Below are 230686 nucleotides of genomic sequence, written 5' to 3'. Positions count from 1 at the left end.
AAATAGATATTTATATGGATGAAGATGTCAAAAAAGCCAGAAATTTTGGTCGTAAAAAATTAAATATTTATTATGAAGTTCCACGAGATTCAATTTCAAATAATAACACACAAAAAGATAATTCTTAATGACAAAAAAATACTTTTTTCTATTTAGCCTTTTAATTTCAAGTTTAAGTTTTAATGCGCAGCAATCTCCAGATAGCCTGCATCTATCCAAAAAACTAGTGATTGGAGTTACCCCAACTCCACCATTTGTAATGGAAGAAAATGGCGAATATGTGGGCTTGAGTATAGATTCCTGGGAATTGATCAATGAAAAAATGGAGTTTGATTATGAGTTTAAGAAATATGGCTCTTTGGCTGAGCTATTAAATGGAATAGAAAACAATGAAGTGGACTTCAGTATTAACCCGGTAACAGTTACTGATAATAGGATGAAGCGAATGGATTTCTCTCAGCCTTACTTTATTTCGCATACCGGGGTGGCAAAAAGAAGCGAGTCCCAAATCTTTAGTTATTTAGGAAACTTATTTAGCTGGAATTTTATTTCGGCAATTTTAATTTTACTGGCGGTAATTTTTCTATTTGGTTTTCTGGTGTGGATTTTTGAACGAAAAAAGAATGCCGAAGAGTTTGGAACAGGTACCCGTGGTATACTTCAGGGGTTTTGGTGGAGTGCTGTAACTATGACTACCGTTGGGTACGGGGATAAATCACCCAGAACCACCGGCGGACGCGTAATAGCACTTATTTGGATGTTTATGGCAATAATCATCATTTCCAGTTTAACGGCAGGAATCGCTTCATCGCTCACGGTACAAACTATGAATGATGAAATAAGCTCGATACAGGATCTTTCTAAATTTGATGTTACTAGTGTAGAGAGCAGTAGTGCAAAAGAATTACTTAGCCTTTATAATATAGAACATAATGAGGTGATTGATGAAAAGGAAGGAATCGCTCTATTGCAAGATGAGAAAACCAAACTTTTTGTTTATGATGAGCCTATTTTACGTTATGAAATTAAAAGAAGTGGCCTTGAAGATGAAATTGAAATCTTACCTAAAACCCTTAAAAAAGATTATTACGGTTATAGCTTTCCGAAGAATTCAGCATTAGTAGACGAGATTAATCCTGTACTTATTAGTGTATTAAAAACTATGGAATGGAATAGCATCATGAGCAAATACGAATAATTCCCCAAGCTTTAAAAGCCCCAAATTAGGCAGCATATTTATTCCAAACATCTAATTTAGTATCTTTAGGAAGACCAAAAAATTAATACGATGAAAGGACTTACAATTAAATTGCTTTTATTAAACCTAATGATATGTAGCGGAGTTTATGCGCAAAGCACTTCGGCTACACTTATTAAGAAAGTTGAAGGTTTTAGTCACCCGGAGTCTGTTGTTTTTAATGAAGACAAGAACGAATATTATATTTCGAATATGGCCGATAGGGAAGATGGTGACGGCTTTATTTCCAGAGTTTCTTCAGAAGGGGAAATTTTAGAGCTAAAATGGATAGACGGCTTAAAGGATCCAAAAGGTTTACTGATAAAGGACGATAAAGTCTACGTTACCAATAATACTGAACTCGTTGAAATTAGTATTGCTAATTCAAAAATACTTAGAAGAATCCAGGTAGAAGGCTCAAAATCATTAAACGATATCACAGTTGATGCGGTTGGAAATATTTTTATTTCAGATTCAGGGAAAAGTGCTATTTACTTGATGCCTGGCGATTCAGTAAATATGATGATTCCTGAAGATAAAAAAGGTAAAATAATTGAATATTTAGACAGCACGAGATTAGAATATGTGAATGGGCTCTATGCTCAAAACGATCATCTTTATGCTGCCGCCTGGGGAGAAAACAACAACGGTAATTTTCTTAAAATTGATATGGATACCCGCGAGATTACTAAAATCTCTAAAGAAGGAATTGGTAATTTAGACGGAATACAACCGGTTGGAGAAGAAGCGTTTTACTTGTCAGATTGGGCATCTGGTAAAATTTATCTGGCAGGAAAAAATGGTGATCTAAAGGAAGTTTTAACTTCAGAAAAAAGCGCGGGAGACATCTTTTTTGATGCTGAAAAAAATCAATTGGTTTTACCTATGAATCATCAAAATGCTGTTTGGTGGTATCAGTTGAATTAATCTAAGAATGCTTTTTCCTCCTAAAATTGCTAAGTATTAGATTTTAAGCTATATTTTCTTCAACAAAATTCAATTTATTGGCACCGCCAAAGGGTATAATACCCCGGGGCTTGCCTCGAAATTAAAAATTTGTTTCCAACGAATGTCTCGTGGGCTTGCCCCGAGATAGTTTACTTCTTTTATTGAAAGCAGGGTGGTTTCTAACTACTTTTTTATCTCGTTAATCAACAAAAAAGCCTGATTTACGTAGTCTTTTTCAAGAAATAGCGCAAAATAATTCGAGGTTGAAATCATTTCAAAAATTGGAATTCCTTCATAGGCTAATAGTTTGAAAAGATAAAAATAAAGACCTACAAACTGTGAGCTGTTTTTAGGTAGAGCAATAGTTATAGAAGATAGTTCCTCTTTTATAGAAACTCGCCTTTCATTTCTAAAGCAGTCTTCAACCAGATTGGTTAGGCTGGAAGACACTAAAATATTACTCTCCTGGTAGTTACTGGAGTAATTAAGGTAAACTCCGTTTTGATCTTTTACAGCATCCAGCAGTTTTGCTTTATTCGCAATAATTGTGTTCGAGTTTAAAAAGGTATATTCTGTAATTCCAGATCTAACCACAATATCGCCCAACTCTCTTAAATGCTGCATATTTATTTTAGTACGGTGTGGAGCATAACGCCTTAAAGCCATAATAATAGACCCCTGTTTTACAGGTTTCCGCATTTCTTTTTCTACCTGAGGCTGAATATCTTCCGCCAATCCGCTAAAATTTATAATGTCTCGTGCAATAGCATCATCAAGAAATGGCTGATGTCTAATAATATCGTGGACACAGGTAGTTATCGTCTTCATTGTTAATTATTGTACATTTTGTGCAAATGTATATAAATTGTGAGATATTTTTTGTCGGAGTAAGCTTAAATTCTAATTATGCACGAAGTTATTTTTAGTAAGGACTAAAAAGATTGAAAAACACTTAGCGATGAAGGTATTAAAATTTGGGGGAACGTCTGTAGGCTCTGTTGAGAGCATTAGAAATGTAAAAAATATTTTAGCAGCCGGAGAAGGTAAAAAGGTGCTTGTTCTTTCTGCAATGGCCGGTGTAACCAATAAATTGGTAGAGATCACCGAGCTTATTAAAACTGAAGATCATTCAGCTATAGCAGTTATTATTGAAGAATTAAAAACTAAGCATGAAGAAACGATTGATGCACTTATAACTGATGCTTCTTTAAATTCAAAGGCTAAAAGTTTTGTAGCCAATGTTCTTAATACTTTACAAGAGCTTACCCAAAGTGAATATTCAGAAACTATTTACGCAGAGGTAGTCACGACTGGTGAAACCATGCTTACGTACATTTTTTCTACTTTTCTTACCCATTCAGGAATGCAAAATAGCTTTTTGAATGCTAAAGAATTTATGCATGTCTCAAACCTGGAAAATCCCGATACTAATTATGTAGGTGAGCTTTTTCAACAAACTATAAAAAACCTTGAAGCAACAGAACTTTATATTACACAGGGTTTTGTAAGGATAGATTCAAAAAATCAAGTTAATACGCTAAAAAGAGGAGGGAGTGATTATAGCGCAACCATTTTAGCCGCAGCTGTGCAGGCTGAAGAAGTTCAAATTTGGACAGATATTGACGGTTTTCATAATAACGATCCAAGATATGTTGAAAATACGCACGCTATAGCCGAGTTAAGTTTTGAAGAGGCTTCAGAGCTGGCTTATTTTGGAGCTAAGATTCTGCATCCCCAAACTATTTCTCCGGTAATAAAAAGGCAAATTCCGTTATTTTTAAAGAATACTTTTACCCCAGATCTTCCGGGTACAAGAATTTCAGACGAAATACATTCTCGCGGACTGAAAGCGATTTCAGCTAAAGATGGGATAACCGCCATTAAAATTAAATCTAATAGAATGTTGATGGCTCATGGTTTTCTGAAAAAGATTTTTGAAGTCTTTGATACTTATGAAACTGCCATAGATATGATTACCACTTCAGAAATTGCAATTTCATTAACTATAGATTCCGATAGGAATTTACCGCAAATTCTGGAAGAGTTAAATGATTACGGTGAGATTACCGTAGAGAACGAACACAGTATTATTTGTATTGTTGGTGAAGGTCTTATAGAAGATAAAAGCACCAGTCGCTTATTTGAATTATTAAATGATATCCCTGTAAGAATGATTTCTTATGGCGGGAGCAATAATAATATTTCTTTATTGGTAGCTTCTAAAAATAAAATACAAACCCTGCAGGGTTTAAACCAAAAGTTATTTGAGCATCAAAAAACGCCTCAATTTGTTTGATTTCTGTTTGTGAACAGGTAACTGTTCCTTTTGTGTAGTAAAAACCGCCGGGAGGCAAATTATAGCCGGCGGTTTTTCTTATTATTCTCCTTTTCCTCAATGAATTTAGCCATAAAGTAAGTACTTCTATGCTTATGATGTTGCAACATTTTACCCACAAAATTCTCTCTTCTATATAAACTGATATTCTGGATAAGCTCTCGTAGAATTTTAGAAAATTCTTGCTGATGTTTTTCCTTATTAAATCTAGAATTAACTATAGTAAACCCTTGATTTACCGCATTTAGCCAAAGTTTTTCTTCGGTGTATAAACGCACCGCTTTTTCAGCAAATTGCTTTGGGTTGTTGGTTATAAAACCATTCCAGTTTAAATTTCCATTAATACCTTCGGCTCCTATTGCCGTGGTTATCGTAGGTGTGCCACATTGCATTGCTTTAACCAATTTTCCTTTTAATCCGGCACCAAATCTGATAGGTGCCAGGCAAACTTTTGCATTACGCATTACAGTTTCTGCATTTTCAGCCCGGCCTTTTACAATAAATCCTTCTTTCTCATTATGAAGATTCCATACCTTTTGCGAAGGATAAGCACCGTAGATATCTATTTTTGCTTTTGGTAATTCTTGCCTTATCAATGGCCATATTTCCTCTTTTAAGTATAGTACGGCGTTCCAATTTGGTTCGTGTAGAAAATTACCAATACTTATAAAATCTTTACGTTGTTGAAATTCAGGCATTCCTGATTTTTCTGAATCTGTAATGGCATCCAGCATAAAAGGAAGATAATGCAGAAGTTGAGGATTTATATTGAATTCATTCTGCAATAATTTCATTTCAACTTCAGAAATAATGAGGCTAAGATCACACCTGTAGATACTGGCAATTTCTCTTTTGGTGATTTCAGCATCAAAATAAAGATCTTCGGCAGGAATATTTTTTTTAAAGGCTTCAATCCTTGTTTTTCTTAAAAAATGAAGGTCTTCTGTATCCAGAATTTTCAAGGCTTGGGGGCAGGTTTCATCTACTCTCCATCCAAATTGTTCTTCGGTCATAAACCTATCAAAAAGCACCAAATTAGGTTGAATCTCTTTTAGTAATTCGTCAAAAGAAGGATGGTTCATTTTAATCACTTCAGAAGCGATATTCATTTTTTCCAGGTCTATAGCAAATTCGCTACGAGCAGCGGTAGTTACAAAGGTGATTTTATATTTTTCAGCAAGAAAAAATTGGAGTAATTGCAACATTCGGCTGCCTGCGGCAGAGGAATTAGGTTCGGGCCAAACACAACCAATTACAAGTAGACGACTTTTGGATAAGCTCATGAGAAATTCACAGAAAAATTAATATTCTAATTTGGATTCAGAACTGCGAACATTTAAATCTCGATTATCGAGTAAACGCGGCATAAAATTTTTCAAAAATACCTGAAATTAGACCGGTTTCCTAATTAAAAACTGGCAGAAAGTAGGAGAGAAGCCGTTACCCAAAGTACTAAAGATACCAGGCCACCAATAATAAAAAAATGCCTGAAACGATAAATTCCCATCCCGTAAATTATAGTATTGGTTTGGTAGCCAACCGGTGTAAAAAAACTAAAATTAGAGGCAAATAGCACCGAGAGAATAAAGGGTTTAGGATCCATTTGCAGACTGGCTGCAATACTTATTGCAATGGGAGTTATAATAATTGCCGTAGCGTTGTTTGAGATAAACCCGCTTAAGATCATGGTTACTAGAAATAAGATCCCAATAATTACAGTATTGGTTTGATTTTGAAAAACCAAAAGTAATTGATCTGAAATCCATTGGTCAGCTCCAGTATTATTCATTGCTACGCCTAAAGGAATCATTCCTGCCAGCAAGAAAATAATTTGCCAGTTTACCTGGGCGTAGATTTTTCCCAGGTCTATACATTTAGTGAAAATCATTAGAAAACAACCTATGATCGCACTTTTTAAAATAGGGAAAATAGAAAATGCCGAGAGCCCAATTACCACTAATAAAATGACTAAAGAAAGATATCTTTTTCTTACTGTGCTAACCTCAATATTTTTATACTGTTCAAGTATGGTGACATTCTCGATTTTTCGCAATTCACCCAACGCACTTTCGGTAACTTCTACCAGCAAACGATCTCCAACCCTTAATTCAATTTCATCTTTACCACGATTAAAAATTCTTCTTCCTGGATTTCTAAAATTCCTACGTTTTCTAATGGCCAGGGGAACCGCCCCGTGAAGATCATACCATCCCACCGTTTTAATATTTTTTCCAATAAGAGGAGAGTTTGGTAGCATTAGAATTTCTACTACCTGTACATTTTCTTCCAATTCTTCAGAATCAATTATAGGATCTGCCAGTTTCTTACTGTCTTCTTCCTTAATAACGGTAAAACCTTCAGCGTCTTTTAATTTTAATAAACTCTTAAGGTTACAGCGTAATAAAAGCTGATCGCCTTCTTTTAACGTGGTAAATTTTCCAGGCCAGTCGTTAATAATTCCATTACGTTTAAGTCTTAAAATCTCTATATCTTCTTTATCATACAAAAAGCTTTCACTAATACTTTTCCCTATGGAACTGGAGTTTTTTTGAATAATGACTTTAGTGATGTACTCATCCAGGTTATAGTCTTCACTTATTTTGTTTTTCTTACCCCTTGGAAGAAATTTAACCATGGCACTTACTATAATTATGGTAATTATCATAAAGATTATACCATACCAGGTAAATTCAAAAAAGCTAAATCTTTCTACACCTCGTTCTACAGCAACAGCGTTAACAATAAGGTTGGTAGAAGTTCCCATAAGTGTACAACTCCCCCCTATAATTCCGGCAAAAGAAATTGGTAAAAGTAATTTTGAGCTGGGGATATCGTACCTGGCAGATAACTCTGTGATTATCTTAATAAATACTATTACTACGGCCGTAGTATTAATAAAAGCCGAAATACTACCTGCAATAAACATAAAAGCCGGAACCATAATAAAAACCGGCAGCATGCGTAAATTCTTAAGGCCGCTAGCCAACCAGTCTATAACACCATTTGCTTCCAGCCCTATTGCTATAATCATTAAAGCTAGAACGGTTATGGTTGCAGGACTTGAAAAACCCGATATGGCTTCTTCCGGACTAACCAAGTTTGTGACTAAAAGTGCCGCTAGAATAAAAAAAGCAATTTTATCTACCGGAAACACTTCCAGGGCAAACAAAATTATTACCACAACTATAATAAAAAACAATATGGCTATCTCCAGGCTCATTACTTAAATTTATGAAATAAAAATAAGCGAATAGGTAATGTTTAAAAGCTTCTTCTGAAATATTTATGATTTTATAAAGACAGATAATTTTTATCTAGTCTTTATAATTACTACTTTAAAAATTAAATAAAGATTATGAGTAGAGGATTTGTTAAAGAAGACGATCAGGAAGAAGCTCCAATAATTCCGCCAAGAGCCGCATTACCAGCAAGAGAAACAAATTATGTTACTTCAAACGGTTTAAAGAAATTAAAAAATGAAGAAGAGGCACTTATAGAGGAACGAGCCAGTCTTGATAAAGAAAATGATACTGAAAGAAGAAGGGCACAGGCGGTTTTAGACGGGAAATTAAAACTCTTACGTGAGAGAATTAGTACAGCAAGATTATTAAAACCAGAAGACCAACCTGCAGACGAGGTTCGTTTTGGAGCATTAGTAGAATTGAAGCAGAATGGAAACAAACAGCAGTTTCAAATTGTAGGTGTAGACGAAGCTGATGTAAAAAAACAGAAAATCGCATTTGTTGCACCTATTGCCAGGGCCATTACCGGTAAGAAAGTGGGAGATAAAGTAGAGTTTATATTGGGTAATGAAACTCGAAAGCTCGAAATTCTTAAAATAACTTATTAGTCAGCTTTAATGGTAAATTCCAGTGTATCTGCAATATCACCATATTTATCTACTTGAATTTCAAATTCTATTGATGCGCTGGCGGTATAACCAAGTTTTTGCATTTGTACAGGATCAATTTCAGCGGTGTAATTTCCCGGTTTTAACCCCAGGTATGTAAAATAACCGTCACCTTCACTTAAGATCTTCTTAACGAGGTTTCCGCTTTCATCTAAAATGTTTACGGTAATCCTGCCCTGGCCACGAAGGCTGTTTTCTTCTTTAAAATAAACCATCCCGGCAACCTCACCTAAAACTTCTACCGGTACTTCAATTTCCTGAAACTGGTTAGGGATAGTATGTACCGCTATTTTTTCATTTTTCACCTTCCAGGCAATATTGTCAAGGCTGTTTGGATTAACTTCCAGAATTAAATCTATATAAGGCTGGAGTTCGGTAATTCTTAATACAGTTTTATCTTCGTTGTAGGCCAGCCTGCCGGAAGTATTTTTAATTTCCATCCCACTTACCGCAGGTTCCATTGGATCTCTCTTGCCGTTGGTATTATAATCTAAGAACGGAATAATACTTAATGCAGCTTTAGACATTGCCGTACGGTTATTAGCCATTACGTAGCCCGTATTATCGTCTAACATTAAACTACCGCGGGCAGATTGTACAAATGAATTGTTTCTATTGCCAAGCCTTGAAGTTACCGAGGTTTGTGCGAAATTAAAAGCATACCTTAAACCGACTTCAAAAATATGGGCATCCCGTAATAAGTTATTTTCATAAGCAATATTGATAAAACCTTGTTGAAAAACCGGGCGTTCTATTTCCAGAATAATATTATTGAACTGGTTTCGGCTAAAATCATATTGTACCTGTGGAGAGAACAGGAATTTATTCGGAAGCCTGTAATTCTGAGAAAGCGAGGTGTAAATTGTAGGCTCTTTTACACGATCGTTATAAATCCCGTAGGTAGTAAGGTTGGTGCTAATACCCATTATTGCACCAGAAAGTAATAATTGAGCCGTGGTAAACTCGGTAGTCGGCATAATGATCTGGTTCACACTGAACCTGCTAAACATAGAGAAGTTTTTAGATCTAATAGGTGCAGAGAAACTTATTTTTCGTTCTTCCAGATAATTAAAATTAATTGCGGTTTGATCTTCATCGTATTTTATATAATTAAGATCTACCTGGAGATTTCCCGGAGTTCTATAACTTAAAATTCCTTCGCCCTTAACGCCATGCATATATTCCCCTGAAAAGAGAAAATTTGAAGCAAAACGAATGGAAGAATTTATAAAAGGCATTACCTCTCCAGTTGTAACACCGCTTAAATATTCTGCTCCACCACCTATAGTAATAGTATTACTTAGTCCGTAATTAAAATTAACCCGGGAAAAGCGATCCAGGTCATCATTTTCAACAATCCCGGCGCTAAGCGTATATTCTAATTCATTTTTAGGAACAAAATTATAAGGTATATTGATAATTCGTTCTTCAACACGTTCCTGGCCATAGGGGCCATAAAATTTTAAACGCACTGCTGTATTACCATACATTAGTGGAACATCAAAAGTGTAAAAACCTGAAGCATCGGCTTCGGTAAATTCTACCAGAATATTGTTTACATAAAGCTCCACCGTCCATCTGGGATTGGTATAATCGTTAAGGGTATAAGTGCCAAAAGACCTTCGGTTTTGAAAGGGGCTATTGCTTATTTGTACTCCACTAACGGGGGCAAATAGGGAAGAGGTAGCTCTGGTAAATATCCTACCTGCAGTAACCTGTTTAAAAAATTTGCTCTCATTATTTACAAAACGCCATTGATAGAATTGATTTCGTGAATCAAATGGAACCCGGGTAGAGTAGTTGAGCATGAGATTAGTTTCCCCACCTAAGAACATAGTTCCTAAACCAAGTGTTAAGCGGTTGTCATTTTCAAATTCACTTTGCTGGGTGGCAACTACACCCCAATCCAGATTTCCACCTTTAAAAAATGGATAACGCCTGGCCATGGTAGTATCTGGCTCTATAATACCTTTTACTCGATTAAGATTTTTCCTTACTTTCTTAAGCCGCATTTCTTTTATTACCGGTAGATCTTTTTCAGTGTTCAAAGTGACAGATAGACTTCGGAAAGAAAAATTGGTATTTAAGCCGAAGATTTCCCCAAAAAGATTCGATTTTAAATACAGGTTTAGCGGTGTTTTTATGTATTGCTCATCACTAAGCACAAATTCCCGGTCTTTATAAAGAATTCTATTCTCCGATGGATTTATAACATAAGAAGAATCGGGATGAATAATAAATCCTTTTATACCATTTTTGGTTTCTTCATTCTTGATCTTTAAATAATCAAAAAGTTCTTTAACAGGAATGTAGGCATCCTGACCTTTAATAGCGATTGGGATTTCTATCACACCAAGATCGGGTACATTCATTTCTACGCTTAACTCATCATATTCAGGAAAATCTTCCTGGGCTATGCCGGAAAAGGAAATAAGGATAAAGAAAAATAACGGAAAAACTTTTCTATAAAACTCAACAGGAAAAGCGCAGAATAGTGTTTGCATTAAGCGTCGCGTTCTAGCTATTGATGAATAAAATTAAGCGTGAATGTGCCATTATACATGCCGGGCAGGTTTCCGGAGTTATCTGCAGGGATGCTAAGGGTTCCACCAACAAAAACTTCGTTGGGGGTTTGCGCACTTGGTTCCCAGGTCACAAATGTTCGTTGCCCTGTACTAAAACTATTTATATAAAGTTTTATCGGAAAGCTGGTATTGTTATTTGTTAATGTAAAAGGACCCATATCTTCAATCTGAATAATTGTTCCAGGATTCGCATAAACATCAAATAAAGCGGCAGAAACGGGTTCGCCAACATTAAGTTCAAAAATATCGCCATCTACTGTACGTTGATCGTCATAGCTTACGGTTACATTTCCACCACTGTTTCCGGCAGTAAAAGAGCCAAAATTAAGATTCCGGGAGGTTCTTACTTCCACTTCTATCGGAATTGGCGGATTCTCCTGGGCACTAATCTCTAATACTGAAAACATAAATAGCAATATCCATAGAGATGCTTTATCTAAACTGAAGTTATACATATCGTTTTCTCTATTTTTTTATTACTATTTTTTTCGCGTAAGTGGCTTTACCAACCTGAAGATTAATAATATATACACCATTACTGGTAATGCCCTCAAAAATTACCTTATCGGTTCCTGAACCTTCTTTTATCTGGAGAATTTGCCCGGTAATAGTACTCGCTCTTAAAACTCCTTGTTGGTATTCCTCTAAATTCAGATCTATTACTACATTTCCATCTTCAAGCTTAACATCAAAAGGTTCGTTAAATGCAATTGCCGGACTTGGAACTTCTTCTTCAGAAAACATTAATTCGAACCTCGAGTTATTTGTCCCTTTTTCGATATTAAAAGAGTATTCAGGTTTTCTGCTTAGGTTTTGACCAATGCTTTTTACGTGATCTATTAAATAGATATTGAAATTCGGACTTAAATTTTCAATAGCAGCAAGCTCGATTTTCATTTCTCCACTTTTTTCTGCTTTTATCCCTAATGAAATCTTTTTATAATTTGCACTTTCAGGGTAAGGAATCGCATTAATAGCCAGTTCCTTTTTGTCTTCAGTTATATTATAAAAGCTGGGTACAGCCGGATCGGTATTCATCAATTTATGCGCATCCATTTCTTTTTCAAAATCTGCAGTTGCATAAGGTGAAAAATAGACGACCATAGCGTCTTTTTGATCGGCATTATTAAAGCCTGCTTCTAAACGAATTAATGATTTTTGGTCGGAAATTTGTGATCTGTAGAATTCCTGATTGAAATTTGTGACGCGTACCTGGTTATTCATTCCAAAACTACCAGTTACTAAATCCTGAGTATCAGAATCGCTCACTTTTATAAAAAAGCCCTGCATAGAAGGAATAATGTTCTCTGAGCTGCTATCGATATTTGGATCTTCTGTAGAAACATCATTTACATACGCGGTATAAGTTCCGGTGTATTGACTGTTTTCACTTGCAGTAAAAAAGTAAATTCCGGCATCAATATTATCTCGGGTCCACCCTTGAGCCGCATTCCAATCTATAGGTGAAGGGTAGGGATTCCCAACTAAATGGAAGCCTTTAGTATATTCACGATGATTATTTTCTAATTGTCGGGAAGAAATTGGTCCATTATTAACCTCTCCAATCAATTCTATGGTTTGTTGAGCAGAAGAAGTACCGAAATTTAGTGCATATCCTTCAGAAACATTTAAAATATTACCTGAATTTATATAAGATTCCCAACCCGTTGCATCCTCGATATTACCATCAATTTCAACATTACGGTTTTCATTATAGCGATAAAAATGTGAGAAACCACTAATGGGATCTGTAAAATTCATAAAAGGTTCAAAATCGCCTACAATAGAATTTTGAAAGGGAGAACTAAAATATTTATAACCAAATGCTTTATCGAGATAGCGTTGCATGCTAACTAAACCAATCACTTGTCCATTTCCTGTGCCATCTATGAGAGCTGTTTGTATCTCGTTAGAAATTAAAGTAAGCTCATTACCGGTGTCAAAATTTCCATTTTCAACCTTTAAAGTTCCTGTAACTTCAATAATCGCCTCTGAAGTTACTCCCGAACTATTATCAATACTTAAATTTCGAATTCGATTATTTTGAAATGCCGCTTCAGGAATTATTTGAGTTGTAGCACCCTGAAATGAAATACTTCCTGTTTCGGTATTTAGAATTCCGTTATTGGTAAGATCACCTGCGATTTGCAGCCAGTTATCATCAACGAGAACTGATGCATTATTTTCTATAACGAGATTCTTAGCGAGTGCATTATTACCAATATTGATTTCAGGATAATTTCCTGAAGCTAAATTTTCGGGAATCAAAACATTAGTTTCGAGAGTAGGCAGGCTATTGCAACTCCAGTTATTGATATTGTTCCAGTTGGTGTTTTCGGCGCCGGTCCAGGTGTTTTCTTCGGTTACCGGAATATATAAAACTGGCGATTCGCTACTACAACCGCCTGAATTTACAATACGTTTTAGCCAAATACTTTCGCTTAAAATACCCGGATTGTAATTTTGGGCGGTATTATTTCCCGGCGCGGGAGCGAAGCCAGATGAAGGTCCTTCCTTACTTAGTAGCCAGGCAAAGGAAACATTTGGTCCACTTAATGCTGTTCCGTTAATAGTGCCCGGGTCGTTACCTTTACAAAATGTTTCAGAATAGGTAGCCTTTACATAAAGTCTCTTAAAAGTACCTGCACAGGGATCAGTAAACACAGCATTGGTAGCAGAAATACTAGCCGAATTTTCGCCCAACAAATAAGATTCGGTTACCGATTGGCTGGTGGTAGCGTGGCAATTTTCGTTTATGCTAAAATCTCCATTATTATTCGTGGGTGTTCCGTAACTGGCAAAATCAACATAGGTGAAAACAGTTCCTTTAGGAGCATCAATATTTAATTGCTGATCTTCATTGGCAGTTGCATTTATTGTTCCCGAATTACCGTTGAAGAAAGAAATATCATTATCCTGAATTGTTGAATTCACAACCAGTTTAGCAGGATTGGAAAAATTCTTATAGACTTTACTGTTGAAGTTGCCATTTAACCTATTATTTACCGATGCGATGCTAACCTGTCTAAAAATATAATAGGTTCCGGGGTTATTAAATGGTGCGGCCGAAATATCGGGGGTAAAGTTTTTACCGGTTGCATTTGGAATTGGCTGCTTAGAGCCGTTTTCTTCATTACTGTAAAACCATTGATAACCTGTTCCAACTAACGAAATTCCATTAAATAATTGAATTTCGTCGGCGATTATTTCTTCTGCATCGCTGTTAACACAAAAATTTTGCTGGGTGGCACCTCTTAAGGAATTTAATGAAACCGGCCTTAGGTTTTGAAAGGCAACTTCATTTTGTCCGGTATTTTCGTAATATTCATAATCTAAATTATTGGTGTCCCGGTTAAAATTGAGCAGGACATTTTCATCTGTATCGGGCGCACGGTTTACCCAATTATCATGAATTAATTCATCATTAATTTTAAATCGGATACCATCGTCTGAGGTTAAATCTACTACATATAAGCCCCTGCTACTTGAAGCGTTTTTGTACCTAATGGAAAAAGTAGTAGTGCGTACAGTAGGAGCGCAATTTCCTTCCCCTAACTCAAAATCAACCACATTACCCCCAAAATTCTGGGAGAATTCTTCAGTTTCGGTATAGCCGCCAATATAGGTTTCAAAATCATTACCATCATATACGTGCCCAATCCAACTATCATCACCTGCTTCAGTTTCGGTGTAGGAACTGGTAGCTTTCAAAACTTCAAATTTAACTCCATTAGAGAAATGACTAATTTGATATTCCTGTTTGCTAAAATTGTTGGTACTATTTAACTTTACTTCCCTGAATAAATAATAGGTTCCCGGCGTATCAAAGGGCGCAGTAGATAAATTGGGCGTAAAGTTTTTGGAAACGGCACCATTAATAATACTTTTATTATCTCCGGAAGAATTTTCTGAATAATACCATTGATAGCCACTATCTACAGCCGTAATACCATCTGGTAAATTGGATGGAATAGCATCTCCCGTAATTTCTGGAGATTGTCCGCTTAAACAAACACTATTAGTATTACTACTAATTTCATTTTTTAAAATCAGTTCTAAATTTTGAAAATAAACGCGATTACTCCAATTTAATTCGTAATAATCAAATTTAAGGTCATCGCCACTTTTCAATCCTAGAAGCACGTTATCAAAAGAGACTGTACCTGAATACCATTGGTTACTAACGTTATTGTTAACATGAATACTTTCATTATTTAAAAATAATTCAGAGCCATTGTCCGATCCTAAATCAACTGTATAAATACCATTTCTTGTGGTTTCCATGCTATATTTAACCGAAAAGGTACTTGTAGCAACCGAACCAGCAGTACAGGCATCCCAGGAAAAATTAAAAATTCCAAAGTTTTGATTAAATTCTTCTTTTTCGTAATAGAAACCTAAAGAACTAGAAAAATCAGAATTATCAAAAATTTCTCCTCTCCAAACATCTTTGGTATCTTTATCAACGAAAATAATTTCCTGTTGAAGAGTAAAGGCTGAACATTTTGAATTCAATTCAACAGTATAAATACCAGAATTTTTTTCAATTGCCTGTATGTTGGGAGATGCAAGATTACTGGAAAATCCGTTTGGTCCTGTCCAAGTATAGTTTATGCCCTGCACAGGATAATCCATTTCTATGTTCAGCTTTAAATTCCCACCTTTACAATTCCACTGTTTATTGGAAATTTTAGGGTTCGAAATCCTACGATTTATTGTGAAGTCTAGAGATTGAACTTCCTGCACAGTAGGGTCTTTGGAGGAAATAGCTAGTCGATATTGATCTGACTCAGGCCAGTTTTCATCTACAACGATTCTAGGGGTATCAGTTATAGTGTTGCTATTCCAGTTACCACTTGGGGTTTTGTTAGAATCAAAAGTTAAGGTAGCAATATCATCGTTGGGAGTAAACAATTTTACCGTAAATTCTGAATCTTCATCGAATCTTCTATTACCGTTTCCATTGGTTACGGTGAAACTAAATTCAATTTGTTCATTTGAACAATATTCAGATTTTTCTATCTTAACATTCGAAATACTCTGCCCAAACAAACCAAATGAAAATAACAAAAAGACCACCAGAAAAAATCCTGGCTTAAAACAAGAGGAAAGTTGTGGGTATTTTTTTGTCATGCGCCGTAAAACCTATAGTTTTATTTCTTTAGTAGCTAAAGTTTTGCCTTTATCTTCAGAATATTGAATTCTAAGTTTTCCCTGGTCAAAATCTACTTCATCTGCATTTCTAAGTTCAAAACTGAAAGACCTTTTAGAATTTGGGGTGTAAACAGAAATTCCTTTTACCATCCCAACTTCAGTTTCAGTACCATTAGGAGAAATATGGATAGCGCTAAGATTTCCGTAAACTGACATATTTCCGGAGCGATTAATCACTAAAGAAAGTTTTGGGTATTCTCCTTCGGTATTTAACCCAAGCTCAGTTAGATCAATTTTGGTCGTAGATTCTCCTTCGCGAATAATTATTGGAATGCTAATCCCAAAAACGGTTTTGATATTGATGGAAATTCCTTCGGTTTCTTCTGCGTTTTCGGCTCCAAGAGCAGTTTGCTCTTCTACGGCGCGAAAATACATATGTGAACGATACTCCCCCTGTTTTAAGTTTCCGGTTCTGGTTAACTGAACACGTATAGTTTGTGCTTCATTGGGAGCAAGAGACACACGACGCGGAAAATACCTTAAAAAGTTTTCGGCAAATCGCTGACCTTCTTCAGGTTCTTCTACCTGCTCAAAATTTCCCTGTTCCGTCATTTTATAGTTTACAAAGGAAATTGCGTACACAGCCGTGTCGCTTCCGGTATTGGCAAGGTTTATTTCCTGTGAACGTTCAGAACCATCAAAAACCAGGCGTTTGGGCATGATCATAAGATCTCCCTGCGCGTAGGTTGCAAGTCCTGAAAAAATAAGAATGAAAAATAGGAGTAGGGGGCTAAGTAGTTTTTTTATCATATCCGTGGGGCTGGATTTTATGTTATTTCGTTGGTTTCAAAGATAATAAATAAGAATTTACCTGTTAAGGGAATCTAAAATTTAATTATAGGAAACCGTCACGTTAAAACCGGAAGAGTTAGTGTAAAAGCCAGATGTTTGATTAGCTTCCAGGTTTAAAGTACCACCAATTTTTATAATATCGGTTACATTACCCTGCTGGGGAGCAACGGTAAACTGGTCTATTGTAAGAATTTGGTTAGGATTTTCCTGGTTGTATAAGGTGAATTGTTCAGGCAGCGTAATGGCATAATTATTATTACCGTGGGTCACTACTGCCTCTGCAGGGTTCACAGTACCGGGAATGGAATTAGAAATTTGCACTCCATAAGCAACTCGCGAACCGTCTGGTGATAAAATTACCTGGCCGGGATTGTAAGCACTGATTATATTTCCAAAATCCAGGTCTACCGTTTTGTCAATTTTAATAGGGTCTATAACCGTTGCCCTGCTATTTACGGTAGCCGAAGCCGAATTTTGCGCCGAAACGCTAAATCCGATCAAGCTTAAAAATAAAATGAAAAGATATTTTCTCATTGAGATTTTTATAAAAGCAGTTAAACAATTATTGGTTTAAACTAAAAAACGCCGCCACAAGGGCGGCGTTTTTTATAATTTTTATAGTGGAAATCTCTATTCGTAAGCTACAGTTACACTAATAGTACCATCATATTCTCCTTCAGCTTGACCGCCGTTTACAGTAAGTTCACCACCTACATTTAGAGTTTGTACAGCACCTGTACCAACTACACCTGCATTCCCTAAGCTGCTCACAAAAGTAACTGGCATTGCGTCACCAGCACCTGTTAAACTAATTCCAGGGATGGATACTGAGTAATTGTAAGTGGCAGCCGCTGTAACATCAAAAGATGCTGCCTGTACTGAAGTACTTGGCGCTAATAAGTCATCATTACTTGTAGTTCTCGCACCTGCGGTAGATATCGTAACAGTACCTCCGGCCGGATTACCAATAATACGTCCAAAATCTAAGTCGGTACCATCTGTAATTTTAATAGGACTGATGATTTCTGCAGCAGCGGTAGCTGTTCCAGTTGCTTCATCTGATTGTGCAAAAACAGTTCCTGAAATAAGGGCTAGTAGGATAAAAGTAATTTTTTTCATTTCGTTTATTTTAATTTTTGATTTGGGTTCAAAAGTTTAACACTGCAAATATGGGGGTAAACCCTTATACGAATGAAACTTATTCGATAACCAAAATAAAATACTCGATGAAATGCACCTTTTGATAAAATTATGATAAAACTAAAACGTTATAGTGGGTTTTATTGAAGAATTTTCAATTGTAGTTCACGGTAACTTGCAAATCACCATTGGTTTGGTAGTCTCCAGGCTTTTGGTTAGGATTTACTATTAAACTTGCGCCAACTTTTATAGTTTTACCATCACCTGCTATAGAAGAACCATCATAATTTGTGGTAAAGTCCTGAAGTAGCATACTTTCACTACCGCTACTTAACCTATGACTTCCTTGAGGTAAACTAATTCCAAAAGCAAAACCTGTTTGTCCTGTTACTTCAAAAGTAGCAGCAGAAACTGTTCCCCCTTCAGCCAGTGCGATATCTCCATTTGTTATCCTTGTATTCTCAGGAGTTAAAATTACTGCCCCTCCATTTCTAGCATCAATATTAGCAAATTGCATATTATTGGTGGTGGTAATTCCAATAGGTTGGATAATGGTAGCTGAAGCTGTAAAATTAGCCGTGGCAGAAGCCTGGGAAAACAATGGGTTTACCGCCAGCATTGAAAAAATAGTGATGATTATATATAATCGGGACATGGTTAAACTGCTTAATTTGATTTTCGTAATGGAAAGATATGAAATATTTTCACATATCATCGGTAAAAGGCATTAAAAATCGATGAAATACACTTGTTTGATTTTGTTTTATGTTTAATGATGGAAATCGATTACATAATTTATTGGATTCTTTGGTGATGCAACCTTCAATAAACGAAGTGTTGTTTTTTAAATTGAAGTATATTCTTTTTTCATGTCTAACCAGATGTTGACCTCTTAGAATACGGTGGAAATCTGATAACTTTTTCAAGCTTAAATTTTTAAAAATTTTAGGTTATAGATAGAATATAATTACATTAGAGGTCTTAATCATACAACTTAACTTACCCATTTATGAAAAACGTTTACACTACAAGTCTAAATCTTCAAAATACCGACTTTGGTCTTTTATTATTTAGACTGTTTATTGGAGGTTTAATGCTAACACACGGAGTTCCTAAGCTTCTTACTTTTTTTGGAGATGGGGAAATTGTTTTTGCAGATCCTATTGGTATTGGTGAGACCGTTACCTTTACTTTCGCTGTTTTTGCCGAATTTGTGTGTGCTATTCTTATTATTTTTGGTTGGGCAACCCGTTTTGCTGCTATTCCGTTAATTATAACCATGGCTGTAGCTGCTATAATTGTTCACTGGACCGATGGATTTGGTCGCCAGGAATTACCTTTACTATATATGGGAGGCTTCCTTCTGCTTTTCTTTACCGGTGCCGGTAAATTTTCACTCGATTATTATCTTTTAAAGAAAAACTAAAACTACTTTGAAACGTCAGTTCAGGAGTGATTTTGAGGTACGAAAAATCGTATCGAGAACAAAGTTAGCGATTCTTATTCTCGATACAAATTTCACTCGAATTGACGAATTTTATCGAAATGTACAATTGGTTGAAGCTTTATTCCTATAGTACCTTAGGATAAATTTCGTAACCCTGATCACAGTCGAAGTAATACATGAAATAAAAAAAAATCCTCCTGAAATTTTATTTAATCACAGAAGGATTTTTAAAGTTATCATTTAAACTAAAACAGTTATCTTATTTTGTATCAGGATCTGGCAAATCGTCTAGGTCTTTCTTTTTCTTAGAGGTTCCTTTTTTATTAAATCGGAAGTTTTCTTCATCTACCAGTTCCTCTTTATCTTTCTTATTGGGTTGGTTACTACCCGGAATATCCATATTATTGGTAGTAAAATCTACCGGATTTTCCCTGTCCAAATCTTTATCCTGTCCTTTATTCATACTGCGCCCTTTTTCATTTAAGGCTTGTTTATCTTCTGCAGTGATATTAGAATTATACTTTTTCTTATTTTCTTCTTTACTCATAATTTTGCTTTTCTTGAAATTAAGAAATAGTAGGAAACTTAAAGAAAACATCAGGTTAAAATCTGGTTAAATATAAACGGCCTAAAAAGATTGTTTTCCTTTTAGGCCGTTTATAAAATGTAATTGGAATTTAGTTTTATTCAGACTCCAACATCGCGAAGAATTTATCCAGGTTAGGAATAATTACAATTCTGGTTCTTCTGTTTTTTGCTCTGTTCTCATTATTAGTATTGTCTACTAAAGGCTGGTAGCTGCTTCTTCCTGCTGCGATAAGTTTCTCTGGTGCAACATTGTACTTGTCCTGAAGTAAACGTACAATTGAAGTTGCTCTTCTCACACTAAGATCCCAATTGTCCTGGATGTAAGATCCTTCAACCATTGTGCGATCGTCTGTATGTCCTTCTATCATTACTTCCATAGCAGGTTCTGAATTGATAACCTCGGCAAGTTTTTTCAATAAGGGTTGTGCATTTCTAGACACCCTGGAGCTACCGCTTCCAAATAATAATTTGTCTGAAACATTAATCATTACTACGGTCTCATCAACAGTAATATCAATATCTTCATCTTCAGATCCTTCAGAGATACTGCTCTTTAAGTTATGTGAAACAGCCAGGTTAATAGAATCTTCTAAAGTTTTAGCCTGGGCAACTTTTTCAGGGTCTATTTTTGCAATAGTAGCCCGCATTTTTTCTTTATTGTTATTAGACATAACAGTAAGATCGTTCATTTCCATCTTACTATCATTCTCTTCCCGCAAAGAATTAATTTTTGAATTATAATCTGCCACTCGCTCTTCTATACGAGCATATTTATCTTCAATTTCCTCTTTTTCTACTTGTGTTTTTTGCAGTGTACTTCTGGTGTCGTTTAATTCACTTTCCAGGGCAACGTATTTTTTCTTGGAAACACATGAGCTTAACATTGCTGCAGCTAATACTGTAACTGTGATTGTTCTCTTCATAATTATTTCGGATTTTTTAAATTAGGCCTCTTTATTAGATTTGGTTATTTAAGGCTTGCATGAAAGATGCGAGAACCATACCAAACCAAATGGATATACCCTTTTCATAAGCTATCACGGTAAAATAGCATATGTTATTTGTTGGTTTTCAGTGTTTTTTGTGTATAACAGCATTCTTTTATAAAATTTGCCTCAAATTATTTTAACTTTTCTTTTTGTGGAAATATTGCTAAAACTGTGCAATATAACCACAACTTTCCAATGGATTAATTGATTTGCACCAAGGGTAGCCTTCTTTTAATTAACTAAATCTTAAGCATAAAAAATTCATTATATCTTACCAATAGAATAAATTTGAAGTAATAAGTGATATCACGATTTGGAAAAGAAAAAGAAGGAAAAGAAAAATAAATATCGTTTTTTAAAGATCCTCGTAAAATTCTTTGCGGGGCTCTTTATTTTTATACTACTACTGTTACTTTTTATTAGAAGCCCCTGGGGGCAGAATATTATAAAGAACCAGGTGGTTAAGAATATATCCAGTAAAACAGATACTGAGATTACACTAGATAAACTTTTTATTACCTTTTCTGGAAATATTCAATTAGATGGTCTCTACCTGGAGGACAAAAAGGGGGATACCCTGGTTTATTCAAAATCATTAGAAGCTGATATTCCAATTTGGCCCATCATTCAGGGGAATGCCATTAGTGTAGACAATTTAGACTGGGAAGGCTTAAAAGCCAATATTGTTAGAAAAGATTCTCTTGGTGGCTTTAATTATGAGTTTCTAATGGAAGCTTTCGCAACCGATTCTACGCAAACTACTCAGCAACCGGCTCCACAAGATACTACAGCTGCGCAAGAAATTAATATAGGGAATATTAATCTTAAAGATTTCAATATTACTTATAAGGATAATGTTATGGGAATTGACACCCAATTATCCCTGGGCGAGCTTATCCTGGAATTAGAGAAAACCGACCTTGAAAAAATGGATTTTCGGGCAGAAAATGCCAGTATTAGTAATACACAAATAACGTATTTACAAAATAAGCCTTTCCCCGCACCCGAGAATGAGGAACCGGCGCCTATGCCTTATTTGGTGGTAGATAATTTTAACCTGGAGAATGTACAGGTAAGCTATAATTCTGTTCCCGACGGAATTAATGCAAATATTGACATAAAGAAATTTTTAGCCGAAGTTCCTCTAATGGATCTCAAAAGCCAGGAGATTGAAGTTAATGAAATTGCACTCCAAAATTCTGAGATAAAACTTGAAATGCAATCCATAGAGAAGTCGCAAGATACTACCGCGGCTAAACCTTCTCCTTTTACGTGGCCAAAGTGGAAAGTTTCCGTAGATAAAATAGATTTTTCTGAAAATAATTTAAGTTACCTGGTAGACGATGCTGAACCTAAAAAAGGAGAATTCAACGCTGAAGCCTTAGTTCTTGATTCTCTAAATTTTAATGCGAATAATTTATTCCTGAAAGATAAAAGAGCGGGAGCACAGGTTACTGCTTTAAATTTTAAGGAAGCTTCCGGACTTAATTTAAATGAACTTCATTTTAATTTAAATTTTGAAGATACGCAATCAAGCCTTTCAGAGCTGGTAGTGGCTTTAAATGGAAATCAAATAAAAGGGGAAGCGAGTTTGAATTATAATTCTGTTCAGGAATTGATAGCTAATTACGAAACAGCAGAACTTTCAGTCAATTTGCCAACAATTATGGTAGATGTGAAGGAAGCTTTTAGATTTCAGCCAGATTTAAGATCCAACCCTTATATGAAGGAGTTGGCTAGTAATAAAGTTTCCGGAAACCTTAAAGCTTCTGGTAAGCTATCTGCTATTGGGATTTCAAGAGCTAATTTTAATTGGAAAAACACTTCATTTTCGGTAAACGGTAATATTTATAATGCGGCAAATCCGGATAATATCAGTTTTGATATTCCTCGTTTTAATGCAAAATCTAGAAAATCTGATCTTACAGGTTTTGTAAGCGAAAAAGATCTTGGAATAAGTATTCCGAAAAATATTCAACTAAGCGGAAATTTTAAAGGTAGCCCGGAAGACCTTTCTGCTAAAGCGTTTTTACAAACTTCGGAAGGAAATATTCGTGTAGACGGGAATTTCACCAATAAAGAAGAGATCGCTTTCCAAGGAAAAATGACTTCGGAAAAACTTCAGCTTGGAAATCTTTTACAAAATGAAAGCCTGGGTGCTTTAAACCTGGAATTGGAAACTACCGGAAGCGGAAGTACCGTTAACACGCTCGATGCTACTTTAGACGCAACAATTACTTCATTTTCTTATAATAATTATGAGATAAATGACCTTAATATTTCCGGGAACATCGAAAATGGAAGCGGTAATATAGCCTCCAGTTATAAAGATGAGAATTTAGAATTAGAGCTTAATTCTCAGGTAGAACTGGATTCAGTAAAACCAAAAGCCAATCTTAATTTGAATCTTAAAGGCGCAAGGTTACAGGAATTAGGTCTTGCTTCCCGCGATATTAGGTTAGGTTTTAAATTAGATGCAGCCTTTGAAGGAAATGCTGAAGAATATATAACTTATGCCGATTTTACGGAGGCGGTGGTTGTTTACGATAATAGTACGTATCTCCCTGGCGATTTAAATGCCCAGGTTTTTGTGTTACCCGACTCTACTTCGGTACAAATTAATAATAAGATTTTGGCACTCGACTTAAAATCGAATGCTGATCCTGCAGATTTTACAGCGGCTCTAAATAGGCATTATGAATCTTATTTTAACGAGGTAGACCCCTTAGATACGCTGCGCAAACCGGTGAACTTAAAACTGCGGGGAACAATTAAAGATGCTCCCGTTTTAAATGAAGTTTTTCTATCTAATTTAGAACAATTAGACACTATACAAATTGAGGCCGACTTTAATGAAAAAGAACGAAAACTTGATGCTTTGGTTAGTTTGCCTTTTATCAATTACTATAGTAGCGAAATAGACAGCCTGGAGTTCAGATTAAACTCAGATCCAGATAATTTTGATTTTAATCTTGGCTTTAAAGCGATTAACTCGGGACCAATTGCGATTCAAAAAACTGATTTTAGCGGAAGCCTTTCAGAAAATAAATTATTGCTTGATTTCACTTCTATGCAGGGGGAAGAACGCTTATTTCACGTAGCTTCAGAAATAACAAAACCCGGAAACAATCTTAGGTTTCATATAAATCCTGAAGATTTGATCTTGAACAAGAAAGAGTGGAACATTGCTGCTGAAAATGAAATGCTGGTTTACGATGAGGAAGTTAGCGCTAATAATTTTAGGTTAACTCGTAACGACCAGGAAATGATTTTAAGCGACGAACTTTCGTATTCAGATAAAAATCATATTGGGTTGGAGTTTAAGAATTTTAATCTGGGAATACTGCTTAATTACCTTAATTCGGAAGAAAAACTTGCTTCAGGCCAGTTAAATGGCCATTTGGTTTTTGAAGATCCGTTACAGAAAATAGGAATTTTAGCAGGCTTGGAAATAAATCAATTAAACGTTATGGAGGTAGCTTTGGGTAAATTAAGCTTAAATTCTACTCCAAAAGCCGATTTCCTGTATAATGTTGGCCTTGCCATAAAAGGAGATAATGTAGATCTTGATATGAAAGGAGATATCCAGGCATTGGATTCTACCACGGTGCTAGATATGAAGATGGATATTAATAAGGTTAGGATGAAAACCCTGGAAGGATTTTCTATGGGTGCTATTACTAATGGCGAAGGTAGCCTTTCGGGTAATTTAACTCTTGGAGGAACCACCACAGAACCAGAATATAATGGAGAGCTTCAATTTGATGAGGCTAAAATTAGGGTAGCCCTACTTAATGCTCCCTTCACCTTTCCATCAGAAAAATTAGAGTTTGATAACCAGGGAGTTTATTTTGATGAATTTAGAGTGGAGGATAAGGACTCTAATTCATTTGTAGTAAATGGGGAAGTGCTTATAGAGAATCTTCTTAATCCGGAATTTGACCTGGATTTAAGGGCAAGAAACTTTCAGGTGCTAAATTCTACAAAAGAAGATAATGAACTCTTCTACGGAACAGCAACTTTTGATTCCGATGCGACACTTACCGGAGATCTTAATGTCCCAAACTTAGATATGGATATTACCATAGGTTCTAATACCAACTTTACTTACGTGATGCCAGAAGAAGAGCTGGCAATGCAAGAACGGGATGGTATTGTGATCTTTACAAACAGGGAAGACCCGGATGATATTTTAACTGCAAATGAAGAAGAAGAATCTGCTACACTTACAGGCTATAATATTAACGCTCTGATTAATATCAATGAAGAAGCTGCGTTTAATATTATAATAGACGAGCAAACCGGTGATAATTTTAGGGTAAAAGGGGAAGGCGAATTAGATTTTAATATTTCGCCTAACGGAAGAATGACGCTTGCCGGACGTTATACTATGAGTGGTGGCCATTACGAGATGAGCCTTTATAATTTAGTAAAAAGAAGATTTGAAATAGCCGAAGGTAGTCGTATTACCTGGGCGGGAGATCCATTTGACGCAACTCTGGATGTTAGTGCTATTTACAGGGTAGAGACTTCTCCGGCATCCCTAATGGCGGCCGGTGATGGGAATCAATTTAGACGGGATTTGCCATTTTTGGTTTACCTAAATGTAGGCGGGGAATTAATGCAGCCAAAGCTATCTTTTGGTTTACAAATGCCTGAAGAGGAAAGAGGCTCCGTTGGTGGCGAGGTTTATGGGCGTCTACAACAATTAAATAGCCAGGAAGCTGAACTGAATAAACAGGTCTTTTCCTTATTGGTGTTAAACCGTTTCTATCCGTCTTCCAATAATGCGGGAGACAGCGGAGGAAATTTATCAATAGCACGAGACAATCTAAACCAGGCTTTAGCAGATCAATTAAATATGTTTTCCGATAAATTATTGGGAGACACCGGGGTGCAACTTAATTTTGGAGTAGACAGCTATACCGATTACCAGGGAAGTACAGCAACACAGCGCACCCAGGTAGATATTGAAGCCCAAAAGTCTTTACTTGACGATCGATTAATTGTTAGTGTGGGTAGTGAAGTAGGCGTGCAAGGTGGAAATAGGCCGGGAGAAGAAGCAAGTCCGCTTATTGGAAATGTAAGTATTGAGTATTTGCTTACCGAGAATGGGCGTTTTAGATTAAAAGGTTTTAGAAGAAATGAATTTGAAAATGTTATAGATGGGCAGCTTATTGTTAGCGGAATTGCCTTTATTTTCACCCGGGAATTCAACGAATTTCAGGAATTATGGGATAATTTCTTTTTAAAAGAAGAGGAAGAAAATACAATTGAAAATAACGAAGAAGAAAAATAATAAATACCAGCCTAGTGCTGGTACAAGAATCTTTAATAATTAGGAAGAACTATAGATCTGGAAGAAATTTAAGGATTAAGATTGAAGTTATAAATAAATGAAAGTATACTTAAAATATATCGCGCTTGCTTGTTTAGTTCTTTTGCTATTTCAGGCCTGTAATGTAAAGAAATTTATTCCTGAAGGTAAATTGTTGTATTCTGGAGCCAAAATATCTTTGGAGAGCGATACTACCATAAAAAAACGTTCTCAATTAAAAACCGAGTTAGAATCTGTTTTAAGTCCGGAGCCTAATAGTTCTTTCCTTGGAATGCAGCCGGGATTATATTTTCATTATAAGGCCCAGCGGGAGAAACCGGGTTTTATCAATAAGTTTTTGAATAAAAAAATAGGCGAGGAGCCGGTATATGCAAGTGATGTTGAACCTGTGAGAACAGAAGATTTAATTAAAAATAGGTTACAAAATCGAGGCTTCTTTTACAGTAATGTTGTTTCTACAGTGAATAGGAAAGAAGAAAGTAAAAGAATGAATGTAGCTTACTCTGTAGAAGTTCCCACACCTTATTTGCTGGAAAAGTATAAGTTAGATTCAGATAGCCTTCAAATCTATAGAGAAATAAAAAGCAGCATTCAAGATTCACCTATTGAAGAAGGAATGCGATTTGATCTTTCTGCAATGAAACTGGAAAGGGAAAGAATTGATAAGGAGTTAAAGGCTAAAGGATATTATAATTTTAATTCTGGGTTCCTAATCTTTGAAGCTGATACCAATCAATATGTTCAAAAAAAGTTTGATCTATTTCTAAGGTTGAAGAAAGATGTTCCAACTCCAAGTATTATTCCTTATAAAATTAAGAGTGTTAATGTTTACCCGAATTATGAGGTTGGAACCGATAGTTCTACAGCTAAAACGCGTTATGCCGAAAAAAACTTTTTTCAAAAAGAGCTTTTCTTTAAACCTAAGCATTTAGATCCTTATTTGCTTATTGAAGAAGGCCAGTTTTACGATCCTGAAACCTCAAGAAATACGGCAAGAAGATTGGGAAATATTGGTGCATACAAGTTTGTAAATATAAATTACAGTGAAATAGATAGCCTTTCTACCGACAGTCTCGGGGTTTTAGAAACTAATATTTACCTATCACCATTAAAAAAACGATCGTTACGGGCAGAAATTCAGGCGGTAACAAAATCTAATGGGTTTACCGGGCCAAGTTTAGCACTAGGTTATACTAACAGGAATCTTTTTAAAGGTGGTGAAATTTTAAATATTACCGGAGACTTTGGTTATGAATTCCAGGTAGGCGGCGGCACGCAATCAGGATTAAATAGTATTCAACTAGGTTTGGAAGGCGATTTAATTTTTCCCAGAATGCTATTTCCAATTAAATTCGATAAAAACTATTTTTCCTATTCTATTCCTAAAACCAAGGCTAGTTTAGGTTTGGATTATCTTAGCCGGAGTCAATTATTTAGTCTTGGTTCGGTATCGGCCAGGTTTGGTTATATCTGGAATGCTAATAGATATGTTACCCACGAGTTTAATCCCGTTTCGGTAAACTATGTAAACCTGGGACAAACCAGCAAAGAATTTGATGATATTCTTATAGCAAATCCATTTTTACAGAATAGTTTTAACCAGGAGTTTATTTCAGGTTTAACTTATTCTTTCACTTACAACGGACTTATAGATGAAAATAAAAGACATCAGTTTTTTCTTAATTCAACATTAGATGTAGCCGGAAATTTAGTTGACGCTATTAGCGGTCACAGTGAAGAAGATCCGCAAACATTTTTGGGCTTGAGATATGCCCAATATGCAAAAGCCGATATAGATTTTAGGTATCACTTAAAAACCGGAAGGGATTCAAAAATAGCATCAAGGTTATTTGCCGGTTATGGTTTGCCTTACGGAAATTCTGATGTATTACCATTTACCAAACAATATTTTGCCGGCGGGCCATACAGTGTAAGGGCTTTTAATACTCGCTCTTTGGGTCCCGGAACGTATACTCCGCCTGGTGAAGATGGAGCTTTTTTTGATCAGGCCGGAAATATAAGACTTGAGGCAAATTTAGAATATCGTTTTCCGCTTTTTCCATATTTATACGGTGCTGTTTTTGCCGATGCCGGGAATGTTTGGTATACAGGAGAAAATAGTACGTTAGATGGCGGCGAATTCAGTAAAGATTTTATGAATGAATTGGGGATTGGTACCGGTTTTGGTCTAAGGGTAGACATTCAAAGTTTTGTGATTCGTGTTGATCTGGCTGCGCCGCTACACGATCCTAGTCTGCGAGAAGGTGAGCGTTGGGAATTTGATTACGCAAACCCTGTATTGAACTTTGCCATTGGTTATCCATTTTAATCCCTCCAGGGGGGGTATACCAGGGTTTCCTCGAAACTTTGAAAAGTTTTTGCCTAATCATACCTCTTGGGCTTGCCCCCAAAACTCTTAATTTATTGTTGAAAGATGCATCAGGAAATACTAAAACACGTTACTTCAAAAATTGAACTTTCTAAGGAGGAAGAGAGGGAATTTGTAGGAATCCTTATTGAAAAGAATATTTCCAAAAAGGAAATTCTAATTGCACCCGGGCAGGCCGTAGATTGCGAATATTACGTGGTAAAGGGTTGCTTAAAAGCATACTATTTAGACAAGAATGGGAACAAACATATTATTCAATTTGCTTTAGAAGACTGGTGGATAAGTGATTTTGAAGCTTTCTTCGGAAATTATCCTGCACAACTATATGTGGAAGCCATAGAAGATTCGGTGCTCCTGGGAATTCATCGCGACACGCTTGAAACCTTATATAAAAGGATTCCGAAATTTGAACGTTTTTTCAGAATAAAAACTACTAATGCCTTTGTAGCCCTAAGAAGTAGAATTCTTTCCTCTCTTCAGAAAAACAACAAAGAACGTTACCTTGAATTTTGCCAAAAATACCCCGAAATAGAGAATCGCGTTCCTAATTATCATATAGCAAATTACCTGGGTATAAAGCCTGAAAGTTTAAGCCGACTAAGAAAAGAGCTCTTTTAATTTAATAAACTCAATTCGATCTAAGAATAATTGCGTCAGTTCGAGTGAAATTCTGGAAGAATTTAATATCGAGAACAGGTCTTTGAACTATAAAGCTTAGGTCGAACTGCTATTAACATTTCTTAACAGCTACTGCTAACATACATCAATATGTTTCTCTCTGCTTTAGATTAATTTAGCGCTGAAAAAATTGCTAAGAAAAAGATTAATAAAATCAATTTTATAAAACTATGAGTAAAGAACAACATTTATTAAAATCATATAATTTAAACGGATTAGAACTTCCAAATAGAGTGGTAATGGCTCCAATGACGAGAAGTAGAGCTAATAATCCCGAAAATGCACCTATTGAAGGGCTACACGATGTTTATTATACCCAAAGAGCTTCAGCAGGCCTAATAATTACCGAAGGTTCACAAATATCTAAAGAAGCGGTGGGTTATGTAAACACGCCAGGGATTTACAGTAAAGAACAGATTCAAGGCTGGAAAATGGTAAATAAAAAGGTACACGAGGCTAATGGCCGTATGTTCATTCAGCTTTGGCATGTAGGCAGAATGTCTCACCCAGATTTCCATAATGGAGACTTACCATTATCTGCTTCCGCAATAAACCCTGAGTCACAGTCGTATACCTACGAAGGATTTAAGGATACCGTTACGCCAAAGGAAATGAGTATTGAGGATATTAAAAGAACAGTTCAGGATTTTAAAAATGCTGCTAAAAATGCCATGGATGCAGATTTTGACGGAATAGAGATTCATTCTTCAAATGGATATTTATTCCACCAGTTCTTCAATGGGACTTCCAATAAAAGAAATGATGAATACGGCGGAAGTATAGAAAATCGAGCAAAAATCCTTTTTGAAACTATAGATGCCATAAAAGAAGTAATGCCAGAGAATAAAATTGGTTTGAGACTGAATCCTTCTCTCCACGGTATTTTTGGAATGACGATGGATGAAGAAACCATTCCAACTTTCGACTATATTATCAAGAAGCTTAACGATTATGACCTTGCCTATTTACATTTATCAGAGCCTTTTAATGATATTTCGGAGGTGCCATACGCGGTAACAGAGATCGCTAAGAGATACCGCCCAATGTATAACGGAACTTTGATGATTAATGCCGGTTTTGATCAGGAATCTGGAAATAAGGTTATTGAAGAAGGCAATGCAGATTTAGTTGCATACGGTAAACCTTATATTTCAAATCCTGATTTAGTGGAACGTTTTGCAGAAAATATAGCACTTTCAGACTGGGATACAGACACTTTTTATGTTCCCGGAGCGAAAGGTTATATAGATTACGAAGCCAAAGCCAGAAAGCAGGAAGCTTAAAAATTCTTTTTAACTGCAATTATTGAATTACTGAAGAGGTTGTTTGGAATTTTTCCCGTCACCCTGAACTGGTTTCAGGGTCTAGCATGTTTTAATTACATATTAGATTCTGAAATAAATTCAGAATGACGAACTCACTTAATTCCAAACAACCTCTTTTTCTTAAAATGAAATCACATTTTTACCAATAGAACTCCCTGATTCCTGCAGGCTGTGAACTTCTTTAAATATTTCTGGGGTAAGTCCGTTAAAAGTTTTATTAAGCGTAGTTTCAATGGTTTCTTCTTCGAGAAGCTTTGAAATTCTTTCCAGGATTTCGTGTTGCTTATGCATATCTGGGGTTTCAAATTTAGCCCGGGTAAACATTAATTCCCAGTGAAAGGCCGCACTCTTATTCTTCAGTATGTTTAGATCTACAGGATTTTTAGTTTCCACAATAGAGCAAATATTTCCTTGAGGTTTTATGAGGTCTGCCATAGCATCCCAGTGCATATCGGTATCCGAAAAGTTCAGAATATAATCTACCTGTTCATATCCTTTAGCTTTCATTTCTTCCACCAAATTTTTATGATTTACAATTACATCAGCCCCCATATCTCTACACCAGGCTTCGGTTTCATTTCGAGAAGCAGTAGCGATAACATTAAATTTTGTGAGTTTCTTTAAAAGTTGAATAGCTATAGAACCAACGCCACCAGCACCACCAAGAATAAGAATATCTTGATCTTTCCCTGATTCTTCTTCAATTTTTAAGCGTTCAAAAATGCATTCCCAGGCCGTGAGTGAAGTTAGGGGCATAGCAGCGGCTTCTTCAAAAGAAATATTTTTAGGTTTATGGCCAGTAATATTTTCATTAACCAGCTGAAATTCTGCATTACACCCTGGCCTGTCTATTTCTCCCGCATAATAAACCTCATCTCCCTGCTTAAATTTTGTCACTTGATTACCAACTCGTTCTACGATTCCGGCAGCATCCCATCCAAGGATTTTCGGTTGTTCCAGTTCATTATCTTTAGCAGCATTCTGCCTCACTTTAAAATCTACTGGATTAACAGAAACCGCTTTAATTCTTACTAAAAGATCCAGCTCTTCAGGTTTGGGTTCTTCAGTATCGAATTCAATAAAACTGTCGGGATGGTCTATGGGGTGTGATCTCTTTATTCCTAAGGCTTTCATAAGCTAATTTTTAATTCTAATTTGATTCAATTTCAATGTAAGAAATATAAAAACCAGTACCCAGCACTTAAGAAAACTATAAGAGATTTTGGGTGTTTAATGTTGAAGTTTACCGCCGTAGCAAAGGTCTCCGGCATCTCCCAGGCCAGGAACAATATAACCGTGATTGTTTAATTCTTTATCAATGGTAGCGATCCAAAGTTTAGAATCTTCAGGGAATTCTTTATCCAGGTTAGCAATCCCTTCTTCGGCACCAATTACGGCAACTAAATGAATTTCCTTTGGTGTTCCCATTTGTTTTAGAGCCTTCATAACATTCACAAAAGATCCACCGGTGGCCAGCATGGGATCAGCAAGAATAAGAGTTTTTCCTTCCAGGGAAGGGGAAGCAAGGTATTCTACCACAATTTCAAATTGCTCATCGTTATTTGGGTGATGGCGATAGGCAGAAATAAAAGAGTTTTCGGCATCATCAAAATAATTCAATAAACCGTTATGTAAGGGGAGTCCGGCACGTAAAATAGAGCAGATCACAATTTCATTTTCCGGTAAATTAACTTTGGTATTTCCCAAGGGGGTTTTGATATTTTTAGCTGAAAATCTCAATTGTTTACTTAGTTCGTAACCTAGAATTTCACCCAAACGCTCAATATTTCTACGAAAGCGCATTCTGTCTTTTTGAATTTCTACATCTCTAAGTTGTGCCAGAAATTTACCGGCTATTGAATTTTCTTCCAGAAGATGATTTACCTGCATAATAGTTTTTAATTTTGCTTAAATATTGCGGACCAAGGCCGAATATTTTATAATCGCTTAGTAGTGTAAAGGTAAGTAAATGTTTTGCGAATGCGTAACCAGATAAAGTGACTTTCTGGGATTAGTTTTAAAAGATTTTTCTTTAAAGTAATTTGGCCGTATTTTTGATATTACAAGCTTAAAGAATTCATTTTATGAAGTTTATATATACTTTTTTGCTTCTCTTCTTTTCATTACTTAGTTATGGGCAAATAGATCTTCCGGCTACAAGTAATACTGGTGGTATTTTAAAAGCCGAGCCGGAAAAAAAGTCTTCTGGTTTTCCCATTCTTCGTGCTGAAAAATCTAATGAAGAAAGCAAATACCTTAGGGAGAAACAAAAAGCGATAGACTTTAGAGAGAAGCCAAATAATTTAAAGACCGCCGGAGATGCTGTTAAAGAAAAATGGACAAAAGATAAGGAAGCGCTGGATAAGTATAGACAAGATCAATATTTAGGAGATTTTAAAACTACCGGGAAGTTTGTTGAACTCTATTGCCGCGATCATCAATTTGTAGATGGGGACCAGGTAAATATTTATATAAATGGAAAGTTTGTGGAGCGCGTAGTTCTTGGTGGTGGTTTTCGTCCCGTTCTAGTCACCTTAGAAAGCGGATTCAATAATATAGAATTTGAAGCCTTAAATCAGGGCTCTTCGGGACCTAATACTGCACAGTTAAAAGTTCTGGAAGAGAATGGTAATCTGGTGGCTTCCAAAGAATGGAATCTTTTAACCGGCGCTAAAGCCAGTTTGATTGTGGTTAAAGAGTAATTTTATTCAAAAGTTGATTACTTTGTATTATTCAGTATTAATTTTTCAGATTTTAGAATTCATTTAATAACTTTATAAGAAATCAAATCTTATGAAGCGTATATTAATTGCTATAGATTATCATCCTGTTTCAGAAAAGGTAGCTGAAGCGGGCTACAAATTGGCTAAACAGTTAGATGCTAAAGTTTGTTTGCTTCACGTGATGGCCAATGTTAGTTACTACGGAATTGATTACCCCACTTTTATGGGCTATTCCGGTTACGATGAAATGGCTGTAAATTTGGATATTGCACAGGAAATGCGGGGTGTAGTGGAAGATTTTCTGGAAACTGCAGCAAAACATCTTGAAGATAAAAATGTAGAAACACATTTAGCCGAAGGAGATGCAGCCACGGCAATTCTTGAATATTCAAAAACCTGGAATGCAGATCTACTAGTTATGGGTACTCATAGTCATTCAGTTTTTGAAAAGCTTTTAATGGGAACTGTAGCTTCAAATGTTCTTGAAAAGACTGAAGTGCCGGTTTTTATGGTACCGATAAAGAAAGATTAAAATTATTTATAACAAAAAAAAGTCTTCCGGTTTTGGAAGACTTTTTTGTTATAAATTAAGGAATTCGATTTCTTAAATAACTTCTGAACCTTTTTCGGAAAGCACAAAATCTTGCATTTCCGCTATAATTGCTTCCCCTTTATTCTGGTTATACCATAACTGAAGATTTGTTTTAAGCTGATCGTCGACCCTATCGTGTTCCTTTATATAATCAACTACAATTTTAGTCGCTGCTTTAGAACGCGGCCCCCAATGAGTAATTACTTCTTGATTTTCGTCTATAATTATTAATTTGGGGATTGACCGGGAACCATTGGTTAAAAAGGAATCCATGAGCTCTGGATTCTCATCGCGCAGCACAATTTTTAAATCAATGTTATTAGAACAAGCAGCTATTTTATTCAAATACGGAAGACTTTGTGCCGCATCTCCACACCACGGCTCTGTAATTACCAGCCAGGTTTGTTTTATATCTAAATTTTGAAAAGATATAATTTGCTCTTCTGAAAGTTTTATTGTTTTATCAAGACGTTTACTTCTGGAGTAATTAAGTTTGGTAAAATCTATTTTTTCCTTAGTACTTTCTCCGGTTGACGTTCCTTCTGCCACTAGTTTTTTAAACAATAGGTTATATTCTTCATAGCTTATGGCTTTGGCTAGAGATTGTTGAATTAATTCTTTCATTCTTAATGAGTTTAAAATGATTCGGGATTTTACTCAATAATTGAGTTTTAAAACACCAAGGATAGCTTTAAAATTAAAATATGGTGAATTATCTATTCCTGGTGAATTTGCTTTATAATAGTTCGGTTTTTATCTACTTGGTTCGAATAAAGCGAGTTTTGTTTTAAAGATCGCTTTCTCCGCACTTTCTAAAGATTTTTCGAAACCTTTAGTATTGTCCAGGACTTGCTTTTTTAAAAGATCTCGATAATAAGCTATTCCTTCCAAAATATTTTTACAAAAAGCTTCCCAATTTTTCATGGTACGTTTATCAGGATTCGGGGTTCTGTCAATTTGTTCTTCAAGATAATCTATATAAAGCTCTAGTTCCTTAACAAACATATGAGGTCTTTTGTTTTGCTGAATCAAATTGGTACGCCCATAAATATGATCTGTCATTTCTTTTAAAGTAGAGAGCTTTGAGAAATTAGCGATATTTGGGCTTGGACAAATAGTTACAGCTTGTTGTTTTTTTAAGAATGGAACCTTATAATTTAATGGAGCTGCATTACTTAAGCCCACACAAAGGCATTCTTTACTAAGTACATCTTCTCGCTGTTGCTGATATTCTTTTTTAGATAGATCACTTTCTTCTAATTGCTTCAATTTTAGTTTTTGATATTTTTTAGAAGCGGTACAGATAGGTTCTTTTGTGAATTCGGTATTGGAAATTAGAAATTTTTCGGTGCAGGGACTTCCCGGTGCGCCTTTTTCAATTCTATTTAATCTTTCGGTTTCAGCACTGGTGCCTTTTAAATAATTAAACGCTACTCCCAGGGGGGAAGATTGACTTCTTATAATATCTTTTTCTTTAGAATTAATTAGCAAATTTAGCGTTTCATCGTCTACTGTAGTTGCTTCAGGACAAAGCAAAAATGGTGTTCCCCAACCTGTACTATCAACATTATAGTGTTTGTGCAACAAACTATTTTCTTCAGAAGTGCCAATTCCACCCTGTACCGTGATTTTAATTGGGTGGGGTTTAGAAAAACCTTTTTGTCCTTTTGCTGTTATTGCGGGATTGTATAAGCTGAAAAGACTTTCTCTTAACTCTTCCTTCTTTTCTTTAAATTCGTTAAGAATAGGTCCCATTAGTAATCCCTGTGTGGCAAAAACATGACCGCCACAGTTTAATCCTGATTCTATCCTGAACTCACTTACCCAAATTCCTTTTTTGGCCAGATATTTACCCTGAATAAGGGCAGAACGATAATCACTAACTTTTATGACTACCTTTTTATCAAATTCACCCCAGCCTTTTGCGTCAAATTCTTTAAATTCTTCCATATAATTGAATAACCTTGGGTTTAAGCCCGCGGAAAAAATAATGGCAGAATTTTTTAATTCACTGGTAGCATAAGCCTTTAATGCTGTGAGTGCATCTGAAGTGTTTGGGGCTGAAAGTTTATCTTTTCCTGGATTATCTTTGTCTACCTTAGTCATTATATTGACTTCTACAGCACCGGGTTCCATTTTCTCTTTCAGTTGTTTTTGCAGGTTTTCCTTCTCTGAAAGATTTTCTGTATTTAAAAATTTATGAAATAATTTTTTTAGTTCTCCAGTATCAGGAAGCATTTCAAAATACTTGGTAAGATCTGAACTTAAACCAAATGTGGAATCCTTTATTTTTTCAAATTCAGAATTCACCGCACGTTGTACCAGGTTTAAATAATTAGTAATTCGCTTAATACGGTAATCTGTCTCTTTGGTAGTTATAGGGGTATAAATTTCACCATATTTTTGGGAGTAGTGCTTTCGCATAGTTTCCAATAAATTATCCTCTATTATGGAAATAGCTGAATTTATACCGTAGCAGGCTACTTTAATTGGAGAATCTATGGAATACGCCAAACCCATAACGGGTATGTGAAAATTATGTGGAATTGATATCTGCATTTGAATTTAATTTTAAGCTGATAAAGGTGTTCAACTTTTTTTTCTTAATATATGAGCTTAATCATACATTGGTTTATTTCTGAGAATTTTCATTTTAGAACTGATTTAATTCGCTGGAATTTAAATTGTTGCAGATATTTAAATAAATATAAAAAAGGTTCCTTTAATGTATATATCTGGAAAATCAGTAACAAAATAAGAAGTAGGTAAGAGTTAGGGAAAATCATTTGTTACTAAAATAAAAAGCTTTTCAGAATAGTGAGAAGGAGTAAGAAAGCGTGGAATTGTTTCTCTAAGATAATGAAATGCTGGAAAGAAAGTATTCACCGAATCATTCACTGGATAGGGTGATATCAAACCATATCAAATGATGTCATGAAAACAAAAAAAAACACTGAAAATCAATAGATTAACAGTGTTTTTATATCCTTTTAAAGAAGGTTGGTCGGGGTGGCAGGATTCGAACCTGCGGCCTCCTGCTCCCAAAGCAGGCGCGATAACCGGGCTACGCTACACCCCGAGTGATTTTTTAATCGCGCTCGGCGCGATACTTGGGAAGAATTAACCAAAAAGATTAATTCCCAAAATAATAGTTGAAACTATTATTAGAATTTTAGTCTTTTCCGATCCAAAATACTTTTTAAAAGCAATCCGGGAGACGGAGGAAGATTATCCCTGTCTTTCCATAAGAAAAGGAGAATAAAAATCCGCAGACTAAAAAATCTTGCGGAGAGACCGGGATTCGAACCCGGGCATCCCGAAGGATGACAGCTTAGCAGGCTGCTGCATTACCACTCTGCCACCTCTCCTAATGTTAATGAACTTGCAAACGATTTTGCGGTTGCAAATGTAACTTTTACTTACATACCTTCCAAACTTTTTGAGGCTAAAGAACACAATAAAATTTCAGATTATTTTTAATCACTTTGACGTCAGAAATTTAAGCTTAAAAAAAACTAAATATTTATTTCTTCACGATCTATTAAATGGGCTATGTTTTGAATAATTCGTTGATGATTTTTTACAAAGGGGTTTTTCCTATCCCACACATAACCGGCCAAAACTGCACAAATTTGCTCTTTAATTTCAGTTTTAGGAGTTTCGTGAAAAAATAACTTCTGCAAATTCCCGGTATACCATTCTCTAACATAACTGCTGAATACAGAAATTCCGGCCTCCATATATTTGGCATAATCGTTCTCCCAATCAACTTTTTTACCTTCTACTTCAAGTTTAGCCAATTTAGCGGCATGCAAACCAGATTCGGTTGCAAAGGCAACTCCAGACGAGAAAATAGGATCAAGAAATTCTGCACTATTCCCAGTTAATGCAAATCCTTCACCGTAGATCTTGGTTACGTTCCGAGAGATATTTGGCAGTTTTACGGGATCAAATAGAAAAGAGCAGGAGTCAAACCGGTTCTCATAATACTTGAGTTTGTTCAACATCTCCTTAAAGGCTACCGAATTATTTTTACTAAAATTATCAAACCACTCGTCTTTACTTACAAAACCCAGGCTCGTATTTCCGTTAGAGAAAGGAATATACCAGAACCAGGTGTTGGTGTCTAAAACTTCAAAAGTGATAAGTTCACCTTCTTTACCTTTTGGCCGATTTGCTTCTTTGATATGTGTAAATATGGAAGAATTCCCGGTGAATTTGGGCGAAGCGTTTAAATTTAATTGATTTGCTAAGACGCGGCCGTTTCCACTGGCATCAATTATAAATTCAGCCTCGATTTCAATTTTTTCTTCAGAATTCAGAATTACTTCAGTTAAAGACTTTTTTCCTTCAAAATTTACTTTTTCAACTTCAGCATTAAAAAAGATCTTTACACCTTTTCGTTGAATTTCATTTGCCAGAACCAGATCAAAATCGGCTCTGGGAACTTGCCAGGTCCAATTCCAGCCTTTTCCAAATTTTTCAGAAAAATCAAATTCGCCAATTTTATCGGCTTTTATAAATCGAGCGCCATATTTCTTTTGAAATCCTTCGGCTTGAATAACCTCTAATAATCCTGCCTCCTTAAAGTTTTCCATGCTTTTAGGTAATAAGCTTTCGCCAATACTAAAACGCGGAAATGAACTTTTTTCTACCACTAAACAATCTATACCTTGATTTTTTAAATACCCGGCTGCGACCATTCCAGAAGGACCGGCGCCAATAATTAAGATCTTTGTGCTAAGCTGTTTCATTTTGGACTTTGCCAACTTGAGTTATTGTAAATATTCGTGTGCTAAATCAAAAATCAGCAATTTAAAATACGGCCTAAATATAGTACATTTGTTAAGATATATAACTGTTATGCGGCCTATGCTCCCTATAAATAATACCCTTAGCCTCGATGATTTTTACAAGGTTTTGTTTGAAAATACTGAAATTCAGCCTACTTCAAAAAACCTTGAAAGAATTGATGCTAGTTTTAAGTTCCTAAAGGAGTTTTCTAAGAATAAAGTTATTTATGGCGTTAATACGGGTTTTGGACCAATGGCGCAGTATAAGATCAAAGATAAAGATCGCCTTCAGCTTCAGTATAACTTAATTAGAAGTCACGCTTCGGGCTTGGGAAAACCTATGGATGCACTTTATGTAAAAGCCTTAATGCTGGCCCGTTTAAATACCCTTTCCCTTGGTAAGTCCGGTGTACATAAATCTGTTGCCGAAGTGATGCAGCAACTTATCAATAAAAATATCACGCCGCTAATTTTTGAACACGGCGGGGTAGGAGCTTCGGGAGACCTAGTACAACTGGCGCATTTGGCGTTGGTGCTAATTGGGGAAGGCGAGGTTTTTTATAAAGGTAAACGCCGCGAAACCAAAGAAGTTTTTTCCGAAGAGAATATTAAGCCAATAAAGATTGAAATTAGGGAAGGACTGGCTTTAATGAATGGTACTTCAGCAATGACAGGCATCGGGATTGTAAATGTTATTTATGCTAAGCGATTGTTGAACTGGTCAGTTTTTTGTTCTGCAGCGATCAATGAAATTGTGCAGGCTTATGACGATCATTTATCTTACGAACTCAATGCGGCGAAAAAACATTACGGACAGCAATATATTGCAGAAAAAATGCGAAATCATTTAAAAGATAGCAAGCTTACTCGTGACCGTAACGAGCATTTATATAATGATGCCGCCGATAAAAACACCTATTTTAAAGAAAAAGTTCAGGAATATTACAGCTTACGTTGTGTACCACAAATTTTAGGTCCTGTTTACGATACTATAGCGCATACCGCAAAAATCCTTATTGAGGAGGTGAACTCTGCCAATGATAATCCTATAATAGATGTAGAAAATGAACAGGTTTATCACGGTGGAAATTTTCACGGAGATTATGTGGCACTTGAAATGGACAAGTTAAAACTGGTGATCACAAAGATGTCAATGCTTGCTGAGCGCCAACTCAATTATTTGCTCAATAATAAACTCAACGATATTTTGCCTCCTTTTGTAAATTTGGGAAAACTAGGGCTTAATTTTGGAATGCAGGGAGCACAATTTAGCGCGGTTTCTACCACGGCAGAAAACCAGATGCTTTCAAACCCTATGTATATTCACAGTATTCCTAACAATAACGATAATCAGGATATTGTGAGTATGGGCACCAATGCGGCAAATATTACTAAAACAGTTATTGATAATGCTTTTGAAGTGCTTTCGGTAGAAATAATTACTATTGTCCAGGCTTTACGTTACCTGAATTTTAGCGAGAAACTCTCAGATAAAACCAGGCAGGTTTTAGAAGAAATGAACAAGATAATTCCTGAGATAAAAGCGGATGCTCCACTGTATAAAACCAATGCCGAAGTTAAAGAATACCTTAAGAAGCATGAAGTTTATAAATAGAAACCGATTGTATTTATGAACTTATTTAATCTTAACCAGAAAATAAGAACTACATGAAATACGCACTCATCACAGGTGCTTCCCGCGGAATAGGAAAAGCCATTGCCATAAAATTAGCAAGGGAATTACAATATAATATTTTGTTGAATTTCCATTCTAATACCGAAGCCGCTAATGCCACAAAAGAACTTATTGAGGCTGAAAAGATACACTGTGAATTGCTTAAATTTGATGTTTCTGACTCGAAAATGAGTGAAAATGCACTTCTGGAATTCCGAAAAAATAATCCTGATGCAGAAATTGAAATCATTGTAAATAATGCAGGAATTACCAGTGACGGACTTTTTATGTGGATGAAGCCTGAAGATTGGCACTCTGTAATCAATACCAGCCTAAATGGTTTTTATAATGTTACTCAACCTCTATTAAAAGATATGCTGAAAAGGCGTTACGGCAGAATTATTAATATTGTCTCGCTTTCCGGCTTAAAAGGAAATGCCGGACAGGTAAATTATTCGGCGGCAAAAGGCGCATTAATTTCTGCAACCAAAGCACTGGCTCAGGAAATTGGTAAAAGAAAAGTTACTGTAAATGCTGTAGCACCCGGTTTTATAACTTCAGATATGACCGCCGATTTTGACGAAAAAGAGCTGAAAAAAATGATTCCATTAAACCGTTTTGGGGAAGCAGAAGAAGTAGCAGATTTAGTGAGTTTCCTTGCTTCAAAAAAAGCTTCTTACATTACCGGCGAAGTCATAAATATTAATGGCGGACTTTATTCTTAATTATGGCAAATTGGAAAGGACAATCGCGGGGAACCGTCCTTGGCTTAAAGATTTATGTTTTTATCATTAAAACTTTTGGTCTCTATGCATCTTATTTTGTACTTCTTTTTGTAGCGCTCTACTTTATGTTTTTTGCTTTTAATTCAACTAAAAGTGTCTACTTTTTATTTAGAAAGCATCTTGGTTATTCTAGAAGTAGAGCGATGTTGAATGTTTATAAAAGCTATTTTACCTTCGGGAGAATTCAATTAGACCGTGTGGCAATTGCCTCTGGCTTAAAACATAAATATACTTTTGAATTTGATGGAATTCAACATATTCAAAATTTATTAAAACAGAAAAAAGGCGGAATTTTACTTACGGCGCATATTGGAAATTTTAACCTTGCTAAACATTTCTTTGATAAAAAACACGACCATACTATTGTGAATTTGGTAGTGACAGATTTGGAACATAAGGAGATAAAAAATTACCTGGAATCGGTTACCGGGAAATCGGCTATAAAGCTCATAGTTTTAAAAGACGATCTTTCCCATATTTTTAAAATGAATAAGGCGCTACAAAATAACGAGCTTCTTGTTTTCGCTGCAGATCGCTATACCGAACAGGCCAAAACTTATACTCAGAATTTTATGGGGAAACCGGTAAAATTTCCGCAGGGTCCTTTTAAATTGGCTGCCCGAAATAACATTCCTGTGTTGTTTGTGCATATTATGAGAGAGCAGAATTTTCACTATCATTTCTATGCCAGGCCTTATAATCCTGAGAAAAATGAGGCTCAAAATTTATTAAAAGCCTATATTGAAAACCTGGAAAAGATGTTAAAGAAATATCCGCATCAATGGTATAATTATTACGATTATTGGAACGATTTCAGCTAAAATCAACTTATGGAAGAAAATTTACTAAAAGAACCAATTTTAGAATTAGATAGAATACTTCAGTTAATTCCTCAAAAGCCACCATTTGTGATGGTAGACAGCTTGCTGGAGTATAATGAGAAGATGGGGACTACAGGTTTTACTATTCCTGCAGATAATATTTTAGTTGAAAACGGTATTTTTTCTGAACCCGGACTTATAGAACACATGGCGCAGAGTATGTCGCTTTGGCGTGGTTACCAGGGATTTTTAAGCGGACTTGATAAACCAAAAACAGGTTTTATTGGCGCCATCAAAGCCGTAGAAATTATGGGACTTCCAAAAGCAAACACTAAACTGGTTACTTACGTAGAAATTTTGCATGAAATTATGAATGTAACTTCGGTTGGCGCCAGAACCCTGGATGAAAACGGAAAGCTTTTAGCAACTTCTGAAATGAAAACTGTTACTGTAGATTAATTATGCTGGAGAAATCGCTTATTACCATTACAAAACTTAAAGTTAGGTTTCATGAATGTGACCCGTTGCAAATTGTTTGGCACGGTAATTACCTCAAATATTTTGAAGAAGGCAGGGAAGACTTTGGTAGGGAACACGGTATTTCTTACCTGGATGCAAAAGCAGAAGGATTTTCCACACCCATTGTAAAATCTGTTTGCGAACATAAATTACCTTTAAAATATAGTGATTCATTTATAGTAGAAACCACTTTTAAAAATTCGGAAGCCGCAAAAATCAATTTTTCTTACAAAGTTTATAAAGGTGACAATTTGATCTGCACCGGGGAAACAACGCAGGTATTTCTGGATAAAAATCGGGAATTAGTCTTAAATAATCCGACGTTTTTCTTAGATTGGAAAAAGAAAATGAAGTTGCTTTAATGAAGAAGCTCTACCTTTTAGACGATGCTATTATTTCTCCGCTTGGGTTTTCTACTAAAGAAAATATAAAAGCGATTCAGGAAGGAAGATCAGGTTTACAGCTTCAACAAAAACCTGAGACCATCGAAACTTCTTTTTACGCCGGAGTTATTGAGGAATCCCTCTTAAATGCTGCTTTTGTTGGCATCGGGGATATTAAAAAATATACCAAACTCGAAAAAATGATGCTGTTGGCAGTGCAGCAGATTTTAGCTAAAAACAAAGATTTAGATTTAAATGAAACCGCGCTTATAATTGCTACAACCAAGGGAAATATAAACCTTCTAAAAGATCCCGGAAATTTCCCTGAAAATCGATTAAAATTAAGTGAACTCGGGCAGGTAATTGCTAATTTTTTTGGGTTTGCACAAACACCCATTATAGTTTCTAATGCCTGTATTTCTGGTGGCCTGGGAATCGCTGTGGCAAGAAGATTAGGAGGGATAGGGAAAATTAAAAATGCACTAGTTGTTGGAGGCGATTTGGTTAGTGATTTCGTAGTTTCAGGTTTTAATTCTTTCCAGGCTTTAAGCCAGGAGGCATGCAAACCCTTTTCTAAAGACCGCAACGGAATTAGTTTAGGCGAAGCCGCAACGGCTATGCTTGTGAGTACTGATAAACCTGAAAGTTCAGGAAATATAGCTCTAATTGGAGATGCTACAGTAAATGATGCAAACCATATTTCGGGGCCTTCCAGAACCGGCGAAGGCTTATATCAAAGCATTCAAAAAGCCTTAAAAGAAGCTAAGATTTCTGCAAACGAAATTGATTTTTTATCGGCGCACGGTACAGCCACTATTTATAACGATGAGATGGAAAGTATGGCTTTTCATAGGAGTTCTTTACAAAATACACCACTGAACAGTTTAAAAGGCTATTACGGGCACACTTTGGGCGCTTCAGCCTTAATAGAAAGTATTATCACGAAACATACTATGCTAAATAATGAATTATATAGCTCTAAAAATTTCGGAGAGTTAGGGGTTTCCAAATCACTAACTATAATTCAGGAAAATCAGAATATGGAAATTAATTATGCATTAAAAACCGCATCAGGTTTTGGCGGTTGTAATCTCGCTTTGGTTTTTAAAAAGGAATAAATGCAACAGGATTTCTACATAAAAAATTGGGTTAAAATAAAAAATGGAAAGGTTTCAAATTCTGAAAAAGTGATTTTTAATTCTTCTGAAACAGACCTAAGTATTTTCTTTAAAGCGGTTTATAATTTTTTAGAATTGAAGTATCCAAAATTCCATAAAATGGACGGCCTTTCTAAATTAGGAATTTTAGGAGCTGAAATTCTTTTTAGAGAACATAAAATTTCACCAGATACCGCGCTTATTCTTTCTAATAATGCCTCGAGCCTTGAAACCGACAGACAATTTCACGAAAGTATCTCAAGTTTTGCTTCCCCTACGCTTTTTGTTTATACGCTTCCAAATATTGTTTTGGGCGAGATCAGTATAAAATTTAAACTGCAGAGTGAAAACGCTTTTTTTGTATCAGATAGTTTTAATGCTGAATTACTTAAGAATTATTCCGAAAGTTTATTGACTTCAGGAAAGTCTTCTGAAGTGCTTTGTGGGTGGTTAGACTTGGAAAATGGTGAATATGATGTATTTTTGTGCCTGGTTTCTCCGGAAATAAATATGCCTTTTTCCGAAGAGAACCTTAAAAAATTATATTTTGCTGAAAATGAAAAACCTACAAGCCGAACTTAAAGAAAGTATTATCGAACAGCTCAATCTGGAAGATATGAAGCCTGGCGATATAGAAAATGACGAACCGCTTTTTGGTGACGGTTTGGGACTGGATTCAATAGATGCACTGGAACTTATTGTGCTTTTAGAAAAAGATTACGGTATAAAATTGACCGACCCTGCCCAAAGTCGTGAAATCTTTGGTTCTATAAACAGTATGGCAGAATTTATTGAAGCTAACCGTACTCAATAGTATATGAACAAAGGTGTTGCGATAACCGGAATGGGAATTATTTCTGCTATTGGCAACAATACTGAGACAAATTATAGGTCGCTGTTTTCTTCAAAAAGCGGAATTAGTTTTCCTGAATTTCTTAAAACTACCCATAAAAATTTACCGGTTGGGGAAATTAAATTTTCCAATAAATCACTGGCAGAAAGTTTAAACCTACCTCAAGATCATAGTTTTACTCGTGCTGCTCTGCTTGGGAGTTTAGCTGTAAGCGAAGCCCTGGATCAGTCAAAGGTGAAAATTGACGCTGAAACCGGTTTTATCTCAGGCACCAGCGTGGGCGGGATAGATGCAACCGAAAATTATTTTAAAGAGTTTACTAAAGGTAAAACTGAAAACAGTCGTTTTATACGTGCGCAACATCCCGGATTTACCACTGAAAAAATAGCGGAACATATCGGTATTTCAGGCTTTGTAAGTACAATTAGTACCGCCTGTTCTTCTGGAGCGAATGCAATTATGATGGGCGCCAGAATGATTAAAGCTGGAAAATTAAAACGCGTAATTGTTGGCGGAACAGATTGCCTAACCAAATTCACTTTGAACGGATTTAATTCTTTGATGATCCTCTCTGAAAAACATTGTCTGTCTTTTGATGAAAATCGTAACGGATTAAATCTAGGGGAAGGTGCTGCGTATCTGGTTTTAGAAGCCGATGAGGAATTAAATGGAAAACCTGTTTTAGGAAGAATTATGGGTTATGGAAATACCAATGATGCCTTTCACCAAACTGCGTCATCAGAAAATGGGGAAGGCGCATTTTTAGCGATGCAAGAAGCGCTGAAAATTGCAGAAATTGGCTCAGAAAATATAAATTACATCAACGCGCACGGCACAGCTACCAAAAACAATGACCTTTCCGAAAGCAGAGCTCTACAAATACTTTTTGGCGATACTATTCCCGATTTTAGTTCTACCAAGGCTTTTACTGGCCACACCCTGGCTGCCGCTGGTGCTTTAGAAGCAGTTTACAGTTTGATAAGCTTGAATAAACAGCAAATATTTCCAAATCTTAATTTCTCTCAATCAATGAGTGAAACCGGTTTACAACCAGTTACCGAAGTGAAAGAAAAGAAATTGGATTTTATTTTATCAAATTCCTTCGGATTCGGGGGTAATTGTACCTCTTTAATTTTCGCTAAAGATGAAGCCTAAAGTCTATATTAACGGGATTAGTAGTATTTCGGCTCAGACTACAGAGAAGGAAGAAAATCCGATTTCCTATCATAAAAATATTTTCCCGGCACTTTCACCAAATTATAAGGAGTTTATAAAGCCAATGGCCTTAAGGCGAATGTCTAAAGCCATCAAAATGGGAATTAGTTCGTCAAAAGTAGCTTTAAACGAAACAAATACTGAAATTCCCGATGCCATTATTACCGGAACCGGAGAAGGTTGCAAACAGGATACCGAGAGATTCCTGGAAAATTTAATAGACCAGCAAGAAGAATTGTTGTCGCCAACTTCATTTATACAATCTACCCATAACACTATTGGAGGTCAAATTGCTTTAAATTTAGGCTGTAAAAATTACAATGTAACCTATTCACAAAATTCGGCTTCTTTGGAAAGTGCTTTGCTAGATGCAGAATTGCAACTTTTAGAAACTTCAGTAAAGAAATCGGTTTTGGTTGGAGGAGTAGATGAGCTTTCAGAAAATATCACTCAGTTTAGAGCGCTGGATGGACAGTTAAAATCTGTTGATATTCATAACCTTGATTTGTGGAAAGAAGATTCACCGGGCACAATCACTTCAGAAGGCGCACATTTCTTTATACTTTCAACAGAAAAAAACAATAACTCCTATGCCGAATTTAAAGGCATTTCTATAAAAAATTCAATTCAGCCGGAAAAAATAAATGCTGAAGTTGAAATTTTCCTGAATAAAAACAATATCAATGCTGCTGCAATAGATGCAGTGCTTTTAGGAAGTAATGGCGATAATAGGTACGACCACTATTATAAGAATCTTCAGCAAAGTCTATTTAAAGATATTCCGCAGTTAGGGTATAAACATTTGGTAGGGGACTATGATACTGTTTCTGGATTTGCGCTTTACTCAGCGTGTAAAATTTTAAAAAGCGGCAGAATTCCCTCTGTGTTGAAGCTAAATACTTCAACCCCAAAAGAATTGAAGAGTATTTTGATTTACAATCAGTATCTTGGGCGGGATCACAGTTTAATTTTACTAAGTGCGGTTTAGAATTATAAATACGATTATCATTCTCTTGGTGTCTGCAGGACTGGTATTAGCCTTTTTTGGGCTCGCATCATTTATGTATGTGCTGGCTTTTATAGTTTTTTACATCTTATTTTTACTCACAGTTTCTACCAATGTGCGTTTTAATTTTTTCGTAGAATCTTTTAGCGAAAATCGAAAGATCAAAGAAAACCAGATCGCCATAACTTTTGACGATGGACCGGTGGAAAATACGCTTGAAATATTAAAAGTTCTTGACAAATATAAGGCTAAAGCCGGATTCTTCTGTATTGGAAAAAGGATTGAAGAACAACCTGATATCTTTAAAGAAATTATTGAAAAGGGCCACCTTGTAGGAAACCACACCTATACGCATACACGAAAAATGGGTGCTTTGGGAGTTTCCAGAATTGTTTGGGAAATTAAGGAGTGTAATAGAATTGCCGAAGAAACAGCTGGCATAAAAATGATGCTATTTAGGCCTCCATTTGGTATAGTTAGTCCAAAAACACACAAAGCACTTCAAAAAACCGGTTTAATATCTGTAGGATGGAGTATCAGATCTTTTGATGCAATAGTTTCTTCCGAAGAAATTGTTTTAAATAGAATTAAGAAAAGAATAAAACCCGGTGCGATTATTCTTTTACACGATAATAATGCTAAAACCGTCAAGATACTGGAACAGTTGTTGGTATTTTTGAAAAATAATAATTACGAGGTTGTAAGGCCCGATAAATTACTGGAAATCAATGCGTATTCTTAGTTTGTTATTTTTGTTTTTTAGTCTTAACCTGTTTGCTCAGCAAGAAATTTCGGAAACAGAAATTGCTCAATTTCAGGGAAAAATGATAGCTAAAGCCAATGAGCTTAAAACTCTACAGGCTAATTTTATCCAGACTAAAAAAATGGAGATGATCACAGACGAAACTGTGAGCCGGGGAAAGTTATATTATCAGAATTCCGAAAAATTAAAGTGGGAATATACAGAACCTCAAGATTATGTAATTTTTTTAATAAGTGATGAGTTACATATTAATGATGCTGGTGATAAGAGTGTTAGAAATATCGCTTCCAGCAAACTTTTCGGAAAAATAGCCAAATTAATAACCGGAACAATTAGCGGTAAATTGCTTCAGGATAATGAAAATTTTAATTTCTCATATTTTAAGGAAAATGATAAAATAATTGCGGTTATTATTCCTAAGGATAAGCATTTAAAGCAAATATTTTCAGAAATACAAATGCAGTTTAATGCTGAGAGTTTAGTAGAAAAAGTAAGTTTGATTGAAGAGTCGGGCGATGCTACCGTTATTGAGTTTAGCGAAATCCAGTGGAATAAAGAAATTCCGCCTTCAGTGTTTCAACCTTAAAACCTACTATAAAGACTAAAAATCCTGAATTTTCTGTTTAATTTAGTAAAAAACTTCAGAGCAAGCTCACGAAGCATTGTTATTGGAAAATATAATCTGATTTCGAGGCAAGCCTCGGAGCATTTAATCTCGATTATCGAGTAAAACACCAACAACCAACCAATATATGTTATTAAAAGATTTTTATTCGGTATTGAATTCTTCCAAGGAAGGCGAAAAACATATTACCCAACTTCAAATTGATAAAACCCATGCTATTTATAACGGGCACTTTCCTGGCAGGCCGGTAACTCCCGGAGTTATTTTAATGCATTTATTTAAGGAAGAAGCAGAGCGAAAATGCGGTTTTAAACTTCAGTTTAAAAAAGGTGCTAATATAAAATTTATGGCCGTGGTAGACCCTAACCAAGATTCCATATTAAACCTGGAATCTGAAATTGAAGAAATAAACGGCGAAATAAAGCTTAAAGGAATAGCCAGAAATTCAGCAGGTATTTCATTAAAAATCAATTCTTTTTATAAAAAGATTGAATCTTAGCGGTTTAGCATATTGCGTTTTGCTTTTTAATTATACTTTTGCAAAAAAGCCATTTTACTTTGAACCAAAAACCTATATATCAATCCAGATTTGAATCTTTAAACTGTTGTATTCTAATCCCAACCTACAACAACGAAAAGACGCTGGGCAGTGTTTTACAGGATTTACTGTTATATACTTCTAATCTCGTGGTGGTTAATGATGGTTCTACAGATACTACGAAAACTATTCTCAAGGATTTCCACGAAATAAACATTCATCATTTTGAAGAGAATAAAGGCAAAGGAGAGGCTTTAAAACACGGCTTTAAATTAGCTGAAGAATTAGGATATGATTATGCTATTACCATAGATTCAGACGGGCAACATTATCCAGATGATCTTGATGTTTTTCTTACACATTTAGAAGAGAAGAAACCGGAGACTGAGATTTTACTGGTAGGAGACCGTAATATGGGCCAGGATGGAATTCCGGGAAAAAGTACTACCGGAAATAAATTTTCTAATTTTTGGTTTTTAGTGGTTACCGGCACTCAACTTACCGATACGCAAAGTGGCTACAGACTTTATCCCTTAAAAGTAGTTAATCAAATAAAGCTTTACACCAATAAATTTGAATTAGAAATTGAGATTATTGTAAAGTCTGCCTGGAGAAAAGTAAAGGTAAGAAACGTACCTATCAAGGTTTTTTATGAAGAAAACCGGGTGACACATTTTAGACCCTTTTGGGATATCACTAGGATTACAATACTTTACATTTGGTTTGTTTTGGTAAGCTTTTTCTATATCCATCCACGCGATACTTACCAGGATTTTAGGAAGAAAGGTTACAAACGTTTTTGGAAAGAAAATATAATTAAAAGTCAGGAGCCTGCGCATAAGAAAGCAGCGGCGATCGCTCTTGGGGTGTTTGTAGGTATTTTGCCGTTTTGGGGTTTACATACTCTATTGGTCTTTAGCCTTGCGGCTATGTTTAAACTCAACAAAGTAGTAGCATTTCTCTTTAGTAATATTAGTATTCCTCCACTTATTCCTTTTATAATTTATGCGAGCTACCAGGCAGGTTCTTTGCTTACCGGTCACGGTTTAGCCTGGGAATTAAGACCGGAAGATTTTGATTCTACTGCCGATATTTTCTTTGGGCTTTGGCAATATATCATTGGAAGTTTTGCCCTTGCAGGAATTGCAGCCCTGCTGCTATGGATTGTGTTTTATTTCTTATTTTCCGTCACGAACCAAAAACAGGTGATAAAACCTTAAATGCACACTCTTTTTCTCAGGCTTTATTATTTTTTTCGAAAACAAAAAGCAGTTGGTTTTTTGTTACTGGCGCTATTTGTATTTGCCGGTGGATATTTTGCCAGTCAAGTTCAATTAGAAGAAGATGTTACGAAACTAATTCCAGCCGGGGAAAAACAAGATGTTTTAAGGAAGGTTTTGGATCATACCGAGTTTTCCGATAAGCTCATTATTGCTATTTCTTCGGAAGAAAGAGATTCCGAAGCACTTACCCAATATGCAAATCAGTTAACCGATTCCCTTCATAGCAAAATACCGGAATATCTCACTAAAATTCAGGGAAAGGTTCCTGAAGAAGGAATTCTGGAAGTTTACGATTTTGTGTACCAAAACTTACCTTTATTTCTTAATACCAAAGATTACGATGAAATAGAAGGTCGCTTGGTGGTTGATAGTATTCGAGACCGACTGGAAAAATCGTATAAAAACCTGATTTCTCCCACCGGCTTTGTTACTAAGCAATTTATATTTAAAGATCCACTTTCTATAACTAACCTTGGCTTACAAAAGCTTCGTGAGTTACAGGTTGATGGTAATTTTAAGATCTATAACAATTATTTGATCACTAAAGATGAGCAACATCTCCTATTGTTTATCACACCCAAGTATTCATCTTCAGAAACTAAAAATAATGAAGTTTTCATAAATGAATTGGAGCAAATTGTTTCCGGTTTAAATCGAAATTCAAAGGTTAGCGCTCAATATTTTGGCGGGGTTTTGTATGCTATCGCTAATGCAAATCAGATTAAAAAGGATATTCAAATAACCTTAAGCATTGCCTTTAGTATTTTGTTCATTTTACTAATCTTCTTTTACCGAAAGTTCTACGTTCCTCTATTGCTCTTTATTCCCAGTGTTTTTGGCGCTTTAATGGCTATTAGCATTCTATATATTACCAAATCTTCGGTTTCTGCTATTTCTTTGGGTATTGGTGCTATTCTTTTAGGAATTAGCCTGGATTACGCCTTGCATATTCTTACTCATTTCAGGAATAATGCTAATGTGGAATCGCTTTATAAAGATGTGGCGAAGCCTATTTTAATGAGCAGTTTTACAACGGCCATCGCTTTTTTATGTCTTTTATTTCTTAAAAGTGAAGCCTTGAACGACCTAGGAATTTTTGCCGCCGTGAGTGTCGTTACTGCCTCTGTTTTTGCATTAATTTTAATTCCGCAGTTTTACAAAGTACCACAAGATCCCAGGGGAGTAAAATCGAACTGGTTAGATAAAATTGCTGCAAAGCGTTTTTATCAGAATAAATTTCTTGTTGGTGGCGTGATCTTACTATTTGCAGGTGGACTTTTCTTTTTTAATTCAGTGAAGTTTAATGAAGATCTTTCTCAGCTTAATTACGAACCGGAAAATATAAAACTAGCCGAGGAACATGTTAAGAATATCTCCGGAAAAGCTGCCAAAACCACTTATTTGGTTTCCTACGGAAAAGATATTGAGGAAGCCCTTGAACAAAACAACGAGTTATACCAGGAATTACGGTTATTGAAAAATGAAAATAAAATTAAAAGCTTTAGTAGTATTGGTGGAGTAGTGCTTTCTACACAAACCCAGAATGAAAAAATAGAAAATTGGGAAGATTTCTGGACCAGCACTAAAAGGGAAAATCTAAAAGAAAACCTTCTTAGAGAATCGGCTGAACTTGGATTTAAGGAAAAAAGCTTTACCCGTTTTTACAAACAGTTAAATAAAGATTTCAGCGGAATTTTCCTTGATGATTATCGCAATGTTAATACGCTTTATTTAGATGATTTTATAAATAGAAGCCCAGGATTTGCTACCGTGACCAGTACCGTTAGTTTTGATGAAACTCAACCCGAAGTATTAAAGGTACTGGAAGAAAATAAAAATATAATAGCAATAGATAGAAAACAAATGAACCAGGATTTTCTGGGGAATTTAAAAAGCGAATTTAACCGACTTATCTTGTTTTCAGTCCTTGCGGTTTTCTTGGTTTTACTGTTCTTCTACCGTAGTTTATTACTAAGTTTACTTACGCTTTTACCTATTGCCATCACCTGGATTATTGCATTGGGAATTATGGCAATTTTTGATATTCAATTTAATGTCCTTAATATTATTATTTCCACCTTTATATTTGGCCTGGGCTTAGATTACAGCATTTTTATAACCAATGCCTGCCTCAAAGAGTATGAGACCGGCAAACCAGCTTTACAAACCTATCAAGCCTCTATTTTACTATCGGTTTTAACTACTTTATTGGGAATTGGAGCACTTGTTTTTGCCAAACATCCCGCGTTGCAATCGGTTTCTATTGTTTCGGTAATTGGGGTTTTAACAGCGATGATTGTAGCATTTGTGTTGCAAACAAAAATCTTTCAGATCTTGTTCTTCAATAGAAAAAAAAATGTAAAGCCAGCATTCAGTTTCACATCAATTTTTAAAGGTAAGGGTTCAAAAGAAAAACTATATTTCCAGCAGAAAGTTTTATCGAATTATCGATATAAATCTATTTATAAAAAAGCAAAAAAGGAGTTTACCATTAATAGGGAACGGTTTCTAATAATTTCTAGATTTATAGAACCCAATGAAAAGGTGTTTTTACAGAACACCTACTTAGGACTTTTACCGGTGTTCTTATTTCTGAAAAATCAAAATGCTCATTTTACGGTTTTTGATCCAAATGAAGAAAATTTAGAGATTTCAAAAAATACTTTCAGCGCTAATTCTGAAAATTTAAAATTTCAGAAAGATTTTCCTTCAGAATTTAAGGACATTTCCGTGTTTATAATTGCTAAAAAACCGGAAGTAACAATTGCTGAAAACCTAAAAGATGCGATAAAGAAAAATGCTGATAAAGTAATTATTTTAACTTCGGAGTACGAGAGCAGGTGGCTAATAGACTATAACTTTGAAATTGCTTATCGTCAAAATGATATCCTGGTTTTAAAAAGAATGGATTAAGTGAAATTGTTTTTTGTAAAAGTATCAGTCTTTATTGGAGTCTTATTTCTCCTGAATTCCTGCGGAATAAAACGTTCCATGCAGGATCGTCCCGATATTTCCGGAATAGAAAATATAGATACTACTAGAACTAAGCTAAGTGATACTCATTATAGGATTGGTGAAAATTCAATGTATAAAAATAAATACGGCATTTGGGAATTATATATTGAAGGAGATGCTTTAGAACGCGGTGTAATAAGCGGAAGCTTAACCCGTGAGTTGATGCATAAGCAGGAAACTGCCTTTATGGAAAAGATTTATGAACTTGTTCCCGGCACAGGATATCGAAATTTTCTTAAAAAAACCGTGGCCTGGTTTAATCGAAAAATGTATTTGCACGTTCCGGAAGAATATAAGCAAGAAATTTACGGTACTTCGCTTTTTGGATTGCAGAAATATAATGAGTTCGCCCCGGCTTATGTTAGAATGCTGTATTTTCATGGAGCACACGATATTGGTCACGCGTTGCAGGATTTAATGCTGGTGGGATGTACTTCTTTTGCAGCCTGGGACAATAAAACAGAAGATGGGCAATTACTTTTAGGCAGGAATTTCGATTTTTATGCGGGCGATGAGTTTGCAGAAGAAAAGATTGCAGCTTTTGTTAATCCTGATAAAGGACATAAGTTTATGATGTACACCTGGGCAGGGATGATTGGCTCTGTGAGTGGTTTGAATGAAAAGAGAATAAGTGTGACGATTAATGCCGGAAAAAGTAAAATTCCGATGCAGGCCAAAACTCCTATTAGCCTGGTTACTCGTGAGATCTTACAATATGCGTCTTCAACTAAAGAAGCTATAGAAATCGCTAAGAAGCGTGAAGTTTTTGTTTCAGAATCTATTATGGTTGGTAGCGCCTCAGAGCATAAAGCGATTTTAATTGAAGTAGCCCCGGGAAATTTTGGAGTTTATGAAGTTGATAATTCAAATAAATTAATTTGCAGCAATCATTTTCAAAGTGAAGCTTACGCGGAAGATAATCGAAATTTAAAGGCTATAGAGGAAAGTCATACACAATATAGATTTGATAAAATGCAGGAGTTACTTTCTGAAAAAGAGAAATTAAACCCGCAAATAGCAGCTGAAATATTAAGAAATAAAGAAGGTTTGAAGGGAGCTAAGCTGGGGATGGGAAATGAAATGGCGATAAATCAATTGCTTGCCCATCACGGAATCATTTTTAAACCTGAAGAAAGAAAAGTTTGGGTGTCGGCAAATCCATACCAGTTGGGTGCTTTTGTGGCTTACGATCTCGATACTGCATTTAAAAAGTTTGAAGACGGAAATGTGTCAGGCAGTGTTATGCTTGCTGAAGAAACCATTGCAGAAGATCCTTTTGTAAATACTGAAGCTTATAAAGATTACGAGAAATACCGAAAATTAAGTCGGGAAATCACTGAAGCTATTTCTAAAGAAAAAGAAGTTTCAGAAGATAAAATTAAGCGATTAAAGTATTTGAATCCTCATTTCTGGGAAGTTTATAAAATTGCCGGCGATTACTATTTTAAGCAAAGAGAATTTAAAAAAGCCGTGATCAATTACAAACAGGCAAAAAGGAGGGAAGTGACTACTTTACCGGATGAAGAATACCTGGATAAAATGATTAAAAAATCTTACCGCAAAATCTAAATGACTAATTTCTACGATATAAATAAAAATGAGGAATTGCTGAAAAAACAGCTAAGCTACGCTGTTGCAAATTCTCCATTTTATAAAAAGCGTTTTACAGATTGTAAAATTGATATTGAAGCAATTCAGTCTTATGAGGAATTCAGAAAGATTCCGATTACTACAAAAGAGGATTTACAGAATTATAACGAAGAATTTATTGCGGTTGGAAAAGATGCAATTATAGATTATGTAACTACTTCAGGAACATTAGGTAACCCGGTTAGTTTCGCGTTAAACGATGCGGATTTGGATAGATTGGCAGAAAACGAACGTCAGTCCTTTGAAATGGTAGGAGTTAAAAGATCTAGCGTGGTGCAACTTACCACGACTTTAGACCGAAGGTTTATGGCCGGGATGGCTTACTTCCTGGGGTTACGAAAGCTGGGCGCCGGGATTGTAAGAACCGGCAGTGGCTTACCCGGATTGCAGTGGGAATCTATAGAACGATTTCAACCTGATTTTCTCGTTGCAGTTCCTTCATTTCTGCTGAAGATGATCGATTTTGCCGTTCAGAATGGGATAGATTATAAAAAGTCTTCAATTAAAGCTGCTGTCTGTATTGGCGAACCTTTGCGAAACCCCGATTTCAGTCTGAATTCTTTGGGACAGAAAGTAAAGGATTTATGGGATATAGAATTATTTTCTACCTACGCCAGCACAGAAATGGGTACTGCTTTTACCGAGTGTGAATTCCATAAGGGAAATCATAGCTTACCCGATTTAATCTTTGCTGAAGTTTTAGATGAAAATCAAAATCCGGTAGAACCCGGTGAAATTGGGGAATTAGTGGTGACGCCTCTGCAAACTCAAACAATGCCTTTAGTGAGATTTGCTACTGGAGATATGGTAAAGTTTTATGGGCAAAATTGTGACTGTGGTAGAAGATCATTTCGCATTAGCACGCCTGTTGGACGTAAAAAGCAAATGATTAAGTTGAAAGGAACTACACTTTATCCGCAGCAAATCATCAATTTACTTACGGCTTTTCAATCCCTGAAAATATTTGTTATTGAAGCAAGTTTAAATGAAAATCAAACTGATGAAATTTTGGTAAGAATTCCGAATGATTTTACTGAAACCAATAAGCTTCAGGAACATTTGCAAGCTGGATTGAAAGTGAAAGTTAGCTTAGAAAAAACTTCTTTAGAAAAACTTGAAAAATTGAAATTTCCTCAAGAAAGCAGGAAACCAAAACTTTTCCACGATTTTCGGTAAAGCTTAAATAATCTTCTTTATTACTCGAAGCTGATGGGTATGTCTTTTTAATTCGGCATTAAAAATTCCTGAATGATCAATGCGATCAATTCTAACTTTCCCATCTACATGAATAATGTAGTTATCATTCATCATAATACCTACGTGATCTATCACTCCATCTTTATCATCAAAAAAGGCAAGATCTCCGGCTTCACTTTCTTCAATAAAACTTAGCGGTTCCCCTTGCTTAGCTTGATCGGCTGAATTTCTATTTAATTGATAGCCGTTTAGCTTATAGACCATTTGTGTAAGTCCGCTGCAATCAATTCCCAGCGGCGATTTCCCGCCCCAGGCATACGGACTATTTAAATAGAGTAGTGCAGTCTTTACAATTTCCATCTTAGGCTTTTTACCTGCATCCGAATGTCCTTCAAAGTGATGATTTAGCAAACCGGTAGCATTTATTGAAGCTCCTATAGGAATAGTGATAAGATGACCATTTTGATCTGTCAAAAAATCAAAAAGATCTGCAGAATATTTTGGTGTAGCCCGGTCTAATTGGAGGTAAGTTTCTTCCGGAATTTTAAGTAATTGTTTATTTGAGATCCAGGCCTCAAAATTATCGAATGCAACACGAATCCTGCTCCATTGAGCACGTTCTTCAAGTATTTTAAAATGTTCTCCATAAAGAACCTGAGAGACCATTTCGCTATTATTAGATGTGGTTTCGCGAAGTGGCACAATGCTTAGGGGGCAAATTCCGTATTGCATTCAATAAAAAATATAAAATTAAGAATTTCGCTCTATTACCATTGCAGATGCACCGCCACCGCCATTACAAATTGCGGCCGCACCTAATTCAGCATTATTTTGCTGCAGTACATTTAGTAAAGTAATAAGAATTCTTACTCCGCTACAACCCAGTGGGTGACCAAGAGAAACAGCACCACCGTGAACATTGGTGATCTCGTCGCTAATTCCTAAAATCTTCATATTAGCCAGGCCAACTACAGAGAAAGCTTCGTTAAATTCAAAGAAATCTATATCGTTTTGAGCAACACCTGCGTTTTTAAGCGCTAAAGGCAAAGCTTTGGCTGGAGCAGTTGTAAACCACTTTGGTTCCTGTGCGGCATCAGCAAAACCTTTAATGCTGGCTAGAATCTCTACGCCTAATTCTTCAGCTTTTGCGCGGCTCATTAAAACCACGGCACCAGCACCATCGTTAATGGTTGAAGCATTAGCAGCAGTTACAGTTCCGTCTTTACTAAACGCGGGACGAAGTGAGGTTATTTTATCCATTCTCACATTCTTGAATTCCTCGTCTTCTTTTACCACTAAAGGATCTCCTTTTCGCTGTGGAACTTCAACCGGAACAACTTCATTATCAAATTTTCCATCGGCCCAGGCTTGAGCAGAACGTTCGTAAGATTTAATGGCAAATGCATCCTGATCTTCCCTGGAGAATTGATGTTCGGTAGCACAAAGATCGGCGCAAACACCCATTGCATTATGGTCGTAAGCATCTACCAAACCATCCTTTTGCATTCCATCTTCCATTTTTGCAGGTCCAAATTTCTGACCTTTTCTATGGTATAAATAGTGTGGAATTAAACTCATATTTTCCATACCACCGGCAACAACTATAGAAGTTTGTCCCAGCATAATAGATTGTGCGCCTTGCATAACTGCTTTCATCCCACTAGCACAAACTTTATTAATAGTTGTACAGGGAACAGAATCTGGAATCCCGGCTTTTAGAGCGGCTTGTCTTGCAGGAGCCTGGCCAACACCGGCCTGCACTACATTTCCCATTAAAACTTCCTGTACAAGTTCTGGTTTCAAATTAATTTTATTTAAAGCTCCTTTGATGGCAACAGCCCCCAAATCGGTAGCTTCTACGGTAGATAAGCTACCCAAAAAACTCCCAATTGGAGTTCTTGCGGCGCTAACTATTACTACTTCGTTATTCATCATTTATGTTTTAGTTATTTCTTCTTTTGCGAATTTAGTGATTTTATAAGGAACTTAACAAGAGTGCTCCTTTGGCCGCTATTTTTTAGTACATTTGAGCAATAGCACGATTTATATGAAGAAATTCGTAAATAACCTGTATAAGAATCAGGCATTATTTTACAAGGTATTTTTATTTGCGCTTACCGCAGTGCTAATTGTTTACCTACTTCCCAAAGGTGGAAATTTTAAATATGAAATTCCTAAAGGAAAGCCGTGGCAGTATGAAAACCTTTATGCACCTTTTGATTTCGCTATTTTAAAATCTGAAGAAGAGATTCAGCAGGAACGGCAACAAATTAGAAATAATCACACTCCTTATTTTCAGTTTAACCAGGAAATTCCCAAAGAGGTAAAAGCGGAAGTACCCGATGTGGTATATGACGTTTTTCCCGATAGCCTTTTAAGTAATAGGGAAATACAAATTATAGGCTTTGTAAATGAAACCCTGGAGGAGGTATATGAATATGGTTTATTACAGGCCAATAATCGTGTAGAAGATAACCAGCTTGTTTATTTAAGAAAAGGGAACGAAGCTTTTGAAATCTCATATAAAAATATTCTAAAACAAGATGAAGTAAGAAGCTTTTTAAATACTGAAATTGAGCAATCCAGTCTTTCAAATTTAGAAAACGAATTATTGGAAGTGTTCTTCAATTTAATAGAACCTAACGTAAGTTTTGACATTGAATTTACCCAAAGGGAACTCCAAAGTAAACTAGGCAATATTTCTTATACCCGTGGTAATATTGAGCAGGGAAGTAGGGTTATTGCAAGGGGAGAAGTGGTAGAAGGCAATAAGTACAATATTCTTAGATCTCTTAAAAATGAATATGAATCGCAGGTTTGGAGTGAAAGTAATTATAAATGGATTATAGTTGGATATAGTGTATTAGTAGCCCTGGCACTTTTAATGTTATTGTTATTTATTAGAAAATACCGGCAGGATATCTTTGAGAATAATGTGAAGGTGACATTTATCTTTTTCAATATTCTCTTTATGGTGTTGCTTACCACACTGGTGGTTAATTTTAATATAGACTATGTTTATGTAGTGCCTTTGTGTATTTTACCACTTACTCTAAAAGCTTTTTTTGACGCTCGTTTAGGAATGTTCTCTCATGTAATTACGGTGCTATTACTGGGTTTTATTGTACCCAATAGTTACGAATATATGTTCTTGCAAATTATTGCCGGAATTGTCACTATTCTAACAGTTTCTGAACTTTATAAAAGGGCTAATCTCTTTATATCGGTAGGGCAGATAACGCTTGTTTATATTATTTCATACTTTGCTTTTACTGTTATTCAGGAAGGAAATATCGCCGATGTAGAAGCTGAAGTCTTACTTACTTTTTTACTTGGAGGTCTGGCCACATTATTTGTACAACCTTTGATTTATATCTATGAAAAAATCTTCGGGATGGTTTCAGATATGTCTTTACTGGAGCTTTCAGATACCAATTCAAAATTACTAAAAGAACTGTCAGAAAAAGCACCCGGAACTTTTCATCATTCACTAAATGTAGCAAACCTCGCTGAAGCTGCGGCCAATGAAATTAATGCTAATGCCATGTTGGTTAGGGTAGGAGCGCTTTATCACGATATAGGGAAAATGAAAAATCCTACTTATTTCTCTGAAAATCAAACTTCAGCGGTAAATTCACATGATGAGTTGGCACCAAAGGAAAGCGCTCAAATTATCACCGATCACGTGATTAATGGAATTGAAATTGCTAAAAAACACAATCTACCAGATAGGGTTATAGATTTTATAAGAACTCACCACGGAACAACAACAGTTTATTTCTTTTATATGAAAGAAAAAGAGCAAAATGAAAATGCTGTTGCAGATGATTTTAGATATCCCGGCCCTATTCCTTTTAGCAAAGAGACCGCAATATTAATGATGTGTGATAGTGTTGAAGCTGCCAGTAAAAGTTTGAAAGAACCAACTGCCGGAGTGATAGATAATTTTGTAGAAAAGATTATCAATAAACAAATGAAGGAAGAACAATTTTTAAATGCCAATATTACTTTTAAAGAAATACAAGTGGTGAAAAAAATCCTTAAGCGTAAGCTTAAGAATATTTTTCACCTCAGGGTAGAATATCCGGAATAGGTTCTTAACCTACGGCGGTAATTTTCACTTCTTCATCATTAAAGGTAAAAGTATCTCCTTCCTCTTTTCCTTCCATTTCCTGATAGATAGGAGCTTCAGTAGATATTGCATAAACGCTGCTTCCATCTTCCATAGAAATCTCACCAAGAGGAACTGATATAAAATAGTAGTTGCCGTTGGTTTCTACAACGCTACCAAAACTAATTTTCTCACTATAATGATCTGGATCTATTCGACTTAAACTTTCTTTCATTTCTCTGGCATTTCTTAAACGCCCGGCATTTTGTTCAAAATCGCTTAGTAATTCTCCTTTATTATCCTCGTCGTAATCCGTTTTAACATCATTGGCTTCCATAGATTCTTTTATGAGGTCCATTTCTTTTTGGTATCGTTCTATTTGCTCATTTACAACATCTAAACAGTTAAAATAGAGTTCTTTTTTATTACTTACCATATTATTTTTTTGTTGATTTATTTTAAAATTAAATTTGTATATCCGTATAGTGTCCTAATTATAAAGTTTAGCTTTATATATCACGTCGAGCGCAGTCGAGACGTTTTTGTTAGACCTTTCGACTACGCTCAAGGTGACAAAAAAAAACTTAGGATTGTTTACGGACAATCATAAAATTAAATAACCTAAAAAGGCTAAAAGAACATTTAGCAAAAGTTTAATAAGACTGGTTAATTTATTTATAAGCCTGAAAGCTTATAATATTTAAATATAAGTCTATAGGCTTATAAAGGATCAATATAAGCTTATAGACTAATATTTTTATTATATTTGAAATATGATAGCCGTAATCACAGCCGATTTAGTGGATTCTTCCAATTATTCAGAATCGTTTTTAGATGAAATTTTAAAAAATCTAAATTCTGAATTTGAAAAATTGCAGCAGGATTATGCCGAAAATGAAATTAATTTCGAAATTTATAGAGGCGATAGCTTCCAGGGCGTTGTTTCAGGGTTTCAAGATTCCCTGGGAATAGCTTTGCGAATAAAGAGCCTTGTAAACAAAACAAGATCTAAAGATCAAAAATCTACAAATGCTTTGGCAGATGTAAAAATAGCCATTGGGATTGGTGATTTTGAATATAAAGGTGATTCTATAGCAGCATCTAACGGACAGGCTTTTCAGTTATCGGGAAGAACTTTAGACGGGATGAAAAACGATTCCAGGAAAATTCGTTTAAAAACACCTCTGGAAAGCTTGAACTCTGAATTTGAAGCGAGTTTATTTTTACTGGATGCCGTAATGGAAAAATGGAGCCAGGCATCTGCCGAAGTAGTTTATTTTCTTTTAAAAGGACTAAAAGAAACGGAGATAGCCAAAATATTGAAAATAAGCCAGTCGGCGGTAAATCAACGAAAAAGAGCTTGTGGCTGGGAAGCAATTTCGGTCTTATTGAAACGTTTTGAAAATGTAACTGCCCAGAGCTTTTAATTATGGAAGAAACTATATTAATCTTACTTCAACTTCTCCTGGCGCATATTTTAACCGATTTTGTGTTACAACCCACCAAACTGGTAAAACAAAAACGAGAGAAAAAAGCAAGATCCTGGTTTTTATATTTTCACTCATTTTTAGCAGGTTCTCTAACCTATCTTTTCCTTCAGGAATGGCATTTATGGTATATACCTATTGTAATTAGTTTAAGTCATTTCTTTATCGATTTATGGAAACTTCAGCATAAAAATGATACTTTAAAACTGTTTTTATTAGACCAGTTGTGGCATATCCTCATTATAGTTTTAGTTTGGCTTTATCTTATCGAAGGTTTTTCAGAATTGATTCCTTTTTTTGCTAAAGCATTTTCTTCACAACAAATTCTGGTAATTGCCATTGGATATTTACTGGTTATTTTTCCAACCGGGTTCCTAATTGGTAAGGCTACTCGCCGCTGGCATAATGAACTTGAACCTAAGGGTGAAAGTCATAGCCTGGAAGCTGCAGGAAGATATATAGGTATTTTTGAAAGAATTCTGGTTTTGACCTTTATTCTTACAAATAACTTTTCGGCAATAGGTTTTCTCATCGCTGCAAAATCTATTTTACGGTTTAGCGATAAAACCGATGCCAGTGCAAGAAAACAAACCGAATACGTACTTATAGGTACATTAATGAGTTTTGCGATCACCATCCTAATCGGACTTCTAGTACGCTATTTCCTGTTCTAAAAGTTGAATATTACTTTGTAACCGCTCTTTTACAATATTCATCATTCGCTTGTTTAAGGCTGAAGAATTCTTAATATAGGCGGAATATTCCTCTAAAGTAAATTGCCCTATAATAATACCCTTTAAACTATTTCTAAACTTTATATCCTTTTGAATTGCGTTTTCAATATAAATAAAGCGCTGCTCCAGTTTGATTTCGTAGAATTTGTTCTTGTGCTTTTTAATATAATTTCTAAAAACTTCCAGCAATAATTCATTCTGAAGCTTGGCAATGGGCCGCAAAGTCTTGTTCTGGAATTGTTCGTCTAAACTCATGTTTTCTGAAACTCTGGCAGAAGGGATTTCTGGCCTAAGTGCTACTAATTGAAGGTCACGTGGTATCATAAGAACTTTGTTTTCTTAAATTTAATAAACTTTAAACCTCAAAAGTCGAGCCCCTTTAAAGACTTGTAAAGTAGTTATAAACATTATCACGTTAAAATCGTCTTAATCGCCCTGCTTAAGCATATTGTTCTTTTTATATTTAAAAGAAAGCCTAAATCAACAGAATTCTTAAAATAATAATTAACCAATGATAATTTCAAGAAATCCATATACCGGGGAGGAAATTTCCAACCACCACGAACTAAGCGATACCGAAGTTGAAAAATGCATACAAAAAGCTCATTCCAGGTTTAAATCCTGGAAGGAAACTTCATTTGCAGAACGAAGTAATTTAATGATGAAAGCTGCAAAAGAACTTAAAGATAATTCCCGGGAATACGCAGAAGCCATTACAAAGGAAATGGGAAAACCAATTAGCCAGGCTGTTGCAGAAATAGAAAAATGCGCCTGGGTTTGTGAATATTACGCTGAGCATGCAGAGTCTCAATTAGCAAATGAAAAGATTGAAACTGATGCTAAAAGCTCTTATGTAGCTTATGAACCTTTAGGAGTTATTTTGGCGGTAATGCCGTGGAATTATCCATTCTGGCAGGTATTTAGGTTCGCGGCACCGGCACTTATGGCCGGTAATATTGGAATTTTAAAACACGCTAGTAACGTGATGCTTTCGGCCAATAATATTCAAAAAGTATTTGAAAAGGCAGGTTTTCCAAAAGATTGTTTTCAAAACCTGGTAATTGGCAGTAAAAAAGTAGAAAATATAATCCGTAATAAAAATGTAAAAGCTGTAACCCTAACCGGTAGTGGCCGCGCAGGTAGCAGTGTGGCTTCTATTGCCGGTGAAGAAATTAAGAAATCGGTTTTAGAGCTTGGAGGTAGTAATGCCCTGGTAATATTTAAAGACGCTAATATTGCCGAAAGCGTTAAAACCTGCGTGCAAGCTCGTTTTCAAAATACAGGTCAAAGCTGCATAGCCGGGAAGCGTTTACTATTACATAAAGATATCGCTGAAGAATTTCTTGATGAATTCACCAGGCAGGTTCGTGAATTAAAAAGTGGCGACCCGATGGATAAGGATACTTTTATAGGTGTAATGGCTAAAGAAAGTCTGGCTGAAGATTTGGAAGGCCAAATCAAAGATTCCGTAAAAAAAGGTGCAAAAATTATCCTTGGCGGAAAACGTGATGGGACTTACTTTGAACCAACTATTATAACAGGAGCTAAAGAAGGAATGCCGGTTTTTGATGAAGAAACTTTTGGCCCTGTGATTTCCGTTACCGAATTTAAAGATGAGGAGGAAGCGGTAGACCTAGTTAATTCTTCCAGTTTTGGGCTTGGCGTTTCCATTTTTACAGAAGATGAAAACTTTGCCCTTAAAATGGTCCCCAAATTTGAAGATGGAGCCGTATTTGTAAACGAGTTGGTTAAAAGTGACCCGAGATTGCCATTTGGTGGTACTAAGATTTCGGGTTACGGAAGAGAATTATCACATCACGGAATTAAAGAATTCACCAATAAGAAAACGGTTTACTTTAACAAATATTAGTGGTAGAATGAAATTTGGAAAAGTAGAACATCCCGAAAACATAGACTTTAAATTACCTAAAACTCATCCTGATACAGTTAAGTTACTTAATGAACAAGGAGATAAAGGAGGGTTTAAAGATGTACGTATTGGCTGTGCGAAATGGAACAGAAAAGACTTGAAGAATTTTTATCCCAGAGGTACAAAAGATGAGTTATCTTACTATTCATCACAGTTCAATAGTATAGAATTTAATGGTTCTTTTTATAGAATGTACCAGGAAGAACAATTTAAAAAATGGTATGAGAAGGCCGACGATGATTTTAAGTTCTTCCCAAAAGTACCAAGGCTAATTAGTCATTTAAAGCGCTTAAATGAAACTGAGGAACTAACAGATGATTTTGTAAAGAACCTGCTTCAGTTAAAAGAAAAATTAGGAACGGTTTTCTTGCAAATGCCCGAAAATTTTGCACCGAAATTTTTAGAAAGATTAGATAATTTTTTCGCACATTGGCCAAAAGAAATTCCGCTATCTGCAGAAGTAAGACACGCAAACTGGTATGCAGATGAAACAATCACCAACGAATTCTATGATGTACTAAAGAAACGAAATGTAGCACATATAATTACCGATACTGCCGGAAGACGTGATCTTATTCATATGCGGTTGAGTAATCCTACCGCTTTTATAAGGTATAACGGGGCTAACCATAGCTCAGATTACACGAGGCTGGATGATTGGTTGGATAGATTGGAAGAATGGCAAAAAGAAGGGCTGGAGAATGTATACTTTTTTGTACATCAAAATATAGAAGAAGCCTCTCCATTGCTTTCGGCATATTTTATAGAGAAATTCAATAAAAGATTTAAAACAGATATACAAATACCTAAAACTTTAAAATAAAATGAAACAGCAAGAAGTAGCAGTAACCGTAGATAGTGTAGTTTTTTGTAATGCAAATAGCGAATTTAAGGTTTTGCTTATAAAGAGGAAGAATGATCCTTTTGGTGGCCAATGGGCATTGCCTGGCGGTTTTATTGATGAAAATGAAGATTTGATTACAGCAGCAAAAAGGGAATTGGAAGAAGAAACCGGAGTAGTTGTGAATACTATGGAGCAGGTGAGAGCGTTTGGAAAGCCAGGGCGTGACCCCAGAGGGAGAACCATTTCTATAGCTTTTGTAAGCAGGATCTTTCAGGAAGCAGATCTTAGTGCCGGAGATGATGCCGCAGAAGCCTCCTGGGTAAGTACAGATAATTTACCTGAACTTGCTTTTGATCACGCTGAAATCATTGAAGCGGCCAAAAACTATTTATAACATATCACAATTCTAAGGCCCTATTTTTAGAAAAAAACAAAAAATAAACTTTATATTATGAAGCCGGTAAATCTTTAAAAAGCTTTTACAGGCTCATTTTTAATACCTATTTTTAAAAGAAAAAGATGAGATTTCATACCAGAAAATGGATCAAACCGGAAGATTTAAACCCCAATGGCACCTTATTTGGCGGTAAACTATTAGCATGGATTGACGAAGAATGCGCACTTTACAGTATTATTCAGTTAGAAAATTCTAAATGCGTCACTAAATATATGAGTGAGATTAATTTTCAAAACTCTGCTAAACAGGGAGATATTATAGAAATAGGTATAGAAGTTCTAAAATTTGGAACTACTTCTTTAACGTTAAAATGTGAAGTTAGAAATAAAATGACGCGCTCTACCATTATTACTATAGATAAAGTAATTATGGTGACTTTAGATCAAGAGGGCAATCCTACGCCACACGGTAAAACAAAGGTTGAGTTCGTGAAAGATAGATTACAGGATAAGCCTTAAATCTTCTCGCAAAACAAGACAATCTTTTCATTATTGATATTGGTGGTAAAAAACAAGTAGTTTTTGCCACCATCTTTTATTTTAAACTTTTTTCTTATTATTTCTACACTTTCAGGAAAATTTCTAACGCTTATATTAGCTTTGTAACTCTTAAATTTCTTTTTTAATAAAACTGGTTTATATTCCTGGATATCAATAATCTTAAATTTACGTCCAGGAAAAATAATTTCATTTTCTGAAGTGTATAAATGAGAATTGGGATGAAGTTTTGAAGTTTGAGTTTTAGAAGCAACTTCTTCAAATAAGCCACTTTTCATAATGGCTGAATTAGGTTCATAGAGAAAACTTTTTGGTAGCGAATAACTTACTTCAGTAATACTTCTGTTAAAAATTCCACTAAACTCTTCGTTTCCGTTTTTTGTGAAATTCAGGGTTTTTATTTTGGGTGAAGAATTTTCCTCTTTCTTCAATAGCCATAACAATTCCTTTACTTCATTATTAACGGCTACAATATGTATTTCGGTTACAAATTTTAGTTCTGAAATTCCAGCCTGTAAATCGAGTAGTGGAGAGGTTTTAATAAGAATGGTATCAGATTTACTAAAAAGTAATTTAAGATTTTCAGGGATGTTTGGTAAACATTCTGCCAGTTTAAAAACCTTTCCGCCAGAATCATCCCGTCTGGAAGGATCGGCATAAATAGCATCAAATTGTAAATTAGATTCTTTAAGGAAATCAATGCTGTTTTGATTCTTGAATCTAATATTGTCACAACCTAATTGCTTCAGGTTATGTGAGGAAATTTCCGATAATTCAGTATTTAATTCACAATGAATTACCTCTTTGAAATTCTGGGCGAAATAAAAATCATCTATTCCCAGCCCTCCGGTTAAATCTATTAATTTATCTCCCTGTAAAAGTGAAGTTTTATATTTTGCGGTCTTTTCAGAGGAAGTTTGCTCCAAATTAACTTTTGGTGGATAATAAAGTTTTGGCTGTTCAAACCACCTGGGCAGTTTCTTTGCGGCCTTTTGTAATCCCGTTAATTGTTGTGCCAACTCTGAAGAGGAAATGCCGGGAAATGAACTTCCGCGAAGCGCTAATTCAGCGGGAGACATTTTTAGGTTCTTCCTTAAAAACTCCTGAACTTCGGGATCTAGTAAGGCTTTGTTCAAAATAACAGGTTTAAAGGTCGCGTGTTAGTCGTTTAACGATCTTGTATTCACTTAAAGATTCTTTGGCGATAACTTTTAGGGCGGTGTAAAAAGGAACTGCTACCACCATTCCAGTAATGCCAAAAATAATTCCTGCAATTAGAATAATAAGAAAAATCTCCAGTGGATGCGATTTTACGCTGGCGCCAAAGATCATTGGTTGTGAGATCATATTATCTATAAGTTGACAAATAGAATATCCCAACATAATATAACCTAATTTTGGTAGAATAATCAGTTGAAAATCTGCTCCCAGGTTACTTGAAATCACAAAAAGCGCCATTAAAATCCCGGCAAAAAGCGGCCCCAAATATGGAACCAGGTTTAAGAAGGCGCAAATAAATGCGATCGCTATAGGATTATTGATTTCAAAGACACTAAGTAAAATAGCGTAGAGTACAAATAAAACCGTGATTTGTAAGGTTAGCCCAACAAAATACCTGGATAATAGAATTTTAATTTTATTAAAGACACGCTGAAATTTTTGCTCATCTCCACGGTTGGCAAAAACCAGAATACTATTTAACATTAACTTACTGTCTTTCAATAGGAAGAACGAAATAAAGAGTATGGAAAATAAGGCGATTAAAGTAGCTCCAAGAATGCCAAAAACATTATTTAACAGTCGTGGTACGGCACTTATATCAAAATTTCTAATAAATTCACTCTGTTTTAGGCCTTCAATTAAGTTAATCTCTTCTACACCTAAATAATTGTTTATTTGGTTATTAAGTTCGTTAAGATCGCTTCTAAAAGCTTCCATGTCTATTCGGCTTAAATACTGACTTTGCTCGATAACAATTGGAACAAAAACGAGTATAATTCCGGCAAAAATAGAGAGTACTAGAATAAGCACTAATACTACTGAAAGTCGGTTGGGAATTTTTAAGCGTTGTCTTAAAAAGATAACGACCGGGCGACCTACCAACGAAATTACCGCTGCAATAGCGATATAAACCAATACCGATTGGATTTCATATAAAAAATAGAGTAGAAGAATAATGCCGACCATTATTCCCGTAGCTCTTAAGATCCCTAAAGTAATTGAGTTTGAATTCACGAGGTAAATATATTATTTCTTATCGAATGCCGATATTGTTTTTGATATTTCATATAACGCTATTCCTGTGGCTTGCGCAACATTCATACTGCTATTTTGCCCAAACATATTGATATGCAAATGTTTATCTGAAATATCGAGAAAATCTTTATTTATTCCCGAAGCTTCATTTCCCAAAATCAGGATGATTTCTCTTTTATCTTCGGAATATTCAAAATCTTCAATAGGAATACTGCCTGAAGTTATTTCTAGTGAAAAAATTTCAGAATTTGTTTTTGCGCTTTTGAGGAAATCAATCGCATCTTCGGTTAATTCGTATTTTATGGTCTTATGTGTATTTCTGGAGGTTTTTTGAAGCCTTCTACTGCTAAGATTAGGTTCAATTCCAGAAAAAATTATTTTCTCAACACTAAAAGCATCGGCAAGCCTAAAGATACTGCCAATATTTGCTTCTCCGGTAATATTGTCTAACACCAGGGTTATGGGAAATTTTTCCTTGCTGAATTTTTGATCAAAATGAGAGAGTTGTTCCATTAATTTTCAAAGACGTATTTTAAAATATTAGCTCCCATTTTTAGTGCTTTTAATCGCACTTCTTCAGGATCCTTATGAACTTCTGGACTTTCCCAACCATCGCCAAGATCACTTTCTACGGTAAATAATACTACCAATCTATTTTCATTGAAAATACCTAAAGCTTGTGGTGGTTTGTTATCGTGTTCGTGAATTTTAGGTAAACCGGCAGGAAATTTAAAAGCTGCAGAGAATATAGGATGGTTTGCAGGTAATTCTTCCAGTTCTTTTTCCGGAAATATTTTTTCTAACTCTTTTTCTAAATACTGCTGCATTCCATAATTATCATCTATATGAAGAAAACCGCCACTCAACAAATAATTTCTAAGATTTTCGGCTTCCTCCTTATTAAAGATTACATTTCCGTGCCCTGTCATATATACAAAAGGATATTGAAAAATATCTGAACTTCCAGGAGTAACAATGATAGGTTTAGGTTTGATACTGGTACCAATATTATTGTTTGAAAAAGTGATAAGATTGGGGAGTGAAGTAGGATTGGCGTACCAATCGCCACCACCATTATATTTTAAAACTGCAATTTCCTGTGCGACCAGGAGTTGAGAGAAACCGAGGATGAAAAATATTAGGACAGATTTTTTAAAACTTGACATAGGTGTAAAAATATCAATAAAAATTCTTTACATTAATTAATCCTGATTAATTAATGCAATAGTATGGCAGGCAACAATAGCTGCTGTTTCAGTTCTTAATCGGCTTTCACCTAAACTTACCGCTCGCCATTCTTTTTCTAAAGCCAGTTTTATTTCTTCAGGTGAAAAATCACCTTCAGGGCCAATAAGAATAGTAACTGTTTCTTTCACTTTAGCTTCATTCTTCAAGGAAATGCGCGGCATATCTTCTTCACAATGAGCTATGAATTTTTGACCTTTAATTTCAGTAGTTATAAATTCTGAAAAACTAATCGCTTCATTAAGGATAGGTAATCTATAATGCAAAGATTGTTTCATTGCACTTTGTAAAACGCGCTCGTACCGATCTGGTTTTACAGTTTTTCTTTCGCTATGATCACAAATTATAGGGGTGATTTCATCTATTCCAATTTCGGTAGCTTTTTCTAAAAACCACTCATACCTGTCGTTCATTTTGGTAGGCGCTACCACAAGATGCAAACGGTAAGGTTTAGAAGCTTCTTCTTCAACCTTAATGATCTTAGCTAAACACTGTTTCGGGTTAGCTTCAATTATTTCGGAAGTAAATAAAAATCCTTTTCCATTGGTAACCTTTAAAGTATCTCCTTCATTTTTCCGTAAAACCTTTGCTATATGCCTGCTTTCATCTTTTGGAAAGATAATCTGTTTATCGGTTTCTTGAATATTCGGGGTATAGAAAAGTTGCATAGATTAAAATTTATAGCGTGCCTGGGCGGTAGTGGAAAAATCGGAAAAATCCTGATTTAAATATTTGTAATGTCCCGCTATAGCTATCATTGCAGCATTATCTGTAGTATATTCAAATTTAGGAATAAAACAGTTCCAGCCATATTTGGTTTCAGCTTCCATTAAAGCATTTCTAATACCACTATTAGCAGATACTCCGCCGGCGATAGCAATTTGATTGATGCCGGTTTGTTTTACTGCTTTTTTTAGTTTATCCATTAAAATTCGCACAATAGAAAACTGGATGGAAGCACATATATCTTTTAAATTTTCAGTAACAAAATCGGGATTTTCTTTAGTTTGTTTCTGCACAAAATAAAGTACCGAGGTTTTAAATCCGCTAAAACTAAAATTTAATCCGCTTACTTTTGGGTTGGGAAAAGGGAATGCTTTAGGACTTCCTTCTTTTGCATATTTGTCGATTAAAGGACCGCCGGGATAGGGGAGCCCTAAAATTTTAGCGCTTTTATCAAAAGCTTCACCAACGGCATCATCTGTAGTTTCGCCAATTACTTCCATTTCAAAATAATTAGATACTTTCACAATTTGAGTATGTCCTCCGCTAATAGTTAAAGCCAGAAAAGGGAAATTTGGTTTTTTAAAATTTTCCTCTTCAATAAAATGAGCTAAAATATGCGCTTGCATATGGTTAACTTCAATAAGCGGAATTCCTAATCCCAGGGACAAGGATTTTGCGAAAGATGTACCCACTAATAAAGAACCCATAAGTCCGGGACCGCGTGTAAATGCAATTGCAGATATATCTTTTTTACCGATATTTGCCCTGGCAATGGCCTGGTGAATTACCGGAACTATATTTTGCTGGTGTGCCCTTGAAGCGAGTTCTGGTACCACACCACCGTATTGTTTGTGTACTTCTTGAGTAGCAACAATGTTAGATAGTATTTTGCCGTTATGTAATACAGCTGCGGCTGTATCGTCGCAGGAAGATTCGATCCCTAATATGTAAATATTTTGTGAAGCCATTAAGAAATAAGGGGCATAGAAATTGTTAATATTGTGTACAAAGTTAAAATATAAAAGCGTATCAAAAAATTCTGGAAAATATTAACTAGAACAGTGGTTACGCTGCTTTTGCTTTTTGTCATTATTTTGATAATTTTCTCTATTCCTGCGGTACAAACGGGAGTGGCAAAACGTCTTACCGATTCCATCAATGAAAAAAATAACGTAAATATTTCCATAGACCGGGTAAGCTTAACTTATTTTGGCAAAGTGAAAATTAACGGTATTTATATTGAAGATCATCATAAAGATACCTTAATTTTTTCTGAAGAATTACGCACATCCCTGCCTGGGATTTCTAATCTACTTAGTAATAATCCACATTTAGGAAACACCTATTTAGATGGATTGGAACTAAATATGCGAAGATATAAAGGAGAGGATAGAGATAATCTTGGGAAATTCATTCAGAAATTAAGTAAACAGCCTTCGGGAGATTCCACCCAATTTGAATTGTGGGTAGATAGAGTTCAAATTTCTAATGGGAATTATAGCTTTATAAATGAAGATAGTGAAAACCCAGAATTGCTTCTTCTTGATAGCCTTAATATCTATGCCAGGGATTTAAAAATAAAAGGACCGGAAATAAATGTGCTTATTGAAGGTTTAAAAGGAAAAGAAAAACGGGGACTCAATATAGATAATTTAAGTACCAATTTCTCATATACCCCAGAACAAATGGTCTTTGAAGACCTTATACTTCAAACCCCCCAATCTTTAGTAAATGCAAATCTTGAATTTAATTACCAAATTGAAGATTTTTCCGATTTTGTGAATAAAGTAGAAATCACAGGAACTTTCACTGAAAGTATTGTTTCCAGTACAGATCTTCAGGTTTTTTATACTGAATTTGGTGACGATCAAATTATGCAATTAAATACCGATTTTGAAGGTACACTGAATAGTTTTAATCTCCCTAATTTGCAATTAACCGGCATGGATCGCAGCAGGGTGGAAGGTGATGTAAATATTAAAGGTGCTTTTTCTCAGGGAGGCGAAGACTTTGAGCTTACAGGAGATTTTTCAGAATTTACTACTAATTATTACGACCTGGTAAATTTATTACCTGGTGATCTTAGGGGGAAACTTCCCGAAACATTACGTGAATTCGGGAATTTGAGAATGCAGGGAGATGCAATTGTTACTGGATCTAACCTGGATGCCGATGTGATAATAAATACGCAATTAGGATCTGCCGAAGCCGATGTGATTTTACGCGGATTTAATAATTCTCAAAACGTGACATATACAGGAAAACTGATTTTTCAAGATGTTAATATTGGAAAACTTGCCAATAATAAAAACCTTGGAAAAACAAGTTTTAACCTGGATATAGATGGTACCGGCTTTGACGCTGAAACCCTGGATGCAGAATTAAAAGGACAAATTTCTAAATTGCAATTTAATGATTATACCTATCAGGGGATTAGGGTGATAGGAAACCTTAGAAATCCTGTTTTTAATGGATTGCTAATGGCCAATGATCCTAATTTGAAAATGGAGTTTAATGGCCTGGCAGATCTTTCTGAAGATATCAATAACTACGATTTTGAAGCCTCTGTAGGATACGCCGATCTAAATGCGCTTAATTTCGTTACCCGGGATAGCCTTTCTATTTTTAAGGGAGACGTTATAATGAATATGAAAGGCACTGATATAGATGATGCTTTTGGTGAAATTTTACTGCTTAATACTTCTTACCAGAACCAGAATGACCTTTATTATTTTGATAATTTCAGCATTACCTCAAGTTTTGAAGGACCTATAAGAACTTTAAGCATAAATTCCCAGGATGTGATTAGTGGCGAAATTAAGGGAGATTTTATTCTTTCAGAAATAAGACCTTTAATTGAAAATTCTTTAGGTAGCATCTATACAAATTATAAACCTAGAACCATAACAAAAAATCAACACCTAGAATTTGATTTTGATATCTATAACAAGATTGTAGAGGTTTTTTATCCAAAAATTAACCTGGCACCAAATACATTTATTCGAGGGCATTTGGCTTCAGATGAGTCAGAATTTAAAGTAAACTTCCGTTCGCCAAAAATAGATCTCTTTGGGAATATGATGGAGACGGTAAACTTAAATATAGACAATACCAACCCTATTTATAACACTTATTTTGAAGCCGATAGTGTTTCTACAAATGTTTACAATTTTTCTGAATTCAGCTTTATTAATGTAACTCAAAGAGATACACTTTTTATAAGATCTGAATTTCAGGGAGGAAGAAACAATGAAGATTTTTTTAACGTTAACCTCTTTCATACTATAAACGAGGATAATAAATCGGTTATAGGAATTCAAAGGTCAGATCTTACTTTTAAAAATAATACCTGGTATTTAAATGAAGATGGAAATAAAAATAATAAGATTGTATTTGACCTGGATTTCAAAGATATTACCATAGATTCCCTTGTAATGAGCCATAAGAATGAAGAAATTAGGCTTAGTGGTGAATTACGTGATACTACCTATAAAGATTTCAAAATGGAATTTGAAAATGTAGATATTGGTAAAATTACACCACACATAGATAGTCTTCGTCTTGCCGGAACTTTAAATGGCAAGTTTGATTTACTTCAGGAAGATGGAGCTTATTATCCAAATACAGATTTAAAAATAGACTCATTAGACATTAATGATAATTTGTTGGGGAACCTGGTGCTAAATGTGGAAGGAAATGAAACGCTAACTAATTATGCTATAAATGCTAATTTGAGAAAAAATGGTCACGAATCTTTAAATGCCATTGGAAACATAGATGTAAGTGGAAGTGAACCCATAATAGATATGGGGGTAGATCTGGAAGATTTAAATCTCGCCGCATTTAGTCCTTTGGGAGGAGATGTTATTAGTAATATTAGAGGGGCGGCATCGGGAAATGCAAAAGTTGCCGGAAATTATAAAAACCCAGATTTTTCAGGGAATATTAGTTTAAAGAATGCAGGTTTACGAATTCCTTATCTTAATGTAGATCTTGCGTTTAATGATGATGCTGCTGTAGTGAATTTAAACCAACAGCAGTTTATTTTTGATGATGTAGAAATTGTAGATACCAAATACCAAACAACAGGAACACTTAACGGTAGTATAGGCCATAAAAATTTTAAAGAATGGAACCTGGATCTTAATATAGATACAAACAGACTTCTAGTTTTAGATACTGAAGATGAAGAAGATGCGCTTTATTATGGCACTGCTTTTATAAGTGGTGATGCCAGTATTGCCGGCCCTACAGATCAATTGGTAATAGATGTTACTGCCACGACAGAGCGCGGTACGGTTTTTAAAATTCCTTTGAGCGATACAGAATCTGTTGGGGATAACTCATATATTCATTTCTTAAGTCCTGAGGAAAAAGCTGCCAGGGAAGCCGGGCAAACAATAGAATTACCTGAAGTAACAGGCCTTGAATTAATTTTTGACCTGGATATTACTAATAATGCTGAAGTGGAAGTAGTAGTAGACCAAACTAGTGGAAGCACTTTAAAAGGACGTGGCTCTGGAAATTTATTGTTGGAAATTAATACCAATGGAAAATTTAATATGTGGGGCGACTTTGTAGTTTATGAAGGGGTATATAACTTCAAATATGCAGGACTTGTTCAAAAAGTTTTTAATGTAGAATCTGGCGGAAGCATAAACTGGAATGGTGATCCTACTGATGCGCAATTAGATGTTAGCGCAATTTATGCCCTTAATGCAAATCCAGCAGTATTATTGGAAAACCCTTCTATTAATAGAAAGATTCCTGTAGAAGTAATAATCAACCTTCAAGGTGAGATAATCCAACCAGATATTACTTTTGATATTGCTTTTCCCAATGCAAGCTCTGTAGTGCGTTCAGAATTAGAGTATAGAATGGATGACCGTGCCAGTAAAGAACTCCAGGCTTTATTCCTGGTTACTCAGGGTGCATTTTACAGCGAATTTGGATTAAGGCAAAACGCTATTACCGGAACGCTGGCCGAAAGGGCTTCCAGTATTGTTAACGATATTTTTGCCGGAGATGATGGTAAATTCCAGGTGGGGGTAAATTATGTGCAGGGAGATCGCACACCAGATCAGCAAACGGTAGACCGCTTTGGTTTAACCCTTTCCACGCAAATTAGTGATAGAGTTATTATTAATGGCCAGGTTGGGGTTCCTATTGGCGGTGTAACCGAATCTATTATTGTTGGAGATCTGGAAATCGATTTTCTTCTGAATGAAGACGGAACCTTAAGGGCTAAGGTTTTTAACAGAGAAAACAATATTCAGTTTATAGGAGAAGAGATAGGTTTTACACAAGGTATTGGATTATCTTATTCGGTAGATTTTGATACATTTAAGGAATTGATCAGGAAGATTGCCAGTACTGAAATTAAGGCTTTAAGCGAAGAAACTAAACCGCAAACAGAGACTCGTCCAGTAGCACCAAATTATATAAGATTTCCCGACGAAAATTCTAATTAATTTAATTACATCGCGCTAAGTCTACAAGGCATAAAATGGTAGGATTTTTGGATTTTGAGGCAAGCCTCTGAGGATTTAAATCTAAATTATCGAGTAAAACCCTTAAAACTTCTTTTTTTCTTTTAGGGTATCACCTGAGTTTGTAATTTTAAATAAGAAATTGAAAAATATGACAAAAAGAATAAAACGAATTGGAGTTATGACTTCTGGGGGAGATGCTCCCGGAATGAATGCTGCAATTAGAGCAGTAGTTAGGGCCTGCGCCTATTATCGCGTAGAATGTGTCGGTTTTATGATGGGCTTCCAGGGAATGATAGATGGTGATTATATTGAACTTAATGCCCGTAGTGTACGCAACATCATTAATTTAGGAGGAACTTTTCTAAAATCGGCCAGGTCTAAAGAATTTCTTACTAAAGAAGGTCGGGAAAAAGCTGCTGCAAATATGCACGAAGCCAATATTGATGCCATGATCCTAATTGGGGGTGATGGTACGTTTAGAGGCGGACAAATATTTAGTGCAGAACACAACATTCCCGTTATTGGCGTTCCCGGAACAATAGATAACGATATTTTTGGAACACATTACACTATAGGCTATGATACTGCTTTAAATACAGTAATTGATGCTGTAGATAAAATTAGAGATACCGCAAGCTCACATAACAGGTTATTTTTTGTTGAAGTTATGGGGCGTGATGCCGGTTTTATTGCTTTAAATAGCGGAATTGGCGCCGGAGCCGAAGAAATTTTAATTCCTGAAGAAAACCTTGGTTTAGATCGTTTACTGAACTCTCTGGAGCGCAGTCGGCGATCTGGAAAAACATCCAGTATCGTTATTGTTTCTGAAGGTGATAAAATTGGTAAAAACGTTTTTGAACTTGCTGCCTATGTAAAAGAAAATTTACCCTACTATGATGCTAAAGTAACCGTATTAGGCCATATTCAGCGGGGAGGAAGTCCCACTTGTTTTGATCGGGTTTTGGCCAGCAGGTTATGCGTAAAAGCTGTAGAACTTGCTTTAGACGGCCAACACGATATTATGGTAGGAATGCTTAATAACGAAGTACAGTCTATAGAACTGGAAAAAGCTTTACAATCTAAACCAACTATTAATAAAGATCTGCTTCGCATATCTGATATATTATCTGTATAAATAATGAAAACAGTAGCAATTATTGCCCATAATGGTAAAAAGGCAGAAATGGTTCAATTTTTAAATAACCATAGAGAGTCGCTTCAAGCTAAAAATATTAAACTAATTGCCACAGGTACTACCGGTGCTAAAACCGAAACCGCAGGCTTTCAAGTAGAAAAATTACTTTCTGGTCCACTGGGCGGTGATGCACAAATAGCATCGCGAATTGCAGAAGGAAAGGTAGATATGGTAATTTTCTTTAGAGACCCACTAGATAAACATCCACACGAGCCCGATATTTTTATGCTAATGCGCTTATGTGATGTACACGATATTCCACTTGCTACAAACCCGGCCAGTGCCCGGTTATTGATGCAGGCTTTCTAATTTTTAGAATTTTGAAAGTTATTTAGATTCTGAAAGCAAATTGATTGTTGGAAGGATTTTAAAATAAATTTAAAAATCATAAAAGCGGCTTGAAGTTGTTGCTGGTTTTTTCCATAAACTGAATAAATTATAATCTGGATTTAATGCATTTATTGGCACCGCCAAAGGTTGTAATACCCCGACGCTTGCTTCGAAATTAAAAATTTGTTTTCAACGAATGCCTCGTGGGCTTGCCCCGAGGTAGTTTACTTTATCCGGATTATATAGAATGTAGAGTTTTGAGAAAAAACCAGCAATCTTTTTTAAAGCTTATTAATTCACTTTTCTATGAAAGAGTAGATGGTGTATTTGGTTATTATTCACCTTTTACCGCAATAGCACTAATTTCTACATTTACAAACTTGGGCAAATTAGCCACTTCTACAGTTTCCCTGGCAGGTGCGGTTTCAGCGTTAAAATAAGAGGCATATACTTCATTTATTTTAGCGAAATTATTCATATCACTAATAAAAATGGAAGTTTTAATTACATTTTCAAAATCCATTCCAGCTTCAGCCAGAATAGCCTGAAGGTTTTCCATTACCCTGGTAGTTTCCTTCTGAAGTTCTTCTGTTTCCAACTCGTTGGTTTCAGGGTTAAGTGCTATTTGCCCTGAGACATAAAGCATATTTCCCGTTAAAACAGCTTGATTGTAAGGTCCAATGGGAGCCGGAGCTTTATCGGTTTTAATTATTTTTTTCATCATATTAATTTTTAAAATTTATAATCTTCGGTCTGGTTCATTACGCTTATCATATTTGATATCACTTAGAATAGACGATTTGATTCCAATAAAGAAGTACCAGGATCTACGCTCACTAAAAGGAACCCAGTTAAAACTTAATCTCCAGGTATTTAAATCTCGTTGAAATCTTAATTGCGTATAAGTGAAACCTAAATCTTTTAGGTCATAACCAGATGAAGCCCCCACCATCCATTTTGGGGATAGTTCTACATCTCCCGAAAACATAATGGAATGCGAAGTGATCTCATTTTGGCGAGCTGAATTATTATAGGTCATCGTGTAAGACATTCTTAAATCCCACGGAATCTTATAATTATACCAGTTATCGTTTCTATCGGGGCGGTCTTCATCGGCAAACGGATCTTCCTCTTCATCATAAAACTTTCCTTCCAGGTCAGATCCTTTTCCAAAAAGATCATCACGCCTTCCACCACCTCTGTAGGTGTCATTATCTATATCATCTTCATTTTCATCTTCGCCTTCATCTTCAAAATCTTTACTGGAAAAAGAATAGCCAAAACTAACATTTGCGTTGGTGAACCTAAACAAACTCCCGCCGTTATTAATATTAAGTTCGTTTGTTCTTCGATTATTGTTGTCCAGGGCATAAATATCCATATTACCAGCAACATTAATATCTACCTTATCTCGTATAATTGGTATACTTCCTCTTAAAGCTATAGGGGATAGCCTAGGCTGGCCTTCTTCGGCAGCGAGGTTATAGGCAGTACTCATACTAAAGTTATTTAGCAAGCTAATCTTTTCTGGTTCTGTGGCGGTACTGTCTTTAGATCGAACCTTAGCTTCCAGAGTATTACTAATGCTTAGCCCTAGCGAACTGGAAAACCTGTTTCCCGGTGCGCCATATAATGTACCATTAAATCTGGAATAATCTACCATATTGGTTTCCAGAGGATTTGCCGGGTTTATTCTCTCGTAAGTGTCATAATATTGATCAAACGCAGGGTTTACATTATAACTTATTGAAGGACGCATTACGTGCCTAATGGCCTGTATTTTTTTATCTTTTCCAAAGTTTTTTAAACCATATAATGTGGTACCTATGCTGGCTCCAAAATTATAAGTTCGGTAAGAATCAAATCCGTTAATAGTGTCTATAACAACTTCATTATTAAATTCATCGTAAGACTGCTCAAAAGTTCTAAAAACCCAATTCTCTTCATAATTAGCATTTGCACTAACACTCAAATAATTAAATAACTTAAAATTGGTAGAAACGGGAATAGAGTGCTGGGCGCCATAATTGGCATCCTGAAACATTTCAGGTTTGAAAAACAAGGAATCTGTAGTTCTAATTTGGTTTTCTCCCCTTATATTATATTGAAAATTTATGTTTTCTATTATTCCTTTCTTAGAACCGGTTTTTGGAGCAAAAGGATAGATACGAGTCATACTTGCCTGCAAGGTGGGTAAACTCATATTTATAGTTTGTGTTCTCGTATTTTGACTATGTCTGGCGGCAATACTCAAATTAACCTGAGGCTCGCCCGGAAAGGTCTTACTATAGGATACTGACGAGCTTAAAGAATTGGTTAGGAAATTACCTGTATTCATTTGATTTACAGAGTTTTGGTAATAAGTGCTACTTCCTAAGTTTACAGATGCATTAAACCTGGAATTTGGGTTTGCTTTAGCATCTTGATTGTGTGACCATTGAATATTATACTCTGTTCTTTCTGAATAGTCTGGAAAACCACGTTCACTTTGATATTGGTTTTCGTAACGTATTCTAACGTTTCCGCGGTAGCGATAACGCTTTGAATAATTGCTTTCTAATCTTACCGCATAACTTCCATTGGTATAATAATCTCCCAGGGTAAGTAAGTCTATATAATCGCTAATGGCAAAATAATATCCGCCATTTTGCAGAAAATATCCACGTTGACTGTCCCCAAAACTGGGTATAACAAAACCAGATGTTTCTTCTTCCGTTAATGGAAAATAACCAAAGGGCAGACCAAGTGGGGTGGGAACATCAGCTATATACATATTAACAAGTCCGGCTACAATTTTCTTGTCTGGTACAAACTTTATACGTCTGGCATAGAAAAAATAATCTGGATTTTCTAAATCTTCATCAGTAGTAAAACGTACATTTTCCATAAAATATACCGAGTCGTTTTCACGTTTAGTGACTTCGCCTTTAACATTAAAATTAGCCTGTTGTGTTCTGGAGTTGTACACCAGAGCTCTTTCAGTATCAAAATTAAAGCGAATAGAATCTGGTTCTACAGTTTGATTTCCCTGTACAAAAACGGGTTTTTGAGAATAGGAGCCGGTAGAATCAGGGATTCCATAAGCATAAACTTCATTTTTATCATTGTCTATAATAATAAGGCCTGCATTAATTTGCATATCTCCATAAATAATCTGTGCCTCATTATAGAGAAACATTCTATTTTCTTTTTGGCTAATACGCATATAATCTTTAGCTTCATATTTAACCGCATCGGTAATAAGCTGATTTCCTTTTTGTGCAACCTGTAAAGAGTCACCCAAAATACTATCTGTTGCTTTTATGGTTTGGGCAAGAGGCAAGGAGTCACCAACAGTAACGATGGAATCTCTTTCTTTGGCATCTAAATTTATTTCGGTATTGTTTCCTATTTCCTGAGCGTTTATATAAACGAAAGGAAGCAGTATAAATATACAGCAAAAAAGTATGTTGGGTATGTTTGTTTGCAATGCTCTAAGTGCTATTTTTGTAAAGAATGGCTTGCTTTTTGCAATTTCAAAATTACATATATTTTTTCAGCTTAGATTTGAGAATGGCTGAAAAAAAGTAATTAAAATAATCAGCATAAATTTAGCGTTAACTTTTTATGAGAACGAACCTACTTAAACTTTTCGTATTTTTCTTTATTTTTCTTACAAGCTTACAATGCTTACTTGCTTTTAACGATAAACCCCGAGATCGTTTTATCGTTGTGCTTGACGCCGGTCACGGCGGGAAAGATCCTGGAAATATGGGGAATGGCTTTAAGGAAAAGGATATTGCACTCAATATTATTTTAAAAATTGGTAAAGCTTTAGAAAGAAAAGGTGGTATAGAAGTAATTTATACTCGTGATTCTGATGTTTTTATTCCTTTAGATAAAAGGGCCAGAATAGCTAATGAGGCTGACGCCGATCTTTTTGTGTCTGTACATTGTAACGCCCATAACTCCCAGGCGTATGGTACCGAGACCTTCGTGCTGGGACTCCATAAAACCAAAGAAAACTTTGAAGTAGCTAAAAAAGAGAACTCTGTGATCTTTTTGGAGGAAGATTATGAAGTAACCTATGGAGGTTTTAATCCCAATTCCCCAGAATCCTATATTGGAATGGCTTTAATGCAGGAAGAATATTTAAACCAAAGCATACTTTTAGCTGATTTTGTTCAGAAAAACTTTACCAACGATTTAAAGAGGAAAGATCGGGGCGTGAAACAAGCCGGTTTCCTGGTATTAAAAAATGCAGTTATGCCTAGTGTTCTTATAGAAACGGGGTTTTTGACCAATAATCACGAAGGTCCCTATTTAAATAGTACAGGAGGGCAAAATAAAATGGCAGCGGCTATAGTAGAAGCTATAGATAAATACGCAAGTAGTATTAATCTCTCCAGCCTGGAAAATATAGGTCAGGTTTCAGTATCCAATACTAGTCTTGAAAACGAGATTTATGATGATATTACTTTTAAAATCCAATTGGCGGCAGGATCTAAAAGACTGGAAACTAAAGCATACAATTTTAAAGGCTTGCAAAATGTAGAGCGATCCAGGGAAGATGGCTTATACAAATATTATTATGGAGCTACTTCTAATTACACCAAAATAAATGAACTTCATAAGGAAGCTAAGCAAAATGGATATCCTTCAAGTTACATTGTAGCTTTTAAAGATGGCACTAAGATTACAGTTAATGACGCGTTAAAATCAAAGTGAATTAACGCTAATTTTCTATTTTTATTTCTAAATTTGCTCTTATACAAAAAAAAAGCTCTTGAAATTTACACGTGAAGTAAAAACTGCCTTACTAGCAATAATTGCTATTCTCCTACTTATTTTTGGTTATAGTTTCTTAAAAGGTAAAAACCTACTGGAATCCAGTAGAACTTTTCATGCGGTTTATAATGATGTAGAAGGACTTTCACCTTCCTCAGCCGTTACTATTAATGGTCTTAAGGTAGGCCAGGTTACAAAAATTAACTTTTTAGACCAAAAAGGAACTCTTGTAGTAAGTTTTACAGTAGAAAATGACTTTCAGTTTTCAAAAAATAGTATCGCTCAAATTTATGGTGGTAATATAATTGGTGGAAAGTCTTTAGCTATTATTCCTGATTATAAGCAGGGTGGCATGGCGAAAACTGGAGACACTTTAAATAGTGAGATTGAAGAAGGTATCATGGAATTGGTAAATGATAGATTGACTCCACTTCAAGAAAAGGTTGAAAATACTATAGTGAGTGCTGATTCATTAGTGACGGCCGTTAATAAAATTTTAAACGACAGTACTCGATATAATATTCGAAATACCTTTAAAGATCTTAACGCCACAGTAGCTTCATTTAAAGTTACCGCAAATACTTTAGAGGGAATTGTAGGAAGAAATTCAGGGAAATTAGATAGAACATTTACCAATCTGGATGAAATGACTACCAATTTTAATTCTTTTTCAGATACTTTAACGCAAATGGACATTGGTAAGATCACCAAAGACCTTGAAAAAGTAGTAGCTGATTTTGAAAGTGTTTCAGATAAATTAAACAATAAAGAAGGTACCGCAGGGAAGTTAATTAATGATGATGCCGTTTATAATAACCTGGACAATGCTACTAAACAGTTGGAGCAATTACTACAAGACGTAAAACTGAATCCTAAACGATATGTTCATTTTTCTGTATTCGGAAAAAATCCAGAGCCATACCAGGAACCTAAAGAGAAGGATTCAATTAAATAAACAACCATGCAAATTATTGCCCAAGTCTTATTTTTAGTTGCCCTTGTAGCCGGAATCGGTTTTTTTATAAGAAACATTCGTAGGTTAATAAGAAACATCAAGCTAGGAAAGGAAGTAGATAGAAGTGATAATAAAGGAGAACGTTTCGCTAAAATGGCCAGAATTGCGTTTGGTCAAAGCAAAATGGTAAGAAAACCAATATCTGGTTTTCTTCATGTGATTGTTTATGTAGGCTTTGTAATTATTAACATTGAAGTTCTTGAAATTATAATAGATGGTTTATTCGGTACGCACCGTGTACTTTCGTTTATGGGTGGTTTTTACAATATATTAATCGCCTCTTTTGAAATCCTTGCATTATTAGTTCTTATAGGAGTAATCGTATTCTGGATAAGAAGAAATTTCCTTAACATTTACCGCTTTTTAAGCAGGGAACTAAAAGGCTGGCCAAAGAACGATGCTAATTATATTCTTTATTTTGAAATGGTACTTATGGTGCTTTTCCTGGTAATGAACGCAACAGATTATCAACTTCAATTAAATGGAGTGCCACATTACGCCAGTGAAGCTGGAATTACGGGAGCTTTCCCTATTAGTCAATTCTTATTGCCTATTTTCGAAGGAATGAGCAATGCAACACTCATTATTATTGAAAGAGCAGCCTGGTGGTTACATATTTTAGGTATCCTTTTCTTTTTAAATTATCTGTATTATTCAAAACATTTACACATACTACTTGCTTTTCCAAACGTTTATTTTTCAAAACTTCGTCCACAGGGTGAGATGGATAGTTTACAAGCTGTTACAGATGAAGTTAAGTTAATGATGGATCCAGATGCCGATCCTTTTGCAGCTCCGGCTGGGGACGAGGAAGACGCGGAACCAGAAAAATTTGGAGCCTCAGATGTTTTTGATCTTAACCAGGTGCAACTATTAAATTCCTATACCTGTACAGAATGCGGTAGATGTACAGCCGAGTGTCCTGCAAACCAAACCGGTAAGAAACTCTCTCCGAGAAAAATTATGATGGATACCAGAGATAGGCTGGAAGAGGTAGGTGAAATTATCAATACAAAGGGAAAATACGAAGATAACGGCAAGCAATTGCTAGACGATTTTATATTGCGTGAAGAGCTCTGGGCCTGCACTAGTTGTAATGCTTGTGTAGAAGCCTGTCCTGTGGGAATAGACCCACTATCTATTATTTTAGATATGCGCCGTTATTTAGTGATGGAAGAAAGTGCTGCTCCAAACGAGCTTGCTATTGCAATGACAAATATTGAGAACAATGGTGCGCCCTGGCCTTATAATCAACAAGACAGATTGAATTGGGCAAAGGAAAATTGATTTTTCTTAAGCACGCAAGATTTAAAAAAGCAGTTTTTGAGTATAGAATCATCAGGTTCTATAAATAAATTAAAAGGAATTAGATATGGCAGAAGCATTAAAAGTACCCACAATGGCCGAGTATATGGCAGAAGGTAAAAAACCCGAAGTTCTATTTTGGGTTGGTTGCGCCGGTAGTTTTGATGATAGAGCAAAGAAAATTACTAAAGCTTTTGTAAAACTTTTACATGAAGCTGGAGTAGATTTTGCAGTTTTAGGAACCGAGGAAAGCTGTACAGGTGATCCCGCAAAACGAGCTGGAAACGAATTTCTTTTTCAAATGCAGGCTGCAACAAACATAGAGGTGCTTAATGGTTATGAAATAGAAAAAGTAGTAACTGCCTGTCCTCATTGTTTTAATACCCTAAAAAACGAATATCCTGCTTTAGGTGGTAATTACGAAGTAATGCACCATACTCAATTCCTAAAAGCTCTTTTAAATGAAGGTAAACTAAAAGTTGAAGGCGGAAAATTTAAAGGAAAGCGTATTACTTTCCATGATCCTTGCTATTTAGGCCGTGCTAACGGAGAATATGAAGCCCCACGAGATTTACTTAGGAAACTGGAAGTAGAGCTGGTAGAAATGCGTAAATGTAAATCTAACGGACTTTGCTGCGGAGCCGGTGGTGGACAGATGTTTAAAGAACCGGAGCCTGGAAATAAAGATGTAAATATAGAAAGAACCGAGCAGGCCATGGAAGTAAAACCTGAGGTCATTGCTGCCGGTTGCCCATTTTGTAACACCATGATGACAGATGGAGTAAAAGGTAAGAATAAAGAGGATAGTGTAGAGGTGATGGATGTTGCAGAACTTATTGCAAACGCCCACGATCTTTAGAAAATTTTTCAATTTGAAACAATATAAAAAGCCTGGGATATATTCTCAGGCTTTTTAGCTTTTTATTCAAAATTTCAATAAAAACTTAGAAGCAAGCTCATGAAGCATTGGTTTTGGAAAATATAATCTCATTTCCAGCAAGCCTCGGAGCATTTAATCTCGATTATCGAGTAAAAAATGAAACGTTAAAAGACATAACTATATTTGAGACATAAGCTAAATCAACTAGTTTTGTGAAAATCTAATTTTAGCAATTTATGTTAGTACCATTCGAGAACCTACCTGACTCTTCAAGAGTTTGGATATACCAGGCAAACCGATCTTTCACCAGTGAAGAATTGGAAGAAATACAATCCCGTTTAAACCAATTTGTAACCCAATGGACGGCTCATGGGGCCAAATTGCAGGCGGGCTACCTCATTAAATACAAACGTTTTATTATTCTGGCACTAGACCAGCAAGTAAATGCTGCTTCTGGTTGCTCAATAGATGCTTCAGTACATTTTATTCAACAGCTAGAGAAAGAATTTGATGTAGATCTTTTAGATAAAATGAATGTCTCTTATAAACAGGGAGAATTCATAGCTTACAAAACTTTATCAGATTTTAGGAAAATGGCCAAACAAAAAGCGGTCTCACCTAAAACTATTGTTTTTAATAACCTGGTAAATAATAAAGCTGAATTTCTTTCAGATTGGGAAGTTCCTGCTTCTGAAAGTTGGCACAAGCGTTTTCTTAATTGATGACACGTATTTTTGATCCGAAAATCTTACTCTTAACCTGCTTTCTTTTTGTTTTCTCTCAGCTTAATGCGCAAAATAACCCTTTGCTCACTAATGATATAGATGCACAAGAAAAATGGGTAGATAGCGTGTACAATTCTTTGAGCATTCAAGAGAAAATTGGGCAATTGTTTATGATAAGCATTTCTTCTGAAAGTAGTAAAACTTATATAGAAGAAGCAAAAAAATACATTAGCGAGGAAAATATTGGTGGTGTTATTTTTTCTAAAGGCGGGCCTTTAAGACAGGCAAAATTAACAAACGAATTCCAGGAGATTTCTAAAACACCATTGCTTATAGGAATGGATGCAGAATGGGGGCTGGCTATGCGCCTGGATTCTACCTTTGCTCTACCCTGGAATATGACTCTTGGCGCAATTCAGGATAACAAATTACTTGAAGATGCCGGTGCCGCAATTTCGCGCAATACCAAACGTTTAGGCGTGCATATTAACTTTGCACCGGTGGTAGATATAAATACCAATCCAAATAATCCAATTATTGGAAACCGGAGTTTTGGCGAAAACAAAATAAATGTAGCTGAAAAATCCCTCGCTTTTATGCGCGGAATGCATCGAGAAGGAGTCTTATCTAGTGCTAAACATTTTCCCGGCCATGGAGATACTGATGCAGATTCCCATAAAACCCTACCTACTATTCCTTTTTCAAAAAAGAGACTGGAAGATTTAGAATTGTATCCTTATTATCCATTAATTGCCCACGGACTTTCCAGCGTGATGGTGGCACATTTAAATGTACCTGCGCTTCAGGAAAACCGCAATACGCCAACTTCGCTTTCAAAAGCCGTGATAACAGATCTTTTAAAGGATAAAATGAATTTTAAAGGTCTCGTTTTTACCGATGCGCTTAATATGAAGGGGCTCACAAACAACACCGAACCCGGCGATGCGGAATTAAGAGCTTTTTTGGCAGGAAACGATATGCTTTTGATGCCAGAAAACATTGAAGTGGCTTCAGAAGTATTGATCAACGCCCGTAAGAATAATATTATTACTCCTGCACGATTAGCGCATTCTGTAAAAAAAATACTTCAGGCAAAGTACAAAGCTGGTTTGAATAGAGAAAAAGCAGTTCAGGAAAATTTTCTCTACGAAGAACTAAATACTATACGCGACCAGGCTTTGTTAGAAAGACTTTATGAAAGCGCATTAACCCTCATTAAAAATAATAAGGCTGTTTTACCTATTAAAGACCTCGCCGAGACCAGGATAGCCTATGTAAATTTTGGTGATGCAAATGGAAGCACTTTTTTAAGAGAACTAAGAAAATATGCAGCAGTAGATTGGGTCTCTGCCACCAGATTAAATGATTTACAAAATAAACTGGCTGATTATGATTTAGTCATTCTTGGTTATCATAAATCTAATAATAACCCCTGGGCTTCCTATAAATTTTCCCCGGCTGAATTGCACTGGATTAATCAAATAGCCAAAGAAAATAAATCTATATTAAGTCTGTTCTCCAGCCCATATGCTTTAAACGAACTTCGCGGTCTCCAGGAGTTGGAGGGTATTTTGGTGAATTATCAAAACCATAACATTGCACAAGAAAAGGCTGCCCAGTTAATTTTTGGTGCCATTGGAGCCATTGGAAAGCTTCCGGTAAGTATTGGAAATAATTTCCCTGAAGGTACCGGTTATCAAACAAATAATATAGAAAGGCTGTCTTATGGGTTACCCGAAACTGTTGGTCTTAACTCTTATAAATTAAATAGAATAGACAGCATTATAAGCGAAGCCATAGACAAAAAGATGACTCCGGGTGCTCAAATTCTAGTAGCCAGAAAAGGTAAAATTGTTTATAACAAAAACTTTGGATACCATACTTATAATAAACAAATTCCGGTTTCAGATACCTCTATTTATGATCTGGCTTCGTTAACCAAAATCCTTGCAACCTTGCCTTTAATTATGGAGCAGGAAGAAACAGGAATTGTAAGTTTTGATACCAAATTAGGTGAGATGATGCCTGCCTTTCAAAATTCCAACAAGGCAAATATTAGGTTGCAGGATATGTTAATGCATTATGCAAGATTAAAATCCTGGATTCCGTTTCATATTAATACCATAGATAGAAAAACCAGGTTACCGTCTAAAGAATATTTTCATAAAACCCCTTCAGCAGAATTTAATACAAAGGTTGCAAATGAAATGTATCTTAGAAATGATATGCAAGATAGTATCATTAATATTATAAGAGATAGTGATTTGGAACGCAGGCTTGATTATAAATACAGTGACCTTCCTTTTCATATCCTCAAATATTACCTGGAAGCTTATTACAATCAAACTCTGCATAATCTTACCCAGGAGAAAATTTATAAACCTTTGGGAGCTAGCTATACAGGTTATTTACCAACTACAAGATTTCCTTTAGAACAAATAGTTCCTACCGAAATTGATAAACTTTGGCGCAGGCAACTTATTCAAGGGGTGGTACATGATCAGGGTGCGGCTTTACAAGGAGGTATTGGTGGTCACGCCGGTCTTTTTAGCAATGCTAACGATGTAGCTAAAATAATGCACCTTTATCTTAATAAGGGGGTGTATGGAGGTAAAAGATATTTAGAAGGGGAAACAATCTCTAAGTTTAATACTTGTTATTATTGTGATAAGGATGTAAGGCGCGGCGTTGGATTCGACAAACCCCAGTTGGGTACTTCTGGTCCAACCTGCAATTGCCTTTCTATGGAAAGTTTTGGTCATAGCGGCTTTACAGGCACCTTTGCCTGGGCAGACCCGGAAGAAGAAATTGTTTATGTATTTTTGTCTAATCGAACTTTTCCTGATGCTACTAATAGAACATTAATTAGGGAAGATGTGAGATCAAGAATACAGAAAGTGATTTATGAAGCTATAGATTTTTAAGCAATGACTTTCTCATATACAGGATAAAGTCTTTAAGGCTTAATCATATAAAATATATTCGGCCTTGTGTAAAATAGCTCGTTTGCCGTGCAACTACCTCGGAATGCGCTTATAAGGTAGTTTTAGAAAAATTATTTTTGGCTGCGAAGCAAGCTTTGCAGCATTTAAATCTCGAATATCGAGTAAATAAAATTTAATGAAAATAGCCATTGTTTGTTATCCTACCTTTGGTGGTAGTGGAGTGGTAGCCACAGAGCTGGGTTTAGCCCTTGCTAAACGCGGTCACGAAATACATTTTGTTACGTACAGCCAACCTGTTCGCTTAGATCAGTTATCGGGGAATGTGCGTTTTCATGAAGTACACGTACCAGAATATCCTCTTTTTCATTATCAGCCTTATGAACTTGCTTTAAGTAGTAAGTTGGTAAATGTGGTAAAACAATTTAAAATAGAACTGTTACATGTTCATTATGCTATTCCTCACGCTTATGCGGGGTATATGGCAAAAAAGATGCTTGCTGAAGAAGGCATTAACTTACCTATGGTCACCACGCTTCACGGTACAGATATTACTTTGGTTGGAAACCATCCATTCTATAAGCCGGCAGTAACTTTTAGCATTAATAATAGCGATGTGGTAACTTCGGTTTCTGAAAGTTTAAAAGAAGACACGCTAAAGTTTTTTAAAATTAAGAATGAAATTCAAGTAGTACCTAATTTTATTGACTGTAGCAAATACGACAAAAAGGAGTTTACAGATTGCCAGCGGGAAATGATGGCCGATAAAAAAGAGAAAATCATTACCCACATTAGTAATTTTAGAAAGGTTAAGCGAATAGATGACGTGATTAAAATCTTTTTTGAAATTCAGAAGAAAATAGATGCGAAATTAATGATGGTAGGCGAGGGGCCTGAGAAGGAAGCTGCAGAAGATTTAGTTGATGAACTCAATATTTCTAATAAAGTGATGTTTTTGGGGCAAAGTCATGAAATAGATAAAATCCTGTGCTTTTCCGATTTATTTCTATTGCCTTCAGAGAAAGAGAGTTTTGGACTTTCAGCTCTAGAAGCGATGGTTAATGGAGTTGCCGTAGTGTCTACAAATACAGGCGGTTTGCCCGAGGTAAATATCAATGGAGTTTCAGGCTATTTAAGCAAGGTTGGGCATGTGCATGAGATGGCTGCTAACGCTCTAAAAATTCTAGAAAATGAAGAAACCCTTGAAAAATTTAAGCAGGGTGCTCGTCATGTAGCCGAGAAATTTGATATAAAAAATATAGTGCCGCTCTATGAAGATATTTATGAAAAAGCATTACAAATTAAAGTATAAAAAAAGAGGCTGATTTAAATCAGCCTCTTTTAGTTTTCTATTCCTGTCTTTATTTAGAATTGGTATCTTACTCCAAGAGCAATATCTGGAGAAAAAGGATTTAAAACATCATTATCACTATATAAACCAAATTCTGGTCTAAAGTCTAGAGAAAGTAGTAATGGAATATCGAAGTTATATTCTATACCAATATCACCGGCAAGGAAAATATAAGTTCCATCATCACCATCTCTGTCGTTGAAACGGGTGTCATCAACTCCCAAAAGTCCGGCACCGGCACCTACATACCAGTTAAAACCACCTTCTATATTCCAAACCCATTGGTAAAGACCGGTAAGCTTAAAAGCATCATAATCGCTATTATCTCTCCAACCAAGATCTAGTTCTAAACGATTGTTGTTTGTTCCTAAAGCTCTCTGATAAGAAATTTCGGCTCCTACACCATCACCACCACCAAATCTTAGTCCTAGTGCGTTATCTGAAATGCTTTGTGCTTCAGCTTGATTAAAAAATGTTGCACCGATTACAAAAGCGGCAAATAAAATTAATTTTTTCATAGTTAGCGTTTTTAGAATTGTCGGCAAATTTAAATGTTAAAACATCATATGAAACGGATCTTACGCCAATCTATTGTTAATATTGCTTAAAAATCTGTTAAGCCCTTTAGGAGAAATTCTCTATTTTTATCCACAATTATGAAAGCAAAACTTCACCAATTAGCTCAGGAAATTGAGGGTCAGTTATATGACGATAAATTATGGCGTTCCATTTATGCAACAGATGCTTCTGTTTACCGCGAAATGCCTTTAGCAGTCTGTTACCCCAAAAACGAGCAAGATTTAAAACTATTAATAAAATTTGCGAAAACTAATAAAACTTCACTTATACCGCGAACAGCCGGAACTTCTTTGGCGGGCCAGTGTGTGGGAGATGGGATTGTAGTAGATGTTTCTAAACATTTTACAAAAATTCTAAATATTGATGATAAAGCCAAAACGGTAAGTTTACAGCCAGGAGTAATTCGCGATGATTTAAATAGAGTATTGCAAGAATACGGTTTGTTTTTTGGCCCAAATACATCAACCTCAAACCGATGCATGATTGGCGGAATGGTAGGAAATAATTCCAGTGGAACTACCTCTATAAAATACGGTACAACCCGGGAAAAGTTGGTTTCTTTAAAGACTATTTTAAGTGACGGCACCGAAGCTGAATTTAAAGATATTTCTGCAGAAGAATTTCAGGAAAAATTAAAACTGCAGAACCTGGAAGGTGAGATTTACCGAAAAATAAATGAGCAACTCTCTTCCGAAGAAAATAAAAACGAACTTATAGCAAAGTTTCCACCTAAGAGCTTACATAGAAGGAATACGGGTTACGCAATAGATGAATTACTCTATGCCGATGTTTTTTCTGAAGATTCTAACGAAGCTTTAAACCTATGTAAATTATTATGTGGGAGTGAAGGCACGCTAGCTTTTACTACTGAGATCACCTTAAAACTGGATGAGCTTCAACCACCACAGGCAGCGATGATCGCTGCCCATTTTGACAGCATAGAGAGCTGTATGCAAGCCGTAGTTCCGGTAATGAAACATTCGCTGTTTACTTGCGAAATGATGGATAAAACTATCCTTGATTGTACTAAACAAAATTTAAAATATAAGGAAAACCGATTTTTTATAGAAGGCGATCCTAAGGCAATTTTAATGCTGGAAATTAGGGCAAATACTACTGAAGAAGTCCAGGAACAAAGTCGAAGGGTCTTAGATACCTTAAAAGAGGCTAATTTAAGTTATGCTTACCCTGTTTTAATGGGTGGGCAAATAGACCTGGCTATGGAATTACGAAAGGCCGGACTTGGACTTTTGGGTAATATTGTAGGAGATAAGAAAGCTGTAGCCTGTATAGAAGATACGGCAGTAGCCATTCCTTACCTCGCCGATTATATTTCAGAATTTGCCGAGATAATGAAAAATTACGGGCAGGATGCGGTGTATTATGCACACGCCGGAGCCGGTGAAATACATTTACGCCCAATATTAAATTTAAAAAAATCTGAAGACGTAAAGCTCTTTAGAAGTATCACTACCGATGTTGCCAAATTAGTGAAAAAATATAACGGCTCTTTAAGCGGTGAGCATGGAGACGGTAGGGTAAGAGCTGAGTTTATTGAAATGATGATTGGCTCTAAAAATTATGAACTACTTCGGGATATTAAGTTCACTTTTGATCCTCATAATATTTTTAATCCCGGAAAAATAACAGATACCGCTCCAATGGATACCTCCTTAAGGTATGAGGTTGATAGAAAAGAGCCGGAGATTTCTACCTTGATGGATTTTTCTGAATCGGAAGGGATTTTAAAGCTTTCTGAGAAATGTAACGGTAGCGGCGATTGCCGAAAATCGGCGGAATCGGGCGGTACCATGTGCCCAAGTTATCGTGCTACCAAGGATGAAAAAGATACCACACGCGCCCGGGCAAATACATTACGGGAATTTTTAACCAATTCAGATAAAAGTAATAGGTTTAATCACGAGGAAATAAAAGAAGCTTTTGATCTTTGCATTAGTTGTAAAGGTTGTAAAAGCGAATGTCCATCCAGTGTAGATGTAGCTGCTCTAAAAGCCGAATTTCAATACCAGTATCAAAAGGAAAACGGAAAAAGTTTAAGGAGTAAGCTTTTTGCAAATAATGGAAAAATGAATGGTATTGCCTCAAAAACTCCGGGAATAGCTAATTTTTTCTTTAAAAACTCAGTGACTTCCGGTATCGCTAAAAAAATAATGGGGGTTGCTCCAGAAAGAAATCTCCCAAATTTAGCAGAACAAACACTTTCAAATTATTATAAAAAGAATAAACAGCGTTTTCAGATAGAAAAACCTATCAAAACAGTGTATTTTTTTAATGACGAATTTACTAATTTCCTGGATTCAGAAATTGGTATTGATGCACTCGAGTTACTATATCATCTCAATTATCGGGTAGAGATTATAAAACACGAAGAAAGCGGCAGAAGCCATATCTCGAAAGGCTTTTTAGAAGAAGCAAAGGTTTTTGCAAATAAAAACATCAATATTTTTAAAGATATAATTTCTGAAGAAACTCCTTTAATTGGCTTGGAGCCATCTGCAATTTTAACTTTTCGGGATGAATATTTACGTCTAGCCAACAATAAACCAGAAGCCGAAAACCTGGCAAAGAACTCTTTTATAATTGAAGAATTCCTAAAAAAGGAAATCGCACTTGGTAATATAAACCCTGGCCAATTTACTTCAGAAGAAAAAACTATTAAAATACATGGGCATTGTCACCAAAAAGCGCTTTCTAATACAGTAGTGACATTTGACCTACTTAATCTTCCGAAGAACTTTAAAGTAAGTATAATCCCATCGGGTTGTTGTGGTATGGCAGGTTCTTTTGGTTATGAAAAAGAGCATTACGAAGTAAGTATGAATATTGGTGAACAAACCTTGTTCCCGGCAGTTAGAAAAGCACCTGTAGAAACCGTGATCTCAGCTAATGGAACGAGCTGCCGACATCAAATTTTTGACGGGACAAAAAGAAATGCGAAGCATCCGGTGAGTATTTTAAGGGAAGCTTTGGTTTAATCTCTTTTAAAAATGGTTACTGCCGCTACAAGAGGTTTTTGTAGCGGCTTTAGTTCTTTATAATAGGTAAGGTTCCATTTCTCATTTTCATACTCAAGAGCACTAAGGTTTTCTAGCCAATCTCCTGAATTTAAATATAAGCAAGTTCCTTTTTTAGTGGTTTTCCTAATAATCTTAGGCTGGTGAATATGGCCACAAATAACATATTTATATTCATTTTCAATGGCCAGGTCTGATACTGTTTTCTCAAAGTTAGCTATAAACTTCCCAGCATTTTTTACACTGTTTTTAATTTTCTTAGAGAGTGAATATTTTTTTTTACCCATTTTTACCAAAATCAGGTTTAAAAAACGATTCATCAAGATCAATAAATCGTAGCCCCAACCACCAAGTTTAGCGATCCATTTTGCTTTGTGAATTCCAACATCAAATACATCTCCGTGAAAAAACCAGGCTTTTTTACCATCCAGGTCTAAGACTAATTTATCGGTAATTCGTAGATCCCCAATTTGGGAATCACTAAATTTTCTTAAAAACTCATCGTGATTACCGGTAATATAAACCACCTCTGTACCGGTATTACTAAGATCAATAATCTTTTTAATTACTTCTAGATGAGATTTAGGGAAATAACTTTTTCTAAACTGCCAAATATCAATAAAATCTCCGTTAAGAATTAGCTTTTTAGGTTGTATGGTTCCCAGATATTCGCATAGTTCTGCGGCATGAGCACCAAAGGTTCCTAGGTGCACATCTGAAATCACTACTATTTCTGGCTTTCTCTTACTAAACAATACTATGTTTCTTTTTATACAAATAACACTAAAACAGCAGTTTAATATCTTCAATTAATTTTATTGAATATTTACCAAATCATTAATATGTCAGCTTTTTGTTAGATTAATATTAAATGGAGATACATTTTTAAATATTGTCTGAAAAAATTACATTTGTTCAAAATCAAAAAAATGGCAGGAAATTCCTTCGGAAAATTATTTAAACTTACCACATTTGGAGAATCCCACGGGCAGGCAATTGGCGGAATAATAGACGGGTGTCCGGCTGGAATTCAATTAGATTTAGAACAAATTCAAACTGAGCTTAATCGAAGAAAACCTGGCCAATCTTCTATTGTAACGCAAAGAAAAGAACCTGATACCGTAGAGTTCTATTCTGGAATTTTTGAAGAAAAAACCACGGGTACCCCAATTGGTTTTGTAATTAAAAATGCCAATCAGAAATCTAAAGATTATTCACATATAAAAGATACCTATCGTCCCAGCCACGCCGATTATACGTATGATGAAAAGTATGGCGTGCGCGATTACAGGGGAGGCGGAAGATCTTCTGCGCGGGAAACTGCCTCTAGGGTAGTGGCCGGTGCTATAGCCAAGCAATTTTTAAAGGATATTCAGTTTAATGCCTTTACAGCTTCGGTAGGAAAGATAGGCATGGATAAAAGTATAGAAGAGCTTGATTTTTCGCTTATTGAAACAAACGCCGTACGCTGTCCAGATCCAGCTTCAGCAGCAAAAATGGAAGAATATATAAAAAAGATTAAAAAAGACGGAGATACGGTAGGAGGTACTGTACAGTGCGTGATCAAGAACATGCCGAAAGGTCTGGGAGAACCCGTTTTTGATAAACTACACGCCGAATTAGGAAAAGCAATGCTTTCCGTAAATGCGGTTAAAGGTTTTGAATACGGAAGCGGTTTTGAAGGCACTAAAATGAAAGGTAGCGAGCATAACGATCTCTTTAATGAAGATGGATCTACCCAAACTAACCTAAGCGGAGGAATACAGGGTGGGATTTCTAATGGGATGGACATTTATTTTAATGTAGCCTTTAAACCGGTGGCTACGATTATGCAAAAACAAGAAACTATAAATAAAAAAGGCGAAAATGTTGAAATGCAGGGAAAAGGAAGACACGATCCCTGTGTGGTACCAAGAGCTGTGCCTATAGTTGAAGCTATGGCAGCATTGGTGATTGCCGATTACTTACTTCAGAATAAAAGTTCAAAAATTTAATTGATTTAAATCCTGAAATTTATATCGCATGAAGAAACTTGCACTGCACTGGCAGATTTTACTTGGAATGGCTGCAGGGGTTGTATTTGCCCTTGTTCTTACAAATTTTAGCTGGGGAGAAGAGTTTGTTGGAGATTGGATAAAACCCTTTGGTAATATTTTTATCAATGCGCTGAAACTTATAGCTGTACCACTTATTTTGGCCTCTTTAATTAAAGGAATTTCAGACCTTAAAGATATTTCCAAGCTTTCTAAAATGGGAGCACGTACTATTGGTATTTATATTTTTACCACTGTAATAGCAGTTTCTATAGGTCTTGGTATGGTGAACCTTATTAAACCGGGGAATGCTATTACAGCAGAAACACAACAAGATTTAATAACAAGTTACGAAGGTGATGCCTCAGGTATTAAGGCCAATGCCGATAAGCAAAGAGAATCTGGGCCATTACAGGCTTTAGAAGATATTGTTCCAGATAATATTTTTGCCGCTGCAGGTGATAATGCCAATATGTTACAGGTTATTTTCTTCGCTATTTTCTTTGGAATTGGACTTATTCTTATTCCTGAAAAAGCAGCAAAACCGGTAAAAGACTTCTTTGATGGTTTTAATGAAGTAATTCTCAAAATGATTGATTTAATAATGTTGGCTGCACCTTACGGTGTATTTGCATTATTAGCTGCATTGGTCGTAGAATCCCCAAGTACCGATCTTTTTGCTGCCCTGGCCATGTATGGTGTAACTGTACTTATAGGTTTGGCTTTAATGATTGGGTTTTACATTTTATTGGTATGGATTGTTACTAAAAACAAACCATCCTTCTTTATAAATGGAATAGCGCCTGCGCAATTATTAGCTTTTTCAACCAGTTCCAGTGCCGCAACCTTACCGGTAACTATGGAGCGGGTAGAGGAGCATATGGGCGTTAGCCCTGAAGTATCCAGCTTTGTTCTACCAATTGGAGCCACAATTAATATGGATGGTACAAGTCTTTATCAGGCTGTTGCAGCCGTTTTTATTGCACAAGCGTTTGGTATGGACCTTAGCTTTGCTGCGCAACTTGGAATTATAGCTACCGCTACTTTAGCATCCATAGGCTCTGCAGCTGTGCCAGGAGCGGGAATGGTGATGCTTGTAATAGTACTCGCACAAGCGGGAATTCCGGAAGCAGGATTGGCGCTTATATTTGCAGTAGACCGGCCTCTGGATATGTGTCGAACAACTGTAAATGTAACCGGTGATGCCGCAGTTTCTCTTATGGTTGCTAAATCTGTAAACAAGATGGGGCCACCAAATGTAAAAGAATGGGATGATGATTACCACCCCAAGCGAGATGAAGATTAGACTACTAATAAAATAAAAGAGAAGGAAAAAACTTAATCAAGGAATTTACCCTTTAACTCTGGGGTAGGTATCATACAGGAATCTTTTTTGCCATACCATTTATAGCGATTATTAGCTACAAAATTGTAGATGCCGTCTCGTAATCCTTCAGGGATAAATAATAAGTTTTTAAGAAAAGAATAACCGCCAGAAAGTTCCCTGGAAATCTCCAGGGCAGCGGTAGATTTGTTGTAATAAGCCACGCCGGGATCAATTAAGATTATAGAGTCTAAGTCTTCAGGATCCATTCCTCTTTCGGCTACCAGGTTTTTTCCAAGTTCACTTTGTAAGGATGCAAAACGAAATATATCTTTTTTATCGTGTTTAATGATAAAAGTAACCGCGCCGTTGCAAAGATTGCACACGCCATCAAAAAGAACAATTTTTTTATCTTTTGGTAATTCCATTTTATTTCTTTTTCATTGCCTGTACCAGTTCCAGTTTTTCAATATCTACCTGTGTAGTGAACATTCCGTAGTTTACCGTGGCTTTTCCTTTTTCTATTTTATCTAATGTTCCAACAGAGCGACTATCTTCTAATCTAACCCTATCGCCAATCTTAGGATTAACCTTAGGTTTGTTCGCTTCCAGGCGTTCTTTTTCAGTGATTTTAGCCTTTTCTTCTTTTTTCTTTTTCCGTATAACTGAAACCTCTTTTTTAACTTCTTGCTGAACTTTTTTCTCTTTCGCCTTCTGTATTTTTCGCTCTTTGGCCGATTCCTTTTTGCGTTTAGAATTTTCTATCTCTACAAATTTCAGAAATTCAGCAATCAGTTCTTTTTTCTTTTTATTCTGAAAATATTTCTCACTGAGTTCATTCACCTTTTGGCCCATATAAATAAGTCTCTGGTTGCTATCATATAATTCCTGATAACTTTCCAGTTTCTGCTGAATCCTGGTGTTGGTTTCTTCAAGTTTATCTTTTTCCTGGGCAGCTTTCAACTCTTTTGTCTTTAAAGAGTCTGTTGTTTTTTGCAGCTTAGAACGTTCTTTTTGAAGATTAGCTATACTGCGGTCAAACCTTATTTTTCCTTTTTCAACTTTTTTACGAGATCGATTAATCAGGCTATAAGGAATCCCATTTTTTTGGGCTACTTCAAATGTAAATGAGCTACCGGCTTCACCAACTTGAAGTTTAAAAATAGGCTCCAAACTATTCGAATCAAAAAGCATATTGGCGTTGCTCATATTCGGCATTTCGTTCGCTAGTTTTTTTAAATTAGCATAATGCGTAGTGAGAATTCCAAAAGATTCCTTTTCGTAAAAAACCTCGAGAAATGTTTCAGCTAAAGCACCGCCAAGTTCGGGATCACTTCCGGTTCCAAATTCATCAATTAGGAAAAGTGTTCTATCATCACATTTCCGAAGAAAATAATTCATATTCTTAAGTCGGTAGCTATACGTACTCAAATGGTTTTCTATAGATTGATTGTCTCCAATATCAGTAAGTATTTTTTCAAAAAGACACATTCTACTATATTCGTGTACCGGCACTAAAATCCCGCTTTGCAGCATCACCTGCAGCAAGCCTACGGTTTTTAAAGTGATACTTTTTCCACCGGCGTTAGGACCCGAGATCACAATAATTCTATTGTCTTTTGCGAGTTCAATGCTTTGCGGATAGGTTTTATCGCCTTTTTTCTTATTGCTTAAATAAAGCAATGGATGATAGGCATCTTTAAGCTGAATTTCGCGCTCTTTAGTGATTTTAGGAAGTAATCCGTTAGTCATTTCAGCATATTTTGCTTTTGCTGCAATTACATCTATCTCGCAAAGCAAATTCTGATAATCTATTAGTAGCGGTTTAAACGGTCTTATTCTATTGGTTAATTCTTTTAAAATCCGTTTGATCTCTTCCTTTTCTTCATACTCAAGATTATTGAGCTCACGGGTATATTGGTAAGTCGCTTCTGGTTGAATATAAACAATGCTCCCGGTTTTAGAGTTACCTAAAATTCCACCTTTAACCTTACGGCGGTGCATTGCGCTTACCGCCAAAACCCTTACATTTTCTACCACACTTTCCCGAATTTCATCTAAATATCCGTAAGAATGATAAGTGGTAAGCGCTTTTGCAAAACTAGAGTTTATCTGGCCCTTTACTGAATTGATAGAACGTCTAACCGATTGCAAAAGGGGAGAGGCATCATCTTTTAATTCCCCAAATTTATCGATTACACGACCAATATTTTCTACAATTTCTTTGGTATATTCTACTTCTGAAGTGGTTTGATATAAACTGGGATAGTACTCCTCAAATTTTCTAAAAAACTTAATATGAGTGTTTACCGTTTCAGAAAGACTGGAGATTTTCCTGAAGCTACCCACTTCCAAAATAGAATCTTCTATCTCTAAAGTGCGTAGTTCGTTTTTTATAGTTTCAAAGCCATGATTAGGAATTCTACTTTCCCTTGTTTTAGAACTTACATACTCATTGGTTTGATGAAGTCCAAAAATGCTTGCGTTTCCTGTTTTATAAGGCTGAAGTTTTAAAGCTTTCTCCTTGCCCGGTCCTGTGATGCATAAGTCTGAAATTTGCTGACAAACAACAGGAAATTCAAGGTCTATAAGGCTTTTTGGTGCAATTTTAATCATAAATAAATTTCCCTACTTTTGAGGCTCTGCAAATTTACTTAATAAAATGAAGGTAGCGATACACCCTAGCTGGAAAAAAGAATTAGCTGATGAATTTGAAAAAGATTACTTTAAAGATCTTATAAACTTTGTGAAAGCAGAATATAACGAAAACACCTGCTATCCACAGGGAAAGGATATTTTTTCAGCCTTTGATCATGCTACATTTTCTAAAACTAAAGTGGTGATTTTAGGCCAGGATCCTTACCACGGTGTGGGACAGGCCAACGGACTTTCATTCTCGGTTAATGATGGAATTCCTTCGCCACCGTCACTTCAAAATATTTTTAAGGAAATAAAGCATGATCTTGGAAAGCCTGTGCCAGATTCCGGAAATCTGGAACACTGGGCGAATCAGGGTGTTTTATTATTGAACGCTACACTTACTGTCAGGGCTCACCAGGCGGGATCTCACCAAAAGAAAGGCTGGGAACAATTTACTAATAGGGTTATTGAAGTTATTTCGGCAGAAAAAGAAAATGTGGTTTTTTTACTTTGGGGCGGTTATGCCCAAAAAAAAGGAGCCAAAATTGACTCCTCTAAACATCTTATTTTAACTAGTGGCCATCCTTCTCCTTTAAGCGCAAATCGCGGTTACTGGTTTGGTAATAAACATTTTAGTAAAGCAAATACTTATTTAAAGGAAAACGGAAAAGAACCTATAAATTGGTGATCCTAAAAACGGAATCCAACATTTACGTTAAACTGGCCCACAATCGTTGGAGATTTTTCAGTAAATAAATTTCGACCTATTCCTGCGCCTAAATCTAAGAAGAAACCACCGGTAGAAACAAATTTACCCCCCAAACCAAATCCAAGTGCGAAATCGGTGTAATCTTGATATTCATAAGAACCATAACCACTTGAATCAGACACATAGGAATCATATTCACCGCTAGAAAGCATTCCGAAACCGTGAACATAAAATCCGCGGGCGTAACGGTCTCCAAAGAAATATTTGTATTTCCCGGTTAGCGAGAAATCTTTATAAAAAGCATCATCCACAGATTCCCTGTCTTTGTTTAAAGCCTGGATAAAGGTCTCGATGGCCCAGCTGGAATTTTTGTTTACAATACGCTCGTAGGTAAGGTCTAGGGCGCCAAAAGCAACCAGGTTTAAGGCTCCAATGCTTAATTCGTTTTGAGTAATGTCCCTTTTATCGGGAGTTTCATTGTGAAATGATGTACTTTCTTGTGCGAAAGTTAATGTTGAAACAAGTAAAAGTAGCGGTAAAAATAGTTTTTTCATTTAATGAGGAATGATTGATAAATTATGGCTGCAAATTATGAATAAATTCGGAAACTGGTTGTTTTTTTGAGATTAAATTAAGTTCTAGTAATTTATCCTGAACTTTTTCTATCTCGTCGTCAGTTATTTGCTCCTGGCTCCAGGATGTAATTTCAAGCCATTTTTGAATATCTTCTAATTGCTGACCATATTTTTCTGATAATTTTTCAGCAATCTTAGGTAGATCTTTAAAACGCTTCGTTTCTTTATTTAAAACTTCCAGCATCTTTTTAATGCGCTCTGGTTCATTTTTTAAAGTTTCGTTTCTAGCGGCGATAACAAAACAAGGCCAGGGTGTTGGGCAATCTGCCAATCTTCTAAAAACACGTTTATCAACTAAAGGTTTGGTGGTAAAATGCTCCCACATAAAGTATTGGGCATCATCCTCACTTAAAGCTTTTACGGCTCCATCCAGATCCTTTACTATTTCAAACTGTAGATTATCTGTATCCCATTGATGTCTTTGAGCATTTACGTAAGCCATAAGATGTGAGCCACTACCTTTTCTACTGATTGCTGCTTTTGTGTTTTTAAGCTCTTCAACCGATTTATATTTTGAACCAGCAGCCACATGAATGCCCCAAACTAAAGGACTCCCAATATAAGTTTGTATGATCTTACTTTCATTTCCGGAAATAATATCTTTTAAAATTCCTTCAGTTAAAATTACCGCTACATCAATTTCTCCAGAACGCAAGGCTTGATTCATCGCACCTGTACCTCCAGGAAAATCTTTCCAAATTACATTTAGTTCTCTTGCTTCAAAAAGTTTTTCTTCTATGCATAAATGCCACGGAAGATTAAAATGTTCTGGTACACCACCTACTTTTATTGTTTTCATAAACTATGCTTTTCTTTTAAATAATTATAAATCTCGTACTGAGACCGCACCTGTTTTTCATTCTCCCCTTTTTGTACATAATCATTCTTTTCATCAGCATCCTGGATTCTCGCTTTTACGTTATCATTCAGCTGAATATCCAGAATTTCTTTAAATTCCCGTGCTACATCTTTATCTAAAATAGGGGACAGCACCTCAATTCTACGTGATAAATTACGTGACATCCAATCGGCGCTACCATAGTACATCTTCTGGTCACCACCATTTTCAAAAATATAAATTCTGCCGTGCTCTAAGAAGCGATCTACAATACTAGTAATATAAATATTTTCACTTAAACCTTTAATTCCGGGAATTAAACAAGTAAATCCGCGAACCAGCAATCTAATTTCTACCCCGGCATTACTGGCTTTATACAGTAAATCTATCATTTCGGCATCTTCAAGACTATTCATCTTTGCAATGATCTTAGCTTTTTTTCCTGCCCGGGCGTAATCAATTTCGTTATAGATAAGCTTTATAAACTCCTGTCGGGTGGAAAAAGGGGAGATCAATAGATTCTTTTCCCGCGGAATAATTAATTCGCCCTCCAATACTTTAAACAAACGCGATAATTCTTTTGCTATTTGTTTATTAGAAGTGAAAATTGCGTGATCGCAGTAAATTTTTGAAGTTTCACTATTAAAGTTCCCCGTACCTATATAAGAATAATTAACAAGATCTTCATCTTCCATACGCTGTACCAGCATAATTTTGGAATGGACTTTAATTTTGGGATAAGAGTAAATTACATTCGCTCCCTTTTCTTCAAATTTACGTCCCCAAATAATATTGTTCTCCTCATCAAACCTGGCTTTTGCTTCTACAAAAACAGTAACTTGTTTTCCTTTTTCCAGGGCTTTTAATAGCAAACTGGTTAACCTGGATTCATCGGCAACCCGATATAAGGAAATTTTAATGGCTGTAACATCTTTATCGTTAACCGCCTGCTCTAGAAAATTTTCTACATATGCAAAAGACATATATGGAAAATGAACCGCCTGGTCCTTTTCTGAGATTGTCTTGAAGTAATTCTTAGAATTAGCCAAAACTTTATGTTCAATTTCTGGCATTTCCTTATAGTGCAGCTCGGGATTATTTGTAGGATCCGGGAACGAAAAGAAATCGTTGAAATTATGATATTTACCACCGGGCATCATATCAATTTTACCAAGTTTCAGGAGTTTCCTAACCTTTTTGTATAGAAAACCAGGCATTTCGGCATCATACAGGAGGCGGGTAGGCTGCCCATCGGTTCTTTGTGCAAGGGAGTCGTAAATCTTTTCAGCTAAAACACCTTCATAAATATCCTGAATATAAAGCTCAGCATCACGTGAAAGTTTAATTTCGTAAACTCCTTCTATATTTTGATCCTGGAACAAGCTGCTTATCTGATTCCTAATAATCTCATCCAGGTAAGTAATAGCGTTTTCCTCGCCGTCAGCTTTCAGTTTTACAAACCTTCCGCAGGTTTCTACAGGAATATTTACAATACCCAGTTTTTCTTTATCCGTAAAGCCTACTACAAAGTATAACTCGGCGTTTTCTAAGAAGAGCTCATTTTCTTCCTCAATGTCTATTATTCGAGGTTTGATATGAGCTTTTACATTCTCTTTAAAATATTTTGCTGCAAACTGTTTTTGGATCTCATTAAAATGTTTAGTATCCAGAAGCCGAATACCATTTTTAGCTAGTTCAGGCAAAATTTGCTTTTTATAAATCTCACCAAATTTATGTTGCTGGAGTTTTACTTCCTCCAGGATTTCTTTAGTGATTTTAGAAGGCTTTAAAGCTAGTTTTTTTCGAATACTCTTCTCTACACGCTTCATCTGCCTAAGCTGCGCCACCCTTACCCTAAAATATTCATCTAAGTTAGATGAAAAAATTGCTAAAAAACGAATCCGCTCATAAAGCGGATTGATCTTATCTTCAGCCTCTTGTAAAACCCTAGCGTTAAAGCTAAGCCAGTTAAGGTCTCTATGCCTTAATGGAATTTCTTGTGGTTCGTGCATTATTGATTAGTGGTTTAATCAAAAATACAAATAAGGCTAGAGGTTCGCCTTTAATATTGTGTTAAATCGGGTGCTGAAAAACTCATCTTTTTAGCCGTTTTGTATTGGTATTACTAGATCATAATTTAGAATAATATACCGCAACTCTTCTATAGATTTCTGAGAACCATTTAAATACTATTAAAATTAGGGTTTTCCTCCATATTAAAAATAAAGTCTTCTAAGTACTTTTATTTCAACGAATAAAGATCTGTTCGGAACTTTTTATTACGATTCCTTAATGGTAGCCCTACTCATTATTCTAAAATTCAATATAGATCCAGGAGATTCTGGATTGATTGTTTAACCAATTTATTAACCAAAAATTTAAATTATGAAAAGATTTAGGCATTATTTAATGTACATGGCTGTACTTTCACTAGTTATGGTTTCATGTAGTAAAGATGAGAACCCTGGAGTAGTAGATGGCACCGATGAAGTAGCCACGCTTTCTTTTGGGGCCGTTGTCAACGACCTGATTAAAAACTCGGCTACCAAACAAGCTCTTGAGGATATCCCGGAATGTTCTGAAGAAGCACCAGCTTATGTTCACGTGGTCCTTACCGGACCAGAAGATGTTGGGAGCATGGAAGACCCACTTGTGGTAGAAGTGAATCCAACACCTGGGGATTATGACAACGATGGTGAAGATGAGTATTTTACAGAATATTCTTCTGATCTTGAACTTATTCCAGGTAGTTACAGTCTTGAGTATTTCGCTGTTTATGATGAAAATGATAACTTAATTTGGGTAGCTCCGGGAGCAGGTAGCCCAATGGAAGACTGGGTAGATATGGCATTGCCCATGGATATTGAGTTAGGAGCCGGAGTTAAAAAATATGTAGATGTTACTGTACTTTGTTTTGACGATCGCATGGTGAATCTATATGGATATCAGTTCTTTGATATAGAAGGAGTAGAAGGAATTGAACTCTGTATTTTTGGTAACTGGTGTGATGAAAGTGGAAGACACTATGTAGCTGATTATTCTGTGAATATTTGGTCTGGTACAGACAATACAGGTGATGTTTTATACATTGGTGAAAACGAGGTAGAAACAGACAATGCGGGTGATGAATATTCTGATCCTTTATGTTTATTTTTACCAGATGGCGAAGGGCAGGATGATTACTACATTGAAATCACTATAGATGGAGAAATTGTGCGAGAGGGCACCTTTACCGATAGTGATGTAAAAGAGCTCTTTGATGGTGAAGATGCTGTAGATTATTACCATTTCTTTGCAGGTAGCTGTAGCTCAGGTGATACTCCAGATATTTTTGGAGATAATGGTAACGGAGGTCCACCGCCGGTTATAGATCAGGATACCGAAATTTATATATATTTTGATTCCTCAGGTTCTATGAACAGTACTTTATCACCATTACAAACTATGAGAAATACATTATTGAAAGATGCATTATTACCACTTTATGGAAATGATGAAGATGAATATGATGCAAAAGTTCGTGTAATTGAAAATGGTACAGAAGGTACATTCGATATGCTTAATATTGAAGGGGATACTCCAGATGGCAATGTTATTGCCGTAGTATTCCAGGATGAGGCAGAAACCACTTACCATAGTGGCCAGGCTATATGGGATGAAAATTCAACGAGAACGGCTAATTTCGATAACGATATGTCTGTATTACGCGGAAGATTAGCATCTTTTCCAATGAATTATTATCGTGGAATTATTTTCCAGGTAAATACGCAAGGCCATCCGGCTTTTGATAACTTTGAAGAGCTTATCCACGCAGTGGAAGATGGTACCGGTAATTATAGCGGAAGTAATGGTTTGTCTGATAGAAACGAATTTGCCTATGTATATGAAGTAAATGGTGGGGATACGGCCCAATATTATACCGACCTTCTTGTACAAACCTTGCAGGACCTGGGATATGATTTATAGTTTATCTTAGTATTTAAGATGGTTATATTTTTATTATAATCAAGAAGAGACCGTTTCATTTAAAAATGAATCGGTCTCTTTGTTTATTTAATGTTTTTGGTTAAGAAAATTTATTGTATTCGTTTCAAATGCCAAAATTCAATACTTTAAATTTCTTGTAGCACTATAAGGAATAATGCACACTTTTATTTTACCAATTGTTCGAGGGTATATTTAATTAAATCATCTACTGCTTTTTTAGGGTCACTGGAGAAGGTTCCTGCTGCACGATTTGCAATCACTGCATTCATAGAAAGTGCATGATGTCCCAATAATTTTGATAAACCATAAATAGCCGAAGTTTCCATCTCTAGATTAGTAATCTTTTTATTGTTGAAAGTAAAAGAAGCTAATTTATCGTTCATTCTATCGTCTTCCAGGGCTAAACGTAAAACTCTACCTTGCGGCCCATAAAAGCCTATATTAGTTCCTGTGATTCCTTTATAAATACCAGTGCCTTCCATACATTTTATTAATTTTTCACTCCCACCAATCACATATGGTGTTGCTTTTTTAGGGAACCAATCTAAATGCCTGATAAAAGCTTCTGCAAACTCTAAATCCTGAATATGTTCACTATCGTAGAAATGCAAAAGACCATCAAAGCCAATAGCACTTTCACTAATTAAGAAAGAATCTACCGGGATTTCCTCCTGAATAGAACCGCTAGTACCAATTCTTATAATATCCAGACTTGTAATCTCTTTTTTGATCTCCCGGGTTTTAAAATCTATGTTTACCAGCGCATCCAACTCGTTTATTACAATATCAATATTATCAGGACCAATTCCTGTAGAAATTACGCTAATGCGTTTTCCTTTATAATATCCCGTTTGGGTGTGAAATTCCCGCTTTCTTGTCTTGAATTCAATTTTATCAAAATGCCTCGTAATTCTTTCTACACGATCGGGATCGCCTACAACAATTACGGTATTTGCAAGATTTTCTGGTAATAAATTTAAATGGTAAACACTACCATCACTATTTTGTATAAATTCTGACGCTTTTATTGGCATATTATAGTTTTAAAACCTTGTGTGAATCTGAGTCGTATAAAAAATCATAAATCTTTGCCCCGCCATAATACTCATCATTCATAAGCTCGCGGTAAAAATTCTTTTTCTTCTCAAGAGCGTCCAGACCATTTTGAGTTAAAATCAACCTTTCGTTTTCTATAGTATAAAAAATACTCAATTTATTAAGTACTCTTTCCATTTGGGAATCACTGTATCCATAATAACCCTGGTATTGCAAAGCATATCCCAGCAATTGATTATTAGAAGTTATGTGCTGGTTTTCGACTAACTTAAGCACATTTTTTTCCAAAGAATTAATTCCTGTCCTGCTGTTGGGAAATCGTTCAATATGAGCCCTTATACAACTGGAGAGATATTCAAAATTAGAAGTTTTCTTTATTTGTTTCTTGAGTTTCATAGGATCACTACCACAATAAAGTTCCCAAACCAAACTCGCTATTTCCAGATCCTCTTTTTTAAGCTCAATTTTATGCTTAAAATGGTTCAATAAGTTTTTTTCTGAAAGGCTGGAAAGCGGCAAAAATTCATTCTCCCCCTTAAGACGCTTACTGCATACCAGGTAAAAAGGTACTTGTGGTTTGTGCTCAAGGTAAAAACTAATTGCCGCAAGCATATTGATATGGCAAAAAAGATCAAATTCAAACCAAAGTACTACGTGGTCGTAGTCTTTGGCTGCTTTCAGCCTTTTAAGCTGGGAAACAAAGCGCTCTTTATAGTTTTCAGCAGAAATATCGTAGGCTTCCTTTAAAAATTTTTCACGCTGTTCTATGAATTTTGGAGATCCTACATCTTTATCACAGGGGCCTTCACATAACAATTCCCGCCACACAACAATTTCTCCAGGGAGGCCAAGTTCTTCAACCTGCTCGGTTAAGCTGTCACCATTTATAATATGTAAGACTTTATTGATCATAGGGGGAATTTAAAGTAAGTAGTAATTAGCCACCTACTCGTTTTACATTATATCCATCTTTTCTTAGCAGTTCCATAATTTTTTCGCGATCGTCTCCCTGAATAATTATCTCACCATCTTTAGCCGAACCACCAACGCCACATTTTTTCTTCAGTTTTTTTCCAAGCACAACTAAATCATCATTTGAGCCTTCAAAACCTTTAATTATGGTCACCGTTTTACCTCCGCGGCCTTTATTGCTAAAATGTGCTTCTAAGTATTGGTCTTTTGGAGCTAAAGTTTCATTGGTTTCTTCCTGTTCATTTCCATCAAAATCATCATTTGTAGAAAAAACAAAACCACCCAAATCTTCAAGTCCGAGTTTTTTCTTAGCCATAACTTACTTTTTAAGAAGTCCGATTTCTACCAGGCGTTGATGTAGAAAATCACCGGCGGTAATATCTTCGTATTGTTTTGGGTTCTCTTCATCTATACATTCTTCCAGGCAATCCAGGGGCATTTCGCTTCTTGGATGCATAAAGAAAGGAATAGAATATCTTGGCTTGCTCCATTGTTCCTTTGGCGGGTTAATTACCCTGTGAATCGTAGAGCGTAGCTTATTATTGGTATGTCTTTCTAACATATCCCCAACATTTATTACCAATTCGTCTTCCTGAGGTACAGCATCAATCCATTCGCCATCTTTTCTTAATACCTGTAAACCTCCGGTAGAAGCTCCCATAAGTAAGGTAATGAGATTTATATCTCCGTGAGCACCTGCTCTAACTGCGCCTTTAGGCTCTTCTGTAATTGGAGGGTAGTGGATAGGTCTTAAAATACTATTTCCATTGCTGGCCCAATGATCAAAATAATGCTCCTCCAGGCCAATATATAAAGCTAAAGCTCTTAATACATAAATACCGGTTTTTTCCAGCATTTGGTAAGCTTCCATTCCAACCTTATTAAAGTCCTGGAGCTCTGTTACCTGTATATTTTCAGGATATTCTTCAGTAAGATTAGCGTCTTCATCAGGTTCTTGTCCAAAATGCCAAAACTCTTTAAGATCTCCCTCTTTTTTACCTTTTGCATGTTCTTTTCCGAATGAAATATATCCTCTTTGCCCGGCAAGACCTTCAATTTCATATTTCTTTTTAACCTCTAAAGGAAGGTCAAAAAAGCTTTTCACTTCTTTATATAATTTCTCCTCTAGCTTAGTATCTAAAAAGTGATTTTTTAAAGCTACAAAACCAATCTCCTCATAAGCTTTCCCAATTTCATCTACGAATTTTTGTTTTCGTTTTGGATCTTCAGAAATAAAATCGGCAAGATCTACACTGGGTATATTATTCATCGCCATAATTTGCTTTGTTTTTGATAAATTAACACACAAAGTTAAAGAAAAATACGTGAGTCGCCGTTGCTTTTTATATTTCTTAGCATTTATAATTTTGGTTACATTTGATAAACAATTATTCTTATGCAGTCAAATTCTATCATAAAGTCTCCCATAAAATTTGAGAGAAAAAGCCTTTCTTCTGTTCAATTATTAGATCTATATGTAGCACTTTTAAAACCTAGATTAATTGAAGAAAAAATGCTCATTCTACTTAGACAGGGAAAAGTCTCAAAATGGTTTAGCGGTATAGGCCAGGAAGCGATTTCTGTTGGAGTTGCCAAAGCATTAAACATGGATGAGTATATTCTACCGATGCACCGAAACCTGGGTGTGTTTACTACCAGAAAAGTTCCTTTAAACCGACTTTTTTCCCAATGGCAGGGAAAGCAAAACGGATTCACAAAAGGACGGGATAGAAGTTTTCACTTTGGCACCCAGGAATATAAAATTATTGGGATGATCTCCCATTTAGGACCTCAACTTGGTGTAGCCGATGGTATTGCTTTAGCACATAAACTAAAAAAAGAAAATAAACTTACCGCGGTGTTTACCGGGGAAGGAGGTACTAGTGAAGGCGATTTTCACGAAGCGCTTAATATTGCTTCAGTTTGGGATTTACCTGTTATGTTTTGCATAGAAAATAATGGCTATGGGCTCTCAACACCTACAACCGAACAATACCGTTGTAAAGATTTGGCCGATAGAGCTAAAGGTTACGGCATGGAATCCCTTATTATAGATGGGAACAATATAATTGATGTTTACACTAAAGTTTCTGAAATTGCTGAAAGTATAAGAGAAAATCCGCGTCCTGTATTATTGGAGTTTAAAACCTTTAGGATGCGTGGCCACGAAGAAGCTAGTGGCACTAAGTATATACCCGAAGAGTTAATGCAATTCTGGGAACAGAAAGATCCTCTAAAAAATTTCAGACAGTTTTTACAAGATGAAAATATTCTTACCGAAGATCAGGAAATTCATTTTAAGGATGAGATTAAGGCTGAAATAGACCTTAATTTAAAAGAAGCCAATGAAGAAACCCTTACAGAATTCAGTAAAACTAAAGAGTTAAATGATGTTTACCAGGAATTTGTATACCAGGAAGTTAATCCTGATACTAATACTGAAAATATTCGATTTATAGACGCTATTGCCCAGGCTGTAAAACAATCTATGCATCGGCACAATTCCCTGGTTTTAATGGGTCAGGATATTGCAGAATATGGTGGTGTTTTTAAAATTACTGAAAGGCTTTTAGAGGATTTCGGTAAAGATCGCGTAAGAAATACTCCCATTTGTGAATCGGCTATAGTGGGAACCGCTATGGGCCTATCAATTAGCGGAATGAAGGCTATGGTAGAAATGCAGTTTGGAGATTTTGTGAGTTCCGGTTTTAATCCCATTGTAAATTATCTGGCAAAAAGTAATTATAGATGGAACCAAAATGCCGATGTAGTGATAAGAATGCCCTGCGGCGCCGGGGTAGGAGCAGGACCTTTTCATAGCCAAACAAACGAAGCCTGGTTTACCAAAGTCCCGGGACTAAAAGTTATTTACCCTGCCTTTCCTTATGATGCTAAGGGTTTATTAAATACCGCTTTTAATGATCCTAATCCTATCTTGTTTTTTGAACATAAGGCATTATACCGAAGCATTAGGCAGGAAGTTCCTGTAGACTATTACACTTTGCCTTTAGGAAAAGCTTCGGTAATAAAAGAGGGAGAAAAAATTACAATCATCACCTATGGTGCCGGAGTTCATTGGGCATTAGATGCTATTAATGAAATGAAACTGGAGAATGTAGAGCTAATTGATTTGCGTAGCCTCCAACCATTAGATAAAGAAGCCATAATAAATTCGGTTAAAAAGACAGGAAAGGTACTAGTACTTACCGAAGATTCAATTTTTGGAAGTTTGGCTTCAGAAATTTCAGCAATTATTTCAGAAGAATGCTTTGAATATTTAGATGCGCCGGTTATGCGTTTGGGCAGTGCTGAAACCCCAATTCCTTTTGCAGTAGCCCTTGAAGAAGGCTATCTTCCGAAGACAAAAGTGAAAGAGAAAATACAGCAATTAATAGACTATTAATAATAAACAGCTTAAAAATTAATGATTTTAAGATTTCTTAACAGTCACGCTGTTAAAGTATTAATAATCTTTTGTCTCGGTTCTAGACCTACTGTAATTTAGATCATAACTAATCAAAAATTCTAATATTATGATACGTTTAATCGTTATTTTCCTGATCATTGCTTTAGTAGCTGCTATCTTTGGCTTTGGTGGAGTTGCAGAAGGTTTTGCAGATATTGCTAAAATTATTTTCTACATCTTTCTGGTATTACTGGTTATCTCTTTAGTAAGCCGATTATTTAGAAGGTAAAAACAACTTAAAAAAATAAATTAAATCCAATGTATTGCTCCAGATGTTCATCGGCAAACATTGGGTTTTTACATATAACCCTAATAATTCACACAAATAACTAATAATGAAAAAAATATTTATACTTGGCTTTGTAGCCGCAATTTTAGTGGCTTGTGGTCCCAGTAAAACCGCAAAAGAAGCCAGAAAAACGTTTAATGGCAACTGGACACTTACCAGCGTAACCTACCCAAACAGTTCTGGCGAATTTGATGTAACCTTATTAAATGACGCTAATGCCTCTTGCTTTGAAAATAGCAGCTGGAATTTTGTTTCTAACAATAATAGGGGAGCATATTCCGTTCAAGGTACTAATTGTAGCCAGGGTCAACGTTATTTTATCTGGTCTATAGACGAAGAAAACACGCCCCAAGGAATCTATGATTTCTTATTGAAACCCACAGATGAAGATTATAACTCAACAACGGGAAATCAAGGCTTTCGTATGAATTTAAAATCACTTTCAGAAAACCAAATGGTATGGGAGCAATCTGTTATGCTAGAAGGATCTCCGTTTGTGATTAGAATGAATTTTTCTAAACTTTAAATAAATCAATTTACTATGAAGACTACTATAAACAGAATGTTTGTTATTCTTTTTGCTTCAACCCTACTTTTTAGTTGTGAAGCCACTAAGAATGCGAATAATAAACAAAAAGGAGCCGTTATAGGTTCTACCGGTGGAGCCGTTATTGGCGGAGTTATTGGAAATAATACCGGTGATGGAAATACTGCACTTGGTGCCATTATTGGCGGAGTTGTAGGTGGAGCTGCCGGTGCAATTATTGGCGATAGAATGGATAAGCAAGCCAAGGAAATAGAACAGGAAATTCCTGGGGCTGAAGTAGAACGAGTGGGAGAAGGGATAAATGTTACTTTTGATGAAAGTAGCGGTGTGTATTTTGATACCGAAAAATATAATATCAACGCTAAATCCCAGGCAACGCTAAACAAGCTTGCTGATATTTTTAAGGAGTATCCAGATTCTAATATTCTTGTAGAGGGTCATACCGATAATACAGGAAGTGAAACTTATAATCTTACCCTTTCAAAAAATAGAGCGCAAGCTGTAACTAACTATTTAGTGAATAATGGATTAAGTAGTGGTAGATTTAATACCAAATGGTATGGGGAATCTCAGCCTAAATACGATAATTCAACTGCCGAAGGTCGTGCTAAAAATAGAAGAGTAGAATTAGCAATTGTTGCTAATGAAGAATTAAAAGAAGAAGCCAGAAGAAAGGCCGAAGAACAGAATTAATGTTTACGTTCTCAAACAAGTATTAAATCCCGGAAATTTCCGGGATTTTTTTATGCTTTTATTTATCTTCAACCAATGGCAGACTTTCAAGTAATTATTATAGGTGCGGGCCTGGCTGGTTTAACTGCTGCTATTCATCTTTCCAGAGCCGGAAAAGAGGTCTTACTTATTGAAAAAAAAGCCTATCCAAGACATAAAGTTTGTGGGGAATACCTATCCAACGAAGTGCTGCCTTATTTTAATTCGCTTGATATTGATCTTGAAAAAGACTTAAATCCCGTAAGAATTAAGAATCTGCTTTACAGTACTCAAAATGCAAAATCTATAGAAACGCCTTTAAACCTTGGCGGGATGGGATTAAGCCGCTATGCTTTAGATTGTTATCTTTTAAGTAAAGCTGAAGAAAGCGGAGCTAAAACTATTTTGGATTCTGTTGAAAATATCAACTTTAAAGATGATGAATTCAAAGTAACTCTATCATCCGGAAAAGAATTAACTGCAAATATTGTATTGGGCGCTTTTGGAAAAAGATCTAATCTGGATAAAAGCCTTAAACGTGATTTTATCCAGGAGAAATCATCCTGGCTTGCCGTTAAAGGCCATTACGAGTTTCCTGATTTTCCCGAAAACCTGGTAGCACTCCATAACTTTAAAGGAGGTTATTGCGGATTGTCAAAAACCGAGACCGGAGTAGTAAATGCCTGTTATATGGTTTCCTATAAAAGTTTTAAAAAGTATAAAAATACCGAGGATTTTAAAGAACAAGTACTATTTCAAAATAACTATTTAAAAGATTTCTTTAAAAATGTTCAACCGGTTTTTGAAAAAGATCTGAGTATTGCCCAAATTTCATTTCAGGAAAAATCATCGATTAAAAATCATATTTTAATGCTTGGTGATGCTGCCGGGCTAATTCATCCGCTTTGTGGCAATGGCATGGCAATGGCAATTCATAGCGGTAAAATAGCTTCGGAAGCAATTCTGAATAATTTTAAAGGAAAAAATATAGACCGAGAAAATCTTGAAAATGTATATCGGGAGAACTGGAATGCCAATTTCAGCAAAAGATTAAAAACAGGCCGAATGCTTCAAACAATACTAATAAATCCAATTTTAGCCTCAACTTCACAGAATCTGGTAAAAAATTTTCCGTACTTGTTAGGGAAAATTATCAGTAAAACTCACGGGAAGCCAATAATATGAGTATAGATACTTCAAAAAGAACCAACGCGGTTGAAATTATGGACGATTTTGACCTCAAAGGCCAGGAGCTCGATAAGACTTTACGGGATCTTGACAATATCAATAAATGGTTGGGCGGAAATAAGATCACTTTAGATGCGGTTAAGGCTATAGTTGAAGATCAACCAAAAACTAAAAAGATACATATTGCCGATGTTGGCTGCGGGAATGGCGCTGTACTAAGGGAAATCGCAAAATGGGGAAGAAAAAATGACTATAAGATTAAACTTACCGGCATTGATGCAAATACTCACGCGATTGAAATTGGAAAAAAATTATCTTCAAATTATCCAGAAATAGATTTTTTAGCTTTAGATATATTTAGTGAAGAATTCAAAGATTTTAGTTGCGACATTATCTTATGTACCTTAACCCTGCATCATTTTAAAAATGATGAGATCATAGAATTACTAAAACTATTTAACCAACAATCCACACTAGGTGTGGTTATTAACGATTTACATCGATCTAAGGCAGCCTATAGGTTATTTCAGGCATTTTGCGCTGTGTTTATTAATAATGAAATTGCCCGTAAAGATGGGCTTATTTCTATTTTACGCGGATTTAAAAAAGAAGAGCTAAAGGCTTTTGCAGAAAAACTTCCTCAAACCAAACATCAAATTAGCTGGAAGTGGGCATTTCGCTACCAGTGGATTATTCAGAAAGAAAAAATATGAGTATAAAAATTGTAGGCGTTGAAAAAGAATTACCGGAGTATTCCCGGGAGACCAAAGATATTCTTCCTCTCGTAGAAACCTGGCTGGAAGGGCAGGAGGATCGTTATCGCAGAAAAGTGCTGAAGATATTTGAGGGCGCTGCAGTAGATAAACGCTACTCTATTATGAAGCCAGAAGAAGTTTTTACGGCCACCTCCTTTGAAGACAAGAATGATATTTATGTAAGGGAAGTAAAAAAATTAGGTAAAAATGTACTTCAAAAAGCTTTGCAGAATAATGACTGGGAAGCAAACTCTATAGATTTTATAATCACCGTAAGTTGTACCGGGATTATGATTCCGTCTTTAGATGCTTACCTAATTAATTCTTTAAAGCTGAAGCAGGATGTAACACGCCTTCCCGTTACAGAAATGGGCTGTGCAGCAGGAATTTCAGGAATAATCTATGCCGCAAATTTTCTAAAAGCCAATCCCGGAAAACGTGCCGCGGTAATCGCAGTAGAAAGTCCCACGGCTACTTTTCAGTTAGACGATTTCTCTATGGCAAATATGGTGAGTGCTGCTATTTTTGGAGATGGCGCTGCCTGTGTGCTATTATCTTCTGAAGAAAACGCAACAGGTCCTAAAATTTTAGGTGAAGAAATGTATCATTTTTATGAAGCTACGCATCTTATGGGTTTCGATCTTACCAACCACGGACTCAAAATGATCTTAGATGAAAGTGTACCGCAAACCATAGCCTCCCATTTCCCTGAAATTGTACATCCATTCCTGCAAAAATTCAATTCTAATATGGAAAAAGTAGATCATCTAATATTTCACCCGGGTGGAAAGAAAATAGTGCAAACAGTTGAAGAACTTTTTGGTAACTTAGGGAAGAATATAGATGAAACACGAGAAGTGCTTCGGCAATACGGAAACATGAGTAGCGCAACAGTACTGTATGTGTTAGAGGAATTTATCAAAAAACAGCCAAAAGCCGGTGAGCAAGGCTTAATGTTAAGTTTTGGCCCGGGATTTTCGGCACAAAGAATTTTATTGGAATGGTAACAGATTTTAAAGATCGTAATTATTGGGCAATTATCTTAGGCGGAAGTACGGGTCTTGGTTTTGCTACAGCCCGAAAACTGGCGCATCACGGAATGAATATAATAATTATTCATAGAGACAGACGAGCCGATATTGCTGAAATTGAAGAAGCTTTTGAAGATATTAGAGAGCAAGATGTAAAGTTTGAAAGTTTTAATGTTGACGCCACTAATGCTGAAAAAAGAGGTGAACTTATTGAGGAAATCTCTGAAATTCTTGGAAAAGAAGGTAAAGTACGAACTTTAGTGCATAGTATTTCTAAAGGAAATCTTAAGCCAATGACAGGTGAAGAGCCTACTTTGGAAAATATAGATTTCCAGATTACTATAGATGCAATGGCCATTAGTCTTTACGATTGGACAAAAGCTATTTTCAAATCGGGACTTTTTGCAAAAGATGCCAGGATTGTTTCTTTTACCAGTGAAGGCAATAAAAAGGCCTGGGCTAATTATGCAGCTGTTTCAGCAGCAAAGGTTGCACTGGAAGCCATAACCAGAAGTATTGCCCTGGAGTTTGCTTCTCACGGCATTAGAGCAAACTGCATTCAGGCTGGTGTCACGGTTACCCGGTCTTTTCAAATGATTCCCGGTAATGAAACTCTGAGAGTACACGCTCTAAAGCATAATCCCTTTAAAAGACTTACTGTACCTAAAGATGTTGCAAATGTTGTCTATTTATTGAGTAAAGACGAAGCCAGTTGGATTACCGGAACCATTATTCCCGTTAATGGCGGGGAACACTTAAAATAAATACTGCGTGAATTATAACAATATCCTCCAAAAGCTGCCGTACACCAAACCATTTCTATTTGTAGATGAGTTATTAAAAGTGGATGAGAAATCTGCAGAAGGCCTCTATACCTTTCCGGTAGATTCCTTTTTTTATAAAGGTCATTTTAAGAATAATCCGGTAACCCCAGGCGTGATTTTAACCGAATGTATGGCGCAAATTGGTGTGGTTTCCCTGGGAATTTTTCTTCTTGAAGATCAGGTAAACGAATCACAGGAAATTGAACTGGCCATGAGTTCTTCGGAAGTTGATTTTTACCTGCCGGTTTTTCCGGGGGAAACGGTAAAAGTAGTTTCTGAAAAGTTGTTTTTTAGATTCAATAAACTAAAATGCGAAGTAAGAATGTATGATAAAACAGAAAAATTAATCTGTCGTGGAAAGATCGCCGGAATGATAAAAAGTAAACTAGCTGGGGACAATTCCAGGAAAAATTAAATAAGAAATTTATCGTTGGTTTCGAGTTAAGCCTCGGAACATTAAATCTCGATTATCGCGTAAAACTGTTTAGAAAGCTTTTTAATGAAAAAACGAGTAGTTGTTACAGGAATGGGAGTGGTTGCACCAAATGCGGTAGGTTTAGCCAATTTTGAAGATGCGATTCGTAATGGAGAAAGCGGGATTAGATTTGAAGAAGAACTGAAAGATTTAAACTTCAGTTGCCAGATTGCAGGAAAACCACAAATTTCAGAAGAAAAAATAGCAGAATATTTTACGCCCTTGCAGCTACGCGGACTCAATTCCAGCGGGATTGTTTATGGAGTAATTGCAGGAACAGATGCCTGGAAAGATGCAGGACTAAAAATTGAAGAGAACGAACAACCAGATTGGGACAGCGGAATCATTTTCGGTACAGGAATTTTAGGAGTTGATAAATTCCGCGAAGCGATTCATTTAATAGATGCCGGGAAAACCAGAAGATTAGGCAGCACCAGCGTGATGCAAACTATGGCAAGTGGAATTAGCGCTTATTTAGGCGGAAAATTAGGTTGTGGCAACCAGGTAACCACTAACTCATCGGCCTGTACAACAGGTACAGAAGCCTTGCTGATGGGTTTTGAAAGAATTGCCGCCGGGAAAGCCAAGCGAATGCTGGTAGGCAGTTGCAGCGATCACGGTCCATATATTTGGGGTGGTTTTGATGCGATGCGTATTTTACCTTCAAAATATAATGCAAATCCTACCGAAGCTTCCCGCCCAATGAGCGCATCAGCCGCCGGTTTTGTGCCGGGAAGTGGAGCAGGAGCATTGGTGCTGGAGGATTACGAAACGGCTAAAGCTAGAGGCGCAAAAATATATTGTGAGGTTTTAGGAGGAGCTGCGAATAGTGGAGGTCAACGTGGCGGTGGAAGTATGACCGCCGCCAATAGTGAAGCGGTAATTAGGTGTATTAAGGATGCAATTCAATTTTCGGGAATTTCAGCAGAAGAAATTGATGTGATTAATGGACATCTAACTGCCACGACAAGAGATACAACGGAAATAGAAAATTGGAAAACAGCCTTGAAAAATGATGATTTTCCGTATATAAATTCATTAAAAGGAATGACGGGTCATTGCCTTGCAGCTTCGGGAAGTATAGAATGTGTGGCCAGCGTGCTGCAAATAGATAAAAATTTTATCTTCGGAAACACTAACTGTGAAGATCTTAATCCTGAAATTTCAGCACTGATTTCCGAAGAAAAAGTGCCGCGTAAAACTTTAGAAAAACCTGTGAATATTCTGGCAAAATCCAGTTTTGGTTTTGGAGATGTAAACGCAGTGGTTATTTTTAAAAAGATATAAAATTCGGATTCAAAAAAAGTTATTAAGAAATGAAGCCAGCATGATGCAGGACGCAAATAATGCAACACAGAGCAATGATTATAAGACTGTGACAAATTCCCTTTGAGGCATAAACTTTAAACCAATGAAAGAAAAAGAAATATTAGACTCCCTAAAAAAAATTGTTAGCCCTTATGTTCAAAGAAAAGAAGGGCTGGAAAATTTTAATGAAGAAACCGATTTCATAAAAGACCTGGAAGTAAATTCGGCCAACCTGGTAGATGTTATTTTAGATGTGGAAGACGAGTTTGATATAGAAATAGACAACGATTCTATGAATGGAATGATGACTGTAGGCGATGCCAAAAACATCATTGAGCGCAAACTGGCTTCAGCGTGATAGGTAACGATATAATTGATCTAAATTTAGCACACAAACAAAGTAATTGGCAACGGCAGGGCTTTATTCAGAAGTTATTTACGGAAGAAGAACAAAGTTTTATTGAATGCAGTCAAAATAGGGAATCAAGCCTATGGCTATTGTGGAGTATGAAAGAAGCGGTCTATAAAGCTGTACAGCGAAAATATAAGCTAGATCGATTTTATAATCCCAGGCATTTTAATTGTACGTTGACTCAATTAACTTCAGAAAAGGCGAGGGGGGAGGTCTCCTTTAAAGATGAAGCTTTTGAAACAACTTCAGAATTATTCCCGAGTAAAATTCATAGTTATACTGCCAATACCGAGTTTTCATATTTTTCAGAAAAAGAAAATATTCGTTCCTTGCTGCTTCAAAACATAGCTAAACATTATTCTCTTCCATTAGCATCTATTAACATTAGTAAAAGTATACAGGGAATTCCATTTATAACTTATCTGGGTGATAATCTGCAAATTCCATTTAGCCTTTCCCATCATGGGAATTATTCAGCCTATGCGCTCTCGTTAAATATGTCCTAAAACCTGATTTCGGCATTGTGAAAGCCTCACCTTATTTGTATCTTGAAACAACTAATTATAAAACGATTTTGATTATGAAGACTGTTGATAAGATGGAAGTGCTGCACAGCCAAAGTGCCGAATTTGTTCAAAAAGGTGAAACCGGTAAATTTTTAAAATTAATACCGGATACTTTTATTATAAAAGGTGAAGAAAAAGATGGTGTTTTTAACCAGGGTTATGCCATTAGACATATAAATAGACAGGATATTTTACTTATTGATGTGGTTGAAGAAACTACCAAAGAGGCGGTAAAAAAACTGGTAAATGATGGCTATAAAATAAAAGGTATTTTAATTACCTGCGATCATATTTTAAAAGATGCCTACGCCGATTTAAAAACAATTTCTGAAGATGCCGGCGGCGCACCAATCTTTGCACATCCACGCAATAATTTTAAAGACAGTTTTAAAACAAAAGATATCACCGAAAGAAAAGGTGTGCTAAAAGACTTTGGTCTAAAAGTATTTGATCTGCCTGGAAACGGTGGAGCTTCTGTTATTATTTATTCTGAAGTTAATGATGGCATGTTGTTCCCGGGTGAAGATGCTGAAGGTTCTACTTATGATTCTGATCTAAATACTTTTAAAAGACCAAAAATGGATAAATCTAACGACGATTTTGGTTTGGCTGGAAGCTGGAGCGCTTTTGATGAAGAGTTCGCTTATTTATTCCCTAGAAAAGGGAAACCGGGCTTTAATATTGAAGAAGGTCAACAAACCGATATTTTAAATTCACTAAGTAAGAAATAAAAATATAATAAGCTGTTTCGAAAATAACCGGTAGAGTATTTCACAACCAGGAGTTCAGAATATTCCAATGGTTATTTTTCAAACGGCTTTTTAGAAAACTGCCATAAATAGGGAAGGAGTACCTTCTATATTTATGGCTTTTTTTATTTAGCAAAGTTTTACTCGATAATCGAGATTAAATGCTCGGAGGCTTGCCTCGAAATCAGATTATATTTTCCAATAACAATGCTTCGTGAGCTTGCCCCGAAGTTTTTCACTAATAAAGAAGTTAAGTCTTGGTTTTAAGATATAAGATAATGTTAAACGCGCTTACATATCCTATAAATTGTAATATTTTAAAGCTTAAAATTAACCAATTATGTCTAAATTAAACGTAACTCAAAAATTAATTAAGGAGCATTTACTCAAAGGAGAAATGATTCCGGGAAAAGAAATTGGAATAAAAATAGATCAGGCTTTGCTTCAAGATGCAACAGGAACACTCGTGCAACTGGAATTAGAAGCTATGGGATTAGATAAAGCACAAACAGAAGTTGCAGTTCAATATGTAGATCACAACTTACTGCAAACCGATTTTAAAAATGCCGATGACCATTTGTTTTTACTTTCAGCCGCGCAAAAATTCGGACTTTGGTATAGTAGGCCAGGAAATGGTGTAAGTCACCCTGTACATATGGAGCGCTTTGGTAAACCGGGAAAAACCATGGTTGGTTCAGATAGTCACACCCCTGCAGCAGGATCTTTAGGAATGCTCGCCATTGGTACTGGCGGACTTGATGTTGCGGCCGCAATTGCGGGCCAGCCTTATTTTGTGAAAATGCCCGAAGTATGGGGTGTTAAACTTACCGGGAATTTACCGGATTGGGTGAGTGCAAAAGATGTAATTCTTGAAATGTTACGTCGCCACGATGTAAAAGGTGGAGTTGGAAAAGTAATAGAATATTATGGTGATGGCCTTAAAAATTTAAGCGCTATGGATCGCCACGTGATTGCCAATATGGGTGCAGAACTTGGTGCTACAACCACTGTTTTCCCCAGTGATGAAGAAACAAAAAGATTCCTGAAATCTCAGAAAAGAGAGGACGACTGGAGAGAATTAGTAGCTGATGAAGGCTGTGAATACGATCTTCATGAAGAAATTATTTTAGACGATCTCGTTCCCCTTATCGCACTGCCAACCAGCCCCGGGAATGTTGTACCGGTAAGTGAAGTTGCGGGGAAACCCATTAGCCAGGTGGTTATTGGTTCTTCAGCAAATCCGGGATTAAGAGATTTCTGGATCGCGGGAGCTATTGTTGAAGATAAAGCGGTGAGTAGTGATGTGTCTTTTGATGTTAACCCAACCTCCAGACAAATAATTCAAAATATGATAGATAACCGGGCTTTTGCTAACTTAATAAAGGCAGGAGCTCGTTTTCATCAATCTGGTTGTATGGGTTGTATAGGTATGGGACAGGCACCTGCATCTGGTACTATTAGTTTACGTACCATGCCAAGAAACTTCCCGGACCGTTCTGGAACCAAGGACGATCAGGTTCATTTATGTAGCCCTGAAACTGCGGCGGCTTCTGCATTAACGGGTAAAATTACCGATCCCAGAGATTTGGAAAAACTTTACGATATGAAATATCCTAAGTTTGAATACCCCGAATTTCATATTATTAAAGATGATATGTTAGTAGCTCCGCCAGAAGACGGTTCTAAAGTTGAACTTCAAAAAGGGCCTAACATTAAATCGCTTCCATATATTGAACCTATGCAAGATCATTACAGCGTTCCTGTTATGCTAAAAATGGGAGATAATATTTCGACTGATGAAATTTTGAAGGCAGGAGCAGAGGTGCTGCCATTTAGAAGTAACCTACCGGAAATTAGTAAATTCTCCTATACAGTAATTGACGAAACCTTCTATGATCGTGCAATGAAAGCTAAAGGAGAACACGGTGGGCATATAGTTGTGGCAAAAGATAATTATGCACAAGGTTCCAGTAGGGAACATGCTGCTATTGCCCCAAAATATTTAGGCCAGGTGGCGGTGATTGCCAACAGTTATGCAAGGATTGCATGGCAGAACCTGGTAAACTTTGGAATTCTTCCCTTAGAGTTTATCGACATTTCAGACTTCGATAAAATAGAACAAGACGACCAGGTGATCTTTAAAAATCTTAGGGAAGACATTAAAAACCGTAATAATATTAAGGTCATTGTAAAAAAAGCTAATGGCGAGAAAGTGTCTTTTGAAACCAGGCATAGTATGAGCGATAGGCAAATTAATATTCTAATGAAAGGTGGAATAATCAACGAATTTAAAGAACGTATTGAGGCCAATGAACTTGGTGAAGGCCAGGCTATGGATGCTGATGAAACTGATACTAAATAAGAATTCCCTTTGGAATTGGTTCAGCTTAGATACTGAAACAGATTTATAAAAAATTGAAAAACCCTGATGTTTTTAGCATCAGGGTTTTTTATGCATTAAACTAAAATTTACGCGATAATCTAGCGCGAGATAGTTTATTACTGTTTAATTAGCATGTGTTTTCATTTGGCTTTTTTTCTTAGCCAATTGCCTATCAAGATCTTTTACAGTTTCTGCTGTCGCAGCCTCGTAAGAATTTTCGTTAGATTCGGCAAAAAGTTGTGGCCCTGGAACACTTAATTTAATATTACATATATAGCCATTTGGATCTTGCCCTTCTTGCTTTTTAAAATAAACTTCAGCTCTAACGATAAAATCGTATTTCACTTCTAATTTATCCAATTTTTTTTGTGCGAATTCCTGTAGGCTTTCACTTTTTTCTAGTTTTACAAACTGATATATTGCTTCCATAAATAATAATATTTTGTAGTGCCAAGAAACCTATTATTCACCGATTATACAAACAATTAAGCCATTCTTAGGAAAGGTTTAAGAATGTTTTTAAGTAAATTACTTTCAGTCAAGTCAACTAGACATTTAATACATTTTTTTTAGGTTTCGAGACAATCCTCGGAGCATTTAAATCCCGATTATCGATTAAATAATTTAGAATTCTATTAAGATTAAACTCCTTTTAAAGTTCGTAACTTGTATTAACACCTTGATAATAAAATATATGAGACGGTATTCACACTATATAATTATAATACTATCACTAATTCTATTTCAAAATTGCGGTAGTAGCGTAGATGCTGCCAAAGTGGAAAAAACCAATCAATTGGTAGAAAGTCGCCAATTTGAAATAGAACACGACTGGTTAAACCCCATGAGTGGTAGTCGTATTAACCTTATTGGGAATCCGAACTTCATAAGGTTTAAAAAAGATTCAGTGAATTTGTTTCTACCATTTTTTGGAGAACGCTTTTCCGGAGGTGGTTATAATAATGAGGGTGGTATTATATACAATGGACCCTTAAAAGATCTTGAAATTAGCAGAGATAATAAAAACACACAAATCATTGAATTTTCGGCCAGGCAGGATAGTGAAGACCTGGATTTTACCATCAACATTTATCCCGAAGGAACTGTAAATACCAGGGTAAATAGTAGCCAGCGTTCCTTTATTTCCTATCAGGGCAAAATAGGTAAGCTTAAAGAGAAGGCTAAGGAATAGTTCTAAATAAATAGTAGATCTGGGATTAAATTTTCTATTTTACATAATATAAATTATAGTGCAAATATAATATATGAGTAAAACGGCGAATAGAACTTTTTCTGTTCTATTTTACATAGATGCAGATATAGCGCCTTTAGATCTATATCGTCAGCATTTATGTAACAGCGGTTTTATTTTACAGGGCACGTTTTTTATCGATCAAAACATTATGAGATATATTCAGCTATTTTGATTATAGCTATTTAATTACAACACGAATACCACGTATTTTATACAATACCTCAAGTATCCAATTAGAACCATTACTTTTATAGCAAAAAAATGTCGTTTCTAACTATCCTGGTCTTAATTTCAACATTCTCTTTTTTATTCTTTGGATTTAGCTGTTTTTTTGTAGAACGCATAAGAAAAGAATTTATACGCTATAAACTTAGCCAGTATCTGAAACTAGTTGGCACATTGCAGGTTACCGGAGCACTTGGACTTGTTACTGGTTATTTTTTTAATCCTGTATTAAGTTTTTTTTCCGCTATAGGATTATCCCTGCTTATGCTACTGGGATTTGGTGTTCGTTTAAGGGTTAAAGATTCATTTTTACAATCTTTGCCTTCCTTTAGCTATGCTGTTCTAAATGGGTATATCGCTATAGCAATATATTTCACTTTATAATTTTGCCTGGAAGAATCTATTGATTGTAAAGAACACAATTTTCGTTAAGATTTTAGGGAATTGAAAAATTGTTGTTTTAAAAGGTCCAACTTAGGGTTTATAAAATTCCGGCAAAAAGGTTTGTCGGGTCCTTTTAAATAGTAATTTTGAATTTCTTCGCGAGAACTTTCAAAAGAAGCAAATGGCAGGACTTTGGTGATAATCTCTTTATCAAAATCTGCTTTCAATATTTTTAGGCTTGCTAATGCCTTAATTTTATCGCTTTCGTTAAAGTAATAAATGGCAGATCTATATTTGCTACGTATACTATGGTTTGAGGTGCTTTGGTGCGTATATAAATGAATTTCAATTAAAGTTTCTAAAGAAATTTTATCAGCATCCCAATAAACAATCACCGCCTCAGAATAATCGGCGTATTTTCCCGTGGATGCCACATAACCCTGTTCTACTTGTATTACGCCAAGAATCTGTTGAAAAACAGCTTCGGTACACCAGTGGCAACCTCCTCCTAAAGCTATTTTTCTAAGTCTTGCGCACATAATTAATTAAATCTTTAAGCCCTGAATTAATCCCAAAGCTGCACGTTCACCTGAGAGCATTGCTGCATTTTGAGATGAATTTAAAAGTTGATCTCCCGCCAGGAATATAGTATCGGTTAACTGGGTTTCGGTTGGATCTATGTCATAATGTAAGGAACCAATTTTGGGAAGTGCTTTTTTAATAGAATAATGTTTTAAAAATCGAGCATCCCCTACTCCACAATATTTCTTTAAATCCTGCTCCACTTTTTTCTGTAACTTAGTCTCAGATAAATCGGTTTGCTTTACTACGGTAACCGAAAGTAATTCCTTACCACCATTAGATTCAGTCGCCACGGCGGTATGATAAAAGATATTATTGATAATAGCATCTTTATCTGCAATTAAACCAATTATGGGCTTTTCTATAGCTCGTTTTTCCGTTTCAAAATAAAAATTATGACAGGATTTCCATGCTGTCTCCTGGTTCTTCAAATTACTTACCAGCGCACTGGCTTCAGTAGCAATTATCGTAGCATGGGTATGAATCACTTCTTCGCTCGCTAATATAATTTCACCTTCTTTTACCTGTTTTACAGGAGTATTAAAATGAATTTTTGTATTCTTTAAATTTTCCGCCAGTTGTTTTGAAATTTCTCCCATTCCTTTCTTCGGAATTACCGCCAGGCCTTCTCCAAACATCTTAAAAACAAATTCAAACATCCTGCTGGAAGTTTCTAAATTAGGTTCCAGGTAGATGCCGCTAAAAAAGGGTTTAAAGAACTTATTTATAATTTCTTCGGAAAAACCTTTCTCCTGAAGGTAGGCTAAACTAGTCGTTTCTTTTCTTTCAAAAATGGCTTTTACCGATAGCTTTTTTAGAGCCGTGTAAAGATTTAAGATCTTCAATTTATCTGAAAATGTTCCAATACCTGAAAAAATTGTGGGCAATACTAAAGATTTAGCTCGCAATGGATCTCCAATAGTTTTAGATGCACCATTTTCATAAATTACTGCGCCCGGCAATAACTCTTGTAATTCTAAAGTTTTATAGTCTAAATATTGAGATGCTTTTGGATAAGCACTAAGCAATACCTGAAAACCACGGTCTAATTGGTATCCTTCTACCAGATCGGTTTTAATGCGGCCTCCAACACTATCTGAAGCCTCGTATATCTCTGGAGCGTAGCCGTGATCTTCCAATACTTTGGCAGCGATAAGTCCGCTAAGGCCTGCACCTATAATTTTTATTTTATATTCAGATTTGTCCATTTTTTATCCTTTATTGGCACCGCCAAAGGGTTTAATACCCCGACGCTTGCTTCGAAATTAAAAATTTGTTTCCAACGAATGCCTCGTGGGCTTGCCCCGAGGTAGTTTACTTAATCAAAAATACAGCTTTTGGGAAAGATCTTATAGTCTACAATTGTTAACGCAAGACTAAGATTTAGTGACCATAAATTTAGTGAATAGACCTAAGAATCTAGTAGGTGTAAGATGATTTAATATAGTTGAAAAACTCACAGCATTTAAATCTCGGATAGCTGGAAAACAAAAAACCCACAGCTTCAATGCTATGGGTCTATTATAAAGTATAAGATATTTTTTAAGCTGTTGCCAACTCAAGATCTTTTTTAGATTTTCTATATAGAAAAGAATTATAAATATTTCTCTTAGCAAATCTTACCTGCTTATCTGAACTGATAAATTTGATAAATAATTTTTTGTTTACCCCAAAATACTCGTAGGTAGTTCCATTAGTAAAAGATATCTCGAGTAGGTTTCCTTTATGCTGATAATCTGCAATTCCTGCTTCACCTATCGTTCTATTGTATTCTTCCAGGTTTGCTTCTATAGTTTGTGGAGCAATACTTACCAAAAAGTGATAACCATCTATAATTTCTTTACTCTTAATTTCAGCCTCTGCGTGCTTTTCATCGGTTTCCCTAAATTTATCGGGGTGCCATTCTTTAACCAGGTTTCGGTAGCTGGTTTTAAGTTCTTTAAGGTCTATCTCTTTTTCAACATTAAAGAGCTTTTTATATTGATTTACACGCTTCATTCCTATTAATTTTAAATAAGCGGCAAAATTACTCCTTTTTTTCGGATAATAGGCCGGTTATTTTTAGGGGATTTTCTTTAATTTAATTGGATGTTTTGGACATAAATCCAATCGAGCAATTCATAAGTAATTAATCCTGAAATAATAGCGATTAGTAATTTGAGCCAATTAAACTTCATCCAGATTATAATACTTTTCATCAAACTATCCTTATAATATTTCTACATAGAATCTCAAAACCTTAGTCCGATCTAATTTTATTGCAGTTTACAGCATTATTATAGATACAAAGTCCTTTCATTCCCCCGAGGTTGGAAGTATTACAACTCAAGTGGTTTCTTAAACCGAACTAAACTTCAAATATATGCTCTCTTTCGAAATATATTTTACGGGAAACCATATTCCAAAAGTTAAAGTTTATTTAGCGTTGGTTTAATGCTAAATCTCGTTGAATACTGAAGCTTTATTAGATAGTTATAAAAATCGTAAGCAGTATCATTTAGTACCACTTTAAAGTGAGTCCAGATACAATTGCTCTACCTTAGTCCTGGCCCAGGGAGTTTTTCTTAAGAATTTTAAGCTTGATTTAATGGAGGGATCTTGATTAAAGCATTTAATATTTATCTTTTTGCCCATTTCGGCCCAACCATAACGATTAACCAGAAACTCAAGAATATCGGCAAGTTTTACGCCATGAAGTGGATTATTCTGTTGTTGGTTTTTCATGAAAAAATTAGTCACGGATATATTAAAAATAGAAAGACAATAAGCTCGTTACTAGACATATCTAACTCTTACCTTTTTCTTCTTTAGCTTAGAGTTATTAAGCAATCCAATAATTTCTTCTGCTTTTTTCTGTGGAACGGCTACAAAAGCACAGTCTTGTTTAAGTTCAATAAGCCCCAGTTCTTCTTTTTCAAGATTTCCCTGTTTTAGGAAAAGTCCGGCGATATCCCCTTTTGAAATTTTATCTTTTCTTCCTCCAGAAATAAAGAGGGTGATTTTTTCAACCGTCTCGGTATTCACACTGGAATCCTTAATTTTATAATCATTGGTTTTAATAAAATCCGGAAGCTTTTTCCTATCTGAAAGCACATAGGCAATACCTTCTTTATGCATTCTTGCGGTACGCCCGTTTCTATGGGTAAATTCTGATGCTTTAAAAGGTAATTGATAATGTATTATAAAATTTATTTCGGGTACATCTATGCCTCTTGCAGCAAGATCTGTGGCGATAAGTAACCTATGGGTACCATTTCTAAATTTAATAAGTGATCTTTCCCTGTCTTTCTGCTCCATTCCGCCCGAAAATATACCATGCTCAATTTGGTGTTTGTTTAAAAAGTCACTTACTTCAGCAATAGTATCTTTAAAATTACAAAAGATAATTCCTGAACCTTTAGCTTTCCCTGAAAGCAAATTAACCAGGCTTTCCAATTTCTTTTTAGGGTTTACTTCAATGGTCTTAACTTCTAAAGAGGCTTGCTCCCCCTTTAAATAATTAATGTGCTTCCCATTTTTAAGACCAACAAAAGCAGGAATTTCAATATTTTGTGTTGCAGAAGTAAGAATTCGTTTTTCTAAACTGGTAAGTGCACTTATAATTTCTCTCATTTCATTTTCAAAACCTACCTCCAAAGATTTATCAAATTCATCTAAAACAAGAGTTTTTATATGTTTTGCAGCAAAAGTTTCCCTTCTAAAATGATCTGCAATTCTTCCCGGAGTACCAATTAATATTGCCGGGGCATGTTGTAATTCTATTTTATCTTTAGAAAAAGCCCTGCCGCCATATACCGCATTTGCTTTAAATCCTGCTCCCATTTCCCTGGTAACCTGCTCAATTTGAATAGCAAGTTCTCTTGAGGGCACTAAAATTACGGCCTGTACTTCTGCTAAATCTGGATCTAAACTTTCTAATAAAGGCAATAAAAATGCGAGGGTTTTTCCAGATCCGGTTGGAGATAGTAAAACCGTATTTTGGTTTTCAATAATTGCGGAATAAGCTTCTTGCTGCATAGCATTAAGCTGGGAAATCTCCAATTTTTGCAGGATTTCCTGTAAATTCTTAGTTTGCATGTATATGAGAATAATATAGGCTTAAATCTACTTAATAGGAATGCGCCTGCTTAAGCGATAAAGCAATTTTCTTTGAGGTAAGATACCAGTAAGTATTTGAAAATAATTTAGAACTAACTCTGAAGCCAGTTTACTTTTAATTCTCACGTAATGAGAAAAAAAGGTTCAGCAATAACATATTACCGAACCTTATATGGGGTAAGAGGTCTACTGTTGTTTTACACGTACAGCATTCATACCTTTCATGCCTCTTTCCAGTTCAAAGCTTACCTTGTCGTTTTCATCGATTTCATCGATCAATCCGGTAACGTGAACAAAATATTTTTCGTTGTTTTCTGAATCAATAATAAATCCAAAACCTTTAGAATGATCAAAAAAGGAAACTTTTCCTTTTCTCACTGGATCTTCTTCCGGCATGTCTTCTTTTTTCGGAATACCAATTTCTATACTTTCGGCTTCAACTTCAACTTTCTGTGAAGGATCCGGCGGAGTATCGGTAAGATTTCCATCAGCATCTACATAAGCGATCATATCTTCAAAGTTACCTCCTTTATTAGAGTTTTCTTTGCGCTCCTGCTTCTTAAGCTCTTTTTCTTTCCTTTTTTTTATTTTCTTTTTTTCTTTTTCAGTCTTACTGAATGTCTGCTGCGATTTGCCCATTCGTTATGTTTAATTAATAATTAGGTGAGTAAGCTTGGAATTACCTGAAGAGATTACTGGTAGTGATAAGGCTCCAATAGCCATTTATCTTCAAAGAAAGTAAAGAATCCCTATAAGGATACCGCTTAAACTTCTACAAAGATAAGTGATAGAAATTAAATTACTTAATTTGAAGGGAATAAATAATTTATGATTTTCGAGAATTACTTATTACTCCTCTTTTTTCCGTTTATTTCTATCCCACCAAACGTATAAAATAAAAATTAATAAACTTACAATGGATCCCCATAGGAGTCCTGTTTTTAAACCACTGGTACTTTTTCCAATAATGGCAATAAAAATAGTAAGTGGCGCAATCCCTACCAGGGTGGCACCTATAAAGCGCCAGTATCCCATTTTGAGAATTCCACCTACAAAGCTAATAGCATCGTTGGATAGGAATGGATTTATCCTGGTTACAATCACCGCCCAAAACCCATAATCTTCAATAAAATCTTCAATCTTATTTTTATTTTTAGGTCCAATTAATTTCTCCACGATCACAGGACCAAAATAACGACCTATAAAATACCCCACACTAGATGCTGAGAAGATTGCAGCAAAAATGATTAGGCTGCCAAAAAAAGGTCCATAGGCTAAAATAGATACAACCATAAGTGCTACCGATGGAATTACAATTAAAAACATTTGAGCTACCATGGCCAAAATAAGAACTGTTGGACCCAACCAACCAAATTCTGAAACCCAATTACTGATTTTTTCTTCATCATTACTGGTTAATACATCCCAGGCTTCAGTAAAAAAACCTTGCACCCCGGGAATAAAAAAATAAGCTGCCACAAGAGAGGTTATAATTATTCCAGATACAATTAAGGGTGCTTTACTTTTCTTCACTGAAGTTGTTTCTACAGAATCAGCCATAAAATTTATTGGGTTTTTAGTTTAACTCTTAAAATATTTGCAGGTTGCCTTCGGCTCTCATTTGAAATGTACAAACGGTCTTTCTCATCAAAATCTAAGGCTTCAGGTTGAGGGAAAGTTTCGGTATTTAATATATGTATTTTTTCCTCATTACCTTCCTCATCTAAAATGATCAATTTAGGCTGGTTTCCCTCTAGAACATATAATTCACCCGTACCAGGATGAAATCTAATAGCTGACGGCCTAATAATTTGGGAAGACTTCCCTCCTACTAAATCCTTATAAATTTTATCACTGCCATCTAGCGTGATAAAACGCTCTTTTTGTATACTTTTTTTGGCTAGATCAAATGCATATATACCTTTAGTAGCTTTTCGGTTATTATACTCTTTAACTGCGATTAATAATCGATTGCTTTTTGCATCTATTTCCAGGCTTTCTACTTCATTTATATCCAATCCAGAAATCTGATAAGTATCAATAACAGGTTGTTCACTTCTAAAATCTTTAATTTCAAAAATTTCACCATCACTACGCAGCACATAAGCGATATTTTCTAACACCGCAAGCCCTTCATAATCTCCGGGTTTACCAAACTCAATTCTGGAAGTAACCTTTGAAGTTTTTAAATTAAAAATAAAGATAATCCCATCTTCATCTTGAATACAGGCCATTTCATTATTTCCCAAGTAACTCATACCTGAAATCTCATCAAGCACAGACGGCAATTCCCATTTCTTTTCAATAACATAGGTTTTATTATCATCATCAAAAGAGATATAGCTGTTATCTTTAAAAACCCAGTAAATAAGTCCGGCTACAATAAAAATTGCTGCTATAATCCCAATAATAATTCTATTCATTTTCATAAGCATCCTATAGTTATTTTCTAAAATAGGTTTATTCTCAATGTTTGCCTGTATAATTAAATATTATTAACAGACTAGTTCAAAAAATAGCTTAAGAGAATGCTTGCAAAGCATTCAAAACCCCTTAGAATTGTTAAAGATAAGTTAATTTAGTACTATTTATAACATAGTACTGTAACAAACAAGTTTCTTGGTAGTCTATTAGATATAACCTTTAAATTTTAGAAATTATGAAAACTTTTGAAACCATTAGTAGACCATTCTTTAACCAGGAAAAGAACAGTACCAAGAAAAACTGGAGTAGCAAAAGACGCTATTTAAAATAAACCTTTAAAAACCAGAAATCATGAAAACTTTTGAAACTATTAATAGACCATTCTTTAACCAGGAAAAAAATAGTACCAAGAAAAACTGGAGCAGCAAAAGACGCTATTTAAAATAAACCTTTAAAACTAGAAATTATGAAAACCTTACAGCCCAACCGTCCATTTTTGAATCAAATAAAATCCAACAAGCGTAGCAATTGGGATACTAAACGTCGTTATTAAAACATAAAAAATCATGAAAATTCACGAATATATAAACCGAAATTTTGGAAGTGCCAGGGAAGGCCAATTATATGCTAAGAAACCGAGTAGTAAATTTCAGGAAAATTTCACCAGAAACAATTGGTGCTTAAACCATCAACCTATAAATTGATCTAAAATTAAGCCTACATGAAACTTAATAAAACTTAGCCGGCACAATTTAGTTTGTGACCGGCTTTTTTTAAATCTTAAATAGGAATTTCCCTGAAAATCTGAACTTTAAAAACATAAAAAATCTTTAAATATATAATTCTTTTTGGATGGTATTTGTTTATTTGCAGCAATTAAATCTACTATGCTGAACAAGATTAAACGAAATCCCAAATTAAAATGGGCTTTAATAGTACTGGCAAGCCTTTTTACCATATTTATATTGTTTTTTGCCAGTATTTATTTTGGAGCCTGGGGCGAACTCCCCTCCTCAACCGAATTAAAAGAACTCAAACAAAATAGGGCTACCCAGGTTCTAGCTAATAATGGAGAACTTATAGGAAAATTTTATGTTGATGACAGGCAGCCAATTACTTACCAGGAATTTCCTAAACACTTAATTGACGCGCTTATCGCTACTGAAGACGTTCGTTTTTTTGAACATAATGGTATAGATAATCGCAGCCTTTTAAGAGTGTTTTTTAAATCTATTTTACTTCAGGACGACTCAGCCGGTGGCGGCAGCACTATTAGCCTTCAGTTAGCTAAAAATATATACGGCAGAAAAGACTATGGCCCGTTTGGCATTGTTGTGAATAAATTTCAGGAGGTAATTATCGCCAATAGGCTGGAAGATGTATATTCAAAAGAAGAGATTCTAAGGCTTTATTTCAATACTGTGCCTTTTAGTGATAATACCTACGGTATAGAGAGTGCTTCTATGAAATTCTTCGGAAAGCATACTTCAGAGATCAGTCTTGAAGAAGCTGCAGTTTTGGTAGGCACTTTAAAAGCTTCCCATTCTTATAATCCAAGAATATTTCCTGAAAGAAGTCGTCTGCGAAGAGATGTTGTTTTGGAGCAAATGGGAAAATATGGTTATTTAACGGAAGCTGAAGTTAAGGAAGCAAAACAAAAAGCATTAGTCCTTAATTATAAGAATTACAGTCACGATAAAGGTTTAGCTCCATATTTTAGGGCACAGATAAGAAAGGATTTGAGTAAAATCCTGGATACCCTTAAAAATAAAGACGGCAAAAAATTCAATATTTATAGAGACGGTCTAAGCATACATACTACCCTAAATTATAAGATGCAAAGCCTGGCTGAAGAAGCCTTAAAAGAGCATTTGCGGGATTTACAAAAACAGCACGAAGCAGCCTGGGGAAAGGCTGCGCCCTGGTTAACCAACCAGCAAATTATAAAAGATGCCCTTAAGAGAACTTCAGCCTGGAAAAATTTGGCCAAAAAAGGCAAAAGTGAAAACGAAATTCTGGAGATCCTAAATAGAAAACAGTCTACAGAAATATTTGATTATGATAAAGTTGAAACAAAAAATATAAGTACCAAAGACAGTGTTGCCCATTATTTAAAATTTTTAAATGCCGGAATGTTAGCGGTAACTCCGCAAACCGGAGCGGTGCAAGCCTGGGTTGGTGGGATAGATTTTAAATATTTTAAATACGATCATGTCTCACAAAGTAAACGCCAGGTAGGTTCTACTTTTAAGCCTTTTGTTTATACTGCAGCTCTTGAGAATGGGATAGAACCCTGTACCTATTTTTCGGACAGGGAAGTGAGCTACGCTAATGGCTGGACCCCTTCTAATTCGGGGGGCGATGAAGACGACCCTCATATAAATTACAACTTAAAGGAAGCCTTAAGTAAATCTATGAACACTATTGCGGTAAAAGTGCTTATGGAAACCGGAATTGAGAATGTGGTAAACCAGGCTAAAGCTATGGGCATTAATTCAGAGCTCCCCAAAGTACCGTCAATAGCCCTGGGAACAGCTTCTTTAAGTTTAGCTGAATTGACGGAGGCCTATACCCCATTTGTAAATGGAGGAAAGACAAGTAGGGCTTTTTATATTTCAAAAATTAAAGATGACCAGGGTAATGTTTTAGCCGAATTTAAACCTGAAATTTCAGAAGAACGCTCTATTTCTGAAAACAACCGGAAAATAATGATAGAGATGATGAAGGCTACGGTAAACGAAGGTACCGCTACCAGGTTAAGAACAACCTATGGTTTAAGAAATGATATTGCCGGAAAAACCGGAACCACCCAAAATAATAAAGATGGTTGGTTTGTAGGTATTACTCCTAACCTACTTGCAGTCACCTGGGTTGGGGCCGACGATCATAGAATTGGGTTTAGAAACACTTATATTGGACAGGGTGCAAACTCTGCTCTACCGGTTTTTGCAAAACTTATGCAAAAAATGAATAGTGATGCTAGTTTTAATGAAATTACAAAAGCGAAGTTTACACCGGTTTCTTCAGAGATTAAAGAAATGATGGATTGCGATCCCGAAAAGAGAGATGGTTTTTTTAAACGCTTATTTGGTGGCGGTGATAAAGATAAACCTGAAAAGCAGGAAAAGAAGGAAAAAAAGGAAAAGAAAGGTTTCTTTAAGCGCCTTTTTGGCGGGAAAGACAAAAATTAAAGGAGCATGTTTGAAAAATCTAACTTCCATCAAGCTAAACTCATTTCAGCTTCTACCATGTATTTAATTATCTAAATCCTTAGATTCTGAAAACAAGTTCAGAATGACGATTTTCTAAATTTTTCAAACATTCTTTAATTCAAGGAAAATCAACAGTGATTACAAATAAAAAAACCGGTGAATTTTATAATTGCACCGGTTCAATAAATTTAAAATAGATTCTTTCTAGAATTCCTTATTGATCGCCATTCTTAGCTTTCTGGAATAATCTTCTTCCAGCCAATCGCGATAATTTTTGGTGCTTTTACTAATACAATAGGAATATTGCTTAATTCTTGAAGAAATATCGTCTTTAAGTTCTTTGGCCAGGATTCGGGCATCAAAAACATCTTCAGAATTCTCTACACACATTTTTACATGTTGTTCCATAGACCATTCTAAAACCGCTTTAGATTTTAATCCTTTCTTAATAACCACATCGTAAGCCTCTTCTACATCAAAATCTACATTTTCGGTATTAGAAAATTGTTCTCTAATTTCTGGAGGCATCACATATTTAAATTCCCGTTCTATTTCTTCATCACTCAATAAGTTTTCAAAATAGAAATCTGGAGCTCTAAAAATTTGCTTCCAGTCTACCGGTGCACTCCATTCTCCAAATCGTGCAAGGTTATTACCCAAATCTATCACGTTAAATTCAGATTTCCCGGGGAGTACCCTGGATCCCCTACCAATCATTTGGAAATAAAGGGTTAGTGATTTTGTAGCTCTGTTTAATACAATGGTGTCTACCGTAGGTTCATCAAAACCGGTGGTAAGAATACTTACCGAAGTTACAATAGCATCAGGCGTATTCTTAAACCATTTTAAAATATCTTTTCTATCCTGTTTACTCGTGGTATTATCTAAATGCCGAATAGGTATACCCGCATTTCTAAAAGTTTCATATACTTCTATAGAAGTATTGATACCGTTATTAAATATTAATGTTTTTTTTCCGCGAGAACGTTCATAATAGGCATTAAGCAGCTTTTCCTGCATGGAGATATTGGAATACAATTCTTCGGAAGATTTTACGGTATAATCTCCATTCATTCCAACTTTTAAACTAGTAAGGCCTACATTGTAACTAAAAGTATTTGCGCGGGCTAAAAAGCCTTTTTCAATAAGTGAGCCTATAGAATCACCAACAATTAGTTCGCGGTAATTATCTTTCATAGGTAACTTAATATTAGAACTAAGTGGTGTTGCTGTTACACCAAGGATAAAGCACTTTTCAAAAAATTTGAATAATTTTCTAAATGAATTATAATGGGCCTCATCTATAATCACCAAACCAATATCCTTAATTTCCAGTTTCTCGTCATGTAAACGATTATTCAGGGTTTCTACCATAGCTACAAAGCACATGTAGTCTTCCTGATCTGGTAATTCTTTTACCTTAGAATTTATAATCTTGTTGCGTACCCCAAAACCATCTAACATATTAGAGGTTTGTTTACACAACTCTATCCTATGGGTAAGAATAAGGACTTTCTTTTGAGTGCGCTGAATATATTCCCGAACCATTTGCGAGAATATAACTGTTTTACCACCACCTGTGGGCAACTGGTAAAGCAAGTTATAATGCTCAGGATGCTCACTTATCACACTAAAGATTTTGTCTATATCTTTTTGCTGATAGTCATAAAGTTCCTTATCAACTTTTTTATTTTCTATTCCAAAGGTTTCCACCGCCATAATTTTTGTTCAAATCTGCAAGTTTGCAAAAATAGCTGATTTCTTAGGTTTAAAGAAATATTTAGGATAGAAATACGAATAAGCATCTCAAAAATGATTAAATTTAAGCTTCATTTTCGCTCCCTCTGGTAGGTCTCATTTTTTTGAAACTATTTGATTATGAAGCTAAAAGGAGGAGTAAACGGAATTGGTTATAATACCATAAGCAATAATATTCTTTTCAAAGATTTTGAACAAAACATCCTGTCGGAAATTGCATCAAACTTCGTTGAAGAAATCTGGCCTGCACACACGTGCAGCAACTGCGAGAACTTAAAACATAAATTTCATATAATAATTTCAGGACGTTTAAAGGTATTCCAAACCGATAAAGAAACGGGCCGGGAGTTTACGCTTTTTCTCCTTACTAAAAATGATTTCTTTGATGTAATTTCTTTGGTAGATGGCTGTAACCATAAAATTTATTATGAATCATTAGAAGAGGTAAAAATGTTGTCTACTGCAACTTTCACCATGCGAAAATGGTTAAAGACCTACCCTAAGCTTAATGAAAGATTGTTAAGTTATATAGGAAAGCAACTTTTGCGTGTAGAAGATTATGCTGTTAATCATACTTTTTTTGAAATTCCGGCGCGCCTGGCCAGGCTTATTCTAGAGAATCTAAATCATAAATCTCAAAAATTGGAGTATATAAATGATCTTTCTAATGAAGAAATAGCCAATTTAATAGGATCTACCCGAGCCGTAGTAAATAGACATTTTCAGGATTTTAAAAAAGAAGGAATACTTAAAATTAGTAGAAAAAAAATGGAAGTTATAAACCTTCCCTTATTGCTAAAAAAAGCAACTAATGAATAAATAAAAGGATTAGTTAAAAATCGTTAAACCCTATATTAGTGCTACTTAAGTAGTTTTACCTGGAGTAATGGAAGATTATCTTTGATTTATAATTGTTTATTAATCTCTAAATAAAAATATTATGAAAAAGTTAATCTTAAGCTTATTATGCTTTACGATTGTGGGAATGGTTTATGGGCAAGGTATAATTAAGCTAGACGAATTAAAGATGGAATTTAATCCTAAATCTTTAGAAATTGATGAGACTTCAAATGTGCTAACATTTCAGGTTAGTGAAGATTATGTTGGGCAATTTCACGCTAATCCCTTAAGATATGCTAAAGAAAATTTTAGTATTGAAGATTTTATTGAAGCCAATCAAAATAAAGGTTATAATAAATATGTTGTAAGCTTTCTTACCAATAAAGGTAAACTTATTGTAAATTATGATAAGGATGGTGAAGTAATTTCCAGTAATCAGCGCTTTATAGATGTTAATCTGCCTAATAAGACAATTGTAAAAGTTTTAAGAGCTAATGAAGGCTATAGAATTATAGGAACCAAACATTTAGCTTACTCAAAATCTGGATGGACTATTGACAAGGAATTTTATAAAGTAAAACTTGAAAATGGTAAAAATAGAAAGAATGTAAAGATGAATATTAGCAGAGATGCCACAGGAGTTGCAGTTGCTACTCTAGACTAAAATAGGTTTTTTCTATTTACTCCGGAAGCTGTACAAATCAACTTCCGGAGAATTTTTTTAATCAAAAATATTAGATGATAAATACCGATCTCCCCGATCGCAAACTATACTTACAACCATACCTTCCTCTAATTCTTCACATAACCTTACCGCTGCAGCTGCAGCACCTCCACTACTCATCCCGGCAAAAATACCTTCATCTTCGGCAAGCTTTTTAGTCATTGCAATAGCTTCCTCTTCGCTAACTTCCAGTATACGATCTACTTTTTTAGGTTTAAAAATTTTAGGTAAATAGGCTTCGGGCCATTTTCTAATCCCGGGGATTCTTGAATTATCGGTTGGTTGCACTCCTACAATTTGAATTTCATTATTCTTTTCCTTCAAGTAAGTAGAAGTTCCCATAATTGTTCCGGTGGTTCCCATAGAAGATACAAAATGCGATATTTTATGCCTGGTATCGTTCCAAATCTCAGGTCCTGTAGTATGATAATGAGCCTGCCAGTTATCATCATTACTAAACTGGTTGATCATAAAATAATCACCACCGGCCATTTTTTCTTCCGCATAATCACGGGCACCTTCAATGCCTCCATCAGCATTGGTAAGTGTAACTTTAGCACCGTAGGCACGCATAGTTTGCACACGTTCTATGGTAGAATTTTCGGGCATTACCAATTCAATATCCAGCTTAAAAATTCTGGCTACCATAGCCAGGGCTATTCCGGTATTCCCGCTTGTTGCTTCAATAAGTTTGGTATCCTTGGTAATATTTCCTCTATCTAATGCATTTTTAATCATATTATAAGCTGCACGGTCTTTTACACTTCCTCCCGGATTTTGACCTTCCAGCTTAAAATAAAGTTCAACTTTTGGATTTTTAATCAGAGTTTGGGCTTTTACCAAAGGTGTGTTTCCTATGAGGTCTAATATGGAATTATTCATTACTTAATCGTATTTTTTATATTGATTTGAGGGGTATGTGAAACCATAGAGTTTTTAGGTACAGAAGCCGTTAACCAAACGTTTCCACCAATAATACTGTTGGCTCCAATAATTGTTTCCCCACCTAGAATGGTGGCGTTAGCATAAATTGTAACATTCTTTTCTATGGTAGGGTGTCTTTTTACATCTTTCAAATTGCGATCTACGTAAAGCGCCCCAAGAGTTACTCCCTGGTAGATTTTCACGTTATCTTCTATCACTGCCGTTTCTCCTATTACCACTCCTGTCGCGTGATCTATAAAAAATGGAGTACCAATATGCGCCCCGGGATTAATATCGGTTCCGGTAAGGGCATGAGCACACTCGGCCATTAAACGCGGCACAAGTGGAAGTCCGAATTTATAAAATTCATGACTAAAACGATAAATAGCAATCGCAAAAAAACCGGGATAAGAAAGAATAACTTCCTCTATAGAATTGGCTGCTGGATCATTTTCTGAAATAGCCCTGGCATCTTTATGGAGTTTTTTTAAAATTCCAGGTAATAGATCTAAATACTTCTGCCAAATATCTCTACAAGGCGTATCTGGTTGCCAACATACCAAGTCTGCAAGTTCTTCAAAATCTTCTCCCAGCTTTTTAATATTTTCTTTTACAGGTGTTTCTTCATCAAATAACGTGTAAAATAGGTTATTGGTAAAAGCTTCAGTTTTTTCCTTTATACTGAATTTTAAATTAGGTAAATTTTTCTGTGTCTTTATTTGCTCTATAATCTCACTCTGACTCATTTAATAATGCAATTTTGGAATGATACCCTTTGTTTTATTTCAAATGTAAACAATAGCAAGTCAAATTGTAGCTAATTTATTATAAATGCTTTCAATGAGCTTATATAATTTCTAATAGCTTAGTATTTATAAGAAATAAATAATCAAACTGAAATTAATTTAACTATCTGTAAGATGTTTTTTTACATATAGTAATTTTAGCGATTAAGAATAATCAAAAAGTTACAACAAGAAATTTTAAATTTTATAGGAATCAATCTAAATATAGAATATAATGGCTTAGGCTTGTAAATTGTTTGCTTGTAAGCTTACCTTTGCTGCTTTTTAAAAAAGATTTAAAAAAGCATTTTGAAGGAATATTTTTACTTTTTACGCGGAAACTTTAAGAAAGTTAGTTTTGGATGGTTGCTCACTTTCCTCTCCAGTTTTGGTCAAACCTTTCTTATTTCCCTTTATGTTCCTGAAATTGTTAAAGCTTTTGCTATTACCGAAGGAACCTTTGGGGCAATATATGCCGGTTGCACCGTAGCGGCTTCAATAATTATGCTTAGTGTTGGCCATACGGTAGACCATAAACCGGTAAAAAAAGTGACTGCTTTTACTGTCTTAAGCCTGGGATTATCAAGTATTTTACTCGGACTTTCCTATCACGTTGCGGTACTTTTTGTTGCATTAATGGGGCTTAGGTTATGCGGGCAGGGACTAATGAGCCATATAAGTATGACCATTATCTCTAAGTATTTTGATAAAAACCGCGGAAAAGCACTTAGTATTTCTTCATTGGGGTATTCTATGGGAGAGGCTATTTTCCCAATTATTATCACCTCAATAATAGCTTTTTTTGATTGGAGAATTGCGGCTATTGTGAGCGGTGTTGCTTTACTATTATACCTGATTAGATTAAAATTCACCAATCTCATAGATTTTGACAAACAACTTTCTGCTGAAGGAAAACCCTCTACCTGGTCGCTTTTAAAAGATTATAAAAGTGTAGTTTTCGATAGGCGATTTGGCATTATGATGCCTGCCAGTTTTATCCTGAGTTTCACCAACACGGCTATCTTCTTTTATCAATATGTTTTTGTGGAAGATAAAGGCTGGTCACCACAACTTTACGCTACATTTTTCACGGTTTATGCAATCTCAAGATTTTTATTTTCGCTACTAGGTGGAACCTGGGTTGATAAATTTACTGCGAAAAAAATGTTCAGACTTTATCTAATCCCAATGACCCTGGGCTTAATCCCTTTTGCTTTAATGAATAGCATCATTGGAGCACTTCTGTTTTTAATTACTGCAGGAATTACCACAGGAATGTCTGGCACGGTAAAAACCTCTCTTATCGCCGAGATCTATGGTACTGAAAAAATGGGCGCTATACGAAGTGTGTTTACCATGTTTATGGTAATTAGTACCGCCTTGGGTCCTTTGCTGGTTGGTTTTATGATTGATGGTAATTTCGATTTTAGCACTATTATTCTTCTCTTATTTGCTGCAATGCTATTAATTAGCCTTAACTCACAACGAATAAAGAATGTTACGAAAGTTTCAGCGCTTTAAACTAAAAGAACCTTTAAGGGTTTTAAAACCTTCAATTATAATATGATACCAATAGTCGTTAGAAGGAAGAGCGCGACCATTTAAAGTACCATTCCATTTAAAAGTTTCCCCGGCACCCGATTTTAATAATTTTCCATAGCGGTCAAAAATTCTTATTTCTGAAGAAGGAAAGTATTCTAGTCCGTTGATGCTGAAAGTATCATTATAACCATCTGCATTTGGCGTAATAAATTTAGGAATAACAATATGAGGAAATTCCGTTGTAACGATATTACAACCTGAAAGGTCTCGCATATATATGGTATAAATTCCACCGGAAACAGCAGTGAATATATTGGATGTTTGATAAGAATTTCCGTCTAAAGAATATTCAAAATCGCCTTTGTTAGCCGGTGTAATAATAATATTATCCAAATCGGAATTCACACGTTCTATTTTCGCAATGTCTACCCGGTTTATTTCAAAATTCTTTGTAGTAGAGCAGCCTTCGGGAGTGGTGAGAATAACGCTAAAACCCCCAGGCGTATTTATTTCAATTTCTTCGGCAGTCTCACCGGTAGACCATTTATAAGTAAGTCCGGTTAAACCGGCATCAAGAATAAGGTTTCCGCCATCACAAAGTTGCAAAACTTCATCTTCCACCTGCGGACTTTCATTAATAGTAAAATTTATAGCTGTTCGTGAACTGGGCTGGCAGTCAAAACCTTTATTTATAGCTTGAACATAATATATTCCCTGTGTTTTTGGTAAATAGGAAGTAGTATTTTCGGCGATCAGGTTATTATTTTCATCATACCAATTAGCCGTTTCATTTTCTTCAATTTCAACATTTAATTCAGGTATTTCATCATCGCTACAAATACTAACATTGCCGTCGCTTTCGGGCGGATTAGGGGTTTTTAGAATATTTACTGTAAAAATCTCAGAAACAGAGCTGCATAAATTAGTGTTTAGATTCACAGGATCTTCAGCCACTTTAACTCTATAAAACCTGGTATTATTTAAAGAAGGCGTATTATATTTCTCATCGGTTTCACCTGCAATGTCAGTCCAGTTTTCATTATCACTACTCTCCTGCCACTGATAGGCGTGCGTATTATATACCGAAAAATCTGGAGTAGCTTCAAGGCTAAGATTTACCGGGGCTTCTTCGGCACAAACATCTAATCGGTTATTACCATTTTCTGAAGTAACGATAGTAAAGTCGCCGCAAGACCTAAAAATTATATCATCTATGGCCAAATCGTTTCCGCAGCCACCAACTCCATTATTATACATTTTTAGAATTACGGCCTCCTGCCCTACTTTGGTTTGAAAAGTAAGTGCATATTGTTCCCATTTAGGAGAATTTAGTGAGGGAATATCTCCGGTATTGCCTTCTTTTAATAAATTGGAATCGGTTTCGTCCCAGATCTCAAAACGTACATTAATAGGAATTCCTCCATTTTCACACCCCATACTGGAACGATCATAGATATTCATTAAAAACGCAGAGAATTCATAAGAGGTATTCTCGCAAAGTCCCGTAATCTCTGTTTGGTAAAAAAGTCCGGACGTATAGGAAGCGTTTACAATTAAAGCATTACGGTTAGAAACCGTTGTGGGAGGTAAACTGGAATGCCAGGTGGTAATATTATTCCCAATTTGACTGGAAACCGTATATGCTCCATCTTGCGGATCCTGATTTACATAAATATAATTGGTAGTACCGGAAGGTAGTTCTGTAGCAGATTCAAAATCTTCATGAAAAATGGGATCGCCTTTGCTGCCTTCACAGAAGCCTAACTGGGCATAACCTGAGGTACATAAAAACATTAGCAAAACAAGAGGATAAACTTTCATCAGCTTTTAAAATCTACTTTATAATGAAAATAAACCACTAGCTAATAATTACCGCTTTTTAAGCTGCTAATTGTTGTGCCTGATATTTCGCAGGTTTCATCTTCTCAAAAATACACAATTACAGGGGTTATTGAAACTGCATTTCAATTTTCTCAAACTGATAGGCATTAGGCCAGTTTTGACTTTCGGCTTCAGCGGCAATTTTGAGAATTCTGAGTTTAAATTCTGCTAAAATTCCTTCTTTCAGAATAAACCTGACGGCTTCTTCAAACGATTTAAACATACTTTTACAAAAAGCTTCTTTTAAATTGCTTTTTTCCTCAGCAAAGGTTTGCGTAATTTCAATATTAAAAAGCATAAGATCTGCAGTTAAATGCGCTTCTACGCCAAGTTGCTGAAAATGTTTTATTTCCTTTTGGGCTATAGATCTACGGGCTTTTGGTTTCCGCCTGGTTTCAGGAAAATACTCCTTGGAAATCTTTAATTTAGACTTCCGTATTAGTTCTTCTTCTCTTGGATTAAAAACGAAATCATAAAAAACTTTTACCGGCTTAAAACGCTCATAAAGGTCTACAATTTGTTCCTCCAACTGTTCTTTGTCTAATTCTTGCAGGTATTTTTTTAATTGGCGTTTACTCATTTAGCTGAATTTTGTTTTCGCTATAGTTTTTTGAAGATTTTCTGAAATTTCTAATAACCATTGTACCTGGCTGCTTACCAATTGGGCTTCCTGTAATTTTAATTGTACGTCTTTTTGATCTTTTTCCGACTTTTCTTTTAATTGACTTTCCCTTTCTGCCAGTAACTCTTTATAGGTTTTAAGCAAGGCTGAAGCTGCCTTTTCTGTTCTGGCACGATCAAGGTTTTTTAGCTCCTGAGTTTCTTCCAAACCTTTTTTAGCATTTTCAAGATTTGTACAAATATGAGAAACAAAAATCTCGAAATTTTTAGAAGCAGCCGTAGTTTTATGGTTTTGAATAAAAGTCCCTAAAGAGGCCAAGGCAGAAAGGAAGGTTTGATTTAAACCTACAATTTTATAAAGTTGGCCCAATTCTTTTTGCTTGAATTTGGGCTCCTGCGTCATTCTTTGAAAAGAAGCACTTAAATTCCCCATTTCCAAAAATGCTTTTTTCCTGGAAAGTTTATAAGACGTTGGTAAAGTTCCTTTTTCATGGTAAAAATTATCAATTTCTTTCAGGTACTTTTTATTTGCACTAATACTTTCCTGAATCACACTTTTAATATGTTGTGACTCCCAGGCGGGCCAAAGAAGAAGATTTCCCAGGGCAGCCAAACCGGCACCCAAAACTGTATCTATAACCCTAAACTGAATTACATTAAAAACATCCGGTTTTAAGAGCGAATAAATAAAAATAATACTCAAGGTAATAAAAACCGCCGCTGTTCTATAATTCCGTTGTAACAATGAAAAAGCCAGGGTTAGTGAAAACAGTCCTAAAATACCATAGACTACCTGATTTTTAATTACAAACACAATTCCAAGGGCAATTACCGCACCTATTAAGGTTCCTAAAATTCGCTGTTTAGAGCGATCTTTTGTAAGTCCGTAATTAGGCCGCATAATCACTACAATGGTAAGAATAATCCAATAGGCGTTTTCAAATGAAAAATATAAGCCTATGCTAAAACCTACTAAAACCACTATAGCAAGCCTTAGGGAATGTTTAAAAATTGGAGATCCAAAATTAAAGTTTTCTAGCAGTAGTTTTGGATCATAATCCTGCGGAGTAATGAACTGGGAAACTTCCTTGTTTTTTAATAACATAGGTTCCCGGGTATCTAAATTATGTAGAACCCTCACTATGGTATTGATTTTTTGTCCCTGTTTTTCTAAATAATCAAATAAGTTTTGGAACAAAAATGTCTTTTCGGAATTTTCTGAAGAAATAAGCACCCGAACTTCTTTAAAGTTTTCTTCTATTCCTTTTAAATATTCCCGAATTTCTTTAGAGGAAGATTCTTTTTTCTTTTCAATAACTATAGAAATTTCATCCAGCTGAAAAGCGATCTTTTTAATCAGTTTTTTAAAGCGTTCCAATAATTCCCGGTCTTCCCCCAGAACTTCGTCCATCTTCTTATAATCTACCGGATTGGCCATCGCCAATTCTAAAATATCTACCAGTTCTATAAAAATCAGCAATCTTTTACGGGCATAATTGGAATTTCCGGAAGCTCTTCTGGCGCTAATCAATAAATTTCTAAGACTTTCATGTTTCTCGTTTAGATCGCTTTGCAGTAGAAATAATTCTTTTTGAAGCCTTTCTCTATCATCGGTTTCGGTTAGCAAATGTGCCCTTGTTTTTAAGTATTGAGCAGTGAGCTCCAGGCATTCGGCTAAAAGTTGTTCGGTATGATGTTTCGGATTTATTAAAGTCCAAAGATTACTTAAGAGTAAGTAAAATAACCCGCCACCTGTAATAAGAAGGCCTCTCTCCCAGGGAAGAATTTCAGTAGAAATATTCGCAAAACTCAGTACAATGGCAAATAAACCAGCAAATGCAACCAGAGAAGCTCTAAAACCATAAACAGCCAAATAGGCTATTCCAAACATTAAAAAGCCTAAAAGTGGTAAAACCAGCCAGAGGTATGCCGAAGCATAAGCCATAATTACAGAAACAACTCCTGCTAGCAAAGCTGCTATAATTACTCCAATATTACGGTGTCTAAAACTTCCGGGGATATCACTGGGCGAACTTAACAAGGCTCCCATCGCCAGGACAGTACCTATTTCAAAATTCCCCAACCAAATAAAAGTACCTACCGGCAAACCTATCGCCACGGTAAGAACCATAGCTTTAGAAAAGTCGGTACTTCTTAAGTATTTCAGGAATTCCTGCCAGTAATTAGGGATGATATTGGGCAAATCTTATGCTTTTAGATTGGCAAAGTTACGGTGTATTATAGATTATCTATCACTCCTTTAAGAAATGATAACATTTACTCGATAATCGAGATTTAAATAATCCAGGGTTTATTTCAAATATTATTTTGGCTATTCAGGCATTTTAGGCTTACTCCCAGATAGTTAATAAAAAATCTATTTTAGCCTTTTTATAGATTAAGATTTTAAGTTTAAATTAATAGTTGTGAGTTGCAGGGTTCTGATCTTCGCAGTAATTTAAACATGGACCGAAATTTTTAACCTATACACACATTTTTTTATATTTCTGTATATCAATTTAGTAGGTTAAAAAAATGGTTAATAATCAAAAAACTGATTTAAGATGAATAAGAGCATACTATTTAAAAACCGACCAAAAGGAAAACCAGCACTTTCAGATTTTGAAATTACCGAAATTGAAAAACCTTCTCCAAAAGATGGAGAAATTCTATTAAAGACGAAATATATTTCCGTAGATCCATATTTACGCGGAAGAATGCGCGATGAAGAATCCTATATTCCTCCTTTTGAATTAAACAAACCCATAGAATCTATGTTGGTTGCTGAAGTTATAGAAAGCAACAACAAAGATTTTAAGACTGAAGATGTCGTAAGCGGAATGTTGAAGTGGGAGCTTTTTCAAACCCACACGGGTGAGAATTTGAATAAAATTGACACTAACCTGGCCAAACCAAGTGCCTACCTCGGTATTTTAGGTTTAACCGGGCTAACCGCTCATTTAGCGCTAAAACATATTGGAAAACCGGAAAAAGGAGAAACTCTTGTTGTTTCCGGGGCCGCCGGTGCTGTGGGAAGTGTAGCCGGACAAATTGGAAAAATTAAAGGCTGCAGGGTTGTTGGAATTGCAGGAAGTGATGAAAAGATTGATCATATAAAGGAGAAATTCGGTTACGATGAAGGCATCAATTATAAGACCACTGAAAATATGCAAAAAGCCATTGAGAAAAATTGTCCCGATGGTGTAGATGTATATTTCGATAATGTAGGTGGTGAAACCCTGGACGCAGTTATGATGAATATTAATCGTTTTGCCCGAATTATTAATTGTGGTGCGATTTCTATTTATAATGAAAAAGGAGTGCCAACCGGCCCAAGGCTTGAAGGCATTATGATCAAAAAGAGTGCTTTAATGCAGGGCTTTTTAGTGCGTAATCATTTTGATGAGTTTAAAAGTTCTATTAAAGAATTGGCAGGATGGTTAAATGAAGGGAAACTTAAATACGATGAAACTATTGTAAAAGGTTTCGATGAAACACCGCAGGCATTTTTAGACCTTTTTGAAGGAAAAAATACCGGCAAAATGGTGGTTGAAATTTAGGAAGGAATCTTAAGAATTGGAAATAAAAAAGAGGTTGTTGGAAATTTTTTTAAATCGTCATCCTGAATTCATTTCAGGATCTAGCATGTAATAATTAAAACATATTAGAAGCTGAAACGAGTTCAGCTTGACGATCAGACTTTTCTAACAACCTTCTTTAAATAGTAAGAGGTTAAATCTATTGCTCCTGGTCTGTTGGCATAATATATACATCATTAATGTTAGCTCTTTTTGGCTGATTTAATGAATAATAGATTGCTTCAGCAATATCTTCTGCCTGCAATGGAGTTAATTCTTTGAACATTGGCTCCATATCTTTTTTGATCTCATCATCTGTAATGGTATCTGTTAGTTCTGTAGATACAAATCCTGGATCTATAGAAGTTACATTTATTCCGTAATGAGGAGCTAATTCTGCTCTAAGTCCTTCGGTAAACATTTTTACCGCTGCTTTGGTAGCACAATAAACAGCTCCACCTGGGTAATATTTGTGTGCTGCACTAGAAGAAATGTTCACTATATTTCCGCTTTTTTGCTCCATCATTGTTGGTAGCACTGCAGAAACACCGTTAGTTACTCCTTTTATATTTACATTTATCATTTTATCCCACTCATCGGTATGTAGATTTTTAACGTAAGAAAGCGGCATTAATCCGGCGTTATTTATAATTCCCTCAATACTTCCAAATTCTTCTAAAGTTGAGGAAACAACCTTTTTAAAATCTTCTTTCTTTGTAACATCAGCAGGAACTACGAGAGCCATTCCGCCATTTTTAACGATCTCATCTTTCAAAGAATTCAATCTATCTTCACGGCGTGCACTCAATACTACATTAGCGCCCTCGTGAGATAATTTTTTAGCGGTAGCTTCTCCAATTCCACTTGAAGCTCCAGTTATAATTATAGTTTTTCCTTTAATACTCATATCTAATTTTTTTGGTTCTACTTAAAATTAAGACAGAGTGTAGTAACCACCCAGCAATTTTAGATTTTTAGTATGGGTTTAACGGCATAGCCTAACATGCATCAATATTAAACCACAAAAGCTCTTAAAAAATTGGGAAACTTAGTCTTTTAGATATTCAGTGATTTCTTTTATGGTAGCCCGCGCGCTTCGGCCAACTCCAATTAAAGTAGCAGAAGCATAGCCTGTCCAGCCACCATAACCTACTAACCAAAGTCCGCTAGTGTTTTTGGCTCTTGTTCCGTCGGTTTGAATTTTTCCTTTAGAATCGCTATCTGTAATATTATTTAAATGATTCATAGCATAATGAAAGCCGGTACACCAAATTACAAGGTCAAAATCCTCCTTGGTGCCGTTTTCCCAAATCACGCCATTCTCGGTGAATTCGGTGAAACTCCCTTTGGTTTTGAGCACTCCCCTTTCCCGGGCTTCCTTAACTGTTGGAACCATAACGATATTTCCAAGATTATAGGCTGCGGGATCGAATTTCTTCCCTTCCTTTTCGGCTTTATATTTTGCGGTTGCCACATTAAAAAGTACTCTGCCATCTACATCGTCTGGCAAATATTCGGGATCTCTTAGAGTTGCCCAACTGCTATTTGCTACTTTAGAAACTTCGGCTAAAATTTGTGCTCCGGAATTTCCTTCCCCAACAATAAGTACATTCTTATTCTCAAGCTTATCTGTATTTTTATATTGAGCCGAATGAATTTGTTTTCCGCAGAAAATATCTATTCCTTTTATCTTCGGAATAAAAGGCGCCTTCCAGGTTCCGGTTGTCGAAATTACTGTTTTTGCTGAAAAATATCCTGCTGAAGTTTTAAGTTTAAAAACACCTGATTCTTTTTCTACATTCTCAACTTTTACCGGACGTTTAACGGGAAAATCATAACGTTCTTCGTACTTGCACAAATAATTTATCACGTGATCTTTGGGTGGAAATCCATCTTCGTTCTTAGGCATAAGCCAACCGGGGAGCGATGACTGATCTGCCGGAGAGAAAAGCCGTAAAGAATTCCATGTTTGTTGCCAGGCTCCACCGCAGCTTTCCTGCTCATCAAGTATTAAATAATTCAGTTTTGTTCGTCTTAAATAATAAGCGCAGGCGAGTCCGCTTTGGCCACCTCCAATTATTATTACGTCGTAAACTTCAGCCATTATGCTAATTTTTCTTTAGGATAATATTTTTGTTTCAACCAAAACGCGACACTTACCAAACCAATTAAAACCGGAACTTCAACCAACGGCCCAATTACTCCGGCAAAAGCCTGGCCACTATCAATTCCGAAGACAGCAATCGCTACCGCTATGGCGAGTTCAAAATTATTTCCTGTTGCGGTAAATGAAATGGAAGCATTCTGCTTATATCCAGCACCGAAATATTTAGAGACAAAAAAGCTTATAAAAAACATCAAAATAAAATAAACTACCAGCGGAATAGCAATTAAAACAATATCTATCGGGATTTCTACGATGGTTTCACCTTTTAGGCTAAACATCACTAAAATTGTAAATAAAAGGGCAATAAGTGTTAGTGGTGAGATTGCCGGAAGAAACTTTTCTTTATACCACGCCTCTCCTTTTGCTCTAACCAGGAACAACCGACTTAAATAACCTGCCAGGAATGGAATTCCAAGGTAAATAGCCACGCTCTCAGCAATTGTACCAATAGAAATATCTACAATAGCACCTTCAAACCCAAAATATGGTGGTAAAACGGTGATAAAGATCCAGGCATAAAAACTATAGAAAAACACCTGAAAAATACTGTTTAAGGCTACCAAACCAGCTCCATATTCGCTGCTGCCCTCGGCGAGGTCGTTCCATACCAAAACCATAGCGATACACCGCGCAAGTCCAATTAAAATAAGTCCAACCATATATTCGGGATGATCCTGAAGAAAAATTATAGCCAGAAAAAACATCAACAAGGGACCTATAATCCAGTTAAGTAATAAGGAGATGCCAAGAATTTTTACATTTCTAAAAATACTTGGTAAGTACTTGTAATTTACTTTAGCTAAGGGCGGATACATCATTAAAATTAATCCAATAGCTATGGGAATATTGGTAGTGCCCACACTATAAGAATCTATAATCCCAGCACTGTGTGGCATGTAATAGCCAATAGCTACCCCTATAAACATTGCCAGGAAAATCCATAGGGTTAGAAATTTATCAAGAAAACCCATTCTTTTTCGAGCCATAACTAGATAGAATTTTTATTTAGTAAACTACTTCGGAGTAAACTCACGAAGCATCAATGTTGAAAAATATAATTTGATTTCGAGGCAAGCCTCGGAGCATTCAATCTCGATTATCGAGTAAATAGATTTGAAATTTTGCAGAAGAATAATTCTGCGAAGTCTGTTACGCTTTTAGCGAATTAGCAACACTCATCTTTGTTTGGAATATGAGTATCAAGAAAACTATGAAAAAGCTGTTTTACCTTTGCCCACTTTTCTGTATTGATACAATAGCAAACCCGTGTTCCTTCAATATCACCTTTTATTAAGCCAATATTCTTTAATTCTTTTAAATGTTGAGAAATGGTAGGTTGTGCGAGCCCAACTTCCTGCACCAGGTCGCCGCAAATGCAGGACTTTGACTTTATAATTTCCTGAAGTATGGCAATTCTTGCAGGATGCCCCAGAACTTTAGCGATGCCCGCCAGTTCATTTTGAGAAGGAGTGAATATTTCAGATTTTGTAAGACCCATTTTTAAATTGTTTATTGCAATATTACGATAAAAGAAAAGATTAAAAAAGAGGCTGTCTGAAAAGTTCAATTTTCGTTAAGCCAAACTTCTTTTCAGTTTCTATGATGTCTTAATTAAAAACAACTTAGATTCTGAAATAAATTCAGAATGACGGATAAAATAACCTTTAAAACAACCTCAATCTATGTTCTTTAATAAATTATTTCTGAGGTGGTTGCGATGGTCTTACCTCTATCTTACTTGGTAGGGTACGTTTATTCATTTTTAATAGATCTACCACTAATTCCCCGATATCTTCCGGTTGAATTTTCCAGGCATCTTTTTCATTTGGAGTATGGTCGTTAAAATGAGTAGCCACAGAACCCGGCATAATTGTACTTACATTAATTCCTTTTTGCCTAAGATCTAACATCACCGCTTGTGTGAAACCTGTTAAGCCAAATTTACTGGCATTATAGGCAGCTCCACCGGCAAAGAAATTAGTACCAGCAAGACTGGAAATAGTAATAAGATATCCTTTAGATTTTTCTAAAGCATCTAAACTGGACTTAACGCTATAAAAAACTCCTGTTAAATTGGTATCTATCGTTTCCTGCCATTTTTCTGGAGATAATTCGTCTATAGATCCAAAGTGTCCAATTCCGGCATTTGCAACCATTACATCCAGTTGCCCAAATTTATCTATTGCCGCTTTTACAGCTTTTTCCTGACTTTCGTAATTTCTAACATCGGCTTCAAGGCCTAAAGCATCAGTTGCGCTTAATTCTTTCGCGGCGTTTTCAGCTGCTTCTTTAGATCTACTTGTAATAGCCACCTTCATTCCCAAATCTAATAATGATTGGGCTACTCCATATCCAATACCCTTACTTCCACCGGTTATAAATGCTACTTTTCCTTTTAATGAACTCATTATATTTCTTATTTTTTTGATTGAGTTAAAGTTACTAAACAATGTTATTTTGCTGAAATCTTTAGGACTAAGATATTGTTAATATTAAAAGAACTTTCTGGTCTAAGTTTATTAAGGCTTATTCTCCTGGCTTCTAATATTAAAAATTGAATTTTACAAACTCATTATCTTATCTATGGCTTCTTGAATTTACACTTAATTTCTTTGTTAAAATGTTTTATAAAACCACGAAAGCAGTACATTTGCAAAAAATAGTATAACCTGATTAACTTATTTTCTCTTGAATAATATTAAAGCCCAGAAATTACTCAATAAAATTCAGCGTGATTTAATGCGCAACGGAATTATTACCAATACGTTGGTAAACGACCTTAAAGAATTAAGACCCCTTGTAGTAGAAGAAGGACAGCCTTTATTAGCTAAAGTAATTAGGTTAACCTTTGAACACGTAGATGCTTACGATTCTTTTAATATAGCCATCCCGGGAGATGAGCCAGTGGAAGAAGGAGAGGAAGCACCGGTACAGGAAGAAACAACCGGTCAGGAAAGTCTGGATTATTTACTTTCCCTAATGGCCGACCCCTCAAATCGTATAAATGAAATTGAATTGCGAGAGTACGTGAACGCATTCAACGAATACGCTGAAGAACATTAGATTGTAGCTTTTAAAAGTATTACGGCCTGATATTTGAAAGATATCGGGCAAAATCTTATGGAAATATATCAGTAAGAATTAATCTTGGGGTAAACCCATAAGGCATTAAGTTGAGTAAATTAATATTCGGTGTAATCCCGAAGCTTGATAAACTCACTTAGTGAGTAAATTGCTAAAGGAGAATTGGATGAAGAAAGATGCGAAATCTAAAAAGAAGTCGCGCATACGCTTATTGCACCAGTATTATAGCTATACTGGTTTTTACAGTTTTGTTTGGAATAGCGTTAAAAAAGCAATTTTACCAATCGTTTTATTTATAGCTGCACTTTGGGCTATAGATAGATTTGTTCTTGATATTGAAGACATGTTGGTTACGGTAACCGAGACCTACTCACCTTTAGGTATTATTAGTGTTTTCTTTGCTTCAGAATCTTTACTTGGGTTAATTCCTCCTGAATTATTTATCGCCTGGTCTGGTAAATCTGCCAGTCCTATTTTATACCTTTCTTTATTAGCCCTTGCATCTTACCTGGGTGGGGTTATCTCTTATTTTATGGGAAGGTGGATGACTAAAATTCCAGCCGTTCACGAAGCTATTGAAGTGAAAATGGCACAACACATTAAAAATACCAGAAAATGGGGTGGCTTTTTAATTATTGTAGGAGCTTTATTGCCTATTCCATTTGCAATGACAAGTATTGCAGCAGGTATTATAAAATTTCAATTCCCCAGTTTCTTAATGTTTGGCTTATTACGTTTTGTGCGTTTTTACCTTTATGCCCTGGTAATTTTTGAAATGGTATAAACATTAAACTTTTCCCAAGTATTCCTTTTTTTGAATTCAAAAAACTAATTTTAAGAAGCTAACCTTAAAATTAAACTTTAAAATGGATTCTAAATTAAAAAAAATGGCCCGTGTGGGTTATGTTGCAAAAGCAACTGTATATGGGATTACCGGAATACTTACCTTTATGGCCGCTTTTAATATGGGCGGACAAAAATCTAGTAAACTACAGATAATAGAATTTTTAGAAAAGCAACCTTTTGGTAATGCCTTACTTATTTTAATGGGTCTTGGCTTACTATGCTATGCGGCCTGGAGATTTATCCAATCTTTAAGTGATCCCGAAAATATTGGAGATGATAAAAAAGGCAAAGGTAAACGAGTAGCATACTTTATAAGTGCTGTTATTTATTTAGGTTTATCTGTTTATGCGTTTATGACGCTAATAAATGCCGGTTCTTCTGGAGGAAGTTCGGGTGGCGGACTTACAGGAACACTTGGTGTGGTAGTTTTTGCTGTAATTGGTGGCGGACTAGCCATAGCCGGTATATTTCAATTTAAAAAGGCCAAAACCAAGGAGTTTTTACAAGATTTTGGCTACGATTCTATTAGTGATGAAAAGAAAAGAAAGACAATTAAAAACACCGGTTATCTTGGTCTCATTGCCCGGGGAATAATATTTGGTATCCTGGCTTATATTTTTATAAGAGGAGCCTTAGCCTCAAATACTTCTAATATGAAAGGTACTACAGATGCATTTTCGTTTTTACAGGAATCACAATATGGTTCCTGGTTAATGGGAGTGGTAGCCGCTGGTTTTGTATGCTATAGCATTTATGTTTTTATGCTCGCCAGATATAGAAAGTTCAAAGCTTGATGTTTTGTTAAACCCTTACCAAGAACTCGTTAAATCTAATTATTGACCTATTATTTCTATGTAATTTCGATTGAAATAACCAATAAACAATAATTATGTTAACGATAATTCTAAACATTTTACTACCGCCACTAGCCGTATTTATGAAACACGGTTTAGGCATGACATTTTTAATAAGTCTTTTACTAACCGCGCTTGGCTGGATTCCAGGTGTTATTCACGCTTTTATCGTGAATGGTACGCGCTAAGTTTCTAAAACCGATATAAAAAAGGTCTGGAGTTATTTCCAGACCTTTTTTATTTACATCAAGGCAAACCTTAAGACATCTAAACCTCGATTATGAGATAACTAATTGTCTTTTTCTTCACGTTTTACCACTTCTTTTTGCCAATCCCAGGCGCTTTTTAAAGCTTCATCTAAATGCTTTTCGGTTTTCCAGCCTAATTCTTCATTGGCCTTTTGGGTATCTGCATAGGCAGCCACAATGTCTCCCTCTCTTCTCCCTACAATTTTATAAGGCAGCTTTTCTCCGGTAGAACGTTCAAACGAATTAATAACTTCCAGAACCGAACTTCCTTTTCCTGTTCCAAGATTAAAGACTTCAAAATTACTCTTTTCTTTCTTTTGCTGAAGTCGCTCTAGAGCCACTACGTGCGCTTTGGCAAGATCCATCACGTGGATATAGTCTCTTATACAGGTTCCATCTGGCGTTGGATAATCGTCACCAAATACAGAGAGTTCTTTTCTTTTTCCAATAGCGGTTTGCGTAATAAACGGAATCAAGTTTTGAGGCGTTCCAATTGGTAATTCTCCAATTTCAGCTGTAGGGTGTGCTCCTATTGGATTAAAGTATCTAAGCGAAATTGCCTTAAAATTCTTATTAATCTTAGCGGTATCGGTAAGAATCTCCTCTCCTATTTGCTTCGTATTTCCGTAAGGAGATTCAGCTTTTTTAACCGGTGCATTTTCGGTAATAGGCAAATCATCTGCCTGGCCATATACCGTACAAGATGAGCTAAAAATAAAATAAGCATTATCTTTTGCCTGCAATTCCTGAAGTAAGTAAATTAAACTCGCCAGGTTATTTTCATAATAAAGTAAAGGGTTTTCAACACTTTCTCCAACAGCCTTGGAAGCAGCAAAATGAATCACTCCTTCAATATTCGGATATTTTTCAAAAAATTCCTTAACCTTTGTCTTATCTCTAAGGTCAATGTTTTCAAAAGCTGGGGTTTGTTGTGTTATTTTAGTAATTCCTGCAAGTACATCTATAGAAGAGTTAGACAAATTATCTATAATCACTACTTCATAACCCTTTTCCTGAAGTGCTACAACGGTATGAGAACCTATAAAACCAAGTCCGCCGGTTACCAATATTTTTGAGCTCATTTCTTTTATTTTAATTAAGATGCAAATTAATAAAAATGAATTTGCTAAACCTGCCTGTGAAATAGAAATTCACCACTAAATATTTAAAGGAAAAGTCTATTCTAAATTACCAGATTCTCTATAAAACCTATATTTGCAATCTAAATTTTAAACTATGTCCCTAGAAAAGCAAAAAAAGGTTTTTAAATATGTAAGTATCCTGGAAGGGCTTTCATTTTTATTATTATTATTTATAGCAATGCCGCTAAAATATATTTGGGAAATGCCAGAAATGGTACAACAAATTGGAATGGCTCATGGTGTACTTTTTATCGCCTATGTTATGGGTGCTGTTTGGTTGTATAAACCACTAAATTGGAATTTTAAGTCATTATTAATAGTGCTTGGTTGTTCTTTGGTCCCTTTTGGTCCTTTTTATGTTGAAAAAAAATATCTTTAAACTATGGATATCGAGGAAGGATTTAAGAATCTAATCTGTCTTTTTGAAAATTTCTTAATAGACCAGGGCGTAAACTCTACAGTGGCGATTTACCTTAATTTGCTATTAAATATCCTGATTCTTATTCTTATAATTTTTGGAGTAAACTACCTCATAAAGAATTTTGTGATCGAGGCTTTTAAAAGTTTCACTAACAAGACCACCACTTCTTTTGATGACTTTCTTATAAAAACTAAATTCCCACAATATATAGGACAGATTCTTCCAATATACATCATATATATTACGGTTCCTTATATTCTATTCGAGTTTCCCCTGGCTATTAAATCTTTTTATTTTGTTGTAGACATATATATAATACTTCTTATCGTTTGGATTATAAGAAGCATCTTACGCGGGACAAAAGCTTACTTACGAACTTTAGAATCTTTCCATGATAAACCCGTAGAAAGTTATATACAGGTAGTGATGATTATTGTCTGGTTATTCGCACTACTATTTATTGTTGCAGAAATTACCGGCAAGGATGTTATAAATTTTATTATTTCTCTTGGTGCCGCATCAGCTATTTTATTATTAATTTTTAAAGATACTATCCTGGGGTTTGTAGCTTCTATACAGGTTAGTGTAAACGATATTGTTAGAATTGGCGACTGGATAACTTTTAGTAAATACGGGGCCGATGGTACGGTAACCGAAATTACCCTTGCTACCGTTCGAGTTCAGAATTTTGATAACACATTTACCTCTATTCCTACTTACAGCCTTATTTCTGAATCTTTTCAGAACTGGCGCGGAATGCAGGAATCGCCGGGAAGAAGAATTAAACGCTCGGTTTTTATCAAGCAGAATTCAGTTAAATTTATTACTTCTGAAGATTTTGAAAAATATAAAAAAATACAATTAATTGCTACCTATCTTAAAGACAGGCAGGATGAAATTAATGAATACAATACTACCCACGAAGTTGATACTGTGCTTCCACTAAACGGTAGAAACCAAACTAACCTGGGTATTTTTAGAAAATATATAGATACCTATTTAAATAATCACTCTGCAGTTCACAAAGAGATGTACATTATAGTACGTCATTTACAACCTACAGACCATGGGATTCCTATAGAGATCTTGTGTTTTAGCCGCGATAAACGTTGGGAAAACTTTGAATATATTACAGCCGATATTTTTGATCATGTAATAGCTGCCGTATCCTATTTTGACCTTCAATTATTTGAAGCTCCATCAGGTGATGATCTAAGAGATTATTTAGATAAGCAAATTATTCCAGGAACAAACTTGAAATAGAAAAACTATAGTTTAACCAAGTAAACTACCCCTCGGCAAGCCTACCAGGAATTAATTTTTCTCAATTTCCAGGGAAACCTGGAGCATTTAAATTTCAATTATCGATAAAAAAGGAATTTAAATTCTTAATTTTATTTAATCCATCATCTTTTTGGCAAAAATGGTAATAAAAAAATTATGACATTAAAAGGATTTCTTCAGGTTTTCGGGATTATTGCGGTGATGATGACGTTGGTTCCACTAATTGCGGCCGACTTTTGGTGGATACGAATATTTGATTATTTACATATTCAATTAACCCTACTTACTCTTACCGCAATTGCCGCATATTTTATTAGGTTTGATATTAAAAGAGCTGAAGATTATATTTTTATGGGCGTACTTTTAGCCTGTTTTCTTTTTCAGGTAGTGAAAATATATCCTTATTTTCCTCATAAAAATTATGAGGTTGGCCAGGTTTCCGAAGAGAATTTTAGCAATAAATTTAGCCTTTATACGGCCAATGTGTTGCAAAAGAATGAAAATCCAGATTTGATAATAGCAGATATAAAAAAGCAAAATCCGGATGTTTTACTTTTCACTGAAACCAATACCCGTTGGAAAAGTGATCTTGCTGAAATAACGGCTTCCTATCCTTATAAAGTTGAAGCTCCCTTAGATAATACTTATGGGGTGTTACTTTACTCAAGGTTAGCACTTAAAAATCCAAAGGTTAGTTATTTGGTAGACGATAGTATTCCTTCTATTCATAGTATTCTGGAATTAAGGTCTGGCAAAGAAATTATGTTTCACGCCATTCACCCAACACCTCCTATGCCCCAGCACAACCCATCTTCTACAGATAGGGACGCAGAGATGATGAAAGTGGCGTTTATGGCCAGAGATTCCAAATTACCTGTTTTAGTGGCTGGAGATTTTAACGATGTGGCATGGTCTGCTACCACAGCCCTATTCCAAAATGTTGGTGGGTTATTAAATACCAGGATTGGTCGCGGCTTCTATAATACCTTTGATGCCAGTAGTTTTTTGATGCGTTGGTCTTTAGATCATGTTTTTGTAACCGAAGAATTTAGGGTTGCAGATTTTAAACTGGGCAGCAAAATAGATTCAGATCACTTACCTCTTTATATAGAACTGAATCTTGAACCTGAAAAGGCTGCAGAACAAAAACCGGAGCCTGCTACAGAAGAAGAAATAAAGAATGCACGCGAGCAACTTGAGAAATTGAAAAAAAAGGCTAAAGAAGAGGCCAAGGATAAAAAGTAAGCCTTTTCAATCTTGTAATTTCCTTCATCAATAACAGCTAGCATCTAATTTTTAGGGCTTTTAAGTAATTTTCACCAAATCTCTTAAATAAAACCCAAAGTAGGTTTACGAGCTAGTATTCCCTGGTTTTCTTTCTAAATTTAATTATTGTTCAAGCCCGTTTAGAGCTATTATTTCGCTTTAAAACAGTGGTTATAGAATAATAATATTCAATTTAAAAACTATAGAAGAAACTAAGAATGCTGAATATATCTGAATTATCGGAGAAATCAATTAAACAAATTTTAACAATCCTTGAAGAAGATGGTAAACTAAGCGCTTCGCTTCCGGGAGGCGGTTTAATTCATATAGAAGATAATTTACCTTATTTGATCGTATACCGAAAAAGAGAAAATGATGAAGGTACAGAGCGAATAATTTTAAGCGAGGCTTCTTATCTTTTAATTGGAGATAAGTTTTTTGAAGCCTACCAAAATCTTATCTATGCATTAGCCGATAAACTCTCTACGGAATTTAAATCCTATATGGTTTTTGAAATCTATACAGGGGAACCTAATAACTGCTTTACTATAAAAGCACCTGCAGAAAAGCTGCCTACCTCTATAAAAGCGCTACAAAGAGAGCTCAATAAAATAAACGAGATATTTTCTGGACTTTATTTAAAGGCAGAGATAAAAGATACTCCAAAGCGCCAAAAAGAAGGTGATCAGGAAATATTAAGTATTGATAAAGCGAAGAAATCTGGTGCGGTAGTTGTCGGACTTGAAATACCACCGGTGTTTCGTAATGAGAACAACCAGGTTTACCCTGTTTTTTTAAGACAGTTTAAGGATTACCTTATAACCTGTATTCATAAAGCAATTTACGATTATGTGCGAGTTCAAACCACCAGTGGGGTGGGAAGTTATCTTGCTTTAGGCAGAAAACACTTAAAAGAAAAAGTATTTGAAATAGATAAAGCCCTGGCAAAAATAGAACGCTCTTACCAGTTTCTATGGTTAGTTTCACCCGCCAATATCCAGGATATAAAAAACACTTTTTTTGAAAGCAAATACGAAAAGGTATTAGATTATCACTATAGGTTACTTCCCATAGATCCAGATCTTTTAAAAAGAGAACTTTACAACTTGAAAATTGAAGATATAGACGATCCTGCTATGTCTCATATCTTTAGAGAAAAACGGGAAGAACTAGATCAACAGATCACCATGTTGAGTGAACGTGGCACCTCCAATTTCTTCTATAATAGCATTAGACTGTATAAAGGTTTAAGCCCTAAGCTAAGCGAAGAAGCCGGAGCAATTCTTAGGGAAGTTGATGAAGCTGAAGAAGATGAGAATACCGAGTTTATAGATGCAAAAGGCTTTAGTAGCCTTGCCCGGCGTGAATTCGATTATTTTGCCGAACAGGATGAAAATTTTAAAAGCAAGGTTCATATCCGGAAGGATGTAAATATTATGATGGTTAACAATGGGGAACTCTATATCCCGGCAGATTATAAAATGAATAAAACCGAAGCCACGGCACTTATTCAACACGAAGTTGGTACTCACGTACTTACCCATTATAATGGTACCCAGCAACCTTTAGAGTTACTAAGTAGTGGTTTGGCAGATTATGATCCCTTACAGGAAGGCCTGGCTGTAATGTCTGAATATTTAGTAGACGGACTTACCGCTAATAGATTGAGAACCCTAGCCGGAAGGGTTATCGCTGGATCAGCATTAATGGAAGGAGCCGAATTTCCTCAGTTATTTAGACTACTAAAAATGGACTATGGATTTTCTGCTCATAGAGCTTTTAATATTACTTCCAGAATTATGCAGGGAGGTGGTTTCTTAAAAGATATTATTTACTTAAAAGGTTTGGTGCAACTTCGTGATCACTTACAAAACGGTGGAGAGTATGAACCTTTACTTGCCGGTAAATTTGGATTAAAGCACACCAAAATTATAGAAGAATTAACCGAAAGAAAAGTACTAAAAACAAGCGCATTGCGCCCAAGTTATTTATTAACCGAGAATATGACCAATAAATTAAGCCTAATCAGGGAGGGGCTTCCCCTTTCAAAAATGATAACCCAATGAAAATTTGCTTTGTATTAAACGATATTGAAACTGAAAGTTGCGGAACTTCCGTAATGTTAATGACTATGGCTCATTCTAGAGAGCATGATGTTTACGCCATGGGCGTGGGAGATTTTAACTTTCATCACGATGCTCCTATAAGTATTAACAGTACTCAAGTACCAACAAATACCAAAACCAAATCACCAAAAAAGTTTTTAGAAGCTTTGCAGAGCTCTAAGGCCAGGAAAAAAAAGATTACAGCAAATAAACTTGATGTGCTCTTTATAAGAAACAACCCTACCGAAGAAGAATCTGGCCGCGAATGGGCAGAGCAAGCTGGAGTTGCCTTTGGAAGAATGATGCAGCAACAAGGGGTATTGGTGCTAAACGATGCTTATGCACTTTCTAATGCCTTTATTGATAAACTTTACTTCGAGGAACTCCCGGCAGAAATAAAGCCCAATTCTTTAATTACCAGGAAAAAAGAAGACATTTTAGAATTCTGGGAGAAAAATAATAAAAAGATTGTTTTAAAACCACTAGAAGGCTCGGGAGGACAAAATGTTTTCCTTGTAGATGAAAACGAAAAAAATATTAACCAGATCATTGAAACTATTAGCCAAAAGGGTTACGTTATTGCCCAGGAATTTTTACCGGCTGTTAAAGATGGTGACGTTAGAATTATTTTAATGAATGGACGGGTAATGGTAAAAGATGGGAAACAGGCTATTATTAGACGTGTTAGCGGAGAAGGTGAATTTAGAAGTAATTTTGCTCTAGGTGCCACAGCAGATAGTAGTGAACTTACTCCAGAGATGCAACGCATTGTAGATCTTACCGCACCAAAACTTATTCGTGACGGACTCTTCTTTGTAGGCCTTGATGTAGTAAAAGATAAATTGATAGAAATTAATGTGCTAAGCCCTGGTGGTATGGAACATTTTAAAGATATAGGATTACCCGAATTCTCTGATGTAGTAATTGAAGCTATAGAACGTAAAGTTGAATATAAAACTCTTTATGGGAATCAATTTACCAACAGGGAAATAGCCTGTATGGAATAAACAATATTTAAAAGGAACTTATTATGAGCAACAAACCAGACACACATATTCCCAGAATAATAGGGAAATATACCAGCAATAAAAAAGGACCTTTACTTTTTGTTACCGCCGGCATTCATGGTAATGAACCTAGCGGAGTCCAGGCTCTGGAAGAAGTTTTTAAGCAATTAGAAACAACCAAGCCAAAAATTGAAGGAATATTGGTTGGGGTATCCGGAAATCACAAAGCGCTAAATCAAAATAAGCGATATATAGATGAAGACTTAAATAGAGTGTGGACCGAAGAAAACATCAAACAAAAAAAGGATGAAACCCACGAGCAAAAGGAAATGTGGGAGATTATTGAAATTTTAAATCAATTTCCGGAAAAAAAATTCAATAAAAGATATTTCCTGGATTGCCATACTACTTCATCGGCTAGTCTGCCCTATGTCTCTGTGCAAGAAGTAAATGATAACGATAAGTGGGCACACAATTTTCCAACCTTTATAGTACGGGGATTTAGTGATATTATAACCGGGGATATAGACCATTATCTTAGTCGAATAGGAATGACAGGTTTTGTTTTCGAAGCTGGGCAGCATGAAGATAAAGCTTCTGTTGAAAATCATGAAGGTGTAATTTGGTTGGCCTTAAAAGAAGCCTGTAATTTAGATTTATCTCAAATTGAAACATATCCAGACTGTGTAAATCATTTTGCTGAAAAGAATGCTCCAGAGCAAAAAACCTTCGAGTTGGTTCATCGCCATGGATTAAAAGATTCGGATACTTTTAAAATGGAACCTGGATACGAGAATTTTCAGAAAATTAAAAAAGGAGAACTCCTTGCAAGACAGAATGGAAAGGAGTTGAAAAGTGAATGGGATGCCAGAATCTTTATGCCCCTTTATCAATCTCAAGGCAATGACGGCTTTTTTATAATTGAGGAAGTTGAAGGAAGGTAATTGTGAAACCTTAGGTCATTCTGAATTTATTTCAGAATCTAAGCCCTTGGAATTTAAAGGAGTCCTCACAGGTTTTTAAAACCTGTGAGGACTTTTTATAAAATCAATTTCTTAGTTGAATCAATTTTCAGCAAACTCCACACAAACGGGAGACATTACTTCAATAGGAAGTAAATGGTCCTCTAGTTCACCGGTATTTGAGTTCACCTTAAAATTACTGATTGTTGAAGTATCCTGATTAGCTGCATACAGGAATTTCCCACCTGGAGAAATCGCAAAATTTCTTGGGGTTTCCCCCTTTGTTGGATAGTGACCAATCACACTTAATTTTCCTGAATCTTCATTTATCTTAAAAGCTACAATGCTATTATGCCCACGATTAGAAGCATATAAAAATTTTCCCGATGGATGCACATGAATATCTGCACCAGAATTGTTTCCTTTAAAAGCTTCAGGTAGACTTGAAATATTTTGAATAATTTCCAGGTTGCCATTTTCTTCAATATCAAAAACGCTTATGGTAGAGTTAATCTCGTTTAGGGAAAACGCGAAGTTATTATCTTTAGAAAAATCAAAGTGTCTGGGCCCTGAATTTTCCTTTAATTGAACAAAATATTTTTCTTTAGGGCTTAATTTTCCTGTTTGTTCATCAAAATTATATATCCATATTTTATCGTTTCCAAGATCAGAAATATAAGCTGTTTTATTATCAGAAGAAATTGAAACCGAATGAGCATTGGAGTCTTCTGCATTTTCAAGTTGAAGCTTTTGTTGTTTTTGAAGATTCCCTCCCTTATCTCTTTTATAAACCATCACAACCCCTCCTAAATAATTGGAAACAAAAATATAGTCGCCAGTCTTATCCAATTCAATATGGCAGGGTGCAAAACTTTCAGTAGAAATTTTGCCAAGCTCTTTCAGGCTATTGTCTTTATTTATTTTATAGGAATAAATAAAAACCGAATCTACATTCCCACTTCCCAATTCGCTTACTGCATAAAGATTTTTTCCATCTTTAGAAACTTTAACAAAACTGGGATTAGTAATTTCAGCGACGGTATTTTTGGGTTGTAAACTTCCATTTTCTGGATCCTGCATCGCTAAGAATATTCCTTTAGCTTTGCCATCTACGTGCCCCTCCTTTTTAGTATAAGTTCCAATATAAACAGGAACCTCAGTTTTTTGCGCCGTGCAGCTTGCAGTTAAGATCAAGGCAAGCGTAATTAAAGTAAATCGTATCATATTTTTAATTGAGTTATAGCCATTTTTTTCGTTTAAAATAAAAGATCATCAATAGAAAAATTGCAATCATTATTCCCCAAAGTACAAAGTAGCTATATTCCCATTGTAGCTCTGGCATATATTGAAAATTCATTCCGTAAATTCCTGCGATAAAAGTAAGTGGGATAAAAATTGAGGCCATTATAGTTAAAACCTTCATTACCTCGTTCATTTTATTGCTAATAGTAGTCATATACATATCCATAAGCCCCCAGGCCATTTCTCTATAGAGATCTATATTTTCTGAAACTTGTAATATATGGTCATGCAGGTCGTTGATATAATTTCTTGTTCGGCTTTTTATAAGCTCATTTTCCATTTTCTGAAACCTAAAAATAACTTCTTTTAGAGGAAACACGGCCCTTCTAACTCTTAAAATAGATCTTTTAAGGTCTTGAATTTCATAGGTAATATCATCACTAGGCTGACTTTCAAAAAGCTGCTCTTCCAGGGCCTCCACTTTTTCGCTTAACTCGTCTACCACTAGAAAGTAATGATCTACAATAGCATCTAACAACGCAAATACAAGATAGTCTGATCCATTACTTCGTATACGCCCGTAAGATTTTTCAAGCCTACCCCGAACTCCATCAAAAACATCTCCTCCTGCTTCTTGAAATGTTAGTACATAATTATTACCCAAAACAAAACTTATATGCTCATTAACCAATTTTCCATCCTGGTGATATAACATTTTTGCCACTATAAATAGATAATCTTCATACTCATCTATCTTTGGACGCTGCGTTGTATTTACAATATCTTCAATAATTAGAGGATGGAGATCGTAATACTTTCCAAGTTTTTCAATTTCGGCTGTATTACTTAAGCCATCTATATTAAACCAGGTAATGCGATCTTCTGCTTCAAATTTAAAAGCATCTTCGGTAGTGGAAGAAGTAAGTTTTTCGAAGTTGTTTTTATTATAATCTATTACTTCAAGCTTAGTTTCGCCAGATTCTTTTCTTCCTACATAAGTTACCGTTCCCGGAGGTTGGTTTACAGACTTCATTTTAGGCCTGCGCAAACTTTGGGTTAGTTTTTTTACCATATATATACTTTATAGGCCTAAAGGTAGTAAAGTTTTGTTTTTTAGAAATATTTTAAAAATTGATGAGCTAATTGCATAACAGCGAATAAGAAAAAAGCCTATATGATAAATAAAGTTTCATTACCGTGAATTATCTAAAAAACTGAGTTTCATCATATCTACATCGCTAAAATGGTAATAGTTTTATTAATATGTACTATACAGCTCTCTACAAAGAAAGAATACTATGAAAAAAACACGTCTTGACATCTACCTTCTGCTTCCAATCAAGAATTTTATAGAGAAAAAAACATCTGTAGGTTTAGTGCTTATTTTTTCGGCCTTACTAGCCATGATAGTGGCCAATTCTCCTTTAGCTGACGCTTATCATAATCTTTGGAAGCAGTACATTCATTTAGGAATTAATGACTTTATAATAAGAAAAAATTTATTGCATTGGATTAACGACGGACTTATGTCTATCTTCTTTTTTATGATTGGTCTTGAGCTTAAACGGGAAATTCTGCAGGGTGAACTTTCAAGTATTAAAAAATCTATGCTTCCTATAGGAGCTGCAATTGGTGGTATGCTTTTTCCCGCACTTATTTTTTTTTACTTTAATAATGGATTGGATTCTGTGTCGGGTTGGGGAATTCCTATGGCTACAGATATCGCTTTTGCCCTCGGGATTCTTTATCTTCTTGGAGATCGGGTTCCATTACCTCTAAAAGTGTTTTTAACCGCTATTGCCATAGTAGATGACCTTGGCGCGGTGCTGGTAATCGCATTTTTCTATACATCAGATATTTCTATACAAAGCCTCGCTATTGCCGGAGTTTTTATTTTGATCCTGGCTGCCGCCAATTTAATTGGAATTAGAAATACACTTTTTTATGCTGTAATGGGAATTGGTGGTTTATGGCTGGCAATTTTACTTTCAGGAGTTCACGCTACTATCGCGGCAGTTTTAGCAGCCTTCGCAATCCCGAATACCAAAAAAATTAACACCCCTTTATTCCTTAGAAAATCTAAACTTTTGGGTTATGAAATCCAGGAAGAATTTAGAAATAGAAAAAAGAATCCCAAAGAATCTGAAGAGCATATTACACTTACCATAGAAAAATTCTCTTCCTTAACCGAAGATGCCACTCCCCCACTGCAACGCCTGGAACATGCACTCCATCCATTTGTGAGCTTTGTGATACTGCCATTATTTGCATTTGCCAATGCAGGGGTTAGCCTTGGAGAAACCTCTTTTGACTCAGTTGTAAGTCCGGTAATGCTTGGTGTTGTTGGTGGACTCATTTTCGGAAAATTTATTGGAGTGGTTTTATTCTCAAAACTAATGGTCTGGTTTAAAATTGCAGCACTTCCACAAAAAGTAAAATGGAAACACGTTTATGGTATTGGCTTTCTTGCGGCAATTGGATTCACCATGTCGCTATTTATTACAGACCTCGCTTTTGAGAACGAAAACTATATGTCTCAGGCAAAAATTGGAATATTGTTAGCTTCTTTAATGGCAGGATTAACTGGTTACTTTTATTTGCGAAAAATCGGTAATGGAAATTAGTTGAGTTAAATCTGATCCCTATCATATTAAATAAATACAATTTCACGAAATTTGCAGCTAAAATTTGGTAAGTATGACCAGCTGCTTTCACTGTGGTGAAGAATGTAAAGATGAACACCTTGTTTTTCAGGAAAAGGATTTCTGTTGCCATGGGTGTAAAACCGTTTATGAAATATTAAACGAAAGCGATCTTACTTATTATTATGACCTTCAGGAAAAACCAGGAATTTCTCCAGCTGCTTCAGAGGGTAAATTCGATTTTCTGGACAATCCAGAAATAGCTGAAAAGCTTTTAGAATTCAATGAAAATAACACTCAAATTGCAAATTTCCTGGTGCCTTCTATGCACTGTAGTTCCTGTATTTGGGTTTTAGAAAATCTTGGAAAACTTAACAAAGGAGTAAAATCGGCCCAGGTAGATTTTCCGAAGAAAACAGTTCGAATAAGTTTTTCTTCAGAAAAAATAAGTCTTAAAGAATTGGTTTACCTACTAAGTAGAATTGGCTACGAACCCTATATTTCCCTGAAAGATTATGACGAAAAGGATCATAATATAAACCGAAGCCTAATCTATAAGCTTGGTGTTGCCGGATTTGCTTTTGGAAACGTAATGTTTCTTTCTTTCCCCGAATATTTTGAAGTGAAAGAGTTCTGGCTGGATCAATTTAAATATTTATTCCGCTGGTTAATGTTCGCTTTTTCATTACCGGTGGTTTTTTATTCGGGATCAGATTATTTTATTTCAGCATTTAAAGGTTTAAGAGCTAAAATCTTAAATATAGACGTACCTATTGCTTTAGGAATTGCCGTGCTTTTTATAAGAAGTACTACAGAAATTCTCTTAGATCTGGGAACCGGCTTTTTTGATAGTCTTACTGGCCTGGTGTTCTTTCTGCTTCTAGGGAAGTTTTTTCAGCAAAAAACCTATTCCTACCTGTCTTTTGAGAGGGATTATAAGTCCTATTTCCCAATGGCGGTAACGCGTATAACAAAGAATAACGCTAATGAAACTGTAGAGGAACAGGTACAGGTTTATAATATAAAAACTGGAGATCGCATTTTAATAAGAAATGGCGAATTAATTCCAATAGATGCTGTTTTAATGAAAGGCCAGGCAAGCATAGATTACAGTTTTGTAACCGGGGAAGCCGAAGCCGTTAGAAAAGAATCTGGTGAAACCCTTTATGCCGGAGGAAGGCAGCAGGGTGGTATCCTTGAAATTGAAGCCATAAAGGCCATAGACCAAAGTTATCTTACTAAACTTTGGAGTAATGAAGTTTTTGATAAAGACAAAAAAGGGCATTTTCAGACGTTAATCAATCAAATTAGTAAACGATTTACCACCGGAGTTTTAAGTATTGCCTTTTTAGCAACTTTGTTTTGGCTGGTTTATGATCCATCCAAGGCCTTAAATGTGTTTACCGCGGTATTAATTATTGCCTGCCCATGTGCTATAGCTCTCGCAACGCCATTTACTCTTGGAAATTTACTTCGCATCTTCGGAAGAAATAAATTCTACTTAAAAGAAGCCGGTGTTATTGAGCAAATTGCAAAAATAGATTGTGTTGTTTTTGATAAAACCGGAACAATTACTTCAAATAGAAAAACCGAGGTTTTCTATGAAGGCCTAAAGCTTAATGCTGAAGAACAAAGTTTGTTAACCAGTAGTTTAAGAGCATCAGGGCATCCTTTAAGCAGGCAGCTCTACCAAATCCTGGATAAAAACAACATTAAGAGTTTAGATGAATTTCATGAACATACCGGAAAAGGAATTAGTTCTGAAAGTAACGGTAGTAAGATGAAAATTGGTTCTGAAACTTTTGTAAAAGATAATCCTACTGAAACCAAAGAGCTAAACAAAACCACGGTACATATAAGTAGTAATAAAGAATATAAAGGTTGCTATGTTTTTAAAAATTCTTATCGCGAAGGCCTTGCAAAACTTTTTAAGGACCTGGGTGAAAACAAACAACTCTTTATACTTTCTGGAGATAATGATGGTGAAAAGGAAAGGCTGGAAAATATGCTACCTTTAAATACCAAATTTTACTTCAATCAAAAACCAGACGATAAGCTCAATTTTATAAAAAAGCTTCAGCAAGAAGGTAAATCGGTTATGATGATTGGCGACGGACTCAACGATGCGGGGGCACTTGCCCAAAGTGATGTTGGAATTGCTATTTCAGAAAATATTAACGTTTTCTCCCCGGCTTGTGATGGTATTCTGGAAGCTTCAAACCTAACCCGGTTAAACAAGTATTTTCAACTTTCAGCAAAAGGAATAAAAATAATTAAATGGAGCTTCGCACTAAGTCTATGCTATAACGTGGTAGGCCTTGCATTTGCTGTAACCGGTAATTTAATGCCGGTAATTGCAGCCATACTAATGCCGCTAAGTTCTATTAGTATTGTTGCTTTTTCAACCCTGGCAACAAACCTTGCGGGAAAAAAAATTAAGACTGTATTAGGGTAAAACTGATTTAAATCATATTTTAGATTTTAACACAGTTTTAAGTTTGCAAATAATTCAATTTATATGAACATCATTTACCTCTTACTAGCTTTAAGTGTACTGGTAGCTCTCATCTTTTTTGTCGCTTTTATTTTTTCTGTTAAAAAAGGACAATATGATGATGTCTACACCCCATCGGTAAGAATGTTATTTGACGACGAATTAGTAAAACCAAAATCAGATAAATCCAATTCCACCAAAAACAAGAAATCTAATTAACTATGGAAGTAGAACAGTTTCATTACGATAATAAAATCGTAAAAAAGTTTACTATGGCTACCCTTTTCTGGGGTATAGTAGGGATGAGTGTAGGGCTGCTGCTCGCCTTTATGTTTTTATTCCCTAACATAACCGATGGAATTCCATGGTTAAGTTTTGGTCGTTTAAGACCATTGCACACCAATGCGGTGATTTTTGCCTTTGTTGGGAATGCTATTTTTGCCGGAGTATACTACTCTACCCAGCGTTTGCTGAAAGCCCGGATGTATAGCGATTTCTTAAGTAATTTCAACTTTTGGGGATGGCAGGCTATAATTGTAGCAGCAGCGATCACGCTGCCTATGGGTTTTACCAGTTCTAAAGAGTATGCCGAACTGGAATGGCCAATAGATATTGCTATTGCTTTGGTTTGGGTTGCTTTTGGAGCCAACCTAATTGGTACCATGATTAAAAGAAGGCAACGTCACTTATATGTAGCTATCTGGTTTTACCTGGCAACATTCGTAACCGTAGCTGTACTGCATATTGTAAATAATATTGAAATTCCTGTTACTGCTTTTAAAAGTTACTCTTTTTACTCTGGTGTTCAGGATGCTTTAGTACAGTGGTGGTATGGTCACAATGCGGTGGCATTTTTCCTTACTACTCCGTTTTTAGGTTTAATGTATTATTTTGTTCCAAAAGCAGCTAATAGACCGGTTTATTCTTATAGACTTTCTATTATCCACTTTTGGTCCCTTATCTTTATTTATATCTGGGCTGGCCCACACCACTTATTATATTCAACTTTACCAGATTGGGCGCAAAACCTTGGTGTAGCTTTTTCTGTAATGCTATTGTTTCCATCCTGGGGTGGTATGATTAACGGACTATTAACCTTGCGTGGTGCCTGGGATAAAGTACGTACAGATCCTGTTCTTAAGTTTTTTGTAGTGGCTATTACCGGTTACGGGATGGCAACTTTTGAAGGTCCAATGCTTTCCCTTAAAAACGTTAATGCTATTGCTCACTTTAGTGACTGGATTATTGCTCACGTACACGTTGGGGCACTTGCGTGGAATGGTTTCTTAACCTTTGGTATGGTTTACTGGCTGGTACCAAGATTATTTAAAACAAAGCTATATTCAAATAAACTGGCAAACGTTCATTTCTGGATAGGGACACTTGGTATTATTATTTATACCCTTCCAATGTACGTTGCAGGATTTGTTCAGGCTTCTATGTGGAAACAATTTAATCCTGACGGAACACTTACCTACGGAAACTTTTTGGAAACTGTAAGTTCAATTATCCCAATGTACTGGATGCGTGCTATTGGAGGTACTTTATATATTGTAGGAGCTTTTATTTTACTTTATAATATTGTAAAAACTGTTAGACAGGGAAGTGAAGTTGAAGACGAGTTAGCTGAAGCTGCTCCACTTCAAAAAGTAACCCGTAAGAGAACAGCAGGAGAAGCTTATCACTCCTGGTTAGAAAGAAGGCCGGTAAAACTTACCATCTTCGCAACTATCGCTATTTTAATTGGTGGTATAGTGCAAATTGTGCCCTCGTTAATGGTAGATGAGTATGTGCCGGTAATTTCCAGTGTAAAACCATATACTCCATTAGAACTTGAAGGTCGGGATATTTATATCCGGGAAGGATGTGTGGGTTGCCACTCACAAATGATTAGGCCATTTAGAAGTGAAGTAGAACGCTATGGTGAATATTCCAAAGCCGGAGAATATGTTTACGACTATCCTTTCTTATGGGGTAGTAAACGTACCGGGCCAGACCTTATGAGAGTAGGTGGAAAATATTCTGACAACTGGCATCTAAACCATATGTATGATCCGCAAAGTACTTCTGCCGGTTCTATTATGCCAGCTTATAAATGGATCATTACAGATGAACTTGACAAAAGCGATACAGAGGCGAAAATGGAAGCTCTAAGCACCCTTGGCGTACCATATACTCCAGAGGAAATTGAAAATGCTCAACAATGGATGACAGAACAGGGAACTCAAATTGAGAAAAACCTATATGCCGATCCAGATTTTGTTGAAACCTACGAAGCCGAAAAAGAATTCGCCGCTAAAAACGGTGAGGAATTCATAGAAATGCGAAACCGTGAAATTGTAGCACTTATCGCCTATCTACAAAGACTGGGGACAGACATTAAAGCTAAAGATGTAGAAGTTTCAAACACTAAAACCAACTAAGCATGTTTAAATTCGTAAAAGGACATATGGAAAGCATAGACGGGGTGATGATCTACCCGCTAATTTCCTTACTCATATTCTTCATCTTTTTTGTAGTGCTTTTTCTGTGGGTAATTACCGCAAAAAAGAAAGATATAGAAGAAGTAAGCAAATTACCCTTAGATACTAACCAGGAAAATCAGGAATTATGAAAACGACATCATATTTGAGAATAGCAGGGTTTCTAATCCTTGCCTTGGTTTTAATAGAATTAACCATAGAAACAGAAAGTGGGTGGGCAATTGAGCAATATCCGGTTATTTGGGGCATTCTTGCAGTGGTACTGGTTATCGCAATTGCTATAGAAGTTTCCATTTCGGCTTTAGAAAATATGGTTTTTCGAAGTTTAAAACCAGACGCACAAGAACGCTACACTAAGCTTAAAGCTGAAGATTCAGAAAAACAATTTTCAGGGATAAAGCAGTGGTATAGAAAGATGCTGAACCAGAAACCTATAGAAAAGGAAGAAGAAATTCTTTTGGATCATAATTATGATGGAATTAAGGAGTTGGATAACGACCTTCCTGCATGGTGGTTATATGGTTTTTACATCAGTATTATCTTTGCTTTCGTCTATATGGGTTACTACCACATTTTTGATGGAGAAACGCAAACAGAAGAATATCTTGCTGAAGTTGCTATTGCGAAAGAGGAGATTGAAGCTTATAAAAAAGCGAATCCAGATCTTATAGATGCTTCTTCTGTAGAACTATTAACCGAAGCTTCAGATCTTGAAGCTGGAGAGCAAATATTTATGACCAGCTGTATGGCTTGTCACCGCGCAGATGGTGGTGGAAGTATTGGCCCTAACCTTACCGATGATCACTGGATTCTTGGAGGTGGAATAGGCAATGTTTTCCAAACAGTATCTGAAGGAGGTCGTGATGGAAAAGGAATGGTTGCCTGGAAATCTGAATTAAGTGCCCAGGAAATTGCTCAAGTGTCTAGTTATGTGATAAGCCTTGAAGGAACCAATCCTGCAGATCCTAAAGCACCAGAAGGTGAAGTTTGGGTAGCCGAAACAGAATAAATTACCTGGCGAAAGGCCACGAGACATTGAAAGAAAAATTTTTAGGTTTCGAGGCAAACCTCGGAGTATTAAATATCGAGTAAAAAAAGAAGGTTTTGGAAAATAAGGAAAAATTCAGGGATAAAATAGCCACGGCAGACGACGAGGGTAAAAGACTATGGGTTTTTCCTAAGAAACCTTCAGGGAAATTTTACGAGTATAGAAAATACGTAAGTTATGTATTGCTCATTTTACTTTTTGCCGCTCCATTTGTAAAAATAAACGGCAACCAGTTTATGATGTTCAATATTCTGGAAAGGCGTTTTAATATTTTTGGTTTTCCTTTCTGGCCACAAGACTTTCATATTTTTGTGATTATGATGGTAATTGGGGTGGTTTTTATCATTCTTTTTACCGTAGCCTTTGGAAGGATTTTTTGCGGTTGGCTTTGTCCACAAACCATTTTTATGGAAATGGTCTTCCGCCGAATTGAATACTGGATTGAAGGAGATCGTGGAAAACAAATACGTTTAGAAAAACAGAAATGGGATGCTGAAAAAATAAGGAAACGTTCCCTGAAATGGTTCATATTCTTTATCATTTCGTTTCTAATCGCAAATGTTTTTCTAGCCTATTTAATGGGTAGTGATCGTCTTATACAATATGTAACCGATGGCCCCCTTAACCACTTGAGTACCTTTATCTCATTGTTGATATTTACAGCGGTCTTTTATTTTGTATTCGCCTGGTTTAGAGAACAGGTTTGTGTCATTGCCTGCCCGTATGGAAGGCTGCAAGGTGTACTATTGGATAATAAATCTATAGTTGTTGCCTATGATCATAAACGTGGGGAAAAAGAAAAAGGAAGAGCAAAGTTTAAAAAGAACGAAGATAGAGCAGCAACTGGAAAAGGTGATTGTATAGACTGTTTTCAATGTGTACATGTTTGCCCAACAGGAATAGATATTAGAAATGGTACACAACTGGAATGCATAAACTGTACCGCCTGTATAGACGCCTGTGATGATATGATGGAGGCCGTAGACCTCCCAAAGGGCTTAATTCGTTATGCCAGCGAGGAAAATATAGAAAAGAAAGCAAAATTCAAGTTTACTCCAAGGCTAAAAGGCTATAGTATTGTTTTAGGAATTCTAACCGCTGTGTTGGTAGGAATGCTATTTATAAGGAGTGAAGTAGAAGCAAGAATTCTAAGATTACCCGGGCAATTATACGAAAAGAAAGCCGATAATATTATTAGTAATGTTTTTACCTATAAACTGGTAAATAAAACTACAGCAGATTTTGAAAATATTGAATTTAGGCTGTTATCCCACCAGGGAGAAATAAAACCGGTTAAACAATCAAATATTATGGTGCCGGGACAGGAATTATCTGAAGGTACACTGTTTATAGAAATACATACTGCTGCGTTGGAAGATGACAAAGAAAAACTAAAGATTGGTATTTATAGTGGCGATCGTTTAATAGAAACTACGAGCACTATTTTTATGGGGCCTCGTAGTTTTAACTAACCTAGCATTAACCTGGACGCTAACACCTAATTATAAATTTAATTATCCCAATTTTGGGTAAAAGAAGATAGCTATGAAAATAAACTGGGGAACAGGAATTGTAATTGGAATGTTGCTTTTTATTAGCTTCATTATGTTTTTGGTGATAAATATGCTTACCGATAAAAAGTTTAATCACGATTTGGTTACTGAAGAATATTACAAGAAGGAATTACATTATCAAGAGGAAATTAATGCGGAAACCAATGCTTTTTCGTTGGAAGAAAATATTACAGATAGAAGGGTAAAAGACGGTTGGGTAATAGAATTCCCGAAAAACCTTGAGCTTGCTAAAATTTCAGGAAATCTTAATTTTTATCGTCCTTCCAATGAAAACTTAGACTTTAATATTCCGTTAGAGCTAACCTCTCATAAGATATTTATTAAAGACGAAAAGTTAGTAGATGGTAGATGGAATATCAATATTCACTGGGAATACGAAGAAACACCTTATTTGTATAAAAACGAAATTGTTTATTAAATGTTGATTTCGGCATTAATATTTGGACTGCTTGGAAGTTTTCATTGTGTGGGAATGTGTGGTCCTATAGCATTTTTATTGCCGGTAGATCACAAAAATAATATTAGAAAACTAGGGCAGATCTCACTTTATCATTTTGGGAGATTAAGCTCTTATGCCATCATCGGACTTTTATTTGGGCTGCTCGGTAAAAGTTTTAGTCTCTTTGGGCTTCAGCAACAACTATCTATACTGGTGGGAGCTTTAATGATTTTGGTAATTCTGCTTCCGTATAAAAAATTCAGTAAGTACAACGGTTCAAAACCTATTTTTAAAATTGTTTCAAAAGTGAAGAGTAATCTTGGTAAGCAATTGAAAAGAAAATCACCCGATACTTTTTATACCATAGGTTTTTTAAATGGATTTTTACCCTGTGGGCTTGTTTATATGGCAGTCTTTGGAGCCATAGCTTCGGGTACAGCCCTTGAAGGCAGCTTATATATGGCGATTTTTGGACTTGGGACCATCCCTTTAATGACAACAGCAATCTATTTAGGGAATTTTATAAATCTTAATATAAGGTCTAAAATTAGAAAAGCAGTTCCTGTTTTTGTGATTATTATGGGACTACTATTTATACTTAGAGGAATGGGGCTTGGAATCCCATACCTCTCCCCTATGGAAATAACTCCAGAAATTACTGCAACACAAAGTTGTCACTAACCAAAAAACACTTATTATGAAATTATTAAATACAATTGCGTTGGTAAATTGGGAAATGGGAAGTTTTCTTATTGCTATTTTCGGCGTTGTTTGCGTCGGCCTGGTGCTTATCGTTTTAAATATGATAAACAGCGGAAAGGATAAAGACTAAAGTTTCTGCTTTTATCTTAAAAGCAAAAAATAAAAAAGTCCGTTTGGAAATTTTCCCCACGGACTTTTTACTTCGGTTTTAACACTTAAATTAAACCGTCATTGAAAAAAGTTGAGTGTTTGGCTTCTTCGCCTGCATTTTTAAATCAAAAGCCATACATATATTACGCACAAAAGGTCTTCCTTTTTCTGGAATCGTTAATCCGGTGTCAGAGAAGCTTACAAGTCCGTCTGCCTCCATTTCCTGAAGCTTGACAAGTACCTCTGGTAATTCCCTGAAATAATCTTCTTTAGCTGCCCAGTTGGTTTCCAAATGGCACATTAAATTAAGAATGTGTTTTCGTATAATCAGGTCTTTTTCATTTAAAATATGACCACGAAAAACAGGAATAATTCCGTCGGAAATAAGATCTTGGTAAGCTTCTACAGATTTTTCATTCTGGGCAAAACCATACCAGCTATCACTTATGGCAGAAACCCCTAAACCAATCATAGAAGCACCCGAAGATGTAGTATATCCCATAAAGTTTCTATGCAATTTCTTTTCTTCTAAAGCTTTGTATAAAGAATCGGTTTTAAGGGCAAAGTGATCCATTCCAATTTCTACATAACCGGCGGCTTCCAGCATTTGCTTTCCTACTTCATACATTTCCCGCTTTTCATCACCAGCAGGAAGATCTGAATCTTTAAAGCCACGCTGGCCGTTTCCTTTTATCCAGGGTACGTGTGCATAGCTGTAAAAAGCAATACGATCTGGCATTAATAGTTTTGTTTTTTCTATAGTTTCAATGATATCATTTTTAGTTTGAAATGGTAAACCAAAGATAATATCATGCCCCACAGAGGTGAAACCGGCTTCCCGGGATTCTTCTGTAGCGCTTTTTACATTTTCAAAAGGCTGAATTCTATGAATTGCTTTTTGCACTTTTTCGCTATAATCCTGCACGCCATAGCTTACACGTTTAAAGCCCAATTCTGCAAACATTTTTAAATGGGCTTTAGTAGTATTGTTAGGATGGCCTTCAAAACTTAATTCCGTATCACAATCCCGATTGGCTTTTCGGAATAGCATATTCAGTAAAAATTTAAGATTTTCTGGAGCAAAAAAAGTGGGTGTTCCCCCACCAAGATGCAATTCCCTAATGGTCGGCTTTTCGCCAAGAATTTCCAGGTAAAGCTCCCATTCCCGCAACAGGGTTTCTATGTATGGAGACTCTACTTCATGTTTTTTTGTAATTCGCTTATTGCATCCACAAAAAGTACATAGACTCTCACAAAAAGGCAAATGAATATAAAGACTTATTTCTTTATTTTCACTAAAACTGCGCTTTAAACTTTCCTTCCAGGCAGTCAAAGAAAAGCTATCTTCTTCCCAGTAAGGCACGGTTGGGTAACTTGTATACCTTGGTCCCGGCACATTATATTTACTTATTAGATTTAATGACATATAAGGTCTGAATTTCTACAAAAATATTTCAGTTTATTTCAAAATAATATGAGGAAGATCAGGTTCTTAAGAATCTTGTTTAAGTTGTAATTTCCAGAGGAAGTATCTCTTCTTATTAAGATATGAGGTACCAAATGTTTAGGCTCTTGTTATATAAACGTAAACTATCTCGGGGTAAGCCCACGAGGCATTCGTGAAAAAAAATAATTTGGAGGCAAGCCTCGGGGTATTATACCCTTTGGCGGTGCCAATAAAAACTAAGAACAGATGCTAATACTTCGTCCGGATTCACTCTAAGATTTATCGTGAATTGCTATACTTAATTTAATGATTGGAGAACTTTTTCTATCTTCAATGATTCTAACCAACAAACTAACCAATGAATAAAGCACAAAAGACTTTGCTTTTTCCTTTAGTTATACTTTTAGTAGGTGCTTATTTCCTTTTCCTGGGTTTAGCAGAGGCAAAGGGTTTTTTAGCTCCCCTGGTAACAGCAATAATTCTAGCACTATTACTAATTCCATTAGGTAATTTAATTGAGCATAAGCTTAATCGCACTTTTTCTTCCCTTTTAAGTACTATCTTATTATTTCTGTTTTCAATTGGGGTTTTTGTACTGCTCTCATTTCAAATTAAAAGCTTTGTAGACGATTGGGATAAAATAAAAGAAACAATGGCGCCAAAAATAGAGCAGTTACAAAGCTATGCTTATGAGCATACGGCCTTAAGCAGTAAAGACCTTGAGAATTATAAAAATAATAATAATAATAATATCCAAAGGCTGATAACTTCCAGCGGAAATTCAGGAGAAAAAGCTTTCAATTTTATTAATTCGGTAACCAGTTTTATCAGTAATTATTTACTCACATTCATTTATATATTTTTTCTACTCAATTATAGAAAGCGTTTTAAAACTTTTATTCTAAAGTTATTTTCAAATCAGCGCAAACAGGAAGTAAAACAAATTATCAATGAAACAGCGCGGGTAGCCCAATTTTATTTAAGAGGAAAACTAATCTTAATTGTTATTCTTTCTATTCTGTATAGCATTGGTTTGGGTATTTCTGGCGTGAATAATTTTATTTTAATCGCAGTAATTGCCGCTTTCTTAACCTTAATTCCCTTCATAGGAAATATTATAGGAATGGGACTTGCTTTAATTTTTGGCTATCTCACCCAGGGTGAAACCAGTATTTTAATTGGAGTTATTCTAACTTTTACCATAGTACAATTCATTGAAAGTTATGTTTTAGAACCTTTTATTGTGGGAGATAAGGTAGATATTCATCCATTCTTTGTAATCCTTGCCATTATTCTGGGAAACATGATCTGGGGTATTATGGGTATGATTTTGGCTATTCCTGTGTTAGGTATTATAAATGTAATCTTTAATCATATTCCGTCTTTAAAGGCCTTTGGATATCTATTAAGCACAGATAACTCAAGTGAGGATTAACCACTTTAAAAATGCAAAACCGTATAGCAAATCAATTTGAAGGATTTATAAACACGCCTCCACTATGGAAGAAAGATTTTCAGGGAATTCAACAATTTGAACTATCAGAAATAATTAATCCTTTACAAAAACCTATAGCAGAAGACCTACCTTCCCTTTCCTCTAATTTTGTAATGGGCAAGCGTGTAGAACGATTTTTTGAATGGATTATTCGGCAAAATCAAGACTACAAATTGCTGGCAGAAAATAAGCAGGTTAGTCGGGATAAAATTACACTTGGTGAACTTGATTTTTTACTAAAAGATCTTATAAAAAAACAAGTGTATCACGTAGAAATGGTTTACAAATTCTACGTTTACGATCCATCTTTTTCTAAGGAAACACAGCGTTGGATTGGGCCAAACAGAAAAGACAGTCTATTACAAAAAACTGAAAAATTAAAGAAAAAACAGTTTCCGCTACTTTTTAAGCCTGAAACAAAAGGTCTCCTAAAATCCCTAAATTTAAATGCAAAAGAAACTCTTCAACAAACCTGTTTTAAGGCAAATCTATTTGTTCCCAGAGAACTTCAGGATCAAGAGTATTCAGAAATAAACAATGATTGTATAGCCGGTAGCTGGCTTCATTTTAAAGACTTTAAAATCTCCAGTTACAAGAATTTTGAATATTATGCACCCAAAAAACAAGATTGGCCCATACTACCAAAGTACGGCGAAACCTGGTTTAGCCATTTAGAAATAATTGATCAAATAGAGATGTTGTTTGAAAGCAAAAAAGCGCCATTAATATGGATAAAAAAACCTGGGAATACTTATGAACGTTTATTTGTAGTTTGGTGGTAATAAATATGGTTTAAAATTACCGGCTAAATGCAAGCAACTATCTAGATTATTTAAATCTCGATTATGGAGTAAAAGTGTATTATTCCCTTTAAATTTGCTGTCCAATAAACCACACTTTTTCCAATGGACCAAAACACAAGTGAAGCGATAAAAGCCTCCTGGCTTAGCATTTTTGGAAATGCCTTGTTAGCAATCGCAAAATTTGTAACCGGAATATTCGGGAATTCTTATGCGCTTATCGCTGATGCTATAGAATCTACAACTGATGTTTTCTCATCGTTCCTTGTTTTACTGGGGCTCAAATATTCCAGTAGACCACCAGATGAAAATCATCCTTACGGTCACGGAAAAGCCGAACCGCTTATGACCTTTGCGGTAGTGGGATTTTTAGTGGTTTCAGCAACCGTAATTGCTTATGAGAGTATTCAGCATATACAAACTCCACATAAAGTTCCGGAACCTTACACCCTTATTGTACTTGGAGCGATTGTTATCATTAAAGAATATTTTTATAGAAAAGTTTCTAAAAAAGGTAATGAAACCAACAGTACTTCATTGAAGGCTGATGCATGGCATCACCGCAGCGATGCTATTACTTCCTTAATGGCTTTTATAGGAATCTCTATCGCTCTTTTTATGGGAAAGGGCTATGAAACCGCAGACGATTGGGCTGCACTATTTGCTTCGGGGTTTATTATTTATAATGCCTACCTCATTCTACGGCCTGCTTTAGGTGAAGTAATGGACGAGCATATGTATGATGATATGATTGCCGATATTCGTAAAGTTAGTTTTAATGTTCCCGGAGTTTTGGATACAGAAAAATGTTATGTTCGCAAAACCGGAATGATCTATCACGTAGATCTTCATATTATTGTTAATGCCGAAATTAGCGTTAAAGAGGGACACGATATTGCGCATCATGTAAAGAATGAACTTCTTGCCCACTTTCCAGAAATCTTTGACGTTCTTATTCACGTAGAACCCAACGTGTAAATTTAGTTTAGCCTCTTAAGAAAGTTTTAGCGTTAAAGCCCTGCTAAACCTCATTGGAATCCAGTAAAATCAACTTATATTAATTAGTGAATTAACCAAAACAATGAAATTATGAGTTTGATAAATGAAAAGGATTTGGAAAAATTAATGAATGTACAGGATAAAACCTGTGTTTCTATATTTATTCCTACCCAACGTGCCGGGAAGGAAGTCTTAGAGGAAAAGAATAAAACACATCTAAAATCTCTTTGGAAAGAAGTTGGAACCCAGCTTAAAGAAAAAGGTGTCTCAGAAGAAAAAATTGCGAAAATAGAAAAACCTATTGAAGCTTTAGTCAATGATAAATCTTTTTGGCGACACCAAAGCGACGGACTCGCAATTTTTGCGGCAGAAGATTTCTTTGAAAAATATACACTTCCGGTAAATTTTGAGGCGCATACGTACATTTCCGAAGAGTTTTATATTAAACCGCTAGTACCTATGTTTAATAAAGACAGCCGTTTTTATTTGCTGGCGCTTCAGCTAGAAGACGTAACGCTTTATGAAGCTACAAGCTATAGTATAGGAAAAGTTGAAGTAGATGATCTGATTCCTTCCCAACTAGAAGAACGAGTAGGCTTTGACTATAAACAAAAACATCTGGATTTTAAAACGCAAAATTCCGGCGGGGAAAATACCATTTTCCACGGTCACGGTGGCGCCAGTGATGAAGTTAGAAAAGAAGAAATCTTGAAATACTTTAGAGCTATAGATAAGGGACTGGATACGGTACTACACGATGAAAAGGTACCTTTGGTAATTGCTACACAAGATTATTTATTCCCTATTTATGAAAAAGTAAATACTTATAATCATTTAATTAAAAAAGTGATTCCGGGAAACCCGTCAGATACCGATATATTTGGTTTGCACGAAAAAGCACTGCAAGTCTTAGAACCTGAAATGGAAAAGACGAAAAGAGAAAAAACGAAGAAATTTAATGAACTGAATAATACCGATAATACCGGTGCTTCAGTAACCGATATTCTTCCTGCAGTCCAACAGGGAAAAGTAGACACACTATTTTTGGAAAACCGAAGTGAAATTTGGGGAACTTATAATAAAGATAATATGAATGTAACCATTCACGATAATCAGCAAAACAGCAATTATTCGTTAATGAATTGGGCGGCAAAAGAAGTCTTAAAACAAGGAGGAAAAGTGTTTCTTATTCCCGAAGCACAAATGCCAGATAAAAAGTCAAAAATGAATGCACTTTATCGCTTTAACTAGGGAACAACTTATTTAGTGAATTTTAGTGTCGATTATAAGGGAAACTAAGTGAAATATCAAAAAAGGAAAAGACGGTTCGTAAGCCGTCTTTTTTATGCAAAAAAAGTATCTTTACTCGATAATCGAGATTAAATGCTCCGAGGCTTGCCTCGAAATCAAATTATATTTTCCAATAATAATAATGCTTCATGAGCTTGCTCTGGAGTAGTTTACTTTAAATAACAGATTCTATGGAAACCAACCTAGCGGTACTAATTGATGGCGATAATATCCCATCGGCATATATTAAAGAAATGATGGAAGAGATTGCTAAATATGGCAATCCAACTATTAAAAGAATTTATGGCGACTGGACAAAACCTCATTTGGTAAAATGGAAAAATGTATTGCTGGAAAACGCTATTAATCCCATTCAGCAATATGGATACACCCAGGGAAAAAATGCAACAGATTCGGCCATGATCATTGATGCGATGGATATTTTATATTCAGATAAAGTAGATGGATTTTGCCTGGTTTCAAGTGATAGTGATTTTACCAGATTGGCAACAAGGCTACGTGAAGCAGGAAAAAATGTTATTGGTATTGGTGAAAAGAAAACCCCAGAGCCATTTATTGTAGCTTGTGACCGGTTTATTTACATTGAAATTTTAAAGAATACAGATAAAGAGGATAGCGATCAAACCAACGGGAAGGGCGGAAAAACCTCCAAAAAGAAAAACGTTGATAAAATTACCCCAAAAGTTGTTCGCCTTATTTCACAAACTATTTCAGACGTTGCAGATGAAGATGGCTGGGCATTCCTGGGAGACGTAGGAAGTTTACTTCAGAAAAAACAACCTAATTTTGATGCTCGTAATTACGGATTTCAGAAATTAACTCCAATGATTCACTCAATAGACAAATTTGAAATTGAATCACGTACGAACCAAAATAGCAAGTTTAAGCTTATATACGTTAAAAATAAAGACTAGTTGAAAAGATAAAATGAGGCTGTCTGAAAAGGTTTTAAAACCGTCATCCTGAATTTATTTCAGGATCTAATATACTGATAGTTAAAAACATATTTGAAGCTGAAATAAATTCAGCTTGACGAAAATAGAATTTTCAAATAGCCTCATTAATTTTATGCTTGTTAAGAGCTAAAATCTAATGCCTTTTTTCTAAAACTTCGGCGATATCTTTTAAAGAATATCCCTTTGCTTTTAGCAATATCAGGTAATGAAAAAGTAAATCGGCGCTTTCGTTTAAGAACAAGTCCTCATTGTCATCTTTGGCTTCAATTACTGTTTCAACAGCTTCCTCACCAACTTTCTGAGCTATCTTATTCATTCCGGCATCAAAAAGCGAAACCACATAAGAATTCTTATCTTCTCGCAATTCAGGCTCAACCTCGCTCATCCTTTTTCGTTTGGCGATTATTCCCTCCAGTTGAGAAAGAAATCCGAAATTAGGCTCATTATCCTCTGCCCAGCAAGTGTCTGTTCCTTTGTGGCAGGTAGGACCTTCAGGATTAACAGAAATGAGTAAGGTATCATTATCGCAATCATTTTTAATGTTTACCAAATGCAAATAATTTCCACTTTCTTCACCTTTGGTCCATAAGCGGTTTTTGGTTCTGCTAAAAAAAGTAACTTTCTTGGTTTCATTGGTTTTCAAAAATGCTTCCTCATTCATATATCCCAGCATCAATACATTTTTAGTTGATGCATCCTGTATAATCGCTGGTACAAGTCCGTCGGTATTTTTATTAAAATCGATATTCATATTTATTTTCTTTATAAATGTCATCCTGAATTTATTTTCAGTGCCTGCCCCGATTTTTATCAGGGATCTAATAATTATTTCAAACGAGTTAGAAGCTGAAACAAGTTCAGCTTGACGAAAAGCTTGTTTCTCTATTCTATCTTCTATTCTCTTTTTTCTCTTTTCTTCAGTCTTAAAGCCTAACTTCCACTCCATTTCTACGGAGTTCTTCTTTTAAATCTTTAATCTCGATTTCTTTAAAATGAAAAACACTGGCTGCAAGTGCCGCATCAGCTTTTCCTTCTATAAAAGTATCGCAAAAATGCTGCATATTTCCAGCACCACCTGAAGCGATTATTGGAATATTTAATTCTGAAGATAAAACTGCAAGGGCTTTATTGGCAAAGCCTTCTTTGGTTCCATCGTTATTCATAGAAGTAAATAAAATCTCCCCCGCACCACGCTCTTCAACCTCTTTAGCCCATTGAAATAAATTGATATCAGTAGGTACTTTTCCTCCAACCAAATGCACAAGCCACTCTCCGTTCACTTGTTTGGCGTCAATTGCCACGGTTATACATTGGCTCCCAAATTTAGCAGCAAGCTCGTTAATTAGGTCAGGGTTTTTGAATGCTGAAGAGTTTATTGAAACTTTATCGGCACCATTTTGAAGTAAAATATCTACGTCTTCTACTGATGATATTCCACCACCAACTGTAAACGGAATATTTACTTTTTCGGCAACCCGTCTCACTAAATTTGCCAGGGTTTTTCGTTTCTCTTCCGTAGCCGAAATATCAAGAAAAACCAATTCATCTGCACCTGATTTTGCGTAGATCTCTGCCAGTTCCACAGGATCACCGGCATCGCGTAAATCTATAAAATTTACGCCCTTAACGGTTCTTCCGTCTTTAATATCCAGGCAGGGTATAATTCGTTTTGTAAGCATTTTAAAGATTTTGTATTAAATAAATACTTTTTTATTCCCCCTTTTGGGGGCTAGGGGGCAATTATAAATTTCTCTAATTCTCTCATTTGGATACGGCCTTCATAAATCGCTTTCCCAATTATAGTGCCTTCGCAACCAAGTTCAGCCAGTTCCGGTAATTCGCTAAAGGTAGAGATTCCTCCGGAAGCTATAAGTTTTAGTTTTTTATCGTCTGAAGAAGTTTCTTCCAGAATTCTGCGGTAAAGTTCAAAGGAAGGGCCTTCCAACATTCCATCTTTAGAAATATCGGTGCAAATTACATAGTTTATGCCTTCTTCCTGGTATTCCTGAATAAAAGGAATCAGTTCTTTATTAGATTCTTCCTGCCAGCCGCTAACCGCTATTTTTTCGTTATTGGCATCGGCTCCCAGGATTATTTTTTCTGAACCAAATTTCTGAATCCAGGATTTGAAAATTTCCGGAGCTTTAACGGCAATACTTCCACCGGTAATTTGATGTGCTCCACATTCAAAAGCAATTTGCAGATCTTTATCGGTTTTCAATCCGCCACCAAAATCAACTTTTAAAGTGGTTTTTGAAACGATCTCTTCCAGGATTTTATGGTTTACAATATTTTTTGATTTTGCACCATCCAAATCTACCAAATGTAAATATTGAATCCCGTGCGCCTCAAAATTTTTAGCTACTTCTAGCGGGTTTTCATTATAAATTTTCTTGGTATTATAATCACCTTTAGAAAGGCGAACACATTTGCCTTCAATTATATCTATAGCGGGAATTATTCTCATTTAAAGTACGAAGTTAGAAGTTTGAAATACGAAGTATTAAAAATTAAAATTATGTTTTCTTGTTTTGTTGTTTTCGTCTTGCTGTATTTATTGATGCTACTGTAATGGCCAAAATCTCTTCCGCTTCACGGTGTAAGTTTTGAGCTGTTCTAATGTCTTTATCTTTCATGATTTCCATAAATAATTCAAGAAAATACATACTCTCATCTGCTTCTTCTTCAACAATTTTAAGCTTATTTATAAAATCAGCAGTAGATTTCGCACGTTGAGAAGCTCTATAATTTGCTCCTACAGAACTCGAACAACGGATAAGTTGATTGGCAAAAGCATTATACTCCCTGGAATAAGGTATTTCTTTACAGAAGAACCAGCAATCTAATGCGAACTGTTTTGTTCTGTTTTTTAAATTGTTCATCACTTCGTACTTTTAATTTCGTACTTCTAACTTCAAAAAATTCTCCAGAATTTTCTCCCCTGCATTGCTGCTCTTTTCTGGGTGAAATTGTACCCCATAAAAATTATCTTTTTGAATAGCCGAAGTGTATTCCACTCCATATTCAGTAGAGGCAATGGTTTCTGCACATTCCTTAACGTAAAAACTATGTACCAAATACACGAATTCTCCTTCTGAAATTCCGGTAAACAACGCTGATTTTAGGTCATAAATTTTATTCCAACCAATTTGTGGAACTTTTAATTTATTATCGAATTTCACTACGTTGGCGTGAAAAATCCCGAGCCCATTTGTATCTCCTTCTTCGCAATAAGTACACATTAACTGCATTCCAAGGCAAATTCCTAAAACCGGCTGTTTTAAAGTTGGAATCACTTTATCTAAACCTGTAGATTTTAGCATTTTCATTGCGCTACTGGCCTCCCCCACTCCAGGGAAAATCACCCTATCTGCTGCTTTAATTTCTTCAGCATCACTGCTTAAAATAGCCTCATATCCAAGTCTTTTTATGGCAAATTTTATACTTTGAATATTCCCGGCTCCGTAATCTATTATTACCACGCCCCCTCTAACTCCCCCGAAGGGGGAGGACTTTTTAATGCTTTCATCTGAATTTTTCAAATCGTAATAGAATTAATTGTTTTCATATTCCCCCTTCATTCCCTCTTTGGGGGTTAGGGGGCTTATAACATTCCTTTAGTTGATGGAAGTATCATTTTTTCAGCATCACGTTTTACCGCCACTTTAATCGCTTTAGCAAAAGCTTTAAATATCGCTTCAATTTTATGATGCTCGTTTTGGCCTTCTGCTTTTACATTTAGATTGGCTTTGGCCCCATCGGTAAAAGATTTAAAGAAATGATAAAACATTTCAGTAGGCATTTTACCCACCATTTCCCGCTTAAATTCGGTTTCCCAAACTATCCAGTTTCTTCCGCCAAAATCTATGGCCACCTGCGCCAGGCAATCGTCCATAGGCAAGCAAAATCCGTAGCGTTCTATACCAAGTTTATTACCCAAAGCTTTGCTAAAAACTTCTCCCAGGGCAATCGCGGTATCTTCTATGGTGTGGTGCTCATCAACCTCTAAATCGCCCTTTACCTGAACCCTAAGATCCATTTGGCCGTGGCGTGCTATCTGATCTAACATATGATCAAAAAATGCAATCCCGGTACTAATATCAGATGTTCCGGTACCATCTAAATTTAGCTGAATAAAGATATCGGTTTCATTGGTTTTTCTTGAAATTTCAGCTGTTCTATCATTCAGCTTTAAAAATTCATAGATATCTTTCCAACTATCGGTTTTTAACGCAATAGTTTCTTTGACTTTCGCCTGATCGTTCTTTACTTCATCGGTTGCCAGATCTTCGTGGGTATCTATAAAAATCCCTTTTCCGCCAAAATTATAAGCAAATTCAATATCTGTAAGTCGGTCACCCACCATAAAAGAATTCTTCAGGTCATATTCTTTTTCGTTATTCAAATACTTATCCTCTAAAAGTCCTGTATTAGGTTTCCTTGTGGGAGAATTGTCTTTTGCAAAAGTACGGTCCATCAATACTTCCTTGAATTCCACTCCTTCATTTTTGAATGTTTGAAGAATAAAATTTTGAATAGGCCAAAAGTCCTTTTCAGGATAAACTTCTGTTCCCAAACCATCCTGATTGGTTACCATAACCAATTCAAAATCCAGTTCTTTGGCAATTTTCTTTAAATAATATAAAGCTTCCGGATAAAATTCCAGCTTTTCGATACGGTCTACCTGGTAATCTTCAGGCTCGTGAATTAAAGTCCCATCACGATCTATAAATAATACTTTTTTCATAATCTATTTTTTCTACGATGGTCTAACCACCACGTCAAGCTGAACTTGTTTCAGCTTATAACATGTTTTTTATGCTAACAACTTAGATCCTGAAACAAGTTCAGGATGACGCTTACGTTTAATCTATATTTTTCAATGCCTCAAGTAATTTCTCATTCTCCTCTCCAGTCCCCACCGTAAACCTTAAGGTATTTTCACAAAGCGGTTGTGTAGTTCGGTTTCTAATTACTATGCCTTTTTCTAGTAGTTGCTCATAACGTTTATTAGCGTCATCTACTTTTACCAATATAAAATTAGCGTCAGAAGGATATATTTTTTCAATAAAATTCACTTCAACTAATGCTTCACTTAAAAGAGCTCTTTCCTTCAGTAAATCAGATATTTCCGAATCCACTTTCCCCTTATTCAGTACACGATCTAAAGCTCTTAGCTGAGTTAATTCGTTTACATTATAGGGAGGTTTTATTTTGTTTAAAATCTCAATAATTTCTACGGAAGCATAGCAAATCCCCAACCTAATTCCTGCCATTCCAAATGCCTTTGAAAGCGTTTGGGTCACTATTAAATTTTGATATTGCTCCAGCTTAATTAGCCAGCTTTCTTCTGAAGAAAAATCAATATAGGCCTCATCAATAATCACTAATCCGTTGAAATTTTCCAGAATATGGATAATCTTTTCTGCTGAAAATGAGTTTCCGGTGGGATTATTCGGGGAACATAAAAAGATTATTTTTGTATTTTGGTCTACCGAATTCAGAATTTTATCAACATTAGGTTCAAAATCTGAATTCAGTAAAACTTCACTATTCTCAATATTATTGATATTAGCCAGTACCTTATACATTCCATAAGTAGGCGGTAATGTGATAACATTATCCTTAGCCGGTTCACAAAATGCCCTAAACATCAAATCCAGCACTTCATCGCTCCCATTTCCCAATAAAATATGTTCCGTAGAAACATTTTTAATTTTTGCCAATTCAGCCTTTAGGCTGCGTTGTTGAGGATCTGGATAACGGTTTACATCGGTCTGAAATGGATTTTCATTAGCATCCAGAAAAACCATTTCAGAACCCGTAGACTGGTATTCGTCCCTGGCCGAAGAATAAGGTTTTAAACCGGCCACATTTGGCCTTACCAGGTTATTTATATTAAAGTTTTTCATTTATAATATTAAATTGAATTAATCGTCATTGCGAACAAAGTGAAGCAATCTCAACATTTAATTACCACAATTTACAGATTGCTTCGTGCCTCGCAATGACGTCCAAAAGTCACTTGCACACTTATTTCAATTCTTTTAATCGTAATGTCACCGCATTTCTATGCGCTGCTAAACCTTCGGCTTCTGCCATTAATTCTATGGATGGACCAATTTCACGTATCCCTTCTTCTGTTATTTTTTGAAAAGTCATACTCTTCATAAAACTATCAAGGTTAACACCGCTGTATTGTTTTGCGTAGCCATTTGTTGGTAAAGTATGGTTTGTTCCTGAAGCATAGTCCCCAGCACTTTCAGGAGTGTAATTCCCTATAAAGACCGAACCGGCATTTTGGATTCCTTCAGTAAAAAAAGCTTCATTATCAGCACAAATAATAAAGTGCTCAGGCCCGTATTCATTAATTAATTTCAATGCATCTTCTTCGTTCTCCACGTAAATTAATCTGGAGTGGTCTATCGCCTTTTCAGCAATCGTCTTTCTTGGTAACACTTGTAATTGATTATCTACTTCTTTCTCCACGGCTTCAATTAAATTTTTAGAAGTTGAAACGAGAATCACCTGGCTATCTGCACCGTGTTCTGCCTGACTTAAAAGATCTGAGGCAACAAAACCTGCATTCGCAGAATCATCGGCAAAAACAAGTAGTTCAGATGGCCCTGCCGGCATATCTATAGCCACTTGATGACGAGTTGCCAGTTGTTTCGCAACGGTAACAAACTGGTTACCCGGCCCAAAGATCTTGTAAACTTTAGGAATAGTTTCGGTGCCAAATGTCATTGCTGCGATTGCCTGGATACCGCCAACTTTATATATTTTGGTAACTCCACATAATTCTGCTGTATATAAAATGGCTGGATGTACATTCCCGTTTTTATCTGGAGGGGTACAAAGCACAATTTCCTGGCAGCCTGCAATATTTGCAGGAGCGGCTAACATTAAAATGGTAGAAAATAAAGGCGCACTCCCACCCGGGATATATAAACCAACTTTTTGAATGGCTCTTTTTTCCTGCCAGCACTTTACTCCATTAGTAGTCTCTACCTCAATTTTATCGGTTTTTTGTGCAGCATGGAATTTTTCGATATTGCTTTTAGCCAATTTTATGGCTTTTTTCAATTCCTCTGAAATCTCATTTGTTGCGGCATTTACTTCACTTTTTGTAACCTGGGTTTCTGGTAAGTTTATACCATCAAAAAGTTCGGTATATTTTGCTACTGCGGTGTCCCCTTTTGTTCTCACTTCACTAAAAACCTGGTTTACCGTTTCTTCTATATCTTCAACGGTTTGCGTAGGTCTTTTTAAAATATCAGGCCATTCAGTTTTAGTAGGATTAAAAAACTTTTTCATCTTAAAGTACCATTTTTTCTATAGGTGCTACTAAAATACCTTCGGCACCATTTTGTTTTAACTCATCTATCACATCCCAAAAACGTTCTTCATTAATTACGGTATGAATAGAACTCCAACCCTCATCAGCAAGCGGCAGAATGGTTGGGCTACGCATTCCTGGAAGCAATTTAATGATGTTATCTAAATTCTCATTTGGAGCATTTAAGAGTATATATTTAGAAGTGCGTGCATTTAAAACCGATTTTAACCGGAATTGTAATTTTTCTAGAATCTGTTGGCGTTCTTCTGAAATCTTAGGAGAGATAGCAAGAACAGCTTCACTCTTCAGCATCACTTCCACCTCTTTTAGCCCATTTTTAAATAAGGTACTACCGCTGGAAACAATATCACAAATACCATCTGCCAGCCCTATATTAGGTGCTATTTCTACTGAACCATTAATAATATGCAATTCGGCTGTAATTCCCTTTTTTTCCAGGAATTCGTTTACTGTATTTGGGTAAGAAGTGGCTATTTTTTTCCCATCAAGGTCGTTAATACCATTATATTTCATTGATTTTGGTACGGCTAGAGAAACACGACACTTTGAAAAACCAAGTTTTTCACCCTGAATAATATCTTTCCCTTTTTCAATTAAAACGTTTTCCCCAATAATGGCTATATCTACAACACCATCTCTTAAATATTGAGGGATATCACCGTTTCTAAGATACATAACCTCTAATGGAAAGTTACGAGATGAAGCTTTAAGCTGTTCTTTTCCATTATCTATAGAAATTCCGGCATCTTTTAATATTTTGAGAGAATCTTCATTTAATCTCCCTGATTTTTGAATAGCAATTCTTAATTTTTCCTGGCTCATTTTTTAAATTTTCTATTAAAATGTAGTTGTTGGTTATAAATAAAAAAACCCGTTTGAATAGCTCAAACGGGTTTTAAATATGCTGAAATCACAACACACCAAATTTACCTCGCCTGAGCGCAGTAGTAAATATGATGGTGATGTAATTGAAACTTCTTCATTGTGAATACAAATCTAAATATAAATTTTAAACTGCAAAACAGCTTTCTATAAAATTCTAAATTATTTAATTTCCTCCACCTAAAATTAAGGGTAAGCCACCTTCACCTGAACCTATAACAACCGTTTTGGCATTATTGGATTTAGCAAGTTCAACCGTAGCTTGAATTCCTTTCTCCTTCAAAATATTAGGAGTTAAAGACGCATTCAAAATTTCGTTTGCACGTGCTTTACCTTCGGCATCAATACGCTGGCGTTCGGCTTCCTGAGTAGCTTTAGTTAACCTAAATTCATACTCCAAAGACTCCTGCTCCTGGCGTAGTTTACGCTCAATCGCATCTTTAATATTTGGTGGAAGTGAAACATCACGCACCAAAACCTCGTTAACCTGAACATATTGATCTTTAAGTAAAATTTGAGTTTCTTCTAAAATTTCTTTCTGAATAGCTTCTCTTTTACTGGCATATAATTGTTCAGGGTTATATCTTCCTACAACTGATCTTGCAGCCGACCTCACTGCAGGTTGAAGCAAACGCCTAATGTATTCTTCACCTTTTTCACGATGTAAGCTACCCAGGTTATCATAAGAAGGTTGAAACCAGGTAGAAGCATCAATATCAATTTGAAGTCCGTTAGAACTTAAAACCTGCATTTTTTCTTCCAGGGATTGTTGTCTAACCTCATAAACAAAAACTCTGTTCCAGGGAGCTACCAGGTGAAAACCTTCATTTAAAGGTGGTCCATCTGTAACCACACCACCACCAAAGGTTTTATACAAAACTCCGGCTTCACCAGAGCCGATAGTGACTGTAGATTTTGCGACAAAAATTATTAAAATTACGATTCCTATAAGAATAGGAATTCCGAGCTTGGGTAATCTTTCCATATATAAACTAAATTTAAATTAATCCTTTGTATTTTCTGTAAAACCATTCTGCGGCAAGTGTCAAAACAAGCAGAAATAGAAGGTAATACCAGTCTATCAAAGGTACGGCTTTTTGTTGGCTTTTTTGAATGGGTTTGTATTTATCCTCGCTTAAAAGACCATCTATAAATTCTTGAATTTGATTTTGATAAAAAACTACTGTGCCAGAATTTTCGGCTAAAGCCAGCATCGCATTTTTGTTAGCCGAAACAAATTTTTGCTCAATATTATATGCTATGATTTCAAAGCTTCCAGACCTGGAAATTTGACTTCCTGTTTCTACAATTTTAAAAGTATAAGTACCTGGTGATAAATCGCCTAAATCAACTTCATAACCATTATTTTTTAAAATGAACTGTGACTCAAAATTACCTAGTGAACTTTCTACTGAAATATTCAAATTGGCCTTAGGATCAAATTGATAATTTTGATCAAAGAAATTGGCACTAATATTAACCGATTCATTTTCGTAATAAAATGATTTATAATCTAAGGTTAATCGCTCTCGCTGCTTTTTGGATGCCAGGTTTTGAATTAATTTTCCGAAGAAATTATCAAATTCTTCAAAAGATTTATCTTCCATAAACGCAGCAGAACGCCATCTCCAGATATTCTCTCCAAGAATAAAGGCTTTTTTATCTTGCCCTTTTCCTTGTATTGCAATTAAAGGTTGTGATGTTTCTACATTTTCAATTTCCTGAAAATAAATACTTTCTATACTATTGCTTAGAATACTAATGCTACCAAATTTATCTTCTAGCGGAGGAAAGTTTGAAAAGCCAACTTCTTCAAGCTGAAACTGATTAAAATTTGGATTTTTTACCGCAAAAACTTCCTGTGTTTGATTCGTGAAATCCTTTTTTACAAAATCCTGAATGCCATTAAGAAAATTCCAATTGGTTTTAGTTCCTGAAATAAGTAGATAATTTTGATTATTTTCTTCAAGATCTTCAAAAACAGATAGAAAACTAGAATTTGGCTGATATAAAATCACCAATTGATAATCTTCAACGTTTAGATCATCCTGGATATACTTAATATCAAGTTGCCGCTGTTTATTAGTTTCTATAGCCTTTTTAATAGCTCCCAGATCTGGGTGAGGAATAGCACTTACCAGCAAAATTTCAGTACGCTCATCAATGACTTCTACGGCAAAACTTTTAGTATTATTGGCCGTGTTTTTTTCATTTTCTATCGGAATAATTTCAGCATCATAAGAAAGTACTCCTAATTTTGAAGCTGGAAGCTTTGCCTGAATTATGGTGGAATTGTTTTCTGCATTCAACGAAACCTCTTCAGAAAAAATAGTGTTATTTCCAGCTTTAATAACAAATCTTGTGTTTATACTTTTTTCCCCTGAATATGAAATAAAAGCTTCTACCGGAAAACGATTATTTAAAAAAGCATAATTGTTTACATTCAACCTTGATAATTCTAAATCTGCATATTGCGTGGTATCTCCTATCACCAACGGGTAAATCTCCGTATTTTGAGCATTAAAATATTGAAAATTGCGACCGGAAGTTTGATTGCCATCAGAAATTAGCCCAATAATCGCTTCCTTTTTTTGAGATAATGCTTTAACCGACTCTAATACCGAAAAAATATTGGTCTCGGTTTCTTTAAATTCATTATTGTCTCCTGGCTTTAGGTTATTTCCAAAATTATACTGAACAAGATCAAATTGCTCATTCAATTTTTCATTTGCTCTAAAATTTTCCAGTATGATACGCACACTATCTTCCTGTTCAAGATGCTTAATAGACTCCGAATCATCTACTACCAGAATAAGCATAGGTTTCTCTAAACTATAGCTGGTAAAAGTAAGTTTAGGATTAATAAGTAATAAAAGAAGTACGAAAACGGATAGAAATCGTAATGCAAAAAGAATATAAACATCCTTCCCCCTTTTTTTAGATTTATAGAGGTATTGAAAAAAAGCAAACCCCAGCGCGAAAATTGCAGCCAGGGCGATAAATAAAATTGTTGATAGATTCATTAAGGTTAAGATAGTTAATGATATTGGTTAAAAGTTAAAGATTTTAATAACAATTAACTCTCAACAAATAACATATCTACGTATGCATTCCGCCATCTACGTGAAGCACCTGGCCGGTGATATATGCACTTAAGTCGCTACCTAGAAAAACACAAGCATTAGCAATATCTTCCGGGCTTCCGCCTCGTTTTAAAGGAATTGCCTGTCTCCAACCATCAACTACTTTATCGTCTAACTTTTCAGTCATTTCAGTTTCTATAAATCCGGGGGCAATTACATTGGTTCTAATATTTCTAGAGCCAAGTTCCTGAGCCATAGATTTAGAGAATCCGATAATTCCAGATTTAGAAGCAGCATAATTTGCCTGGCCTGCATTTCCAGTTACACCCACTACAGAACTCATATTGATAATACTTCCTTTACGCTGTTTCAACATAGTACGTTGTACGGCTTTAGTCATATTAAAAATAGATTTTAGGTTTACTTCAATAACCTTATCAAAATCTTCTTCACTCATTCGCATCAACAAATTATCTTTTGTGATACCCGCATTATTTATTAAGATATCTATAGCTCCAAAATCTTCAGCGACATCTTTTATAAGCTGTTCTGCTTCTTTAAAACTCGCAGCGTTAGATTGATAGGCTTTTGCTTTTACTCCAAGTTTGCTTAGTTCGTCGGCTAATGCATTTGCAGATTCCCCTGAGGAATTATATGTAAAAGCTACATTGGCGCCATGTTCAGCAAAAACTTTAGCGATTCCTTTCCCTATTCCACGGCTACCACCGGTTATTATGGCATTCTTTCCCTCTAATAATTTCATATTTGTAAAAAGATTGATGTTAATTAAATAGTTTCAAATATAGCAAAAGCTAATACTAAGAAATAAAAAATCCTCCTGTATTTAGTGTTTGCACCAAATACAGGAGGATTTTAATATTATTTAGAAAGATTTTAGCCTTTTAAAACCTCGGCTACTTTTTTTCCAATTTCAGCTGGAGAATCTACAACATGAATTCCATTCTCTTTAAGAATAGCTTTCTTAGCTTGAGCAGTATCTTCACTTCCTCCAACAATTGCACCTGCGTGACCCATGGTACGGCCCGCTGGCGCTGTTTCTCCGGCTATAAAACCTACAACTGGTTTTTTATTTCCGTTTTCTTTAATCCACTTAGCAGCATCTGCCTCTAACTGACCTCCAATTTCACCGATCATTACAATACATTCGGTTTCATCATCATTCATCAATAATTCTACAGCTTCTTTAGTTGTAGTCCCAATTATTGGATCTCCACCAATTCCAATTGCTGTAGTAATTCCAAGACCTTGTTTTACTACCTGATCTGCAGCTTCGTAAGTTAAGGTACCAGATTTAGATACAATTCCTACTTTTCCTTTTTTGAAAACAAAACCTGGCATAATACCAACTTTAGCTTCTCCCGGGGTAATTACACCAGGGCAATTAGGACCTACCAAACGGCAATCTCTATCCTGAATATAATCGTAAGCTTTTACCATATCTGCTACCGGGATACCTTCGGTAATTGTGATAATCACTTTAATTCCAGCATCTGCAGCTTCCATAATTGCATCTGCAGCAAAAGCTGGCGGCACAAAGATTATAGAAACATCTGCTCCTGTTTTTTCAACAGCATCAGATACAGTATTAAAAACCGGTTTGTCAAGATGTTTTTGACCTCCTTTGCCGGGAGTTACACCTCCAACAACGTTGGTTCCATATTCTATCATTTGTTCAGCGTGAAAAGTACCTTCGCTACCGGTAAATCCCTGAACTATTATTTTTGAATCTTTATTAACTAAAACGCTCATAAATTTTTGATTTTTGCGATTACAAAAGTAGGTTTTTAAAAATAAAAGATAAAGCGTTTTGTGAAGTTTATTAGGGCTTTATTCTTAAAATTGAACTAAAATTCTAGCTCTCAAACCATATTACTTAGAAAGTTGAAATTAAGCCCACGGGCTTTCATCTACCTCTTCACCAAGTTGTGAAATTTGAACACCCTTAAAAAGTTTATTATCTTTTAATTCCCAAATAGCCATAAAGTGAGCAAGTGGCATTTCTTCATCGGGATTTTCTATGGTTTCTACGTGGTAGGTAAACTGTATAGCAATTTGATGACCTTCTTCTACGATCTTTTCAACTTCGGGTTTTAGTGATTCAAAGTTTTTTCCCAAATCATCTCTAAGCTTCAATATTTCCTTGAAGTCCAGTTTTTTAAATCCGGTAGTGCCATACCAGGACAGGGTTGCATTGGGATGTAAGTAATTATCTAAAGTTCCTTTTTCGTCTTTAAATAGGGAGATATAAAAATTTTCAACAATCTCTTTACTTTTTACGCCCATAGTTTTTTATTTTAGTTTCTCCAGCAATTTAGGTAATTGCCTTAAAAGCGCCAACTCTTTTAATTTAGCCCTGGCTTCCATAGCCGGGTTTCCTGTATATATTTTATTGGCTTTGGTAGATTTTGTAATCCCGGCCTGCCCCATTAGCACTCCGCCTTTTTCTACAGTAATTCCGCTACGCATACCAACCTGACCCCAAACAGTAACTTCGTCTTCAATAACTACAGCTCCAGCAATGCCGACCTGGCTCGCTATAAGACAGTTTTTACCAATTACAGTATCGTGACCAATCTGAATTAAATTATCCAGCTTAGTACCTTCTTTTATAGTTGTGTCTCCCGTAACACCTTTATCTATGGTACAATTTGCTCCAATCTCTACATTATCTTCTATAACCACACGACCTCCAGATCTTAATTTATCAAAACCATCTTCGCGTTTTTTGTAATAAAATGCATCCCCACCTAAAACGGTTCCCGAATGAATAATTACATTATTGCCAATCACCGCATTATCATATATACTTACATTGGCATGAATCAGGCAATTACTCCCAATTCTCACATTATTTCCAATAAAGGTATTTGGCTGAATATGCGTGCCCTTCCCTATTTGAGCTGAATCTGAAATAGAATTATCGGCCTTCTGAAAAGGTTTAAAATATTGGGTAAGTTTATTAAAATCGGAAAAAGGATCTTCTGAAATCAACAAAGCCTTACCATCGGGACAATCTACTTTTTTATTGATTAAAATTACTGTTGCGGCAGAATTCAAGGCTTTATCGTAATATTTTGGATGATCTACAAAAACAATATCCCCGGACGTTACCACGTGAATTTCATTCATACCTGTTACTGGAAAATTAGCATCACCAATATATTCAGCATCTATAATAGTGGCTATTTGCTGTAGCGTATGTTCCTGGGGAAATTTCATATTTCAATTAGTAAATTAAGTAAGGTAACGACTGTTCTTATTTTCATCAAGTTGAAAATGTTTCAGCCCAAAACTTGAATATTATTCTTCATGGAAATAGATCCTGAACTAAACTCAGGATGACGATCTTAAAAGATTTCAATCAGCTATTTCTAAAAGGGCTATTCTTTAATTCTTTCTTTATACGACCCCTTATCGGTTTCAACTCTTATTTTGTCCCCTTCATTTATAAATAAAGGAACATTAACTTCTGCACCTGTTTCAACAGTAGCAGGTTTGGTAGCGTTGGTAGCTGTATTTCCTTTTACTCCCGGTTCGGTATGTGTTACTTCTAATACAACGCTAGCGGGCATCTCTACTGAAAGCGGTGCATTATCTTCAGTATTGATTATTACCGTAACAACTTCACCTTCCTTTAAAAGTTTTGGTTGATCCAAGGCTTCCTCAACAAGACGAATTTGGGTGTAATCTTCAACATTCATAAAATGATAAAACTCACCATCATTATATAAATACTGAAATTTATGAGTCTCTACACGCACATCTTCAATCTTATGTCCCGCTGAAAACGTATTTTCTATAACTTTTCCCGTAGTTACACTTTTAAGCTTTGTTCGCACAAAAGCAGGACCTTTTCCAGGTTTTACGTGTAAAAATTCAGTTACCTTATAAATATCGTGGTTATAACGAATGCATAATCCGTTTCTAATGTCACTTGTACTTGCCATTTAAATAATTTTAATTTGAACTAAAGTATCCTTTCATGATACCTCGTTGCGAGTTTTTAATGAATTCTAAAATTTCATCCCTTTCTGCGGTTGCTTGCATTTCAGCTTCAATGATAGCCACAGCCTGGGTATTATTATAATTTCTTTGATACAGGATTCTATATATATCCTGTATCTCCCTAATTTTATCTGTTGTATATCCTCTTCGGCGTAAGCCTATAGAATTTATTCCTACGTAAGATAATGGTTCTCTACCCGCCTTTACAAACGGGGGCACATCTTTTCTAACAAGAGATCCTCCAGTTACAAAAGCATGTCTTCCAATACTACAAAATTGTTGAATAGCGGTCATACCGGCCAAAACTACGTGGTCTCCAACGTTTATATGACCTGCAAGCGTGCTGTTGTTAGAAAAAATACAATTATCTCCCACAATACAGTCGTGCGCTATATGGCAATATGCCATAATCCAACAGTTTTTCCCGATCACGGTTTTCATTCGGTCTGTAGTTCCCCTATTAATGGTTACACATTCTCGAATAGTTGTATTATCTCCAATTACCGTAATAGTATCTTCGTCGTCAAATTTTTTATCCTGTGGAATAGCAGAAATAACGGCTCCCGGAAAAATACTGCAATTCTTTCCAATTCGGGCACCTTCCATTATAGTTACGTTAGATCCTATCCAGGATCCCTCGCCTATTACTACATTATTATGAATAGTGGTAAAAGGTTCTATTACTACGTTCTTAGCAATTTTGGCTCCGGGATGTACGTAAGCTAAAGGCTGGTTCATATTATTTATTTTGATTTTACAATTTGCGCCATAAGTACGGCCTCGGTAGCTAATTTTCCATTTACATAAGCTGAGCCTTGCATTTGGCAAATTCCGCGGCGAATAGGCGCAAGTAATTCTAATTTAAATATTAAAGTATCTCCAGGTACTACCTGTTGTTTAAATCTTACATTATCTATTTTCATAAAATAAGTAAGATAATTTTCTGGATCTGGAACAGATTTTAATGCGAGTATACCGCCAGTTTGAGCCATAGCTTCTACCTGAAGTACGCCGGGCATTACCGGTTTCCCCGGAAAATGTCCCACAAAGAAAGGCTCGTTCATGGTTACATTTTTTAATCCCACCACGCAACTATCGGTACAACTATAGATTTTATCAACTAAAAGGAAAGGTGGACGATGGGGTAAAATATCCATGATATCGTTCACATCCATCAAAGGTTTTTGTTCGAAATCTATTTTTGGTACATTATTTCTTTTTTCAGCTTTAATTATTTTAGCGAGCTTTTTAGCAAATTCGGTATTTACATAATGTCCCGGTTTATTGGCTATTACTTTTCCGCGAATACGCGTTCCTATAAGCGCCAAATCTCCTAAAACATCTAAAAGCTTATGCCGAGCTGCCTCATTAGGATAATGTAGGGTTAAATTGTCTAGAATCCCATTTTGTTTTACCGCAATATTGTCTTTCTCAAAAGCTTTTCTAAGTTTCTTTAAAGTGTCTTCACTTATCTCTTTATCTACATAAACAATGGCGTTATTTAAATCTCCACCTTTTATAAGTCCATGATCAAGGAGTGCTTCTAATTCATGTAAAAAACTAAAAGTTCTTGCATTGGCAATTTCATCTTTAAATTCTGATAAATGTGAAATAGTGGCATTTTGAGTACCTAATACCTCTGTACCAAAGTCTACCATAGCGGTCACCTGATATTCTTCGGCTGGCATTACTATAATCTCGCTTCCACTCTCTTCATCATGATAGGAAATAACCTGGTCTACCACAAATTCTTCTCTATCTGCTTCCTGAGCAACCACTTCTGCCTTTTCTAAAGCTTCCACAAAAAACTTTGAAGAACCATCCATAATTGGTGGCTCTGAGGCATCTAATTCAATTAAAATATTATCAATATCCAATCCAACACAAGCTGCGAGAACATGTTCTGAAGTTTGTATTTTGACGCCATTTTTCTCCAGGTTAGTACCTCTCTGGGTATTTACCACATAGCTTACATCTGCCTCTATTTGGGGTTCTCCCTCCAGGTCCATTCTTTTAAAAACATAACCGCTATTTTCCGGGGCAGGTTTAAAAGTCATTTTTACTTTTTGACCAGTATGCAGCCCAACGCCTTCAAGAGAAATCTCTCTATCTATGGTATGTTGTTTCGCCTGTTTATATGCCATTCTTAATCTTTTTTTCTAATTGGTTAAGTGTATATATGGTTTTAGGTAAGTTTTTAAAATGAACGTAAGATTTATTAAAATCTCCATAACCGAACGCGGGAGAGCCCTGTAACATTTCGTCATCTTTTACATTTCGGCCAATCCCAGACTGAGCCTGGATTTTAACCCTGTCTCCTATTTGAAGATGCCCTGCAATACCAACCTGCCCTCCTATTAGACAGTTTTCTCCAATTTTAGTAGAGCCCGCAACTCCCGTTTGGGCAGCTATGGCTGTATTAGAGCCAATTTCTACATTATGGGCAATTTGAATTTGATTATCTAATTTCACACCCTCTCTTATTATAGTAGAACCTAATGTTGCTCTATCTATAGTAGTACCCGCTCCAATATCTACATGATCTTCTATAATCACATTACCAATTTGGGGTACTTTAGAATACTTGCCATCTTTACCGGGACTAAAGCCAAAACCATCGGCTCCAACTATAACGCCACTATGAATCACACAATCGTTACCTATAATAGTTTCAGAATAAATTTTTACACCTGGAAAAATAATAACATTATTTCCTATTTCTACATTGTCGCCAACATAAACATTAGGATAAAGTTTAACGTTATCTCCAATTTTTACATTTTCTCCAATATAAGTAAAAGCGCCTACATAAATATTCTCTCCAAATTTTGCCGAATCAGATAAGAAACTGGGTTGTTCAATTCCCTGCTTATTTAACTTGATTTGATTGTAATACTCCAGCAATTTGGAAAATGCCTTATAAGCATCTTTCACCTTAATTAATGTTGTGTTGATAGGCTCTTCGGCTTTAAAATCACTATTCACTATAGCGATAGAAGCCTGTGTAGAATATATATAAGAAGTATATTTAGGATTGCTTAGGAAAGTTAGGGAACCTTCCCCTCCCTCTTCAATTTTAGCTAATTCAGATACTTCTACTTCAGGATTACCCTCAATTTCTCCCTCAAGTATCTCTGCTATTTGTGCTGCTGTAAATTTCATTCTGGCAAAAGTAAAAAAAAAAGCGTTAATGTTTGGCCTTCGGGTAGCACATATAATACTTAACCACAGTTTTTGAAAGTGCTTTTAGGTTTAATTGGTCTGATGCTTTGGCTACATCGCTTATCTTACCGTTCTTATGTAGAATGTTAATATTATTATTTTCACTTTTATAAGCGGTATTGGTTACTTCACCACTAAACACAAAGTAAGCTGCTTCCTCTGCTGAAATATCTTCTTTTTCCTGAAGCGCTATTCGGCGTTTTTGGAGTTTTTCAGCAGATGGTTTCTTCTTTTTGATCTTTACCTTTAATAGATCTCTATTTATGATCATTTTACATAAATTACTCAATACAAAATCATCGTGATCCTGCCACTCTTTCATTGCAGCTACAATATCATAATCATCCAAACGGGCAAAAACCGATAAGGTTTCCGAAGTAAAATTTTCCGGTCCTATTTTATTGTAAAGGAAATAGGAAAGCGATTTGCTCGCATTTAAATCTCCTCCTTTTTCAATAAGCTCTTTAGCTCGTTTTAAAACCCTTATCAAAAGTTGCTCTGCTACTAAACTGGTTTTATGTAAATATACCTGCCAGTACATCAACCTTCTGGCCACTAAAAATTTTTCAACCGAATAAATTCCTTTTTCCTCTATCACCAAATCGTCATTAACCACGTTAAGCATTGTGATAAGGCGTTCACTATTAATGTTGCCTTCAGCGGCACCGGTATAAAAACTATCTCGCTTTAAATAGTCTAAACGATCCATATCCAGCTGACTGGTAATTAACTGATTTAAAAATCTTCGGTTATAAGTTCCGCGGAAAATCTGGAGAGCTAGCGTTAAACTTTGGTTAAAGTCACGGTTCATTTCCTCCATAAAAAGCAATGAAATACTTTCGTGGTCAACGCCTTCTACAATGCTGTGCTCCATGGCATGAGAAAATGGGCCGTGACCTATATCGTGTAGTAAAATTGCAATTTGCAGGGCTTCTTCTTCAGCTTCAGAAATCATAACTCCCTTATGCCGAAGTATTTGAACTGCTTTCTGCATTAAATGCACACAACCAATGGCGTGATGAAATCTGGTATGGTGTGCACCGGGATAGACCAAATAAGACATTCCCATTTGTGAAATTCTGCGTAAGCGTTGAAAGTAGGGATGCTCAATAATACTAAAGATTCGCTCACTTGGGATGGTAATAAATCCGTAAATTGGATCGTTTAATATTTTAAGTTTATTCGTTGAAGTCAAGCTTTGTATCGTATTAATTTAAAACAAATATACATATATAGACTTGGGAAGTTCAAAAAGCAATAAATAAGTTGTTAAAAACCGGAGTCCTGTAATATTTCAGGAAGAAATTTTAGACAAACAAAATAACTAAAAGTCGAAACTAACGCAGAAGAATTAAACCTCGATTATCGAGTAAAAATATATAAGGATGAATAAGATAAAAATACTTTGGGTAGATGATGAGATAGATCTACTAAAACCGCATATCCTATTTCTTGAATCTAAAGATTACGAAGTAGTTACTTCCCAAAGCGGAACTGAAGCTTTGGAACAAATAGAAGAAGAAAGTTTTGATATCGTTTTTCTGGATGAAAATATGCCGGGGCTTACCGGCCTGGAAACTCTTGCCGATTTAAAAGAAAAGAGAGAAAACCTTCCTGTGGTAATGATCACTAAGAGTGAGGAAGAATATATTATGGAGGAAGCTATAGGCTCTAAAATAGCCGATTATCTTATAAAACCGGTAAACCCAAACCAGATTCTTCTTAGTATAAAAAAGAATTTGGATCACTCCCGACTTATTTCTGAAAAAACGACTTCTAATTACCAACAGGAATTCAGAAAGATCGCTATGGATTTGAGCCAGGTCAATACCTTTGAAGAATGGGGCGAGCTCTATCAAAAATTAATTTACTGGGAACTTCAACTCGAAGGCCTGGAGGACAGCGGAATGTTCGAAATTTTAGAATCTCAAAAAAATGAGGCTAACACGCAATTTTGCAAATTTATAGATAAAAATTACACCCAATGGTTTGAAAATGGTGCAGATGCGCCAATCATGTCTCATACTATCTTTAAAGAGAAGGTGATTCCCGAAATCACAAAAGATCAGCCTACTTTACTTGTTGTAGTAGACAACCTAAGATACGACCAGTGGAAAGCTTTGGAGCCCGTAATCTCCACGTATTATAAAAAAGAAAAAGAAGAACCTTATTATAGTATTTTACCCACTGCAACACAATATGCGCGTAATGCCATGTTTTCTGGTTTGATGCCAGCCGATATGGAAAAAAGATTTCCAAAGTATTGGAAAAATGATACCGATGAAGGAGGAAAAAATAATTTTGAAGCTGAATTTTTAAGTGAACAGCTAAAAAGGTTAGGGAAAACCTACAAATACGAATATCATAAAATAACCAGTTTAAAGGCCGGAAGAAAACTTGCTGAAAACTTTAAAACGCAAAAAGATAACGATCTTAGTGTAGTTGTATACAATTTTGTTGATATGCTTTCCCACTCCAAAACAGAAATGGAAGTGATAAAAGAACTGGCTTCTAATGATAAATCGTATAGATCTTTAACGCATAGTTGGTTTAAGAATTCACCATTGCTGGATATTATTCAACAGGCACGTCAATTAGGCTTTAAATTAATTATCACTACAGACCACGGAACTATAAATGCAAAAAATCCTTCAAAGGTTATTGGAGATAAAAATACCAGTTTAAATTTAAGGTATAAAACAGGTAAAAGCCTCACTTATGAAGATAAAGATGTATTGGCTGTTCCAAACCCTAAAAGCATTCATTTACCCACTATAAATATGAGTAGCTCCTTTATTTTTGCGAAAGGAGATCTATTTTTCGCCTACCCTAATAACTATAATCATTATGTAAGTTATTACAGAAACACCTATCAACACGGCGGAGTATCATTAGAGGAGATGATTATTCCTTTTGTAGTTTTAAACCCAAAATAGAATCTTAAACATTGATTTACAGAGAAGTATAGGGATTATTAAATTATTCCCTATCTTTGTAATGCCAAAAATCTATTATAATAATGTCAATTACCTACAATTTAGCCCAAATTGATGAGGCTGTTGAATTTATATTAAAACATACAAAAAGTAAGATTTTACTTTTTTATGGTGAGATGGGTGCAGGTAAAACCACCCTAATTAAATCTTTGGCTGAAGCCCTAAATAGTAAAGATAAGGTTTCCAGTCCCACTTTTTCGTTAGTAAACGAATATCACACCCCCCAGGAAAATATTTATCATTTTGACTTCTACAGGTTAGAAGACGAAAATGAAGCTTTAGATATAGGTATTGAAGAATACTTAAACTCCAATAATTGGATTTTTATTGAATGGCCACAAAATATTAGTAGTTTTTTGGAAAATGAATTTCAAAAAATCGATATTTCAATAACAGACGAAAAAACAAGAGTGTTAAAATTATGTTAATAAAAACTTAAAGCATTATTAATTTGGTGATAAAAATGATGTTAGCAACATTGTATCTTTATGTTATAATTCATAATTAAAAATAGCTTCAAAACAGAATTATTTTAAATTATAGTTATTTATTTTTTATTAGTATAAAATATTTTTCACTAAAATATTCTTATTTTTTTACTTAAAAAAAGCGGCAAAAGTACGATTAATGTATTAATTTTTAGCGTTTTATAATTTCCTAGGTTTGCTTCAGTAAACAAAACGAAACAACAATTTAAAACCCTATATTATGAAACTTAAAGCATTACTTTTTACAGCAGCAATTTTTGGAGCAAGTTTTTTTGTAACTTCATCTTCTGATAACGATACTAATAATGACCAACTTAAAGAACAAGCTGTCGACGTACGCAAGATCAAAATTCCTGTTAACGGGTAGTTTTATCGCACTTGTAATTGCTTTTTCACCATATTTATTTTATTTATATGAAATTTTCCCAAACGGTCGTGTTTGGGAAAATTCTTTATTTACTTATGAGAGTAAATATTACGAAGATGTAATGACTGCAGCCTGGACATTTTTAGGTAAATTAACTCCACTTGTGTTATTATTAATATGGTTTTTTACTTGCAAACATTGGTGGTATCATTCAATTTTAGTTCCTATTACCATGTATGGTTACCAGCTTATAACCGCATATTATCAAGATGCCTACGCTGATACATATATAATTGATACAGATCAACTTATTTACCTCGCTCCGTTTTTCATTGTAATTCTTTCAATTGTATATCTAATTCGTATAAAAATCTTCGACCGTATTTATGGCATAGATCTTAGCGAAATTGATGAAACCGATGTCTCTGTATTCTCACCTATTTCAGAAACTGATCGGCGTCAGGTAAAATCTTTCCAGGAGGAAGAGGAATTCTGGGAACCCGCCGAGGAAGATTATTATACGCAACTTTAAACAATGCTATTTTTAAAAATAGTTGTATTTTCCATATTCTAAATTTTAAAGTTTTAGCAGTTAATTATGGGCAAACAGGTCTCGCCTTTTACCAAAGAACAATTAATTCCGCAGGAAGAAACCCTGGAAATATATAAAAACAAGGGACAGTTATTTATTGGAATTCCTAAAGAAACTTCTTACCAGGAAAAAAGAATTTGTTTAAGTCCGGATGCAGTTGCAGCAATAACCGCTCATGGCCATAGAGTTATGATAGAATCTGGAGCCGGTAAATGGGCACGATTTAGTGATAAAGATTATTCAAACGCAGGGGCCGAAATTACTAAAGACACTAAAAAAGTCTTCTCCTGCCCTACTATTCTAAAAATTGAACCACCCTCTATTGAAGAATTGGATTTAATAAATCCGCAAACAATTTTAATTTCTGCGCTTCAGCTTAAGACCCAATGTAAAGAGTATTTTCAGAAATTAGCTTCAAAAAGAGTTACTGCTCTGGGATTTGAATTTATTCGCGACGATGATGGTAGTTATCCTATTGTTAGGGCTTTAAGTGAAATTGCCGGCACAGCGTCCGTTTTAATTGCTTCAGAAATTATGAGCAATAATGTGAACGGAAATGGTTTAATGTTTGGGAATATTAGCGGTGTTCCCCCGGTTGAAGTTGTAATTCTTGGCGCTGGAACCGTTGGCGAGTTTGCGGCAAGATCTGCTTTAGGACTTGGAGCAAGCATCAAGGTTTTTGACAGCTCACTTACCCGACTTAGAAATATTCAGTCAAACCTAAATCAAACCTTCTACACTTCAACAATTCAACCTAAAAACCTTAGCAAAGCTATAAAACGTTGTGATGTATTAATTGGTGCCGTGCGTGGTAAAAACCGTTCACCGGTCCTAATAACCGATGATATGGTAACCAGTATGAAACGTGGTGCCGTGATAATAGATGTTAGTATAGATATGGGGGGCTGCATAGAAAGCAGCGAGATTACCACCCACGATAAGCCTATTTTCACCAAACATAATGTATTGCATTATTGTGTTCCAAATATTCCCTCTCGTTATGCGAGAACTTCTTCACTCTCAATAAGTAACATTTTTACGCCTTATCTTTTGCATATTGCCGAAGAAGGCGGTCTGGAAAACACACTACGTTTTGATAAAGGTTTACGAAATGGTTTGTACTTTTACCACGGAATTTTAACCAATAAATCTATAGCCGACTGGTTTGACCTTTCTTACAGGGACATCAACCTCCTTATTTTTTAAGATATTTTATAACCAGCGCTTCTTCAAACTATTTTAAATGAAATTAATTCATAGAATTGGATATTTCTCTGTGGGATTATTCTTCGGAATAATGCTTTTAATGTTCTTTTTAGGCGGAAAGAAAACGTCCTGTGATTATTCTCCCGATGCCCGGGTTTTAAAGAATATAAAAATTAAAGAACGCAAGTTTTCTGCGGAAGCTTTTAGCTTTTTTGAGGCTAATAATTTAGACACCGCCTTAGTTTCTCAAAGCCTGGAACATGGTGATGTAGATTTTAGCCGAAGCAATACCGAAGCAGAACCGTGCAATATATACTTAATAACCAACAAAGTAGACGCTTCAATACTGGAACTTCAAATAGAAAATTGCGATAGTATAGCGACTATTCAAAGGGCAATTTTAAAGGACTAAACTAAAAAGAGTTTGCCTAATAGTGGAAAGTCTCCAGGCAAACTCTTCTTTTATTTATAAATTCTCGTTTTACTCAGCAAGAATTTGATCGGTATGCGCTTTGGTTTTCACCTTCTTGATCACTTCTTCAATTTTCCCTTCTTCATCAATAATAAAAGTGGTACGATGAATTCCATCGTATTCTTTTCCCATAAATTTCTTAGGTCCCCAAACTCCATAAGCCTGGATCACTTCTTTATCTTCATCGGCAAGTAACGGAAAAGGAAACTCATATTTGTTTTTAAAATTAGACTGTCTTTTTTGGGTATCAGCACTTACTCCTAATATTGCATAACCTTTTTCTTGAAAACGCTCCCAGTTATCTCTAAGGTTACAAGCTTCGGCTGTACAGCCCGGGGTGCTCGCTTTTGGATAAAAAAACAAAACCAGTTTTTTGCCTTTAAAATCTGATAATTTAACTGTATTTCCGTCTTGATCTTCTACTGAAAAATCGGGGGCCTTATCCCCAGCTTCTAATGTTGTCATAATTCCTATTTTTGTATCAATTTAATCGCGGGTATTTCCCAGCGGCATTATAATTAATTCTTTAAACAATCCCGACAGCAACGTCGAAGTTTTTAATCTCGATTATCGAGTAAATTTAAACAATATGACCAAACAAGAAAAGGTAGACTTTGTAATTAATACCTTAAACGATATTTATCCCGAAATACCAATTCCGCTAGATCACAAAGATCCTTATACTTTATTAATTGCTGTTTTACTTTCAGCGCAAAGTACAGATGTAAAAGTAAACCAGATCACACCAAAACTCTTTGAAATAGCCGATAATCCAAAAGCTATGGTAAAACTTTCGGTAGAAGAAATTAGGGAAATAATTAAACCGGTTGGCCTTTCACCTATGAAGTCTAAAGGGATTCACGGGTTATCTAAAATTCTTCTGGAAGAACATAATGGCCAGGTTCCTGTTAGTTTTGAAGCTCTTGAAGCTTTACCGGCTGTTGGTCACAAAACCGCCAGTGTAGTAATGGCGCAGGCATTTAATGTTCCTGCTTTTCCGGTAGATACACATATTCATCGTTTAATGTATCGCTGGAATCTAAGCAACGGTAAAAATGTAATTCAAACAGAAAAGGACGCAAAACGATTATTTCCAAAAGACCTTTGGAACAAACTACATCTACAAATAATATGGTATGGGCGGCAATATTCCCCTGCAAGAGGCTGGGATCTTGAAAAAGATATTATTACCAAAGAGATTGGCAGAAAAACAGTTCTTACCGAATATTATAAAAAGAAGAAATAACTTGAAAAAATAAAAAGACCTGTAGGCTAATAAACAGGTCTTTTTATTAAACAATTCTAATTAAGAATGGTACCAAATTTAACACCCTGGCAATCTACCACTCTTAATGCTTTTGAGTAACTTAAAAGAAACTGCAAAGTCTCTTTTTTTGGCTCCAAATTCTTCAACTGATCTTTTTTAGATAGTTTTTTAGTGTAAAGTTTCCTCATTAGATAATTTTTGCGTTGGTTTCTTATTTTAACGCAATCTTTTAAGGAATATTATAATTTAGTTTGTTAAAACAAGATTATGTTTTTCAATAATCTTACGAAGATTTATTAAAGCATAACGCATTCTACCTAAAGCAGTGTTTATACTCACTCCTGTGCGTTCCGAAATTTCCTTGAAGCTCATATCTTTGTAAATCCTCATGGTAAGAACTTCTAATTGATCTTCGGGTAACTCTTTAATAAGTTCTTTTACATCATTTTCAATTTGATCTTTAATAATTTGCGTTTCTACATTTAAATCAGAATCACTTAATACCGAAAAAATATTAAAATCGCCACTATTATCAAATTTAGGCATACGCTTATTTCTTCTAAAATGATCTATAACCAGGTTATGCGCAATACGCATTACCCAGGGTAAAAATTTACCTTCTTCGTTATATTTTCCTTTTTTTAGAGTGTTGATCACTTTTATAAAAGTATCTTGAAAAATATCTTCAGCGACATCGCGATCAAAAACTTTAGAGAAAATAAAACTGTAAATTCGGTGTTGGTGCCTGGTGATAAGTTTGCTTAGTGCAGGTTCGCTTCCGTGCATGTATTCCCGCACAAGAACGGCGTCAGTAATTTCAACGTTATTCATATTAGTTACTTTAGTTCAGGATGGTAGGGGCTCCCGAGATTAGGTTATTTAATTTCTAAAAGTAACTTTATGCTATAGGCTGGTGTTTTTTATTAAATATGAATAGCCAAATATAGTAAGTTATATCCCACAATAGCAAACAAAAGTTTAAATTTTTAACAATACAATAAGAATTTTGTGGCTTTTTAGCCTGCTGCTTATTGAGTATCTTTGCACTCCTGAACTAGAAAAATAAGCATGAATATTGACGTTGCCGAAGTAAACCCAAAGGAGAATATAATTATAAAAGGTGCAAAACTGCACAACCTTAAGAATATAAATGTAGTTATCCCAAGAAATAAGTTGGTAGTGATTACTGGACTTTCCGGTTCCGGAAAGTCCAGTTTGGCTTTTGATACTCTTTACGCTGAAGGCCAGCGCAGATATGTAGAAAGTCTATCTTCTTACGCACGCCAGTTTTTAGGCAGGCTAAACAAACCTAAGGTAGATTATATTAAAGGTATAGCTCCGGCTATTGCCATAGAGCAAAAAGTAAACTCTACCAATCCTCGCTCTACCGTAGGAACTTCTACTGAAATTTATGATTATCTAAAACTGCTATTTGCAAGAATTGGTAAAACCTACTCCCCTATTTCGGGAAACCAGGTAAAACGAGATCGTGTGGCAGATGTAATAGATCACGTTAAATCTTTTGAAGAGCGTGAAAAGTTATTATTGCTTTCACCAATTCATATAGAAGAAGGCCGGACGCTTTCAGAAAAAATAAAAGTCCTGGCGCAACAAGGTTATAGCCGAATTAAAGTGAAAGATGAAGTTCTTAGAATTGATGAAGCTAAACTTGATAAAATTAAAGCTGAAGATACTTTATTGGTGGTAGACCGAATTATTACCAAAGATGAGGAAGATTTTTATAACAGATTAGCAGATGCTACTGATGCTGCCTTTTTTGAAGGAAAAGGTGAGCTTTATATTGAAAACTTAAAATCGGGAAAAAGGCGACATTTCAGTAATAAATTTGAGTTAGACGGACTTAATTTTCTAGAACCAAATGTGCATCTATTTAGTTTCAACAATCCTTATGGCGCCTGTCCCAAATGTGAAGGTTACGGTGATGTAATAGGAATTGATGAAGATCTTGTAATTCCTAATACGGGGCTTTCAATTTACGAGAACGCCATTTTCCCCTGGCGCGGTGATAGTATGAGCTGGTATCGCGATCAATTAGTGAATAATTCGCATAAATTCGATTTCCCAATTCACAAACCCTGGTTTCAGCTCACCCAGGAACAGAAAGATCTGGTTTGGAATGGAAATAAACATTTTGAAGGTTTAAACGACTTCTTCCAGTTTTTAGAAAGTAAAGCTTATAAAATTCAGAATAGAGTGATGCTTTCGCGCTACCGCGGAAAAACACGCTGCTCTGCTTGCAAAGGGAAACGTTTAAGGCCTGAAGCAGATTATGTAAAGGTAGACAAGCATAGTATCACCGATTTAGTAGAAAAACCCTTAGACAGGGTTAGGGAGTTTTTTGATACCCTTAAATTAAATGAATATGACCAACAAATAGCAAAAAGGCTATTAACGGAAATAAAGAATAGACTCAAATTCTTATCTGAAGTTGGTTTAGATTATCTCACTTTAAATCGGAAGTCAAACACGCTGTCTGGTGGAGAATCACAGCGAATTAACCTGGCAACCTCCCTTGGAAGTAGTTTGGTAGGTTCTATGTATATTTTAGATGAACCTTCTATTGGTTTACATCCGCGCGATACAGAACGTCTAATTGGCGTACTTCAAAACCTGCGTGATCTTGGTAATACCGTAATTGTGGTAGAGCACGACGAAGATATCATGAACGCTGCCGATGAGATTATTGATATTGGCCCTGAAGCAGGAACCCACGGTGGTGAGGTTGTAGCCACAGGAACGCTAAAGCAAATTTTAAAATCGAACTCGCTTACCGCTCAATACCTTAATGGTAAAGAGGAAATTCCTGTACCAAAAGAACGCAGAAAAGCTTCCGGGGAAATCAGGATTTTGGGAGCAAGAGAAAATAACCTTCAAAATATAGATGTTACGATTCCGCTTAAAACCTTTACTGCGATAACTGGGGTTTCAGGTAGTGGAAAAAGTACTTTGGTAAAGAAAATACTTTACCCTGCAGTACAGAAAAAAATTGGAGGCTATGGAGAAAAAGCTGGCCAGTACACCGATATTGAAGGTGATTTTAAGAACCTTGGGAGCGTAGAATATATAGATCAAAATCCAATTGGTAGATCTTCCCGATCCAATCCCGTAACCTATATTAAGGCTTACGACGATATTAGAAACCTGTTTTCAGATCAAAAATTATCAAATATTCGTGGTTTTAAACCCAAGCATTTTTCGTTTAATGTAGAAGGCGGCCGCTGTGAAGTTTGTAAAGGTGAAGGCGAAGTAACAATAGAAATGCAGTTTATGGCCGATGTTCATTTAGAATGTGAAGCCTGTAACGGGAAGCGTTTTCAAAAAGATGTGCTGGAAGTTCAGTTTGAAGGGAAAAATATAGATGATGTGTTGAATATGACCATCGATGATGCAACTAATTTCTTTGCCGAAAATAAGCTCGACAAAATTGTAAGAAAACTTAAACCTTTGCAAGACGTTGGTTTAGGCTATGTAAAACTGGGTCAGAGCTCCTCTACTCTTTCAGGGGGAGAAGCGCAAAGAATAAAACTGGCTTCATTCTTAGTAAAAGGCGCCACTAAAGAAAAAGCTTTGTTTATTTTTGATGAACCTACAACCGGACTTCATTTTCACGATATTAAAAAACTACTAAAATCCTTTAATGCACTTATTGAAAAAGGACATAGCCTGGTAGTAATAGAACATAATATGGATCTTGTAAAATGTGCCGATTATATTATTGACATTGGCCCTGGTGGTGGAGTTAAGGGAGGAAATATTGTTGCTTCCGGAACTCCAGAAGAAATAATCAAATCAAAAGATTCCTTTACCGCTAAATATCTAGAAGAGAAATTATAGCAATTATTATTTCAGAAAAAATTGTTGCTTAATTTCATTTCTATTGAATATTTCACATTTAATCATTTGATTTTCAATCAAAAAACCTCTAAAAACAAGCTTTTTTAGAGGTTTTATTTTTTTGGCACGTGGTTTGCATTTTATGAAGTGATTCTAATTGAGAATTATCTTTTCATCACTTAAAACGCAAACTATGAAAAATATCGCCTTTTTAATCAGCTTTTTATTCATTGGTATATCAGCAACAGCAGCTTCTGAAGCTACTAGCCCTAGAGCCTACAATAATGCTTTTATTTTTATTGAAAATGGTGTTGAGTTTGCCATTTATCCTAACGGGGAATTTGACTTCTATTACAACCCAGAATTTAGAAGAACAAATGTTGTAAATATCTCCACTCCCAATGTGAACATCAGTTTTAACTCAGGGCATAATTATGATGCCTATGTGCAATATGATGATTATGGAGCAGTAATTCAAATTGAAAGTGTTCCAATCTATTATGATTACTACGGAAGAATTATTCGTGCCGGTGATGTTTTTATAGATTATAACCGTCGTGGCCGTATTGCAAGAGTTGGAGGTTTATATATTCAATACAACCGATTTAACCGAATTACAAACTATACGGGTTATATAAACCATTACAATAACAGGTATATTCACAGGCCATGGCACCAGTATTACTCCAGACCCAGAAGTGGTGTAAGCATTGTTTTTGGTCAGCCTTATAGAGCTTATTATCAGCCTAGCCGTATTACTTATGTACAACATGTAAATTATTACAATAACTATTACACTAAAAAAGCACATAAAAACTTTTACAGGCCAAATCAAAAAGCAGTCTCTTACAATAAAGGAAGAAGAACTTCGGGAAGACGTGATTTAAAAAAGATTAGAAATTATGAAGGAAGGTTTGCTTCAAACACAGGTAATGTAAGAAGTAATATTAACTCTAAAAGATCTAATGCAACTAAATCTAGAGACAGACTTCGTAGATCTGAAAGAAGTGGCAGTACCAATTCTCGTGGAAGTGCAGTAAGATCGTCTAGAGGTATAAATACTAATGATGCTGTAAAAACCAGAAATACGCGTTCCAGAAGTGAAGCCAGAACAGGCAGAACCACGAGCAGTGAAGCGATAAGCAGTAGGTCTTCTAACAGAAAAGTAAATTCATCTGCTAGAAATAGTAGAACTGTTAAAAGTACATCTACTAGACGAACCAGTAGAGCTAAAAGTGCTCCTACTCAAAGAAGGACTGAGGCAACAACCAGAAGAAATTCTAGAAGTAATAATACCAGAGCGGTAAAAAGCAGTACAAATACAAGATCTTCAGGTAGAACATCAAATTCTTCTTCACGAGGAAGAAGTTCGGCACGGAATGTGGATAACAGTTAATAAAGAATTCATAATTTAATTTTTTGGTTGGTTAGTTGGAAATCCCTTGAAGCACAAAAATGTTTCAGGGGTTTCCCGTTTTTAAGAGGTTTTGATCTTTAAAAATTTATTGATGATATCATTGACTTCCGAAGAAAAATTTAGAAAATATGCTAAGCCTACATAACTTATTCCTATTAAAATTGATTTAAGCCCGATGTTCAAAATAGGGTGAAAGCTAAAGTCCCAAAAATAAAAACCGAAAGAAAATATCCCACCCATCAGTAATACCTGCCAGGTTTTAGAAGTAAATGGAAGAAAATTAAATTTTTTATGCACTAACCAGATTTTAGTCGAATTATAAATAAAAAAGGCTATAAAACTGGCAATAGCTGCTCCTTCGATCCCAAAGCTGGGAATAAAAATCAGGTTTAAAACAAAGGCCACCAGAACAATAAGAACACCAATAAAAAGCACTATCCGGTAGTAATCTGAATTAAAGAGAATACTATTATTATTCCCCAAAAGATTATCATAAAGCTTCACCAGGGAGATTAACAAAACCACTAAAATACTCAGCTCATACTCATCTGGAATGAGTTCGTAAAGCTGTTTTACGTTCGTGATAATCAGAATAAAAATGAGCAAGCTTACAATTAACAAGTTCAAAGAACTCTTTTTATAAAGTTCTTCAAGGCTTTTTTTATTTTTAGTATTAAGGAATTCAGCCGTCATCGGGTTTGTAATTTGGTGCATTGCTTTTTGTGGCACCGAAATCACCGTAGCGATATAAATCGCAATTCCATAGATAGCAACGTTTTCTATAGGCATAAAATATTCTATCATCACTTTATCCAGGTCAAGTAAGGCCATCGCTACAGAACCGGCTATGAGAATTAAAGAAGTATATTTTAAAACAGGAGATAAATTCTTCGGAAATTTAAAATCTAACTTAGGAAAATATAGCGAAAACGCATAGATCATCATTGCAATGAGTCGCAATATAAAAACGCCGGCAATGCAGTAGATAAATTGATGAACCGTAATCCAGGTAAAATAAACCGCCAATAGTAATAAACTGATACAAAACCTATGAAAAACTTCTTTCATAAAGTTTCCGAAGACACTTTTGTAATAAAGTTTAGACCAGGCAAAGAAGATCTCAAAATAAGAAGTTGCGAAAGCGATTAGAAAGATCAACCAGATATAAGGTCTAACAAGTCCATTGCCTTGCGTAAAATAATCGATTAGAAAAGAATAGCTCAACACTCCAATTAATCCTAATACTACCGAGACCAATAAAGGTAAAAACAGGATTAAATTTAAAAGCCGGTCTTTTTCTTGTTTCGTTTTATAAAAAGTAAAGAATTTTATAAGTGTGCTATGAACGCCAAAAGCCATAAATGGCCATAATAAACTAGCTGCCGAAAGTAGAAAAGTAACCAGGCCGTAATACTCTTGTTCTAAAAAATAGGTAAATAAAAAGAGGGTATTAATCGCGCCAATAGCAAAACCAAAATAGGTAGTAATTAGGTTCTTAAAAGACTGTTTGATTATTACCCCCATAATTCTAAACGCTTTTTATTAAATTGGCTAATTTCTGAGTAAGATTTTTTCTGTGGTATTGTTGAATATTCCCAGTTACAAAACCACTTTTCCCTTTTTTATAAACTTCATAATGAGCTAAAATTAGGCTTTTAAGTCTATCCTTCTCTGAATACTGAAAATATTCACCTGAGCCGGTTTCTTCCAAGATTTGCTGAACATCCCATTTTTTTGGTCCAATAGCTAAAATTGGCCTTTTAGCCATTAAATATTCGAATAATTTCCCCGGAATAATTCCCCGGGTTTCCTTGCTGTTAATTTCAATTAATAACAATAATCGGCTTTTTTGCTGAACATTGATTGCTTCTTTATGATTTACATAACCCAATAACTGAAGCTTCTCCCCTAATCCAGCCGACTTTATTGAAGTAATTACTTCCTCACTCACCGTACCGGCTAATTTTAATTCCAGATCTTTCGAGAAACCTGAATTTTCATTAGCAAGTTCTGCTATGGCTCTCCATAGGTTTTCGGGATTTCTTTCGGAAAGCAAAGAACCAATATGAGAAATACTGAATTCGGTATTCAATTCGGTCGATTGAATTTTGTTCTTTTCGACATCAAAACCGTTGGTTATTACACTTATAGGTTTACTGGTTTTTTCAGAAAATTCAGCTTTTGTAGTGAAACTAGTGGTAATTATTTGATCGGCTGAATTTAAAACTTCGCACTCAAGATCTTTATGTTTCTGGTCATTCTTTTTGGTGAGCTTCAACTTCTTATGATAGCCAATTTGTGTCCAGGGGTCACGAAAATCGGCAATCCATTTTAAGTCAAGTTCCTTTTTCAGTTCTAAACCAATAAGGTGTAAACTATGTGGCGGGCCGGTTGTTATTATTTTTTTAATGCCTTCTTCTTCCAGGTAGGTTTTCAGGAATTTAACCGAGGGTTTTATCCAAAATTTCCTGGCATCAGGAATAAATAAATTACCACGAATAAAAAGCAAAAACTTTTGCAAAAGAGACTGATTTTCTTCAGCAGCAATAATTCCTTTACTAATGGTTTTAGTTTGATTTTTAGCAAATATTCCAGCTATTTGATAAGGCTCAAAAATAGTTTTTTTCAGAATAGTAATCCCTTCAGGAATTTCAGTTTCAAAAGATTTATCCCTCATAGGATAATTAGGGTTTTCCGGAATATAAACTACAGGTTCAATTCCAAAATCCCTTAGATACTTTACAAACTTAAGCCAACGCTGCACGCCGGGACCTCCGGCCGGTGGCCAATAATAAGTTATAATGAGTACCTTTTCCATGAAAAGAGCTTATTCCCTTTTTCGGGATTTATAGTAAACTACCTCGGGGCAAGCCCACGCGGCATTCGTTTGAAACAAATTTTTAATTTCGAGGCAAGCCTCCGGGTATTATACCCTTTGGCGGTGCCAATAGAATCCGCCTAAAATAATTAAAATCAATAGTATAGAGCTGGCCAGGGCAATACTGCTCCCGGTATTTACTACTTCGGGTTCAAATCTAAAAGCCACGGTATGCTCGCCCGCAGGAATATTCATAGCCCGCAAAACATAATTAGCACGCACATGCTCAACTTTTTCTCCATCTAAATACGCCTGCCAACCCGGTTGGTAATACATTTCAGAGAAAACTACAAACTGAGGCGACGAGGCATTGGTTTCATATACTAATTCATTAGGCTGATAACTTTGTAACTGAATTTCTGCATTTCCTGTGGTTTTGAAATCTTCAGAAACTTCACTCTTAAATTCTGAATTTACAATTGCAGTATTTTGAAGGTCACCTTCTTTTAAATTCAATATTTCTTCATTAGCTGACTCAACCCATTTAATAGTATCTACAAACCAGGCATTTCCAAACGCATTCGGATTTTGCTGAGCTTGTGGCTGGCCGCTTTCAGAAGGAACAATAAAGTATTTGGCATTCAGCATATTTAGAATTCCCATATTGTTTTGTGAAATATAGAAATCATATAAATCTTGCATCCTTCCGGGTTTGGCGGCGTGATAACCGCCTATGGCATTATGAAAATAAGAAGTTCTTCCTGTATTAAAAGGGTTTCCGGAAACATCAAAAACACGATAATGACCATCATCCTGCAAAATTTGCTGATCAGCTTCATTTGGTTGAAATGGACGATCCATTTGACTGGCGTTTACAAAATCATCGTTGTTTACATAACGTTTATCAACAGGAATTAAGTCTACCAAAATTAAAAGCGCCAGGGCTGGAACCAACCAGTTCTGCGTGATCTTCTTTTTAATATACAACCAAATTGCTGCGGCTGTTAATGCTGAAAAAATAAGCGAGCGAATAAGATCTTCGGTATAAATAGCTTTTCTATCTTCTTTAAGTGCTCTTACAAAATCGGCTCCCAGTTGCTGAATTAAAGCTGAATCTCCCGCTCCGCTGAAATCAAATAACACCGAACGGAATAGCAATAAAGTAAGCCCAACACCACCTACAATGATACCAGACCATTTTAGCGCATGTATTTTTGCTTCCTTTTGAAGCTTAGGATCAAATAATTTATAAAGTCCGAAAACCGCTAAAACGGGCGCGCACAATTCTATAATAACCTGTATAGAAGAAACGGCTCGAAACTTATTATACAGGGGCACATAATCAATAAAAAATTCAGTAAAAAAACCAAAGTTTTTACCCCAGGAAAGGATTAAAGCTAAAACACTTCCGCCAACAATCCACCATTTTAGTCGGCCTTTTACAAGGTAAAGAGCAAAAATAAAGAGAAATAAAACTGTTGCTCCAATATAAGCAGGGGCACCTACGTAAGGTTGATCACCCCAATAAGTAGGAGCACTCTCAGCAAAATTAACTGCCTGAGCCGGGGAAGCACCCAGTTGAAGAAGGCTATCATAAATTTCTGCGTCTTTGCCAATATCTTCTGCATTAGAACCACCCATAAATCGTGGGCTAAAGAGGTTTAAAGACTCCTTTATCCCATAGCTATATTCGGTAATATAACCGAATGTTAAGCCGGCAGCCGGTTTATCAGAACCATGGGGAGAAATGGTTAAACCGGTATCACCTCGTGTACTGTGGGCGGTATATTCCTGAGTAGCGAGTAAATTGGTAGCGTTGGCACCTATTGCCAATATAACGGCCACAACCATTACTCCTAAAGCTTTAAAAAATTTCGGTAATATTTTTTTTCGGTAGGCATCAACTAAATAGGAAATTCCCAGAACTATGACTAAGAGAAGCAAATAATACGTCATTTGGAAATGGTTCGCTCCAATCTGCAAGGCCATTGCCAGCGATAATAGCAAAAATCCCCATAAATATTTTTGCCTGAAAGTGAGTATAATTCCGCCAAGAACCATTGGCATATAAGCGATCGCATGGGCTTTTGCATTATGCCCAACTCCCAGAATAATTATTAGATAAGTAGAAAAACCGAAGGCTAAGGCACCTAACAAGGCCAGTCTAAAATCTAATTTTAAACAGAGTAATAGAATATAAAAGCCTATAAAATAGAGAAAAAGATAATCGGCAGGTCTTGGTAGAAACCGAAGAACAGAATCAAGTTTTTTAACGTAATTATGCGGATAATAAGCACCTAATTGAAAGGTAGGCATTCCTCCAAAAGCAGAATCGGTCCAATAAGGTTCTTTCCCGGTTTGGTCCCGAAAATCGTTTTGCTCTTTGGCCATCCCGATATATTGAACAATATCGCTTTGAAAAATCTTTTTTCCTTCAAGAACAGGACTAAAATAAAATAAAGAAACTATTACGAAGCCTACCAAAACGAGAAGATGCGGTAGTAGCTTTTTAAAGTTGGCCATCTGAAATTTTTTAGATCACTTTTTGTTTAAACTGAATGGGCAGCTTCTTCCCTATTCAATATAAAAAATTGATCCCGAAATTAATCAATTTCCTCGTAATCTATATATTCTCCAACGTTTTTATTAGATTTCCTACCGTTTTTCGGCTTTTTATCGATACTTACTTTTCCTTCCTTATTTTTAGATGCAGGTTCTTGTTGCTGCCTAAATTGTTGTTCAAAACGTTTCCCCATTTTCCGCAGGAAATACTTGAGAATAAGTGGTCCAAACCATTTAATTAGCAATTTAAATCCAAAATATACTAATAGGATGATTAGAATCGTTTGTAATACATCGGAAAAAGAAGCTTCTAACATTTTCAGGAATTTATGCAAAAATAAAAATAAGCCTTGAGAATAGCAGCCTTAGCTTCCTAAAAAAATAATAAATCTGCTATCTTTGAAAGTAATAAACCAACCTAATATGCACCATTTAAAAGTCGGTATTGCCTTTGTCTTCTTAGGAATATTTAGCGCAAATGCACAATACACAGAAACTATTAACTCCAATAGACCCGGGGAATCTCAAGGCGCTTATGCTGTAGGGAAAAATGTTTTACAATTGGAAGCAGGTGGATATTTTGGTAATAATAACCACAGCTTATTTAATAGTGATACCGATATTCTTGGAGCTAGTTATGGTTTCCGTTTTGGGTTTTTAACCGAAATTCTTGAACTTAATTTTTTTGGCTCTTTCGAGGATCAGGTAACTTCTATTCCGGTAGGTAATGGTGTAGATGAATTTAAAACTACAAACTTTAAAACTAACACCATAGGTGCAAAATTTTTACTTTTTGATCCTAATGTAAGCATTAAAGATAGAGAAGTTAACCTTTATAGCTGGAAGGCCAATCAGCGTATGGATTTACGCAGCTTAATTCCTGCCGTAGCTGTGTATGGCGGAGCAAATTTTAGTTGGTGGGAAAACCCATATATGTTTGAAGGAGAATCTTCAATAAGTCCCAAAGCAGCAATTATCACCCAAAATAACTGGGGCCGATGGGTTTTGGTTATGAATTTTATTGCCGATAAGTTTACCGAGGAATTTCCGTCTTACGGCGGCGTCTTTACACTTACCCACGCCGTTACGCCTAAATTTGCGGTTTTTGGGGAGTTCCAAACGTATATAAGTGATTTATATGCTGATGAACTTTTACGTGGTGGTGCTGCATATTTACTCGGAAAAGATTTTCAATTGGATATTTCAGGCCTTGTTAATTTTAAAGACACTCCTTCCCGATGGCAAGTAGCTGCAGGTGTTTCTTATCGGTTCGATTTTCATGAAGATGATGAGTATATTAAAGACACTTACGAAGGAAAGCGAAATCAACGAGGAGAAGAACTGGAAGAAACCGGATTTTACAAAGACGATGAAGAAGGAGATGGTTCAGATGAATAAATCTCAGCCTGATTTTTTCTTGAAAATTAGAAATAGAAAAACCGTTTAGAAAACTCTTATTTTTAACGTCATTCTGAATTTATTTCAGAATCTAATTTTATTATAAACTAGACCCTGAAACAAGGGTGACGCGAAAATAACTTCTAAACGGTTTTTTAAGCTTTATTTCAACAAATTAACACCTACTCTTTGCTTGCCATAGCAGCAGAAACCGAAGCAGATAATCTTTTATAAGTACCATTTTCTAAACGCTCTCTAATTGCCGAAAAAGCAACCAGGGTTTCTTCTATATCCTGAAGGGTATGAGAAGCGGTAGGAATCATTCTTAATAATATCAGTCCTTTTGGAATTACCGGATATACAACAATAGAACAAAATACTCCGTGGTTTTCCCTTAGGTCTTTCACCAAAGCCATAGCTTCCGGTATACTTCCTTTTAGATAAACAGGAGTTACACAACTTTGTGTAGTTCCAATATCAAAACCATTTTCTTTAAGTCCGTTTTGAAGTGCATTCACATTCTCCCAAAGCTTTTCTTTTAGCTCTGGCATTGTTCTTAACATTTCTAAACGTTTTAATGCTCCAACCACCAATTGCATTTGCAATGATTTCGCGAACATTTGTGAACGTAAATTATATTTAAGGTAATCTATAATTTCTTTATCGGCTGCAATAAACGCACCTGTACTGGCTAAAGACTTGGCAAAAGTAGCAAAATACACATCTATTTCATCCTGAATTCCTTGTTCCTCACCTGCTCCCGCACCTGTTTTACCAAGTGTTCCAAAACCATGAGCATCATCAACAAATAGTCTGAAATTATATTTTTTCTTCAGCTCAACAATTTCTTTTAGCCTTCCCTGTTCTCCACGCATACCAAAAACACCTTCAGAAATCAATAAAATTCCTCCTCCGGTTTGTTCTGCAATTTTAGTGGCGCGTTGCAAGTTTTTTTCTATACTTTCAAGGTCGTTGTGTTTATAAGTAAAACGCTGACCTAGATGCAAGCGAACCCCATCTATAATACAAGCATGGGCATCTACATCATAAACTATCACATCCTGTTTAGAAACCAAAGCATCTATGGTAGAAACCATTCCCTGGTAACCAAAATTAAGGAGGTAAGCAGATTGTTTGTGCACAAAAGAAGCCAGTTCGTCTTGAAGTTTTTCGTGAAGTTGAGTATGTCCACTCATCATTCTTGCTCCCATAGGATAAGCAGAGCCGTATTCTGCAGCGGCTTCAGCATCTACTTTTCTTACTTCTGGATGATTGGCAAGCCCCAGGTAGTCGTTAATACTCCAGGTGATTACTTCTTTTCCTCTAAACTTCATTCGGTTAGAAATTGGCCCCTCAAGCTTAGGAAATACAAAATATCCCTCTGCCTGCTCTGCCCATTTTCCTAATGGTCCTTTGTCTTTATATATTTTATCAAATAAATCCCTCATCAATCCTTTTTTAGTCGAGCCGCAAAAATACTTAAAATTGGCTCAATTGTACAAAGTTATTTTTTTCTTAAAAATTCTAATAAAATAAAAGCATCCTTCCTGGATGCTTTTATTCTATTTATTTATGAATCAGTTTCAAAATACTATTTATTTTATAAATTCTATAGGCTGTGCCTCAATCTCATTTTTGGTATCAAAAAAGCCTTGTTCTTCCATCCAGTCATCACTAAAGACCTTGCCCATATAGCGTGAACCGTGATCTGGAAAAATTACTACCACATTGCTATTTTCATCAAATTCTCCTTCTTCAGCAAGTTGCTTTAAACCTTGAGTAGCAGCACCACTGGTATAACCTACAAAAAGCCCTTCGGTTTTAGCAAGTTCTCTGGCCGTATGCGCACTATCTTCATCACTCACCTTAACAAAACGGTCAATAATCTCGAAATCTGTAGCGGAAGGAATGAGATTTTTACCCAGACCTTCTATTCTATAAGGATAGATTTCACTAGCATCAAATTCTTTAGTTTCGTGATATTTCTTTAAAACAGAACCATAGGCATCTATCCCAATAACTTTCATGTCAGGATTCTGCTGCTTTAAATATCTTGCAGTTCCCGAAATTGTTCCACCAGTTCCGCTACAAGCGATAAGATGGGTTATTTTCCCTTCGGTTTGATTCCAAATTTCTGGACCGGTAGAGTTAAAATGAGCGTCTATATTCAAATCATTAAAATATTGATTGATATAAACCGAGCCTTTTGTTTCTGAATGCAACCTTTTAGCTACCTGATAATAAGACCTGGGGTCATCTGCCGAAACGTGAGCCGGGCAAACATAAACTTTAGCTCCCATAGTTCTTAGCATGTCTATTTTATCGTTAGAAGCCTTAGAGCTTACTGCTAGAATACATTCGTAACCTTTAATAACACTAACCATTGCAATACTAAAACCGGTATTTCCAGAGGTAGTTTCAATAATAGTATTACCAGGTTTAAGAATACCTTTTCTTTCCGCTTCTTCTATAATATAAAGTGCAATACGGTCTTTTGCGGAGTGTCCCGGATTAAAGGCTTCTACTTTAGCGAAGAATTCTCCTTTAAATTCCTGGGTGATTTTGTTAAGTTTTATAAGAGGTGTATTGCCAATAAGTTGCAATACGTTGTCATATACTTGCAAATCTTCTTTCATAAATCGAAGTTCTTTACAAAATTTGGGTTAAAGATTTTGCCCATTTAATGAGCGTGAAATATTTCAGTAATGCTGAAAATATCTTGTTTTTCATCCCGATAACAATCGGAAAAATATATCGACAACCTGTGCCGATCGATTTTCCCTTCTAAAAACACGAAAGTAAAACCGTACAAATTTAAGATAAATTTTTTAATTAGTGGCTAATTCCTTCTAAATCCAGCAAAAACGCATATTTTTCGGCCACCTCTTTTAAAGCTTCAAATCGACCTGAAGCCCCACCGTGCCCTGCATCCATATTGGTATGAAAAAGCAACAAATTATTATCGGTTTTTAATTCTCTTAATTTAGCTACCCATTTCGCAGGTTCCCAATATTGTACCTGAGAATCATGCAAGCCCGTTGTTACCAGCATATTAGGATAGTCTTGTGCCACCACATTATCATATGGCGAATATTGCATCATATAATCATAATAATCCTTGTTATTAGGATTACCCCATTCATCATACTCACCGGTTGTTAATGGAATGCTGTCATCTAACATTGTTGTTACCACGTCTACAAAAGGCACTGCAGAAATAACACCCCTGTAAAGTTGCGGCGACATATTAATAACTGCCCCCATTAGTAAGCCACCGGCAGAACCACCCATAGCATAAAGATGCTCTGATGAAGTATATTTTTCCTGAATTAAATACTCTGATACATCTATATAATCGGTAAAAGTGTTCATTTTATTGAAAAGTTTACCGTCTTCATACCAGTTACGTCCCAAATATTCTCCGCCGCGAATATGCGCTATAGCATAAATAAAACCTCGATCTAACAAACTAAGCCTTACCGTAGAAAAGTAAGGATCTATTGTTGAACCATAAGAACCATAAGCATATTGCAATAATGGACTATTTCCGTCTAGTTTAGTTCCTTTTTTATAAACCAGGCTTACAGGGATTTTAGTGCCGTCTTTTGCAGTGGCCCAAACTCTTTCTGATTTATAATTGTCTTTGTCAAAATTTTCGTCTAAAACATCCTGCTCCTTTAAAACCGTTTTTTCGCGGGTTTCCATATTAAAATCCACTACCGATGTTGGCGTGGTCATAGCGTTATAGGTAAACCTTAACACATCTGTATCAAAAGCAGGATTTATGGAAGTATAAACCGTATAAGTTTCATTATCAAAAGGGATATAATACTCTTCTGAATTATCCCAACGTATAACTCTTATTTTATTTAAACCATTATGCCGTTCGCTTACTACAAGGTATTTTTTAAAGATATCTATATCCTCTAGCAGGTAATCTTCCCGATGCGGAATTACATCTACCCAGTTTTCCTGACTTGTGCTCTCAACCGGGGTTTTCATTAATCTGAAATTAGTCGCTTTATCTTTATTAGTCATCACATAGAAATCACCTTCATAATGTGCTATACTATATTCTAAACCACGTTCCCTGGGCTGAAAAACTTTAAACTCACAATTAGGATCGTCGGCTTTTAAGATTCGGTATTCTGTAGTTAAAGTGCTATGGCTTCCAATGATGATATAATCTTTGGACTTTGATTTATACACATAGGTATTAAAAGTTTCATCCTCCTCTTCAAAAACCAGCTCATCTTCAGCAGCATCTGTGCCTAAGATATGCTTGTAAATTCTATAAGACCTTAAAGTTTGATCATCTTTCTTAGTATAGAAAAGAGTTTTATTATCTGCCGCCCAGGTAGAACCCCCGGTAGCATTCTCTATCTTATCAGGATAAATTTCTCCGGTTTGCAGATCTTTTATCTGAATAGTATATTTTCTTCGGCTTAAAGTATCTACTCCAAAAGCAACCATTTTGTTGTTCGGGCTCACATTTAATCCGCCAAGGCTGTAATATTCAAAACCTTCAGCCATCTCATTTACATCAAAAAGCAATTCTTCCGGTGCTTCAAGCTCCCCTTTTTTACGGGAGTAGATTGGGTAATCTTTTCCGGTTTCAAACCTGGTTAAATACCAGTAACCATTCAATTTGTATGGAACCGACTCGTCATCTTCTTTTATTCTGCCTTTCATTTCCTCAAACAAGCGCTGCTGAAAATCACTGGTGTGTGCAGTCATTTTTTGGTTATACTCATTCTCCTGATTTAAATAACCTATTACTTCATCATCTTCCCTATCGTTCATCCAGTAATAATTATCTACTCTAAGGATGCCGTGAGCTTCCAGATTTTTTGCTATTTTCTTAGCTTTTGGCGGTAAAATATCTTTTTTCAAATTTGCATTATTTTGAGCGGATGCAAAGGTAATGCTTCCCAGTAAAATACATAATAGTCTCTTCATATTAACAGGATTAATCCTGTAATTTAGTAAATTTGCAGTTGATAAATTTTAAAAAAGAAGACTATGTTTGGAGATATGATGGGTATGATGAATAAAATCAAAGAAACCCAACAAAAAGTTGAAGAAACTAAAGAGCGCTTAAAAACTGTTAGTATTGAAGAAAAATCAAGCGACGGTTTATTAAGTGTAACGATTACCGCTACCCGTGAGATTAAAAATATTAATGTTGCAGACGAATTATTGGAAGATAAAGAGCAATTAGAAGATTACCTGGTACTTACTTTAAACAAAGCCATTGCCAAAGCTTCTGATATTAATGAAAAAGAACTTGCAGCAGTTGCCAAAGACGGAATGCCAGATATTCCAGGAATGGATATGCTTAAATAAGTTTTAAAGTTAATTTCTAGCAAAATAAAATACCTCACAGGTTTTAAAATCTATGAGGTATTTTTATTTAAATTAAAATTTTACTTAAGCTTCTCCCCTGGCGGGATATTCTTTTTCTACTACAAAATCTATAGCTTTTAACAATTCATCAAATTTTGGTCTTGCAAAAGGCATAGTTTGTATAGACGCTGCATAAAGCGTATTATCCGGTTTTATTAAAAACAATCCGGGTTCAAAAAACACCTCAGGTTCTTTATCGTTTATTCCTTCAGAAACATATAAATCCCATTTTCGGGCATCTTCAGTATTAAAGTCGTAACCAATACTAAGCTTATCAATTTCCCATTCCTTGAGGGTTTTTTCGGCTAGCGACTGGTTATTAGAGCTAATACAGATCACATCTACACCTTTGTCCTGAAAGTCTTCTATCTTGCTATTTAATTCTTCTAAATAAGACTTACAAACCGGGCAATGTAACCCACGATAAAAAACTACCATTGTAAAGTTTTTAGGTTCCTGATCACGTAGATCCCATTGCATTCCACTGGTGGTTTTCACTCTTAATCTCGGTACTTCTTTTCCCGGCAATACATTTTTCATAATTTATTTTTTTTGAAATTATGAAATTCAATTTACCAAGTATATTAAAAGCTTTATAAGCTTAGGTTAAAATTTTCTAAGCTTATTACAGCTTAATGTCATTTAGTACTTTTAAAAATTTCTGGTGCATTTCCTCGGAATAATCTAAATGGGTGACAATTCTTAATTTTCCCTGCCCCATATTGCTTATTCTTATATTTTCTTGCTGAAGTTTCTTCATAAATGCAGCTTCATCTGAAGCTTTCTTGAGATAAAAAATAATAATATTAGTATCAACCTCTTCCACCTCGCCCACATAACTGGCAGCTTCCAAAGTTTCAGCAATATCAGTTGCTCTTTTGTGGTCTTCGGCTAAACGCTCAACATTGTTATCCAAAGCATAAATTCCGGCTGCGGCCATAAAACCAACCTGGCGCATTCCGCCACCTAAAACTTTACGAATTCTAATGGCGTTTTTCATCAACTTCTTATCGCCAATAAGCACAGAACCCATTGGAATTCCCAGTCCTTTAGAAAGACAAACCGAAATGGTATCAAATAACTTCCCGTAATCTTTTGGGTCTTCATTTTTAGCAACCAAAGCATTAAAAAGCCTGGCCCCGTCTAAATGCAAACCAAGCTTATGGGTATTACAAACTTTTCTTATTTTTTTGATCTCTTTTAGATCATAACAAGCGCCTCCACCTTTATTGGTGGTATTTTCCAAACACACTAAACTTGTTAACGGACTGTGATAAAAGTCTGGTGGATTAATATTTTCTTCAACCTGGTCAGCTGTAATCATTCCACGGTCACCATCTACTAACTTGCAGGAAACCCCGCTGTTAAAAGAAGCACCACCCCCTTCATAATTAAAAACATGCGCCCATTTATCGCAAATTAGTTGTTCGGCTGGTTGCGTATGTAGTTTTATAGCAGCCTGGTTAGCCATACTTCCGGTAGGAAAAAATAGAGCCTCATCCATTCCAAACATCTTTGCCAGCTTTTCCTCTAAAGCATTTACACTAGGATCTTCTTTATACACATCATCACCAACTTCAGCGCCCATTATTGCTTTTAGCATTCCGCTTGTAGGTCTGGTTACTGTATCACTTCTTAAATCTATTTCTTTCATAAAACCATTTTTTTAATTTTTCCGCGAAGGCGGAAATCTATTTTCGTATTAAAATTAGCCCTTAAAACATCAAAAATTTCAAATTAGCATTTTACACACAATCCCCGTAGATTTTCTTTTTCCAGATGAAATCATACAATTTCAGGAAGTGAGAAACTGACTAACAGGAGAATAAGCAAAACTCCTTTCTTTTGGGGGCTTTTCAAGCAAGTCTAAAACTATAAAAATATCGTTAAATAGTTTCCCGTCGCGGTCTTAAATTCTATTTTTACCTTTAAAATTTACTTATATGATTACACACGAACATATCAGAAATCTTAGAGAGCGCCTTGGTGCGTTAAGGAGGTATCTTTGACATTGATGCCAAAAAAATAGAAATAGCTAATCAGGAAGAAAAAACCTTTGCCCCAGATTTTTGGAATGACCCCAAAAAGGCTGAGATCATTATGCGTGATCTTAATTCTGAAAAACAATGGGTAGAAGAGTTTGAGAAATCTGAAACACTGGTAGAAGATCTGGATGTTCTTTATGAATTTTATAAAGAAGATGAAGCCAGCGAACAAGATGTTTCAGAAAAAAATCAGCAGGCTTTAGATCTTATAGAAGATCTTGAGTTTAAAAATATGCTTTCTGAAGAAGGCGATAAATTGAGTGCGGTTTTGCAAATTACTGCAGGTGCCGGCGGTACAGAAAGTTGCGATTGGGCACAGATGCTTATGCGTATGTACCTGATGTGGGCCGAAAAACGTAATTTTAAAATCAAAGAATTAAATTACCAGGCAGGAGATGTTGCCGGAATTAAAACCGTAACACTGGAAATTGAAGGTGAATTTGCTTTTGGATGGTTAAAAGGAGAAAATGGCGTACACAGGTTGGTACGAATTTCCCCATTTGATAGTAATGCAAAACGTCACACTTCTTTCGCATCAGTATATGTTTATCCACTGGCTGATGATTCTATAGAAATAGATATTAATCCTTCTGAGATTTCCTGGGAAACCATGCGTTCTTCAGGTGCGGGAGGACAGAATGTAAATAAGGTAGAAACTGCGGTTAGATTACGCCACGCTCCTACCGGGATTGTGGTTGAAAATTCTGAAACGCGTTCTCAACTGGAAAACAAGACTAAGGCTATGCGGCTTTTAAAAAGTCAGTTATATGAAATTGAACTTCAAAAGCAACAAGCACAGCGCAGGGAGATTGAAGATTCTAAAATGAAGATAGAATGGGGATCGCAAATTAGAAATTATGTGATGCATCCTTATAAGTTGGTAAAAGATGTTAGAACTGCAGAAGAAACAGGTAATGTAGATGCCGTAATGAATGGAGAAATTGACGTTTTTCTAAAAGCTTTTTTAATGATGATGGGACAACGGCAGGAAGATTGATAAGTTTCTGCCAATATATTTTAGATTTAAAATTTATTGTTTATTTTAAAATAGCCAAAAACCAAAAATTATGATTATTGTTTATCACAATCCCAGATGCAAAAAATCTAGAGAAGGTTTGGAACTTGTAAAAAATTCTGGAAAAGAATATCAAATTAGAGAATACCTAAAAGAGCCACTTTCCGAAGAAGAATTGGGTGAAATTTTGGAAAAATTAAGTTTTTATCCAATACAGCTAATTCGCACTAACGAGAAAATTTGGAAAGAGGAGTACAAAAATAAAGACCTAAGTAACAAGGAATTAATTACCGTTATGGTAAAAAATCCAAAGCTTATTGAAAGACCAATTGTAGAGACTCCTAATACAGCGGTAGTAGGTAGGCCAAGCTCTAAAATTGAAGATATATTGTAATTAAAATTAATATATCAAACCATAAAAAAATGAAGACTCAACATAAAATAGCAATAATAGGTGCCGCCGGTTTTTTAGTGGCCGGCTTTGTTTATTCCCATTTTTACTTACATAGAAAAAGCAGGAAAGAACTAATTGAAATTGCCAGAGAACTTGCTTACACCTGGAAAAGAGAGCTGGAACTGGATTTTGAACAAACCGGCAAGCTGGAAGACCTTATTATAGAATACACGCTTAAGAAAAACGAAATCATAAACGCAACAGCGCTTACTGAAGATGAAATTATTTTCAAGCTAAAATCTATTCAGCAAGCGGAGCACGCTAAGCTGCAAAAATTAATGACCGGCAAGCAGTTTCAGAAATATTTAGATCTAAATAAAAAAATTAGTCGAAAATCTTAAGTTCTGAACTGCAATAAAGTAAGCTCATCTTAACATTTTAAATTCACATTTAACGTGAGTTTAACCCATCTCATATTAAACCATCCTCCAAATTAAAGGTCAAA

207 protein-coding genes and 2 tRNA genes (1 of these 209 running past the window's edge) are annotated in these 230686 nt (G+C 35.6%); 111 read left to right on the top strand and 98 right to left on the bottom strand.

Features of this window, described 5'->3' with window-relative positions:
- From B5X51_RS01560 to B5X51_RS01550, 3 genes are all read left to right on the top strand, one after another.
- Window positions 1-128: the 3' end of a 3D domain-containing protein gene (locus B5X51_RS01560; protein WP_079719107.1), read on the top strand. 328 nt of this gene lie to the left of the window's left edge; the window shows 128 of its 456 coding nt (coding positions 329-456); its start codon lies off the left edge, out of view; its stop codon occupies window positions 126-128.
- Window positions 128-1198 carry a transporter substrate-binding domain-containing protein gene (locus tag B5X51_RS01555; protein ID WP_079719106.1) on the top strand — a complete coding sequence of 357 codons (1071 nt, stop codon included), beginning with the start codon at window positions 128-130 and terminating at the stop codon, window positions 1196-1198. Before B5X51_RS01560 ends, B5X51_RS01555 begins: the two co-directional genes overlap by 1 nt.
- Window positions 1199-1288: 90 nt before the next feature.
- Window positions 1289-2164 carry an NHL repeat-containing protein gene (locus B5X51_RS01550; protein WP_079719105.1) on the top strand — a complete coding sequence of 292 codons (876 nt, stop codon included), beginning with the start codon at window positions 1289-1291 and terminating at the stop codon, window positions 2162-2164.
- A 204-nt stretch (window positions 2165-2368) separates the two neighbouring features.
- On the opposite strand, the gene B5X51_RS01545 is transcribed toward B5X51_RS01550, so the two are convergent.
- Window positions 2369-3013 carry a hypothetical protein gene (locus B5X51_RS01545; RefSeq protein ID WP_079719104.1) on the bottom strand — a complete coding sequence of 215 codons (645 nt, stop codon included), beginning with the start codon at window positions 3011-3013 and terminating at the stop codon, window positions 2369-2371.
- 130 nt (window positions 3014-3143) lie between these two features.
- On the opposite strand from B5X51_RS01545, the gene B5X51_RS01540 reads away from it, so the two are divergent.
- Complete coding sequence (locus B5X51_RS01540) at window positions 3144-4481, top strand: aspartate kinase (RefSeq protein WP_079719103.1); 1338 nt, start codon at window positions 3144-3146, stop codon at window positions 4479-4481.
- A gap of 59 nt (window positions 4482-4540) precedes the next feature.
- Here B5X51_RS01540 and B5X51_RS01535 read toward each other — a convergent pair whose 3' ends face one another.
- Together B5X51_RS01535 and B5X51_RS01530 are read right to left on the bottom strand one after the other, a co-directional pair.
- A complete protein-coding gene (locus B5X51_RS01535; protein ID WP_079719102.1) occupies window positions 4541-5803 on the bottom strand; it encodes a glycosyltransferase in 1263 nt (420 codons plus the stop codon).
- 125 nt (window positions 5804-5928) lie between these two features.
- Window positions 5929-7740, bottom strand: coding sequence for an SLC13 family permease (locus B5X51_RS01530; protein WP_079719101.1), 1812 nt, complete (start codon window positions 7738-7740; stop codon window positions 5929-5931).
- A gap of 135 nt (window positions 7741-7875) precedes the next feature.
- Between B5X51_RS01530 and B5X51_RS01525 the strand changes: the two genes are divergently transcribed.
- The gene (locus B5X51_RS01525; protein WP_079719100.1) at window positions 7876-8370 is read left to right on the top strand and encodes a GreA/GreB family elongation factor; all 495 of its coding nucleotides are present in this window, start codon (window positions 7876-7878) and stop codon (window positions 8368-8370) included.
- Here the strand turns inward: B5X51_RS01525 and B5X51_RS01520 are convergent.
- The 7 genes from B5X51_RS01520 to B5X51_RS01490 all read right to left on the bottom strand — a co-directional run bounded on the left by B5X51_RS01520 (window position 8367) and on the right by B5X51_RS01490 (window position 18816).
- Window positions 8367-10934: a carboxypeptidase-like regulatory domain-containing protein gene (locus tag B5X51_RS01520; RefSeq protein ID WP_079719099.1), complete on the bottom strand. Its 2568-nt coding sequence runs from the start codon at window positions 10932-10934 to the stop codon at window positions 8367-8369. The two genes, B5X51_RS01525 and B5X51_RS01520, sit on opposite strands and share 4 nt — an antisense overlap.
- Window positions 10935-10951: 17 nt before the next feature.
- Window positions 10952-11470 carry a DUF4402 domain-containing protein gene (locus B5X51_RS01515; protein ID WP_079719098.1) on the bottom strand — a complete coding sequence of 173 codons (519 nt, stop codon included), beginning with the start codon at window positions 11468-11470 and terminating at the stop codon, window positions 10952-10954.
- A gap of 10 nt (window positions 11471-11480) precedes the next feature.
- Complete coding sequence (locus B5X51_RS01510) at window positions 11481-16148, bottom strand: SUEL-type lectin domain-containing protein (protein WP_079719097.1); 4668 nt, start codon at window positions 16146-16148, stop codon at window positions 11481-11483.
- Window positions 16149-16160: 12 nt separating this feature from the next.
- Window positions 16161-16979, bottom strand: a complete 819-nt coding sequence (locus B5X51_RS01505) for a fimbrial biogenesis chaperone (protein WP_079719096.1) — start codon at window positions 16977-16979, stop codon at window positions 16161-16163.
- 81 nt (window positions 16980-17060) lie between these two features.
- Window positions 17061-17555 (bottom strand): DUF4402 domain-containing protein, encoded by a 495-nt coding sequence (locus tag B5X51_RS01500; protein WP_079719095.1) that lies wholly within the window; start codon window positions 17553-17555, stop codon window positions 17061-17063.
- A 96-nt stretch (window positions 17556-17651) separates the two neighbouring features.
- On the bottom strand, window positions 17652-18140 hold the full coding sequence (locus B5X51_RS01495) for a DUF4402 domain-containing protein (RefSeq protein WP_079719094.1): 489 nt from the start codon (window positions 18138-18140) through the stop codon (window positions 17652-17654).
- Between the two features lie 175 nt (window positions 18141-18315).
- Window positions 18316-18816: a DUF4402 domain-containing protein gene (locus B5X51_RS01490; RefSeq protein ID WP_079719093.1), complete on the bottom strand. Its 501-nt coding sequence runs from the start codon at window positions 18814-18816 to the stop codon at window positions 18316-18318.
- Window positions 18817-19170: 354 nt separating this feature from the next.
- On the opposite strand from B5X51_RS01490, the gene B5X51_RS01485 reads away from it, so the two are divergent.
- Window positions 19171-19587, top strand: coding sequence for a DoxX family protein (locus B5X51_RS01485; protein WP_079719092.1), 417 nt, complete (start codon window positions 19171-19173; stop codon window positions 19585-19587).
- A 280-nt stretch (window positions 19588-19867) separates the two neighbouring features.
- Here the strand turns inward: B5X51_RS01485 and B5X51_RS01480 are convergent, their stop codons facing one another.
- Together B5X51_RS01480 and B5X51_RS01475 are read right to left on the bottom strand one after the other, a co-directional pair.
- Complete coding sequence (locus tag B5X51_RS01480; RefSeq protein ID WP_079719091.1) at window positions 19868-20155, bottom strand: hypothetical protein; 288 nt, start codon at window positions 20153-20155, stop codon at window positions 19868-19870.
- Window positions 20156-20291: 136 nt separating this feature from the next.
- Window positions 20292-21119, bottom strand: coding sequence for an OmpA/MotB family protein (locus B5X51_RS01475; protein WP_079719090.1), 828 nt, complete (start codon window positions 21117-21119; stop codon window positions 20292-20294).
- Between the two features lie 379 nt (window positions 21120-21498).
- Here B5X51_RS01475 and B5X51_RS01470 point away from each other — a divergent pair, with 379 nt between their 5' ends.
- The 4 genes from B5X51_RS01470 (at window position 21499) to B5X51_RS01455 (ending at window position 30873) form a co-directional block, all read left to right on the top strand.
- A complete protein-coding gene (locus B5X51_RS01470; protein WP_079719089.1) occupies window positions 21499-26484 on the top strand; it encodes a translocation/assembly module TamB domain-containing protein in 4986 nt (1661 codons plus the stop codon).
- A 97-nt stretch (window positions 26485-26581) separates the two neighbouring features.
- Window positions 26582-28852 carry a translocation and assembly module lipoprotein TamL gene (tamL, locus tag B5X51_RS01465; RefSeq protein ID WP_079719088.1) on the top strand — a complete coding sequence of 757 codons (2271 nt, stop codon included), beginning with the start codon at window positions 26582-26584 and terminating at the stop codon, window positions 28850-28852.
- A 105-nt stretch (window positions 28853-28957) separates the two neighbouring features.
- A complete protein-coding gene (locus B5X51_RS01460; RefSeq protein ID WP_079719087.1) occupies window positions 28958-29530 on the top strand; it encodes a Crp/Fnr family transcriptional regulator in 573 nt (190 codons plus the stop codon).
- Window positions 29531-29760: 230 nt separating this feature from the next.
- A complete protein-coding gene (locus B5X51_RS01455; RefSeq protein ID WP_079719086.1) occupies window positions 29761-30873 on the top strand; it encodes an alkene reductase in 1113 nt (370 codons plus the stop codon).
- Between the two features lie 162 nt (window positions 30874-31035).
- On the opposite strand, the gene B5X51_RS01450 is transcribed toward B5X51_RS01455, so the two are convergent.
- Both B5X51_RS01450 and upp read right to left on the bottom strand, forming a co-directional pair.
- Window positions 31036-32049, bottom strand: a complete 1014-nt coding sequence (locus B5X51_RS01450; RefSeq protein WP_079719085.1) for a zinc-binding alcohol dehydrogenase family protein — start codon at window positions 32047-32049, stop codon at window positions 31036-31038.
- A gap of 96 nt (window positions 32050-32145) precedes the next feature.
- Window positions 32146-32805, bottom strand: a complete 660-nt coding sequence (upp, locus tag B5X51_RS01445; protein WP_079719084.1) for a uracil phosphoribosyltransferase — start codon at window positions 32803-32805, stop codon at window positions 32146-32148.
- Between the two features lie 194 nt (window positions 32806-32999).
- On the opposite strand from upp, the gene B5X51_RS01440 reads away from it, so the two are divergent.
- Together B5X51_RS01440 and B5X51_RS01435 are read left to right on the top strand one after the other, a co-directional pair.
- Window positions 33000-33617, top strand: coding sequence for a hypothetical protein (locus B5X51_RS01440; protein ID WP_079719083.1), 618 nt, complete (start codon window positions 33000-33002; stop codon window positions 33615-33617).
- Window positions 33618-33708: 91 nt separating this feature from the next.
- A complete protein-coding gene (locus B5X51_RS01435) occupies window positions 33709-34170 on the top strand; it encodes a universal stress protein (protein ID WP_079719082.1) in 462 nt (153 codons plus the stop codon).
- Between the two features lie 72 nt (window positions 34171-34242).
- Here B5X51_RS01435 and B5X51_RS01430 read toward each other — a convergent pair whose 3' ends face one another.
- From B5X51_RS01430 to B5X51_RS01410, 5 genes are all read right to left on the bottom strand, one after another.
- A complete protein-coding gene (locus tag B5X51_RS01430) occupies window positions 34243-34854 on the bottom strand; it encodes a thioredoxin family protein (protein ID WP_079719081.1) in 612 nt (203 codons plus the stop codon).
- Window positions 34855-34983: 129 nt separating this feature from the next.
- Window positions 34984-36789, bottom strand: a complete 1806-nt coding sequence (locus tag B5X51_RS01425) for a hypothetical protein (RefSeq protein WP_079719080.1) — start codon at window positions 36787-36789, stop codon at window positions 34984-34986.
- 442 nt (window positions 36790-37231) lie between these two features.
- Window positions 37232-37309: transfer RNA gene (locus B5X51_RS01420), tRNA-Pro, on the bottom strand.
- Window positions 37310-37516: 207 nt separating this feature from the next.
- Window positions 37517-37598 (bottom strand) — tRNA-Ser (locus B5X51_RS01415).
- Window positions 37599-37745: 147 nt separating this feature from the next.
- Entirely contained in the window at window positions 37746-38984 is a 1239-nt protein-coding gene (locus B5X51_RS01410; protein ID WP_079719079.1) for an NAD(P)/FAD-dependent oxidoreductase, read from the bottom strand.
- Window positions 38985-39102: 118 nt separating this feature from the next.
- On the opposite strand from B5X51_RS01410, the gene B5X51_RS01405 reads away from it, so the two are divergent.
- The 17 genes from B5X51_RS01405 to B5X51_RS01330 all read left to right on the top strand — a co-directional run bounded on the left by B5X51_RS01405 (window position 39103) and on the right by B5X51_RS01330 (window position 56487).
- Entirely contained in the window at window positions 39103-40638 is a 1536-nt protein-coding gene (locus tag B5X51_RS01405) for a flexirubin biosynthesis tyrosine ammonia-lyase FlxA (RefSeq protein ID WP_079719658.1), read from the top strand.
- 53 nt (window positions 40639-40691) lie between these two features.
- Window positions 40692-41423, top strand: coding sequence for a flexirubin biosynthesis SDR family reductase FlxB (gene fabG / locus B5X51_RS01400; protein ID WP_079719078.1), 732 nt, complete (start codon window positions 40692-40694; stop codon window positions 41421-41423).
- Between the two features lie 2 nt (window positions 41424-41425).
- Window positions 41426-42304 (top strand): LpxL/LpxP family acyltransferase, encoded by an 879-nt coding sequence (locus tag B5X51_RS01395; RefSeq protein ID WP_079719077.1) that lies wholly within the window; start codon window positions 41426-41428, stop codon window positions 42302-42304.
- Window positions 42305-42313: 9 nt separating this feature from the next.
- Window positions 42314-42763 carry a hotdog family protein gene (locus tag B5X51_RS01390; RefSeq protein WP_079719076.1) on the top strand — a complete coding sequence of 150 codons (450 nt, stop codon included), beginning with the start codon at window positions 42314-42316 and terminating at the stop codon, window positions 42761-42763.
- A gap of 2 nt (window positions 42764-42765) precedes the next feature.
- Entirely contained in the window at window positions 42766-43185 is a 420-nt protein-coding gene (locus B5X51_RS01385; protein ID WP_079719075.1) for an acyl-CoA thioesterase, read from the top strand.
- Window positions 43185-44324: a beta-ketoacyl synthase N-terminal-like domain-containing protein gene (locus B5X51_RS01380; RefSeq protein WP_079719657.1), complete on the top strand. Its 1140-nt coding sequence runs from the start codon at window positions 43185-43187 to the stop codon at window positions 44322-44324. The genes B5X51_RS01385 and B5X51_RS01380 overlap by 1 nt, the downstream gene beginning before the upstream one ends.
- Window positions 44325-44945 carry a hypothetical protein gene (locus B5X51_RS01375; RefSeq protein WP_079719074.1) on the top strand — a complete coding sequence of 207 codons (621 nt, stop codon included), beginning with the start codon at window positions 44325-44327 and terminating at the stop codon, window positions 44943-44945.
- Complete coding sequence (locus tag B5X51_RS01370) at window positions 44920-45177, top strand: phosphopantetheine-binding protein (RefSeq protein WP_079719073.1); 258 nt, start codon at window positions 44920-44922, stop codon at window positions 45175-45177. The genes B5X51_RS01375 and B5X51_RS01370 overlap by 26 nt, the downstream gene beginning before the upstream one ends.
- Window positions 45178-45180: 3 nt before the next feature.
- The gene (locus B5X51_RS01365; protein WP_079719072.1) at window positions 45181-46371 is read left to right on the top strand and encodes a beta-ketoacyl-[acyl-carrier-protein] synthase family protein; all 1191 of its coding nucleotides are present in this window, start codon (window positions 45181-45183) and stop codon (window positions 46369-46371) included.
- Window positions 46361-47419, top strand: a complete 1059-nt coding sequence (locus tag B5X51_RS01360; RefSeq protein ID WP_079719071.1) for a beta-ketoacyl synthase chain length factor — start codon at window positions 46361-46363, stop codon at window positions 47417-47419. Before B5X51_RS01365 ends, B5X51_RS01360 begins: the two co-directional genes overlap by 11 nt.
- Window positions 47409-48179 (top strand): polysaccharide deacetylase family protein, encoded by a 771-nt coding sequence (locus B5X51_RS01355; RefSeq protein ID WP_079719070.1) that lies wholly within the window; start codon window positions 47409-47411, stop codon window positions 48177-48179. The genes B5X51_RS01360 and B5X51_RS01355 overlap by 11 nt, the downstream gene beginning before the upstream one ends.
- Window positions 48166-48786: a flexirubin biosynthesis/transport protein LolA2 gene (locus tag B5X51_RS01350; protein ID WP_079719069.1), complete on the top strand. Its 621-nt coding sequence runs from the start codon at window positions 48166-48168 to the stop codon at window positions 48784-48786. Before B5X51_RS01355 ends, B5X51_RS01350 begins: the two co-directional genes overlap by 14 nt.
- Window positions 48787-48952: 166 nt before the next feature.
- Entirely contained in the window at window positions 48953-49324 is a 372-nt protein-coding gene (locus B5X51_RS01345) for an ApeI family dehydratase (RefSeq protein WP_079719068.1), read from the top strand.
- A gap of 59 nt (window positions 49325-49383) precedes the next feature.
- Window positions 49384-50583 carry a DUF2062 domain-containing protein gene (locus B5X51_RS01340; protein WP_079719067.1) on the top strand — a complete coding sequence of 400 codons (1200 nt, stop codon included), beginning with the start codon at window positions 49384-49386 and terminating at the stop codon, window positions 50581-50583.
- A 60-nt stretch (window positions 50584-50643) separates the two neighbouring features.
- Entirely contained in the window at window positions 50644-53559 is a 2916-nt protein-coding gene (locus tag B5X51_RS15790; protein WP_245828686.1) for an MMPL family transporter, read from the top strand.
- A complete protein-coding gene (locus tag B5X51_RS15785) occupies window positions 53560-55230 on the top strand; it encodes a C45 family autoproteolytic acyltransferase/hydrolase (RefSeq protein ID WP_245828685.1) in 1671 nt (556 codons plus the stop codon).
- Window positions 55231-56487: a flexirubin biosynthesis putative acyl-CoA ligase FlxY gene (locus B5X51_RS01330; protein ID WP_079719066.1), complete on the top strand. Its 1257-nt coding sequence runs from the start codon at window positions 55231-55233 to the stop codon at window positions 56485-56487.
- Window positions 56488-56490: 3 nt separating this feature from the next.
- Here B5X51_RS01330 and B5X51_RS01325 read toward each other — a convergent pair whose 3' ends face one another.
- A complete protein-coding gene (locus B5X51_RS01325) occupies window positions 56491-57240 on the bottom strand; it encodes a C40 family peptidase (RefSeq protein WP_079719065.1) in 750 nt (249 codons plus the stop codon).
- A gap of 18 nt (window positions 57241-57258) precedes the next feature.
- Entirely contained in the window at window positions 57259-58440 is a 1182-nt protein-coding gene (locus B5X51_RS01320) for an acetyl-CoA C-acyltransferase (protein WP_079719064.1), read from the bottom strand.
- 115 nt (window positions 58441-58555) lie between these two features.
- On the opposite strand from B5X51_RS01320, the gene B5X51_RS01315 reads away from it, so the two are divergent.
- Window positions 58556-60601 carry an HD family phosphohydrolase gene (locus B5X51_RS01315; RefSeq protein WP_079719063.1) on the top strand — a complete coding sequence of 682 codons (2046 nt, stop codon included), beginning with the start codon at window positions 58556-58558 and terminating at the stop codon, window positions 60599-60601.
- A gap of 4 nt (window positions 60602-60605) precedes the next feature.
- On the opposite strand, the gene B5X51_RS01310 is transcribed toward B5X51_RS01315, so the two are convergent.
- Window positions 60606-61055 (bottom strand): transcription elongation factor, encoded by a 450-nt coding sequence (locus tag B5X51_RS01310; RefSeq protein ID WP_079719062.1) that lies wholly within the window; start codon window positions 61053-61055, stop codon window positions 60606-60608.
- A gap of 337 nt (window positions 61056-61392) precedes the next feature.
- Here B5X51_RS01310 and B5X51_RS01305 point away from each other — a divergent pair, with 337 nt between their 5' ends.
- Together B5X51_RS01305 and B5X51_RS01300 are read left to right on the top strand one after the other, a co-directional pair.
- Window positions 61393-62046: a hypothetical protein gene (locus tag B5X51_RS01305; RefSeq protein WP_079719061.1), complete on the top strand. Its 654-nt coding sequence runs from the start codon at window positions 61393-61395 to the stop codon at window positions 62044-62046.
- A 2-nt stretch (window positions 62047-62048) separates the two neighbouring features.
- A complete protein-coding gene (locus B5X51_RS01300) occupies window positions 62049-62780 on the top strand; it encodes a DUF3307 domain-containing protein (protein WP_079719060.1) in 732 nt (243 codons plus the stop codon).
- Here B5X51_RS01300 and B5X51_RS01295 read toward each other — a convergent pair.
- Window positions 62757-63164, bottom strand: coding sequence for a glyoxalase (locus tag B5X51_RS01295; protein WP_079719059.1), 408 nt, complete (start codon window positions 63162-63164; stop codon window positions 62757-62759). The two genes, B5X51_RS01300 and B5X51_RS01295, sit on opposite strands and share 24 nt — an antisense overlap.
- 187 nt (window positions 63165-63351) lie before the next feature.
- On the opposite strand from B5X51_RS01295, the gene B5X51_RS01290 reads away from it, so the two are divergent.
- The 4 genes from B5X51_RS01290 to B5X51_RS01275 all read left to right on the top strand — a co-directional run bounded on the left by B5X51_RS01290 (window position 63352) and on the right by B5X51_RS01275 (window position 66529).
- Window positions 63352-64710, top strand: coding sequence for an NAD-dependent succinate-semialdehyde dehydrogenase (locus tag B5X51_RS01290; protein WP_079719058.1), 1359 nt, complete (start codon window positions 63352-63354; stop codon window positions 64708-64710).
- A gap of 7 nt (window positions 64711-64717) precedes the next feature.
- The gene (locus tag B5X51_RS01285; protein ID WP_079719057.1) at window positions 64718-65593 is read left to right on the top strand and encodes a DUF72 domain-containing protein; all 876 of its coding nucleotides are present in this window, start codon (window positions 64718-64720) and stop codon (window positions 65591-65593) included.
- A 1-nt stretch (window position 65594) separates the two neighbouring features.
- Entirely contained in the window at window positions 65595-66008 is a 414-nt protein-coding gene (locus B5X51_RS01280; protein WP_079719056.1) for an NUDIX domain-containing protein, read from the top strand.
- Window positions 66009-66133: 125 nt separating this feature from the next.
- Window positions 66134-66529: an acyl-CoA thioesterase gene (locus B5X51_RS01275; RefSeq protein WP_079719055.1), complete on the top strand. Its 396-nt coding sequence runs from the start codon at window positions 66134-66136 to the stop codon at window positions 66527-66529.
- On the opposite strand, the gene B5X51_RS01270 is transcribed toward B5X51_RS01275, so the two are convergent.
- The 6 genes from B5X51_RS01270 to tsaD are packed head-to-tail and all read right to left on the bottom strand — an operon-like array spanning window position 66526 to window position 71763.
- Entirely contained in the window at window positions 66526-67704 is a 1179-nt protein-coding gene (locus B5X51_RS01270) for a class I SAM-dependent methyltransferase (protein ID WP_079719054.1), read from the bottom strand. The genes B5X51_RS01275 and B5X51_RS01270 overlap by 4 nt on opposite strands.
- Window positions 67705-67714: 10 nt before the next feature.
- A complete protein-coding gene (locus tag B5X51_RS01265) occupies window positions 67715-68755 on the bottom strand; it encodes an AI-2E family transporter (RefSeq protein WP_394331559.1) in 1041 nt (346 codons plus the stop codon).
- Between the two features lie 60 nt (window positions 68756-68815).
- A complete protein-coding gene (locus B5X51_RS01260) occupies window positions 68816-69337 on the bottom strand; it encodes a TrmH family RNA methyltransferase (RefSeq protein ID WP_079719052.1) in 522 nt (173 codons plus the stop codon).
- Window positions 69337-69990: a DUF4159 domain-containing protein gene (locus B5X51_RS01255; protein WP_079719051.1), complete on the bottom strand. Its 654-nt coding sequence runs from the start codon at window positions 69988-69990 to the stop codon at window positions 69337-69339. The genes B5X51_RS01260 and B5X51_RS01255 overlap by 1 nt, the downstream gene beginning before the upstream one ends.
- A gap of 36 nt (window positions 69991-70026) precedes the next feature.
- On the bottom strand, window positions 70027-70737 hold the full coding sequence (locus tag B5X51_RS01250) for a 16S rRNA (uracil(1498)-N(3))-methyltransferase (RefSeq protein ID WP_079719050.1): 711 nt from the start codon (window positions 70735-70737) through the stop codon (window positions 70027-70029).
- A 3-nt stretch (window positions 70738-70740) separates the two neighbouring features.
- The gene (tsaD, locus tag B5X51_RS01245) at window positions 70741-71763 is read right to left on the bottom strand and encodes a tRNA (adenosine(37)-N6)-threonylcarbamoyltransferase complex transferase subunit TsaD (RefSeq protein WP_079719049.1); all 1023 of its coding nucleotides are present in this window, start codon (window positions 71761-71763) and stop codon (window positions 70741-70743) included.
- A 93-nt stretch (window positions 71764-71856) separates the two neighbouring features.
- Here tsaD and B5X51_RS01240 point away from each other — a divergent pair, with 93 nt between their 5' ends.
- From B5X51_RS01240 to B5X51_RS01230, 3 genes are all read left to right on the top strand, one after another.
- Entirely contained in the window at window positions 71857-76266 is a 4410-nt protein-coding gene (locus tag B5X51_RS01240) for a translocation/assembly module TamB domain-containing protein (RefSeq protein WP_245828684.1), read from the top strand.
- Between the two features lie 169 nt (window positions 76267-76435).
- Window positions 76436-77422, top strand: a complete 987-nt coding sequence (gene pfkA, locus B5X51_RS01235; protein WP_079719048.1) for a 6-phosphofructokinase — start codon at window positions 76436-76438, stop codon at window positions 77420-77422.
- Between the two features lie 3 nt (window positions 77423-77425).
- Entirely contained in the window at window positions 77426-77791 is a 366-nt protein-coding gene (locus tag B5X51_RS01230) for a methylglyoxal synthase (protein WP_079719047.1), read from the top strand.
- 355 nt (window positions 77792-78146) lie between these two features.
- Here the strand turns inward: B5X51_RS01230 and B5X51_RS01225 are convergent, their stop codons facing one another.
- Together B5X51_RS01225 and B5X51_RS01220 are read right to left on the bottom strand one after the other, a co-directional pair.
- A complete protein-coding gene (locus tag B5X51_RS01225; protein WP_079719046.1) occupies window positions 78147-78533 on the bottom strand; it encodes a Rid family detoxifying hydrolase in 387 nt (128 codons plus the stop codon).
- Window positions 78534-78551: 18 nt separating this feature from the next.
- Window positions 78552-81281 (bottom strand): putative LPS assembly protein LptD, encoded by a 2730-nt coding sequence (locus B5X51_RS01220; RefSeq protein WP_079719045.1) that lies wholly within the window; start codon window positions 81279-81281, stop codon window positions 78552-78554.
- A 137-nt stretch (window positions 81282-81418) separates the two neighbouring features.
- On the opposite strand from B5X51_RS01220, the gene B5X51_RS01215 reads away from it, so the two are divergent.
- The 7 genes from B5X51_RS01215 (at window position 81419) to bshA (ending at window position 90758) form a co-directional block, all read left to right on the top strand.
- Window positions 81419-82519, top strand: coding sequence for an N-acetylmuramoyl-L-alanine amidase family protein (locus B5X51_RS01215; protein ID WP_079719044.1), 1101 nt, complete (start codon window positions 81419-81421; stop codon window positions 82517-82519).
- Between the two features lie 58 nt (window positions 82520-82577).
- The gene (locus B5X51_RS01210) at window positions 82578-83534 is read left to right on the top strand and encodes an MlaD family protein (protein WP_079719043.1); all 957 of its coding nucleotides are present in this window, start codon (window positions 82578-82580) and stop codon (window positions 83532-83534) included.
- Between the two features lie 6 nt (window positions 83535-83540).
- On the top strand, window positions 83541-84881 hold the full coding sequence (locus B5X51_RS01205) for a 4Fe-4S dicluster domain-containing protein (RefSeq protein WP_079719042.1): 1341 nt from the start codon (window positions 83541-83543) through the stop codon (window positions 84879-84881).
- An 85-nt stretch (window positions 84882-84966) separates the two neighbouring features.
- Entirely contained in the window at window positions 84967-85758 is a 792-nt protein-coding gene (locus tag B5X51_RS01200; RefSeq protein ID WP_079719041.1) for a (Fe-S)-binding protein, read from the top strand.
- Window positions 85759-86015: 257 nt separating this feature from the next.
- Window positions 86016-86501: an ABC transporter ATPase gene (locus tag B5X51_RS01195; RefSeq protein ID WP_079719040.1), complete on the top strand. Its 486-nt coding sequence runs from the start codon at window positions 86016-86018 to the stop codon at window positions 86499-86501.
- A complete protein-coding gene (locus B5X51_RS01190) occupies window positions 86501-89428 on the top strand; it encodes a serine hydrolase domain-containing protein (protein WP_079719039.1) in 2928 nt (975 codons plus the stop codon). The genes B5X51_RS01195 and B5X51_RS01190 overlap by 1 nt, the downstream gene beginning before the upstream one ends.
- Before the next feature lie 196 nt (window positions 89429-89624).
- Window positions 89625-90758, top strand: coding sequence for an N-acetyl-alpha-D-glucosaminyl L-malate synthase BshA (bshA, locus tag B5X51_RS01185; RefSeq protein WP_079719038.1), 1134 nt, complete (start codon window positions 89625-89627; stop codon window positions 90756-90758).
- Window positions 90759-90811: 53 nt separating this feature from the next.
- On the opposite strand, the gene B5X51_RS01180 is transcribed toward bshA, so the two are convergent.
- Complete coding sequence (locus B5X51_RS01180) at window positions 90812-91315, bottom strand: hypothetical protein (RefSeq protein ID WP_079719037.1); 504 nt, start codon at window positions 91313-91315, stop codon at window positions 90812-90814.
- Window positions 91316-91453: 138 nt separating this feature from the next.
- On the opposite strand from B5X51_RS01180, the gene B5X51_RS01175 reads away from it, so the two are divergent.
- Window positions 91454-94372 carry an FAD-binding and (Fe-S)-binding domain-containing protein gene (locus B5X51_RS01175; protein WP_079719036.1) on the top strand — a complete coding sequence of 973 codons (2919 nt, stop codon included), beginning with the start codon at window positions 91454-91456 and terminating at the stop codon, window positions 94370-94372.
- Here the strand turns inward: B5X51_RS01175 and B5X51_RS01170 are convergent.
- Entirely contained in the window at window positions 94369-95166 is a 798-nt protein-coding gene (locus B5X51_RS01170; protein ID WP_079719035.1) for a UDP-2,3-diacylglucosamine diphosphatase, read from the bottom strand. The two genes, B5X51_RS01175 and B5X51_RS01170, sit on opposite strands and share 4 nt — an antisense overlap.
- 174 nt (window positions 95167-95340) lie before the next feature.
- Between B5X51_RS01170 and aroC the strand changes: the two genes are divergently transcribed.
- Both aroC and B5X51_RS01160 read left to right on the top strand, forming a co-directional pair.
- The gene (gene aroC, locus B5X51_RS01165) at window positions 95341-96405 is read left to right on the top strand and encodes a chorismate synthase (protein ID WP_079719034.1); all 1065 of its coding nucleotides are present in this window, start codon (window positions 95341-95343) and stop codon (window positions 96403-96405) included.
- A 28-nt stretch (window positions 96406-96433) separates the two neighbouring features.
- A complete protein-coding gene (locus tag B5X51_RS01160; RefSeq protein ID WP_079719033.1) occupies window positions 96434-97750 on the top strand; it encodes a dicarboxylate/amino acid:cation symporter in 1317 nt (438 codons plus the stop codon).
- A gap of 32 nt (window positions 97751-97782) precedes the next feature.
- On the opposite strand, the gene B5X51_RS01155 is transcribed toward B5X51_RS01160, so the two are convergent.
- Complete coding sequence (locus tag B5X51_RS01155) at window positions 97783-98196, bottom strand: thiol-disulfide oxidoreductase DCC family protein (RefSeq protein WP_079719032.1); 414 nt, start codon at window positions 98194-98196, stop codon at window positions 97783-97785.
- Window position 98197: 1 nt separating this feature from the next.
- Window positions 98198-100384 carry an endonuclease MutS2 gene (locus tag B5X51_RS01150; RefSeq protein WP_079719031.1) on the bottom strand — a complete coding sequence of 729 codons (2187 nt, stop codon included), beginning with the start codon at window positions 100382-100384 and terminating at the stop codon, window positions 98198-98200.
- A gap of 46 nt (window positions 100385-100430) precedes the next feature.
- Here B5X51_RS01150 and B5X51_RS01145 point away from each other — a divergent pair, with 46 nt between their 5' ends.
- Window positions 100431-101096 carry a uracil-DNA glycosylase gene (locus B5X51_RS01145; RefSeq protein WP_079719030.1) on the top strand — a complete coding sequence of 222 codons (666 nt, stop codon included), beginning with the start codon at window positions 100431-100433 and terminating at the stop codon, window positions 101094-101096.
- A gap of 2 nt (window positions 101097-101098) precedes the next feature.
- On the opposite strand, the gene B5X51_RS01140 is transcribed toward B5X51_RS01145, so the two are convergent.
- From B5X51_RS01140 to ppk1, 3 genes are read right to left on the bottom strand one after another with little or no spacing between them, the layout of a single operon-like run.
- Window positions 101099-101671 carry a hypothetical protein gene (locus B5X51_RS01140; protein WP_079719029.1) on the bottom strand — a complete coding sequence of 191 codons (573 nt, stop codon included), beginning with the start codon at window positions 101669-101671 and terminating at the stop codon, window positions 101099-101101.
- Between the two features lie 22 nt (window positions 101672-101693).
- Window positions 101694-102551: a substrate-binding domain-containing protein gene (locus B5X51_RS01135; protein WP_079719028.1), complete on the bottom strand. Its 858-nt coding sequence runs from the start codon at window positions 102549-102551 to the stop codon at window positions 101694-101696.
- Complete coding sequence (ppk1, locus tag B5X51_RS01130; protein ID WP_079719027.1) at window positions 102548-104602, bottom strand: polyphosphate kinase 1; 2055 nt, start codon at window positions 104600-104602, stop codon at window positions 102548-102550. The genes B5X51_RS01135 and ppk1 overlap by 4 nt, the downstream gene beginning before the upstream one ends.
- Before the next feature lie 373 nt (window positions 104603-104975).
- Between ppk1 and B5X51_RS01125 the strand changes: the two genes are divergently transcribed.
- The gene (locus B5X51_RS01125; protein ID WP_139374812.1) at window positions 104976-106556 is read left to right on the top strand and encodes a hypothetical protein; all 1581 of its coding nucleotides are present in this window, start codon (window positions 104976-104978) and stop codon (window positions 106554-106556) included.
- A 185-nt stretch (window positions 106557-106741) separates the two neighbouring features.
- Here B5X51_RS01125 and B5X51_RS01120 read toward each other — a convergent pair whose 3' ends face one another.
- The 4 genes from B5X51_RS01120 to B5X51_RS01105 are packed head-to-tail and all read right to left on the bottom strand — an operon-like array spanning window position 106742 to window position 109875.
- Complete coding sequence (locus B5X51_RS01120) at window positions 106742-107611, bottom strand: nucleoside phosphorylase (RefSeq protein WP_079719025.1); 870 nt, start codon at window positions 107609-107611, stop codon at window positions 106742-106744.
- 1 nt (window position 107612) lies between these two features.
- Complete coding sequence (locus B5X51_RS01115; RefSeq protein WP_079719024.1) at window positions 107613-108545, bottom strand: DUF1835 domain-containing protein; 933 nt, start codon at window positions 108543-108545, stop codon at window positions 107613-107615.
- Window positions 108546-108570: 25 nt separating this feature from the next.
- The gene (locus B5X51_RS01110) at window positions 108571-108921 is read right to left on the bottom strand and encodes a translation initiation factor (protein ID WP_079719023.1); all 351 of its coding nucleotides are present in this window, start codon (window positions 108919-108921) and stop codon (window positions 108571-108573) included.
- A 3-nt stretch (window positions 108922-108924) separates the two neighbouring features.
- Window positions 108925-109875 (bottom strand): isopenicillin N synthase family dioxygenase, encoded by a 951-nt coding sequence (locus B5X51_RS01105; protein WP_079719655.1) that lies wholly within the window; start codon window positions 109873-109875, stop codon window positions 108925-108927.
- Between the two features lie 126 nt (window positions 109876-110001).
- On the opposite strand from B5X51_RS01105, the gene B5X51_RS01100 reads away from it, so the two are divergent.
- From B5X51_RS01100 to B5X51_RS01035, 14 genes are all read left to right on the top strand, one after another.
- Window positions 110002-112008, top strand: coding sequence for an alpha-ketoacid dehydrogenase subunit alpha/beta (locus tag B5X51_RS01100; protein WP_079719022.1), 2007 nt, complete (start codon window positions 110002-110004; stop codon window positions 112006-112008).
- Window positions 112009-112138: 130 nt separating this feature from the next.
- Entirely contained in the window at window positions 112139-112300 is a 162-nt protein-coding gene (locus tag B5X51_RS01095; protein ID WP_079719021.1) for a DUF1328 domain-containing protein, read from the top strand.
- 106 nt (window positions 112301-112406) lie between these two features.
- Window positions 112407-112886 carry a lipocalin family protein gene (locus B5X51_RS01090; protein ID WP_079719020.1) on the top strand — a complete coding sequence of 160 codons (480 nt, stop codon included), beginning with the start codon at window positions 112407-112409 and terminating at the stop codon, window positions 112884-112886.
- A gap of 15 nt (window positions 112887-112901) precedes the next feature.
- Window positions 112902-113600, top strand: a complete 699-nt coding sequence (locus B5X51_RS01085; RefSeq protein ID WP_079719019.1) for a YiaD family glycine zipper/OmpA-like lipoprotein — start codon at window positions 112902-112904, stop codon at window positions 113598-113600.
- A 75-nt stretch (window positions 113601-113675) separates the two neighbouring features.
- Window positions 113676-114803 carry an NAD(P)/FAD-dependent oxidoreductase gene (locus B5X51_RS01080; protein ID WP_079719018.1) on the top strand — a complete coding sequence of 376 codons (1128 nt, stop codon included), beginning with the start codon at window positions 113676-113678 and terminating at the stop codon, window positions 114801-114803.
- Entirely contained in the window at window positions 114800-115519 is a 720-nt protein-coding gene (locus tag B5X51_RS01075; RefSeq protein ID WP_079719017.1) for a methyltransferase domain-containing protein, read from the top strand. Before B5X51_RS01080 ends, B5X51_RS01075 begins: the two co-directional genes overlap by 4 nt.
- A complete protein-coding gene (locus B5X51_RS01070; RefSeq protein WP_079719654.1) occupies window positions 115516-116568 on the top strand; it encodes a type III polyketide synthase in 1053 nt (350 codons plus the stop codon). Before B5X51_RS01075 ends, B5X51_RS01070 begins: the two co-directional genes overlap by 4 nt.
- Complete coding sequence (locus B5X51_RS01065; protein WP_079719016.1) at window positions 116562-117356, top strand: enoyl-ACP reductase FabI; 795 nt, start codon at window positions 116562-116564, stop codon at window positions 117354-117356. The genes B5X51_RS01070 and B5X51_RS01065 overlap by 7 nt, the downstream gene beginning before the upstream one ends.
- A 7-nt stretch (window positions 117357-117363) precedes the next feature.
- Window positions 117364-117831, top strand: a complete 468-nt coding sequence (locus tag B5X51_RS01060; RefSeq protein ID WP_079719015.1) for a 3-hydroxyacyl-ACP dehydratase FabZ family protein — start codon at window positions 117364-117366, stop codon at window positions 117829-117831.
- Window positions 117832-117915: 84 nt separating this feature from the next.
- Complete coding sequence (locus B5X51_RS01055) at window positions 117916-119178, top strand: beta-ketoacyl-[acyl-carrier-protein] synthase family protein (RefSeq protein WP_079719014.1); 1263 nt, start codon at window positions 117916-117918, stop codon at window positions 119176-119178.
- Window positions 119179-119302: 124 nt separating this feature from the next.
- Window positions 119303-119557: an acyl carrier protein gene (locus tag B5X51_RS01050; RefSeq protein ID WP_079719013.1), complete on the top strand. Its 255-nt coding sequence runs from the start codon at window positions 119303-119305 to the stop codon at window positions 119555-119557.
- Window positions 119554-120117 carry a 4'-phosphopantetheinyl transferase family protein gene (locus B5X51_RS01045; protein ID WP_079719012.1) on the top strand — a complete coding sequence of 188 codons (564 nt, stop codon included), beginning with the start codon at window positions 119554-119556 and terminating at the stop codon, window positions 120115-120117. The genes B5X51_RS01050 and B5X51_RS01045 overlap by 4 nt, the downstream gene beginning before the upstream one ends.
- A gap of 74 nt (window positions 120118-120191) precedes the next feature.
- Window positions 120192-120908 carry an MBL fold metallo-hydrolase gene (locus B5X51_RS01040; RefSeq protein WP_079719011.1) on the top strand — a complete coding sequence of 239 codons (717 nt, stop codon included), beginning with the start codon at window positions 120192-120194 and terminating at the stop codon, window positions 120906-120908.
- Window positions 120909-121266: 358 nt separating this feature from the next.
- Complete coding sequence (locus tag B5X51_RS01035; RefSeq protein ID WP_079719010.1) at window positions 121267-123288, top strand: aconitate hydratase; 2022 nt, start codon at window positions 121267-121269, stop codon at window positions 123286-123288.
- A 144-nt stretch (window positions 123289-123432) separates the two neighbouring features.
- On the opposite strand, the gene B5X51_RS01030 is transcribed toward B5X51_RS01035, so the two are convergent.
- Window positions 123433-123738, bottom strand: coding sequence for an HPF/RaiA family ribosome-associated protein (locus B5X51_RS01030; protein WP_079719009.1), 306 nt, complete (start codon window positions 123736-123738; stop codon window positions 123433-123435).
- Window positions 123739-124003: 265 nt separating this feature from the next.
- Here B5X51_RS01030 and B5X51_RS01025 point away from each other — a divergent pair, with 265 nt between their 5' ends.
- Together B5X51_RS01025 and B5X51_RS01020 are read left to right on the top strand one after the other, a co-directional pair.
- Complete coding sequence (locus B5X51_RS01025; RefSeq protein WP_079719008.1) at window positions 124004-124501, top strand: DUF4251 domain-containing protein; 498 nt, start codon at window positions 124004-124006, stop codon at window positions 124499-124501.
- 324 nt (window positions 124502-124825) lie between these two features.
- The gene (locus B5X51_RS01020; RefSeq protein WP_079719007.1) at window positions 124826-125173 is read left to right on the top strand and encodes a DoxX family protein; all 348 of its coding nucleotides are present in this window, start codon (window positions 124826-124828) and stop codon (window positions 125171-125173) included.
- Window positions 125174-125217: 44 nt separating this feature from the next.
- Here the strand turns inward: B5X51_RS01020 and B5X51_RS01015 are convergent, their stop codons facing one another.
- The 8 genes from B5X51_RS01015 to B5X51_RS00980 form a co-directional block, all read right to left on the bottom strand.
- Window positions 125218-125712 (bottom strand): peptide-methionine (S)-S-oxide reductase, encoded by a 495-nt coding sequence (locus B5X51_RS01015; RefSeq protein WP_079719006.1) that lies wholly within the window; start codon window positions 125710-125712, stop codon window positions 125218-125220.
- A 6-nt stretch (window positions 125713-125718) separates the two neighbouring features.
- Window positions 125719-126963, bottom strand: a complete 1245-nt coding sequence (locus tag B5X51_RS01010; RefSeq protein WP_079719005.1) for an NAD(P)/FAD-dependent oxidoreductase — start codon at window positions 126961-126963, stop codon at window positions 125719-125721.
- Between the two features lie 334 nt (window positions 126964-127297).
- On the bottom strand, window positions 127298-127753 hold the full coding sequence (locus tag B5X51_RS01005) for a KTSC domain-containing protein (protein ID WP_079719004.1): 456 nt from the start codon (window positions 127751-127753) through the stop codon (window positions 127298-127300).
- A gap of 510 nt (window positions 127754-128263) precedes the next feature.
- Window positions 128264-128479 carry a VF530 family protein gene (locus tag B5X51_RS01000; protein ID WP_079719003.1) on the bottom strand — a complete coding sequence of 72 codons (216 nt, stop codon included), beginning with the start codon at window positions 128477-128479 and terminating at the stop codon, window positions 128264-128266.
- A gap of 51 nt (window positions 128480-128530) precedes the next feature.
- On the bottom strand, window positions 128531-129832 hold the full coding sequence (locus B5X51_RS00995) for a DEAD/DEAH box helicase (protein ID WP_079719002.1): 1302 nt from the start codon (window positions 129830-129832) through the stop codon (window positions 128531-128533).
- Between the two features lie 207 nt (window positions 129833-130039).
- The gene (locus B5X51_RS00990; RefSeq protein WP_079719001.1) at window positions 130040-130492 is read right to left on the bottom strand and encodes a cold-shock protein; all 453 of its coding nucleotides are present in this window, start codon (window positions 130490-130492) and stop codon (window positions 130040-130042) included.
- Between the two features lie 210 nt (window positions 130493-130702).
- Entirely contained in the window at window positions 130703-131413 is a 711-nt protein-coding gene (locus B5X51_RS00985; protein WP_079719000.1) for a TVP38/TMEM64 family protein, read from the bottom strand.
- 5 nt (window positions 131414-131418) lie between these two features.
- Window positions 131419-132282, bottom strand: a complete 864-nt coding sequence (locus tag B5X51_RS00980) for an SdiA-regulated domain-containing protein (RefSeq protein ID WP_176132708.1) — start codon at window positions 132280-132282, stop codon at window positions 131419-131421.
- A gap of 561 nt (window positions 132283-132843) precedes the next feature.
- Between B5X51_RS00980 and B5X51_RS15870 the strand changes: the two genes are divergently transcribed.
- The gene (locus B5X51_RS15870; protein WP_176132707.1) at window positions 132844-132981 is read left to right on the top strand and encodes a hypothetical protein; all 138 of its coding nucleotides are present in this window, start codon (window positions 132844-132846) and stop codon (window positions 132979-132981) included.
- A gap of 183 nt (window positions 132982-133164) precedes the next feature.
- Window positions 133165-135468 (top strand): penicillin-binding protein 1A, encoded by a 2304-nt coding sequence (locus B5X51_RS00975; RefSeq protein WP_079719653.1) that lies wholly within the window; start codon window positions 133165-133167, stop codon window positions 135466-135468.
- A 225-nt stretch (window positions 135469-135693) separates the two neighbouring features.
- Here B5X51_RS00975 and B5X51_RS00970 read toward each other — a convergent pair whose 3' ends face one another.
- Window positions 135694-137208, bottom strand: a complete 1515-nt coding sequence (locus B5X51_RS00970; protein ID WP_079718998.1) for a DEAD/DEAH box helicase — start codon at window positions 137206-137208, stop codon at window positions 135694-135696.
- A 159-nt stretch (window positions 137209-137367) separates the two neighbouring features.
- Between B5X51_RS00970 and B5X51_RS00965 the strand changes: the two genes are divergently transcribed.
- Window positions 137368-138066 (top strand): Crp/Fnr family transcriptional regulator, encoded by a 699-nt coding sequence (locus B5X51_RS00965; protein WP_079718997.1) that lies wholly within the window; start codon window positions 137368-137370, stop codon window positions 138064-138066.
- A 121-nt stretch (window positions 138067-138187) separates the two neighbouring features.
- A complete protein-coding gene (locus B5X51_RS00960; protein ID WP_079718996.1) occupies window positions 138188-138751 on the top strand; it encodes a hypothetical protein in 564 nt (187 codons plus the stop codon).
- Window positions 138752-138808: 57 nt separating this feature from the next.
- Here the strand turns inward: B5X51_RS00960 and cysM are convergent, their stop codons facing one another.
- Both cysM and epsC read right to left on the bottom strand, forming a co-directional pair.
- Window positions 138809-139693, bottom strand: coding sequence for a cysteine synthase CysM (cysM, locus tag B5X51_RS00955; RefSeq protein ID WP_079718995.1), 885 nt, complete (start codon window positions 139691-139693; stop codon window positions 138809-138811).
- Window positions 139693-140481 (bottom strand): serine O-acetyltransferase EpsC, encoded by a 789-nt coding sequence (gene epsC, locus B5X51_RS00950; RefSeq protein ID WP_079718994.1) that lies wholly within the window; start codon window positions 140479-140481, stop codon window positions 139693-139695. Before epsC ends, cysM begins: the two co-directional genes overlap by 1 nt.
- A gap of 348 nt (window positions 140482-140829) precedes the next feature.
- Here epsC and B5X51_RS00945 point away from each other — a divergent pair, with 348 nt between their 5' ends.
- Window positions 140830-142041 carry an MFS transporter gene (locus B5X51_RS00945; RefSeq protein ID WP_079718993.1) on the top strand — a complete coding sequence of 404 codons (1212 nt, stop codon included), beginning with the start codon at window positions 140830-140832 and terminating at the stop codon, window positions 142039-142041.
- Here B5X51_RS00945 and B5X51_RS00940 read toward each other — a convergent pair.
- From B5X51_RS00940 to B5X51_RS00930, 3 genes are all read right to left on the bottom strand, one after another.
- Entirely contained in the window at window positions 142030-143883 is a 1854-nt protein-coding gene (locus B5X51_RS00940) for a T9SS type B sorting domain-containing protein (protein ID WP_079718992.1), read from the bottom strand. The two genes, B5X51_RS00945 and B5X51_RS00940, sit on opposite strands and share 12 nt — an antisense overlap.
- Before the next feature lie 127 nt (window positions 143884-144010).
- Entirely contained in the window at window positions 144011-144523 is a 513-nt protein-coding gene (locus B5X51_RS00935) for a DUF6155 family protein (protein ID WP_079718991.1), read from the bottom strand.
- Complete coding sequence (locus B5X51_RS00930; RefSeq protein ID WP_245828683.1) at window positions 144524-146767, bottom strand: FUSC family membrane protein; 2244 nt, start codon at window positions 146765-146767, stop codon at window positions 144524-144526.
- Between the two features lie 361 nt (window positions 146768-147128).
- Between B5X51_RS00930 and B5X51_RS00925 the strand changes: the two genes are divergently transcribed.
- Window positions 147129-148124 (top strand): NADP-dependent oxidoreductase, encoded by a 996-nt coding sequence (locus B5X51_RS00925; protein WP_079718990.1) that lies wholly within the window; start codon window positions 147129-147131, stop codon window positions 148122-148124.
- Window positions 148125-148302: 178 nt separating this feature from the next.
- Here B5X51_RS00925 and B5X51_RS00920 read toward each other — a convergent pair whose 3' ends face one another.
- The 5 genes from B5X51_RS00920 to B5X51_RS00900 all read right to left on the bottom strand — a co-directional run bounded on the left by B5X51_RS00920 (window position 148303) and on the right by B5X51_RS00900 (window position 152717).
- Entirely contained in the window at window positions 148303-149049 is a 747-nt protein-coding gene (locus B5X51_RS00920; RefSeq protein WP_079718989.1) for an SDR family oxidoreductase, read from the bottom strand.
- A gap of 141 nt (window positions 149050-149190) precedes the next feature.
- A complete protein-coding gene (locus B5X51_RS00915) occupies window positions 149191-150246 on the bottom strand; it encodes an ArsO family NAD(P)H-dependent flavin-containing monooxygenase (protein WP_079718988.1) in 1056 nt (351 codons plus the stop codon).
- Window positions 150246-151295, bottom strand: a complete 1050-nt coding sequence (gene arsB, locus B5X51_RS00910) for an ACR3 family arsenite efflux transporter (protein WP_079718987.1) — start codon at window positions 151293-151295, stop codon at window positions 150246-150248. Before arsB ends, B5X51_RS00915 begins: the two co-directional genes overlap by 1 nt.
- A gap of 179 nt (window positions 151296-151474) precedes the next feature.
- Entirely contained in the window at window positions 151475-151807 is a 333-nt protein-coding gene (locus B5X51_RS00905; protein WP_079718986.1) for an ArsR/SmtB family transcription factor, read from the bottom strand.
- A 199-nt stretch (window positions 151808-152006) separates the two neighbouring features.
- A complete protein-coding gene (locus B5X51_RS00900) occupies window positions 152007-152717 on the bottom strand; it encodes an SDR family oxidoreductase (RefSeq protein ID WP_079718985.1) in 711 nt (236 codons plus the stop codon).
- A gap of 280 nt (window positions 152718-152997) precedes the next feature.
- Between B5X51_RS00900 and B5X51_RS00895 the strand changes: the two genes are divergently transcribed.
- From B5X51_RS00895 to B5X51_RS00880, 4 genes are all read left to right on the top strand, one after another.
- A complete protein-coding gene (locus B5X51_RS00895; RefSeq protein WP_079718984.1) occupies window positions 152998-153372 on the top strand; it encodes a hypothetical protein in 375 nt (124 codons plus the stop codon).
- Between the two features lie 187 nt (window positions 153373-153559).
- Window positions 153560-154177 (top strand): YqaA family protein, encoded by a 618-nt coding sequence (locus B5X51_RS00890; RefSeq protein WP_079718983.1) that lies wholly within the window; start codon window positions 153560-153562, stop codon window positions 154175-154177.
- Between the two features lie 82 nt (window positions 154178-154259).
- Window positions 154260-155033, top strand: coding sequence for a DUF1206 domain-containing protein (locus B5X51_RS00885; protein WP_079718982.1), 774 nt, complete (start codon window positions 154260-154262; stop codon window positions 155031-155033).
- Window positions 155034-155122: 89 nt separating this feature from the next.
- The gene (locus B5X51_RS00880) at window positions 155123-155281 is read left to right on the top strand and encodes a YqaE/Pmp3 family membrane protein (RefSeq protein ID WP_079718981.1); all 159 of its coding nucleotides are present in this window, start codon (window positions 155123-155125) and stop codon (window positions 155279-155281) included.
- Window positions 155282-155382: 101 nt separating this feature from the next.
- On the opposite strand, the gene galE is transcribed toward B5X51_RS00880, so the two are convergent.
- A complete protein-coding gene (gene galE, locus B5X51_RS00875) occupies window positions 155383-156423 on the bottom strand; it encodes a UDP-glucose 4-epimerase GalE (protein WP_079718980.1) in 1041 nt (346 codons plus the stop codon).
- A gap of 154 nt (window positions 156424-156577) precedes the next feature.
- Here galE and B5X51_RS00870 point away from each other — a divergent pair, with 154 nt between their 5' ends.
- The 6 genes from B5X51_RS00870 to B5X51_RS00845 all read left to right on the top strand — a co-directional run bounded on the left by B5X51_RS00870 (window position 156578) and on the right by B5X51_RS00845 (window position 163510).
- The gene (locus B5X51_RS00870) at window positions 156578-156862 is read left to right on the top strand and encodes a DUF3817 domain-containing protein (RefSeq protein ID WP_079718979.1); all 285 of its coding nucleotides are present in this window, start codon (window positions 156578-156580) and stop codon (window positions 156860-156862) included.
- 3 nt (window positions 156863-156865) lie between these two features.
- Entirely contained in the window at window positions 156866-158167 is a 1302-nt protein-coding gene (locus B5X51_RS00865) for a mechanosensitive ion channel family protein (RefSeq protein ID WP_079718978.1), read from the top strand.
- A gap of 177 nt (window positions 158168-158344) precedes the next feature.
- A complete protein-coding gene (locus B5X51_RS00860) occupies window positions 158345-159433 on the top strand; it encodes an endonuclease/exonuclease/phosphatase family protein (RefSeq protein ID WP_079718977.1) in 1089 nt (362 codons plus the stop codon).
- Window positions 159434-159672: 239 nt separating this feature from the next.
- On the top strand, window positions 159673-161520 hold the full coding sequence (locus tag B5X51_RS00855; protein WP_079718976.1) for a peptidase MATCAP family protein: 1848 nt from the start codon (window positions 159673-159675) through the stop codon (window positions 161518-161520).
- Window positions 161517-162566, top strand: coding sequence for a glutathione synthetase (locus B5X51_RS00850; protein ID WP_079718975.1), 1050 nt, complete (start codon window positions 161517-161519; stop codon window positions 162564-162566). The genes B5X51_RS00855 and B5X51_RS00850 overlap by 4 nt, the downstream gene beginning before the upstream one ends.
- Before the next feature lie 23 nt (window positions 162567-162589).
- Window positions 162590-163510, top strand: a complete 921-nt coding sequence (locus tag B5X51_RS00845; RefSeq protein ID WP_079718974.1) for a succinylglutamate desuccinylase/aspartoacylase domain-containing protein — start codon at window positions 162590-162592, stop codon at window positions 163508-163510.
- 120 nt (window positions 163511-163630) lie between these two features.
- Here B5X51_RS00845 and B5X51_RS00840 read toward each other — a convergent pair whose 3' ends face one another.
- Entirely contained in the window at window positions 163631-164752 is a 1122-nt protein-coding gene (locus B5X51_RS00840) for a lactonase family protein (protein WP_079718973.1), read from the bottom strand.
- Window positions 164753-164765: 13 nt separating this feature from the next.
- Complete coding sequence (corA, locus tag B5X51_RS00835; RefSeq protein WP_079718972.1) at window positions 164766-165842, bottom strand: magnesium/cobalt transporter CorA; 1077 nt, start codon at window positions 165840-165842, stop codon at window positions 164766-164768.
- Window positions 165843-166068: 226 nt separating this feature from the next.
- Here corA and nhaA point away from each other — a divergent pair, with 226 nt between their 5' ends.
- The 10 genes from nhaA (at window position 166069) to B5X51_RS16045 (ending at window position 176282) form a co-directional block, all read left to right on the top strand.
- Window positions 166069-167394: a Na+/H+ antiporter NhaA gene (gene nhaA / locus B5X51_RS00830; RefSeq protein ID WP_079718971.1), complete on the top strand. Its 1326-nt coding sequence runs from the start codon at window positions 166069-166071 to the stop codon at window positions 167392-167394.
- 73 nt (window positions 167395-167467) lie between these two features.
- A complete protein-coding gene (locus B5X51_RS00825) occupies window positions 167468-169867 on the top strand; it encodes a heavy metal translocating P-type ATPase (protein WP_079718970.1) in 2400 nt (799 codons plus the stop codon).
- Window positions 169868-169930: 63 nt separating this feature from the next.
- Window positions 169931-170125, top strand: coding sequence for a cbb3-type cytochrome oxidase assembly protein CcoS (ccoS, locus tag B5X51_RS00820; RefSeq protein WP_079718969.1), 195 nt, complete (start codon window positions 169931-169933; stop codon window positions 170123-170125).
- A 2-nt stretch (window positions 170126-170127) separates the two neighbouring features.
- Window positions 170128-172329: a cytochrome-c oxidase, cbb3-type subunit I gene (ccoN, locus tag B5X51_RS00815; RefSeq protein WP_079718968.1), complete on the top strand. Its 2202-nt coding sequence runs from the start codon at window positions 170128-170130 to the stop codon at window positions 172327-172329.
- A 2-nt stretch (window positions 172330-172331) separates the two neighbouring features.
- On the top strand, window positions 172332-172520 hold the full coding sequence (locus tag B5X51_RS00810) for a cytochrome C oxidase subunit IV (protein ID WP_079718967.1): 189 nt from the start codon (window positions 172332-172334) through the stop codon (window positions 172518-172520).
- Complete coding sequence (locus tag B5X51_RS00805; protein ID WP_079718966.1) at window positions 172517-173398, top strand: cbb3-type cytochrome c oxidase N-terminal domain-containing protein; 882 nt, start codon at window positions 172517-172519, stop codon at window positions 173396-173398. The genes B5X51_RS00810 and B5X51_RS00805 overlap by 4 nt, the downstream gene beginning before the upstream one ends.
- Window positions 173399-173493: 95 nt before the next feature.
- On the top strand, window positions 173494-174909 hold the full coding sequence (gene ccoG, locus B5X51_RS00800) for a cytochrome c oxidase accessory protein CcoG (RefSeq protein ID WP_079718965.1): 1416 nt from the start codon (window positions 173494-173496) through the stop codon (window positions 174907-174909).
- 73 nt (window positions 174910-174982) lie between these two features.
- Window positions 174983-175429 carry a FixH family protein gene (locus B5X51_RS00795; protein WP_079718964.1) on the top strand — a complete coding sequence of 149 codons (447 nt, stop codon included), beginning with the start codon at window positions 174983-174985 and terminating at the stop codon, window positions 175427-175429.
- Complete coding sequence (locus tag B5X51_RS00790) at window positions 175430-176131, top strand: sulfite exporter TauE/SafE family protein (protein ID WP_079718963.1); 702 nt, start codon at window positions 175430-175432, stop codon at window positions 176129-176131.
- A gap of 16 nt (window positions 176132-176147) precedes the next feature.
- Window positions 176148-176282 (top strand): hypothetical protein, encoded by a 135-nt coding sequence (locus tag B5X51_RS16045; RefSeq protein WP_262506394.1) that lies wholly within the window; start codon window positions 176148-176150, stop codon window positions 176280-176282.
- Window positions 176283-176372: 90 nt separating this feature from the next.
- Here B5X51_RS16045 and hemN read toward each other — a convergent pair whose 3' ends face one another.
- Window positions 176373-177728 carry an oxygen-independent coproporphyrinogen III oxidase gene (gene hemN, locus B5X51_RS00785; protein ID WP_079718962.1) on the bottom strand — a complete coding sequence of 452 codons (1356 nt, stop codon included), beginning with the start codon at window positions 177726-177728 and terminating at the stop codon, window positions 176373-176375.
- A 379-nt stretch (window positions 177729-178107) separates the two neighbouring features.
- Between hemN and B5X51_RS00780 the strand changes: the two genes are divergently transcribed.
- The 5 genes from B5X51_RS00780 (at window position 178108) to B5X51_RS00760 (ending at window position 183268) form a co-directional block, all read left to right on the top strand.
- Window positions 178108-179184, top strand: a complete 1077-nt coding sequence (locus B5X51_RS00780; protein ID WP_079718961.1) for an AI-2E family transporter — start codon at window positions 178108-178110, stop codon at window positions 179182-179184.
- Between the two features lie 11 nt (window positions 179185-179195).
- Window positions 179196-180026, top strand: coding sequence for a DUF1853 family protein (locus B5X51_RS00775; RefSeq protein WP_079718960.1), 831 nt, complete (start codon window positions 179196-179198; stop codon window positions 180024-180026).
- Between the two features lie 123 nt (window positions 180027-180149).
- Window positions 180150-181022 carry a cation diffusion facilitator family transporter gene (locus B5X51_RS00770; RefSeq protein ID WP_079718959.1) on the top strand — a complete coding sequence of 291 codons (873 nt, stop codon included), beginning with the start codon at window positions 180150-180152 and terminating at the stop codon, window positions 181020-181022.
- 111 nt (window positions 181023-181133) lie between these two features.
- Window positions 181134-182294 carry a baeRF7 domain-containing protein gene (locus tag B5X51_RS00765; protein WP_079718958.1) on the top strand — a complete coding sequence of 387 codons (1161 nt, stop codon included), beginning with the start codon at window positions 181134-181136 and terminating at the stop codon, window positions 182292-182294.
- Between the two features lie 230 nt (window positions 182295-182524).
- Window positions 182525-183268 carry an NYN domain-containing protein gene (locus B5X51_RS00760; protein ID WP_079718957.1) on the top strand — a complete coding sequence of 248 codons (744 nt, stop codon included), beginning with the start codon at window positions 182525-182527 and terminating at the stop codon, window positions 183266-183268.
- Between the two features lie 175 nt (window positions 183269-183443).
- Here the strand turns inward: B5X51_RS00760 and hisIE are convergent, their stop codons facing one another.
- From hisIE to B5X51_RS00660, 20 genes are all read right to left on the bottom strand, one after another.
- Complete coding sequence (gene hisIE, locus B5X51_RS00755; protein ID WP_079719651.1) at window positions 183444-184061, bottom strand: bifunctional phosphoribosyl-AMP cyclohydrolase/phosphoribosyl-ATP diphosphatase HisIE; 618 nt, start codon at window positions 184059-184061, stop codon at window positions 183444-183446.
- 172 nt (window positions 184062-184233) lie between these two features.
- Entirely contained in the window at window positions 184234-184989 is a 756-nt protein-coding gene (gene hisF, locus B5X51_RS00750; protein ID WP_079718956.1) for an imidazole glycerol phosphate synthase subunit HisF, read from the bottom strand.
- 50 nt (window positions 184990-185039) lie between these two features.
- Complete coding sequence (hisA, locus tag B5X51_RS00745; RefSeq protein ID WP_079718955.1) at window positions 185040-185777, bottom strand: 1-(5-phosphoribosyl)-5-[(5-phosphoribosylamino)methylideneamino]imidazole-4-carboxamide isomerase; 738 nt, start codon at window positions 185775-185777, stop codon at window positions 185040-185042.
- Between the two features lie 49 nt (window positions 185778-185826).
- Window positions 185827-186192, bottom strand: coding sequence for a four helix bundle protein (locus tag B5X51_RS00740; protein WP_079718954.1), 366 nt, complete (start codon window positions 186190-186192; stop codon window positions 185827-185829).
- Window positions 186193-186204: 12 nt separating this feature from the next.
- Window positions 186205-186852 carry an imidazole glycerol phosphate synthase subunit HisH gene (gene hisH / locus B5X51_RS00735; protein ID WP_394331556.1) on the bottom strand — a complete coding sequence of 216 codons (648 nt, stop codon included), beginning with the start codon at window positions 186850-186852 and terminating at the stop codon, window positions 186205-186207.
- A gap of 62 nt (window positions 186853-186914) precedes the next feature.
- Window positions 186915-188057 (bottom strand): bifunctional histidinol-phosphatase/imidazoleglycerol-phosphate dehydratase HisB, encoded by a 1143-nt coding sequence (gene hisB, locus B5X51_RS00730; RefSeq protein ID WP_079718953.1) that lies wholly within the window; start codon window positions 188055-188057, stop codon window positions 186915-186917.
- A 118-nt stretch (window positions 188058-188175) separates the two neighbouring features.
- The gene (gene hisC, locus B5X51_RS00725; RefSeq protein ID WP_079718952.1) at window positions 188176-189222 is read right to left on the bottom strand and encodes a histidinol-phosphate transaminase; all 1047 of its coding nucleotides are present in this window, start codon (window positions 189220-189222) and stop codon (window positions 188176-188178) included.
- Between the two features lie 121 nt (window positions 189223-189343).
- On the bottom strand, window positions 189344-190627 hold the full coding sequence (gene hisD / locus B5X51_RS00720; protein ID WP_079718951.1) for a histidinol dehydrogenase: 1284 nt from the start codon (window positions 190625-190627) through the stop codon (window positions 189344-189346).
- Between the two features lies 1 nt (window position 190628).
- Complete coding sequence (gene hisG / locus B5X51_RS00715; RefSeq protein ID WP_079718950.1) at window positions 190629-191492, bottom strand: ATP phosphoribosyltransferase; 864 nt, start codon at window positions 191490-191492, stop codon at window positions 190629-190631.
- Window positions 191493-191718: 226 nt separating this feature from the next.
- A complete protein-coding gene (locus B5X51_RS00710; RefSeq protein ID WP_079718949.1) occupies window positions 191719-192537 on the bottom strand; it encodes a prohibitin family protein in 819 nt (272 codons plus the stop codon).
- 13 nt (window positions 192538-192550) lie between these two features.
- Window positions 192551-194575 carry a hypothetical protein gene (locus B5X51_RS00705; RefSeq protein ID WP_079718948.1) on the bottom strand — a complete coding sequence of 675 codons (2025 nt, stop codon included), beginning with the start codon at window positions 194573-194575 and terminating at the stop codon, window positions 192551-192553.
- A gap of 76 nt (window positions 194576-194651) precedes the next feature.
- Window positions 194652-195398 (bottom strand): 3-oxoacyl-[acyl-carrier-protein] reductase, encoded by a 747-nt coding sequence (gene fabG, locus B5X51_RS00700; protein WP_079718947.1) that lies wholly within the window; start codon window positions 195396-195398, stop codon window positions 194652-194654.
- Between the two features lie 131 nt (window positions 195399-195529).
- A complete protein-coding gene (gene sucD / locus B5X51_RS00695; protein WP_079718946.1) occupies window positions 195530-196405 on the bottom strand; it encodes a succinate--CoA ligase subunit alpha in 876 nt (291 codons plus the stop codon).
- Between the two features lie 138 nt (window positions 196406-196543).
- On the bottom strand, window positions 196544-196939 hold the full coding sequence (locus B5X51_RS00690; protein ID WP_079718945.1) for a nuclear transport factor 2 family protein: 396 nt from the start codon (window positions 196937-196939) through the stop codon (window positions 196544-196546).
- Window positions 196940-196945: 6 nt separating this feature from the next.
- Window positions 196946-197875, bottom strand: a complete 930-nt coding sequence (locus B5X51_RS00685; RefSeq protein ID WP_079718944.1) for a UDP-3-O-(3-hydroxymyristoyl)glucosamine N-acyltransferase — start codon at window positions 197873-197875, stop codon at window positions 196946-196948.
- Between the two features lie 161 nt (window positions 197876-198036).
- Window positions 198037-198603 (bottom strand): elongation factor P, encoded by a 567-nt coding sequence (efp, locus tag B5X51_RS00680; protein ID WP_079718943.1) that lies wholly within the window; start codon window positions 198601-198603, stop codon window positions 198037-198039.
- A gap of 10 nt (window positions 198604-198613) precedes the next feature.
- Window positions 198614-199399 (bottom strand): acyl-ACP--UDP-N-acetylglucosamine O-acyltransferase, encoded by a 786-nt coding sequence (gene lpxA / locus B5X51_RS00675; RefSeq protein ID WP_079718942.1) that lies wholly within the window; start codon window positions 199397-199399, stop codon window positions 198614-198616.
- A gap of 5 nt (window positions 199400-199404) precedes the next feature.
- Window positions 199405-200805: a bifunctional UDP-3-O-[3-hydroxymyristoyl] N-acetylglucosamine deacetylase/3-hydroxyacyl-ACP dehydratase gene (locus tag B5X51_RS00670; protein WP_079718941.1), complete on the bottom strand. Its 1401-nt coding sequence runs from the start codon at window positions 200803-200805 to the stop codon at window positions 199405-199407.
- Window positions 200795-201823: a UDP-3-O-(3-hydroxymyristoyl)glucosamine N-acyltransferase gene (gene lpxD, locus B5X51_RS00665; RefSeq protein WP_079718940.1), complete on the bottom strand. Its 1029-nt coding sequence runs from the start codon at window positions 201821-201823 to the stop codon at window positions 200795-200797. Before lpxD ends, B5X51_RS00670 begins: the two co-directional genes overlap by 11 nt.
- 25 nt (window positions 201824-201848) lie before the next feature.
- Window positions 201849-203078, bottom strand: a complete 1230-nt coding sequence (locus B5X51_RS00660) for an HD domain-containing protein (protein WP_079718939.1) — start codon at window positions 203076-203078, stop codon at window positions 201849-201851.
- A 190-nt stretch (window positions 203079-203268) separates the two neighbouring features.
- On the opposite strand from B5X51_RS00660, the gene porX reads away from it, so the two are divergent.
- From porX to B5X51_RS00635, 5 genes are all read left to right on the top strand, one after another.
- Window positions 203269-204819 (top strand): T9SS response regulator signal transducer PorX, encoded by a 1551-nt coding sequence (gene porX, locus B5X51_RS00655; protein WP_079718938.1) that lies wholly within the window; start codon window positions 203269-203271, stop codon window positions 204817-204819.
- 83 nt (window positions 204820-204902) lie between these two features.
- A complete protein-coding gene (tsaE, locus tag B5X51_RS00650; RefSeq protein ID WP_079718937.1) occupies window positions 204903-205307 on the top strand; it encodes a tRNA (adenosine(37)-N6)-threonylcarbamoyltransferase complex ATPase subunit type 1 TsaE in 405 nt (134 codons plus the stop codon).
- A gap of 365 nt (window positions 205308-205672) precedes the next feature.
- The gene (locus tag B5X51_RS00645) at window positions 205673-206266 is read left to right on the top strand and encodes a hypothetical protein (protein ID WP_079718936.1); all 594 of its coding nucleotides are present in this window, start codon (window positions 205673-205675) and stop codon (window positions 206264-206266) included.
- 66 nt (window positions 206267-206332) lie between these two features.
- Complete coding sequence (locus tag B5X51_RS00640) at window positions 206333-207532, top strand: alanine dehydrogenase (protein ID WP_079718935.1); 1200 nt, start codon at window positions 206333-206335, stop codon at window positions 207530-207532.
- A gap of 37 nt (window positions 207533-207569) precedes the next feature.
- Window positions 207570-207944, top strand: a complete 375-nt coding sequence (locus B5X51_RS00635) for a DUF4258 domain-containing protein (RefSeq protein WP_079718934.1) — start codon at window positions 207570-207572, stop codon at window positions 207942-207944.
- A 69-nt stretch (window positions 207945-208013) separates the two neighbouring features.
- Here B5X51_RS00635 and bcp read toward each other — a convergent pair whose 3' ends face one another.
- Window positions 208014-208469: a thioredoxin-dependent thiol peroxidase gene (bcp, locus tag B5X51_RS00630; RefSeq protein WP_079718933.1), complete on the bottom strand. Its 456-nt coding sequence runs from the start codon at window positions 208467-208469 to the stop codon at window positions 208014-208016.
- A gap of 124 nt (window positions 208470-208593) precedes the next feature.
- Here bcp and B5X51_RS00625 point away from each other — a divergent pair, with 124 nt between their 5' ends.
- Window positions 208594-209250: an endonuclease III domain-containing protein gene (locus B5X51_RS00625; RefSeq protein ID WP_079718932.1), complete on the top strand. Its 657-nt coding sequence runs from the start codon at window positions 208594-208596 to the stop codon at window positions 209248-209250.
- A gap of 56 nt (window positions 209251-209306) precedes the next feature.
- Here B5X51_RS00625 and B5X51_RS15865 read toward each other — a convergent pair whose 3' ends face one another.
- The gene (locus tag B5X51_RS15865) at window positions 209307-209459 is read right to left on the bottom strand and encodes a hypothetical protein (RefSeq protein ID WP_176132706.1); all 153 of its coding nucleotides are present in this window, start codon (window positions 209457-209459) and stop codon (window positions 209307-209309) included.
- 58 nt (window positions 209460-209517) lie between these two features.
- Window positions 209518-210102 carry an RNA polymerase sigma factor gene (locus B5X51_RS00620; RefSeq protein ID WP_079718931.1) on the bottom strand — a complete coding sequence of 195 codons (585 nt, stop codon included), beginning with the start codon at window positions 210100-210102 and terminating at the stop codon, window positions 209518-209520.
- Window positions 210103-210339: 237 nt separating this feature from the next.
- Here B5X51_RS00620 and uvrA point away from each other — a divergent pair, with 237 nt between their 5' ends.
- Window positions 210340-213126 carry an excinuclease ABC subunit UvrA gene (uvrA, locus tag B5X51_RS00615; protein ID WP_079718930.1) on the top strand — a complete coding sequence of 929 codons (2787 nt, stop codon included), beginning with the start codon at window positions 210340-210342 and terminating at the stop codon, window positions 213124-213126.
- Window positions 213127-213319: 193 nt separating this feature from the next.
- On the top strand, window positions 213320-214522 hold the full coding sequence (locus tag B5X51_RS00610) for a hypothetical protein (protein ID WP_079718929.1): 1203 nt from the start codon (window positions 213320-213322) through the stop codon (window positions 214520-214522).
- An 81-nt stretch (window positions 214523-214603) separates the two neighbouring features.
- On the opposite strand, the gene B5X51_RS00605 is transcribed toward B5X51_RS00610, so the two are convergent.
- The 4 genes from B5X51_RS00605 to B5X51_RS00590 form a co-directional block, all read right to left on the bottom strand.
- On the bottom strand, window positions 214604-216067 hold the full coding sequence (locus B5X51_RS00605; protein ID WP_079718928.1) for a polysaccharide biosynthesis C-terminal domain-containing protein: 1464 nt from the start codon (window positions 216065-216067) through the stop codon (window positions 214604-214606).
- A gap of 4 nt (window positions 216068-216071) precedes the next feature.
- Window positions 216072-217361: a glycosyltransferase family 4 protein gene (locus B5X51_RS00600; protein ID WP_079718927.1), complete on the bottom strand. Its 1290-nt coding sequence runs from the start codon at window positions 217359-217361 to the stop codon at window positions 216072-216074.
- Window positions 217362-217469: 108 nt separating this feature from the next.
- Window positions 217470-219884 carry a YfhO family protein gene (locus B5X51_RS00595; RefSeq protein WP_079718926.1) on the bottom strand — a complete coding sequence of 805 codons (2415 nt, stop codon included), beginning with the start codon at window positions 219882-219884 and terminating at the stop codon, window positions 217470-217472.
- Window positions 219885-219964: 80 nt separating this feature from the next.
- Window positions 219965-220240: a DUF4834 family protein gene (locus B5X51_RS00590; RefSeq protein WP_079718925.1), complete on the bottom strand. Its 276-nt coding sequence runs from the start codon at window positions 220238-220240 to the stop codon at window positions 219965-219967.
- Window positions 220241-220322: 82 nt separating this feature from the next.
- Between B5X51_RS00590 and B5X51_RS00585 the strand changes: the two genes are divergently transcribed.
- The gene (locus B5X51_RS00585) at window positions 220323-221321 is read left to right on the top strand and encodes a transporter (protein ID WP_245828682.1); all 999 of its coding nucleotides are present in this window, start codon (window positions 220323-220325) and stop codon (window positions 221319-221321) included.
- Window positions 221322-221503: 182 nt separating this feature from the next.
- On the opposite strand, the gene B5X51_RS00580 is transcribed toward B5X51_RS00585, so the two are convergent.
- The 3 genes from B5X51_RS00580 to B5X51_RS00570 all read right to left on the bottom strand — a co-directional run bounded on the left by B5X51_RS00580 (window position 221504) and on the right by B5X51_RS00570 (window position 226280).
- Window positions 221504-222769, bottom strand: coding sequence for a cysteate-C-fatty acyltransferase (locus tag B5X51_RS00580; protein WP_079718924.1), 1266 nt, complete (start codon window positions 222767-222769; stop codon window positions 221504-221506).
- A 147-nt stretch (window positions 222770-222916) separates the two neighbouring features.
- Window positions 222917-223957, bottom strand: coding sequence for a cysteate synthase (locus tag B5X51_RS00575; protein WP_079718923.1), 1041 nt, complete (start codon window positions 223955-223957; stop codon window positions 222917-222919).
- A gap of 196 nt (window positions 223958-224153) precedes the next feature.
- Complete coding sequence (locus tag B5X51_RS00570; protein WP_079718922.1) at window positions 224154-226280, bottom strand: S9 family peptidase; 2127 nt, start codon at window positions 226278-226280, stop codon at window positions 224154-224156.
- A gap of 63 nt (window positions 226281-226343) precedes the next feature.
- On the opposite strand from B5X51_RS00570, the gene B5X51_RS00565 reads away from it, so the two are divergent.
- Entirely contained in the window at window positions 226344-226667 is a 324-nt protein-coding gene (locus tag B5X51_RS00565) for a YbaB/EbfC family nucleoid-associated protein (RefSeq protein ID WP_057481801.1), read from the top strand.
- A gap of 84 nt (window positions 226668-226751) precedes the next feature.
- On the opposite strand, the gene B5X51_RS00560 is transcribed toward B5X51_RS00565, so the two are convergent.
- Together B5X51_RS00560 and B5X51_RS00555 are read right to left on the bottom strand one after the other, a co-directional pair.
- Window positions 226752-227267 (bottom strand): redoxin domain-containing protein, encoded by a 516-nt coding sequence (locus tag B5X51_RS00560; RefSeq protein WP_079718921.1) that lies wholly within the window; start codon window positions 227265-227267, stop codon window positions 226752-226754.
- A gap of 85 nt (window positions 227268-227352) precedes the next feature.
- The gene (locus tag B5X51_RS00555; RefSeq protein WP_079718920.1) at window positions 227353-228381 is read right to left on the bottom strand and encodes a threonine aldolase family protein; all 1029 of its coding nucleotides are present in this window, start codon (window positions 228379-228381) and stop codon (window positions 227353-227355) included.
- A 289-nt stretch (window positions 228382-228670) separates the two neighbouring features.
- Between B5X51_RS00555 and prfB the strand changes: the two genes are divergently transcribed.
- From prfB to B5X51_RS00540, 3 genes are all read left to right on the top strand, one after another.
- Window positions 228671-229769 (top strand): peptide chain release factor 2 gene (gene prfB, locus B5X51_RS00550; RefSeq protein WP_139374811.1). Its coding sequence is split into 2 segments (ribosomal slippage): window positions 228671-228733 and window positions 228735-229769, totalling 1098 coding nucleotides; the frame shifts between segments, so codons are not numbered across the junction.
- Window positions 229770-229839: 70 nt separating this feature from the next.
- Complete coding sequence (gene arsC, locus B5X51_RS00545) at window positions 229840-230181, top strand: arsenate reductase (glutaredoxin) (protein WP_079718918.1); 342 nt, start codon at window positions 229840-229842, stop codon at window positions 230179-230181.
- Window positions 230182-230210: 29 nt separating this feature from the next.
- Window positions 230211-230582 carry a hypothetical protein gene (locus B5X51_RS00540; RefSeq protein ID WP_079718917.1) on the top strand — a complete coding sequence of 124 codons (372 nt, stop codon included), beginning with the start codon at window positions 230211-230213 and terminating at the stop codon, window positions 230580-230582.
- Window positions 230583-230686 lie beyond the last annotated feature (104 nt).

It is taken from the genome of Salegentibacter holothuriorum, from assembly GCF_900168045.1.
GTDB lineage: Bacteria > Bacteroidota > Bacteroidia > Flavobacteriales > Flavobacteriaceae > Salegentibacter > Salegentibacter holothuriorum.
The sequence above is the reverse complement of the archived record's forward strand: the minus strand, read 5'-3'. Positions and strand labels throughout refer to the sequence as shown.

Coding starts and splice junctions, on each gene's coding strand:
- B5X51_RS01555 (WP_079719106.1), top strand. CDS start 128: ATGACAAAAAAATACTTTTTTCTATTTAGCCTTTTAATTTCAAGTTTA.
- B5X51_RS01550 (WP_079719105.1), top strand. CDS start 1,289: ATGAAAGGACTTACAATTAAATTGCTTTTATTAAACCTAATGATATGT.
- B5X51_RS01545 (WP_079719104.1), bottom strand. CDS start 3,013: ATGAAGACGATAACTACCTGTGTCCACGATATTATTAGACATCAGCCA.
- B5X51_RS01540 (WP_079719103.1), top strand. CDS start 3,144: ATGAAGGTATTAAAATTTGGGGGAACGTCTGTAGGCTCTGTTGAGAGC.
- B5X51_RS01535 (WP_079719102.1), bottom strand. CDS start 5,803: ATGAGCTTATCCAAAAGTCGTCTACTTGTAATTGGTTGTGTTTGGCCC.
- B5X51_RS01530 (WP_079719101.1), bottom strand. CDS start 7,740: ATGAGCCTGGAGATAGCCATATTGTTTTTTATTATAGTTGTGGTAATA.
- B5X51_RS01525 (WP_079719100.1), top strand. CDS start 7,876: ATGAGTAGAGGATTTGTTAAAGAAGACGATCAGGAAGAAGCTCCAATA.
- B5X51_RS01520 (WP_079719099.1), bottom strand. CDS start 10,934: ATGCAAACACTATTCTGCGCTTTTCCTGTTGAGTTTTATAGAAAAGTT.
- B5X51_RS01515 (WP_079719098.1), bottom strand. CDS start 11,470: ATGTATAACTTCAGTTTAGATAAAGCATCTCTATGGATATTGCTATTT.
- B5X51_RS01510 (WP_079719097.1), bottom strand. CDS start 16,148: ATGACAAAAAAATACCCACAACTTTCCTCTTGTTTTAAGCCAGGATTT.
- B5X51_RS01505 (WP_079719096.1), bottom strand. CDS start 16,979: ATGATAAAAAAACTACTTAGCCCCCTACTCCTATTTTTCATTCTTATT.
- B5X51_RS01500 (WP_079719095.1), bottom strand. CDS start 17,555: ATGAGAAAATATCTTTTCATTTTATTTTTAAGCTTGATCGGATTTAGC.
- B5X51_RS01495 (WP_079719094.1), bottom strand. CDS start 18,140: ATGAAAAAAATTACTTTTATCCTACTAGCCCTTATTTCAGGAACTGTT.
- B5X51_RS01490 (WP_079719093.1), bottom strand. CDS start 18,816: ATGTCCCGATTATATATAATCATCACTATTTTTTCAATGCTGGCGGTA.
- B5X51_RS01485 (WP_079719092.1), top strand. CDS start 19,171: ATGAAAAACGTTTACACTACAAGTCTAAATCTTCAAAATACCGACTTT.
- B5X51_RS01480 (WP_079719091.1), bottom strand. CDS start 20,155: ATGAGTAAAGAAGAAAATAAGAAAAAGTATAATTCTAATATCACTGCA.
- B5X51_RS01475 (WP_079719090.1), bottom strand. CDS start 21,119: ATGAAGAGAACAATCACAGTTACAGTATTAGCTGCAGCAATGTTAAGC.
- tamL (WP_079719088.1), top strand. CDS start 26,582: ATGAAAGTATACTTAAAATATATCGCGCTTGCTTGTTTAGTTCTTTTG.
- B5X51_RS01460 (WP_079719087.1), top strand. CDS start 28,958: ATGCATCAGGAAATACTAAAACACGTTACTTCAAAAATTGAACTTTCT.
- B5X51_RS01455 (WP_079719086.1), top strand. CDS start 29,761: ATGAGTAAAGAACAACATTTATTAAAATCATATAATTTAAACGGATTA.
- B5X51_RS01450 (WP_079719085.1), bottom strand. CDS start 32,049: ATGAAAGCCTTAGGAATAAAGAGATCACACCCCATAGACCATCCCGAC.
- upp (WP_079719084.1), bottom strand. CDS start 32,805: ATGCAGGTAAATCATCTTCTGGAAGAAAATTCAATAGCCGGTAAATTT.
- B5X51_RS01440 (WP_079719083.1), top strand. CDS start 33,000: ATGAAGTTTATATATACTTTTTTGCTTCTCTTCTTTTCATTACTTAGT.
- B5X51_RS01435 (WP_079719082.1), top strand. CDS start 33,709: ATGAAGCGTATATTAATTGCTATAGATTATCATCCTGTTTCAGAAAAG.
- B5X51_RS01430 (WP_079719081.1), bottom strand. CDS start 34,854: ATGAAAGAATTAATTCAACAATCTCTAGCCAAAGCCATAAGCTATGAA.
- B5X51_RS01425 (WP_079719080.1), bottom strand. CDS start 36,789: ATGCAGATATCAATTCCACATAATTTTCACATACCCGTTATGGGTTTG.
- B5X51_RS01410 (WP_079719079.1), bottom strand. CDS start 38,984: ATGAAACAGCTTAGCACAAAGATCTTAATTATTGGCGCCGGTCCTTCT.
- B5X51_RS01405 (WP_079719658.1), top strand. CDS start 39,103: ATGCTCCCTATAAATAATACCCTTAGCCTCGATGATTTTTACAAGGTT.
- fabG (WP_079719078.1), top strand. CDS start 40,692: ATGAAATACGCACTCATCACAGGTGCTTCCCGCGGAATAGGAAAAGCC.
- B5X51_RS01395 (WP_079719077.1), top strand. CDS start 41,426: ATGGCAAATTGGAAAGGACAATCGCGGGGAACCGTCCTTGGCTTAAAG.
- B5X51_RS01390 (WP_079719076.1), top strand. CDS start 42,314: ATGGAAGAAAATTTACTAAAAGAACCAATTTTAGAATTAGATAGAATA.
- B5X51_RS01385 (WP_079719075.1), top strand. CDS start 42,766: ATGCTGGAGAAATCGCTTATTACCATTACAAAACTTAAAGTTAGGTTT.
- B5X51_RS01380 (WP_079719657.1), top strand. CDS start 43,185: ATGAAGAAGCTCTACCTTTTAGACGATGCTATTATTTCTCCGCTTGGG.
- B5X51_RS01375 (WP_079719074.1), top strand. CDS start 44,325: ATGCAACAGGATTTCTACATAAAAAATTGGGTTAAAATAAAAAATGGA.
- B5X51_RS01370 (WP_079719073.1), top strand. CDS start 44,920: ATGAAAAACCTACAAGCCGAACTTAAAGAAAGTATTATCGAACAGCTC.
- B5X51_RS01365 (WP_079719072.1), top strand. CDS start 45,181: ATGAACAAAGGTGTTGCGATAACCGGAATGGGAATTATTTCTGCTATT.
- B5X51_RS01360 (WP_079719071.1), top strand. CDS start 46,361: ATGAAGCCTAAAGTCTATATTAACGGGATTAGTAGTATTTCGGCTCAG.
- B5X51_RS01350 (WP_079719069.1), top strand. CDS start 48,166: ATGCGTATTCTTAGTTTGTTATTTTTGTTTTTTAGTCTTAACCTGTTT.
- B5X51_RS01345 (WP_079719068.1), top strand. CDS start 48,953: ATGTTATTAAAAGATTTTTATTCGGTATTGAATTCTTCCAAGGAAGGC.
- B5X51_RS01330 (WP_079719066.1), top strand. CDS start 55,231: ATGACTAATTTCTACGATATAAATAAAAATGAGGAATTGCTGAAAAAA.
- B5X51_RS01325 (WP_079719065.1), bottom strand. CDS start 57,240: ATGCAATACGGAATTTGCCCCCTAAGCATTGTGCCACTTCGCGAAACC.
- B5X51_RS01320 (WP_079719064.1), bottom strand. CDS start 58,440: ATGAATAACGAAGTAGTAATAGTTAGCGCCGCAAGAACTCCAATTGGG.
- B5X51_RS01315 (WP_079719063.1), top strand. CDS start 58,556: ATGAAGAAATTCGTAAATAACCTGTATAAGAATCAGGCATTATTTTAC.
- B5X51_RS01310 (WP_079719062.1), bottom strand. CDS start 61,055: ATGGTAAGTAATAAAAAAGAACTCTATTTTAACTGTTTAGATGTTGTA.
- B5X51_RS01305 (WP_079719061.1), top strand. CDS start 61,393: ATGATAGCCGTAATCACAGCCGATTTAGTGGATTCTTCCAATTATTCA.
- B5X51_RS01300 (WP_079719060.1), top strand. CDS start 62,049: ATGGAAGAAACTATATTAATCTTACTTCAACTTCTCCTGGCGCATATT.
- B5X51_RS01295 (WP_079719059.1), bottom strand. CDS start 63,164: ATGATACCACGTGACCTTCAATTAGTAGCACTTAGGCCAGAAATCCCT.
- B5X51_RS01290 (WP_079719058.1), top strand. CDS start 63,352: ATGATAATTTCAAGAAATCCATATACCGGGGAGGAAATTTCCAACCAC.
- B5X51_RS01285 (WP_079719057.1), top strand. CDS start 64,718: ATGAAATTTGGAAAAGTAGAACATCCCGAAAACATAGACTTTAAATTA.
- B5X51_RS01280 (WP_079719056.1), top strand. CDS start 65,595: ATGAAACAGCAAGAAGTAGCAGTAACCGTAGATAGTGTAGTTTTTTGT.
- B5X51_RS01275 (WP_079719055.1), top strand. CDS start 66,134: ATGAGATTTCATACCAGAAAATGGATCAAACCGGAAGATTTAAACCCC.
- B5X51_RS01265 (WP_394331559.1), bottom strand. CDS start 68,755: ATGGTCGGCATTATTCTTCTACTCTATTTTTTATATGAAATCCAATCG.
- B5X51_RS01260 (WP_079719052.1), bottom strand. CDS start 69,337: ATGGAACAACTCTCTCATTTTGATCAAAAATTCAGCAAGGAAAAATTT.
- B5X51_RS01255 (WP_079719051.1), bottom strand. CDS start 69,990: ATGTCAAGTTTTAAAAAATCTGTCCTAATATTTTTCATCCTCGGTTTC.
- B5X51_RS01250 (WP_079719050.1), bottom strand. CDS start 70,737: ATGCAACTTTTCTATACCCCGAATATTCAAGAAACCGATAAACAGATT.
- tsaD (WP_079719049.1), bottom strand. CDS start 71,763: ATGGCTTCACAAAATATTTACATATTAGGGATCGAATCTTCCTGCGAC.
- pfkA (WP_079719048.1), top strand. CDS start 76,436: ATGACAAAAAGAATAAAACGAATTGGAGTTATGACTTCTGGGGGAGAT.
- B5X51_RS01230 (WP_079719047.1), top strand. CDS start 77,426: ATGAAAACAGTAGCAATTATTGCCCATAATGGTAAAAAGGCAGAAATG.
- B5X51_RS01225 (WP_079719046.1), bottom strand. CDS start 78,533: ATGAAAAAAATAATTAAAACCGATAAAGCTCCGGCTCCCATTGGACCT.
- B5X51_RS01215 (WP_079719044.1), top strand. CDS start 81,419: ATGAGAACGAACCTACTTAAACTTTTCGTATTTTTCTTTATTTTTCTT.
- B5X51_RS01205 (WP_079719042.1), top strand. CDS start 83,541: ATGCAAATTATTGCCCAAGTCTTATTTTTAGTTGCCCTTGTAGCCGGA.
- B5X51_RS01200 (WP_079719041.1), top strand. CDS start 84,967: ATGGCAGAAGCATTAAAAGTACCCACAATGGCCGAGTATATGGCAGAA.
- B5X51_RS01195 (WP_079719040.1), top strand. CDS start 86,016: ATGTTAGTACCATTCGAGAACCTACCTGACTCTTCAAGAGTTTGGATA.
- B5X51_RS01190 (WP_079719039.1), top strand. CDS start 86,501: ATGACACGTATTTTTGATCCGAAAATCTTACTCTTAACCTGCTTTCTT.
- bshA (WP_079719038.1), top strand. CDS start 89,625: ATGAAAATAGCCATTGTTTGTTATCCTACCTTTGGTGGTAGTGGAGTG.
- B5X51_RS01180 (WP_079719037.1), bottom strand. CDS start 91,315: ATGAAAAAATTAATTTTATTTGCCGCTTTTGTAATCGGTGCAACATTT.
- B5X51_RS01175 (WP_079719036.1), top strand. CDS start 91,454: ATGAAAGCAAAACTTCACCAATTAGCTCAGGAAATTGAGGGTCAGTTA.
- aroC (WP_079719034.1), top strand. CDS start 95,341: ATGGCAGGAAATTCCTTCGGAAAATTATTTAAACTTACCACATTTGGA.
- B5X51_RS01160 (WP_079719033.1), top strand. CDS start 96,434: ATGAAGAAACTTGCACTGCACTGGCAGATTTTACTTGGAATGGCTGCA.
- B5X51_RS01155 (WP_079719032.1), bottom strand. CDS start 98,196: ATGGAATTACCAAAAGATAAAAAAATTGTTCTTTTTGATGGCGTGTGC.
- B5X51_RS01150 (WP_079719031.1), bottom strand. CDS start 100,384: ATGATTAAAATTGCACCAAAAAGCCTTATAGACCTTGAATTTCCTGTT.
- B5X51_RS01145 (WP_079719030.1), top strand. CDS start 100,431: ATGAAGGTAGCGATACACCCTAGCTGGAAAAAAGAATTAGCTGATGAA.
- B5X51_RS01140 (WP_079719029.1), bottom strand. CDS start 101,671: ATGAAAAAACTATTTTTACCGCTACTTTTACTTGTTTCAACATTAACT.
- B5X51_RS01135 (WP_079719028.1), bottom strand. CDS start 102,551: ATGAAAACAATAAAAGTAGGTGGTGTACCAGAACATTTTAATCTTCCG.
- ppk1 (WP_079719027.1), bottom strand. CDS start 104,602: ATGCACGAACCACAAGAAATTCCATTAAGGCATAGAGACCTTAACTGG.
- B5X51_RS01125 (WP_139374812.1), top strand. CDS start 104,976: ATGAAAAGATTTAGGCATTATTTAATGTACATGGCTGTACTTTCACTA.
- B5X51_RS01120 (WP_079719025.1), bottom strand. CDS start 107,611: ATGCCAATAAAAGCGTCAGAATTTATACAAAATAGTGATGGTAGTGTT.
- B5X51_RS01115 (WP_079719024.1), bottom strand. CDS start 108,545: ATGATCAATAAAGTCTTACATATTATAAATGGTGACAGCTTAACCGAG.
- B5X51_RS01110 (WP_079719023.1), bottom strand. CDS start 108,921: ATGGCTAAGAAAAAACTCGGACTTGAAGATTTGGGTGGTTTTGTTTTT.
- B5X51_RS01105 (WP_079719655.1), bottom strand. CDS start 109,875: ATGAATAATATACCCAGTGTAGATCTTGCCGATTTTATTTCTGAAGAT.
- B5X51_RS01100 (WP_079719022.1), top strand. CDS start 110,002: ATGCAGTCAAATTCTATCATAAAGTCTCCCATAAAATTTGAGAGAAAA.
- B5X51_RS01095 (WP_079719021.1), top strand. CDS start 112,139: ATGATACGTTTAATCGTTATTTTCCTGATCATTGCTTTAGTAGCTGCT.
- B5X51_RS01090 (WP_079719020.1), top strand. CDS start 112,407: ATGAAAAAAATATTTATACTTGGCTTTGTAGCCGCAATTTTAGTGGCT.
- B5X51_RS01085 (WP_079719019.1), top strand. CDS start 112,902: ATGAAGACTACTATAAACAGAATGTTTGTTATTCTTTTTGCTTCAACC.
- B5X51_RS01080 (WP_079719018.1), top strand. CDS start 113,676: ATGGCAGACTTTCAAGTAATTATTATAGGTGCGGGCCTGGCTGGTTTA.
- B5X51_RS01075 (WP_079719017.1), top strand. CDS start 114,800: ATGAGTATAGATACTTCAAAAAGAACCAACGCGGTTGAAATTATGGAC.
- B5X51_RS01070 (WP_079719654.1), top strand. CDS start 115,516: ATGAGTATAAAAATTGTAGGCGTTGAAAAAGAATTACCGGAGTATTCC.
- B5X51_RS01065 (WP_079719016.1), top strand. CDS start 116,562: ATGGTAACAGATTTTAAAGATCGTAATTATTGGGCAATTATCTTAGGC.
- B5X51_RS01055 (WP_079719014.1), top strand. CDS start 117,916: ATGAAAAAACGAGTAGTTGTTACAGGAATGGGAGTGGTTGCACCAAAT.
- B5X51_RS01050 (WP_079719013.1), top strand. CDS start 119,303: ATGAAAGAAAAAGAAATATTAGACTCCCTAAAAAAAATTGTTAGCCCT.
- B5X51_RS01040 (WP_079719011.1), top strand. CDS start 120,192: ATGAAGACTGTTGATAAGATGGAAGTGCTGCACAGCCAAAGTGCCGAA.
- B5X51_RS01035 (WP_079719010.1), top strand. CDS start 121,267: ATGTCTAAATTAAACGTAACTCAAAAATTAATTAAGGAGCATTTACTC.
- B5X51_RS01030 (WP_079719009.1), bottom strand. CDS start 123,738: ATGGAAGCAATATATCAGTTTGTAAAACTAGAAAAAAGTGAAAGCCTA.
- B5X51_RS01025 (WP_079719008.1), top strand. CDS start 124,004: ATGAGACGGTATTCACACTATATAATTATAATACTATCACTAATTCTA.
- B5X51_RS01020 (WP_079719007.1), top strand. CDS start 124,826: ATGTCGTTTCTAACTATCCTGGTCTTAATTTCAACATTCTCTTTTTTA.
- B5X51_RS01015 (WP_079719006.1), bottom strand. CDS start 125,712: ATGTGCGCAAGACTTAGAAAAATAGCTTTAGGAGGAGGTTGCCACTGG.
- B5X51_RS01010 (WP_079719005.1), bottom strand. CDS start 126,963: ATGGACAAATCTGAATATAAAATAAAAATTATAGGTGCAGGCCTTAGC.
- B5X51_RS01005 (WP_079719004.1), bottom strand. CDS start 127,753: ATGAAGCGTGTAAATCAATATAAAAAGCTCTTTAATGTTGAAAAAGAG.
- B5X51_RS01000 (WP_079719003.1), bottom strand. CDS start 128,479: ATGAAAAACCAACAACAGAATAATCCACTTCATGGCGTAAAACTTGCC.
- B5X51_RS00995 (WP_079719002.1), bottom strand. CDS start 129,832: ATGCAAACTAAGAATTTACAGGAAATCCTGCAAAAATTGGAGATTTCC.
- B5X51_RS00990 (WP_079719001.1), bottom strand. CDS start 130,492: ATGGGCAAATCGCAGCAGACATTCAGTAAGACTGAAAAAGAAAAAAAG.
- B5X51_RS00985 (WP_079719000.1), bottom strand. CDS start 131,413: ATGGCTGATTCTGTAGAAACAACTTCAGTGAAGAAAAGTAAAGCACCC.
- B5X51_RS00980 (WP_176132708.1), bottom strand. CDS start 132,282: ATGAAAATGAATAGAATTATTATTGGGATTATAGCAGCAATTTTTATT.
- B5X51_RS15870 (WP_176132707.1), top strand. CDS start 132,844: ATGAAAATTCACGAATATATAAACCGAAATTTTGGAAGTGCCAGGGAA.
- B5X51_RS00975 (WP_079719653.1), top strand. CDS start 133,165: ATGCTGAACAAGATTAAACGAAATCCCAAATTAAAATGGGCTTTAATA.
- B5X51_RS00970 (WP_079718998.1), bottom strand. CDS start 137,208: ATGGCGGTGGAAACCTTTGGAATAGAAAATAAAAAAGTTGATAAGGAA.
- B5X51_RS00965 (WP_079718997.1), top strand. CDS start 137,368: ATGAAGCTAAAAGGAGGAGTAAACGGAATTGGTTATAATACCATAAGC.
- B5X51_RS00960 (WP_079718996.1), top strand. CDS start 138,188: ATGAAAAAGTTAATCTTAAGCTTATTATGCTTTACGATTGTGGGAATG.
- cysM (WP_079718995.1), bottom strand. CDS start 139,693: ATGAATAATTCCATATTAGACCTCATAGGAAACACACCTTTGGTAAAA.
- epsC (WP_079718994.1), bottom strand. CDS start 140,481: ATGAGTCAGAGTGAGATTATAGAGCAAATAAAGACACAGAAAAATTTA.
- B5X51_RS00940 (WP_079718992.1), bottom strand. CDS start 143,883: ATGAAAGTTTATCCTCTTGTTTTGCTAATGTTTTTATGTACCTCAGGT.
- B5X51_RS00935 (WP_079718991.1), bottom strand. CDS start 144,523: ATGAGTAAACGCCAATTAAAAAAATACCTGCAAGAATTAGACAAAGAA.
- B5X51_RS00925 (WP_079718990.1), top strand. CDS start 147,129: ATGAATAAGAGCATACTATTTAAAAACCGACCAAAAGGAAAACCAGCA.
- B5X51_RS00920 (WP_079718989.1), bottom strand. CDS start 149,049: ATGAGTATTAAAGGAAAAACTATAATTATAACTGGAGCTTCAAGTGGA.
- B5X51_RS00915 (WP_079718988.1), bottom strand. CDS start 150,246: ATGGCTGAAGTTTACGACGTAATAATAATTGGAGGTGGCCAAAGCGGA.
- arsB (WP_079718987.1), bottom strand. CDS start 151,295: ATGGCTCGAAAAAGAATGGGTTTTCTTGATAAATTTCTAACCCTATGG.
- B5X51_RS00905 (WP_079718986.1), bottom strand. CDS start 151,807: ATGGGTCTTACAAAATCTGAAATATTCACTCCTTCTCAAAATGAACTG.
- B5X51_RS00900 (WP_079718985.1), bottom strand. CDS start 152,717: ATGAGTTCATTAAAAGGAAAAGTAGCATTTATAACCGGTGGAAGTAAG.
- B5X51_RS00890 (WP_079718983.1), top strand. CDS start 153,560: ATGAAGAAAGATGCGAAATCTAAAAAGAAGTCGCGCATACGCTTATTG.
- B5X51_RS00885 (WP_079718982.1), top strand. CDS start 154,260: ATGGATTCTAAATTAAAAAAAATGGCCCGTGTGGGTTATGTTGCAAAA.
- galE (WP_079718980.1), bottom strand. CDS start 156,423: ATGAGCTCAAAAATATTGGTAACCGGCGGACTTGGTTTTATAGGTTCT.
- B5X51_RS00870 (WP_079718979.1), top strand. CDS start 156,578: ATGTCCCTAGAAAAGCAAAAAAAGGTTTTTAAATATGTAAGTATCCTG.
- B5X51_RS00865 (WP_079718978.1), top strand. CDS start 156,866: ATGGATATCGAGGAAGGATTTAAGAATCTAATCTGTCTTTTTGAAAAT.
- B5X51_RS00860 (WP_079718977.1), top strand. CDS start 158,345: ATGACATTAAAAGGATTTCTTCAGGTTTTCGGGATTATTGCGGTGATG.
- B5X51_RS00855 (WP_079718976.1), top strand. CDS start 159,673: ATGCTGAATATATCTGAATTATCGGAGAAATCAATTAAACAAATTTTA.
- B5X51_RS00850 (WP_079718975.1), top strand. CDS start 161,517: ATGAAAATTTGCTTTGTATTAAACGATATTGAAACTGAAAGTTGCGGA.
- B5X51_RS00845 (WP_079718974.1), top strand. CDS start 162,590: ATGAGCAACAAACCAGACACACATATTCCCAGAATAATAGGGAAATAT.
- B5X51_RS00840 (WP_079718973.1), bottom strand. CDS start 164,752: ATGATACGATTTACTTTAATTACGCTTGCCTTGATCTTAACTGCAAGC.
- corA (WP_079718972.1), bottom strand. CDS start 165,842: ATGGTAAAAAAACTAACCCAAAGTTTGCGCAGGCCTAAAATGAAGTCT.
- nhaA (WP_079718971.1), top strand. CDS start 166,069: ATGAAAAAAACACGTCTTGACATCTACCTTCTGCTTCCAATCAAGAAT.
- B5X51_RS00825 (WP_079718970.1), top strand. CDS start 167,468: ATGACCAGCTGCTTTCACTGTGGTGAAGAATGTAAAGATGAACACCTT.
- ccoS (WP_079718969.1), top strand. CDS start 169,931: ATGAACATCATTTACCTCTTACTAGCTTTAAGTGTACTGGTAGCTCTC.
- ccoN (WP_079718968.1), top strand. CDS start 170,128: ATGGAAGTAGAACAGTTTCATTACGATAATAAAATCGTAAAAAAGTTT.
- B5X51_RS00810 (WP_079718967.1), top strand. CDS start 172,332: ATGTTTAAATTCGTAAAAGGACATATGGAAAGCATAGACGGGGTGATG.
- B5X51_RS00805 (WP_079718966.1), top strand. CDS start 172,517: ATGAAAACGACATCATATTTGAGAATAGCAGGGTTTCTAATCCTTGCC.
- B5X51_RS00795 (WP_079718964.1), top strand. CDS start 174,983: ATGAAAATAAACTGGGGAACAGGAATTGTAATTGGAATGTTGCTTTTT.
- B5X51_RS00790 (WP_079718963.1), top strand. CDS start 175,430: ATGTTGATTTCGGCATTAATATTTGGACTGCTTGGAAGTTTTCATTGT.
- B5X51_RS16045 (WP_262506394.1), top strand. CDS start 176,148: ATGAAATTATTAAATACAATTGCGTTGGTAAATTGGGAAATGGGAAGT.
- hemN (WP_079718962.1), bottom strand. CDS start 177,728: ATGTCATTAAATCTAATAAGTAAATATAATGTGCCGGGACCAAGGTAT.
- B5X51_RS00780 (WP_079718961.1), top strand. CDS start 178,108: ATGAATAAAGCACAAAAGACTTTGCTTTTTCCTTTAGTTATACTTTTA.
- B5X51_RS00775 (WP_079718960.1), top strand. CDS start 179,196: ATGCAAAACCGTATAGCAAATCAATTTGAAGGATTTATAAACACGCCT.
- B5X51_RS00770 (WP_079718959.1), top strand. CDS start 180,150: ATGGACCAAAACACAAGTGAAGCGATAAAAGCCTCCTGGCTTAGCATT.
- B5X51_RS00765 (WP_079718958.1), top strand. CDS start 181,134: ATGAGTTTGATAAATGAAAAGGATTTGGAAAAATTAATGAATGTACAG.
- B5X51_RS00760 (WP_079718957.1), top strand. CDS start 182,525: ATGGAAACCAACCTAGCGGTACTAATTGATGGCGATAATATCCCATCG.
- hisIE (WP_079719651.1), bottom strand. CDS start 184,061: ATGAATATCGATTTTAATAAAAATACCGACGGACTTGTACCAGCGATT.
- hisF (WP_079718956.1), bottom strand. CDS start 184,989: ATGCTTACAAAACGAATTATACCCTGCCTGGATATTAAAGACGGAAGA.
- hisA (WP_079718955.1), bottom strand. CDS start 185,777: ATGAGAATAATTCCCGCTATAGATATAATTGAAGGCAAATGTGTTCGC.
- B5X51_RS00740 (WP_079718954.1), bottom strand. CDS start 186,192: ATGAACAATTTAAAAAACAGAACAAAACAGTTCGCATTAGATTGCTGG.
- hisB (WP_079718953.1), bottom strand. CDS start 188,057: ATGAAAAAAGTATTATTTATAGATCGTGATGGGACTTTAATTCACGAG.
- hisC (WP_079718952.1), bottom strand. CDS start 189,222: ATGAAAAACTTTAATATAAATAACCTGGTAAGGCCAAATGTGGCCGGT.
- hisD (WP_079718951.1), bottom strand. CDS start 190,627: ATGAAAAAGTTTTTTAATCCTACTAAAACTGAATGGCCTGATATTTTA.
- hisG (WP_079718950.1), bottom strand. CDS start 191,492: ATGAGCCAGGAAAAATTAAGAATTGCTATTCAAAAATCAGGGAGATTA.
- B5X51_RS00710 (WP_079718949.1), bottom strand. CDS start 192,537: ATGGAAAGATTACCCAAGCTCGGAATTCCTATTCTTATAGGAATCGTA.
- B5X51_RS00705 (WP_079718948.1), bottom strand. CDS start 194,575: ATGAATCTATCAACAATTTTATTTATCGCCCTGGCTGCAATTTTCGCG.
- fabG (WP_079718947.1), bottom strand. CDS start 195,398: ATGAAATTATTAGAGGGAAAGAATGCCATAATAACCGGTGGTAGCCGT.
- sucD (WP_079718946.1), bottom strand. CDS start 196,405: ATGAGCGTTTTAGTTAATAAAGATTCAAAAATAATAGTTCAGGGATTT.
- B5X51_RS00690 (WP_079718945.1), bottom strand. CDS start 196,939: ATGGGCGTAAAAAGTAAAGAGATTGTTGAAAATTTTTATATCTCCCTA.
- B5X51_RS00685 (WP_079718944.1), bottom strand. CDS start 197,875: ATGAAATTTCCCCAGGAACATACGCTACAGCAAATAGCCACTATTATA.
- efp (WP_079718943.1), bottom strand. CDS start 198,603: ATGGCAAGTACAAGTGACATTAGAAACGGATTATGCATTCGTTATAAC.
- lpxA (WP_079718942.1), bottom strand. CDS start 199,399: ATGAACCAGCCTTTAGCTTACGTACATCCCGGAGCCAAAATTGCTAAG.
- B5X51_RS00670 (WP_079718941.1), bottom strand. CDS start 200,805: ATGGCATATAAACAGGCGAAACAACATACCATAGATAGAGAGATTTCT.
- lpxD (WP_079718940.1), bottom strand. CDS start 201,823: ATGAAATTTACAGCAGCACAAATAGCAGAGATACTTGAGGGAGAAATT.
- porX (WP_079718938.1), top strand. CDS start 203,269: ATGAATAAGATAAAAATACTTTGGGTAGATGATGAGATAGATCTACTA.
- tsaE (WP_079718937.1), top strand. CDS start 204,903: ATGTCAATTACCTACAATTTAGCCCAAATTGATGAGGCTGTTGAATTT.
- B5X51_RS00645 (WP_079718936.1), top strand. CDS start 205,673: ATGACCAACTTAAAGAACAAGCTGTCGACGTACGCAAGATCAAAATTC.
- B5X51_RS00640 (WP_079718935.1), top strand. CDS start 206,333: ATGGGCAAACAGGTCTCGCCTTTTACCAAAGAACAATTAATTCCGCAG.
- B5X51_RS00635 (WP_079718934.1), top strand. CDS start 207,570: ATGAAATTAATTCATAGAATTGGATATTTCTCTGTGGGATTATTCTTC.
- bcp (WP_079718933.1), bottom strand. CDS start 208,469: ATGACAACATTAGAAGCTGGGGATAAGGCCCCCGATTTTTCAGTAGAA.
- B5X51_RS00625 (WP_079718932.1), top strand. CDS start 208,594: ATGACCAAACAAGAAAAGGTAGACTTTGTAATTAATACCTTAAACGAT.
- B5X51_RS15865 (WP_176132706.1), bottom strand. CDS start 209,459: ATGAGGAAACTTTACACTAAAAAACTATCTAAAAAAGATCAGTTGAAG.
- B5X51_RS00620 (WP_079718931.1), bottom strand. CDS start 210,102: ATGAATAACGTTGAAATTACTGACGCCGTTCTTGTGCGGGAATACATG.
- uvrA (WP_079718930.1), top strand. CDS start 210,340: ATGAATATTGACGTTGCCGAAGTAAACCCAAAGGAGAATATAATTATA.
- B5X51_RS00610 (WP_079718929.1), top strand. CDS start 213,320: ATGAAAAATATCGCCTTTTTAATCAGCTTTTTATTCATTGGTATATCA.
- B5X51_RS00605 (WP_079718928.1), bottom strand. CDS start 216,067: ATGGGGGTAATAATCAAACAGTCTTTTAAGAACCTAATTACTACCTAT.
- B5X51_RS00600 (WP_079718927.1), bottom strand. CDS start 217,361: ATGGAAAAGGTACTCATTATAACTTATTATTGGCCACCGGCCGGAGGT.
- B5X51_RS00595 (WP_079718926.1), bottom strand. CDS start 219,884: ATGGCCAACTTTAAAAAGCTACTACCGCATCTTCTCGTTTTGGTAGGC.
- B5X51_RS00590 (WP_079718925.1), bottom strand. CDS start 220,240: ATGTTAGAAGCTTCTTTTTCCGATGTATTACAAACGATTCTAATCATC.
- B5X51_RS00580 (WP_079718924.1), bottom strand. CDS start 222,769: ATGAGGGATTTATTTGATAAAATATATAAAGACAAAGGACCATTAGGA.
- B5X51_RS00575 (WP_079718923.1), bottom strand. CDS start 223,957: ATGAAAGAAGATTTGCAAGTATATGACAACGTATTGCAACTTATTGGC.
- B5X51_RS00570 (WP_079718922.1), bottom strand. CDS start 226,280: ATGAAGAGACTATTATGTATTTTACTGGGAAGCATTACCTTTGCATCC.
- B5X51_RS00565 (WP_057481801.1), top strand. CDS start 226,344: ATGTTTGGAGATATGATGGGTATGATGAATAAAATCAAAGAAACCCAA.
- B5X51_RS00560 (WP_079718921.1), bottom strand. CDS start 227,267: ATGAAAAATGTATTGCCGGGAAAAGAAGTACCGAGATTAAGAGTGAAA.
- B5X51_RS00555 (WP_079718920.1), bottom strand. CDS start 228,381: ATGAAAGAAATAGATTTAAGAAGTGATACAGTAACCAGACCTACAAGC.
- arsC (WP_079718918.1), top strand. CDS start 229,840: ATGATTATTGTTTATCACAATCCCAGATGCAAAAAATCTAGAGAAGGT.
- B5X51_RS00540 (WP_079718917.1), top strand. CDS start 230,211: ATGAAGACTCAACATAAAATAGCAATAATAGGTGCCGCCGGTTTTTTA.